Source organism: Variovorax sp. Soil_C_26, from assembly GCF_057657075.1.
The window spans coordinates 1-225052 of the sequence record NZ_JBDGJC010000007.1 but is presented as its reverse complement, the minus strand read 5'-3'; the positions used below and the strand labels follow the sequence as shown (position 1 = coordinate 225052).

194 protein-coding genes, 3 tRNA genes and 1 pseudogene (1 of these 198 cut by a window edge) are annotated in these 225052 nt (G+C 69.5%); 127 read left to right on the top strand and 71 right to left on the bottom strand.

Annotated features, from left to right (window positions below):
- Window positions 1-926, bottom strand: the 5' portion of a protein-coding gene (locus AC3A6G_RS20665) for an ABC transporter substrate-binding protein (protein WP_487861201.1). It extends 199 nt beyond the left edge of the window; only the first 926 of its 1125 coding nucleotides appear in the window; its start codon is at window positions 924-926; its stop codon lies beyond the left edge, outside the window.
- Between the two features lie 60 nt (window positions 927-986).
- Between AC3A6G_RS20665 and AC3A6G_RS20660 the strand changes: the two genes are divergently transcribed.
- From AC3A6G_RS20660 to AC3A6G_RS20645, 4 genes are all read left to right on the top strand, one after another.
- Entirely contained in the window at window positions 987-3047 is a 2061-nt protein-coding gene (locus AC3A6G_RS20660; RefSeq protein WP_487874437.1) for a molybdopterin-containing oxidoreductase family protein, read from the top strand.
- Between the two features lie 62 nt (window positions 3048-3109).
- Window positions 3110-4174 (top strand): aminopeptidase, encoded by a 1065-nt coding sequence (locus tag AC3A6G_RS20655; protein ID WP_487874485.1) that lies wholly within the window; start codon window positions 3110-3112, stop codon window positions 4172-4174.
- Window positions 4167-4478, top strand: coding sequence for a polyhydroxyalkanoic acid system family protein (locus tag AC3A6G_RS20650; protein ID WP_487874436.1), 312 nt, complete (start codon window positions 4167-4169; stop codon window positions 4476-4478). Before AC3A6G_RS20655 ends, AC3A6G_RS20650 begins: the two co-directional genes overlap by 8 nt.
- Before the next feature lie 24 nt (window positions 4479-4502).
- Window positions 4503-5741, top strand: coding sequence for a CaiB/BaiF CoA transferase family protein (locus AC3A6G_RS20645; protein WP_487874435.1), 1239 nt, complete (start codon window positions 4503-4505; stop codon window positions 5739-5741).
- A gap of 9 nt (window positions 5742-5750) precedes the next feature.
- Here the strand turns inward: AC3A6G_RS20645 and AC3A6G_RS20640 are convergent, their stop codons facing one another.
- The 6 genes from AC3A6G_RS20640 to AC3A6G_RS20615 form a co-directional block, all read right to left on the bottom strand.
- On the bottom strand, window positions 5751-6011 hold the full coding sequence (locus tag AC3A6G_RS20640; protein ID WP_487874434.1) for an acyl-CoA-binding protein: 261 nt from the start codon (window positions 6009-6011) through the stop codon (window positions 5751-5753).
- Between the two features lie 74 nt (window positions 6012-6085).
- Entirely contained in the window at window positions 6086-6919 is an 834-nt protein-coding gene (locus tag AC3A6G_RS20635; RefSeq protein WP_487861206.1) for a hypothetical protein, read from the bottom strand.
- A 14-nt stretch (window positions 6920-6933) separates the two neighbouring features.
- Window positions 6934-7650 carry a TetR/AcrR family transcriptional regulator gene (locus AC3A6G_RS20630; RefSeq protein ID WP_487874433.1) on the bottom strand — a complete coding sequence of 239 codons (717 nt, stop codon included), beginning with the start codon at window positions 7648-7650 and terminating at the stop codon, window positions 6934-6936.
- 125 nt (window positions 7651-7775) lie between these two features.
- Window positions 7776-8282, bottom strand: coding sequence for a phasin family protein (locus tag AC3A6G_RS20625; RefSeq protein WP_487861208.1), 507 nt, complete (start codon window positions 8280-8282; stop codon window positions 7776-7778).
- A 72-nt stretch (window positions 8283-8354) separates the two neighbouring features.
- A complete protein-coding gene (locus AC3A6G_RS20620) occupies window positions 8355-8798 on the bottom strand; it encodes an acyl-CoA thioesterase (RefSeq protein WP_487861209.1) in 444 nt (147 codons plus the stop codon).
- A gap of 91 nt (window positions 8799-8889) precedes the next feature.
- Window positions 8890-9786 carry a LysR family transcriptional regulator gene (locus AC3A6G_RS20615; protein ID WP_487861210.1) on the bottom strand — a complete coding sequence of 299 codons (897 nt, stop codon included), beginning with the start codon at window positions 9784-9786 and terminating at the stop codon, window positions 8890-8892.
- Between the two features lie 147 nt (window positions 9787-9933).
- Between AC3A6G_RS20615 and gtdA the strand changes: the two genes are divergently transcribed.
- The 8 genes from gtdA (at window position 9934) to AC3A6G_RS20575 (ending at window position 18183) form a co-directional block, all read left to right on the top strand.
- Window positions 9934-11019, top strand: a complete 1086-nt coding sequence (gene gtdA / locus AC3A6G_RS20610; protein ID WP_487874432.1) for a gentisate 1,2-dioxygenase — start codon at window positions 9934-9936, stop codon at window positions 11017-11019.
- Between the two features lie 67 nt (window positions 11020-11086).
- Entirely contained in the window at window positions 11087-11791 is a 705-nt protein-coding gene (locus tag AC3A6G_RS20605; protein WP_487861212.1) for a fumarylacetoacetate hydrolase family protein, read from the top strand.
- Between the two features lie 6 nt (window positions 11792-11797).
- Window positions 11798-13024, top strand: a complete 1227-nt coding sequence (locus tag AC3A6G_RS20600) for a 3-hydroxybenzoate 6-monooxygenase (protein ID WP_487874431.1) — start codon at window positions 11798-11800, stop codon at window positions 13022-13024.
- Between the two features lie 43 nt (window positions 13025-13067).
- Complete coding sequence (locus AC3A6G_RS20595) at window positions 13068-14051, top strand: Bug family tripartite tricarboxylate transporter substrate binding protein (protein WP_487874430.1); 984 nt, start codon at window positions 13068-13070, stop codon at window positions 14049-14051.
- Window positions 14052-14120: 69 nt separating this feature from the next.
- Window positions 14121-15098, top strand: a complete 978-nt coding sequence (locus AC3A6G_RS20590) for a Bug family tripartite tricarboxylate transporter substrate binding protein (RefSeq protein ID WP_487861215.1) — start codon at window positions 14121-14123, stop codon at window positions 15096-15098.
- Complete coding sequence (locus tag AC3A6G_RS20585; RefSeq protein WP_487874429.1) at window positions 15095-16450, top strand: FAD-dependent oxidoreductase; 1356 nt, start codon at window positions 15095-15097, stop codon at window positions 16448-16450. The genes AC3A6G_RS20590 and AC3A6G_RS20585 overlap by 4 nt, the downstream gene beginning before the upstream one ends.
- A gap of 94 nt (window positions 16451-16544) precedes the next feature.
- Window positions 16545-17429, top strand: coding sequence for an acyl-CoA thioesterase (locus tag AC3A6G_RS20580; RefSeq protein ID WP_487865277.1), 885 nt, complete (start codon window positions 16545-16547; stop codon window positions 17427-17429).
- Window positions 17430-17466: 37 nt separating this feature from the next.
- The gene (locus AC3A6G_RS20575) at window positions 17467-18183 is read left to right on the top strand and encodes an SDR family oxidoreductase (RefSeq protein WP_487874428.1); all 717 of its coding nucleotides are present in this window, start codon (window positions 17467-17469) and stop codon (window positions 18181-18183) included.
- 28 nt (window positions 18184-18211) lie between these two features.
- Here AC3A6G_RS20575 and atpE read toward each other — a convergent pair whose 3' ends face one another.
- From atpE to AC3A6G_RS20550, 5 genes are all read right to left on the bottom strand, one after another.
- The gene (atpE, locus tag AC3A6G_RS20570; protein WP_487861219.1) at window positions 18212-18454 is read right to left on the bottom strand and encodes a F0F1 ATP synthase subunit C; all 243 of its coding nucleotides are present in this window, start codon (window positions 18452-18454) and stop codon (window positions 18212-18214) included.
- 113 nt (window positions 18455-18567) lie between these two features.
- Window positions 18568-20202, bottom strand: coding sequence for an AMP-binding protein (locus AC3A6G_RS20565; protein ID WP_487874427.1), 1635 nt, complete (start codon window positions 20200-20202; stop codon window positions 18568-18570).
- A gap of 30 nt (window positions 20203-20232) precedes the next feature.
- Window positions 20233-22179, bottom strand: coding sequence for an alkyl/aryl-sulfatase (locus tag AC3A6G_RS20560; protein WP_487874426.1), 1947 nt, complete (start codon window positions 22177-22179; stop codon window positions 20233-20235).
- A 48-nt stretch (window positions 22180-22227) separates the two neighbouring features.
- On the bottom strand, window positions 22228-23907 hold the full coding sequence (locus AC3A6G_RS20555; RefSeq protein ID WP_487874425.1) for a GMC family oxidoreductase: 1680 nt from the start codon (window positions 23905-23907) through the stop codon (window positions 22228-22230).
- Complete coding sequence (locus tag AC3A6G_RS20550; protein WP_487874424.1) at window positions 23904-25421, bottom strand: coniferyl aldehyde dehydrogenase; 1518 nt, start codon at window positions 25419-25421, stop codon at window positions 23904-23906. The genes AC3A6G_RS20555 and AC3A6G_RS20550 overlap by 4 nt, the downstream gene beginning before the upstream one ends.
- A gap of 109 nt (window positions 25422-25530) precedes the next feature.
- On the opposite strand from AC3A6G_RS20550, the gene AC3A6G_RS20545 reads away from it, so the two are divergent.
- The gene (locus AC3A6G_RS20545) at window positions 25531-26598 is read left to right on the top strand and encodes an AraC family transcriptional regulator (protein WP_487874423.1); all 1068 of its coding nucleotides are present in this window, start codon (window positions 25531-25533) and stop codon (window positions 26596-26598) included.
- A gap of 9 nt (window positions 26599-26607) precedes the next feature.
- Here the strand turns inward: AC3A6G_RS20545 and AC3A6G_RS20540 are convergent, their stop codons facing one another.
- Entirely contained in the window at window positions 26608-27495 is an 888-nt protein-coding gene (locus AC3A6G_RS20540; protein WP_487874422.1) for a DMT family transporter, read from the bottom strand.
- A 102-nt stretch (window positions 27496-27597) separates the two neighbouring features.
- Here AC3A6G_RS20540 and AC3A6G_RS20535 point away from each other — a divergent pair, with 102 nt between their 5' ends.
- Both AC3A6G_RS20535 and AC3A6G_RS20530 read left to right on the top strand, forming a co-directional pair.
- A complete protein-coding gene (locus tag AC3A6G_RS20535) occupies window positions 27598-28368 on the top strand; it encodes a hypothetical protein (protein WP_487874421.1) in 771 nt (256 codons plus the stop codon).
- Window positions 28365-28847 (top strand): type II toxin-antitoxin system VapC family toxin, encoded by a 483-nt coding sequence (locus AC3A6G_RS20530; RefSeq protein WP_487874420.1) that lies wholly within the window; start codon window positions 28365-28367, stop codon window positions 28845-28847. The genes AC3A6G_RS20535 and AC3A6G_RS20530 overlap by 4 nt, the downstream gene beginning before the upstream one ends.
- Window positions 28848-28875: 28 nt before the next feature.
- Here AC3A6G_RS20530 and uvrA read toward each other — a convergent pair whose 3' ends face one another.
- Window positions 28876-31962, bottom strand: coding sequence for an excinuclease ABC subunit UvrA (gene uvrA / locus AC3A6G_RS20525; protein WP_487874419.1), 3087 nt, complete (start codon window positions 31960-31962; stop codon window positions 28876-28878).
- A gap of 18 nt (window positions 31963-31980) precedes the next feature.
- The gene (locus tag AC3A6G_RS20520; RefSeq protein ID WP_487874418.1) at window positions 31981-33363 is read right to left on the bottom strand and encodes a chloride channel protein; all 1383 of its coding nucleotides are present in this window, start codon (window positions 33361-33363) and stop codon (window positions 31981-31983) included.
- A gap of 114 nt (window positions 33364-33477) precedes the next feature.
- Between AC3A6G_RS20520 and ssb the strand changes: the two genes are divergently transcribed.
- The 5 genes from ssb (at window position 33478) to AC3A6G_RS20495 (ending at window position 38209) form a co-directional block, all read left to right on the top strand.
- Entirely contained in the window at window positions 33478-34041 is a 564-nt protein-coding gene (gene ssb, locus AC3A6G_RS20515) for a single-stranded DNA-binding protein (RefSeq protein WP_487874417.1), read from the top strand.
- Between the two features lie 316 nt (window positions 34042-34357).
- Window positions 34358-36223, top strand: a complete 1866-nt coding sequence (locus AC3A6G_RS20510) for a sensor histidine kinase (RefSeq protein ID WP_487861385.1) — start codon at window positions 34358-34360, stop codon at window positions 36221-36223.
- A gap of 7 nt (window positions 36224-36230) precedes the next feature.
- Window positions 36231-36989 (top strand): energy-coupling factor ABC transporter ATP-binding protein, encoded by a 759-nt coding sequence (locus AC3A6G_RS20505; RefSeq protein WP_487874416.1) that lies wholly within the window; start codon window positions 36231-36233, stop codon window positions 36987-36989.
- The gene (locus AC3A6G_RS20500; protein ID WP_487874415.1) at window positions 36982-37575 is read left to right on the top strand and encodes an energy-coupling factor transporter transmembrane component T family protein; all 594 of its coding nucleotides are present in this window, start codon (window positions 36982-36984) and stop codon (window positions 37573-37575) included. The genes AC3A6G_RS20505 and AC3A6G_RS20500 overlap by 8 nt, the downstream gene beginning before the upstream one ends.
- Window positions 37576-37630: 55 nt before the next feature.
- A complete protein-coding gene (locus tag AC3A6G_RS20495) occupies window positions 37631-38209 on the top strand; it encodes a biotin transporter BioY (RefSeq protein WP_487861230.1) in 579 nt (192 codons plus the stop codon).
- 98 nt (window positions 38210-38307) lie between these two features.
- On the opposite strand, the gene AC3A6G_RS20490 is transcribed toward AC3A6G_RS20495, so the two are convergent.
- Window positions 38308-38778 (bottom strand): DUF6314 family protein, encoded by a 471-nt coding sequence (locus AC3A6G_RS20490; RefSeq protein WP_487874414.1) that lies wholly within the window; start codon window positions 38776-38778, stop codon window positions 38308-38310.
- 255 nt (window positions 38779-39033) lie between these two features.
- Between AC3A6G_RS20490 and AC3A6G_RS20485 the strand changes: the two genes are divergently transcribed.
- The 4 genes from AC3A6G_RS20485 (at window position 39034) to mnmA (ending at window position 42473) form a co-directional block, all read left to right on the top strand.
- Window positions 39034-39414 carry a helicase SNF2 gene (locus AC3A6G_RS20485; protein ID WP_487861232.1) on the top strand — a complete coding sequence of 127 codons (381 nt, stop codon included), beginning with the start codon at window positions 39034-39036 and terminating at the stop codon, window positions 39412-39414.
- Between the two features lie 220 nt (window positions 39415-39634).
- Entirely contained in the window at window positions 39635-40240 is a 606-nt protein-coding gene (locus AC3A6G_RS20480; RefSeq protein ID WP_487874413.1) for a DUF6891 domain-containing protein, read from the top strand.
- A 73-nt stretch (window positions 40241-40313) separates the two neighbouring features.
- On the top strand, window positions 40314-41300 hold the full coding sequence (locus tag AC3A6G_RS20475; protein ID WP_487874412.1) for an LLM class flavin-dependent oxidoreductase: 987 nt from the start codon (window positions 40314-40316) through the stop codon (window positions 41298-41300).
- A gap of 51 nt (window positions 41301-41351) precedes the next feature.
- Window positions 41352-42473: a tRNA 2-thiouridine(34) synthase MnmA gene (mnmA, locus tag AC3A6G_RS20470; protein WP_487861235.1), complete on the top strand. Its 1122-nt coding sequence runs from the start codon at window positions 41352-41354 to the stop codon at window positions 42471-42473.
- A gap of 19 nt (window positions 42474-42492) precedes the next feature.
- Here mnmA and AC3A6G_RS20465 read toward each other — a convergent pair whose 3' ends face one another.
- Window positions 42493-42984: an NUDIX hydrolase gene (locus tag AC3A6G_RS20465; protein WP_487874411.1), complete on the bottom strand. Its 492-nt coding sequence runs from the start codon at window positions 42982-42984 to the stop codon at window positions 42493-42495.
- Window positions 42985-43075: 91 nt separating this feature from the next.
- On the bottom strand, window positions 43076-43789 hold the full coding sequence (locus AC3A6G_RS20460) for a response regulator transcription factor (RefSeq protein ID WP_487861237.1): 714 nt from the start codon (window positions 43787-43789) through the stop codon (window positions 43076-43078).
- Between the two features lie 381 nt (window positions 43790-44170).
- Between AC3A6G_RS20460 and AC3A6G_RS20455 the strand changes: the two genes are divergently transcribed.
- The 5 genes from AC3A6G_RS20455 to AC3A6G_RS20435 all read left to right on the top strand — a co-directional run bounded on the left by AC3A6G_RS20455 (window position 44171) and on the right by AC3A6G_RS20435 (window position 49637).
- Entirely contained in the window at window positions 44171-45301 is a 1131-nt protein-coding gene (locus AC3A6G_RS20455; RefSeq protein ID WP_487861238.1) for a Re/Si-specific NAD(P)(+) transhydrogenase subunit alpha, read from the top strand.
- 27 nt (window positions 45302-45328) lie between these two features.
- Complete coding sequence (locus AC3A6G_RS20450; protein ID WP_487861239.1) at window positions 45329-45667, top strand: NAD(P) transhydrogenase subunit alpha part 2; 339 nt, start codon at window positions 45329-45331, stop codon at window positions 45665-45667.
- Entirely contained in the window at window positions 45664-47088 is a 1425-nt protein-coding gene (locus AC3A6G_RS20445; RefSeq protein WP_487861240.1) for an NAD(P)(+) transhydrogenase (Re/Si-specific) subunit beta, read from the top strand. The genes AC3A6G_RS20450 and AC3A6G_RS20445 overlap by 4 nt, the downstream gene beginning before the upstream one ends.
- 88 nt (window positions 47089-47176) lie before the next feature.
- The gene (locus AC3A6G_RS20440) at window positions 47177-48856 is read left to right on the top strand and encodes a long-chain-fatty-acid--CoA ligase (RefSeq protein ID WP_487874410.1); all 1680 of its coding nucleotides are present in this window, start codon (window positions 47177-47179) and stop codon (window positions 48854-48856) included.
- A 10-nt stretch (window positions 48857-48866) separates the two neighbouring features.
- Complete coding sequence (locus tag AC3A6G_RS20435; RefSeq protein WP_487874409.1) at window positions 48867-49637, top strand: 5'-methylthioadenosine/adenosylhomocysteine nucleosidase; 771 nt, start codon at window positions 48867-48869, stop codon at window positions 49635-49637.
- 6 nt (window positions 49638-49643) lie between these two features.
- Here AC3A6G_RS20435 and corA read toward each other — a convergent pair whose 3' ends face one another.
- Window positions 49644-50630, bottom strand: coding sequence for a magnesium/cobalt transporter CorA (gene corA / locus AC3A6G_RS20430; RefSeq protein ID WP_487861243.1), 987 nt, complete (start codon window positions 50628-50630; stop codon window positions 49644-49646).
- Window positions 50631-50859: 229 nt separating this feature from the next.
- On the opposite strand from corA, the gene AC3A6G_RS20425 reads away from it, so the two are divergent.
- From AC3A6G_RS20425 to hprK, 4 genes are all read left to right on the top strand, one after another.
- Window positions 50860-52977 carry an ATP-dependent helicase gene (locus AC3A6G_RS20425; RefSeq protein ID WP_487874408.1) on the top strand — a complete coding sequence of 706 codons (2118 nt, stop codon included), beginning with the start codon at window positions 50860-50862 and terminating at the stop codon, window positions 52975-52977.
- Between the two features lie 322 nt (window positions 52978-53299).
- Complete coding sequence (gene hpf / locus AC3A6G_RS20420) at window positions 53300-53629, top strand: ribosome hibernation-promoting factor, HPF/YfiA family (protein ID WP_435438958.1); 330 nt, start codon at window positions 53300-53302, stop codon at window positions 53627-53629.
- A 179-nt stretch (window positions 53630-53808) separates the two neighbouring features.
- Entirely contained in the window at window positions 53809-54276 is a 468-nt protein-coding gene (locus AC3A6G_RS20415) for a PTS sugar transporter subunit IIA (RefSeq protein ID WP_487861245.1), read from the top strand.
- 83 nt (window positions 54277-54359) lie between these two features.
- Complete coding sequence (hprK, locus tag AC3A6G_RS20410) at window positions 54360-55313, top strand: HPr(Ser) kinase/phosphatase (RefSeq protein ID WP_487861246.1); 954 nt, start codon at window positions 54360-54362, stop codon at window positions 55311-55313.
- Between the two features lie 312 nt (window positions 55314-55625).
- Here the strand turns inward: hprK and fur are convergent, their stop codons facing one another.
- Entirely contained in the window at window positions 55626-56045 is a 420-nt protein-coding gene (gene fur / locus AC3A6G_RS20405; RefSeq protein ID WP_487874407.1) for a ferric iron uptake transcriptional regulator, read from the bottom strand.
- Window positions 56046-56134: 89 nt separating this feature from the next.
- On the opposite strand from fur, the gene AC3A6G_RS20400 reads away from it, so the two are divergent.
- The 4 genes from AC3A6G_RS20400 to AC3A6G_RS20385 all read left to right on the top strand — a co-directional run bounded on the left by AC3A6G_RS20400 (window position 56135) and on the right by AC3A6G_RS20385 (window position 58859).
- Window positions 56135-56695, top strand: a complete 561-nt coding sequence (locus AC3A6G_RS20400) for an outer membrane protein assembly factor BamE (RefSeq protein WP_487861248.1) — start codon at window positions 56135-56137, stop codon at window positions 56693-56695.
- A gap of 113 nt (window positions 56696-56808) precedes the next feature.
- Complete coding sequence (gene dapB, locus AC3A6G_RS20395; protein WP_487861249.1) at window positions 56809-57645, top strand: 4-hydroxy-tetrahydrodipicolinate reductase; 837 nt, start codon at window positions 56809-56811, stop codon at window positions 57643-57645.
- A gap of 25 nt (window positions 57646-57670) precedes the next feature.
- Window positions 57671-58378, top strand: a complete 708-nt coding sequence (locus tag AC3A6G_RS20390) for a MotA/TolQ/ExbB proton channel family protein (protein ID WP_487874406.1) — start codon at window positions 57671-57673, stop codon at window positions 58376-58378.
- A gap of 13 nt (window positions 58379-58391) precedes the next feature.
- Window positions 58392-58859, top strand: coding sequence for an ExbD/TolR family protein (locus AC3A6G_RS20385; protein ID WP_487874405.1), 468 nt, complete (start codon window positions 58392-58394; stop codon window positions 58857-58859).
- A gap of 18 nt (window positions 58860-58877) precedes the next feature.
- Here AC3A6G_RS20385 and AC3A6G_RS20380 read toward each other — a convergent pair whose 3' ends face one another.
- The 5 genes from AC3A6G_RS20380 to glgB all read right to left on the bottom strand — a co-directional run bounded on the left by AC3A6G_RS20380 (window position 58878) and on the right by glgB (window position 68626).
- A complete protein-coding gene (locus tag AC3A6G_RS20380) occupies window positions 58878-61349 on the bottom strand; it encodes a glycogen/starch/alpha-glucan phosphorylase (protein ID WP_487861252.1) in 2472 nt (823 codons plus the stop codon).
- 63 nt (window positions 61350-61412) lie between these two features.
- Window positions 61413-62885, bottom strand: coding sequence for a glycogen synthase GlgA (gene glgA / locus AC3A6G_RS20375; RefSeq protein WP_487861253.1), 1473 nt, complete (start codon window positions 62883-62885; stop codon window positions 61413-61415).
- Between the two features lie 11 nt (window positions 62886-62896).
- On the bottom strand, window positions 62897-64225 hold the full coding sequence (glgC, locus tag AC3A6G_RS20370; RefSeq protein WP_487861254.1) for a glucose-1-phosphate adenylyltransferase: 1329 nt from the start codon (window positions 64223-64225) through the stop codon (window positions 62897-62899).
- A complete protein-coding gene (gene glgX, locus AC3A6G_RS20365) occupies window positions 64222-66381 on the bottom strand; it encodes a glycogen debranching protein GlgX (RefSeq protein WP_487861255.1) in 2160 nt (719 codons plus the stop codon). Before glgX ends, glgC begins: the two co-directional genes overlap by 4 nt.
- A 79-nt stretch (window positions 66382-66460) precedes the next feature.
- A complete protein-coding gene (glgB, locus tag AC3A6G_RS20360; protein WP_487861256.1) occupies window positions 66461-68626 on the bottom strand; it encodes a 1,4-alpha-glucan branching protein GlgB in 2166 nt (721 codons plus the stop codon).
- 132 nt (window positions 68627-68758) lie between these two features.
- Here glgB and AC3A6G_RS20355 point away from each other — a divergent pair, with 132 nt between their 5' ends.
- The 7 genes from AC3A6G_RS20355 (at window position 68759) to AC3A6G_RS20325 (ending at window position 79453) form a co-directional block, all read left to right on the top strand.
- Window positions 68759-70258 (top strand): SidA/IucD/PvdA family monooxygenase, encoded by a 1500-nt coding sequence (locus AC3A6G_RS20355; protein WP_487874404.1) that lies wholly within the window; start codon window positions 68759-68761, stop codon window positions 70256-70258.
- 45 nt (window positions 70259-70303) lie between these two features.
- A complete protein-coding gene (gene leuS, locus AC3A6G_RS20350; protein WP_487861258.1) occupies window positions 70304-72946 on the top strand; it encodes a leucine--tRNA ligase in 2643 nt (880 codons plus the stop codon).
- 24 nt (window positions 72947-72970) lie between these two features.
- On the top strand, window positions 72971-73492 hold the full coding sequence (locus AC3A6G_RS20345; RefSeq protein ID WP_487861259.1) for an LPS-assembly lipoprotein LptE: 522 nt from the start codon (window positions 72971-72973) through the stop codon (window positions 73490-73492).
- Between the two features lie 16 nt (window positions 73493-73508).
- On the top strand, window positions 73509-74594 hold the full coding sequence (gene holA / locus AC3A6G_RS20340) for a DNA polymerase III subunit delta (protein ID WP_487861260.1): 1086 nt from the start codon (window positions 73509-73511) through the stop codon (window positions 74592-74594).
- Between the two features lie 71 nt (window positions 74595-74665).
- Window positions 74666-75961, top strand: coding sequence for a glutamate-5-semialdehyde dehydrogenase (locus AC3A6G_RS20335; protein ID WP_487861261.1), 1296 nt, complete (start codon window positions 74666-74668; stop codon window positions 75959-75961).
- A 125-nt stretch (window positions 75962-76086) separates the two neighbouring features.
- The gene (gene gshA, locus AC3A6G_RS20330) at window positions 76087-77406 is read left to right on the top strand and encodes a glutamate--cysteine ligase (protein ID WP_487861262.1); all 1320 of its coding nucleotides are present in this window, start codon (window positions 76087-76089) and stop codon (window positions 77404-77406) included.
- 175 nt (window positions 77407-77581) lie between these two features.
- Window positions 77582-79453: a potassium transporter Kup gene (locus AC3A6G_RS20325; protein WP_487861263.1), complete on the top strand. Its 1872-nt coding sequence runs from the start codon at window positions 77582-77584 to the stop codon at window positions 79451-79453.
- Between the two features lie 155 nt (window positions 79454-79608).
- Here AC3A6G_RS20325 and AC3A6G_RS20320 read toward each other — a convergent pair whose 3' ends face one another.
- From AC3A6G_RS20320 to AC3A6G_RS20310, 3 genes are all read right to left on the bottom strand, one after another.
- Window positions 79609-80331, bottom strand: coding sequence for a GntR family transcriptional regulator (locus AC3A6G_RS20320; RefSeq protein WP_487861264.1), 723 nt, complete (start codon window positions 80329-80331; stop codon window positions 79609-79611).
- A gap of 64 nt (window positions 80332-80395) precedes the next feature.
- Window positions 80396-81322, bottom strand: coding sequence for a polysaccharide deacetylase family protein (locus AC3A6G_RS20315; protein WP_487861265.1), 927 nt, complete (start codon window positions 81320-81322; stop codon window positions 80396-80398).
- A 10-nt stretch (window positions 81323-81332) separates the two neighbouring features.
- Window positions 81333-81767, bottom strand: coding sequence for a nuclear transport factor 2 family protein (locus AC3A6G_RS20310; RefSeq protein WP_487861266.1), 435 nt, complete (start codon window positions 81765-81767; stop codon window positions 81333-81335).
- Between the two features lie 241 nt (window positions 81768-82008).
- Between AC3A6G_RS20310 and AC3A6G_RS20305 the strand changes: the two genes are divergently transcribed.
- Genes AC3A6G_RS20305 through gshB form a run of 5 tightly spaced genes read left to right on the top strand, consistent with a single transcriptional unit; the run spans window position 82009 to window position 88893 of the window.
- On the top strand, window positions 82009-83211 hold the full coding sequence (locus AC3A6G_RS20305) for an ABC transporter substrate-binding protein (protein WP_487861267.1): 1203 nt from the start codon (window positions 82009-82011) through the stop codon (window positions 83209-83211).
- Window positions 83208-84086 (top strand): branched-chain amino acid ABC transporter permease, encoded by an 879-nt coding sequence (locus AC3A6G_RS20300; RefSeq protein WP_487861268.1) that lies wholly within the window; start codon window positions 83208-83210, stop codon window positions 84084-84086. The genes AC3A6G_RS20305 and AC3A6G_RS20300 overlap by 4 nt, the downstream gene beginning before the upstream one ends.
- Before the next feature lie 5 nt (window positions 84087-84091).
- Entirely contained in the window at window positions 84092-86611 is a 2520-nt protein-coding gene (locus tag AC3A6G_RS20295; RefSeq protein WP_487861269.1) for a branched-chain amino acid ABC transporter ATP-binding protein/permease, read from the top strand.
- 54 nt (window positions 86612-86665) lie between these two features.
- Window positions 86666-87934 (top strand): benzoate/H(+) symporter BenE family transporter, encoded by a 1269-nt coding sequence (locus AC3A6G_RS20290; RefSeq protein WP_487861270.1) that lies wholly within the window; start codon window positions 86666-86668, stop codon window positions 87932-87934.
- Window positions 87934-88893, top strand: a complete 960-nt coding sequence (gene gshB / locus AC3A6G_RS20285) for a glutathione synthase (protein WP_487861271.1) — start codon at window positions 87934-87936, stop codon at window positions 88891-88893. The genes AC3A6G_RS20290 and gshB overlap by 1 nt, the downstream gene beginning before the upstream one ends.
- Before the next feature lie 26 nt (window positions 88894-88919).
- On the opposite strand, the gene AC3A6G_RS20280 is transcribed toward gshB, so the two are convergent.
- The 3 genes from AC3A6G_RS20280 to AC3A6G_RS20270 form a co-directional block, all read right to left on the bottom strand.
- Entirely contained in the window at window positions 88920-90200 is a 1281-nt protein-coding gene (locus AC3A6G_RS20280; protein ID WP_487861272.1) for a PepSY-associated TM helix domain-containing protein, read from the bottom strand.
- Window positions 90200-92422, bottom strand: coding sequence for a TonB-dependent receptor (locus tag AC3A6G_RS20275; protein WP_487861273.1), 2223 nt, complete (start codon window positions 92420-92422; stop codon window positions 90200-90202). The genes AC3A6G_RS20280 and AC3A6G_RS20275 overlap by 1 nt, the downstream gene beginning before the upstream one ends.
- Window positions 92423-92527: 105 nt before the next feature.
- Window positions 92528-93295 (bottom strand): class II glutamine amidotransferase, encoded by a 768-nt coding sequence (locus AC3A6G_RS20270; RefSeq protein WP_487861274.1) that lies wholly within the window; start codon window positions 93293-93295, stop codon window positions 92528-92530.
- Between the two features lie 123 nt (window positions 93296-93418).
- Here AC3A6G_RS20270 and AC3A6G_RS20265 point away from each other — a divergent pair, with 123 nt between their 5' ends.
- The gene (locus tag AC3A6G_RS20265; protein WP_487861275.1) at window positions 93419-93880 is read left to right on the top strand and encodes a MerR family DNA-binding protein; all 462 of its coding nucleotides are present in this window, start codon (window positions 93419-93421) and stop codon (window positions 93878-93880) included.
- Here AC3A6G_RS20265 and AC3A6G_RS20260 read toward each other — a convergent pair.
- A complete protein-coding gene (locus AC3A6G_RS20260) occupies window positions 93852-94994 on the bottom strand; it encodes an ABC transporter substrate-binding protein (protein ID WP_487861276.1) in 1143 nt (380 codons plus the stop codon). The two genes, AC3A6G_RS20265 and AC3A6G_RS20260, sit on opposite strands and share 29 nt — an antisense overlap.
- A 72-nt stretch (window positions 94995-95066) precedes the next feature.
- The gene (locus tag AC3A6G_RS20255) at window positions 95067-96566 is read right to left on the bottom strand and encodes an MFS transporter (protein WP_487861277.1); all 1500 of its coding nucleotides are present in this window, start codon (window positions 96564-96566) and stop codon (window positions 95067-95069) included.
- Window positions 96567-96705: 139 nt separating this feature from the next.
- Between AC3A6G_RS20255 and AC3A6G_RS20250 the strand changes: the two genes are divergently transcribed.
- Window positions 96706-98034: a zinc-binding metallopeptidase family protein gene (locus AC3A6G_RS20250; RefSeq protein WP_487861278.1), complete on the top strand. Its 1329-nt coding sequence runs from the start codon at window positions 96706-96708 to the stop codon at window positions 98032-98034.
- Here the strand turns inward: AC3A6G_RS20250 and AC3A6G_RS20245 are convergent.
- Genes AC3A6G_RS20245 through AC3A6G_RS20235 form a run of 3 tightly spaced genes read right to left on the bottom strand, consistent with a single transcriptional unit; the run spans window position 98025 to window position 99882 of the window.
- Window positions 98025-98261: a cysteine-rich CWC family protein gene (locus AC3A6G_RS20245; RefSeq protein ID WP_487861279.1), complete on the bottom strand. Its 237-nt coding sequence runs from the start codon at window positions 98259-98261 to the stop codon at window positions 98025-98027. The genes AC3A6G_RS20250 and AC3A6G_RS20245 overlap by 10 nt on opposite strands.
- Window positions 98261-99517 (bottom strand): 6-phosphofructokinase, encoded by a 1257-nt coding sequence (locus AC3A6G_RS20240; protein WP_487861280.1) that lies wholly within the window; start codon window positions 99515-99517, stop codon window positions 98261-98263. The genes AC3A6G_RS20245 and AC3A6G_RS20240 overlap by 1 nt, the downstream gene beginning before the upstream one ends.
- A gap of 50 nt (window positions 99518-99567) precedes the next feature.
- Entirely contained in the window at window positions 99568-99882 is a 315-nt protein-coding gene (locus tag AC3A6G_RS20235; RefSeq protein WP_487861281.1) for a DUF2917 domain-containing protein, read from the bottom strand.
- A gap of 82 nt (window positions 99883-99964) precedes the next feature.
- Here AC3A6G_RS20235 and AC3A6G_RS20230 point away from each other — a divergent pair, with 82 nt between their 5' ends.
- Window positions 99965-100903, top strand: a complete 939-nt coding sequence (locus AC3A6G_RS20230) for a LysR substrate-binding domain-containing protein (RefSeq protein WP_487861282.1) — start codon at window positions 99965-99967, stop codon at window positions 100901-100903.
- Between the two features lie 28 nt (window positions 100904-100931).
- Here the strand turns inward: AC3A6G_RS20230 and AC3A6G_RS20225 are convergent, their stop codons facing one another.
- Both AC3A6G_RS20225 and AC3A6G_RS20220 read right to left on the bottom strand, forming a co-directional pair.
- Window positions 100932-101444: a fasciclin domain-containing protein gene (locus tag AC3A6G_RS20225; protein ID WP_487861386.1), complete on the bottom strand. Its 513-nt coding sequence runs from the start codon at window positions 101442-101444 to the stop codon at window positions 100932-100934.
- Window positions 101445-101635: 191 nt separating this feature from the next.
- A complete protein-coding gene (locus AC3A6G_RS20220; protein ID WP_487861283.1) occupies window positions 101636-102532 on the bottom strand; it encodes a LysR family transcriptional regulator in 897 nt (298 codons plus the stop codon).
- 129 nt (window positions 102533-102661) lie between these two features.
- On the opposite strand from AC3A6G_RS20220, the gene AC3A6G_RS20215 reads away from it, so the two are divergent.
- The 5 genes from AC3A6G_RS20215 to AC3A6G_RS20195 all read left to right on the top strand — a co-directional run bounded on the left by AC3A6G_RS20215 (window position 102662) and on the right by AC3A6G_RS20195 (window position 107452).
- Entirely contained in the window at window positions 102662-103672 is a 1011-nt protein-coding gene (locus AC3A6G_RS20215; RefSeq protein ID WP_487861284.1) for a hydroxyacid dehydrogenase, read from the top strand.
- A 63-nt stretch (window positions 103673-103735) separates the two neighbouring features.
- The gene (locus AC3A6G_RS20210; RefSeq protein WP_487861285.1) at window positions 103736-104719 is read left to right on the top strand and encodes a Bug family tripartite tricarboxylate transporter substrate binding protein; all 984 of its coding nucleotides are present in this window, start codon (window positions 103736-103738) and stop codon (window positions 104717-104719) included.
- Between the two features lie 19 nt (window positions 104720-104738).
- Window positions 104739-105194, top strand: coding sequence for a tripartite tricarboxylate transporter TctB family protein (locus AC3A6G_RS20205; RefSeq protein ID WP_487861286.1), 456 nt, complete (start codon window positions 104739-104741; stop codon window positions 105192-105194).
- 2 nt (window positions 105195-105196) lie between these two features.
- Window positions 105197-106711, top strand: coding sequence for a tripartite tricarboxylate transporter permease (locus AC3A6G_RS20200; protein ID WP_487861287.1), 1515 nt, complete (start codon window positions 105197-105199; stop codon window positions 106709-106711).
- Between the two features lie 57 nt (window positions 106712-106768).
- Window positions 106769-107452, top strand: a complete 684-nt coding sequence (locus tag AC3A6G_RS20195; protein WP_487861288.1) for an RraA family protein — start codon at window positions 106769-106771, stop codon at window positions 107450-107452.
- A gap of 30 nt (window positions 107453-107482) precedes the next feature.
- On the opposite strand, the gene AC3A6G_RS20190 is transcribed toward AC3A6G_RS20195, so the two are convergent.
- Window positions 107483-108469, bottom strand: a complete 987-nt coding sequence (locus AC3A6G_RS20190; RefSeq protein ID WP_487861289.1) for a tripartite tricarboxylate transporter substrate binding protein — start codon at window positions 108467-108469, stop codon at window positions 107483-107485.
- A 61-nt stretch (window positions 108470-108530) separates the two neighbouring features.
- On the bottom strand, window positions 108531-109853 hold the full coding sequence (locus AC3A6G_RS20185) for an arylsulfatase (protein ID WP_487861290.1): 1323 nt from the start codon (window positions 109851-109853) through the stop codon (window positions 108531-108533).
- A 131-nt stretch (window positions 109854-109984) separates the two neighbouring features.
- On the opposite strand from AC3A6G_RS20185, the gene AC3A6G_RS20180 reads away from it, so the two are divergent.
- Window positions 109985-110893, top strand: a complete 909-nt coding sequence (locus AC3A6G_RS20180; RefSeq protein ID WP_487861291.1) for a LysR family transcriptional regulator — start codon at window positions 109985-109987, stop codon at window positions 110891-110893.
- Between the two features lie 27 nt (window positions 110894-110920).
- On the opposite strand, the gene AC3A6G_RS20175 is transcribed toward AC3A6G_RS20180, so the two are convergent.
- From AC3A6G_RS20175 to AC3A6G_RS20165, 3 genes are all read right to left on the bottom strand, one after another.
- Window positions 110921-112150, bottom strand: a complete 1230-nt coding sequence (locus tag AC3A6G_RS20175; RefSeq protein ID WP_487861292.1) for an MFS transporter — start codon at window positions 112148-112150, stop codon at window positions 110921-110923.
- 101 nt (window positions 112151-112251) lie between these two features.
- Window positions 112252-114429, bottom strand: a complete 2178-nt coding sequence (locus AC3A6G_RS20170) for a malate synthase G (protein WP_487861293.1) — start codon at window positions 114427-114429, stop codon at window positions 112252-112254.
- A gap of 174 nt (window positions 114430-114603) precedes the next feature.
- Window positions 114604-115347, bottom strand: a complete 744-nt coding sequence (locus AC3A6G_RS20165; protein ID WP_487861294.1) for an IclR family transcriptional regulator — start codon at window positions 115345-115347, stop codon at window positions 114604-114606.
- 134 nt (window positions 115348-115481) lie between these two features.
- Here AC3A6G_RS20165 and AC3A6G_RS20160 point away from each other — a divergent pair, with 134 nt between their 5' ends.
- The 4 genes from AC3A6G_RS20160 to AC3A6G_RS20145 all read left to right on the top strand — a co-directional run bounded on the left by AC3A6G_RS20160 (window position 115482) and on the right by AC3A6G_RS20145 (window position 119103).
- Window positions 115482-116417, top strand: coding sequence for a hydroxymethylglutaryl-CoA lyase (locus AC3A6G_RS20160; RefSeq protein WP_487874403.1), 936 nt, complete (start codon window positions 115482-115484; stop codon window positions 116415-116417).
- Window positions 116414-117607: a CaiB/BaiF CoA transferase family protein gene (locus AC3A6G_RS20155; RefSeq protein ID WP_487861296.1), complete on the top strand. Its 1194-nt coding sequence runs from the start codon at window positions 116414-116416 to the stop codon at window positions 117605-117607. Before AC3A6G_RS20160 ends, AC3A6G_RS20155 begins: the two co-directional genes overlap by 4 nt.
- 34 nt (window positions 117608-117641) lie before the next feature.
- On the top strand, window positions 117642-118568 hold the full coding sequence (locus AC3A6G_RS20150; protein ID WP_487861297.1) for a LysR family transcriptional regulator: 927 nt from the start codon (window positions 117642-117644) through the stop codon (window positions 118566-118568).
- An 82-nt stretch (window positions 118569-118650) separates the two neighbouring features.
- The gene (locus AC3A6G_RS20145; RefSeq protein WP_487861298.1) at window positions 118651-119103 is read left to right on the top strand and encodes a DUF2214 family protein; all 453 of its coding nucleotides are present in this window, start codon (window positions 118651-118653) and stop codon (window positions 119101-119103) included.
- Between the two features lie 118 nt (window positions 119104-119221).
- Here the strand turns inward: AC3A6G_RS20145 and AC3A6G_RS20140 are convergent, their stop codons facing one another.
- Window positions 119222-119563, bottom strand: a complete 342-nt coding sequence (locus tag AC3A6G_RS20140; protein WP_487874402.1) for a hypothetical protein — start codon at window positions 119561-119563, stop codon at window positions 119222-119224.
- 133 nt (window positions 119564-119696) lie between these two features.
- Between AC3A6G_RS20140 and argS the strand changes: the two genes are divergently transcribed.
- The 8 genes from argS to AC3A6G_RS20100 all read left to right on the top strand — a co-directional run bounded on the left by argS (window position 119697) and on the right by AC3A6G_RS20100 (window position 127872).
- The gene (gene argS, locus AC3A6G_RS20135; protein ID WP_487861300.1) at window positions 119697-121382 is read left to right on the top strand and encodes an arginine--tRNA ligase; all 1686 of its coding nucleotides are present in this window, start codon (window positions 119697-119699) and stop codon (window positions 121380-121382) included.
- A gap of 10 nt (window positions 121383-121392) precedes the next feature.
- Window positions 121393-122142 (top strand): SPOR domain-containing protein, encoded by a 750-nt coding sequence (locus AC3A6G_RS20130; RefSeq protein ID WP_487861301.1) that lies wholly within the window; start codon window positions 121393-121395, stop codon window positions 122140-122142.
- 145 nt (window positions 122143-122287) lie between these two features.
- The gene (locus AC3A6G_RS20125; protein WP_487861302.1) at window positions 122288-122935 is read left to right on the top strand and encodes a thiol:disulfide interchange protein DsbA/DsbL; all 648 of its coding nucleotides are present in this window, start codon (window positions 122288-122290) and stop codon (window positions 122933-122935) included.
- A gap of 126 nt (window positions 122936-123061) precedes the next feature.
- Window positions 123062-123742, top strand: a complete 681-nt coding sequence (gene lptA / locus AC3A6G_RS20120) for a lipopolysaccharide transport periplasmic protein LptA (RefSeq protein WP_487861303.1) — start codon at window positions 123062-123064, stop codon at window positions 123740-123742.
- Complete coding sequence (lptB, locus tag AC3A6G_RS20115; protein WP_487861304.1) at window positions 123743-124537, top strand: LPS export ABC transporter ATP-binding protein; 795 nt, start codon at window positions 123743-123745, stop codon at window positions 124535-124537.
- A gap of 17 nt (window positions 124538-124554) precedes the next feature.
- Window positions 124555-126153 carry an RNA polymerase factor sigma-54 gene (locus AC3A6G_RS20110; protein WP_487861305.1) on the top strand — a complete coding sequence of 533 codons (1599 nt, stop codon included), beginning with the start codon at window positions 124555-124557 and terminating at the stop codon, window positions 126151-126153.
- 17 nt (window positions 126154-126170) lie between these two features.
- Window positions 126171-127415 carry a THUMP domain-containing class I SAM-dependent RNA methyltransferase gene (locus AC3A6G_RS20105; protein WP_487861306.1) on the top strand — a complete coding sequence of 415 codons (1245 nt, stop codon included), beginning with the start codon at window positions 126171-126173 and terminating at the stop codon, window positions 127413-127415.
- Window position 127416: 1 nt separating this feature from the next.
- The gene (locus AC3A6G_RS20100) at window positions 127417-127872 is read left to right on the top strand and encodes a PIN domain-containing protein (RefSeq protein ID WP_487861307.1); all 456 of its coding nucleotides are present in this window, start codon (window positions 127417-127419) and stop codon (window positions 127870-127872) included.
- On the opposite strand, the gene AC3A6G_RS20095 is transcribed toward AC3A6G_RS20100, so the two are convergent.
- Both AC3A6G_RS20095 and AC3A6G_RS20090 read right to left on the bottom strand, forming a co-directional pair.
- A complete protein-coding gene (locus AC3A6G_RS20095) occupies window positions 127869-128705 on the bottom strand; it encodes a BUD32 family EKC/KEOPS complex subunit (RefSeq protein WP_487861308.1) in 837 nt (278 codons plus the stop codon). The two genes, AC3A6G_RS20100 and AC3A6G_RS20095, sit on opposite strands and share 4 nt — an antisense overlap.
- Complete coding sequence (locus AC3A6G_RS20090) at window positions 128702-130429, bottom strand: FMN-binding glutamate synthase family protein (RefSeq protein WP_487861387.1); 1728 nt, start codon at window positions 130427-130429, stop codon at window positions 128702-128704. The genes AC3A6G_RS20095 and AC3A6G_RS20090 overlap by 4 nt, the downstream gene beginning before the upstream one ends.
- A 25-nt stretch (window positions 130430-130454) precedes the next feature.
- Here AC3A6G_RS20090 and AC3A6G_RS20085 point away from each other — a divergent pair, with 25 nt between their 5' ends.
- Together AC3A6G_RS20085 and AC3A6G_RS20080 are read left to right on the top strand one after the other, a co-directional pair.
- The gene (locus AC3A6G_RS20085; protein WP_487861309.1) at window positions 130455-131240 is read left to right on the top strand and encodes a UPF0149 family protein; all 786 of its coding nucleotides are present in this window, start codon (window positions 130455-130457) and stop codon (window positions 131238-131240) included.
- 61 nt (window positions 131241-131301) lie between these two features.
- Entirely contained in the window at window positions 131302-132486 is a 1185-nt protein-coding gene (locus tag AC3A6G_RS20080) for an MFS transporter (RefSeq protein WP_487861388.1), read from the top strand.
- Between the two features lie 9 nt (window positions 132487-132495).
- Here AC3A6G_RS20080 and AC3A6G_RS20075 read toward each other — a convergent pair whose 3' ends face one another.
- From AC3A6G_RS20075 to AC3A6G_RS20060, 4 genes are all read right to left on the bottom strand, one after another.
- Window positions 132496-132813, bottom strand: a complete 318-nt coding sequence (locus AC3A6G_RS20075; RefSeq protein ID WP_487861310.1) for a GNAT family N-acetyltransferase — start codon at window positions 132811-132813, stop codon at window positions 132496-132498.
- Window positions 132810-133307 (bottom strand): nuclear transport factor 2 family protein, encoded by a 498-nt coding sequence (locus tag AC3A6G_RS20070; protein WP_487861311.1) that lies wholly within the window; start codon window positions 133305-133307, stop codon window positions 132810-132812. Before AC3A6G_RS20070 ends, AC3A6G_RS20075 begins: the two co-directional genes overlap by 4 nt.
- A gap of 67 nt (window positions 133308-133374) precedes the next feature.
- Entirely contained in the window at window positions 133375-133908 is a 534-nt protein-coding gene (locus AC3A6G_RS20065; protein ID WP_487861312.1) for a CinA family protein, read from the bottom strand.
- 274 nt (window positions 133909-134182) lie between these two features.
- A complete protein-coding gene (locus AC3A6G_RS20060) occupies window positions 134183-134710 on the bottom strand; it encodes a phosphatidylglycerophosphatase A family protein (RefSeq protein ID WP_487861313.1) in 528 nt (175 codons plus the stop codon).
- A 151-nt stretch (window positions 134711-134861) separates the two neighbouring features.
- On the opposite strand from AC3A6G_RS20060, the gene AC3A6G_RS20055 reads away from it, so the two are divergent.
- On the top strand, window positions 134862-136337 hold the full coding sequence (locus tag AC3A6G_RS20055) for an MFS transporter (RefSeq protein ID WP_487861314.1): 1476 nt from the start codon (window positions 134862-134864) through the stop codon (window positions 136335-136337).
- On the opposite strand, the gene thiL is transcribed toward AC3A6G_RS20055, so the two are convergent.
- Window positions 136338-137297 carry a thiamine-phosphate kinase gene (gene thiL, locus AC3A6G_RS20050; protein WP_487861315.1) on the bottom strand — a complete coding sequence of 320 codons (960 nt, stop codon included), beginning with the start codon at window positions 137295-137297 and terminating at the stop codon, window positions 136338-136340.
- Between the two features lie 51 nt (window positions 137298-137348).
- On the bottom strand, window positions 137349-137978 hold the full coding sequence (locus tag AC3A6G_RS20045; RefSeq protein WP_487861316.1) for a cysteine hydrolase family protein: 630 nt from the start codon (window positions 137976-137978) through the stop codon (window positions 137349-137351).
- 100 nt (window positions 137979-138078) lie between these two features.
- Between AC3A6G_RS20045 and AC3A6G_RS20040 the strand changes: the two genes are divergently transcribed.
- The gene (locus AC3A6G_RS20040) at window positions 138079-139056 is read left to right on the top strand and encodes a GlxA family transcriptional regulator (protein ID WP_487861317.1); all 978 of its coding nucleotides are present in this window, start codon (window positions 138079-138081) and stop codon (window positions 139054-139056) included.
- Between the two features lie 10 nt (window positions 139057-139066).
- On the opposite strand, the gene AC3A6G_RS20035 is transcribed toward AC3A6G_RS20040, so the two are convergent.
- The 3 genes from AC3A6G_RS20035 to apaG all read right to left on the bottom strand — a co-directional run bounded on the left by AC3A6G_RS20035 (window position 139067) and on the right by apaG (window position 142152).
- On the bottom strand, window positions 139067-140188 hold the full coding sequence (locus AC3A6G_RS20035) for a YbdK family carboxylate-amine ligase (protein ID WP_487861389.1): 1122 nt from the start codon (window positions 140186-140188) through the stop codon (window positions 139067-139069).
- A 98-nt stretch (window positions 140189-140286) separates the two neighbouring features.
- Entirely contained in the window at window positions 140287-141561 is a 1275-nt protein-coding gene (locus AC3A6G_RS20030; protein WP_487861318.1) for a cation:proton antiporter, read from the bottom strand.
- Window positions 141562-141756: 195 nt separating this feature from the next.
- Window positions 141757-142152: a Co2+/Mg2+ efflux protein ApaG gene (gene apaG / locus AC3A6G_RS20025; protein WP_487861319.1), complete on the bottom strand. Its 396-nt coding sequence runs from the start codon at window positions 142150-142152 to the stop codon at window positions 141757-141759.
- 63 nt (window positions 142153-142215) lie between these two features.
- Between apaG and rpe the strand changes: the two genes are divergently transcribed.
- Complete coding sequence (rpe, locus tag AC3A6G_RS20020; protein ID WP_487861320.1) at window positions 142216-142911, top strand: ribulose-phosphate 3-epimerase; 696 nt, start codon at window positions 142216-142218, stop codon at window positions 142909-142911.
- A gap of 12 nt (window positions 142912-142923) precedes the next feature.
- On the opposite strand, the gene AC3A6G_RS20015 is transcribed toward rpe, so the two are convergent.
- The gene (locus AC3A6G_RS20015) at window positions 142924-143193 is read right to left on the bottom strand and encodes a hypothetical protein (protein WP_487861321.1); all 270 of its coding nucleotides are present in this window, start codon (window positions 143191-143193) and stop codon (window positions 142924-142926) included.
- Between the two features lie 161 nt (window positions 143194-143354).
- Between AC3A6G_RS20015 and AC3A6G_RS20010 the strand changes: the two genes are divergently transcribed.
- Window positions 143355-144359: a M14 family metallopeptidase gene (locus AC3A6G_RS20010; RefSeq protein WP_487861322.1), complete on the top strand. Its 1005-nt coding sequence runs from the start codon at window positions 143355-143357 to the stop codon at window positions 144357-144359.
- Window positions 144360-144424: 65 nt separating this feature from the next.
- Window positions 144425-145348, top strand: coding sequence for a non-homologous end-joining DNA ligase (gene ligD, locus AC3A6G_RS20005; RefSeq protein WP_487861323.1), 924 nt, complete (start codon window positions 144425-144427; stop codon window positions 145346-145348).
- A 6-nt stretch (window positions 145349-145354) separates the two neighbouring features.
- Here ligD and AC3A6G_RS20000 read toward each other — a convergent pair whose 3' ends face one another.
- Window positions 145355-146170, bottom strand: coding sequence for a transglutaminase-like domain-containing protein (locus tag AC3A6G_RS20000; protein ID WP_487861324.1), 816 nt, complete (start codon window positions 146168-146170; stop codon window positions 145355-145357).
- Between the two features lie 288 nt (window positions 146171-146458).
- Between AC3A6G_RS20000 and AC3A6G_RS19995 the strand changes: the two genes are divergently transcribed.
- From AC3A6G_RS19995 to AC3A6G_RS19975, 5 genes are all read left to right on the top strand, one after another.
- Window positions 146459-146626, top strand: a complete 168-nt coding sequence (locus AC3A6G_RS19995; RefSeq protein WP_487861325.1) for a hypothetical protein — start codon at window positions 146459-146461, stop codon at window positions 146624-146626.
- Window positions 146623-148809 (top strand): catalase HPII, encoded by a 2187-nt coding sequence (gene katE, locus AC3A6G_RS19990; protein ID WP_487861326.1) that lies wholly within the window; start codon window positions 146623-146625, stop codon window positions 148807-148809. Before AC3A6G_RS19995 ends, katE begins: the two co-directional genes overlap by 4 nt.
- Before the next feature lie 158 nt (window positions 148810-148967).
- Window positions 148968-151133: a CHAT domain-containing protein gene (locus AC3A6G_RS19985; RefSeq protein WP_487861327.1), complete on the top strand. Its 2166-nt coding sequence runs from the start codon at window positions 148968-148970 to the stop codon at window positions 151131-151133.
- Entirely contained in the window at window positions 151123-152832 is a 1710-nt protein-coding gene (locus AC3A6G_RS19980; RefSeq protein WP_487861328.1) for a ShlB/FhaC/HecB family hemolysin secretion/activation protein, read from the top strand. The genes AC3A6G_RS19985 and AC3A6G_RS19980 overlap by 11 nt, the downstream gene beginning before the upstream one ends.
- 2 nt (window positions 152833-152834) lie before the next feature.
- Window positions 152835-158312: a two-partner secretion domain-containing protein gene (locus AC3A6G_RS19975; protein WP_487861329.1), complete on the top strand. Its 5478-nt coding sequence runs from the start codon at window positions 152835-152837 to the stop codon at window positions 158310-158312.
- Window positions 158313-158333: 21 nt separating this feature from the next.
- On the opposite strand, the gene AC3A6G_RS19970 is transcribed toward AC3A6G_RS19975, so the two are convergent.
- A complete protein-coding gene (locus tag AC3A6G_RS19970; protein WP_487861330.1) occupies window positions 158334-159191 on the bottom strand; it encodes a hypothetical protein in 858 nt (285 codons plus the stop codon).
- Between the two features lie 41 nt (window positions 159192-159232).
- On the opposite strand from AC3A6G_RS19970, the gene AC3A6G_RS19965 reads away from it, so the two are divergent.
- Window positions 159233-161002 carry a galactosyltransferase-related protein gene (locus AC3A6G_RS19965; RefSeq protein WP_487861331.1) on the top strand — a complete coding sequence of 590 codons (1770 nt, stop codon included), beginning with the start codon at window positions 159233-159235 and terminating at the stop codon, window positions 161000-161002.
- Here the strand turns inward: AC3A6G_RS19965 and AC3A6G_RS19960 are convergent.
- From AC3A6G_RS19960 to AC3A6G_RS19945, 4 genes are all read right to left on the bottom strand, one after another.
- The gene (locus AC3A6G_RS19960; RefSeq protein WP_487861332.1) at window positions 160957-161745 is read right to left on the bottom strand and encodes a hypothetical protein; all 789 of its coding nucleotides are present in this window, start codon (window positions 161743-161745) and stop codon (window positions 160957-160959) included. The two genes, AC3A6G_RS19965 and AC3A6G_RS19960, sit on opposite strands and share 46 nt — an antisense overlap.
- A gap of 10 nt (window positions 161746-161755) precedes the next feature.
- Entirely contained in the window at window positions 161756-163756 is a 2001-nt protein-coding gene (locus AC3A6G_RS19955) for a hybrid sensor histidine kinase/response regulator (protein ID WP_487866151.1), read from the bottom strand.
- Window positions 163753-164832 (bottom strand): ABC transporter substrate binding protein, encoded by a 1080-nt coding sequence (locus tag AC3A6G_RS19950; protein ID WP_487861334.1) that lies wholly within the window; start codon window positions 164830-164832, stop codon window positions 163753-163755. Before AC3A6G_RS19950 ends, AC3A6G_RS19955 begins: the two co-directional genes overlap by 4 nt.
- A gap of 163 nt (window positions 164833-164995) precedes the next feature.
- Window positions 164996-166897, bottom strand: a complete 1902-nt coding sequence (locus AC3A6G_RS19945) for an ATP-binding response regulator (protein WP_487861335.1) — start codon at window positions 166895-166897, stop codon at window positions 164996-164998.
- 172 nt (window positions 166898-167069) lie between these two features.
- Here AC3A6G_RS19945 and phnD point away from each other — a divergent pair, with 172 nt between their 5' ends.
- The 24 genes from phnD (at window position 167070) to AC3A6G_RS19825 (ending at window position 202652) form a co-directional block, all read left to right on the top strand.
- Window positions 167070-168134: a phosphate/phosphite/phosphonate ABC transporter substrate-binding protein gene (gene phnD, locus AC3A6G_RS19940; RefSeq protein WP_487861390.1), complete on the top strand. Its 1065-nt coding sequence runs from the start codon at window positions 167070-167072 to the stop codon at window positions 168132-168134.
- A gap of 2 nt (window positions 168135-168136) precedes the next feature.
- Complete coding sequence (locus AC3A6G_RS19935) at window positions 168137-169192, top strand: phosphate/phosphite/phosphonate ABC transporter substrate-binding protein (protein ID WP_487861391.1); 1056 nt, start codon at window positions 168137-168139, stop codon at window positions 169190-169192.
- A 140-nt stretch (window positions 169193-169332) separates the two neighbouring features.
- The gene (tssK, locus tag AC3A6G_RS19930) at window positions 169333-170664 is read left to right on the top strand and encodes a type VI secretion system baseplate subunit TssK (RefSeq protein ID WP_487861336.1); all 1332 of its coding nucleotides are present in this window, start codon (window positions 169333-169335) and stop codon (window positions 170662-170664) included.
- Window positions 170661-171986 carry a DotU family type VI secretion system protein gene (locus AC3A6G_RS19925; RefSeq protein ID WP_487861337.1) on the top strand — a complete coding sequence of 442 codons (1326 nt, stop codon included), beginning with the start codon at window positions 170661-170663 and terminating at the stop codon, window positions 171984-171986. Before tssK ends, AC3A6G_RS19925 begins: the two co-directional genes overlap by 4 nt.
- Window positions 171983-175582 (top strand): type VI secretion system membrane subunit TssM, encoded by a 3600-nt coding sequence (gene tssM / locus AC3A6G_RS19920; protein WP_487861338.1) that lies wholly within the window; start codon window positions 171983-171985, stop codon window positions 175580-175582. Before AC3A6G_RS19925 ends, tssM begins: the two co-directional genes overlap by 4 nt.
- Window positions 175582-176163: a type VI secretion system-associated protein TagF gene (gene tagF, locus AC3A6G_RS19915; protein ID WP_487861339.1), complete on the top strand. Its 582-nt coding sequence runs from the start codon at window positions 175582-175584 to the stop codon at window positions 176161-176163. Before tssM ends, tagF begins: the two co-directional genes overlap by 1 nt.
- A 610-nt stretch (window positions 176164-176773) precedes the next feature.
- Window positions 176774-178681 (top strand): protein kinase domain-containing protein, encoded by a 1908-nt coding sequence (locus tag AC3A6G_RS19910; protein ID WP_487861340.1) that lies wholly within the window; start codon window positions 176774-176776, stop codon window positions 178679-178681.
- Window positions 178682-178735: 54 nt separating this feature from the next.
- Window positions 178736-180358, top strand: coding sequence for a murein transglycosylase A (mltA, locus tag AC3A6G_RS19905; RefSeq protein ID WP_487861341.1), 1623 nt, complete (start codon window positions 178736-178738; stop codon window positions 180356-180358).
- A gap of 157 nt (window positions 180359-180515) precedes the next feature.
- Window positions 180516-181265, top strand: a complete 750-nt coding sequence (locus tag AC3A6G_RS19900) for a hypothetical protein (protein ID WP_487861342.1) — start codon at window positions 180516-180518, stop codon at window positions 181263-181265.
- 28 nt (window positions 181266-181293) lie between these two features.
- The gene (locus AC3A6G_RS19895) at window positions 181294-182427 is read left to right on the top strand and encodes a hypothetical protein (protein ID WP_487861343.1); all 1134 of its coding nucleotides are present in this window, start codon (window positions 181294-181296) and stop codon (window positions 182425-182427) included.
- Window positions 182428-182543: 116 nt separating this feature from the next.
- Window positions 182544-184535, top strand: coding sequence for a caspase family protein (locus AC3A6G_RS19890; protein WP_487861344.1), 1992 nt, complete (start codon window positions 182544-182546; stop codon window positions 184533-184535).
- 37 nt (window positions 184536-184572) lie between these two features.
- Complete coding sequence (locus AC3A6G_RS19885; RefSeq protein ID WP_487861345.1) at window positions 184573-185130, top strand: type VI secretion system tube protein Hcp; 558 nt, start codon at window positions 184573-184575, stop codon at window positions 185128-185130.
- A 142-nt stretch (window positions 185131-185272) separates the two neighbouring features.
- Window positions 185273-186085: a type VI secretion system accessory protein TagJ gene (locus tag AC3A6G_RS19880; RefSeq protein WP_487861346.1), complete on the top strand. Its 813-nt coding sequence runs from the start codon at window positions 185273-185275 to the stop codon at window positions 186083-186085.
- On the top strand, window positions 186078-186587 hold the full coding sequence (gene tssE / locus AC3A6G_RS19875) for a type VI secretion system baseplate subunit TssE (RefSeq protein WP_487861347.1): 510 nt from the start codon (window positions 186078-186080) through the stop codon (window positions 186585-186587). The genes AC3A6G_RS19880 and tssE overlap by 8 nt, the downstream gene beginning before the upstream one ends.
- Before the next feature lie 9 nt (window positions 186588-186596).
- The gene (gene tssF, locus AC3A6G_RS19870) at window positions 186597-188489 is read left to right on the top strand and encodes a type VI secretion system baseplate subunit TssF (RefSeq protein ID WP_487861348.1); all 1893 of its coding nucleotides are present in this window, start codon (window positions 186597-186599) and stop codon (window positions 188487-188489) included.
- Window positions 188465-189592: a type VI secretion system baseplate subunit TssG gene (gene tssG, locus AC3A6G_RS19865; protein ID WP_487861349.1), complete on the top strand. Its 1128-nt coding sequence runs from the start codon at window positions 188465-188467 to the stop codon at window positions 189590-189592. The genes tssF and tssG overlap by 25 nt, the downstream gene beginning before the upstream one ends.
- 39 nt (window positions 189593-189631) lie before the next feature.
- Entirely contained in the window at window positions 189632-192331 is a 2700-nt protein-coding gene (tssH, locus tag AC3A6G_RS19860; RefSeq protein ID WP_487874401.1) for a type VI secretion system ATPase TssH, read from the top strand.
- Between the two features lie 35 nt (window positions 192332-192366).
- Window positions 192367-195180, top strand: coding sequence for a type VI secretion system Vgr family protein (locus AC3A6G_RS19855; RefSeq protein WP_487861351.1), 2814 nt, complete (start codon window positions 192367-192369; stop codon window positions 195178-195180).
- Window positions 195181-195206: 26 nt separating this feature from the next.
- A complete protein-coding gene (locus AC3A6G_RS19850) occupies window positions 195207-197804 on the top strand; it encodes a DUF2169 family type VI secretion system accessory protein (protein WP_487861352.1) in 2598 nt (865 codons plus the stop codon).
- A gap of 16 nt (window positions 197805-197820) precedes the next feature.
- Window positions 197821-198873 (top strand): pentapeptide repeat-containing protein, encoded by a 1053-nt coding sequence (locus tag AC3A6G_RS19845; protein ID WP_487861353.1) that lies wholly within the window; start codon window positions 197821-197823, stop codon window positions 198871-198873.
- 47 nt (window positions 198874-198920) lie between these two features.
- A complete protein-coding gene (locus AC3A6G_RS19840) occupies window positions 198921-199610 on the top strand; it encodes a DUF3540 domain-containing protein (protein WP_487861354.1) in 690 nt (229 codons plus the stop codon).
- Window positions 199611-199618: 8 nt separating this feature from the next.
- On the top strand, window positions 199619-200014 hold the full coding sequence (locus tag AC3A6G_RS19835; protein WP_487861355.1) for a DUF4150 domain-containing protein: 396 nt from the start codon (window positions 199619-199621) through the stop codon (window positions 200012-200014).
- 140 nt (window positions 200015-200154) lie between these two features.
- On the top strand, window positions 200155-201819 hold the full coding sequence (tagH, locus tag AC3A6G_RS19830) for a type VI secretion system-associated FHA domain protein TagH (protein WP_487861356.1): 1665 nt from the start codon (window positions 200155-200157) through the stop codon (window positions 201817-201819).
- 41 nt (window positions 201820-201860) lie between these two features.
- Window positions 201861-202652 carry a PP2C family protein-serine/threonine phosphatase gene (locus AC3A6G_RS19825; RefSeq protein WP_487861357.1) on the top strand — a complete coding sequence of 264 codons (792 nt, stop codon included), beginning with the start codon at window positions 201861-201863 and terminating at the stop codon, window positions 202650-202652.
- A gap of 39 nt (window positions 202653-202691) precedes the next feature.
- Here the strand turns inward: AC3A6G_RS19825 and AC3A6G_RS19820 are convergent, their stop codons facing one another.
- From AC3A6G_RS19820 to tssA, 5 genes are all read right to left on the bottom strand, one after another.
- Entirely contained in the window at window positions 202692-203693 is a 1002-nt protein-coding gene (locus AC3A6G_RS19820; protein WP_487861358.1) for a hypothetical protein, read from the bottom strand.
- A gap of 334 nt (window positions 203694-204027) precedes the next feature.
- The gene (locus tag AC3A6G_RS19815; RefSeq protein WP_487861359.1) at window positions 204028-204510 is read right to left on the bottom strand and encodes an Hcp family type VI secretion system effector; all 483 of its coding nucleotides are present in this window, start codon (window positions 204508-204510) and stop codon (window positions 204028-204030) included.
- A 156-nt stretch (window positions 204511-204666) separates the two neighbouring features.
- Window positions 204667-206160 (bottom strand): type VI secretion system contractile sheath large subunit, encoded by a 1494-nt coding sequence (tssC, locus tag AC3A6G_RS19810; RefSeq protein ID WP_487861360.1) that lies wholly within the window; start codon window positions 206158-206160, stop codon window positions 204667-204669.
- Window positions 206161-206214: 54 nt separating this feature from the next.
- Window positions 206215-206739, bottom strand: coding sequence for a type VI secretion system contractile sheath small subunit (gene tssB, locus AC3A6G_RS19805; protein ID WP_487861361.1), 525 nt, complete (start codon window positions 206737-206739; stop codon window positions 206215-206217).
- Between the two features lie 67 nt (window positions 206740-206806).
- The gene (gene tssA / locus AC3A6G_RS19800) at window positions 206807-207838 is read right to left on the bottom strand and encodes a type VI secretion system protein TssA (protein WP_487861362.1); all 1032 of its coding nucleotides are present in this window, start codon (window positions 207836-207838) and stop codon (window positions 206807-206809) included.
- A 71-nt stretch (window positions 207839-207909) separates the two neighbouring features.
- On the opposite strand from tssA, the gene tssJ reads away from it, so the two are divergent.
- Window positions 207910-208422 (top strand): type VI secretion system lipoprotein TssJ, encoded by a 513-nt coding sequence (tssJ, locus tag AC3A6G_RS19795; RefSeq protein ID WP_487861363.1) that lies wholly within the window; start codon window positions 207910-207912, stop codon window positions 208420-208422.
- A 9-nt stretch (window positions 208423-208431) separates the two neighbouring features.
- Here tssJ and AC3A6G_RS19790 read toward each other — a convergent pair whose 3' ends face one another.
- On the bottom strand, window positions 208432-209538 hold the full coding sequence (locus tag AC3A6G_RS19790; RefSeq protein ID WP_487861364.1) for a type VI secretion system protein: 1107 nt from the start codon (window positions 209536-209538) through the stop codon (window positions 208432-208434).
- 10 nt (window positions 209539-209548) lie between these two features.
- Window positions 209549-210868 (bottom strand): DotU family type IV/VI secretion system protein, encoded by a 1320-nt coding sequence (locus AC3A6G_RS19785; protein WP_487861365.1) that lies wholly within the window; start codon window positions 210866-210868, stop codon window positions 209549-209551.
- A gap of 233 nt (window positions 210869-211101) precedes the next feature.
- Here AC3A6G_RS19785 and AC3A6G_RS19780 point away from each other — a divergent pair, with 233 nt between their 5' ends.
- The 3 genes from AC3A6G_RS19780 to AC3A6G_RS19770 all read left to right on the top strand — a co-directional run bounded on the left by AC3A6G_RS19780 (window position 211102) and on the right by AC3A6G_RS19770 (window position 212742).
- Complete coding sequence (locus tag AC3A6G_RS19780) at window positions 211102-211785, top strand: response regulator (RefSeq protein WP_487861366.1); 684 nt, start codon at window positions 211102-211104, stop codon at window positions 211783-211785.
- Window positions 211786-211925: 140 nt separating this feature from the next.
- Window positions 211926-212270 carry a hypothetical protein gene (locus AC3A6G_RS19775; RefSeq protein ID WP_487861367.1) on the top strand — a complete coding sequence of 115 codons (345 nt, stop codon included), beginning with the start codon at window positions 211926-211928 and terminating at the stop codon, window positions 212268-212270.
- 22 nt (window positions 212271-212292) lie between these two features.
- Window positions 212293-212742: a hypothetical protein gene (locus AC3A6G_RS19770; RefSeq protein WP_487861368.1), complete on the top strand. Its 450-nt coding sequence runs from the start codon at window positions 212293-212295 to the stop codon at window positions 212740-212742.
- 10 nt (window positions 212743-212752) lie between these two features.
- On the opposite strand, the gene AC3A6G_RS19765 is transcribed toward AC3A6G_RS19770, so the two are convergent.
- Together AC3A6G_RS19765 and AC3A6G_RS19760 are read right to left on the bottom strand one after the other, a co-directional pair.
- On the bottom strand, window positions 212753-212986 hold the full coding sequence (locus tag AC3A6G_RS19765; RefSeq protein WP_487861369.1) for a hypothetical protein: 234 nt from the start codon (window positions 212984-212986) through the stop codon (window positions 212753-212755).
- Between the two features lie 28 nt (window positions 212987-213014).
- A complete protein-coding gene (locus tag AC3A6G_RS19760) occupies window positions 213015-213374 on the bottom strand; it encodes a translation initiation factor IF-2 (RefSeq protein ID WP_487861370.1) in 360 nt (119 codons plus the stop codon).
- Window positions 213375-213583: 209 nt separating this feature from the next.
- Between AC3A6G_RS19760 and AC3A6G_RS19755 the strand changes: the two genes are divergently transcribed.
- The 16 genes and pseudogenes from AC3A6G_RS19755 to AC3A6G_RS19680 all read left to right on the top strand — a co-directional run.
- Complete coding sequence (locus tag AC3A6G_RS19755) at window positions 213584-213865, top strand: hypothetical protein (protein WP_487861371.1); 282 nt, start codon at window positions 213584-213586, stop codon at window positions 213863-213865.
- A 185-nt stretch (window positions 213866-214050) separates the two neighbouring features.
- On the top strand, window positions 214051-214533 hold the full coding sequence (locus AC3A6G_RS19750) for a ferritin-like domain-containing protein (RefSeq protein WP_487861372.1): 483 nt from the start codon (window positions 214051-214053) through the stop codon (window positions 214531-214533).
- 167 nt (window positions 214534-214700) lie between these two features.
- Window positions 214701-216488 carry an alkaline phosphatase D family protein gene (locus AC3A6G_RS19745; protein ID WP_487874400.1) on the top strand — a complete coding sequence of 596 codons (1788 nt, stop codon included), beginning with the start codon at window positions 214701-214703 and terminating at the stop codon, window positions 216486-216488.
- Window positions 216489-216571: 83 nt separating this feature from the next.
- Complete coding sequence (gph, locus tag AC3A6G_RS19740) at window positions 216572-217300, top strand: phosphoglycolate phosphatase (RefSeq protein ID WP_487861374.1); 729 nt, start codon at window positions 216572-216574, stop codon at window positions 217298-217300.
- A gap of 281 nt (window positions 217301-217581) precedes the next feature.
- Window positions 217582-219084, top strand: a complete 1503-nt coding sequence (trpE, locus tag AC3A6G_RS19735) for an anthranilate synthase component I (RefSeq protein ID WP_487861375.1) — start codon at window positions 217582-217584, stop codon at window positions 219082-219084.
- 61 nt (window positions 219085-219145) lie between these two features.
- Window positions 219146-219538 carry a GxxExxY protein gene (locus AC3A6G_RS19730; RefSeq protein WP_487861376.1) on the top strand — a complete coding sequence of 131 codons (393 nt, stop codon included), beginning with the start codon at window positions 219146-219148 and terminating at the stop codon, window positions 219536-219538.
- Entirely contained in the window at window positions 219535-220119 is a 585-nt protein-coding gene (locus tag AC3A6G_RS19725) for an aminodeoxychorismate/anthranilate synthase component II (protein WP_487861377.1), read from the top strand. The genes AC3A6G_RS19730 and AC3A6G_RS19725 overlap by 4 nt, the downstream gene beginning before the upstream one ends.
- A 9-nt stretch (window positions 220120-220128) precedes the next feature.
- Window positions 220129-221190, top strand: coding sequence for a low-specificity L-threonine aldolase (gene ltaE / locus AC3A6G_RS19720; RefSeq protein WP_487861378.1), 1062 nt, complete (start codon window positions 220129-220131; stop codon window positions 221188-221190).
- A 17-nt stretch (window positions 221191-221207) separates the two neighbouring features.
- A complete protein-coding gene (locus tag AC3A6G_RS19715) occupies window positions 221208-221876 on the top strand; it encodes a LysE family translocator (RefSeq protein WP_487861379.1) in 669 nt (222 codons plus the stop codon).
- Window positions 221877-221903: 27 nt separating this feature from the next.
- Window positions 221904-222926 carry an anthranilate phosphoribosyltransferase gene (gene trpD, locus AC3A6G_RS19710; RefSeq protein WP_487861380.1) on the top strand — a complete coding sequence of 341 codons (1023 nt, stop codon included), beginning with the start codon at window positions 221904-221906 and terminating at the stop codon, window positions 222924-222926.
- A 29-nt stretch (window positions 222927-222955) separates the two neighbouring features.
- Complete coding sequence (trpC, locus tag AC3A6G_RS19705; protein WP_487861381.1) at window positions 222956-223756, top strand: indole-3-glycerol phosphate synthase TrpC; 801 nt, start codon at window positions 222956-222958, stop codon at window positions 223754-223756.
- Entirely contained in the window at window positions 223753-224475 is a 723-nt protein-coding gene (locus AC3A6G_RS19700; protein WP_487861382.1) for a uracil-DNA glycosylase, read from the top strand. The genes trpC and AC3A6G_RS19700 overlap by 4 nt, the downstream gene beginning before the upstream one ends.
- A gap of 92 nt (window positions 224476-224567) precedes the next feature.
- Window positions 224568-224653, top strand: a tRNA-Tyr gene (locus AC3A6G_RS19695).
- Between the two features lie 65 nt (window positions 224654-224718).
- A tRNA-Gly gene (locus tag AC3A6G_RS19690) sits at window positions 224719-224792 on the top strand.
- A gap of 39 nt (window positions 224793-224831) precedes the next feature.
- Window positions 224832-224906: transfer RNA gene (locus AC3A6G_RS19685), tRNA-Thr, on the top strand.
- Window positions 224907-224980: 74 nt separating this feature from the next.
- Window positions 224981-225052, top strand: a pseudogene (locus tag AC3A6G_RS19680) (GTP-binding protein); the annotation flags it as partial.

The window sequence follows — 225052 nt, the reverse complement described above, 5'->3', positions numbered from 1 at the left end:
TAGCCTTCCAGGCTCGAGAAGTTGGCGCTCGCGCCTGCGCCGGCCTTCTTCACCGCCTCGCTGAATTCGCGCGTGATCGCGTTCGCCGGGTTGTAGGGCGACGGCACAACCTGCGTCACCATGACGCCCGCGCCCTGCTTGCCGAGTTCGTCGGCCAGCGCCTGCGTGCCCACGAACGACACATTGAAGAAGGTGCCGCCGTAGCCCGCCTTGCGTGCTTCGCGGATGAAGGCGGCGCAGGCCTTGTACGCACCCACCTGCACCACCGCGTCGGGGCGCGCGGCCGTGATGCTCTTGACCGCCTGCGCCACGTCCACCGAGTTACGCTCCACCGTCGCGAGCGCCACCGGCTGGAGCTGCTGCTGCGACAGCGCCAGCGTCACGCCGTCGAGCCCGGCCTTGCCGTAGGCATCGTTCTGGTAGAAGACCGCGATCTTCTTCAGGCCCAGGTGCGTGAGCTGCTTCACGATCAGCGCGGTCTCGTCGTTGTATGAGGCGCGCAGGTGGAACACGTTGCGGTGGAAGGGCTCGCGCAGCGACATCGCGCCGGTGAACGGCGCGATGAACGGCACCTTCTCCTTCACCGCCAGCGGCAGCGCCGCCATGCTCGTGGGCGTGCCGATGTAGCCGAAGAGCGCGAACACGTCTTCCTCGATCAGCTTCTGCGTGTTGGCCGCGCAGCGGTCGGGCTCGTAGCCGTCGTCGAGGTTCTTGATCACCACGCTGCGCCGTCCCGGCTGCGCGTTGTACTGGTCGAGGAAGAGCTTGGCGCCCTGGTGGAACTGGATGCCGAGCTGCGCGGCCGGCCCCGTGAAGGCGGCCGACTGGCCCAGCACCAGCGGCCCTTCGCCCTGGGCCCGCGCCCAGTGGGTGACGCCCAGCGCCGCCGCACCGGCTGCCACGGAAAAATGTCTGCGATTCATCATGGTGAAAAACCTCTTCTGCGCGCCCCCGCGCCACAAGCTGGAAAACTTTAGACTCGCCGGATGGTCGATGCCCCGGTCTCTGGTCCCACTGCTGCTGTTCTCCCCACCACGTCCACGGTGCTTGGTGCCTGTCCGCACGACTGTCCGGACACCTGCGCCCTGGTCACCACCGTGCAGGACGGCGTGGCCGTGAAGCTGCAGGGCAATCCGGCCCATTCGCACACGGCGGGCGTTCTCTGCACCAAGGTGTCGCGCTACATCGAGCGCAACGACCATCCCGAGCGTCTGGTCCAGCCGATGAAACGGACCGGCCCCAAGGGCAGCGGCCAGTTCGAACCGGTCAGCTGGGACAGCGCACTCGACGCCATCGCCGCGCAACTCCGCACATTTCAGACAGATCCAGAAACAATTGTGCCTTACAGTTACGCAGGCACGATGGGATTGGTGCAGGGCGAATCGATGGACCGGCGCTTTTTCCACAAGCTCGGCGCCTCGCTGCTCGACCGCACGATCTGCTCCATGGCGGGGGGCGAGGCAATGGTCTACACGCTCGGCGCCAAGGTCGGCATGCGGGTCGAGTTCTTCGCCGAGGCCAGGCTGATCCTGATCTGGGGCAGCAATTCCATTGCCAGCAACCTGCATTTCTGGCGCCATGCCCAGGCCGCCAAGCGCGCCGGGGCACGCCTGGTGTGCATCGATCCGCGCCGCACCGAGACCGCCGACAAGTGCGACGAGCACATCGCGCTGCTGCCCGGTACCGACGCCGCGCTGGCCCTGGCCCTGATGCACGAACTCATCGTGCACGACTGGCTCGACCACGACTACATCGCGCACCACACGCTCGGCTGGGAACAACTGCGCGAGCGCGCGCTGCAATGGCCGCCATCGCGCGCGGCGGCCGTGTGTGGCGTGCCCGAAGCGCAGATCGTCGCGCTGGCGCGCGAATACGGCACCACCAGGCCAGCCGCGATCCGCCTCAACTACGGCATGCAGCGCGTGCACGGCGGCGGCAACGCGGCGCGCGCCATCGCGTGCCTGCCCGCGCTCGTGGGCGCCTGGCGCGACCGTGCGGGCGGGCTGCTGCTGAGCAGCTCGGGCCACTTTCCGGCCGACCGGGCTGCGCTGCAGCGGCCCGACCTGCTTGCGGGCCGCCGGCCGCGCACCATCAACATGAGCACCATCGGCGATGCGCTCTCCGACCGCGAGAAGCCCATCAAGGCCATCGTGGTCTACAACAGCAACCCGGTCGCGGTGGCGCCCGATTCGGGCAAGGTGGTGGCGGGCTTCGCGCGCGGAGACCTGTTCACCGTGGTGCTCGAGCAGTTCCGCACCGACACAGCCGACTACGCCGACTACCTGCTGCCCGCCACCACGCAGCTCGAACACTGGGACATCCACTGCAGCTACGGCCACACCGACGTGCTGCTGAATCGCCCCGCAGTGGCCCCGCGCGGCGAGGCGCGCAGCAACGCCTGGGTGTTCCGCGAGCTGGCGCGCCGCATGGGCTTCGACGAGCCCTGCTTCTCGGACGACGACGAGGCGCTGTGCCGCATGGCCTTCGCGCCCGGCGCGATCGACCAGGACGCATTGCGCGCGAAGGGCTTCGCGAGCCTCGCGCTGCCCGAGGCGCCTTTTGCCGAAGGCCGCTTCCCGACGCCGTCGGGCCGCTGCGAGTTCTTCAGTGCGCGACTCGAAGCGCAGGGGCTCGACGGGCTGCCCGACCATGTGCCCAACCATGAGCCGGCAGGCAGTTCGGCCGCGTTTCCGCTCGCGATGATCTCGCCGCCCGCACGCAACTTCCTCAACTCGACCTTCGTCAACGTCCGGAGCCTGCGCGCCATCGAGGGCGAGCCGCTGCTCGAGATCCATGCGGCCGATGCGGCCGCGCGCGGCATCGAGGACGGCGCCATCGTGCGCGTGTTCAACCAGCGCGGCGAGCACCGCTGCCGCGCCGAGGTCTCGCGCCGGGCGCGGCCCGGGGTGGTGCACGGCATGGGCATCTGGTGGCGCAAGTTCGGCCTGGACGGCACCAACGTCAACCAGCTCACGAGCCAGCGCCTGACCGACATCGGCCGTGGCCCGACCTTCTACGACTGCCTCGTGGAGGTGGAGCGCGCGTGAGGCCGGTCGCTGCCGCCGCCGTCGCGCTCGCCGGCACGCTGCTGCTCGGGGGCTGCGCCGACATGGGCTACTACTGGCAGTCGGCGAGCGGCCACCTCGGCATCATGCGGGCCGCCAGGCCGGTGCCCGACTGGCTCGCGGACCCGGCCGCCTCCGAGGCGCTCAAGGCCAAGCTCGCACTCGCGCAGCGCATCCGCCGCTTCGCGGTGACCGAGCTGGCGCTGCCCGACAACCCGAGCTACACCTCGTACGCCGACCTGCAGCGCCGGGCCGCGGTGTGGAACGTGGTGGCCGCGCCGCCGTACTCGCTCACGCTCGAGACCTGGTGCTTCCCGGTGGCGGGCTGCGTGGGCTATCGCGGCTACTACGACGAGGCCGCGGCAAGCGCCGAAGCCGAGGCGCAGCGCGCGAAGGGCCTCGAGGCCGCCGTGTACCCGGTGCCGGCCTATTCCACGCTCGGCTGGATGAACTGGGCGGGCGGCGATCCGCTGCTGTCCACCTTCATCGGCTACCCCGAGGGCGAGCTGGCGCGCATCGTGTTCCACGAGCTTGCGCACCAGGTGCTCTACGTGCCGGGCGATACCGTCTTCAACGAGTCGTATGCCACGGCCGTCGAGCGCATCGGCGGCGCGGCCTGGCTCGCGCGCGAGGCCGGCGAGGCGGCGCGTACCGAATACGCGCGCTTCGACGCGCAGCGCCAGCAATTCCGCGCGCTGGCGCTCTCGACGCGGCGCGCGCTCAACGCGGTGTACGCCTCGGCCGAAGCCAAGGCGGGCGACTGGGTGGCCGTCGACGCGATGAAGAAGGCGGCCATGGACGACTTCCGCGCACGCTATGCGCAGTTGCGCGCCGGCTGGCAGGGCCCGCGCCAGGGCGCCTACGACGGCTGGGTGGCGCGCGCGAACAACGCGGCCTTTGCGGCGCAGGGCGCCTACGACGACCTGGTGCCGGCCTTCGAGGCGCTGTTCGAGCGCCAGGGCCGGCAGTGGCCGCGCTTCTACCAGGAGGTGCGCCGCATCGCCGCGCTGCCCACCGACGCCGAGCGCCGCCAGGCCCTGCAGGCCGCGAGCGGCGTGCAACAGACACGACACGAAGAGCACAACCACGGAGATCAGCACGGTGCCTGACATTGAAATCGAAAGAAAGCACGCGCTCGGCATCGCGGGCGCCCGCAGGGTCGCGCGCCGGTGGGTCCGGCAGGTCGAGCAGGAGTACGGCCTTGCCTGCAGCTACACCGAGGGCGAGACCTGCGACGTCGCCGAGTTCAGCCGCGCCGGCATCGACGGCAAGGTCGAGGTCACGGCCGACAGCCTGCGGCTGGAGGCCACGCTGGGCTTCCTGTTCAGCAGCTTCAGCCAGCAGATCGAGCAGAAGATCGCGGGCAAGCTCGACGCGCTGCTGGGCAGCCCCGGCGCCACGCGCTTTGCCTGAACGGGCCGGGCACACTCTCGTGCCATGACCCATCCCGATTCCTCTTCTTCCCCTGCGGGTCCGCTGGCCGGCCTCAAGGTCGTCGAGCTCGGCCAGTTGATCGCCGGGCCGTTCGCGGCGCGCACGCTGGCCGACTTCGGCGCCGACGTGATCAAGATCGAGCCTCCCGGCGCGGGCGACCCGCTGCGCACCTGGCGGCTGCTGAAGGACGGCACCTCGGTCTGGTGGCAGGTGCAGTCGCGCAACAAGCGTTCGCTCGCGCTCGACCTGCGTCAGCCCGAGGCTCAGGCGATCGTGCGGCAGCTCGCAGCCGAGGCCGATGTGCTGGTCGAGAACTTCCGGCCCGGCGCAATGGAAGGCTGGGGGCTCGGCCCCGACGCGCTGCTGGGCGCCAACCCCGCGCTCGTGATGCTGCGCATCAGCGGCTACGGCCAGACCGGCCCCTACCGCGACAGGCCCGGCTTCGGCGTGGTGGCCGAGGCCATGGGCGGACTGCGCCACCTCACGGGCGAGCCGGGCCGCGTGCCGGTGCGCGTGGGCGTGTCGATCGGCGACACCCTGGCGTCGCTGCACGGCGTCATCGGCGTGCTGATGGCGCTGCAGCACCGCCATGCCACCGTGAGCGCCGCGCATCCGAAAGGCCGCGGCCAGGTGGTCGACGTGGCGCTCTACGAAGCCGTCTTCAACTGCATGGAAAGCCTGCTGCCCGAGTACAGCGCCTTCGGGGCGGTGCGCGAGGCGGCCGGCAGCGCGCTGCCGGGCATCGCGCCGACGAATGCCTACCGCTGCGGCGACGGCGGCTACGCCATCGTGGCGGGCAACGGCGACAGCATCTTCCGCCGCCTCATGGCCTGCATCGGCCGGCCCGAACTGGCGGCCGATCCGGCCCTGGCGAGCAACGCGGGCCGGGTCGCGCAGGTCGAGATGCTCGATGCCGCGATCGGCGACTGGGCCGCCGCGCGAACGGTGGACGAGGTGCTCGCCGCGCTGGAGGCGGCGCAGGTGCCGGCCGGGCGCATCTACACCATCGCCGACATTGCTGCCGATCCGCACTATGCGGCGCGCGGCATGCTGCAGCAGGTGCGCATGCCCGACGGCAGCGCGCTCGCGGTGCCCGGGTTCGTACCCAAGCTGTCGCTCACGCCGGCCGGCCACCGGCGCAACGCACCGGCGCTCGGTGCCGATACCGACGCGGTGCTGAAGGAGATCGGACTCAGCGCCGAGCAGATCGCCGCGCTGCATGCGCGCGGCATCGTCGGCTGAAGGTGGGCCTCAGCCGCGCAGCGATTCAATGAGGTCGATGTACTTCTGCTTGGCTTCGTCGCCGCCCGTGCCCTTGTTGGCGGTCCAGGCGTCCCACTTGGCGCGCGCGACGATGTCGCTGAAGCTGGGCTTCTTGGCGGTGTTGTCGCCTTCGGTCGCCTGCTTGAACAGGCCGTAGATCTTGAGCAGCGTCGGGTTGTCGGGGCGCTCGGCCAGGAGCTTGGAATTGGCCTGGGCGGCTTCGAATCGGGCGTTGAGGTCGTCGGACATTGGCGGTCAATCTGAAGAAGTTGGGTCGGATGGCGCATCTTACGGCGCGGTACGCCTTGGTACCGCGCCGTGGTTCACTCGGACAGCCCGGCGCGGGCCAGCTCCACGTCGAGGCGTTCCTTGGCATCGGCCGGCGTCAATGCCGCGGCCTTCTCGTACAGCCGCGTGGCCTCGCCCATGCGGCCGTCGCCGTGCAGCATGAGCAGCGCGCGGCCGTATTCCATGAGCGCGCCCGGAGAATGCGGGTTCAGCTGGAGACCGCGCTCGAACAGCTCGACCGCGGTCTCGGCACGCACGCCGTAGGTCATGCGGCCCACCAGCGCACCGACCTTGTCGATCACTTCGGCATGGAAGGCGGCGAGCGCCACATGCGCGTCGGCATGGGCGGGCTGCAGTTCGATCACGCGCTCGAGCGCATGCTTGAGCTTGCTGCCGAGCCCCTGCGCCAGCGCGCGCGCCACGCTGATGCCCTGGCTGTAGCGGCCCAGCGCATACGACTGCCAGTAGAGCGCATGGCAGTTGTCGGGTTCGGCCTCCGCCTGCGCGCCCGCGCGCTCGATCACATGGCGGAACATCGCGAGCCGCACCGATTCGCGCGGCTCCAGGTAGTTGGCGTAGACGGCCGTGGCCTGGTTGGCGAGCAGCAGCCCGTCGGCGCCGTGCGCGAGGCCGAGCGCGGCAGCCAGCTCGAACTGGCCGCTGTGGTACAGCGCCCAGCCCTCGGCCAGCGGGTCGCCCGCGGCGGGCGGCGGTAGCGCATGGCCGGCATGCAGCCGGTGCCAGTGGTCGAGCAGGCTGTGGGCGTCGTAGCGCGGCACGTCGGGGTAGGGCAGCGGCGTCCAGGGTTCCGCCGCCGCAGCAGCAACCGGACCGGCGGACATCAGCGAGAGCGGCTTGAAGTCGGGCATGGCTTTCACTTGCGCTAGGCAGCCACGCGGGAGGAGGCTGCCGAGGGCCGCGCGGCGGCGGCGTTCTCATCGTGATCTTCGCCGCCGTAGGCGTGGCTCAGTGTCAGCAAATGCCGCCGCTGTTCGCGTCCGAGGTAGGGCGCGAGCAGGTGCAGCGTGTGCTGGGCGCCGCGCATCAGCGCACCCTGCGCATGGCTCGGTTCGAGCGCCTCACGCGGATTGCGCACGTATTCGTAGCTGAGCCAGTAGGTCAGCACCACGACCATGCTCTGCGCCAGCGTGTCGATCTCGTCGGCATCGATGTCGAGGTGGCCGGCTCGCCCGAGCCCCTCGACCAGCGTGCGGATCGCGCGCGCCTTGTTCTTGAGCACGAGCTGGAACTGCGTCTCGAGATGCCGGTTCTTGCTCAGCAGGTCGTTGAGGTCGCGGTAGAGGAAGCGGTAGCGCCAGATCAGCTCGAACAAGCTGTGCATGAAGAACCAGGCGTCCTCCACGTCGTGCACGCCTTCGCTCGCGTGCAGCAGCTCGTTGAGCTCGGCTTCATAGCCTTCGTAAAGCCGGTTGATCAGCTCTTCCTTGGCGGGGTAGTGGTAGTAGAGATTGCCCGGGCTGATGTTCAGTTCGCCCGCCACGAGCGTGGTGGAGACGTTCGGCTCGCCGAATCTGTTGAAAAGCGCGAGTGCGGCTTCGAGGATGCGTTGCGCGGTTCGGCGTGGCGCCTTCTTGGCCATGTCGGTCCCCAGGTTTGTCTCTTGGGAACACTCTAGCGCATGTGCGCTGCAGCATGAACCGGCAGGGCCATGTTTTGCGGCAGCGCGCATTTTGTGCACCGCCGCAAAAAGAAGAAGACGGTCGCCTACGCGGCCTTGCCGGTGCCGCGCCGCACGGTCTTCTTGGCGGCCGTGGCCGTGGGGGCTGCGCTGCGGCCAGCGGTCTTGCGGCTCGCGCCGCGCGCCGGTGCGGCGGCCTTGCCGGCGCGCTGCAGCTCGGCCTCGAGCGCTGCCACGCGGGCCTGCAGTGCGGCGTGCTCGGCTGGCGAGGGATAGCCGATCTTTTCGAGGGCGCGTCCCACCCGTTCTTCGAAGATGTTCTCGAGCTTGCCCCACTGGCCTGCGGCCTTGGTGCCGAACTCGCTGGCAAATCCCGTCATGCGCGCCTGGGCCTGCGCAAGCGTTTCCTCGGCCGCCTGCTGCGTCTTCTTCTGCATGCCGGTGCCGTCCTTCACCAGCGCCTCGAAGGCCTTGCTGCCTTCCTGCTGCATCTTGGCGAAGGCGCCGAGCCCTGCGAGCCAGATCTGCTGCGCGGAATCCTTGATGCGGTCGGCGTTCTTGCCGCCTTGTTCGTCGTCGTCCTGGGTCGCCATGGGGTGTTCCTGTGAAAGCAAAGGGTCGGGCCACTCTAGCCGGAAGCCGCCTCCACCTTTAGAGCCGCGCACCTATCCTCCAGCGGCGCGGCTCGCTTCGAGATGGGTTTTCGCGCGCTCGGCCAGCGCCATCTCACCCGGCGTCTGCGGGATGTAGGGCTGCACCGGCAGCGGACGGCCATGCGAATCGACCGAGACGAAGACGATCAGGCATTCGGTGGTCTTGTCCATCGAGCCGCCCTTCATGTCGCCGCTGCGCACCTCGACCGAGATGTTCATGCTGGTCTTGCCGGTATAGGCCAGCCGCGCTTCGACCTCCACCAGGTCGCCGATCATGATCGGATGGTGAAAGCGGATGCTGCCGATGAACGCCGTCACGCAATAGCGCTTGGCCCAGCTGGTGGCGCAGGCGTAGCCCGCCTCGTCGATCCACTTCATGACGGTGCCGCCATGGACCTTGCCGCCGAAGTTCACGGTGCTGGGCTCGGCCAGGAACCGGAGGGTGATGGAAGACATGCGCCGCCTTTGCAACTGTTAAATCTGGGGAGCGCAATTATGCGAGGCGCCCGCCGCCGGAATGCACCGCCGGTCGGCCCGGCAGGCGCGTTCAGCCGCGGCCGAACAGCTCGGCCAGCGTGCGCCGCAGCCAGGCATTGCCGGCATCGGCATGGAAGCGCTCGTGCCAGTGCTGCTTGACCGCGTAGGCCGGCAGTTCGAACGGCGGCTCCAGCAACTTGACCGGCTCCTGCGTGACGAGCACCTTGCCGAGGATCGCCGGCACGATCACGATCAACTCGGTGTGTGCCACGATGCGCGCCACGCTCAGGAAGCTCGACAGGCTGACCACCACGTGGCGCCGCAGGCCGAGCCGCGCGATGGTCTTGTCGACGATGGCATGGCCGGTGCCCGACGAGGCCACCACCGCGTGCGCCTCGGTCTCGAAGCGCTTCTGCGTGAGGCGCGCGCCGATGCGCGGATGGTTGCGCGCCGCGAGGCAGACGAAGTTCTGCATGAAGAGCGTCTGCTGGTAGAAGCCCGCGTCGAGCTGCGGCATGAAGCCCACCGCCAGGTCGACCGCGCCGTCCTCGAGCCGGCGCGCGCTCTCGGTCGAGATGATCTCGGTCTCGATGCGCACCCCGGGCGCGGCCTGCCGCAGGTGGTCGAGCAGGCCCGGCAGCAGCACCACCTCGCTGATGTCGGTCATGCAGATGCGGAAGCTGCGCTGCGCGGTGGCCGGATCGAAGCTGGCGCGCCCGCCCTTGGCGCGGTTCAGCCGGTCGAGGATGTCGAGCACCAGCGGCTGGATCTGCCGCGCATAGGGCGTGGGCTCCATGCCGCGCGAGGTGCGCACGAACAACCGGTCGCCGAAATGCGTGCGCAGCCGCGCCAGCGCGGTGCTTGCGGCCGACTGCGAAAGGCCGAGCCGCTCGGCGGCGCTCGACACGTTGGCCGTCTTGTAGACCTCGTCGAACACCAGCAGCCATTCGAGATCGAGCTGGGCCATGTCGCCACTCCTGTGCGTCGTGTGAAGCCACCATTATCGAAAAATGCGATCGGGCCTATCGCCCGAGACCTGTTGCGCCAATAGTAGTGCCGGCGCAAGATCGCCGCTTGCCCAGGAGCCACGGCCACACGCCGCCGGAGACCACGAATGAACCCCACTGCCAGCAAGCCGGCCGCCCCGGCTCCCGCCAATGCGGCCGAGCGCCGTGCCTACTACGAGCGCATTCGCCCACTGAACCTCACGCCGCTGTGGGAGTCGCTGCATGCGCTGGTGCCACGCGAGCCCGCTACGCCGTGCGTGCCCGCGCTCTGGCGCTACGACGAGATCCGGCCGCTGCTGATGGCGTCGGCCGAGCTCATCACCGCCGAGGAGGCCGTGCGCCGCGTGCTCGTGCTCGAGAACCCCGCGCTGCCCGGCAACTCGTCGATCACGCAGTCGATCTACGCCGGCCTGCAGCTCATCATGCCGGGCGAGGTCGCACCGTCGCACCGCCATGTGCAGTCGGCGCTGCGCTTCATCGTCGACGGCAAGGGCGCCTACACCACCGTGGGCGGCGAGCGCACCACCATGTTCCCGGGCGACTTCATCATCACGCCGTCGTGGGCCTGGCACGACCATGGCAACGAGGGCATCGGTGGCACGGTGGAGCCGGTGGTCTGGCTCGACGGCCTCGACATCCCGATGCTGCGCTTCTTCGATGCCGGCTTCGCCGAGAACGACGATGCCAAGGTGCAGCATGTGGCACGCCCCGAGGGCAACAGCCTCGCGCGCTTCGGCCACAACATGGTGCCGGTGCGCCACGACCATGTGTCGCCGACCTCGCCGATCTTCAACTATCCCTACGCCCGCAGCCGCGAGGCGCTGGCCCTGCTGCAGAAGCAGGAGGCGCCCGATGCCTGGCTCGGCCACAAGCTGCGCTACATCAACCCGCTGACCGGCGGCGCGCCGATGCCGACCATCGGCCCCCAGCTGCAGCTGCTGCCCAAGGGCTTTGCGGGCCGATCGCATCGCACGACCGACGGCACCGTCTACAGCGTGGTCGAGGGCCGCGGCACGGCCGAGATCGCGGGCCAGCGCTTCGACTTCGCGCCGCGCGACACCTTCGTCGTGCCCTCGTGGGCGCCGCTGCGCCTGCTGGCGCCGGGCGAAGACGTGGTGCTGTTCAGCTTCTCGGACCGTCCGGTGCAGCAGGCCATGGGCGTGCTGCGCGAAGCCTTCCTCGACGACGCCTGAAGCGCGGCGACCGCTTCCGTTATTTTCTTGTTCGACCGTGTGCCGCCCCGAGCGGCAGGAGTTCCCCATGTCCTTCGTCTTCACGCCCCCTTCGATCGTCGGCCTGCCCATCGTGGGCAGCGACCAGCAGTTTCCTGTGCGCCGCGTCTACTGCGTGGGCCGCAACTACGCGGCGCACGCGCGCGAGATGGGTTTCGACCCCGACCGGGAGCCGCCGTTCTTCTTCTGCAAGCCCAATGACGACGCCTCGGTGGTGCCGGTGGCCGAAGGCCAGACGGGCGCCATTCCCTATCCGCCGCTCACCAGCAACTACCACTATGAGGCCGAGCTCGTCGTCGCCATCGGCAAGGGCGGCCGCGACATTCCGGTCGAGCAGGCCGCGAGCCACATCCACGGCTATGCGGTGGGCCTCGACATGACGCGCCGCGACTTGCAGATGAAGATGCGCGAACAGGGCCGCCCGTGGGAGATCGGCAAGGCCTTCGACTTCTCGGCACCCATCGCGCCGCTGCGCACGCTGGCCGACGTGGGCGAGATCAACGATGGCGCCATCGTGCTGGAGGTCGACGGCGAGGTGCGCCAGAAGAGCGACATCACGCACCTGATCTGGTCGGTGAACGAAGTGATCGCCAATCTGTCGACGCTCTTCACCCTGCAGCCCGGCGACCTGATCTTCACAGGCACGCCCGAAGGCGTGGGCGCGGTGAAGCCCGGGCAGACGATCAAGGTCGGCATCGACCGCCTGCCCTCGCTCACCGTGCGCATCGACTGACCGGCCATGACCCGCTCGCAGAAGAACCCTCCCACCGTGCTGCTGGTTGGCGGCGGCATCGGCGGCATGGCCGCGGCGCTGGCGCTCGCGCGGCTCGGCGTGTCGATCGACCTGCTCGAGCAGAGCGCCACCATCGGCGAGATCGGCGCCGGCCTGCAGCTCGGCCCGAATGCGTTTGCGGCGCTCGACGCACTCGGCGTGGGCGAGGCGGTGCGGCGCGACTCGGTGTTCACCGACCGGCTGGTGATGATGGACGCCGTCGACTGCAGCGAAGTCGCCTCGGTGCCGGTGGGCGAGGGGTTCCGCGCGCGCTTCGGCAATCCGTACGCGGTGAGCCACCGGGCCGACCTGCACGGCGCGATCCACGAGGCGGTGAAACGCCATCCGCTGATCCGCTTCCACACCTCGGCGCAGGTCGAAGCCATCGACAGCGGCGCGCGCGGCGTGACCGCGGTCACGCGCGACGGCCGGCGCTTCCAGGCCGACGCGATCGTCGGCTGCGACGGCGTCAAGTCGGTGGTGCGCGCGCAGATCGTGGGCGATGCGCCGCGGGTGTCGGGCCATGTGGTTTACCGCGCCGTGGTGCCGGTGGCCGACATGCCGGCCGACCTGCGCTGGAACGCGCCCGTGGTCTGGGCCGGGCCCAACTGCCACCTGGTGCATTACCCGCTGCGCCATGGCGAGCAGTACAACCTGGTCGTCACCTTCCACAGCCGCGAGCAGGAGGAGTGGGGCGTGACCGACGGCAGCAAGGACGAGGTGCTCTCGTACTTCGAGGGCGTGCATGCGCGCCCGCGCCAACTGCTCGACCGGCCGACCTCGTGGCGCCGCTGGAGCACGGCCGACCGCGATCCGGTCGAGCGCTGGAGCGACGGCCCCGCCACGCTGCTCGGCGACGCCGCGCATCCGATGATGCAGTACCTCGCACAGGGCGCCTGCATGGCGCTCGAAGATGCGGTGACGCTCGGCGAGGCCGTGAAGGCCTGCGGTTTCGACATGCCCGCCGCCTTCAGGCTCTACGAATCGGCGCGCACCGCGCGCACCGCGCGCGTGGTGCTGTCGGTGCGCGAGATGGGCCGGCTCTACCATGCCAAGGGCGTGGAGCGGCTGGTGCGCAACAGCCTCTGGGCCGGCCGCACGCCCGAACGCTTCTACGATGCGGTCGAGTGGCTCTATGCCTGGCGGCCAGAGCGCTGCCTCGACGATGCGGTTGCCGCGGCGTCGTCGCACTGACAACATCACCATTCGAGGCCCAAGGCCCAGGAGACAAGACACCATGAAAAACTTTTCGCGCACATTGCTGGCCACCGTGCTCGGCCTCGGCGCCGCCACCGCCGCCCTGGCGCAGGCCGAGGCCGACTTCCCGCGCAAGCCGGTGACGCTGGTCACGCCGTTCGCCGCCGGCAGCGGCCCCGACGCGGTGCTGCGGCTCGTGTCCGACAAGCTCTCGCGGCTGTGGAACCAGCGCGTGGTGGTCGACAACAAGCCCGGCGGCGGCGGCTTCATCGCCATCGACCAGGCACGCCGCGCCGCGCCCGACGGCTACACGCTGCTGCAGCTCGACAGCGAGCACGTGGCCGCGCTGCCGCACCTGTACAAGTCGCGCAACTTCGTCACGCTGCAGCATTTCGATCCGGTGGCCTCGCTGTTCCGCACGCCGTTCTTCGTGGCCGTGGGCACCGACTCGAAATGGAAGACCATGGGCGACCTGATCGCCTCGGCCAAGGCCGAGCCCGAGGCCATCGTCTACGGCTCGTGGGGCGTCGGCAGCCCCGGCCATCTCGGCGCGCAGCAGCTCGAGGCGCTCACGGGCATCCGCATGCGCCATGCACCGTACCGCGAGGTCTCGCAGCTCTATTCGAACGTGGGCACCGGCGACGTGCCATGGGCCTTCGCGAGCATTCCGTCGAGCCAGGGCATCTACAAGGCCGGCAAGCTGCGCTACATCGCGGTGGCGGCGCCAAAGCGCATTCCGCAGCTGCCCGACGTGCCGACCATGGCCGAAGCGGGTGGCCCGGCGTCGCTGGAGGTGAACTCCTTCGTCTCGCTGCTCGCGCCCAAGGGCGTGCCCGCGGCAGTGAAGGCGAAAATCAACGCCGACGTCGCCAAGGTCATCGCCGATCCCGAGATTCGCGCGCGCTTCGACACCTTTGCTTTCGAGCCGCTGGCCTGGTCGCCCGAAGAGATCCAGCGCAACGCCGAGGCCAAGTCGAAGACCTATGGCGATCTGGTGCGCCGCGGCAACATCAGCCTCGAATAGCCGCAGCTGTTCGTAGAACGAACACGTTCGGCTGTCATCATTACGTTTTTTCACACTTCGACCTTCACCATGCAAGCCACCAAGAGAGCCCTCCTGATCGCCTGCGGCCTGGCCGCCGCCGCAGCGCTGCCCCTCGCTGCCAGCGCCCAAGACGCCGCCTGGCCGACCCGTCCCATCCGCCTGCTCGTGGGCTTCCCGGGCGGCTCCACGCCCGACATCGCCGCACGCACCATCGCCGAGCCGCTGTCCAAGGCGCTCGGCCAGCCAGTGGTGGTCGACAACAAGCCCGGCGCCTCGGGCAACATCTCGGCCGACCAGGTGGCCAAGGCCAGCGACGACCACACGATCGGCATCGTCATCAACGGCAATCTCACCTCGTCGAAGATGCTCTACCCGAAGCTGCCTTACGACCCCGTCAAGGACTTCACCTACCTTTCGCTGATCGCGACCGCGCCGCTGGTGCTCGTGGCGCCGAACGACCTGCCTTCGGGCACGGCCTTCTTCGACGCGGCGCGCAAGGGCGGCGACAAGTGGAACTACGGCTCGGTGGGCGTAGGCTCGGTCGGGCACCTCGGCATGGAACTGCTCAAGAGCCGCGTCGCGGGCTTCAACCCCGAGCACGTCCCTTACCAGGGCAACCCGCAGGTCGTCACCGCGATGCTCGGCGGCCAGGTCCAGATGGGCCTGATTCCCCCGGGCGTGGCCATGCCGCAGGTTCGCGCCGGCAAGCTCAAGGCCATCGGCCTCACGGGCGGACGCAGCGCGCTGGTGCCCGAGCTCGCACCGCTGGCCGATGCCGGGGTGAAGGACTTCAATCTCGAAGTGTGGGTGGCCCTGCTCGGCCCGGCCAATCTTTCGCAGGCGGCGCAGTCGCGCATCAGCCGCGAACTCGCCGTCGTCATGAAGGACCCCGACGTGCGCCGCAGGCTCTTCGAGCAGGGCTGGCAGGCCGTGGGCACTTCGCCCGACGGCATGCGCCTGCGCGTGAAGGAAGAGGCCGCAATCATGACCAGGATCATCTCCACGCGCGGCATCAAGCTGCAATGAGCGCTTCGACCATGACCGTGAACGAGCCGGCGCGCGCGCTGCCGGTGTTCGGGGAATACGACGTGGTGGTGGTCGGCGGCGGCCCCGCCGGCATTGCCGCCGCCGTCAGCGCGGCGCGCCACGGCGCGAACACGCTGCTGGTGGAGCGCTACGGCTTCCTCGGCGGCATGGGCACCGCGGGTGGCGTAACCAACTTTGCGGGGCTGTACGGCAAGCGCGATGGCGAGATGACGCTGCTGGTGCGCGGCGTCGCCGACGAACTGCTCGCGCGCATCGATGCACTCGGCGGCCTCAACAAGCCGCAGGACGGCATGCAGGGCCGCATCCGCGTGCGCTCCTACGACACCTCGGCCTACAAGATCGCCGCCGACCAGTTGCTGGTCGATGCCGGCGTGAACCTGCTGTTCCATGCCTGGGCCGCGGCGGTGGTGCGCGACGGCGACCGCATCGCGGCGCTCGTGGTCGAGACCAAGTCGGGCCGGCAGGCGATCCGTGCCAATGCATTCATCGATGCGAGCGGCGATGCGGACGTGGCGGCCTTCGCGGGCGTGCCGTTCGAGGTCGGCGACGGCCATGGCAGCGGGCTGTTCCCGACCACCATGTTCCGCGTCGGCCAGGTCGATGCGAAGCCGGCGCTCGACGCCGTGGGCGAGTTCAAGGCCATCAACGACCTGATGGCGCGCGTGCAGCAACAGAAGCCCGGCGCCTACCGCTTTCCGCGCGAAGGCGCGATCCTGCGGCCCAACATCGATCCGCGCGAATGGCGTGCCAACGTCACGCAGATCCGCAATGCCGCGGGCCGCGCGATGAACGGTGTCGACGCACGCGAGCTCACCGAAGGCGAGCTCGAAGGCCGGCGCCAGATCGCCGAATACTTCCGCTTCATGAAGGCCGAGGTGCCGGGCTTCGCGCAATCGGCCATCGTCGAGATCGCGCCGCAGGTGGGCATTCGCGAGACCCGCCGCATCGAGGGCCTCTATGCGCTCACAGGCGAGGACATCCTCTCGTCGGCGCGCTTCGATGACAGCATCGGCGTCAACGCCTGGCCGATGGAGATGCATGCCGATGGCCGCATCGAATGGGCCTTCCCGCGCGACGAGAACCGCACCTACAACCAGCTGCCGTGGCGCATGCTGGTGCCGCGCACCGTCGACAACCTGCTCGTCGCCGGCCGCTGCGCCGCGATGACGCACGAGGGCCAGTCGGCCGCGCGCGCAAGCGGCGGCTGCTTCGTCATGGGCCAGGCCGCGGGCACGGCCGCGGCGTCGCTCGGCGGCGGGCGGTTCGCCGCGGTCGACGTGCCGGCGCTGCAGCAGAAGCTCGTGGCGGACGGCGCCGACCTGGACCGCTGATGAAGCCGATGGCGGGCGCTGTCGCGTTCACGCGCGACACCCCGCCCGCCGCATGTTTGCTATCGTCAGCGGCTCCCACGTTCCCTGCACGCCCATGACGACCGATACCGCCACCGCCGCCCGCCTCATCGACGAACTCGTCGCGCTCATGCAGCTCGCGCCGCTCGGCGACGACCGCTTTCTTGCGCAGAGCGAAGACCTCGGCACGCCGGCCGTCTTCGGTGGCCAGGTGCTCGGGCAGTCGCTCATGGCCGCGAGCCTCACGGTGGCCGCCGACCGGCCCGTGCATTCGATGCACGCGTATTTCCTGCTGCCGGGCGAGCACGCGCCGATCGAGTACAGCGTCGACCGCGTCCGCGATGGCCGTAGCTTCACCACGCGGCATGTGGTGGCACGCCAGCAGGAGCGCATCATCTTCGAGATGTCGGCCTCGTTCCAGACCGTGGACGAGGGCGTCGAGCATCAGTTCGAGATGCCGTCTTTCCCAGGCCCCGAGGGGCTCGTCAGCGAACTCGACCTGCGCATCGCGCTCGGCGACCGCCTGCCCGAGCGCTGGCGCGACAAGGGCACGCAGCCGCACGGCATCGAGTACCGGCGCGTCGACCCCGAAGACCTGATCACGCCGCAGCGGCGCCCGGTCGCCGCGCAGAGCGCGATCTGGATGCGCGCCATCGCGCCGCTGCCCGATGATCCGACGGTGCACCGTGCGCTGCTGGCCTATGCGTCCGACCATGGCCTGCTGCGCGCCGCAATGCTGCCGCACGGGCTGAGCTTCATGAGCGGCAAGGTGCGCCCCGCGAGCCTCGACCACGCGATGTGGTTCCACCGCGATTTCCGCATGGACGACTGGCTGCTGTACGTGATCGACTCGCCGAGCGCGGGCGGCGCGCGCGGCCTTTGCCGCGGCACGCTCTACACGCGCGACGGCCGGCTGGTGGCTTCGGCCGTCCAGGAAGGCATGGTGCGCGTGCGGCGCTGAAGCCCGACACCGGCCATCCCCCCGAGAAGGACACCCTATGAATTCCGAACAGCCACAGCAGAAGGTCGCCATCGTCACGGCCGGCGGCAGCGGCATGGGCGCCGCCGCGGCGCGCAAGCTCGCAGCGGACGGTTTCCGCGTTGCCATCCTGTCGTCTTCGGGCAAGGGCGAGGCACTCGCCACAGAGCTCGGCGGCATCGGCGTGACCGGCTCCAACCAGTCGAACGACGACCTGACGAAGCTCGTCGACCGCGTCGTGGCCGAATGGGGCCGCATCGACGTGCTGGTCAACAGCGCAGGCCACGGCCCGCGCGCCGCGATCCTCGACATCAGCGACGAGGACTGGCACCGCGGCATGGACGTGTACCTGCTGAGCGCGGTGCGCCCGAGCCGGCTCGTGGCGCCGCACATGATGCGCCAGGGCGGCGGCGCGATCATCAACATCTCGACCTTCGCGGCCTTCGAGCCCGACCCGGTGTTCCCGACCTCCGGTGTGTTCCGCGCCGGGCTCGCGGCCTTCACCAAGCTCTTCGCCGACCAGTACGCGCCGCACAACGTGCGCATGAACAACGTGCTGCCGGGCTTCATCGACAGCCTGCCCGAGAAGGAAGCGTTCCGCGCGCGCATTCCGATGGGGCGCTACGGCCGCAGCGACGAGATCGCCGCGACCATCGGCTTTCTCGCCTCCGAGGGCGCGGGCTACATCACGGGGCAGAACCTGCGCGTCGACGGCGGCATCACGCGCTCGGTCTGAGCCCGATCGGGGCGCCGCCGCGCCCGGCTCAGCCGAAGGGGCTGGCGGTCGCGAACCACAGGCCGATGCCGGTCGCAATGATGAAGGCGCCGTCGGTCACGCCTGCAACGAGGAAGAACTTGGTCTGCATCAGGTCGACCATCTCGGGCTGGCGCGCCGTGCCTTCGAGAAACTTCTGGCCGACGAGGGCAATGCCGATGCACGAGCCGAGCGCGGCAATGCCGATCAGCAGCGCGACGGCGAGTGGGAGGATGTTGAAGCCGGTGGTCATGGTGTTTTCTCCTGGGTGGTTGATCGATGGACCGACTGTCGCGCAATCGGCGCACCGAATCGATGACCTGCGAGGTCATGCCTCGCATGAAGAAAACCGGCTGACCGGCGCGGTCAGCTGCCGCGCAGTTCGCGCCGCAGGATCTTGCCGACCGTCGACTTGGGCAGTGCCTCCACGATCTGCACCTGGCGCGGCAGCTTGTAGCCGGTGAGCTGCGTGCGGCAGAAGGCGACCACCTCGTCCTCGGTCACGCTGGCGCCCGGCGTGCGCACCACGAAGAGCTTGACCGTCTCGCCCATCTTTTCGTCGGGCACGCCGACACAGGCGCATTCGGCCACGCCCGGGCAGGCGCTGGCCACGGCCTCGATCTCGTTGGGGTACACGTTGAAGCCCGAGACCAGGATCATGTCCTTCTTGCGGTCCACGATCTTGAGGAAACCACGCGCGTCGAACACGCCCACGTCGCCGGTGCGGAAGTAGCCGTCGGCGGTGAAGGCCTCGGCGTTCGCCTCGGGCTTCTCCCAGTAGCCGCGCATCACCTGCGGGCCCTTGACGCAGACCTCGCCGGCCTCGCCCCCGGCCACCTCGCGGCTCGCGTCGTCGAGCAATTTGACGTCGGTCGAGGGCAGCGGCAGGCCGGTGGTGGCCGTGAACTCGTTCACCGCGGCCGGGTTGAACGTGACGATCGGCGAGGTCTCCGACAGCCCGTAGCCCTCGCGGATGAACTGCCCCGTGATCGCCTGCCAGCGCGCCGACACGGTGGGCACGATGGCCGCGCCGCCGCCGGCCGCGAGCTTCAGGCGCGACCAGTCGACCTCGGGCAGTTGCGGATGAAGCGTCAGCCCGGCGTAGAGCGTATTGACCCCGGTGATCACCGTGGGCCGCGCAGCGCGCAGCGTGGCGACGAAGCCGTCCATGTCGCGCGGATTGGCCACCAGCCAGTTCTCGGCACCGATGCTGAAGTAGCTGATGAAGTTCACCATCAGCGCGAAGATGTGATAGAGCGGGATCGCGGTGACGACAACCTCTTCGCCTTCGGCGCGCGCGGCCGGCATGAAGAGCGCGAACTGCGCGCAGTTGGCGAGCAGGTTGCCGTGCGAGAGCGCCGCGCCCTTCGACACGCCGGTGGTGCCGCCCGTGTACTGCAGAAAGATCAGGTCGTCGGACGCGGCCTTCACGGGCGTGAACGGCAGCGTCTCGCCAGCGGCGAGCACTTCGGCGAGGCTCGCTGCATCGGTCAGGCGCGCATCGACCGGCGGGCTCGGCAGCGGGCTGTCGGCGGCAAGGCCCAGGCCCGCGGTGACCACGCGGCGCACCGGCGTGGCGCTCGCGACCTCGGCGAAGGTGGGCGTGGCGCCATTGAAGATGACGAGCGTCTGCGCATCGGCATCGGCGAGCTGGTGCGCGAGTTCGCGCGGCGTGTAGAGCGGATTGACGTTCACCTGCACTGCGCCCGCGCGCAGGATGCCGAGCAGCATCACCGGAAAGGCCAGGATGTTGGGCGTCATCACCGCCACGCGGTCGCCCGGCTTCACGCCCTGCGCCTGCAGCCAGGCCGCGAAGTTGCGCGACAGCCGGTCGAGTTCGCCGTAGGTGAGCGTCTGGCCCAGCGAGCGGAACGCCGGCCGCGCGGCGTGGCGGGTCATGGCCGACTCCATCATCGCGGTGACGCTGGCGTGGGTCTCGGGAGCGATCTCGGCCGGGATGCCGAACTCTCGGTAGGTCGCGAGCCAGGGGCGTTGTTGCATGGGATGTCTCCTTCGGATTGTTTTCTGTCTTCAGGGCGTGACGATACCGAACAGCGGATCGAACTCCTCGAGGTTCGTGAAGATTGCACCGAGCGCCTTTGGATCGCCTTCGAGCCGCGCCTCGCCGCTTTCGACCAGCTTGGGCAGGGGCACCTTGGCCAGCAGCATCTTGAAGAAGGCCGGCTGCGTGAGCGACAGCGTGGCTTGCGGCGCCGCGAGCTTGCGACCCTTGGTGTTGTTGAGCACGGCGTTCGACAGCTCGAGCGCATAGGTCTCCTGGCTGTCGGTGAAGTTCACCTGCACGCCGAGGTTCAGTCCGTCGACCTTGCGGTGATTCAACCGCACCGCGAGGAAGTCGAAGATCAGCTCGGGCGTCATGCCGCGCACCATGTCGGGCCCCTGGCTCGACAGGCGGATCTTGCGGATGCCGTTGCGCAGCTCCTGCGCGCCCACGAGGTAGGCGTTGCGCCACACGCCCGACTCGGCCTGGTAGCCGAGCTGCTCGAGGATGTCGGCCTGCAGCAGGCGCGCCTTCTCGTTGCCGGGCTCGGCCATCACGGCGTTGTTGTTGAGCTCGGCGGCCCAGCGGTAGTCGCCTGCGTCATACGCGCTGCGGGCCTTGGCCATCACGGCCTCGGCGCCACCGATGGCCGCGACGTAGCGCTTCGCGTTCTCGGCCGGCGGCAGCGGGTCGAGCGTGGCGGGGTTGCTGTCGTAGTAGCCGAGATAGTAGTTGTAGACGCCGCGCAGGTTGTGGCTCAGCGTGCCGTAGTAGCCGCGCGTGGAGAAGTCGTTGCGCAGCCCCTGCGGGATGTAGCCCACGTTGCCCAGGTCGTTCATCTTGGCGCCCTTGTTCGCCAGGTTCAGCGCGGCGTCGTGCATGTAGCGGTAGATGTCGCGCTGGTTTGCCAGGTGCTTGCGGATGCGCTCCGTGCCCCACACGGGCCAGTGGTGGCTGCGGAACGCGACCGCCGCTTCCGGTGCGAAGTCGATCATCTCGTTGATGTACTTGCTCCAGCCGAGCGCGTCGCGCGCCTTGGCGCCGCGCACCGTGTAGATGTTGTGCATGTTGGCGGTCACCACCTCCGACAGGCACAGTGCTTTCAGCTCGGGGAAGTAGAAGGCGAACTCGGATGGCGCCTCCGAGCCGTTGGCCATCAGGAACACGATGCGCTGCCCGTCGACCACGCGTTCCTCGCCGGTCTTCTTGACGTAGTCGGTGGGCGCGATCAGGCCCATGCTGCCGATGCTCAACCCCTTGCCGAGACCGCTGCCGACGCCGCCGCGCTCGCCGAAGGGCAGCGGTGTGCCGAACTGGTAGTGCGCGCGCCGCGACATCGCATTGCCGGCCAGCACGTTCTCGGCCACCGCATGGTCCATGAAGCCCTCGGGCGCGATGACCGGCACCTTGCCCGCCTTCACGTCGGCCTCGTCGACCACGCCGCGCACGCCGCCGAAGTGGTCGACGTGGCTGTGGGTGTAGATGACGGCCACCACCGGCCGCTTGCCGAGCTTCTCCATCGCGAACGCAAGCGTCGCCTTGGCCATCTCGGCCGTGAGCAGCGGGTCGATGACGATCCAGCCGGTCTTGCCGGCGACCAGCGTCATGTTGGCGAGGTCGTAGCCGCGGACCTGCCAGATGCCCTCGGTGACCTTGAACAGGCCCGCCTCGTTGTTGAGCTTCTCCTGGCGCCACAGGCTCGGGTTGACCGAGGCCGGCGCTTCGCCCTGGATGAAGCCGAACTGGTTGCCGTCCCAGACGGTGTTGCCTTGGGCGTCCTTGACGAGCGTGTCGGGCAGGCGCGCGACGAGGCCGCGCGCGGCGTCCTCGAAGTCCTGCGGGTCGGCGAGGGACAGCGCCGCACCGAACTGCCGGTTGGCTTGGGCGGTGGTGGCGGTGGCCGGCTTGGGATCGTGCGCTTGCGCGGACAGTGCGGCGCACAGGGCTGCGGCGAAGACGATGGGCTTGATGGACATGGTGTCTCTGTGATCGGAACGGAAAAGAGTCGTGGTGCGTGCGACAGGTCAGGCGAGTGCGGGCATCGGCACGGAAGTGGCCGTGGGCTGGGAGGCTGGCATGGCGCGGTCGGCCGTGCGCGCATCCTCCAGGATCATGTCGGCCGCCTTCTCGCCGATCATGAGGGTCGGTGCATTGGTGTTGCCGCCGATCACGGTCGGCATCACCGAGGCATCGACCACGCGCAGGCCCGGCACGCCGTGCACGCGCAGCCGGGCGTCGACCACCGCCATGCCGTCGGCGCCCATGCGGCAGGTGCCCACGGGGTGGTATTGCGTGTCGGCGCGGTGGCGGATGTCGCGCGCCAGGCCGGCCGGGTCGTCGGCGCGGGTGGGGTAGAGCTGCTTGCCGCGCACGCCGTCGAACGGGCGCGACTCGATGATGCGCTGCTGGATCTGCGCGCCCCTGACGAGCAGGTCGAGGTCGCGGTCGTCGCTGAGGAAGCGCGGATCGATGTGCAGCGCGTCGCGCGGATCGGTGCTGCGCAGGCGCACCTCGCCGCGGCTGTGCGGACGCAGCACGTCCACATGGCACGAGATGCCGTGGCCCAGGTGCAGCTTGCGCGCGTGGTCGTCGACGATCGCGATCACGAACACCAGCTGCAGGTCGGGCACCTTCACCGCGGGGCTCGACCGGATGAAGGCGCCCGCGCCCGCGAAGGGGCTGGTGACCATGCCGGTGCGCTTCCTCTTCCACTCGAGGATCGCCGAGGCGAAGCTCGCGCCGCCGCGCGCCGAGACACCGAAGCTCGCGGTGTGGCTGGCCACGCGCCAGCTCTGCACGTAGTCGATGTGGTCCTGCAGGTTCTGGCCCACGCCGGGCAGGTCCTGCAGCACCGGAATGCCCATCTGCCGCAGATGCTCGCCCGGCCCGATGCCCGACAGCATCAGCAGCTGCGGCGAGCCGAAGGCGCCCGAGGACACGATCACCTCGCGGCGCGCGCGCACCTGCTTCAGTTCGCCGCCCTGGTGGTAGGCCACGCCGGTGGCGCGACCCTCGTGCATGAGGATGCGCGCCGACACCGCATGCGTGCGCACCGCCAGGTTCGGCCGCGACAGGTGCGGCGTGAGAAAGCCCTTGGCCGCGCTGCAGCGCTCGCCGTTCTTCTGCGTCACCTGGTAGATGAAGGCGCCTTCCTGCTGCGCACCGTTGTAGTCGGGCGTGAGCGCGATGCCCTGCGCGGCCGCGGCGTCGAGGAAGCACTGGTTGAGCGGGCTCACGTGCTGCGCATAGGTCACGTTGAGCGGACCGCCGGTGCCATGGTGGCGCGCGTCGCTGCCGAAGGTCTCGTTGTGCTCCGAGCGCTTGAAGTACGGCAGCACGTCGTCATACGACCACCCGGCATTGCCCAGCGAGGCCCAGTGGTCGTAGTCCCAGGGGTTGCCGCGCACGTACAGCATGGCGTTGATCGAGCTCGAGCCGCCCAGCGTCTTGCCGCGCGGCTGGTAGCCGCGGCGGCCGTTGAGGCCGGCCTGCGGCACGGTCTCGAAGCCCCAGTTGTTGATCTTGGTGGGCATCATCGCCACCACGCCCGCCGGCGCGTGGATCAGCACGCTGCGGTCCGGACCGCCGGCCTCCAGCAGGCAGACGCTGATGCCGGGGTGTTCGCTCAGGCGCGCGGCGAGCACGCAGCCGGCGGAGCCGGCGCCGACCACGACATAGTCGAACGCTTCTTCGGGATGGCTCATGGCGCGGTCTCCTTCAGCGGCTTGGCCGCTTGTGCTTGTTGTTGTGGTGGTGGTGGAACGGATGCCAGCGCGGGATCGGCCTGGCCCAGGAAGTACTTCAGCGCCAGGCGCTGTACCCAGTTGCCGTAGGGCGGGTAGAACAGGCCGATCGGATAGAAGCGGTGCCGCTTGAACACGGTCTTGGCATGCGAGAGCTCGCGAAAGCCTTCCTCGCCGTGGTAGGTGCCCATGCCCGAGTTGCCGATGCCGCCGAACGGCGCGTCGTGGTTGATGGTGTGCCAGCCCCAGTCGTTGAGCGTGACGCCGCCCGAGTGCGTGCGCTGCAGCACGCGCTCGCGTTCGGCCGCGTCGTGGCTGAAGCAGTACAGCGCGAGCGGACGCGGGCCGGCGTTGATGTGCGCCACGGCGTCGTCGAGGTCGTCGTACGGCAGCACCGGCAGGATGGGCCCGAAGATCTCCTCCTGCATCAGCCGCATGCCGGGTGCCAGGCCGGTGACGATGTGCAGCGGCATCTGCCGGCCGGCGCCGGGCAGGGCGCAGGCCTCGACCTGGGCGCCCTTGGCGCGCGCGTCGTCGAGCAGTGCCTGCAGGCGCGCGGCCTGGCGGTCGTTGACGATCGCGGTGTAGTCGTGCGAGCCCGCGAGGCTGGTGCCGAACATCGCGGCGAAGCTGGCCTTCACCTGCGCGACGAATTCGTCCACGCCCTCGCGCGGCACCAGCGCGTAGTCGGGCGCGACGCAGATCTGGCCGGCGTTGGTGCCCTTGCCGTGCGCCACGCGGCGTGCCGCCTCGGCCAGCGGAAAGCCGCGCGCCACCAGCGCCGGCGACTTGCCGCCGAGTTCCAGCGTCACCGGCGTCAAATTGTCGGCCGCGGTGCGCATCACGATGCGGCCCACCGCCGGCGAGCCGGTGAAGACGATGTGGTTGAACGGCAGCGAAGTGAAGGCGTTGGGGTCTTCCAGCTCTTCGCCCACCAGCGCCACCTCGTCCTCGGAAAAGGCTTCGGCCAGCATGCGGCGCAGCACCGCATTGGTGGCCGGCGTGACCTCGGGCATCTTGATCATCACGCGGTTGCCCGCCGCCAGCGCCGCAGCCAGCGGGCCGAGCGCCAGGTACACCGGAAAATTCCACGGCACGATCACGCCGACCACGCCCTTGGGCTGGTACGTGACCTTCAGGCTGTTGCTCAGGAAGAGCAGCTCGGGCCGACGCCGGCGCGGGCGCATCCAGCGCGCCAGGTGCGACAGCGAGTGGTTGATCTCGAGCGTCGCGCCGAGCACGTCGAGCATCTTCGATTCGGCCGGCGAGCGGAAGCCGAAGTCGCTGCTCATCGCCTCGGCCAGCAGGTCCTGGTAGCGGTGCAGCTGCTGCCTCAGGCGCCGCAGGCCGGCCTGGCGTTCGTTCGCAGCGGGGTAGGGCGCGCGCGCACAGGCCGCGCTCTGGGCCGCGAGCAGGGCATGCAGGCGGGAGGTGGCTTCGGCAGCGGAATGCGCGGGGAGGGAGCGGTCGTTCATGGTCGCGCAGTGTGTGCGCGCCCCTCGCGCTTTCACGAGGTTGATGCGCGCCAGCGGCAGGTGAAAATGCGCCAACACCGCCAACACCGCCAAAACTAGTGAAAACCCGATGGACCTGACGGCTTCCGAATCTGCCCACGGCCACGGCCGGGACTGGCAGGCCGCGGCGCACAGCATGCTCGGCCTGGGCGCGCTGGTGGCCGAGATGGGCGACCACGGCGTGGCGCCCGAGGCGCTGCTGCAGGGCACCGGCCTCAGCCCGCGCCAGCTCGTCGATCCGCAGGCGCTGATGTCGCAGGCGCAGAAGATCACCATCTTCCGCAACGCGCGCCGCCTGTCGCCCGAGCCCGACCTCGGCCTGCGCGCCGGCGCCCGCCAGCGGCTCAGCGACTTCGGCGTCTATGGCTATGCGCTGGCCAGCAGCCCCACCTTCGGCGCCGCGGTGGCGCTGGGCGTGAGCCACATCAAGCTGGCCGGGCCGGTGCTCGAGAAGCGCTTCCGCGTCGAGGGCGACACCGCCATCTTCGAGGGCCACGACGTGGTCGACCTGGGCGAGCTGCTGCCGATGGTCACCGAATACTGGTTCGCCTCGGTGCACAAGCTCTGCACCTGCGTGCTGGAGGCGCCGCTGCCTTCTCGCCTGCTGATGCTGCCGTATGCGCGCCCGGCGCATGCGCGGGCCTACGAGCGGCTGTTCGGCTGCCCGGTGCGCTTCGGCGCCGGCACCATGGAGTGGCACTTCGATGCCGCGGTACTCGGTGCCCCGTGCCCCAACGCCAACCCGATCACGGCCGAGCTCTGCGTGCAGATGTGCGAGCGCCTGTCGCGCAGCCTGCCCGAGGAGTCGGATTTGGAACGCAGCATCCGCACCGCCTGCTTCAACAGCTGCGGCGACTTTCCGGGGCTCGACGAAATGGCCGTGCGGCTGGGGCTGTCTGTGCGCACGCTGCAGCGCCGGCTGACCGAGCTGGGCCGCCGCTACCACGACATCGTCGACGAGGTGCGCGCATCGCTCGCTATCGAGTTCCTGACCCAGACCACCCTGTCGGTCGAGGAGGTGGGGCAGCGCGTGGGCTTCTCGGAGGCGACCAACTTCCGCAAGGCCTTCCGCAAGTGGACCGGGCAGGCGCCGGGCCACTACCGCGGCCGGCAGGCGGCGGACGAGGCGGTGGCCTGAGCCGGATGCTCAGGCTTTCAAAGCGCGCGCCGGCCACAGCACCGACGCGATCGCCACCATCATCAGCGCCACGGCCACGCCGTCCTGCCAGTGCACGACCTCGCCGAGCCACACCGCGCCGCTGAAGACGCCGAGCACCGGAATGAACATCACGCTCAGCGTCGAGGCCACGGGAGGCAGGCCGCGCGCGAGGTAGAACCATGCGGCATGCGCGAAGCCGAAGATCAACACCGCGTTGTAGCCGATCGCGCCCCAGGCCACCGCGCTGGGCCAGCGCAGCGGCTCTTGCTCGAACAGCAGCGAGAGCACCGTCATCACCACGGCGGTGAGTGCCGTCATCCAGAACGACAGCGTGAGCGTGGGCAGGCCGATGCGCGTGTGGCGCAGCAGCTGCGTGCCGAGCGCCCAGGTCGCGGCCGCCACGAGCGCCAGCGCCACGTAGCCTGGCCGGCCGGCCAGGCCGGTGAGTTCGTGCCACAGCAAGAGGCCCACGCCGATCGTGCAGGCGCCCACGCCGACCCATGCGCGGCGCGTGAGCACCGCGGAGAACAGCAGCGCACCGATCACGGCCGAGAACACCGGCATCGTGTAGCCCAGGATCGCCGCCCGCCCGCCCGACAGCGCCTTCACCGCAAGGATGATGCAGGCATGCCAGACGAACATGTTGGTCGCGGCCAGCCACAGCAGCTCGGGCCAGGCGCTGCGCGGCACGCGGAACGGCACCTTCATCCACACCAGCGCCAGCGCCAGCACCGGCAGGCCGAGCCAGATCGAGATGGCCCGGAAGGCCAGCGGCGGATGGTCGGCCACGCCGAGCTTCATCACCGGCCAGTTGAGGCCCCATGCCAGGGTCAGGAGAACGAGCAGGGCGAACTGGCGCGGGGTGAAGGAGGGCATGGGGCGCGATTGTGGCGCGGTGCGCGCAATCGTGCAGGCGTGCGGCGAACGGGGTGCGAACGACTGCTCCAGAAAAAGCACCTGGCGTCCTAGAATGATCCGATGGAAGCGCAGGCGCTATTGATCACTCTTCATGACGAATCGGCGGGGTATGAAATCTCGCCGGACAGGGTGCCGCTGTCCGTGCTTCGCAGCTTCGCCAAGGACGTCGACGAGTTCTTGCGCGGAGACGGCAACGATGTCGATACCACTGCACTGGAGATCTCCGTTGTCAAAGGATCGCTCGGCATCCGCACGGCACCCACGGCGAATCCTGTTCTGATGAACGACTTGCAGAGGCTTGCGAGCGATCAGCTGATGGAGGGGATTTCCGCGAAGCGGCGTGCCGTCGTCGAGCGGTGGCAGAAGCGCGTGCGTGGCAGCCGGGGCTCGCGCGTGAGCATCGCTGCCGATTTCCTGCGCACGGCCATCATCGTCAGTGCCGACTCTGATTTCAGGGCCGACGATGCCGACCAGTGGGTTCGCGTCGAGCGATATGTTCGGGGCGAAGTGGAGGACATGGGGGGGCACAACAAGCCGAACGCGCACATTCGCCTGCCCGATGGAAAGACACTGCTGGTCGACGCGGCGCGCGAGATGTTGCGCGACGAAAAGGTCAATCGCCTCTACAAGCCGGCAATGATCCGGATCGTTGCCGAGTACAACGTCGTGACACGCGAGTACCGCAGTGCGCGATTGCTCGAGTTTGTCGAGCATGAGAGCCGGCTCGACGAGAAGGAACTGGGGCGCCTGACCGAGCGCGGTGCGAAGGCGTGGCGCGATGTTCCGGATGCAGGCACCTGGATCGACGAACTGCGGGGAAGCAAGGAGTGAGTGCGATCCTGCTCGATACGAGCTACCTGATCTCGCTTGCCGATCCCGGGCGTGCGCATCATCAAACGGCGGTGAGCTACCTGCGAGAAGCCTTGCATCGTGGCGTGCCGCTCTATCTGTCTGCGGTGGCGGCCTCGGAATTCCAGGTCAAGCAAGCCGTGACCGACCTGCCTTTGCGCAATTTCGAAGTGCTGCCTTTCAACATCGACCATGCGATGACAGCCGGGCTGCTGATGCGCAACCTCCGGCGTGATGCGGCCGACGATCGCAGCGCCGTGAAAGACGATCTCAAGCTGATCGCCCAATCGATCTGCGAATCCTTGACCCACATCCTGACGGAAGATGCGCAGACGCTGGTGAAGTACCTGCGCCGGTTGAACAAGGCGGGCGCCTGCGCTGTTCAGCCGATCCTGCTGGCCGAGGGGTTCGATCCGGCCTGGTTCGACAACGGACAGCGAGATCTGCTCCCACCGGCCTGAGCAGAGCGCGGGCCACTGCTCAATCGGGCTACAACAACCGCTTCAAATACCGCCCCGTGTGGCTCGCCGCGTTGGCCGCGATGTCCTCCGGCGTGCCTTCGCCCACCACCAGGCCGCCGCCGGCACCGCCTTCGGGGCCCATGTCGATGAGCCAGTCGGCGGTCTTGATCACGTCGAGGTTGTGCTCGATCACGACGATGGTGTTGCCCGCGTCGCGCAGCTGGTGCAGCACCTTGAGCAGCAGCTCGATGTCGGCGAAGTGCAGCCCGGTGGTCGGCTCGTCGAGGATGTAGAGGGTGCGCCCGGTGTCGCGCTTGCTGAGCTCCAGGGCGAGCTTCACGCGCTGCGCCTCGCCGCCCGACAGCGTGGTGGCCGACTGGCCGAGCTTGATGTAGGAGAGGCCCACGTCGAGCAGCGTGCGCAGCTTGCGCTCGATGGTCGGCACGGCCTTCAGGAACTCGTGCGCGGTCTCCACCGTCATCTCGAGGATCTGCGCGATGTTCCTGCCCTTGTACTGGACCTCGAGCGTCTCGCGGTTGTAGCGTTGGCCGTGGCACACCTCGCAGGGCACGTACACGTCGGGCAGGAAGTGCATCTCGACCTTGACCACGCCATCGCCCTGGCAGGCCTCGCAGCGCCCGCCCGCCACGTTGAAGCTGAAGCGGCCCGGGCCGTAGCCGCGCTCGCGCGCGGTGTTGGTCTCGGCCATCAGCTCGCGGATCGGCGTGAACAGGCCCGTGTAAGTGGCCGGGTTGCTGCGCGGCGTGCGGCCGATGGGCGACTGGTCGACGTTGATGACCTTGTCGAAGTACTCGATGCCCTCGACCGCCTCGTGCGGCGCCGGCTCCTCGTGCGCGCGGTAGAGCGTGCGCGCCACGGCGGCGTAGAGCGTGTCGTTCACGAGCGTGGACTTGCCCGAGCCGGAGACGCCGGTCACGCAGGTCAGCAGGCCGACCGGGAAGGCGACGCTCACGTTGCGCAGGTTGTTGCCGGTGGCGCCGACCACGCGGATCTCCTGCAGCGCGCTCTGGGAGGCGAGGTGCGCGGCCTCGCGTGCCGCGCGGCGCTCGGCCGCCGGGCTCGGCGGGAAGCGCGAGGCCTTCTTGCCTTCGTTGAAGGCGGGCTGCTTCACCACCGGCAGCCAGGCGGTGCGGTGCTTCGGCACCTCGATCTTCTTCGTGCCCGAGAGGTACTGGCCGGTGAGCGAGCCGGGATTGGCCGCCACCTCGGCGCAGGTGCCCTGCGCCATCACGCGTCCGCCGTGCACGCCGGCGCCCGGGCCCATGTCGATCACGTGGTCGGCGGCCTGGATCATGTCCTCGTCGTGCTCGACCACGATCACGCTGTTGCCGATGTCGCGCAGATGCTTGAGCGTGCCGATCAGGCGGTCGTTGTCGCGCTGGTGCAGGCCGATGCTGGGCTCGTCGAGCACGTACATCACGCCCGTGAGGCCCGAGCCGATCTGCGATGCGAGCCGGATGCGCTGCGCCTCGCCGCCCGAGAGGGTCTCGGCGCTGCGGTCCAGGCTCAGGTAGTTGAGGCCCACGTCGTTGAGGAACTTGAGCCGCAGGCCGATCTCCCGCACCACCTTGTCGGCGATCTCGGCCTTGGCGCCGCGCAGTTTCAGGCCTTGGAACCAGGCATGGCTTTCGCGCAGCGTGAGGTGGCTCAGTTCGAAGATCGCCATGCGCGGGGGATCGCCACCGTCGGCGGGACGGTTCGCCTCGTCGACCAGGAACACGTTGCGCGCCTCGGGGCGCAGGCGCGAGCCGCCGCAATCGGGGCAGGGCTGCAGGTTGCGGAAGCGCGCCAGGTCTTCGCGCACCATGGCCGAATCGGTCTCGCGGTAGCGCCGCGTCATGTTCGGGATGATCCCTTCGAAGGGGTGCTTTTTCGTGAGCTTCTTGCCCGCGAAGTTGCCCGACTCCATGGTGTAGTTGAACTTGATCTCCTCGCTGTCCGAGCCGTAGAGCAGCACCTGCTGCACCGAGGCGGGCAGCGACTCCCAGGGCGCGTCGGCGTCGAACTTGTAGTGCTTCGCGACGCTCTCGATCATGCTGAAGTAGTAGCCGTTGCGGCGGTCCCAGCCCTTGATCGCGCCGCTTGCGAGCGAGAGCGACGGGAAGGCCACCACGCGCACCGGGTCGAACACCTCGCGGTGGCCGAGGCCGTCGCAGCTCGGGCAGGCGCCCACGGGCGAGTTGAAGGAGAAGAGGCGCGGCTCGAGCTCCGACAGCGAGTAGTGGCAGATCGGGCACGCGAACTTGGCGTTGTACAGATGCTCGCGGTCGGGCGTGCCCTCGGCGCCGAGCTCGAGCGCGATGGCGCGGCCCTCGGCCAGGCGCAGCGCGGCCTCGAAGCTCTCGGCCAGGCGCTGCTGCATGTCGGGGCGCGCGCGCAGCCGGTCGATGACGACGTCGATGTCGTGCTTCTCGGTCTTCTTGAGCTTGGGCAAGTCGTTGTATTCGTAGGTCTGCCCGTCGACGCGAAAGCGCACGTAGCCGGCGGCCTGCATCTCGGCGAAGAGCTCGAGGAACTCGCCTTTCTTCTCGCGCGCCACGGGCGCCAGAATCATCAAACGGGGCTCGTTCGGGATCGCCAGCGTGGCATCGACCATCTGCGACACCGTCTGCGCCTGCAGCGCCAGCTGGTGCTCGGGGCAGAAGGGCGTGCCGGCGCGTGCGTACAGCAGCCGCAGGTAGTCGTGGATCTCGGTCACGGTGCCCACGGTCGAGCGGGGGTTGTGGCTCGTGGCCTTCTGCTCGATGCTGATCGCGGGCGACAGGCCCTCGATCACGTCGACGTCGGGCTTGTCCATGAGCTGCAGGAACTGCCGCGCATAGGCCGACAGGCTCTCGACGTAGCGCCGCTGCCCTTCGGCATAGAGCGTGTCGAACGCCAGGCTCGACTTGCCCGAGCCCGACAGGCCGGTGATCACCACCAGCTTGTTGCGCGGAATGTCGAGGTCGACGTTCTTCAGGTTGTGGGTGCGCGCACCGCGGATGCTGATGCGCTGCTGCGCGAGCACCGCGCCCAGGTAGGCGTCGCGCTCTGCTTCTTCTGTGTCAGTGGCTCTTTGGTTCAAGGGGGCGATCGTCCGAGGGCAACCGGACATGATAGACCGCCGTCGATTTCATGGCGAGCGGGTGGGTTGGGGCGGCGGCTCCGGCGCGGGGGCTTCCGGCGCCGGATGCACCGGTTCGGTGCTGCCGATGGCGCGCCCGACCATGTGCTCGGCCAGCGTGTCGTAGAGCGGCCGGCTGATCATGCGCGAGACCAGGCTCGCGAGCATCGCGGCGGCCATGAGGCTCAGCACCATCGCATGGCCGCTGACCATCTCCATGACGATGATGAAGGCCGTGAGCGGCGCCTGGGTGACGGCCGCCAGGAAGCCGGCCATGCCCATCGCGATGAGCGCGGGCCCGAGGTCGCTGCTCGCAAAGGCGGCCACCGCGTCGCCGATGCCCGCGCCGATCGACAGCGACGGCGCGAAGATGCCGCCCGGCACGCCGCACCAGGCGGTGAGCCAGGTGGCGATGAACTTGAGCGCGGTGTAGAGCGGCGTGAGCTCGTCGTGGCCCTGCAGCATCTGCTTGACCGACTCGGAGCCGGCCCCGAAGGTCACGCCGCCCGTGGCCAGGCCGATGACGGCGATCGCGAAGCCGGCCGCGGCCGCGAAGCGCAGCGGATGGCGCGCGCGCCATTGCTGGATGCGCCCGGCGGTGCCGGTGAGCGAGGCGATCAGGAGCCGCGCGAACAGCCCGCCCGCCACGCCGCTCAGCAGTGCGACCACCAGGCCCGGGCCGAGCGCGTCCCAGCCGAGCCGCGGGACATGGATCACGCCGAAGTAGCTGACGTTGCCGAAGACCGACACCGCCACCAGGCCCGCCAGCACGATGGCGGTGATGATCAGGCCGCTGGAGCGCGCCTCGAGGCGCCCCGACAGCTCCTCGATCGCGAACACCACGCCCGCGAGCGGCGCGTTGAAGGCGGCGGCGATGCCCGCCGCCCCGCCCGCCACCAGCAGCGCGCGGCTGTCGATGGTGGTGCCGGGCGAAAGCCAGCGCCGCGCATGCTGCATCACGCCGGCCGCCACCTGCACCGACGGTCCTTCGCGCCCGATCGACAGGCCGGCGGCGAAACCCGCTGCGCCGAGCCCGATCTTGGCGACCGTGAGCCGCAGCGATGCGAAAAGGAAGCGCCGTTCTTCGGGCAGCGCCGGATGCAGCGCGGCCTTGATCTGCGGAATGCCCGAGCCGCCCGCGCCGGGAAAGAAGCGCAGCGTGCACCACACGATGGCGACGGTGATCAGCGGTGTCGTCAGCAGCACGGCCCACGGCCATTCGCTGTAGAAATGGTGGAAGCGCTCGAAGATCCAGTCGCTCGCGATCGTGAAGCCCACCACGAACAGCCCCGCCGCGATGGCGTAGCCCAGCACGATCGCCCGATCGAGCCAGACCCGGCCGCTCGACAGTTCGGTGCGCAAATGCGCGAAGAAGTCCGGCTCCCTGTTCATGTGAAGGCATTCTGACATTGGCCCACGCCCGTGGCGTCGCCCTGGGCGGGCATCGGGCACAATCCGGGGTTCCTTTTTTCCTCCTCCTTCATCTACTCATCAGGGGCAGTGCATATGGCATCGGTCAACAAAGTCATCGTCGTCGGCAATCTGGGTCGCGATCCCGAAATGCGTACCTTCCCGAGCGGCGACCAGGTCGCGAACGTCACCGTGGCGACCACCGATCGCTGGAAAGACAAGCAGAGCGGCGAAATGCGCGAAGCCACCGAATGGCACCGCATCGTCTTCAACGGCCGCCTGGCCGAGATCGCCGGCCAGTACCTGCGCAAGGGCTCGCAGGTCTACGTCGAAGGCAGCCTGCGCACGCGCAAGTGGACCGACAAGGACGGCATCGAGAAGTACACCACCGAGATCCGCGCCGACCAGATGCAGATGCTCGGCAGCCGCCAGGGCCAGGGCGGCCCTGCGTCGGGCGGCGGCGACGACGACGGCGGCTATTCGCAGCAGGGCGGTGGCGGCTATTCGCAAGGTGGTGGTGGCGGCAGTGGCGGTGGCGGTGGTGGCTACGCGCCCCGCGCGCCTGCTGCGGCACCGCGCGCGCCGGCACCCGCGCCACGCCAGGCGCCGGCCAAGTCGTCGTCGGGCTTCGACGACATGGACGACGACATTCCGTTCTGAAGCCGATCCTTCGGTTTCGCAGGCAAGGGCCGGCTCTTTCGAGGGCTGGCCTTTTTTGTTGGGACGGGGAGAATGTTCGCCACCCACAAGGTACGAACCCGCCCGCATGCCACGGGGCGGGCGCCATCAAAAAGGGACAAGGCCATCTTCTCTTGACCGCAATCGCCATCGAGGTCGTTCCAGCCGGGGGTAACCAGTGAGCGCCCCTGTGCCGCCTCGGCGCCAGGGGTGGCTGTCCAGGAGCCTCTCCGGCGACCGCGCCGCGGCCTTCTGGACCACGACGGTGCTGGTCGCCTCCCTCGCGCTGCTCGCGGGCATGATCGCGACCTTCGGGTTGCGGCAGTCGCCCGCCGAATCCGGCGCCCTGCACCTCACGCAAGCCGAGTGGCTGCTGGCCGAGGCCGAGGGCTTCAGCGAGCCGCCGCGCACGCTCGACAGCCGCACGCTGCCAGGGACCTGGCAGCCGGCCGAGCTGCCGTTCGCACCGCCGATCGCGCTGGTTCGCCAGGCCAGGGACCGGTCCCTGGCCGGTTCAACCCGCATTTCGTGGCTGCGCATCGCCGCGCCGGGCCTGGCGTCCGACGCGGGGGCGATCGCGCTGTTCGCGCGGCGCATCAAGACCGACGGCACCGTGGCCGTGTACGCGAACGGGCAACTGGTCCATCGCGCGCAGGAGGAAGGCCCGCTCTGGAACAGCACCCGCACGCCGCTCTGGGTGGTGATCGAGCGCATGCCGGCAGAGGCGCGGCTCGAGGAGATCCTGCTGCGACTCGAGCACACGCGCAACACCCAGGTGGCGGTCTCCTCGCTGTGGGCCGGGCCCGAGGAAGCGCTGAGCGACCGCTACCAAAGGCGCCAGTGGCTTCAGCAGGACTTGCCGGCCATGCTCAACGCGGCCTTCCTGGCCCTTGGCATGTTCGCGCTGTTCGTGTGGCTGCGGCGGCGCCGCGAAACCATCTACCTGCTGTTCTTCAACCTCGCGATCACTTCCTTCCTGCGCGGGCTGCATTTCTACGTGGCAGTTCCGATCGCCAACGACTGGTTTGCCTGGCTCACGGTCAACTCGCTGTTCTGGCTGGTGGCGGTGGTGCATTTCGCGCTGCGCCAGCTGCATGGGCGCCGGCTGCGCTGGATGACGACCGCCGTGGTGGTGCTCACCGTGCTGGTCGGCGTGCTGACCCTGCCGGCGCTTGCGATCCTGCGGCATCCGCCGCAGGTCACGCCGCTGATCTATTTTGCCGGTGGCGCGATGGGCGCGGCGGTGGCGCTCGTGGGCGGCATCAGCGCGTGGCGCCGCTCGAACGAGGGGCGGCTGGTGGCCGTCGGCATCGCCCTGTGCGTGCTGCTGGGCGCGTCCGACTGGCTGCTGCAGAACAACTTCTCGAGCCCCGAGGGCTGGTACATGGGGGCCTACACCAACGCTGTGACCTTCAGCGTTTTCGGCGTGCTCATGTACCGCCGCTACGTCAACGCCATCGGCGAGGTGGAACGCGTCAACGCCGGCCTGGCCGATCGCCTGCAGGTCCGCGAGGCCGAGCTCGATGCGAGCCACGAGCGGCTGCGCGAGGTCGAGCGGCTGCAGACGATCGGCACCGAGCGCCGGCGCCTGATGCAGGACATGCACGACGGCCTCGGCTCCTCGCTGATCAGCGCGATCCGCTCGGTGGAGGGCGGCGGCATGAAGGAAGAGCAGGTGTCCGAACTCCTGAAGAGCTGCCTCGAGGACCTGAAGCTGACCATCGACTCGATGGAGCCGCTCGAGGACGACCTGCTGCTGCTTCTCGCCACCCTGCGCTACCGGCTCGCGCCGCGGCTCGAGAGTTCGGGCGTGGCGCTGCAGTGGAACGTGCAGGAGCTGCCGCCGCTCGACTGGCTCGATCCCTCGAGCGCGCTGCACATCCTGCGCATCGTGCAGGAAAGCATCGGCAACATCCTGCGCCACACCCGCGCGACCGAGGTCCGGCTTTCGACCGCGCCGGAGGCCGCGGGCGTGCGAGTGACAGTCGAGGACAACGGGCAGGGCTTCGACGTCGAGAAGGCGCTGAGCGGCAGCGGCGGGCGCGGCATGCACAACCAGATGCGCCGCGCGCTGGCGGTCGGCGGCAGCGTCTCTTGGCAATCGGGGCCGCAGGGCACCGTCTTCACGCTGTGGCTGCCGCTGCAGCGCATTGGGGTACATTGACGACCCTTTGCCGCTGCCGACACCCACCGCTCCCTCTTCTGCCGCACCGCGCAGCATCCGCCTCGAGGCGGTCACGCTGGTCCGCGGCGACCAACGCGTCTTCGATGGGCTGACGCTTCGCCTCGACGAAGCCCGCATCGGCCTCGTCGGCGACAACGGCGCCGGCAAGAGCAGCCTGTTCCGCCTGCTCGCGGGGCTCGATGCGCCGCAGCAGGGGCGGGTCGTGGTGCACGGCTGCGACACGCGCGCCGAGCGCCGGCAACTGCCGCAGCACGTCGGGCTGATGTTCCAGAACCCCGACGACCAGATCATCTTCCCGACCGTTGCCGAGGAGCTCGCGTTCAGCCTGAGCGCGCGCGGCGAATCGCGCCAGGCGGCGCGCCGCCAGGCGCACGACTTCCTCGCGCAGCACGGCCTCGCGGCCTGGGCCGGGCGCGCCGTCGGCGAACTGAGCCAGGGCCAGCGCCAGCAGGTCTGCCTGCTTGCGCTGCAGATCGGCCAGCCGGCCACGCTGCTGCTCGACGAGCCTTTCGCAAGCCTCGACCTGCCGAGCCAGGCGCGGCTCGCGGCGCAATTGGCGGCCACCGACCAGCAGGTGATTCTTTCCACGCACCTGCTCGCGCATGTGCGGGGCTTCGAGCGCGTGCTGTGGCTCGACGGCGGCCGGGTGCGTGGCGACGGCCCGGGCCGGGAGATCTGCGCGGCTTATGCCGAGGACGTGCGCCGGCGCGCGCAGGCGCAGCAGCCGGGGGCCGCCGATGCGTAGCCTCTATTCGTCGCACGCCACCTGGATGCACGCGCTGCCCGCCTGGTGCAAGCTCGCGGCGCTGTCGGCCTGCGGCACCTTGCTGGTGCTGGTCGACAGTCCGCTTCTCCTGGCCGCGGCATGCGCCGTGGTGCTGCTGCTTTTTGCGTCGCTCGGGCAGGTCGCCTGGCGCCGCGTGCGCATGCTCGTCGGCATTGCGGTGGCGGGTGCCTTGATCGTCGTGTTCCATGCGTTCCTGGGCTCGCTGCCGCTCGGCGTCGCAAGCGCGCTGCGGCTCGCGAGCGCCGCGGTGCTCGCGCTGATGCTGACGCTGACCACGCGCTTCGAGGACCTGCTGGCGCTGCTCGAAACGCTGATGCAGCCCCTGCAGCGCTTCGGCGTGCCGACCGAGCGGATCGCGCTCGGCATCGGTTTGATGCTGCGCTTCGCCGAGAATTTCTACGTGCAGTGGCAGCGCCTCGACGATGCCCACCGCGCCCGCAGCGGGCAGGGCGGCGGGCTGCGGCTGCTCGCACCGCTGACGATCCGCACGCTGCAGACCGCCGAGCGCGTGGCCGATGCCCTCGCGGCCCGCATGGGTCGCTGACCGGCCGCGCGAGGCACCGTCGCTTTCTCCATCCATCCACCCACACCGCCTTGCCATGACCTCTTCCGGCTCCGCCCACTCGTCCCGTTCCCTGTCGTACATCGCGCTGTTCGCGGCACTGATGGCGGTGTTCGGCCTGATCCCGAAGGTCGACCTGCCGTTCGGGGTGCCGATCACGCTGCAGTCGCTCGGCGTCATGCTGGCCGGCTGCCTGCTCGGGCCGCGGCGCGGTTTTCTGGCCATGGCGCTGTTCCTGCTCGCGGTGGCGCTCGGCCTGCCGCTCCTGCCGGGCGGCCGCGGCGGCCTCGCGGTGTTCGTGGCGCCGGCTTCGGGCTTTCTGTTCGGCTGGATGTTCGGCGCCTTCGCCTGCGGGCTGCTGATGCGCCGCATGGCCGGCGCGACCGGCAAGGGGCTGCTGGCCGCGGCCTTCCTGTCGGCCTTCGTCGGCGGCATCCTCGTGGTCTATGCCTTCGGCATCGCGGGGCTCTCGCTCGTGGCCCACATGTCGCTGTCGCAGGCGGCGCTCGCGGTGCTGGTCTTCGTTCCCGGCGACCTGATCAAGTGCGGCCTTTGCGCGCTGCTCGTGCAAACGGTGATGAGCGGCCTGCCGCACTGGCGGCTGGACAAGGACTGAGACGCCCCCCGAAGCGCCTGCGGCGCTTCCCCCCACTGGGGGCGCACCCGGTGGACGGGCGGAGCCCGATCCACGGGTGCACTGGGTTGTATTCGCGGTTATCCGACGCGCGTGAAGACGGTGCGCGAGAGATAGTCCTTGCGCGGGCCGGCCACGGTGTGCTCGACCTCGAAGGTGCCGTCGGCGCGAAAGCGGTAGCGGCTGTCGTACTGGTCGGCCACGCAAAGGTGCCCGGCCGATCCGACGAGCGCGCCGCCATCGGGCGCGAGCGCGATGCGGTGAAAGAGCCGCGGCGGCGTCTCGGCGAAGAACACCGAGAAGCCGCCGGGGCTGCGCTCGAACAGGTAGTCGCGGCGGCCTTCGAAGCTTTGCCCGGTGGCGAGCAACTGCACCCGCCCGGCCTCGCGGTAGGCCAACCGGCCGGTGGCATCGCGCCTGAAGTCGGCCTGTCCCTGCATCGTGGCCTGGCCCACGATCGTGCGGCCCAGCGTCCAGAGACCCTCCAGGCGGTCGAAGATCTGGTCGGGCGCACCCCAGGCCGCGGAAGTCGATAAGGAAGCCGATGACATGGCCAGACTCTAAGCTGGACCGCATCGCCCCTTCCTTTTGCTGTGATTGTTTCGATTCCGTGAACACCGTGGTTCGTTCTGATGAGGGTTTTTACCTAGGGATCGGCGCACAATTCATCTCACAGGCCAGCCACCCGCTGACCTGGGTGAACAAGGCCCCCGAGCGAGGTGCCTGCCCCGGCAAGGGGCGGTGACCTACCCAAGACCGGTTCGAATCATCCAGACGAAAACTGAACTGAACTGAAGGAAATCAAAATGACCGCCTCGAAGATCCTCTCCGCCGTTGCCGTTGCCCTCATGGCCGTTGCCGGTTCCGCCCACGCCGAAACCTATGAAGGCGTGCACCCCCTGACCTCGGGCGTCAGCCGCGCCGAAGTCGCCAGCGAAGCCGTGGCCGCTGCGCACAGCGCCGACCCGTACGCCACCGGTGCCCAGGCCGGCCCGGCCCGCGCCTTCATCTCGACCGCCAGCGTTGACGCAGTCCGCGCCGAAGCCGTGGCCGCCGCACGCAGCGCCGACCCGTATGCCGAAGGCGCTTCGTCCGGCGTGGCACCGCTCGTCGCCAGCACCGTCGACCGCGCCACGGTGCGTGCCGCAGCCCGCGCTGCCGCTCACGGCGACGCGCTGCCGCTGTAATCCACGGCAGGCCCGGGCACCTGCTGCCCGCCCCCGAAAGCCGGCCCTTGCGTAAGCGGGGCCGGCTTTTTCATGCCTGTGCGCCGCTGGGTATCGCGCAACGCATGCTTTCGCCTTATAGGCCGTGGTGCCCGGCTCACGCGAGAATGCCGGACTGCTTCCGCTGCGAAAAAAGAAAGAAAGCATGATCCGTCGCCGCACCGGTGGCGCTCCGACACGCATGGCACTCACTCTCGACCCCGAAGACACACGCGCGCGCATCCACGACCTGGTGTGGTGCGGCTTTCATCCCGATGCCGACGTCGAGTGGATGGTCACCGACGAGTACCTCGATCCCGACGAGCTCACGGTCGAGGACCGCGCCTGGATCAAGGCCGAGGCCGCGCGCGCCTGCGCCGAGAAGCACGCTGCAGAGGCCGGCTGGCCCGCCCAGACCGAGTACGACCGGCTCGAGGCCGTGTTCGCGCAGCTGCGCGCCGAGAAGATCATCGCGCTGCACCGCGCGGGCAACACGCTGTCCGACGGCCACGACGACGTGCGCGAGCAGTGGCGCGCGGCGGGGCGCATGGACTCCGGCATCCGCGGGTGCTGCTTCTATCACGCGCAGGACCTCGATACGGCGGTACGCACAGGAAGGCTCCACCTGGCGTTCAGCGGCGGCATGATCCCCGAGCTCGAGCAGCGCGAGGCGAACACCGTGGCGGTTGGCCGGCGCATCGTCGAGCTGCTGCAGTCGGCGGGCTTCGAGGCGCGCTGGAGCGGCAACGTCAGCGAGCGCATCGAAGCCGACCTCGGCCAGTGGCGCAAGCGCAGCCCGCGGGCCTGAGCGTGGCCCTTGCGGGCGCAGCGGCAATGGCCTGCGCCAGCAAGGGTCGCGCGTTCGCGCGATCATCGGGCGCATGATCCCGTTCTCGATCCTCGACCTCTCGCCCATCACCGAAGGCAGCGACGCTGCGCAGTCGTTCCGTAACTCGCTCTCGCTGGCGCAGCATGGCGAGGCGCTCGGCTACGCACGCTACTGGCTCGCAGAGCACCATGGCATGCCCGGCATCGCCAGCGCGGCCACGGCGGTGCTGCTGTCGTACATCGGCGCGGGCACCTCGACCATCCGCATCGGCGCCGGTGGCGTGATGCTGCCGAACCATTCGCCGCTCGTGATCGCCGAGCAGTTCGGCACGCTGGAGTCGCTGTACCCGGGGCGCGTCGACCTCGGCCTGGGCCGTGCGCCGGGTTCCGACCAGCGCACCGCGCGCGCGCTGCGGCGCAACCTCGAGTCCGACGCCGACCAGTTCCCGCAGGACGTGGTCGAGCTGATGGACTTCATGTCGAAGAATCCGCAGCAGGCCGTGCGCGCCGTGCCGGGCGCGGGGCTCGAGGTGCCGGTGTGGATCCTCGGCTCCAGCACCTTCGGCGCGCAGCTCGCCGCGCACCTGGGCCTGCCCTACGCCTTCGCGTCGCACTTCGCGCCGCAGCAGCTCATGCAGGCGATCCAGATCTACCGCGAGACATTCAAGCCGTCGGCGCAGCTGCAGAAGCCGTACGTGATGCTGGGCTTCAACGTGTTCGTGGCCGACACCGATGCCGAAGCCGAATTTCGCGCCTCCTCGTGGCAGCAGGCCTTCGTGAACCTGCGCAGCGGCCGCCCCGGGCGCCTGCCGCCTCCCGTGGAGGGCTACCGCGAGAAGGTGGGCCCGGCCGAGAACGCGCTGCTCGACTCGGTGCTGTCGTGTTCGGCCGTCGGATCGCCCGCCACGGTCCGCGAAGGCGTGCGCGCGTTCATCGAGCGCACGGGGGCCGACGAGCTGATGATCACCTCGCAGGTCTTCGACCATGCGGCGCGGCTGCGCTCCTACGAGCTGCTGGCCGGCCTGCGCGCGCAGGGCTGATTTCCCCCACGCCGCCGGGCCCTGGCGCGGGGCTGGGACAATGGCGCGCTTATGGCAGCAGCAAAGCAACGCATCGTGGTGGGACTGAGCGGCGGGGTCGACTCCGCCGTCACGGCGCACCTGCTCAAGCAGCAGGGGCACGAAGTGGTCGGCATCTTCATGAAGAACTGGGAAGACGACGACGACAGCGAGTACTGCTCGTCGAATATCGATTTTGTCGACGCCGCGAGCGTGGCCGACGTGCTCGGCATCGAGATCGAGCACGTCAATTTCGCAGCCGACTACAAGGACCGCGTGTTCGCCGAGTTCCTGCGCGAATACAAGGCGGGCCGCACGCCGAACCCCGATGTGCTGTGCAACGCCGAGATCAAGTTCAAGGCCTTCCTCGACCATGCGATGCGCCTGGGCGCCGAGAAGATCGCCACCGGCCACTACGCGCGCGTGCGCTTCGATGCGGCCTCGGGACGCCACGAGCTGCGGAAGGGGCTTGATCCCGCCAAGGACCAGAGCTACTTCCTGCATCGCCTGAACCAGGCGCAGTTGTCGAAGACGCTGTTCCCGGTCGGCGAACTGCACAAGACCGAGGTGCGCCGCATCGCCGAGGAGATCGGCCTGCCCAATGCGAAGAAGAAGGATTCGACCGGCATCTGCTTCATCGGCGAGCGCCCGTTCCGCGAGTTTCTCAACCGCTACATCTCGAAAGAACCGGGTCCGATCAAGGACGACCGCGGCCGCAAGCTCGGCGAGCACCAGGGCCTGAGCTTCTACACGCTGGGCCAGCGGCAGGGCCTGGGCATCGGCGGCGTCAAGGAGAAGGGCGCACAGCGCGGTGCGGGCGATCACTCGCCGTGGTTCGTGGCGCGCAAGGACGTCGAGAAGAACACGCTCTGGGTGGTGCAGGGCCACGACCATCCTTGGCTGCTGTCGTCGTCGCTCGTGGCGGGCGACGTCAGCTGGACCGCGGGCGAGCCGCCCGCGCCGGGCCGCTACGGTTCGAAGGCACGCTATCGACAGGCGGACGCGGGATGCGAAATGGATGCGGCGCCCCAGGGTGGCGAGGCTGCGGCGGGCTTCATGCTGCGCTTCGACGCGCCGCAGTGGGCCGTCACGCCGGGTCAGTCGGCGGTGCTCTATGACGGCGAGCGCTGCCTGGGCGGCGGCGTGATCGTCTGACGCGCGGGCGCCGGGTCCCTCAGCGCACCGACGGGTCGACGTGCACCAGGTCGAGCGGAAAGCGCCGGCCGGCCAGGTAGTCCTCGACGCATTGCAGCAGCAGCGGACTGCGGTGGCGCGCCACGCTGGCGCGGATCTCGTCGGCACTCATCCAGAGGGTGCGCACGATGCCGGTGTCGAGCTCGTGGCCCGCTTCGCGCGGGCCCAGGTTGCCGGTGAAGGCAAAGCGCATGTAGGTCACGTCCACGGGGTCTTCGTCGTCTTCTTCGTCGCCGGCACGGCGCGAACGGGCCATGTAGATGCCGATCAGCGCGGTCGGTTCGAAGGCGTGGGCGGTTTCCTCGAGCGCCTCGCGCGCGCAGCCCTCGGCTGGCGATTCGCCGGGGTCGAGGTGTCCGGCCGGCGTGTTGAGCCGCAGCCCGTCGGCGGTGTGTTCCTCGACCAGCAGGAAGCGGCCGTCCTGTTCGATCACCGCCGCGACGGTGACGTTGGGTTTCCAGCGCGATGTCATTTCGGCTCCGTTCCTTGGTGGCCCCCGTGGCCGAAACCGATTGGAACCCATTCGCGACGGAGATGCCGGCTGCAGGCCGGACGTGGCGCGCTCAGCGCGCGAAGCTGCCGGGCAGCGACTTGGCGTCGACCATCTCGAGCCGGTAGCCCAGGCCGTAGATGGCCAGCAGCAGGAATCCGCTCGACGGGCGCAGGCCGAGCTTGGTCCGAAGGCGCGAGACATGGGTGTCGAGCGACCGGGAGAGCGCCTCCACGCCGACGCCCCAGACCGCTTCGTGCAGGTATTCGCGCGACAGCAATCGCCCGAGGTTCTGGAACAGGAACAGCGCGAGTTCGTATTCGCGGTTCTTGAGTGCCACTGGCTGGCCCCTGACCTTGAGGGTGCGCGAGGGCGGGTAGAAATGGTAGGGGCCGAACACGAGTTCGGGCTCGTGCTGCGCCGGATAGGAGCGGCGCAGCAGGGCCGTGACCCGCGCCTCGAGCTCGTGCGCGCGCACCGGCTTGGCCATGACATCGTCGGCGCCTGCATTGAGACCTTCGACCACATCGGCCTCGCCGCAGCGGCTGGTCACGACGAGGACCGGGACGCGGCTCTTGAGTTCGGTGCGCGCGATCCGGACGACCTCGAGTCCGCAGATATCGGGCAGACACCGCTCGAGGATGATGAGATCGAAGGTCTGTCGCCGAAGGATCTGCAGCAACTGCCCGCCTTCGCTGTAGCTGTGGCATTCGTGCCCGAGGCCGCCAATAGCCTCGTTGATCAGCTGGCGCTGATCGGACTCTTGGTCAAGTACTGCGATGCGCATTCCGTCCCCTTTTTCTAGTGCAATCCTGCCTCTACGGGCTTTTCAGCGCGGAGTGTATCTATCTGCATCTGGAGGGGTAAATGCGGCCCGCAACTAATTCGCAATTTTGGGAATTTCGGCCTCGGTAACAGAGTTTTTGCATATCACTGCAAACAAATGCGCAGTTCAACTCGCGCCCCGGGGCTGATGGCAGCGCAGGCCTGGGCGGCACCTCGGCGGTCGTCGCGCGCATCAAGTCGCTAGCATTTATGTAGCTGCAAACGCAATGACTGCGGTCATCAACGCCGGAACAGACGGTAGATTTAAGCGACAGTGATCGGTGTAATCTTGCTGTAAGCTCAGCCCGCGTTCCGTATTGCCCCCTGCCCTGAGGAGATCTCTATGCTGATAGGCGTGCCAGCCGAAACGACGGCCGGCGAAACCCGCGTGGCCGTCACGCCCGAGACGGTGAAGAAACTAGTCGCTGCGGGGCATGCCCTGCGGGTGCAGTCAGGGGCCGGGGTGGCGGCCAGCGTCACCGATGCGGCCTACCAGGCCGCCGGCGCCGAGATCGTCGACCGCGCCGCTGCGTTCGGCGCCGAGATGGTGCTCAAGGTGCGTTCGCCCGGCGACGACGAAGCCGCGCTCATGAAGCCGGGCACGGTCGTGATCGGCATGCTCAACCCGTTCGACGCGGCCGGCCTGCAGCGCCTGGCGGCAGCCGGCCTCACGGCCTTCGCGCTCGAGGCCGCGCCGCGCACCACGCGTGCGCAGAGCATGGACGTGCTGAGCTCGCAGGCCAACATCGCGGGCTACAAGGCCGTGATGATCGCGGCCGACAAGTACCAGCGCTTCTTCCCGATGCTGATGACCGCCGCGGGCACCGTGAAGGCGGCGCGCGTGGTCATCCTGGGGGTTGGCGTCGCGGGCCTGCAGGCGATCGCGACGGCCAAGCGCCTCGGCGCCGTGATCGAGGCCTCCGACGTGCGTCCGAGCGTCAAGGAGCAGATCGAGTCGCTCGGCGGCAAGTTCATCGACGTGCCCTACGAGACGCAGGAAGAAAAGGACGCGGCCGAAGGCGTGGGCGGCTACGCGCGGCCCATGCCGCCGAGCTGGCTCGCGCGCCAGCAGGCCGAGGTCGCCAAGCGCGTGGCGCTGGCCGACGTGGTCGTCAGCACGGCGCTCATCCCCGGTCGCGCGGCACCGACGCTCATTACCGAAGAGATGGTGAAGTCGATGAAGCCCGGCTCGGTCATCGTCGACATCGCCGCCGGCAAGGGCGCCGACGGCGTGGGCGGCAACTGTCCGCTCTCGGAAGCCGACCGCACGGTGGTCAAGCACGGCGTCACGATCGTGGGCGAGACGAATCTCCCGGCGCTGGTGGCGGCGGATGCCTCGGCGCTCTACGCGCGCAACGTGCTCGATTTCCTGAAGCTGATCGTCACCAAGGAGGGCGCGCTCAAGATCGACCTCGAGGACGACATCGTCGCTGCCTGCCGCGTCGCGCACGACGGCCAGGTCACGAAGAAGTAAACAACAACGCCGGCCCAGGAGAAGCCCATGGACATCGTTTCCCATACCGTCATCAACCTGATCATCTTCGTGCTGGCCATCTACGTGGGCTACCACGTGGTCTGGACCGTCACGCCCGCGCTGCACACGCCGCTCATGGCGGTGACCAACGCCATCTCGGCGATCGTGATCGTGGGCGCCATGCTCGCGGCCGCGCTGACCGAAACCCCGCTCGGCAAGACCATGGGCGTGCTGGCGGTGGCGCTCGCGGCAGTGAACGTGTTCGGTGGCTTCCTGGTCACGCGGCGCATGCTCGAGATGTTCAAGAAGAAGGAAAAGAAGGTCGCGCCCGCGGCGCCCAAGGCCGAGTCGGGAGCCGCCCAATGAGCATGAACCTCGTCACGCTGCTGTACCTCGTTGCCAGCGTCTGCTTCATCCAGGCCTTGAAGGGCCTGTCGCATCCCACCACCTCGATCCGCGGCAACGTCTTCGGCATGACCGGCATGGCCATCGCCATGCTGACCACCGGTGCGCTGATCTACAAGCTCTCGGCGGGCAACCTCGGCGGGCTGGGCTACGTGCTGGTCGCGCTGGTCATCGGCGGCGCACTCGGCACCTTCATGGCCAACAAGGTCGAGATGACCAAGATGCCCGAACTGGTCGCCTTCATGCACAGCATGATCGGCCTGGCCGCGGTGTTCATCGCGGTTGCGGCCGTGGCCGAGCCGTACGCCTTCGGCATCACGCTGCGCGGCGACCCGATCCCCGCGGGCAACCGGCTCGAGTTGTTCCTCGGCGCGGCGATCGGCGCGATCACCTTCAGCGGCTCGGTCATCGCCTTCGGCAAGCTCTCGGGCAAGTACAAGTTCCGCCTGTTCCAGGGCGCCCCGGTGCAGTTCGCGGGCCAGCACATGCTGAACCTCGTGCTGGGGCTCGCGACGGTGGCCCTGGGCCTGGTGTTCATGTTCACCGAGAACTGGCCCGCATTCTTCGCGATGTTGGCACTGGCCTTCGTGCTGGGCGTGCTGATCATCATCCCGATCGGCGGCGCCGACATGCCGGTGGTGGTGTCGATGCTGAACAGCTATTCGGGCTGGGCGGCGGCGGGCATCGGCTTCAGCCTGAACAACGCGATGCTGATCGTGGCCGGCTCGCTGGTGGGCTCCTCGGGCGCGATCCTGAGCTACATCATGTGCAAGGCCATGAACCGCTCGTTCTTCAACGTCATCCTCGGTGGCTTCGGCGGCGATGCCGCAGCCGCCACGGGCGGCGCAAAGGAACAGCGCCCCGTGAAGACCGGCAGCGCCGACGACGCGGCCTTCGTGCTCGGCAATGCCGAGACGGTCGTGATCGTGCCGGGCTACGGCCTGGCGGTGGCACGCGCGCAGCACGCGGTGAAGGAACTCGCGGCCAAGCTCACCGAAAAGGGCATCACCGTGAAGTACGCGATCCACCCGGTCGCGGGTCGCATGCCGGGCCACATGAACGTGCTGCTGGCCGAGGCCGAGGTGCCCTACGACCAGGTGTTCGAGATGGAAGACATCAACGGCGAGTTCGGCCAGGCCGACGTCGCGATCATCCTCGGCGCCAACGACGTGGTGAACCCGGCCGCCCACACCAAGGGCAGCCCGATCTATGGCATGCCGATCCTCGAGGCCTACAAGGCCAAGACCGTGATCGTGAACAAGCGCTCGATGGCGGCAGGTTATGCGGGCCTGGACAACGAGCTCTTCTACATGGACAAGACCATGATGGTCTTTGGGGACGCGAAGAAAGTAGTGGAAGATATGGGCAAGGCCATCGAATAGGCCCATCCGCGCAAGATCTTTGCGGCGCACTCCAGTGCGCCGCTTTTCGTTGCCATCTCAGATAACCCGATTTGGAGGAGACAAGTCCATGTCCGACCGTCCCTGGCTCAGCAGCTACCCGCAAGGCGTGCCTGCCGATATCGATGCTTCGCAGTACCCGTCGCTGGTGGCGCTCATGGAAGAGAGCTTCACCAAGTACGCCGACCGCACGGCCTACAGCTTCATGGGCAAGGACGTCAGCTTCGGCGAAACCGACAAGCTCAGCAAGGCCTTCGCGGCCTACCTGCAGGGCCTGGGGCTCGCCAAGGGCGACCGCGTGGCCGTGATGATGCCCAATTGCCCGCAGTACCCGGTGGCCGTGGCGGCCATCCTGCGCGCGGGCCTGATCCTGGTGAACGTGAATCCGCTCTACACGCCGCGTGAGCTTGAGCACCAGCTCAAGGATTCGGGCTCGAAAGCCATCGTCATCATGGAGAACTTCGGCACCACGCTGCAGCAGTGCATCGCGGCCACGCCGGTCCGGCACATCGTGCTGGCCGCCATGGGCGACCGGCTCGGCTTCCTGAAGGGCGCGATCGTCAACTACGTCGTGCGCAACGTGAAGAAGCTCGTGCCGCACTTCAGCCTGCCCGGCGCGGTGCGCTTCAACGACGCGCTCGACCAGGGCGCGAGCCGCACGCTGCAGGTGCCCGCCATCGGGCCCGACGACGTGGCCGTGCTGCAGTACACCGGCGGCACCACGGGCGTCTCGAAGGGGGCCGTGCTGCTGCACCGCAACGTGATCGCCAACGTGCTGCAGTCCGAAGCCTGGAACGAGCCCGTGATGGCGCAGGTGCCGGCGGGCGAGCAGCCCACGGGCGTTTGCGCGTTGCCGCTGTATCACATCTTCGCGTTCACCGTGGGCATGATGCTGAGCATGCGCACGGGCGGCAAGCTGATCCTGATCCCGAATCCGCGTGACCTCGCGGGCGTGCTCAAAGAACTCTCGAAGCACACGGTCCACAGCTTTCCGGCCGTCAACACGCTGTTCAACGGGCTCGCGAACCACCCCGACTTCAACACCGTCAACTGGAAGAACCTCAAGGTGTCGGTGGGCGGCGGCATGGCGGTGCAGGCCGCGGTCGCGAAGCTGTGGCTCGAGAAGACCGGCTGTCCGATCTGCGAGGGCTACGGCCTGTCCGAGACCTCGCCCTCGGCCACCTGCAACCCGACCGACAGCAAGGCCTTCACCGGCACCATCGGCCTGCCGCTGCCGGGCACCTGGCTCAAGCTGCTCGACGACGAGGGCCGCGAAGTACCGCCGGGCCAGCCCGGCGAGATCGCCATCAAGGGCCCGCAGGTGATGGCGGGCTATTGGCAGCGTCCCGACGAGACGGCCAAGGTCATGACGGCCGACGGCTACTTCAAGAGCGGCGACATCGGCATGGTCGACGAGCGCGGCTATTTCAAGGTGGTCGACCGCAAGAAGGACATGATCCTGGTCTCGGGCTTCAACGTCTATCCGAACGAGGTCGAAGACGTGGTGGCGCAGATACCCGGTGTGCTCGAGTGCGCGGCCGTGGGCGTGGCCGACGAGAAGACCGGCGAGGCCGTGAAGCTCGTGATCGTCAAGAAGGACCCGTCGCTGACCGAGGCGCAGGTGCGCGATTACTGCCGCGCCAACCTCACGGGCTACAAGCAGCCGCGGGTGATCGAGTTCCGCACCGACCTGCCGAAGACGCCCGTCGGCAAGATCCTGCGCCGCGAGCTGCGCGACGCGAAAAAGTAGCCGCCGACCGATGAGCGGCCCCGTCGCCATCGTCGCGGCCATGCACGAGGAGCTCGGCGCGCTGCTCGCGCAGATGCCCGATGAACAGCGCGTGCGCGCGGCCGGGCGCGATTTCTGGCTCGGCCATCTGCACGGCCAACCGGTCGTCGCGGTGCTGTCGCGCATCGGCAAGGTGGCCGCGGCGATCACCGCGACGGTGCTGATCGAGCGCTTCGGCGTGCGCGCGATCGTGTTCACGGGCGTGGCGGGCGGGCTGGCACCGGGCGTGGCGGTGGGCGACGTGGTCGTCGCCACGCAACTGCTGCAGCACGACCTCGATGCCTCGCCGATCTTCCCGAAGTACGAAGTGCCGCTCATGGGGCTGTCGCGCTTCGCCGCGGATGCGTCGATCAGCGACGGCATTGCCGCGGCGGCCGAGGGCATGCTGCGCGACCCCGTGGCGCTGCTGGGGCGGCATGCGGTCGATGCCTTCGGCCTGCGTGCGCCGAAACTGCACCGCGGCCTGGTCGTGAGCGGCGACCGCTTCGTGTCGACCAGCGCCGAGAGCGCCGCCTTGCGCCGCGACCTGCCTGAGGCGCTGGCGGTGGAGATGGAGGGCGCAGCGATGTCCCAGGCGTGCCACGACCACGGCGTGCCCTTCGCAGCGGTGCGCACCATATCCGACCGCGCCGACGACGCGGCGCATGGCGACTTCGCGCGCTTCGTCGCCGAGGTGGCGAGCCGCTACAGCCTCGCGCTCGTCAGCGGCTGGCTCGCAGCGCGACCCCTTGCCCAGGGTTAGCAGGCCCTACTTGAGCCAGCCGCGGTGGCGGAAGTACCACATCGGCCCCAGCGCGCTCGCGGCCATCAGCGCGAGCGCATACGGGTAGCCGATCGCCCAGTCGAGCTCGGGCATGAACTTGAAGTTCATGCCGTAGATGCTCGCGATCAGCGTCGGCGGCAGCAATGCGACGCTCGCGACCGAGAAGATCTTGATGGTCTTGTTCTGGTTGATGTTGATGAAACCGACGGTCGCATCCATCAGGAAGTTGATCTTGTCGAACAGGAAGGCCGTGTGGTTGTCGAGCGATTCGATGTCCCGCATGATCTGCCGCGCTTCCTCGAACTGCTCGGCGTTGAGCATGCGGCTGCGCATCAAAAAGCTCACTGCGCGGCGCGTGTCCATCACGTTGCGGCGGATGCGGCCGTTCAGGTCTTCCTGGCGCGCGATGGCGCCGAGCACCTCGCCGGCCAGCTCGTCGCTGACGTTGCCTTCGAGCACCTTCTTGCCCGCGATCTCGAGCTCGTCGTAGATGTTCTCGAGCGTGTCGGCCGAGTATTCGGCGTCGGCGTCGAAGAGCTTGAGCAGTACTTCCTTCGCGTCCTCGATCAGGCCCGGCGCACGGCGCGCACGCATGCGCAGCAGGCGGAACACCGGCACGTCCTCGTCGTGGATCGAGAACAGCACGCCGCAGCTGCGGAGTTCGGTGTTGTGCTGGTTCAGGATGAAGGCCACGCGCACCGAGCGCGGATCCTCGTCGTCGTCGATCAGGAAGTCGGAGCGGATGTGCAGCTCGCCGTTGTCTTCCTCGTAGAAGCGCGCGGACTCCTCGATGTCCTCGTCCATCGCGTCTTCGGGAATCGAGAGGCCGTAGTACTGCTTGATCCAGCGCTTTTCCTCGAGCGTGGGCGACTCGAGGTCGACCCAGATGGGCTGGAACTTGGACAGCTCCTCGAGGGCCTCGATCTCTTCCTGGACAAGGCGGCCGTTGGCGAGCGTGAAGATATTGAGCATGGGCTCACTCCCTTGAAATGGCTGTGGCGGAGGGGCAGGGAAGGGGCGCTTTCAAATCCCGGCCCCGCGCCGGCGCTTCGCAGAAGGCGTCAGCAGGTGGGAGTTGAAAGCTGCAGAGACGGAGCGGTTTCCATGGTGCGGTCTCGGGTGGCAGCAAGGCCGCGATTATGTCATCGGCCCTGTGTCACGACGCGGGCGATCTGGATGGACATACAGTAGAGTTGCACCCATGCAGACCACTGCGCCTCCCGTCCTCCCCGCCACCGCCGCCACCCAGGCCGAGCGCCTCGCTGCCGCGCTGTCGGCCCTCAACGACGCGCAGCGCGCCGCGGTGGAGCACGGCGTCGGCGCCGTCGCGGGGCGCGACGACCGGCCGCTGCTGGTGATCGCCGGCGCCGGGTCCGGCAAGACCAGCACGCTCGCGCACCGGGTGGCGCGGTTGATCGCCGATGGGGTCGATCCGCAGCGCCTGCTGCTGCTGACCTTCTCGCGCCGTGCGGCGCAGGAAATGGAACGGCGCGCCGGGCAGGTGCTGGCGCGCGTGCTCGGCCTGCGTTCCGAAAAGCCACCCGCGCTGCCCTGGGCCGGCACCTTCCACGGCATCGGCGCGCGGCTGCTGCGCGAATATGCGGCCCACGTCGGCCTGGACGACCATTTCACGATCCACGACCGCGGCGATGCCGAGGACCTCATGGGCCTGGTGCGCCACGCGCTCGGCCTGTCGTCCACCGCCAACCGATTTCCGCGCAAGGGCACCTGCCTGTCGATCTACTCGCGCTGCGTCAACACGCGTGCGCCGATCGAGCGCGTGCTGGCCGAGGCCTTTCCCTGGTGCGCCGAGTGGGCGGCAGAGCTCAAGCGCCTGTTCGGTGCCTACGTCGAGGCCAAGCAGCAGCAGAACGTGCTCGACTACGACGACCTGCTGCTCTACTGGGCCGAGATGGTGGCCGAGCCCTCGCTCGCAGCGCTGATCGGCGCACGCTTCGACCATGTGCTGGTCGACGAGTACCAGGACACCAACTTGCTGCAGGCCTCGATCCTGCAGGCGCTCAAGCCCGACGGGCGCGGCGTGACCGTGGTGGGCGACGATGCGCAGTCGATCTACTCGTTCCGCGGCGCCACGGTGCGCAACATCCTCGACTTCCCGTCGCAGTTCTCGCAGGCCGCGCGCGTGGTCACGCTGGAGCGCAACTACCGCTCGACGCAGCCGATCCTCGACGTGTCGAACCGTGTCATCGCGCAGGCCGCCGAGCGGCATGCCAAGACGCTCTGGACCGACAAGCCCTCGGCCGGGCGGCCGCAGCTGGTGCTCGTGCCCGACGAGGCGCAGCAGGCGGTGTGGGTGGCCGACAAGGTGCTCGAACACCGCGAGGGCGGGCTCGCGCTCAAGTCGCAGGCGGTGCTGTTTCGCACCTCCACGCACAGCGCGGCACTCGAACTCGAGCTTGCGCGCCGCAACATTCCGTTCGTGAAGTACGGCGGCCTCAAGTTCCTCGAGGCCGGCCATGTGAAAGACCTGCTCGCGGTGCTGCGCTTCGCCGAGAACCCGCGCGGGCGCATGGCGGGCTTTCGCGTCACGCAGCTTATCCCGGGCATCGGGCCCGCCACGGGCGCCCGGCTGCTCGACGCGATGGAGGGCGCGGCCGATCCGGCGGCGGTGGTGCGCGGCTTCGTGCCGCCGGCCGCCGCGCGCGCCGAATGGGCCGTGTTCGCCGAGGCTTACGCGGCCCTGCGCGATCCGTGGCTGTCCTGGCCTGCCGACGTGGACCTGGCGGCGCGCTGGTACCTGCCGCATCTCGAGCGGCTCTATGACGACCCGTCCGGCGTGCGGCGCGCCGACATCGAGCAGCTGGCGCGGCTGGCGTCGGGTTACGGCTCGCGCGAACGCTTCCTGACCGAGCTCACGCTCGATCCGCCCGAGGCCACGAGCGACCGGCCCGGTCCGCCCCTGCTCGACGAGGACTACCTGATCCTGTCGACCATCCATTCGGCCAAGGGGCAGGAATGGAACTCGGTGCATGTGCTCAACGTCGTCGACGGCTGCCTGCCTGCCGATGTGGCGCAGGGCGCGCACGAACTCGAAGAGGAACGGCGGCTGCTCTACGTGGCCATGACCCGGGCCCGCGACCACCTGCACCTGCTGGTGCCGCAGCGCTTCTACGTCACGCAGCAGGCGGTGCGCGGCGATCGGCACCTCTACGCCAACCGAACGCGCTTCATCTCCGACCGCGATCTCGAAGGCTTCGAGCAGCAGACCTGGCCCCCGCCGCCGGTGCGCCCGCCCGCGGTGCCGCCGCCCGCGGCCGTGATCGACCTGCGCAACCGCATGCGAGCCGCCTGGCAGTGAGCGTCGCGGGGCTGGCGCGCTTTTGGCCCTTCGTGCGCAGGGGTCACTGAGCGCCCCCTCACAGCTTGAAACACGTGACCTGCCGATCGCCGCGGCGTTGGGGTGGCAGGCTTGGCAGCTATCCGATCCATAGCGGATTGGGCCACGGCCGGCGCCAGACCGCCACCCGGGCAACTCTGCTATTGCAATGGTGTGACAGCTTCGGCATAGTGAATCGACCTTCTTCTCTTTCCCGACTCCCGCACCTAACTCATTTCCGTCGGTCACGCTTCATTCCGCAGCGTGGCCATTTTCCCAACCGTCAATTCTCAGGAGGTCTTTCATGAATTTGACGATCAGCGGTCATCACCTCGACGTCACGCCTGCCTTGCGCACCTACGTCACCAGCAAGCTGGACCGGATCACGCGGCACTTCGACCAGGTGGTCGACGTGAAGGTGATCCTCACGGTGGAAAAGCAGAAGGAAAAGGAACGCCGCCAACGGGCGGAGTGCAACATTCACGTCAAGGGCAGTGACATGTTCGCGGAGTCGAGCCATGCTGATCTCTATGCGGCCGTCGATGATCTGGTCGACAAGCTCGACCGCCAGGTCGTGCGCCACAAGGACCGGTTGCAGGACCACCATCACGCTGCGCCCAAGCGCCTGATGTAGTCCTGCGCAAACGGGCCCGCGGCCCGTGTCGCCGAGCCGCCTCCGGGCGGCTTTTTGCTGTCGGCTTGAAGGGATTCTTTACACAATCCGCGCCCACTTTCGACGATTTGTAGGAAGAAAGTAACCAGGGGGACTGGGGGTTTTCACCGAGCGGGTGCATAATCGCCCCCGCTCCCACTATGAACCGACTCGCGTCCATCCTGCCGCCCGCTCAAGTGCTCGTGAGCGTCGACGCCACCAGCAAGAAACGTGCTTTCGAGGAAGCCGGCTTGCTGTTCGAGGGCCTTCATGGCCTGGGCCGCGCGCTCATCACCGACAGCCTCTTCGCGCGTGAACGCCTCGGTTCCACGGGCCTGGGGCATGGCGTCGCGATCCCGCACGGGCGCATCAAGGGCCTCAAGGCGCCCATGGCCGCGGTGTTCCAGCTGGCGAATCCGATCGGTTTCGACGCACCCGACGAGCAACCCGTCGGGCTGCTGATCTTCCTGCTGGTGCCCGAGGCCGCGACCCAGAAGCACCTCGAGATCCTCTCCGAGATTGCCGAACTGCTCAGCGACGCGTCGCTGCGCGAGCGGATCAAGTCGAGCACCGACGCAGCCGAGCTGCACGGGCTCATTGCCAGCTGGCAGTCGACGCAAGTCGCGTGAGCCGCGCCGGCCCGCCCGGTCGGTTCCTTGGTATTCTGGCCGGCCCCCCACCGCAGCGCCGATGAGCGCCTTGCCCTGAACGCATGAAGCCCACCGTCATCAGCGCCGACGCCATGTTCGAGGAGTTCCGTGGCTCGCTCCGCTGGGAATGGCTCGCCGGCCTCGGCGCCTCGGAGCGCCAGTTCGACCCCGACGTCATCAGCCGCGCCCAGTCGGCGGCAGACCTGGTCGGCTACCTCAACTACATCCATCCCTACCGCGTGCAGATCCTCGGTGCGCGCGAGGTCGCCTATCTCACGCGCGGCAGCCAGGAAGACTGCGCCCGGCGCATCGCCCGCATCGTCACGCTGGAGCCGCCGATGCTGGTGCTGGCCGACGGCCAGGCCGCGCCCGACGAGCTGCTGTCGATCTGCGAGCGCGCACAGCTGCCGCTGTTCGCCACGCGCGAGTCCTCGGCCTTCGTGATCGACCTGCTGCGCGCCTACCTGTCGAAGCACTTCGCCGAACGCACCTCGATGCACGGTGTGTTCATGGACATTCTCGGCATGGGCGTCATGATCACCGGCGAATCGGGGCTCGGCAAAAGCGAACTCGGGCTCGAACTGATCTCGCGCGGCAACGGCCTCGTGGCCGACGACGCCGTCGACCTCTACCGCATCAACCAGAACACCATCGAGGGGCGCTGCCCCGACCTGCTGCAGAACCTGCTCGAGGTGCGCGGCATCGGCCTGCTCGACATCCGCGCGATCTTCGGCGAGACCGCGGTGCGGCGGAAGATGCGGCTCAAGCTCATCGTGCACCTGGTACGGCGCGACAGCTTCGAGCGCGACTACGAACGCATGCCCTCGGCCCCGCTCACGCAGGACGTGCTCGGCATTCCGGTGCGCAAGGTCATCATCCAGGTGGTGGCCGGGCGCAACATCGCGGTGCTGGTGGAGGCCGCGGTACGCAATTCGATCCTGCAGCTGCGCGGCATCGACACCTACGCCGATTTCGTCGCCCGCCACCACAAGGCCATGGAAGCCGGCCAGGACTGATCCGCTTCGCGAAAGACACAGCAGCGCAGTCCAGGAACACCGCGGAACCGGCTTTGCCGGGCCGCTGGTGTTGCCCCCTTGAGGGGGAGGCGGCTACACGAAGTGAGCCGCTTCGGGGGTGGGTCAAGAACATCGCGGAACCGGCTTTGCCGGGCCGCTGGTGTTGCCCCCTTGAGGGGGAGGCGGCTACACGAAGTGAGCCGCTTCGGGGGTGGGCCAGGAACACCGCGGAACCGGCTCCGCCGGGCCGCTGGTGTTGCCCCCTTGAGGGGGAGTCGAGCTACACGAAGTGAGCGAGGGACGGGGGTGGGCTCATCTCCTGCTGGCGCAGTCGCCGCACAGGCCGTAGAGGGACATCGCGTGGTCTTGCAGGATCCAGCCCTTGTCCTTCGAGATCATCTGCTGGCGGCGCTCGATCTCGGCGTCGTAGAACTCCTCGACCTTGCCGCAGGAGGTGCAGATCAGGTGGTCGTGGTGCGTGCCCTCGTTGAGCTCGTACACGGCCTTGCCGCTTTCGAAGTGGCTGCGCTCGAGGATGCCGGCCTGCTCGAACTGCGTCAGCACGCGGTAGACGGTGGCCAGGCCGATGTCGGAGTGCTCGTTCAGGAGCACCCGAAACACGTCTTCGGCCGTCATGTGGCGCTGGCTCCCGGTCTGGAAGATCTCGAGGATCTTCAGTCGCGGCAGTGTGGCCTTGAGGCCGGTATTCTTGAGTTCGTCGATGTTGGCCATGATGGATTCCTGCGCCTGGGCGGCGGGACGGCCCCGAGGGGGCTGCCGCTACAATGGCCGATCATATCGCTACCCCTCTTTTCTCTCCCATGCCTGCCATCCTTCCACGCCGTTTCTGGCTGCTGGCCGCGGCCGTCGCAGCGACGTTCAGCCTCAGCGCCTGCAGCGGCTTCAGCGAGCGCACGCGGGGTGCGCTCGCATCCATCACGCCCTACAAGGTCGAGGTGGTCCAGGGCAATTTCGTTTCGAAGCAGCAAGTCGAGGCCCTCAAGCCCGGCATGTCTCGCCAGCAGGTGCGTGAAATCCTCGGCACGCCGCTGCTGACGGACGTCTTCCACACCAACCGCTGGGACTACGTCTTCACGATTCGCCGCCAGGGCGTCGATCCGCAGGAACGCCGGCTGACCGTGTTCTTCAACGGCGAGGTGCTCGACCGCTTCGAGGGCGATCCGATGCCCAGCGAGGAAGAATTCGTCGCCACGCTCGACACGCGCAAGAAGAGCAGCAAGGTTCCGCAGCTCGAGGCCACGGAAGAAGAACTGAAGAAATTCGCGCCGAAGCCCGACGAGAAAAAGGCCGATGCCGGCGCCGCGGCCGCGAACCTGCCGCCGCTGCCCGCCGCCTATCCTCCGCTCGAAGCGTCGCGCTGACAAAGAAGGTGCGACGGAAGCTGCTGCTGCGCGACAGGCGCCCGCGACGGTTTCCCTCACACCTTCCGGGCGGGCCTGCCGTTCCCATGCCAAGTTCAAAAGGCTGAATCCGCGTGACTGAATCCATTTCCACCTCCTCTTCCCCGGCCCTGCGCCGCGTCGCGATCGCCGGCGCCTCGGGCCGCATGGGCCGCATGCTCGTCGAAGCCGTGCGCGAGGCGCACGACTGCCGGCTGGCCGGCGCGCTCGACATGGCCGGCAGCGAGGCGATCGGCGCCGATGCGGCGGCCTTCCTCGGCTTCACGAGCGGCGTGCCCATCGTGTCCGACCTGCGCACCGGCCTGCAGGATGCGCAGGTGCTGATCGACTTCACGCGTCCCGAAGGCACGCTCGCGCACCTCGAGATCTGCCGCGAGCTGGGCGTGCAGGCCGTGATCGGCACCACCGGCTTCAGCGACGCGCAGAAGGCCGAGATCGCCGAGATCGCGAAGGACGTTGCGATCATGCTGGCCCCCAACATGAGCGTGGGCGTCAATGTCACGTTCAAGCTGCTCGAGATGGCGGCCAAGGCGCTCGCGACCGGCTACGACATCGAGATCATCGAGGCCCACCACCGCCACAAGGTCGATGCGCCGTCGGGCACCGCGCTCAAGATGGGCGAGGTCATCGCCGACGCGCTCGGCCGCGACCTGAAGGAGTGCGCCGTCTATGCCCGCGAAGGCATCACGGGCGAGCGCGACCCGTCGACGATCGGCTTCTCGGCCATCCGCGGCGGCGACATCGTGGGCGACCACACGGTGCTCTTCGCGGGCACCGGAGAGCGCATCGAGATCACGCACAAATCCGCGAGCCGCTCGACCTATGCGCAGGGTGCGCTGCGCGCGGTGCGCTTCCTCGCGGGGCAGAAGGCGGGGCTGTTCGACATGTTCGACGTGCTCGGGCTTCGCTGAAAAAAACCAATAAAAAGGCCGTCCGATGAGCGTCCTCGAGCTGCTGACCCAGGGTGACGGCGTCAGCCGCTCGGTGGCGGCGCTGCTGCTCGCGATGTCGATCGCGAGCTGGGTGGTGATCCTCTGGAAGGCCTGGCTGCTGCGCGGTGGCACGCGCGACGTGTTGCGCGGCATCGCGGCCTTCTGGCAGTCCACCACGCTGGCGGACGCCGAGCAGAAGCTGCGCGCCTTCGATCGTGCCGCGCTCGTGGGGCCGGCCGTCGAGGCCTTGCGCACCATGGCGGCCGATGCGGCCGATGCGGCCGGCGGCACGCTCGGCGCGACCGTGGGCGACCGCAACCAGCGGCTCACGCGCGCTTTGCGCGGCGCGCTGCACGGCGCGCTCCGGCGCCTGCAGTCGGGCCAGATCCTGCTCGCCACCGTCGGCGCCACGGCGCCGTTCGTGGGGCTGCTCGGCACCGTCTGGGGCATCTACGGCGCGCTCTCGGGCATCGCGGGCCAGGCGGGCGGCTTCACCATCGACAAGGTGGCCGGGCCGGTCGGTGAGGCGCTGGTCATGACGGCCTTCGGCCTCGCGGTGGCGATACCGGCCGTGCTGGCCTACAACGTGTTCGGCCGCGTCATCGGCCGCATCGAAGCCGAGCTCGAGGGCTTCGCGCACGACCTGCTCGGCAGCTTCGGCAGCCCGCCGGCATCCGCCGCGCCGCCGCCCGCCCGGCCGATGCCGGTCTAGGAGCGTTCGCAGCATGGCCTTCGGTCGCACTTCGCTCGGCAGCAGCGCCGCCCGCGGCGGGCGTGCCACGGGCGCCGGCGGGCAGCGCCCGCTGTCCGACATCAACGTGACGCCGCTGGTCGACGTGATGCTGGTGCTGCTGGTGATCTTCATCATCACCGCGCCGCTGATGGCGAGCTCGATCAAGCTCGACCTGCCGCAGACCGATGCCGGCCAGCCGAACGACACGCCGAAGTTCGTCGGCGTCTCGGTCGATGCCGCGGGCAAGGTCTTCTTCAACGACCGGCCGGTCACCGACGAACAACTGGCCGAGCGGCTGCAGCAGGCCGCGGCCGACAGCAAGGACACCGAGGTCCAGCTGCGCGCCGACCAGACCGTGCCCTACGGCCGGGTGGTAGCGCTGATGGGCATCGCCAACAAGGCGGGCCTGAGCCGCATCGGCTTCGTGACCGAGGCCGACGCGGCCGCGCAGCCGCGCTGACCCCGCCCGCGGCAACACTCAGTCGAGCACCACTGGCTTCGTCCGCCAGATCTCGTGCGCGTACTGCGCGATCGTGCGGTCCGACGAGAACGCGCCCATGCCCGCGACGTTGAGGATCGTCATGCGCGTCCAGGCCTCGGCGTCGAGGTAGAGCGCGTCGACCTCGGCCTGCTTGGCGACGTAGCTCGCATAGTCGGCCAGCAGCAGGTAGTGGTCGCCCCAGTTCACCAGCGCGTCGTAGATACCCTGGTAGCGCGAGGGCTCGCCGGGGGAGAACGCGCCGTCGCGGATCGCATCGAGCACGCGCAGGAGCTCGGGGTCGTTCTCGTAGATCTCGCGCGGCTGGTAGCCGTGCGCACGGATGTCGGCCACTTCGGGCGTGGTGTTGCCGAAGATGAAGATGTTCTCCGCACCCACGTTGTCGCGCATCTCCACGTTGGCGCCGTCGAGCGTGCCGATGGTGAGCGCGCCGTTGAGCGCGAACTTCATGTTGCCGGTGCCCGAGGCCTCGGTGCCGGCGGTCGAGATCTGCTCCGACAGGTCGGCCGCGGGCATGATGATCTCGGCCAGGCTCACGCTGTAGTTGGGCAGGAACACCACCTTCAGCAGCTTGCCGACGCGCGCATCGTTGTTGACCGTGTGCGCCACGTCGTTGATCAGCCGGATCACGAGCTTGGCCACCTGGTAGGCCGAGGCCGCCTTGCCGGCGAACACCACCACGCGCGGCACGATGTCGAGCGGGCGGCCGGCCTCGTGCGCATCGAGGATGCGGTGGTAGCGCGTGATCACGTGCAGCACGTTGAGCAGTTGCCGCTTGTACTCGTGGATGCGCTTGACCTGCACGTCGAACATCGCATCGGTGTCGAGCACGATGCCCATGTTCTGCTCGACCCAGTTGGCCAGGCGCAGCTTGTTCTCGCGCTTGGCGTGCCGGAACGCGCGTGCGAACGCGGGTTGCGTGGCCATCGGCCGGAGCGCCTCGAGCTGCGACAGGTCGCGCCGCCAGCCCTTGCCCAGGCGCTGGTCGAGCAGGCTCGCGAGCGGCGGATTGGCCTGCGCGAGCCAGCGCCGCGGCGTGACGCCGTTGGTCTTGTTGTTGAAGCGCTCGGGAAAGATCCGCGCGAAGTCCGCGAAGATCGACTGCTTCATCAGCTCGGAGTGCAGCCCCGAGACGCCGTTGATCGAATGGCTCGCGAGCACCGCCACGTAGGCCATGCGCACGCGGCGCTCGCCGGTCTCGTCGACGAGCGAGAGCCGGCGCAGCAGCTCGACGTCATCGCCGGCCTTCTGCGTCACCGTGGCGAGGAACCGCGCGTTCATGTCGTAGATGATCTGCAGGTGGCGCGGCAGGATGCGCCCGAGCATCTCGACCGGCCAGGTCTCGAGCGCCTCGTGCATCAGCGTGTGGTTGGTGTAGCTGAAGACCTTCTGGGTCTGGGTCCAGGCCTCGTCCCACGACAGGCCGTGCTCGTCGAGCAGCAGCCGCATGAGCTCGGGCACCGCGAGCACCGGGTGTGTGTCGTTGAGGTGGATGCTGACCTTTTCACCAAGCGCGTCGAAGTTGTCGTGGGTGCGCAGGTAGCGCCGCAGCAGGTCTTGCACGCTCGCGCTGCAGAAGAAGTACTCCTGGTGCAGCCGAAGCTCGCGGCCCGAGGGCGTGGAGTCATCGGGGTACAGAACGCGCGACACGTTTTCGGAATGGTTCTTGCTCTCGACCGCTTGCATGTAGTTGCCGCGGTTGAAGGCCGAAAGGTCGATCTCCTCGGTGGCGCGCGCCGACCACAGGCGCAGCGTGTTGGTCGCCTGCGTGCCGTAGCCCGGAATGATGGTGTCGTAGGCGACCGCGAGCACGTCGTGGGTGTCGACCCATTCGGCACCGCCGGCACCGTCGCGCTTCTGCACATGGCCACCGAAGCGCACGCGGTAGTTCACCTCGGGCCGCTGGAACTCCCAGGGGTTGCCGCGCGTGAGCCAGTAGTCGGGCGTCTCGACCTGCTTGCCGTCGACGATGCGCTGGCGGAACATGCCGTATTCGTAGCGGATGCCGTAGCCCATGCCGGGCACGCCGAGGGTCGCCATCGAATCGAGGAAGCAGGCCGCGAGCCGGCCCAGGCCGCCGTTGCCGAGGGCCGCGTCGGGCTCGCGCTCGGCGAGCTGCGCCATGTCGACGCCGAAGTCGGCCAGTGCATCGCGCACCGTGTCGTGCAGGTCGACCGCCAGCAGTGCGTTGGTGAAGGTCCGCCCGATGAGGAACTCCATCGAGAGGTAGTACACGCGCTTGAGGTCCTGCGCGTAGTTCGCGCGCGTGGTGGCCATCCAGCGTTCGACCAGCTGGTCGCGCACGGCGAGTGCGGTGGCGTGCAGCCAGTCGTCCTGGCTCGCCGCGACGGGGTCCTTGCCGACGGCATAGATCAGCTTGTTCGCGAGCGCACGTTTGAACGCGGCAACGTCGCGGTCGGGATGGTCGTAGGCGAAGTCTTTGATCGTCATGGGCGTCTTGGGTGTCCGTGGTTTCGTGTTGTTCTCCCTGAGTCGAGGCATGTGGTTGGAGCGCTATTCCATTGCCTTCTGGTAGACGTCGATGTAGCGGGCCGCCGCGGCGGCCCAGTCGGCGGGCCTGCGCATCGCATTGCCGCGCACGCGCCGCCAGTCGGGTGCGCGCCGGTAGAGGGCGAACGCGCGGCGAAGCGCACGATGGTAGTCGCCCGCCTCGAAGCGCTCGAAAACGAAGCCCGTGGCGTCGCCGCTGGCCAGGTCCTCGAGCGTGCAATCGACGACCGTATCGGCCAGGCCGCCGACGCGGTGCACCAGCGGCAGGCTGCCGTAGCGCAGGCCGTACATCTGGGTCAGGCCGCAGGGCTCGTAGAGCGAGGGCACCAACGTCACGTCGCCGGCGCCGAAGAGCTGGTGCGCGAGCGTCTCGTCGTAGCCGATCGTGACACTCACGGCCTGCGGAGCCGCCGCCGCGCGTGCGCGGAAAGCCTCTTCGAGCCAGGCCTCGCCGCTGCCGAGCAGCGCGAGCTGGCCGCCCTCGGCCAAGAGCGCGTCGAGGCCCTCGAGCACGAGGTGCAGGCCCTTCTGCTCTGTGAGCCGGCTCACCAGGATGAAGAGCGGCGCATCGCTGCGCTGCGCGAGCCCCAACTGATGCTGCAGCACCGCCTTGCAGCGCGCCTTGCCGGCCATGTGCCGGCCTTCGGGCGTGTGGAAACCCTGCACCAGCGCGGCATCGTGCGCGGGATTCCAGACCTTCTCGTCGACTGCATTGAGGATGCCGTCGAGCACGTTGCTGCGCCGGCGCAGCAGGCCGTCGAGGCCGCAGCCCTGTTCGGGCGTCTGGATCTCGCGCGCATAGGTGGGGCTCACGGTCGTGAGGCGGTCGGCGAAATGAAGCCCGCCCTTCATGAACGAGAGCTGGCCGTGGTATTCGAGCCCGTCGAAATGGAAGGCGGCCGCGGGCAGGCCGAGCTCGCCGAAATCCGCGGCCGGAAAGAGCCCCTGGTAGGCGAGGTTGTGCACCGTGAACACGCTGCCCACGCGCGGCCCGCCGTCACTGCGCGCAAAGGCCATGTAGGCGGGCGCCAGGCCGGCGTGCCAGTCGTGCGCATGCACCACTTCGGGCCGCCATGCAGCATCGAGACCGTGCGCGAGCCGGGCCGCCGCCCAGCCCAGCAGCGCAAAGCGCCGGTGGTTGTCGGCATACGGCCGGCGCGACGGGTCTTCGTAGGGATTGCCGGGCCGGTCGTACAGCGCGGGCGCATCGACCACGTAGGCCGGGATCGACGCCCCCGCATCGGCTGCGGCGATCTCGCCGGCGAGCAGCATGCAGCGCTCGCCCCAGGGCGCCGCGAACTCGGCCACGGGCGCGAGGCCGCGCACGCCGGCGCGGATCGCCGGAAAGCCCGGCAGCAGCACGCGCGCGTCCTGTGCCGCGGCCCTCAGCGCGACCGGCAGCGCGCCCGCCACGTCGGCGAGGCCACCGGTCTTGAGCAGGGGATAGAACTCGGCGCTGACCTGGAGAATACGCATTCTGCGGATGTTCAGGCGGCAGAAGTCGCAAGGCGCTGGAGCATCTCGCGCGTGACCAGCACCACGCCGGCCTCGGTGCGCTCGAAGCGCGCGGCGTCGGCAGCGGCGTCCTCGCCGATCACCATGTCGTCGGGAACGACGCAGCCGCGGTCGATCACCACGCGCGTGAGGCGGCAGCCGCGGCCCACCTCCACGTCGGGCAGCAGCACCGCCTCGTGGATCTCGCAGAACGAATGGATGCGCACGCCCGAGAACAGCACCGAGCTGCTGACCTTGGAGCCCGAGACGATGCAGCCGCCCGAGACGATGGTGTTGACCGTCATGCCGTGGTGGCCGTCGCGGTCGAGCACGAACTTGGCCGGCGGCAATTGCCGCTGGTAGGTCCAGATGGGCCAGTCCGTGTCATAGATGTCGAGTTCGGGTGTGATCGAGGCCAGGTCGAGGTTGGCAGCCCAGAATGCATCGATCGTGCCCACGTCGCGCCAGTAGGCCTTGGCGTCGGGTCCGCGCGAGGCCCGCGTGACGCACGACATCCCGAAAGGGTGCGCCACCGCGCGGCCCTCGGCCACGGCGCGCGGGATGATGTCCTTGCCGAAGTCGTGGCTCGAATCGGGATTGGCGGCGTCCTCCTCGAGCAGCTGGTAGAGGTAGGCGGAGTCGAACACGTAGATGCCCATGCTGGCGAGCGCCGTGTCGGGATGGCCCGGCATCGCGGGCGGGTCGGCCGGCTTTTCGAGAAAGTCCGTGATCCGGCGCTCGCCGTCGACGGCCATCACGCCGAACGCCGTGGCCTCCATGCGCGGCACCTCGATGCAGCCGACCGTGCAGCCCAGGCCGTGCTCGGCATGGTCCTTGACCATGATCGAGTAGTCCATCTTGTAGATGTGGTCGCCAGCCAGCACCACCACGTAGTCGTGCTTGGTCGAGCGGGTCTGAAGGATGTCGAGGTTCTGGAACACCGCGTCGGCGGTGCCGCGGTACCAGTGCTCGTCGCCGGTGCGCTGCTGCGCGGGCAGCACGTCGACCATCTCGTTGAGCTCGGCGCGCAGGAAGCTCCAGCCGCGCTGCAGGTGGCGCATCAGCGAGTGCGACTTGTACTGCGTGACCACCGCCATGCGCCGGATGCCCGAGTTGAGGCAGTTCGACAGCGCGAAATCGATGATGCGGAACTTGCCGCCGAAGTACACCGCCGGCTTCGCGCGGCGGTCGGTCAGCTGCTTGAGGCGCGAGCCCCGGCCGCCGGCCAGTACCAGCGCGATGGTGCGGCGAACCAGCTGGTGGGCCTGGAGCGGTGCCGCCTGCGAAGCGTTGTTGTTGCTGCTGTTGTTGTAGTTGTTCATGTCGGGTCTCCGTGCGTCTGTTCGTCTGGGTTCATCGGATGCTGTTTGGCTTTGTCGCCGTCGCCGGCATCCAGCCTAGCACCGTGCTGCGCTGCCGCCGCATGCGTTGCCGCAACCCACAGGCTGCCGCGGGGCACTTCCACCATGCCGGACCCGATGCCGGTCGCGGCGCCGATGCCGTCGGGCGCATCGGTCGCGAGACGCAGGTGCCAGTTGCCCGGCGGCAGCACGAACGATGTGGCCTGCGCCCCCACGTTGACGAGCACGAGCCAGCCGGCCTCCGACGCCGTGGGCGCCTCGAACCGGATTGCAAGCGCCGTGCCGGCGCGCCAATCGGCCTCTGCCATGGGCTCACCGTCGGGCCGCAGCCAGCGGATCGCTGGCGCGCCGGGCGGCGCCTGGGCCGGCCACCAGCTGGCGTGACGCAGCACGGACGCCTCGCGCCGCAGGGCCGCAACCCTTGCCACGAAAGTGCTCAACCGCGCCGTGTCGTCCCATCGCAGCCAGGTGGTTTCGTTGTCCTGGCAGTAGGCGTTGTTGTTGCCTTGCTGGCTGTGGCCGAGTTCGTCACCGGCCAGCAGCATCGGCGTGCCCTGCGACAGCAGCAGCGTCGCGAGCAACGCGCGCTGCAAGCGGCCGCGCTCGGCCTCCACGGCAGGGTCGTCGCTCGGTCCCTCGACGCCGCAGTTGTTGCTGAGGTTGTGCGCATGGCCGTCTCGGTTGCCCTCGCCGTTCGCGAGGTTGTGTCGCTCGTCGTAGCTCACCAGGTCACGCAGCGTGAAGCCGTCGTGCGCGGTGATGAAGTTGACGCTTGCCGTGGGCGCGCGCCCGTCGTGCGCGAACTCTGCGCTCGACGCGGTGAGCCGGTGCGCGAAATCGCCGAGCCCCGTGGCGCCGTCGCGGCCCTGTCGCAGCCAGAAGCCGCGCTGCGTGTCGCGGTAGCGGTCGTTCCATTCGAGCCAGCCCGGCGGGAACTCGCCGAGCCGGTAGCCGCCCGGCCCGATGTCCCAGGGTTCGGCGATCAGCAGCGTGCGCGAAAGCACCGGGTCCTGCGCGATGGCGGCAAGGAAGGGTGCACGGGGGTCGAACTCGCCGTCGGCTCCGCGCCCGAGCGCCGGCGCAAGATCGAAGCGGAAGCCGTCGACACCGAGCGTGCAGGCCCAGTGGCGCAGGCTGTCCATCACGAGCTGCAGCACGCGCGGCTCTGCGAGCTTCAGGCAGTTGCCGCAGCCGGTCCAGTTGGCATAGCGCGCGTGGTCGTCGGCAAGCAGGTGGTAGTACAGCGCGTTGTCGATGCCGCGCAGCGACAGCGTGGGACCGAACTCGTCGGTCTCGGCGCTGTGGTTGTAGACCACGTCGATCACGAGCTCCATGCCGCGCGCATGCACGGCATCGGCGAGCGCGCGGAATTCGCTTGCGGGTGTGCTGCCGGCGCTGCCGCTCCAGTAGCGCGCCTCGGGCGCGAACCATCCGATGGTGTTGTAGCCCCAGTAGTTGCTGAGCCCCATCTTGAGAAGGCGCTCTTCGTCGGCACGGTGCTGCACCGGCATCAGGCTCAGCGTGGTGACGCCGAGGCGCTGCAGGTGGTCGAGCACCGCGGGTTCGGCGAGGCCGGCGTAGGTGCCGCGCAATGGTTCGGGAACGGCCGGGTGCAGCCGCGTCTGGCCGCGCACGTGAATTTCGCAGAGCACCCGGTCGCCGGGCGCAATGCGGGCATGGCCGAGCGAGGGCAACGCAAGATCCGGCGCGGCGACGCGGGCCTTGAGCGCGACGGCGGCGTTGTCGCGCGTGTCGCGCCGCAGCGGGTTGGCGGGGTCGTGTCCGAGGAAGACGTCGCTGCCGTCGTAGCGGCCGACGATCTCGCGGGCGTAGGGGTCGAGCAGCAACTTCGCGGGATTGAAGCGATGGCCTTCATGCGGAATCCAGGGGCCGTGCACCCGGTAACCATAGACCAGCCCAGGGCGCGCGCTGGGGAGCTGACCGTGCCAGACGCCGTCGGTGAAGGCGGGCAATCTCAGGCGCTGCTGTTCGTGCTGGCCGGTGCTGTCGAAGAGGCAGAGGTCGACGGCCTCGGCGTTCGGGGCGACGAGGGCGAAGTTCACGCCGTGTGGCGTGGGGGTTGCGCCCAGGGGGTATGACGAGCCTGGGGTCAGCATGTGGTCTTTGGCGTGGTGTTTTCCGGGGCCGGGTCCCGCCGGGGCGAGACCCGGCCTTCGAAACACAAAAACAAAAGCATCAAACCAACACCCACATCACAGTCGCCAGCGGCGGCAAGTTCACTTCCATCGAGTGCGATTTTCCATGCCACGCAACAGCCTCGCCCCGAACCACGTCGTTGTGAACCCCGCTGCCCCCATACACAACGGCATCCGTATTGATCACCTCGCGATAGTCCCCCGCCGCAGGCACGCCCAGCCGGTATCCCTCACGCACCATCGGCGTGAAGTTGCACGCCACGACCACGAACGATCCGTCGCGCCCGCGCCGCACGAAGCCGAACACCGACTGCGCCCGGTCGTCATGCACCGTCCACTCGAAGCCGGCGCGCTCGGCGTCGAGCTCGTGCAGGGCCGGAAAGTGCCGGTACACGTTGTTCAGGTCGCGCACCAGCCGCCGCACGCCCTGGTGCGCCGCGTGCGCGAGCAGATGCCAGTCGAGGCTGCGGTCGGCATTCCACTCGGCTTCCTGCGCGAACTCGCCACCCATGAAGAGCAGCTTCTTGCCCGGGTAGGCCCAGAGGTAGCCGTACAGGTTGCGCAGGCCCGCGAACTTCTGCCAGGCGTCGCCGGGCATGCGCGTGATCATCGAACCCTTGCCGTGCACCACCTCGTCGTGCGACAGCGGCAGCACGAAGTTCTCGCTGTGCGCATACATGAGGCCGAAGGTGATCTGTTCGTGGTGGTGGCTGCGGTGAACCGGGTCGGTGCCGGCATAGGCCAGCGTGTCGTTCATCCAGCCCATGTTCCACTTGAAGTGAAAGCCCAGCCCACCCGCCTCGGGCGGCCGCGTGACGCCGGGAAAGCTCGTCGATTCCTCGGCGACGGTGAAGGCACCGGGGCGCTCGGTGCCCACGACATGGTTCATGCGCCGCAGGAAGTCGATGGCCTCGAGGTTCTCGCGCCCGCCGTCGATGTTGGGTACCCATTCGCCGGCCTGGCGGCTGTAGTCGCGGTAGAGCATGGAGGCCACCGCATCCACGCGCAGGCCATCGACGCCATAGCGCTCGAGCCAGTAGAGCGCATTGCCGACGAGGTAGTTGCGAACCTCCGTGCGCGCGTAGTTGAAGATCAGCGTCTGCCAGTCGTTGTGGAAGCCCTCGCGCGGGTCGGCGTATTCGTACAGCGCGGTGCCGTCGAAGCGGCCGAGGCCGTGCGCGTCGGTCGGGAAGTGCGCGGGCACCCAGTCGAGGATCACGCCGAGGCCGGCGGCATGTGCGGCCTCGACCAGATGGCGGAAATCGCCAGGCGTGCCGAAGCGCGAGCTCGGGGCATGCAGGCCGATGGGCTGGTAGCCCCACGATCCGTCGAACGGATGCTCGCTGACCGGCAGCAGCTCGATGTGCGTGAAGCCCATGTCGCGCACATAGGGCACCAGCGTGTCGGCCAGCTCGCGGTAGTCGAGCCAGTCGCGGCCGTCGTTCTTGCGCCGCCACGAGCCGAGGTGCACTTCGTAGATGCTGATCGGCGCATGGCGGTCGTTGGCGGCGGCGCGGCCGGGCGGCAGCGGCACCGGCGCGGGCAGCGGCGCCACGACGCAGGCGGTCTCGGGCCGAAGGCGCGCCGAGAAGGCGTAGGGGTCGGCCTTGCGCAGCAGCTCGCCCTCGGCCGACAGGATCTCGAATTCGTAGGCGTCGCCGGTGGCCACTTGCGGCGCGAAGATTTCCCACACGCCGCACTCGCGGCGCAGCCGCATCATGTGCCGCCGGCCGTCCCAGTTGTTGAAGTCGCCGACCACCGAGACGCGCCGCGCATTCGGCGCCCAGACCGCGAAAGCCACGCCCTTCACGCCGTCGATCTCGCGCAGGTGCGCACCGAGCCGCTCCCAGGGCCGCAGGTGCGTGCCCTCGGCGAGCAGCCACACGTCGGTATCGCCGAGCACGAACGGAAAGCGGTAGGGGTCTTCGAGCCGCGCGCTGTGCGCGCCCCAGTCGACCTCGAACGAATAGCCCAGCAGCGCCTCGGCCGCGGGCACCAGCCCGGTGAAGAGGTCGGACTCCTCGTGCCGGGCCAGCATCGCGAGCGGCCAGCCGGTGCGCGTGTGCACCACGGCCACGCTCTTGGCGCCGGGCAGCAGCGCACGCACCTGCAGGCCGTCGCGCGTCTGGTGCGGCCCCAGCACGGCAAACGGATCACCGTGTTCGGCGCGCATCAGGGCGCGGACCTCGCGTTCGGGGAGATGCATGCTGTCCTTGGTCTGAAGAGAATCATCGTGCCATGCGAGATCCGGGCCCGGCCGCATGACGACGACGAAGCTTTCTACACTGCACGGGCCCGCCACGCGATGGCGTCCCCGCCGATCCCGTTTGCCTGTCAGATGACCACCGACGCTGCTTCTTTTTCTGCTCCCTCCATCCCCGACCGGCCGGAAGGCCTTGCCGCGCTCGAGCGCCGGCTAGCCAAAGACCTGGAGTGTCTCGGCTGGCCCGCGCGCGCCTGGATGCCAGCCTGCGCGCACGAGGGCGAGGCGGTGCTCGAGGTGGCGATCGTCGGCGGCGGCCAGGCCGGGCTCGCCGCGGCGGCGGCGCTGACGCAGCAGGGCATCCGCGCGGTGGTGTTCGACCGCGCGCCGGCCGGGTTCGAGGGGCCGTGGGCCACCACGGCGCGCATGGAAACCCTGCGCTCGCCCAAGGAGCTGACCGGCCCCGCGCTCGGCCTGCCGGCGCTGACTTTCCGGGCCTGGTTCGAGGCCCAATTCGGCGCCGAGGCCTGGGGCGGGCTGGACAAGATCCCACGCCTGCAATGGATGGACTACCTGCGCTGGTACCGGCGCGTGATGGCGGTGGAGGTGCGCAACGACACGGCCGTCACCCGCATCGCGCCGCTGGCGGCGGCCGGGCCAGTGCGGCTCGACCTGCGCGCGCCCGCGGGCATGCCGCAGCATGTGCTCGCGCGCCGCGTGGTGCTCGCCACCGGGCGTGACGGGCTCGGCGGCCCCGCGGTGCCGGCCTTCGTGGCGGCGCTGTCGCGCGAGCGCTGGGCGCACTCGTCCGACGAGATGGACTACGGCCGCCTCGCAGGACTGCGGGTCGGCATCGTCGGCGCCGGCTCGTCGGCGATGGACAGCGCGGCCACGGCGCTCGAGGCCGGTGCGCACAGCGTCGAGCTGCTGATCCGCCGCCCCGACCTGCCGCGCGTCAACAAGGCCAAGGGCGCCGGCGTGCCCGGCCTGACGCAGGGGCACTACGACCTGCCCGACGAAGCCAAATGGCGCCTGCGCCACTACATCAATGTGCTCAACGTGCCGCCGCCGCATGGCAGCACGCTGCGCGTGTCGCGCCATCCCAACGCCTTCTTCAATTTCGGCTGCCCGGTGCAGGCGGTCGAGCCGCAGGACGAAGCGATGCGCGTCGTCACGCCGCGGGGCGACTTCGTCGTCGACTTCCTCATCGTCTCGACCGGCTTCAAGGTCGACTGGGCGCACCGCCCCGAGTTCGCGGCCATCGCGGCGCACGTGCGCACCTGGAAGGAGCGCTTCGTGCCCGCGCCCGGCGACGAGGACCAGGAACTGGCCGATTCGCCCGACCTCGGGCCGGTGTTCGAGTTGCAGGAGCGCGCCCCGGGCGCCTGCCCGGGGCTGGACCGGGTCCACTGCTTCTGCTACCCCGCGGCGCTGTCGCACGGCACGGTCTCGGGCGACATTCCCGCGATCAGTGACGGTGCGCGGCGCCTGGCGGGCGGCATCGCGGGCCTCTTCTACCGCGAGGACTTCGAGCACCACTTCGCCAGGCTCCAGGCCTTTGCCGAACCCGAGCTCTTCGGCGACGAATGGGTGCCCGCGCCGCCGCCGGCCGAGCGGCCGGCGCCAGGGCGATAATCCGCCTTCCCCGGCCGCCCCGCGCCGGGCTCTTGCCGAACCGTCATGAACCCCAGCTACAAACCCAGCGACGTCGAGTCCGCTGCCCAGGCGCAATGGAGCGCCGCCGATGCCTACCGCGTCATCGAGGACGCGAGCCGCAAGAAGTACTACGCCTGCTCGATGCTGCCGTACCCGAGCGGCAAGCTGCACATGGGCCATGTGCGCAACTACACGATCAACGACATGCTCACGCGCTACCTGCGCATGAGCGGCTACAACGTGCTGATGCCGATGGGCTGGGACGCCTTCGGCCTGCCGGCCGAGAACGCGGCGCTCAAGAACGGGGTGCCGCCGGCCAAGTGGACCTACGAGAACATCGACTACATGCGCGGCCAGCTCCAGGCCATGGGCCTGGCGATCGACTGGAGCCGCGAGGTCGCCACCTGCGACCCGAGCTACTACAAGTGGAACCAGTGGCTGTTCCTGAAGATGCTCGAAAAGGGCATTGCCTACCGCAAGACCCAGGTCGTCAACTGGGACCCGGTCGACCAGACCGTGCTGGCCAACGAGCAGGTGATCGACGGCAAGGGCTGGCGCACCGGTGCCACGGTCGAGCGCCGCGAGATCCCGGGCTACTACCTCAAGATCAGCGACTACGCCGAAGAGCTGCTCGAGCACACCCAGCACAAGCTGCCGGGCTGGCCCGAGCGCGTCAAGCTGATGCAGGAGAACTGGATCGGCAAGAGCGAGGGCGTGCGCTTCGCCTTCACGCACGACATCAAGGACGCGAGCGGCAGCCTGATCCAGGACGGCCGCATGTACGTGTTCACCACGCGCGCCGACACCATCATGGGCGTGACCTTTTGCGCCGTCGCGCCCGAGCATCCGCTTGCGATGCATGCCGCCACGCTCGACGCCAAGGTCGCTGACTTCATCGAGGAATGCAAGGCCGGCGGCACCACCGAGGCCGAACTCGCCACGCAGGAGAAGAAGGGCGTGCCCACCGGGCTCAGCGTGCGGCATCCGATCACCGACGAGCTGGTGCCGGTGTGGGTGGGCAACTACGTGCTCATGAGCTATGGCGACGGCGCCGTGATGGGCGTGCCCGCGCACGATGAGCGCGACTTCGCGTTCGCCAACAAGTACGGCCTCGAGATCATCCAGGTGGTGCTGGTCGACGACGAGCCGCACTTCGACTACCACCGGTGGCAGGACTGGTACGCGCTGAAGGACGAATCCGGGCAGCGCAGCGTGACCATCAACTCCGACAACTTCAGCGGCATGCGCCACAAGGAGGCCGTGGCCGCCGTGGCGCATGCGCTCGGCCAGAAGGGCCTGGGCGGGCTGCAGACCACCTGGCGCCTGCGCGACTGGGGCGTGAGCCGCCAGCGCTACTGGGGCACGCCGATCCCGATCATCCACTGCGACGAGCACGGCGCGGTGCCGGTCCCCGAGAAGGACCTGCCCGTGGTGCTGCCGACCGACTGCGTGCCCGACGGCTCGGGCAACCCGCTCGCCAAGCACGAGGGCTTTCATGCCGGCGTCGTCTGCCCCGTGTGCGGCAAGTCCGCGCGCCGCGAGACCGACACGATGGACACCTTCGTGGACAGCTCGTGGTACTTCATGCGCTACTGCGACCCGAAGAACGACGAGGCCATGGTCGCCGGGGGCGCCGACTACTGGATGCCGATGGACCAGTACATCGGCGGCATCGAGCACGCGATTCTTCACCTGCTCTACGCACGCTTCTGGACCAAGGTGATGCGCGACCTGGGCCTGGTGAAGGTCGACGAGCCCTTCAGCAAGCTGCTCACGCAGGGCATGGTGCTCAACCACATCTACTACCGGCGCAGCGACAAGGGCGGCAAGGACTACTTCCCGCCGGCCGACGTGACGCCGGTGCTCGACGCGCAGGGCCGCATCACCGGCGGCACGCTGGCCGACGGCACGCAGCTGGTGTACGGCGGTGTCGGCAAGATGGGCAAGAGCGAACGCAACGGCGTCGATCCGCAGGACCTGATCGAAAAGTACGGTGCCGACACCGCGCGCCTTTACACCATGTTCACCGCGCCGCCCGAGGCCACGCTCGAATGGAACGACGCCGCGGTCGAGGGCAGCTTCCGCTTCCTGCGCCGGGTCTGGAACTTCGGCCTGGCGCAGGCCGACGCGCAGCCCGTGGAGATCGCCGGCCAGTCGTTCGGCAAGGCAGCCCAGGCCCTGCGCCGCGAGGTGCATACGGTGCTGCGCCAGATCGACTACGACTACCAGCGCATGCAATACAACACCGTGGTGTCGGGCGCGATGAAGCTCTTGAACGCGGTCGAAGGTTTCAAAACTGACGGCAGCCCCGGCGACGCCGCCGCGGTGCGCGAAGGCTTCGGCATCCTGCTGCGCTGCCTCTACCCGGCCACGCCGCACCTCACGCACCAGCTCTGGCAGGGCCTGGGCTACGACAAGGCCATGGGCGACCTGCTCGATGCGCCCTGGCCCGTGGTGGACGTGGGCGCGCTCACGCAGGACGAGGTCGAGCTCATGCTGCAGGTCAACGGCAAGCTGCGCGGCAAGCTGCTGGTGCCCGCCGAGGCCTCGAAGGACGAGATCGAGAAGCTCGCGCTCGCCTGCGACGATTTCGTCAAGTTCGCCGAGGGCGCACCGGCCAAGCGCGTCATCGTGGTGCCGGGCCGCCTCGTCAACGTGGTCCTCTGAGACGTTGAGTAAAACGAAAGAAGCATGAACCATCGCACTGCCTCGCTGCCGCGCCGCGGCTTCCTTCTCGGCCTGGCCGCCGCCAGCGCGGGCCTCGGCCTGGCCGGCTGCGGCTTCGAGCTGCGCCGTGCGCCGGTGTTCGCCTTCAAGACCCTGTCGCTCTCGGGCAACTCCGAACTGATCAACCGGCTGCGGCGCGAGCTGCGCGCCGCCGGCACCGTGACGCTGGTGCCTCCCGCCGAGGCGCAGACGGCCGACGCGATCCTCGAGATGCTCGGCGAGAGCCGCGACCGGATCGTGATCTCGACCAATTCGGCCGGCCTGTTGCGCGAACTGCAGCTGCAGCTGCGCGTGCGCTTCGCGCTGCGCACGCCAGGTGGCAAGGCCCTGCTGCCGCCGACCGAAGTGGCGCAGACGCGCGACCTGAGCTTCAACGAGACCAACGCGCTCGCGAAGGAGGGCGAGGCCGAGCTGCTCTACCGCGACATGCAGTCCGACATCGCGCAACAGATGCTGCGCCGGCTCGCGGCGGTCAAGCAACTCTGAAGACGGCCGCAGCAGCATGCAACTTGCCAGCGCCCAGCTCGGCGCCCATCTGCAGAAGGGCCTGAAGCCGCTCTACGCCATCCACGGCGACGAGCCGCTGCTGGCCCAGGAGGCGGCCGACGCGATCCGCGCCGCGGCGCGCACGCAGGGCTACACCGAGCGCAGTTCGTACACCGTGGCCGGCGCGCACTTCGACTGGAGCGCGGTGCTCGCGGCCGGCGGCTCGCTCTCGTTGTTCGCCGACAAGCAGATCGTCGAGATCCGCATCCCCTCGGGCAAGCCCGGCAAGGACGGCAGCACGGCGCTGCAGCAACTCGCCGAAGCGGCGCAGGGCAACGACAGCACGCTCACGCTCGTGATGCTGCCGCGGCTCGACAAGGCGACCCGCACCGGCGCGTGGTTCTCGGCGCTCGAGAACAACGGCGTGAGCATCCAGGTCGATCCGGTCGAGCGCGCCGCGCTGCCGCAGTGGATCGCGCAGCGCCTGGGGTTGCAGGGCCAGCGCGTAATGCCCGGCGACGAGGGCCAGCGCACGCTGCAGTTCTTTGCTGATCGCGTCGAAGGCAACCTGCTGGCCGCGCACCAGGAGATCCAGAAGCTCGCGCTGCTGTACCCCGCGGGCGAGCTGGCCTGGGAGCAGGTCGAGGCCGCGGTCAACAACGTGGCGCGCTACGACGTCTTCAAGCTCTCGGAAGCCGTGCTCGCCGGCAACCCGCAGCGCGTGGCGCGCATGCTCGACGGGCTGCAGGCCGAGGGCGAGGCCGAGGTGCTGGTGCACTACACGCTGGCCGAGGACATCCGCGCACTCAAGCGCGTGAAGGATGCGATGGCGGCGGGCCGCCCGCTGCCCATGGCGCTGCGCGAGAACCGCGTCTGGGGCGCGAAGGAACGGGCCTTCGAGCGCGTGCTGCCGCGGCTCGACGACCGCATGCTCGCGCGGCTGCTGCGCGCGGCCCACGTGGTCGACGGCATCTGCAAGGGGCTCAAGCAGCCCGACTGGCCCGCGAGCGGCTGGCAGGCGCTGCAGCGGCTCGCGCTCATGCTCTGCCGCGCCTGCAGCAGCGGCAACAGCAACAACGCCAGCACAGCGCGGCGGGCCTGAGCGGCGCCAGCCCGCAACGCGGAAAAGCCCGTGTCAGCCGCGCGCAGGGTTGGCGTGGGAAAATGCCGCGCATGAACGCCTTCAACGTCAGCGAGCACATGCAGACCCTCGGGCTGCAGGCCAAAACTGCCGCATTCCTCATGGCACGTGCGGATGCAGCTACAAAAAACAGAGCGCTGAAGGCGCTCGCCAAGCGCCTGCGCGAGGCCGGCCCGGCGCTCGCGGCAGCCAACCAGAAGGACCTGGAGCGCGCCACCGCGGCCGGCTTGCCCGCGCCCATGGTCGACCGGCTCAAGCTCACGCCCAAGGTCCTCGAGACCGTGGCGCTCGGCTGCGAGCAGCTCGCCGGCATGGCCGACGTGATTGGCGAGATCATCGGCATGAAGCAGCAGCCCAGCGGCATTCGCGTGGGCCAGATGCGGGTGCCGATCGGGGTCTTCGGCATGATCTACGAAAGCCGTCCCAACGTGACCATCGAGGCCGCCAGCCTCGCGATCAAGAGCGGCAACGCGGCCATCCTGCGCGGCGGCTCGGAGGCGATCGAGTCGAACAAGGCGCTGGCGCTGCTCGTGGCCGGCGCGCTCGAGGAGGCCGGCCTGCCGGTCGATGCGGTGCAATTGGTGCAGACCACCGACCGCGAGGCCGTGGGCCAGTTGATCGCCATGCCCGAGTTTGTGGACGTGATCATCCCGCGCGGCGGCAAGGGCCTGATCGAGCGCATCAGCCGCGACGCCAAGGTGCCCGTCATCAAGCACCTCGACGGCAATTGCCATGTCTACGTGGACGATTCGGCCGAGTTCGAAATGGCGCTGCGCATCGTCGACAACGCCAAGACCCAGAAGTACAGCCCCTGCAACGCCGCCGAGGGCCTGCTGGTCTCGGCCGCGGTGGCCGACGACTTCCTGCCGCGCATCGCCGCGATCTTCGCGGCCAAGGGCGTCGAGATGCGCTGCGACCCGACTGCGGCCCGCATCCTGCGCTCGGACGAGGCGCTGGCCGGCGCCGGCGCGCAGGTCGTCGATGCGGTCGAGTCCGACTGGTCGGAGGAATACCTCGCGGCCGTCATCAGCATCAAGGTGGTCGAGGGCCTCGACGAGGCGATCGCACACATCAACCGCTACTCGAGCCACCACACCGACGCGATCGTCACGCGCGACCATGTGCATGCGCAGCGCTTTCTGCGCGAAGTCGATTCGGCGAGCGTCATGGTCAATGCGAGCACACGCTTCGCTGACGGTTTCGAGTTCGGCCTCGGCGCCGAGATCGGCATCAGCACCGACAAATTCCATGCGCGCGGGCCGGTCGGCATCGAGGGGCTGACTTCGCTCAAGTACGTGGTGCTCGGGCAGGGCGAAGTCCGCGGCTGAGGCGCCGGCGGCGGGGGCCTGCACCGGCCGCCTGGCCTTTCGCGGGTCTTGTCATCGGGGCGGCCATCCCCAAATCCTACAATTCTGCTCTAGCTCTCCAAGTACAAAACCAACAAGGCCGCCGCATGGTTCCGCATCTCGTCACCGCCCTGACCGGCCCGATCAACGAACTGGAGCAGCGGGTGCTCGACTCGACGCCCGCGATCGAGCGCTGGTTCCGCCTCGAATGGATGGAGCACACGCCGCCGTTCTACAGCTCGGTCGACATCCGCAATGCCGGCTTCAAGCTCGCGCCGGTCGACACTAACCTGTTCCCGGGCGGCTGGAACAATCTCACCAAGGAGATGCTCCCGCTCGCGGTGCAGGCGGCCCAGGCGGCGATCGAGAAGATCTGTCCCGAGGCGCGCAACCTGCTCGTCATTCCCGAGAACCATTCGAAGAACACCTTCTATCTGGCCAACGTGGCGCAGCTGGTGCGCATCTTCCACATGGCGGGACTCAACGTGCGCGTCGGCTCGATCGATCCGGCCATCAAGTCGCCCAAGAAGATCGAGCTGCCCAACGGCGAGACGGTGTGCCTCGAGCCCGTGGTGCGCACCAAGCGCCGGCTGGGCCTGAAGAACTTCGACCCGTGCACCATCCTGCTCAACAACGAGCTCTCGGCGGGCACGCCGGGCATCCTCGAGGACCTGCACGAGCAGTACCTGCTGCCGCCGCTGCATGCGGGCTGGTCGGTGCGCCGCAAGAGCAACCACCTGCACAGCTACGAAGAGCTCTCGAAGCGCTTCGGCAAGCTGCTCGGCATCGATCCCTGGCTCATCAACCCGATCTACGCCCGCGCCGAGGGCGTCGACTTCGCCGAAGGCCGCGGCATCGACGTGCTCACGAGCCACGTCGACGCGGTGCTCACCAAGGTGCGCCGCAAATACAAGGAATACGGCATCAACGAGAAGCCCTTCGTGATCGTCAAGGGCCATGTCGGCGGTGACGGGCCCGGCGTGATCACGGTGCGCGATGCGCGCGAGGTCGAAGCCCTGGTGGGCGCCACGAAGCCGCGCGCGGCAGCGGCCACCACGCGCGCGGGGGCCGCGGCCCGGGCGCTGCGCGGCCCCGGCGAAGTGATCGTGCAGGAAGGCGTGCTGACCAACGAACGGGTACACAACGGCGTGGCCGAGCCCGTGGTCTACATGATGGACCGCTACGTGGTCGGCGGCTTCTACCGCGTGCATGCCGAGCGCAACCCCGACGAGAACCTCAAGCTGCCGGGCGCCAATTTCGTGCCGCTGGCGTTCTCCGACAGCGCGCACCTGCCGCAGCCCGGCGCCAAGCCCGGCGCGAGCGCGCCGAACCGCTTCTACATGTACGGCGTGGTCGGCCGCCTGGCCATGGTGGCCGCGAGCTACGAGCTGGAAGCCACCGACCCGGACGCCGAAGTCTACGAATAATGATTTTCGGGGGCGGCTTGCGGCGGCGGCGGGCAGCGGCAAAATAGCGGCCTCACAGCAAAAGGAAACAAGAGGGCGGGGGGATGTGCGCGGCGGCCGCAGGGCCGCGACGGGCGCATCCTTGCATGTGTGACTTGGTTGCACGCGCGCGGTTCGTCCTTTTTCCACCGACTTCGTGTCCCCACCCAAAGCCTCTTCCGCCGCTGCCCTGATCATCGGCACCATCGGTGTCGTCTACGGCGACATCGGCACCAGCGTCCTGTATGCCGTCAAGGAGGTGTTCAACCACGGGCACCTGCCGTTCACGATCGAGAACGTCTACGGCATCCTGTCGATGTTCTTCTGGACGCTCACCGTCATCGTGTCGATCAAGTACGTGGTGCTGGTGCTGCGGGCCGACAACGAAGGCGAGGGCGGCCTCGTGGCGATGCTGGCGCTGGCCTCGCGCGCCGTGGCCGACAAGCCGCGGCTGCGCAACGTGCTGCTGCTGGTGGGCATCTTCGGCACCTCGCTCTTCTATGGCGACGGCGTCATCACGCCGGCCATCTCGGTGCTGTCGGCGGTCGAGGGCCTCGAGGTCGTGTCGCCGCACTTCAAGCACTACGTGCTGCCGATCACGCTGGTGGTGCTGTTCGGCCTGTTCGTGGTGCAGAAGCGCGGCACCGCGGGCATCGGCAAGTTCTTCGGCCCGATCACGCTGACCTGGTTCGCGGCCATCGCGGTGCTCGGCGTCACGCAGATCGTGCAGCACCCCGAGATCCTCAAGGCGATCAGCCCCTGGTATGCGATGAAGTTCATCTGGGACAACCCGGGCACGAGCTTCATCCTGCTGGGCGCCACGGTGCTCTGCGTGACCGGCGCCGAGGCGCTCTATGCCGACCTCGGCCACTTCGGCAAGCGGCCGATCCGCGTGGCGTGGTTCACGGTGGTGATGCCCGCGCTCACGCTCAACTACTTCGGCCAGGGCGCGCTGCTGCTCGAGAACCCCGAGGCGGTGAAGAATCCGTTCTTCATGATGGCACCCGAATGGGCGCTGATCCCGCTGGTGCTGCTGGCCACCCTGGCCACGGTGATCGCATCGCAGGCGCTCATCACCGGCGCCTTCAGCGTCACGCGCCAGGTGATCCAGCTCGGCTATCTCCCGCGCATGAACATCGAGCACACCAGCGTGCGCGCCGCGGGCCAGATCTACATCCCGATCGTCAACTGGGGCCTGTTCGCGGCCATCGTGCTGGCGGTGCTGATGTTCCGTTCGTCGAGCAGCCTGGCCGCGGCCTACGGCATCGCGGTGACCACCGACATGCTGATCACCACGGTGCTGACCTTCTTCGTGATCCGCTACGCGTGGAAGCTGCCGCTGGCGGTGTGCATTGCCTCGACCGCGGTCTTCTTCGCGGTCGACTTCATGTTCTTTGCCTCGAACCTGCTCAAGCTGTTCGAAGGCGGCTGGTTTCCGCTCGTCATCGGTGGCGCGGTGTTCACGCTGATGATCACCTGGAAGGAGGGCCGCCGCCTCATGGGCGAGGTGCAGCGCGCCGATGCGATCGCGCTGAAGGAGTTTCTCGACTCCGTGTTCGTGAGCCCACCCGCGCGCGTGGAGGGCACCGCGGTGTTCCTCACGGCCGAACCTGGCGTGGTGCCCAATGCGCTGCTGCACAACCTCAAGCACAACAAGGTGCTGCACGAGCAGAACCTGTTCGTCACGGTGCGCAACCACGAGGTGCCATGGATACCGATGGACAAGCGCATCGAGATCGAGGCGCTCGGCCACCATTGCTGGCAGGTCATCGTGCACTACGGCTTCAAGAACGACGTCGACCTGCCGCGCGCACTCGACAACGCCCGCCTGCGCGGCTGCCAGCTCGAGCCCATGTCGACGAGCTACTTTCTCTCGCGCGACGTGGTCATTCCCACGCTCGCCAGCGGCATGGCGCCCTGGCGCGAGAAGCTGTTCGCGACGATGCACCACAACGCGAGCGGCGCGGCGGCCTTCCTCGGGCTGCCGAACAATGCCGTGGTGGAGTTGGGCTCCAAGATCGAGATCTGAGACGCCCCCCGAAGCGCCTGCGGCGCCTCCCCCCACTGGGGGGCGCACCCGGCGGCCCGGCGAAGCCGGTTCCGCGGGTGCACTGGGCTGAACCTGTGGCGTTTCAAGTGCTGCCAGTGGTGCGCAGCGACATGGAAGACTGAGTCACGGAGGCCTCAGCCCAGGCCCAGCATCTGTCCCAGGCTGCGTGCTGCAGCCGGCCGGTCGAGCGCGATGTTGCGTTCGAGCACCAGCAGGTGCGCTTCCATCAAACGCACGGCCTCGTCTGCGTCGCCGCGCGCGATCGCGTCGACCAGTTCCGCATGCTCGTCGTGCTCGCAGGCGGCATTGCCGGGCGGCTCGTAGAGCGCCACGATCAGCGAGCAGCGCGACATGAGCTCGCTCAGGTAGCGCTCCAGGATCGGGTTGCGCGCGAGCCGTGCCACGCGCAGGTGGAACGAGCTCGCGAGACGCGCCCATTCGGGCTGCGTGTAGCGGTGCATCGCCGCATGTTCTTCCTTCAGGTGTCGCCGCAGCTCGGCGATCTCGGTGCGCGTGGCGTTGCGCACCGCCATGCGCACCAGCGCGGCCTCGAGCGCGCGGCGGGCCTCGAAGATCTGCCGCGTCTCCTCGGGCGAGGGCATTGCCACGATCGCGCCGCGGTTCGGCCGCAGCTCCACGATGTGGTCGTGGGCCAGCCGTTGCAGCACCTTGCGCACCATCGCCCGGCTCACGCCGAACAACGCGCACAGCGACGCCTCGGGCAGCTTGGTGCCGGGCGCGAGGCGCTGGTGCGTCACGCCCTCGAACACCGAGCGGTAGATGCGTTCCTCGACGTCAGCGTCGTCGGGCGGCGGACGTGCAGCGGTGGGCTTCTTCGAGGCGGGGGTGCGGGCCATGAGCGGGAGGAGGTGCGGTCGGGGCGTGGACGAGAACGCGCCGATTATCGAGTGCCGCGCATCGTCAGGCACCGAACTCGCCGGGCCGCTCGGCCGCCAGCCGCTGCATGTGCGCGGCGATCTCGCCCGGCGTGGTGAACCAGACCTCGCCGCGGTCGCGCGCCCGCGCGAGGTGCGCGAGCGCGGTGCGCAGGTGGCGCAGCCGGTAGGGCTGGCCGACGATGTACGGATGCAGCGCGAGGCCCATCACCAGCGGCTGCGCGCGCGACTGCTCGCGCATCTCGTCGAAGTTGTCGATCACCATGGCGGCGAAGTCCTTCGCGTCCATCAGCCGGCCCACGATCATCGGAATGTCGTTGAGCTCCTGCGGATACGGCACCGACCAGATCGCGGCGCCCGAGCGCGTGCGCATGCGCACCGGCTGGTCGTCATGGCACCAGTTGAGCGTATAGCCGTAGCCGGACTCCGCGAGCAGGTCGGGCGTGACCGCGCTTTCAGAGATCCACGGCGACAGCCATCCCGCGGGCGCCTGCCCGCTCTCGCGCAGCATGCGGTCGCGGCAGCGCACCAGCAGCGCGCGTTCGTGCACCTCGTCGAGCGCGCCCTGGCGCTCGGCATTGCTGTGGCCGTGGCCGATGAGTTCGTCGCCGCGCGCCACCACTGCCTGCACCAGTTCAGGGCAGTGGTCGTAGAGCGCGGTGTTGACCAGCGCGCCCGTCGGAAGCCCGAGCGCGTCGAAGAGCTCGAGGCAGCGCCAGGCACCCACGCGGTTGCCGTACTCGCGCCAGCCGTGGTTCAGCACGTCGGGCTGCGGCGAGGCCGGGCCGATGCAGGCGCCGAGCCCGTCGCCGAATGCGAAGTGCTCGATGTTGAAGCCCAGGTACACCGCCAGCCGCGCGCCGTTGGGCCAGGCGTAATCGGGCCGGCGCGTGATCGGGCAGTAGTCGAAGCGGCCGTGCGAGGGCAGCAGCTCGGGCCAGCGGGCCGTCATGCGCCCGGCCTCACAGCACCGCGAGGCCGGCGCGCACGAGCAGCCATTCGGCGCTGTCGTTCCACACGTCCATCTGCACGATCAGCCCGTGGCGCACCACGTAGCGGTCGACATAGCGGTTGCCCTCGAAGGCCGTGCCATCGGGCCAGGCGCCGTAGAGTGTGCCGAGGCTGTAGACCACGGTCTCCTCGGGCGTACCGCCGGCCACCGTTTCGGTGCGCTCGATCTTCTTCTTGACCCAGGCGTAGCGCTTCGCATTGAAGGCCGAGGTGTCGCCGGGCGCATGCATCGGGCGGTTGCCCGTGAAGCGGATGCGGATGCCGGGGGCGGTGTAGTGCGACGCCGCAGCGGGGTCGGGAATCATCACCAGGCGAAGGAACTCGTCGACCACGGCGGCCGGGTCGGCATGCGTGGGCGAAGGGGCGGTCGATGTGGGGGTGTCCATGGGTTCTCCATCTGTTGGGGGCCAAGGCGGTGCATGGCAAAGGTGCGTGCGTCATGCACAGCAAATCTCGTGCCGAATTGTCAACGTGAACTCTAAGAGATTGTCGACAATTTCGAAATGAAAGTGTCGACTTGGCATGGCGCTTGCATCCGGAACGAGCCAGCCGCTTCGGCGGATGCCCGATGCACCTTGTTGGGTGCCGCCCCGTTTGTTGTTGTCCTCTTCGACCCAGGAGTCCGCCATGACCCGCACCGCTGTTCGCCTTCCAGTTCTTCGCCGCCGCACGCTCTGCATTGCAGCCGCCGCCTGCCTCGCCGCGGGCTCGGTTCTCGCCGCCGAGCCGATCAAGATCGGCCTCGTCACCGCGCTCTCGGGCCAGTCGGCGCTGGCCGGTGAAGCCATCAGCCGCGGCCTCACGGTCGCCATCGACGAGATCAACGCCAAGGGCGGCCTGCTCGGCGGACGCAAGCTCGAGCTGGTGCGCCGCGACGACGAGGCCAATCCTGCCAAGGGCGTGGTGGCTGCGCGCGAGCTGATCTTCAAGGAGAAGGTGGCGGTGCTGTTCGGCGGGCTCGACACGCCAGTGTCGATGGCCATCGTGCCGATCGCCAACCAGGAGAAGACGCCGTTCATGGGGCCGTGGGCCGCGGGCACGCCGATCACCAAGAACGGCGCCAATCCCAACTTCGCCTTCCGTGTCTCGGCGGTCGACGAGATCGTCAACGTGGGCATGCTCGACTACGCGCAGAAGAGCTTCAAGAGCGGCAAGTTCGGCATGATCCTCGTCAACAACCCCTGGGGCGAATCGAACGAGAAGGGCCTGCATGCCGCGCTCGCGGCCAAGGGGCTGAAGGCCGTGGGTGTGGAGAAGTTCGACGGCAACGACGTCGACGTGGTGCCGCAGCTCACGCGGCTCAAGGCCGCGGGCGCCGACACGCTCTTCATGGTGGGCAATGTCGGCCCGTCGGCGCAGGTGGTCAAGTCGCTCGACCGCATGGGCTGGCAGGTGCCGATCGTCTCGCACTGGGGACCGGCCGGCGGCCGTTTCACCGAACTGGCCGGCCCGAACGGCAAGAACGTGCACTTCGTGCAGACCTACAGCTTCTTCGGCAAGCAGTCGCCGGTGGGCGAGCGGGTGATCGCGGCGCTCAAGGCCAAATACCCGGCCATCAAGGGCCCCGACGACATCACGCCGGCCGTGGGCGTGGCCAATGCCTACGACGGCATGCAGCTCGCCGCGCTGGCCATCGCGGCCGCGGGCTCGACCGACGGCGACGCGGTGCGCCAGGGCTTCTACAAGATCGGCAGGTACGAAGGCCTCATCAAGACCTACGACAAGCCCTTCTCGCCCGGCGTGCATGACGCGGTGACCGCGAACGACTACGTCTGGGCCCAGTTCATCGACAACCGCATCCTGCCCGTGGCCATGGCCGCGGCCAAATGATGCTGCTGTCCGCATGGATCAGCGGGCTGGGGCTCGGGAGCATGTACGGGCTCATCGCCCTCGGCTTCCACGTCACCTATGCCGTCTCGGGCACCGTCAACTTCGCGCAGGGCAGCGCGATGATGCTCGGCGCCGTCTTCACCTTCTGGTTCGCGCAGACGCTGGGCTGGCCGATGCCGCTCGCGGTGCTGCTGGCGCTCGTGCTGTGCGGCGCCTACGGCCTGGTGGTCGAGTTCGCGGCCGTGCGGCCTTTCGCGAGCCGCGGTTCCGAGGCCTGGCTGATGGCCACGGTCGCGCTCGGCATGGTGGTCGACAACCTCGTGATGTTCACCTTCGGCAAGGAGCCGCGCAGCCTGCCCTCGTCGCTGGCCGTCACGCCGCTGCAGGTCGGTGAGGTGGGGCTGGGCGTGTACCCGCTGCAGTTGCTGATCCCGCTCGCGGGCCTTGCGCTGGCGGCGCTGCTGCACCTGGTGGCACGGCGCACGCGCTGGGGCATCGGCATGCTCGCGGTGGTGCAGAATCCCGCGGCCGCGCGGCTCATGGGCATTCCGATCCGGCGCGCGGTGGCCGCGGCCTTCGCACTTTCGGCCGTGCTCGCGGGCACGGCGGGCGTGCTCATTGCGCCGCTCTACAACGTGCAGGCCGACATGGGCACGCTGTTCGGCCTCAAGGCCTTCGCGGTGGCGATCCTCGGCGGCATCACCAGCGCCTGGGGCGTGATGGGCGCGGGCCTGCTGTTCGGCCTGGCCGAGGCGCTGATCACCGCCACGCTCGGCTCGGGCTACACGCAGATCCTGACCTTCGCGCTGGTGATCGCGGTGCTCGCGCTGCGGCCTCAGGGCCTGTTCGGCCGCGCGGCGGTGAAGAAGGTATGAGCGCCATGGACTCACGCACGCGCTGGCCTTCGCTCGCCGGTTTGGTGGCGCTGATGGCCGTGGGCGTGGCGCTCGCGGCCACCGTCAACGGCTACTACGTCTTCGTGCTCGCCAATGTCGCGCTGTTCGCGATCGTCGGTGTCGGCCTCAATGTGCTGCTGGGGCTCACGGGGCAGATGTCGTTCGGCCATGTGGGCTTCTATGCCATCGGCGCCTACGCGGTCGCCATCCTCACGGGCAAGGCCGGCTGGAGCTTCTGGGCCGCCTGGCCTGCGGGCGCGCTGCTCGCCGGCGCCATGGGTGCGCTGCTCGCGCTGCCGGCGCTGCGCGCCCGGGGGCCCTACCTCGCGATGATCACCATCGCGTTCGGCTTCATCGTCGAGCATGCGATCGTCGAGGCGCGCGACCTCACGGGCGGCCAGAACGGCATCATGGGCATCGCCGCCCCGGTGCTCGGCTCCCTTGCGCAGGGCGAGCGCGCGGCGGCAATGCTCGCAGTGCTCACGGCCGGCGTGGCGCTCGCGGGCTTTGCGATGCTCTCGCGCGGCGGCTGGGGCGCGGCGATGCGCGCGGTGCGCGACAGCGACACCGCGGCCGAGTCCATCGGCCTCGATCCGCTGCGCATCAAGACCGTGGCATTCGCGATCTCGGCGTTCTGCGCTGGCGCGGCAGGCGGGCTGTTCGCGCCGCTCTCGGGCTTCGTCACGCCGCACACCTTCGGCTTCGGGCAGTCGATCCTGTTCGTGCTGGTGGTGATGATCGGCGGCGCCGGTTCCGTGGCGGGGCCGCTGGTCGGCGCGCTGGTGGTGGGCCTGCTGCCGGAACTGCTCTCGCAATTCGAGGAGTACCGCCTGCTGATCTTCGGCCTGCTGCTGCTGCTGGTGCTGTGGGCCGCGCCCGAAGGTGCGGCCGGGCTCTGGCGGCGCGTTGCAGCGCGCTTCGGTGCGCGGCGCGCCGAGGCGCCCGTGGCGGCCGAGTCCGATGCGGGCCAGCTGCCGCCACGCGCAGCCGGCGCGCCGATCCGCACCAAGGGCCTCACGATGCAGTTCGGCGGCGTGCGCGCCGTGGGCGACCTGGACTTTGCCACGCAGCCCGGCGGCATCACGAGCCTGATCGGGCCCAACGGCGCGGGCAAGACGACCGTGCTCAACATGCTGAGCGGCTTCTACCGCCCCACGGGTGGCGGATTCCGCCTCGGCGACGTGCCGCTGCAGGGGCGGCGCGCGTTCCGCATCGCGCGCGCCGGGGTGGCGCGCACCTACCAGACCTCGCAGCTCTTCGGCAGCCTCAGCGTGGAAGACAACGTGGCGCTCGCGCTCGGCCGCGGCACGCTCGGGCCGTTGCTCGGCGCGCGGCGCTTCCGCTCGGCTTCTGCACGCGCCGAGGCGCGGCGGCTGCTCGCCTTCTGCGGCTGCGCGGGCACGGCGCAGCGGCGCGCGTCCGATCTCGCGCACGTCGAGCGCCGGCTGGTCGAGATCGCGCGTGCGCTGGCGACCGCGCCGCAGGTGCTGCTGCTCGACGAGCCCGCGGCCGGCCTCTCGCGCGAGGACAAGGCGCGGCTGGCCGAACTGCTGCAGCGCATCGCGGCGGCGGGCATCGGCGTGCTGCTGGTCGAGCACGACATGGAACTCGTCATGGGCATCTCCGACCACATCGTGGTGCTCGATGCCGGCCAAAGGCTCGCGGTCGGCGACGTGGCCGCCGTGCAGGCCGATCCCGCGGTGCGCAAGGCCTACCTTGGCGAAGCGCTGGTGGACAGCGACGAAACAACACCGGCGGCCGCGCGTGCGCCGCGCAAGCCGCTTTCGGCCGATGCGCCCGAGCTGCTCGGCGTCGGCGGCCTCATCGCGGGCTACGGCGCCGAACCGGTGCTGCACGGCATCGACCTGCGCGTGCGGCGCGGCGAGCTGGTCGCGCTGCTCGGCGCGAACGGCGCGGGCAAGTCGACGCTGATGCGCTCGCTCGCGGGCCTGCACCGGCCGGTGCAGGGCGGCATCCACCTCGACGGCGCCGAGCTGGCCGGCCTCGCGGCCGAGCGCATCGTGGCGCGCGGGCTGGTGCTGGTGCCCGAGGGCCGGCAGGTGTTTCCCGAGCTCAGCGTGCGCGACAACATCCGCCTCGGCGCGTTTCTCGACGGCCGCGACATCGATGCGCGCGCCGAGGCCATGCTCGGGCGCTTTCCGCGGCTGCGTGAGCGGCTGCACCAGCGTGCGGGCCTGCTCTCGGGCGGCGAGCAGCAGATGCTGGCCATCGCGCGCGGGCTGATGTCGAAGCCGCGCGTGCTGCTGCTCGACGAGCCCTCGCTCGGCCTCGCGCCGAAGATCATCGCCGAGCTGTTCGAGGCGCTCGACACGCTGCGCGCCGAGGGCCTGACGGTGGTGCTGGTCGACCAGATGGCCGCGCTCGCGCTGGCGCTGTGCGACCGCGCCTATGTGATCGAGGGCGGCCGCATCGTGGCCGAAGGCAGCGCCGCTGAGATCGCGGCCGACGGCGCGCTGGCGCGGGCCTACCTGGGCGCGGGCTGAAGGCACGGTCTGCCGCCGCGAGCGGTGGCGCCGGCCAGCCGGCACAATCGCGCGATGTCGTTTTTCAAGGATCTGAGCCTCTCGGCCTTCACCGCGGGCTTCGTCGCGGTGCTCGTGGGTTTCACGAGCTCGGTGGCCATCGTGTTCCAGGCTGCGCAGGCCTTCGGTGCCACGCCGGAGATCGCCGCCTCGTGGATGTGGGCGCTCGGCATCGGCATGGGCCTGGCCTCGGCGCTGCCCTCGCTCTGGTGGAAGAAGCCGGTGATGATCGCCTGGAGCACGCCGGGCGCGGCCGTGCTCGCGGTGGCAGGCGCGGGCTACAGCATGAACGAGGCGGTCGGCGCCTTCATCGTCTGCGCGGTGCTGATGGTGCTGGCGGGCGCCACCGGCTGGTTCGAGCGCGTGATGAACCGCATTCCAATGGCCATCGCCTCCGCGCTGCTCGCGGGCGTGCTGACGCGCTTCGGCCTCGCGGCCTTCACGGCTGCGCAGACGGCGCTGCCGCTGGTGCTGCTGATGCTCGGCACCTATCTGCTGGCCCGGCGCATGCTGCCGCGCTATGCGGTGCCGCTGACGCTGCTGGTGGCGATCGCCTTCGCCGCCGCGCGCGGCGAGCTGGCCTGGTCGGCGGTGCAGTTCTCGCTCACCTGGCCGGTGTTCACGATGCCGGCCTTCACCTGGCAGGCGATCGTCAGCCTGGCGCTGCCGCTGTTCGTCGTCACCATGGCCTCGCAGAACCTGCCCGGCGTGGCGGCCATCCGCGCCGCCGGCTATGGCGAGCTGCCGGTCAGCAAGCTCATCACCATCGGCGGCGTTGCCACGCTGGTGCTCGCGCCCTTCGGCGCCTTCGCGCTGAACCTGAGCGCGATCACCGCCGCCATCTGCATGGGCCGCGAGGCGCATGAGGACCCGGCGCGGCGCTATACGGCGGCCGTGAGCTGCGGCGCCCTCTACGTGGTGATCGGGCTGTTCGGCGCGGCGGTCACCGGGCTGCTGACCGCCTTTCCCAAGGAGCTGGTCGCGGCCATCGCCGGCCTGGCGCTGCTGGGCACCATCGGCAGCGGGCTCGCGGCCGCGGTGCGCGACGAATCGCACCGCGAAGCGGCGCTGATCACCTTCCTGGTCACGCTCTCGGGCGTCACGCTGGCGGGCATCGGCTCGGCCTTCTGGGGCGTGGTGGCCGGTGCGCTGGCGCTCGCCGTGCAGGAGCTGGGCCGCCGGGCCGCAAAGGCCTCCGCCGGCAAGGACATCGCCGCTTCCGGCAACATGGCGCCGGACAGCAGCAACATGGCGCCGCCACCGGGCGGCCGAAAGACTCCCTGATGAACAAGAACATCCTCTTCGTCGCCGACCCGCTCGACCACTTCAAGATCTACAAGGACACCACGTTCTCGATGATGCGCGAGGCGCAGCGCCGCGGCTGGCGCATCGCGGCCTGCCTGCCGCAGGACCTGCAGTGGGTGTCGGGCGGCAAGGTGACGGCCACGGTGCAGCAGATCACGCTGACCGGTGATCCCGGGGACTGGTGGAAGGTCGACATCGTCGAATCGAAGGCGCTGGCCGATTTCGACGCGGTGCTGATGCGCAAGGACCCGCCGTTCGACGCCGAGTACATCTACGCGACCCACTTGCTCGAGCAGGCCGAGCGCGAGGGCGCGCGCGTGGTCAACAAGCCGCGGGCGCTGCGCGATCATCCCGAGAAACTCGCGATCATGGAGTTTCCGCAGTTCACCACACCCACGCTGGTCACGCGCAGCGCACAGGCGGTGCGCGACTTCCATGCCGAACATGGCGACATCATCCTGAAGCCGCTCGACGGCATGGGCGGCATGGGCATCTTCCGTGTGAAGCAGGACGCGCTGAACCTCGGCTCCATCGTCGAAACGCTCAACAAGGACGGTGCCGAAACCATCATGGTGCAGCGCTTCGTGCCCGAGGTGTCGCAGGGCGACAAGCGCATCCTCATCATCGCCGGCGAGCCCGCGCCTTTCGTGCTGGCGCGCATTCCGCAGGGCACCGAGGTGCGCGGCAACCTCGCGGCCGGCGGCAAGGGCGTGGCCGAGCCGCTCACGCCGCGCAACCGCGAGATCGCAGAAGCCGTGGGCCGCGCCCTCGCGCCGCGCGGGCTGCTCCTGATCGGGCTTGACGTGATCGGCGATTCGATCACCGAGATCAACGTGACCAGCCCGACCTGCTTCCAGGAGATCACGGAGCAGACGGGCTTCGACGTGCCGAAGATGTTCATCGATGCGCTTGAGGCGCACCTGACCGCCGCACGCTGAGTCGCTGAGTTCTTCCGCGTCCGCCTTCAGCGCGGCGCGAAGGCGGCCCCGGCCTGCACGTCCGTCTCGCGCTGGCGCCTGGCCTGCACCAGCCTCGCGCGCCGCTTGCGCCACCAGATCACGATCCCCGTGACCGACAGGCCCGCCACCGCCAGCCCCATCAGCGACATCAGGATGCGCCCCGGCATGCCAAGGATGCGGCCGCCGTGCAGCGGCAGCTGCAGTTGCGCGAACACGTCGGCGGCGGTGCCGTGCCAGGGCCGGTTGTGGCTGATCACGTGGCCGTCGCGGCCGTCGAGGTAGAGGTTCGACAGGCCCATGCCGTCGCTGTCGTCGTGCGAGGCGTGGTCGAAGAAAGACACGTTGTAGAAGCCGCCGCGCTGGTTGTAGAACACGCCGCCGAGCGGCGCGGTCCAGCCGCGCCGGCGCGCTTCGGCCTCGGCATCGGCGACGATCTGGCGAAAGCCGATCGTGGGCTCGATGCGCGCGCCCAGCGGCGCCAGCGGCACCAGGGATGACGGTCCGGGCGTGGTCTTCGACACCAGCGACAGCATCGGGTGGAAGATCTCCTTGTAGAGATTCAACGAGAACGAGGTGAAGGCGATGATGATGATCAGCACCCACATCCAGAGCCCCCCCGCGCGGTGCAGGTCGAAGTTGAGCTTGTAGCCGCCGGCCGCCCAGCGCACCGCCCAGGCCGGCTTCCAGCGCTGCCACCATTCGCCTGCCGCGCGGTGCGACGGATGCGCGGGCAGGCGCTGGCGCCGGGGCGTCGTGAGGTAAAGCGCCACGAAGCTGTCGAGCAGCCACACCAGCGCCACCGTGCCCATGATCCAGTGGCCGAGCCGGTCGGTGCCCCAGACGGCCGGCACATGCAGCGTGTAGTGCAGCTTGCGCAGGAAGGGCATCAGCGTCTCGGGACTGAGCGAGATCGCGGTCGAGTCGCGCCTGCCGCGGATCTCGGCCGTCACCGGGTCGACGTACACGCGGTTGTAGTCGAGCGGGTAGGGCTTGCCTGTGGCCGGGTCGGTGCGCGGCTGCACGAAGTAGCCGGCCGCGTGGCCTTCCTCGAAGCCGAGCGGAAGGTACGCGACGCGCACGCGCGGATCGTGCGCCTCGACCGCGGCCGCGAGGTCGAACGGGTCCTTGAACGGGCCGCGCGCGGCGGTGTCGTAGAGTTTGCGGTTGAGCCAGCCGTCGATCTCGTGGTCCCACGAGATCACGGCGCCCGTCAGGCCCGAGACGATGAGGAAGAGCGCGACCGCGAGTCCCGCGAAGCGGTGCACTGCGGTCCAGAACGTGCGCATCAGAAGTCGATGGTGCCGCTGACGGCGAAGGTGCGCGGCGCGCCGAGCACCAGGTAGTTGGAGCCTTGCGTGCCGCCCACCGATGCCCAGTACGACTTGTTGAACAGGTTGTCGATGCGCGCGCGCAGCGTGAGCAGGCGCCCGTTGCCGAGATCGACCAGGTAGCGCGCACCGACGTCGAAGCGGGTCCAGCCCGGGATCTGCTGCGTGTTGGCGGCGTTGGCGTACTGCTTGGAGGTGTAGAGCAGGCGCGCATTCAGCGACAGGCTGCGCACGCCCGGCACGTCCCATTCGGCGCCGATGTTGGCCTGCTGCTTGGCCACGCCGATGGCGGTGCGGCCGTCGGTGGCGCCGCCTTGCGTGTTTTTCTGCTTGGCATCGATCAGTGTCAGGCCGCCAAGCAGGCGCAGGCCCTTGGCCGGCTGGCCGAACACCGAGAACTCGAGGCCCTGGTTGCGCTGCTTGCCGTAGAGGCCGTAGGTCTGGCCCTCGTATTGGTAGGTCGGCTGGTCGGTGGTGAAGAATGCCGCGCTCGCGCCGAGCGTGCCGCCGTCGTACTTGATGCCGATTTCCTTCTGCTTGGCCTGGTACGGCGCGAACACCTCGCCAGCGTTGGTGACCGGCCGGCTGTTCACCGTGCCGGGCGCCACGTTGCCCTTGACGAGGCCTTCGATGTAGTTGGCGTAGGCCGACACCGTCGGCGTGATCTTGAACACGACGCCGGCCACGGGCGTGGTCTTGCTCTTGTCGTAGGCGCTCGTTTCCTTGATCGTGTTGTAGGCGAAGCTGGTCTGCTTGATGGTCTGGCGGCGCGCGCCGAGCGTGACCAGCAGGCGGTCGTCCATGAAGGACATGGTGTCGGCGACCGCAATGCTCGAGGTCTCGATCTGGTCCGTCAGGCGCGGGTCTTCGAGCGTGTTGCCGGTAAAGCTGTTCGCCAGCGGATACGGCGACGCGTACGGCATGTAGATGTTGTTGTAGAGCCTGTCGCGCGAGATCGTGTAGGCGTTGTCGCGGTCGTTGCTGTACGTGGCGGCCGATGCCACCACGGTGTGTTTGACGGGGCCGGTGGCGAAGGTGCCGCGCACGCCGATCTCGGCGGTGCCGATGCGGTCCTTGCGGGTATTGCTGAAGCGCGTGCCGCTGGTGTTGCCGAACGCGTCGGCGAGCGTCGGGTTGGCCAGGATGTTGTCTTCGTCGCTGCGGCGCACGCCGCCCGCGGCCCAGGCCGTGATGCTGTCGGTAATGTCGACTTCGCCGCGGAAGGTGGCGAACTTGTCCTTTTCCTTCGAGTGACTCCAGGGCTGAGCGAAGTTGATCTTGGCGTCGGGCGCTCGCGGGATCGGCAGCGTCGAGGACGGCGTGAGGCTCGGGCGGCCGTCCTGCAGTGTGTAGTCCTGGAAGCCGAAGTCGGCCGACAAGCGCACGTTGCGGTTGCGCCAGTCGAGGCCGACGCCGAAGGCGCTCAGTTGCTGGCTTTCCTTGAACACGCCGGTGCCCCCCTCGCGGCGCACGGCGTTCACGCGCACGCCCAGGCTGTCTTCGGGGCCGAAGCGGCGCGCCAGGTCGAGGTTCACGTAACCCTGGCCGCCGGTCTGCACGCCGAAGCCGACGCGTGTGAGCGGCTCGTTGGGCGCGCGCTTGGGCAGCAGGTTGATGGCGCCGCCGATGCCGCTGCCGCCCGGTGCGGCACCGTTCAGGAAGGTGTTGGCACCGCGGAACACTTCCACGCGCTCGAAGAACTCGGAGGCGATGTACTGGCGCGGCAGCATGCCGTAGAGGCCGTTGTACGCCACGTCGTCCGAGTACACGGGAAAGCCGCGCACCACGTAGAGCTCCTGGAAGTTGCCGAAGCCGCGCGCCACGCGCACCGACGGGTCGTTCTGCAGCACGTCGGCCACGCTCTTCGCCTGCTGGTCCTGGATCAGCTCCGCGGTGTAGCTGGTGCTCGAGAACGGCGTCGCCATCATGTCCTGGTTGCCCAGGATGCCCACGCGGCCGCCGCGCGCCACCTGGCCGCCGGCAAAGGGCTTGGTCAGGCCTTCGGCCGACGCATCGGCGCTGGCCTCGACCGTGACGGTGGCCAGGGTCCCGGGCGTACCGGCAGCGGGTTCAGGCGTTGCCGCGGTCTGGGCCGAAGCCGCGAGGGCATGCAGCACGAGCAGCGTCGCGGAGGCGGTCGGGCGCAGGTTGGCGCGCAGGAAGCGGGAGGAAGAAGGCATGGAATGGTTCCGGGAGAGCGCTAATGAGAACCATTATTGTTATTCCATTGAACCGGTTTGCCGAGACTTTCTCGTGCTGTTGCAAAAATGTGTCAGTAAAACGTTTCAATTGCGGAGGCGCTGCCCGTCGACGAACACATGCAGCTCGCCCGGCGCGAACGGTGTCCAGTCTTCGTTGTTCGTGAGCGGCGCGGTTACCACCACCGCCACGCGGTCGGTCGGCGTCGTGTGCTGCGCGAAGTCGATCTCGAGGTCTTCGTCGGCGAGCTGCGCGGTCACGAACGGATGGCGCCGCTCCACGTACCACAGGTGGGTCGAGGCATGGGCCCAGAGCGCCTGTCCGTTCGAGAGCATGAAGTTGAAGGTGCCGTGCCGCGCGAGTTGCGGCGCGAGCTCGCGCAGCGTGAGCGTGAGTTCCTCGACGCTCGGCACGCCCGCATGCGACTTGGCCAGTTCCTGCATCAGCCAGCAGAAGGCATGCTCGCTGTCGGTGCTGCCCACGGGATGGAAGTTGCCGTGCAGCCGCGGCCGGAAATCCTTCAGATCGCCGTTGTGCGCGAACACCCAGTAGCGGCCCCAGAGCTCTCGCACGAACGGATGGCAGTTCTGCAGGTTGACCGCGCCCTGCGTCGCCTTGCGGATGTGGGCAATGACGTTGCGGCTCTGGATCGGGTAGCGCCGTATCAGCTCGGCCACGGGCGATTCGCAGGCCGGCAGGTGGTCGACGAAATGGCGCAGCCCGCGGTCCTCGAAGAAGGCGATGCCCCAGCCGTCGGCATGGTGGTCGGTGCGCCCGCCGCGCTGCGCGAAACCCGTGAAGCTGAAGGTCACGTCGGTCGGCGTGTTGCAGTTCATCCCTAGCAATTGGCACATGGGGGCGATTAGACCGCGATTCGCCCGGGCGACGCCGCGCCGGCACGAAGCAATGTCCCTTCTGTTGACCTTCCGATGGTGTGAAGCCCAAGACTGCGGTCATCCGTTTGAAAGGAGTTCTGCATGGACCACCCATTGGCGCATGGCGCCGCCACCACAGGCCTGACACGCGCGCAGCTCGCCGCGCGCTCGGGCGCGTCGGACCGCCTGATGCGCGACTGCGAAGCGCTGGGGCTGCTCGACGAGGCGGCGCGCGCGGTTCCGCTGCTGCGTTTCGTGCGCAGGGCGCAGGCGCTCGGCTTCGAGACCCCCGATGTCGTGGAATTGCTCGCGCTCTGGCGCGACGAGCGCCGCGCGAGCGTCGATGTGAAGCGCGTTGCCCTCGCGCGCGCAGAGGCCCTGGGCGAGCGCATCGAGGAGCTCGCGCAGATGAAGCGCTTGCTCGAGCGGTTGGCCCATTGCTGCGGCGGCGACCGGCGCCCGGACTGCCCGATCCTCGACGAACTCGCGGAGCTCAAGGGCTTTGCCGGTTGCGCCGCGGCTACGGCGCTGGCCTTCAGCGCAGAAAGCGGCCCTCCTTCGTGACCCGCACCATTTCGATGAAGCGCGAACCGGTGTTGCTCGCCCCCGTGAAGTCGATCTCCATGCCCGCGATGCGCAGCTTCATCGCTTTCAGCGCGGCATGCAGCCTGGCGCGCGTGAGGTCGCGGCCGGCGCGCCGCAGCGCCTCGATCGCCACCAGCGCGTTGACGTAGCCTTCGTAGCTCAGGTAGCCGACGTCGACCTTGGCGCGCTCGGCGAGCTGGCGGTAGTCGCGCGCCACCGTGTCGACCTCGCTCCACGGATAGGGCACCACCTGCGAGATCGCGAGCCCGCTGGCCTTGTTGCCGACCAGCCTGGCCGTCAGGTCGCCCGGAACGATCGACATGCCGTAGAACATCAGGCGTCCGCCCGCGTCCCAGGCGCTCTTCATCACCTCGCCGCCGATGGCGCCGCCCAGGTACATGATCACCGCCTGCGCCTTGCTCTCGGCCAGCGCCTTCCCCATGGCCGCGTTGGTCGAGCCGTCGCCCTTGACGGCCACCGCCGCCACCGGCTTGAGCTGATGCGTCGCCAAGGCCGCTTCCACCAGCCGCGCGACCTCGGCCCCGCCGGGGTTGTCGAGGCAGGCCGAGGCGATGCGCGTCACGCCGATGGTGGTCAGGTGCTGCACCAGCGCCTGCGCCTCGCGCGCGAAGGTGGCGCGCACGAAGTAGCCCGAACCGGACACCTTCTCGCGCGCCGAATCGGACACCGCATAGCCCGCGATCATCGGCGCGCCGCTTTGCGACAGCACGCGCGCGGCCGCGGCCGTGGTGCCCGAGCCGACGCAGCCGAAGAAGGCGAAGGCGCGGTGCTCCGAAAGCAGCTTTTCGTAGTTGGCGACCGCCTTCTCGGGCGAGAGCTCGTCGTCGAGCGACACCAGTCGCAACTTGCGCCCTGCGATGCCGCCCTGCGCATTGGCCGCGTCGAAGGCCAGGCCTGCACCGGCCATCACCACCTTGATCGGCGCGCCCAGCGGGCCGCTGAGGATGCCGGTGTGGCCGAGCACGATCTCTGAGTCGGTGACGCCATCGGCTGCCCACGCGCTGCCGACGCGGCCGAACCCGGCCACGGCCGCTGCGGCCGACGCGGCGGCAATGAAACTTCTGCGATGCATGGAACCCCGTCTTCGAATTTGATACAACTGATAACAATTGAAATCGAAATCCGGTCTGATGACGGCCGGGGTTTACCCGCTCTTGCGCGCGTCGCTTGCGGCGCCCTCACGCAGTTGCCAGGCCGCGCAAATGGCCAGCGCGCACAGCCCGGCCAGCATCGCGAACACCTCGTCGAAGGCCGCGAGCCGCGCCGCGCTGGTGGCGGTATTGGCGAGCGAATCGCCATGCGCGGCGAGCCGCCACTCGAGCACGATGGCGCACAGACTCACGCCGGCCGCGCCGCCCAGCATGCGCAGGAAGTTGATCGCGCTCGCGCCTTGCGGGATCAGCGGCTTCGCGAGCGGGCGCATCGAGCCGAGGTTGAGCGACGGCAGGATGAAGCCGAGCCCGATGCGCCCGATGATCGCGAAGATCACCAGCAGCCACAGCGCGCTGTCGAGCCGCAGCACCAGCATCAGCGCGAACGAGGCCGCCAGCAGCGCCAGGCCCACGCTCACGAGCAGCCAGGTCGGTTGCCGGTCGGCCAGCCGGCCCACGCCGGCGATGGTCAGCGCCAGCACGAAGCCCGCGGGCAGCAGGATGGCGCCCACGTGCGAGGCCGACAGCTGCAGCCCGACCTGCATGTACACCGGCAGCAGGTAGGTCGAGCCGAACAGCGCGGTGCCATAGATGAAGGCGACCACGCTGCCCATGGCGAACTGGCGGTAGCGGAACAGTTCGAGGTTCATCAGCGGCGTGCCGCCCGAGGCGGCGAACCGGCGCTGCCACCAGACGAAGGCCGCGAACGAAGCAGCCGCGCCCGCGAGCAGCAGCAAGGCCTGCAGCGGCGAGTCGCCGCGCAGTTCGACCAGGCCGTTGAGCAGGCACAGCGTGCCCAGCGTGCCGAGCGTCAGCCCGCGCCAGTCGAGCCCGCTGCCGCGCGTGGCGGCCACCCCGCCGGGCCCGGTGGTGGGCACGAACTTGTAGGCCAGCCAGAGCGAGGCCAGGCAGAACGGCACCACCATGAAGAAGATCGAGCGCCAGCCGAACAGGTCGACCAGCACGCCGCCGATGCTCGGGCCGATGGCCGGTGCGAGCACCACGCCCATGCCGAAGATGCCGCTGGCGCGGCCCTGCTCGTGGGGCTCGAAGGCGCGCAGGATGATGATCGCCGGGATCGGTTGCACCACGCCGGCCGCCAGTCCCTCGGCCACGCGCGCGAGCAGCACCAGCGAGAAGTCGTTCGCCACGCCGCCTGCGATGCCGCCCGCGAGCAGCAGCACCATCGTGCCCGCGTAGGTGCGCCGGTAGCCGTAGCGCGCGAGCAGCCAGGGCGTGGTCAGCATCGACACGGTCATCGCCACCATGAAACCCGAGCTCACCCATTGCGCGCGCTCCTGGCCCAGCGCGAAATGGTGGCTCATGCCGGGGATCGCCACGTTGACGATGGTCGACGACATGATCGATGCCATCACGCCGACCATCACCGTCAGCAGCAGGTACCAGCGGTAGCGCGGGCCGTAGCGCTCGCGCAGCGTGCCGAGGGAGGGTGGGGCGGTGGTTTGTTGTTCTGGCGTGGGCGGCGTGGTCATGGGCGCTGGCAGCGCGGCGTGTGCCGCCGGTGCGGGTCCGTCGTCCTACAAGCATATCGGTCTTTGCATGGCCGGCCTGACGCCTGCGCGCCGCACAATGCATTGGCCGTCGTGGCGCGCACCCTCAGATCGATTCCCCATGGACCTTCACGCCGACATTCCCGCCGACGCCTCCGCGCCTGCGGCGGCACCGCCGAGCCTGGCCTCCGAGCTGGCCGCGCCGACGGTCAGCCGCGCCTACCGCTGTCAATGCGGCCGGCCCGTGTTCCTGCGCAACAGCCAGTGCCTGGCCTGCCACACGCCGCTCGGCTACGTGACCGACCGGCTCGGCGTGATGCCGTTGGCGCTGGTCGACCCTGGTCCGACGGCCGATGGGGCGGGCGAGGGCGGCGAAGCGCCGGCGCCCGACACCTTCACCGTGTTCGGCGACCCCGACGGCAGGACCTACCGCCGCTGCGCCAACTTTCTGACGCCTGCGAGCTGCAACTGGATGGTGCCGTTGCTGCGCGAGGGCGAAGAGGCCGGCGCCGATGCCGACGGCCTCGCGCCGGGCTACTGCCTCTCGTGCAGCGTCACGCGCACCATCCCCGACCTGACCATCGAGGCCAACGCCGAACGCTGGCGCCGGCTCGAGCATGCCAAGCGCCGGCTCATCTCGCAGTTGCTGGCGCTCGGGCTGCCGGTGGTGAGCCGCCATGCCGACCCCGCGCACGGCCTGGTGTTCGACTTTCTCGGCGACGTGCCGGGCGGCCCGCGCGTGATGACCGGCCATGAGCACGGCGTCATCACGCTGAACGCCGAGGAGGCCGAGGACGCGGTGCGCGAGCGCATCCGCGCCGAGATGCGCGAGCCCTACCGCACGCTGCTGGGCCACTTTCGCCACGAGGTCGGCCACTACTACTGGGACCTGCTGGTGCAGCCCACGCCATGGCTCGAGCCGTTCCGCGCACTTTTCGGCGACGAGCGCGCCGACTACGCGGCCGCGCTGCAGCAGCACTACGAGCAAGGCCCGCCGCCCGACTGGCCCGACCGCTTCGTGAGCGGCTACGCGAGCATGCATCCGTGGGAGGACTGGGCCGAGACCTGGGCCCATTACCTGCACATGGCCGACACCACCGACACGGCGATGAGCTTCGGGATCGATGCGACCAACGTGGAGCTGGCGAGCGACCTGTTCACCATCGACGATCTCTGGCAGCCCCAGCATCCCGATGCCGAGCGTTTTCTCGAGTTCCTGAACGGATGGGTGCTGCTCACCAACGTGCTGAACGAGCTTTCGCGCAGCATGGGGCAGCCCGACGGCTATCCCTTCGTGCTGCCGCGCGTCGCGGTGGGCAAGCTCCAGTTCATCCACTGCGTGATCACCGAACAGCGCCAGCATGCGGCCGCGCCGGTGGCGCCGCAGGGCGTGCCCGCGCCCGATCCGGCACCCGAACCCGCGCCGCCGCCGGAGCCGGTTCAGTCCTGAGCCGGCGCTGCGGCCGGCAGGCCCGCGGCGCAGCGCGCGCAGAGGCATGCCTTGCCGCGCAGTTCCGGCGGCAGCCGCGAAAGCGGCGCAAGGGAAAAGTCGGCCGCCATGCACCAGCAGGGCGGCTGCGCCTCGCCCGTTTCGCGCGCCGCTTCCATGGCGCAGCCGTTGCGCGTGCCGCACAGCGGGCAGCGCGTGGCGTCGATCGTGGCGGCCGTGGCGTGCATCAGGCGAGCTCGAAGGCCGCGAGCTTCTTCGGCACGGCCGCGTTCTGCAGCGTGGCGTACACCGGCAGGCCGTTGCGGTAGGCCGGGTAGTCCTCGCCCTCGATCAGCGGCAGCAGGTAGCGCCGGCATTTCTCGGTGATGCCGTAGCCATCGTCGGTGATGAAGTCGCGCGGCATCGGTTTTTCGACGTTCGCCACCTGCTCGAGCGGCGCGCTGCCGATGCGATAGGCATACGGCACATCGGACGTGCGCTCGATGGTGGGCATCACCGCGTTCTGCCCCTCGAGCGCGAGCTCGACCGCGCGCTGCCCGAGTTCGTAGGCCTGCCGCACGTCGGTCGCCGAGGCGATGTGCCGCGCGGCGCGCTGCAGGTAATCGGCCACGGCCCAGTGGAACTTGTGGCCCAGCGCGTCCTTCACCATTTGCGCCACCACCGGTGCCGCGCCGCCGAGCTGCGCATGGCCGAAAGCGTCGCGCGAACCCCGCTCGGCCAGGAAGCTGCCGTCGGGATGGTGGCAGCCTTCGGACACCACCACCGAGCAGTAGCCGTGCTGCTTCACCAGTTCGCCGACGCGCGCGAGAAAACGGGCCTGGTCGAACGCGATTTCGGGGAACAGCACCACCACCGGAATCCCGTGGTCCGCGGCCAGGCCGCCTGCCGCCGCGATCCAGCCCGCATGGCGGCCCATCACCTCGAGCACGAACACCTTGGTCGACGTGGCAGCCATCGAGCGCACGTCGAATGAGGCCTCGAGCGTGGACACGGCCACGTACTTGGCGACCGAGCCGAAGCCCGGGCAGCAGTCGGTCAGCGGCAGGTCGTTGTCGATGGTCTTGGGCACATGGATGGCCTGCAGCGGATAGCCGAGCGACTGCGAGAGCTGGCTCACCTTGAAGCAGGTGTCGGCCGAATCGCCGCCGCCGTTGTAGAAGAAATAGCCGATGCCGTGCGCCTTGAACACCTCGATGAGCCGCTCGTACTCGCGCCGGTTCTTCTCGAGCGACTTGAGCTTGTAGCGGCACGAGCCGAACGCGCCGGCCGGCGTGGTGCGAAGCGCCGCGATCGCCTCGGCCGGCTCGGCGCCGGTGTCGATCAGGTCTTCGGTCAGCGCGCCGATGATGCCGTTGCGCCCGGCGTAGACAGCGCCGATGCGCTCGGGGTGCTTGCGCGCGGTCTCGATCACGCCGCAGGCCGACGCGTTGATGACCGAGGTGACACCGCCGGACTGGGCGTAGAAGGCATTGAGGATGGGCATGCGGTCATTGTCCCGCACCCCTTTGGGCGGCGCCAGTGCCGCGGGCCAGGTCAAGCCGGGGACAACCCGAGCGCGGGCAGGCGCCAGCGCGACGGGCGGGGCGCCGGTGCGGCCAGCGGCATCGCTGCGGGCTGTGCATCGCGCACTGCGATGCACGACGCCTCGAGCGCCGACACCAGCATGCGGCGGTGCCCGGTGCCGACGAATCGCTCGCCGGGAGCGAGCACCACGTCGCGCGGATCGCGGTCGAGCGTGACCCATACCGATCCGCTGCGGCATTCAATGCCGACACCCGCGCCGTCGGGCACGGCGAAGACGGAATGGACCGGCAGGCTCAGGGCGAAGGAAGAAATCGGGGGGCGCATGGCAAGCTCCATTGCATTCGTGATGCGAATGAATATAGTGAGAACGCTTCCTTCTTACACGCGGTCATTCGGAACTCATTGCATGCATCCAGAGAATGTGAAGGCCGTCGCCACCGGTGCTGCCGGCGAGCTGCCCCCGCTCGAGCTGCTGCGCAGCTTCGAGGCCGCGGCCCGCCGGCTGAGCTTCACGCTCGCGGCGGGTGAGCTGCACCTCACGCAATCGGCCGTGAGCCGGCAGATCCAGCAGCTCGAAGCCAGCCTCGGCGTGCTGCTGTTCGAGCGCCGGCATCGCGCGCTGGCGCTCACCGAGGCCGGTGGCGTGCTGCAGCGCGCAGTGACCGACAGCCTGGAACGCCTGCGCGATGCCACCGCCCGCGTGCGCGCGGCGTCGGCGCCGCGGCAGGTGGCGATCACCACCACGCCCGGCTTTGCGTCGCTCTGGCTGATTCCGCGGCTCGCGCGGTTCACCGGCGCGCATCCGCAGGTCGACGTGCGGGTGTCGGCCACGCTCGACGTGCTCGACATGGAACGCAGCCGCATCGACGTCGCGGTGCGGCTGATGCCGATTGCGCGCGGCGTGGGGCCGGCGCTGTTCGAGGAAACGGTGGTGCCGATGTGCGCGCCCCAACTCGCGGCGTCGCTGCGCGCGCTGCCCGATCTGTCGAAGCTCACGCTGCTCACGGTCGACTATCCCGACCACGGCGAGGCGCCCACCGCTGACTGGGAGCCCTGGCTCAAGGTGATGGGCCTCGACGACCTGCGGATGAAGAGCACGCTGCGCTTCACGCAGTACGCCGATGCCGTCGCCGCGGCCGTGGCGGGGCAGGGCGTGGTCATCGGCCGGCTGCCGCTGCTGCGCGAACTGCTGCGCGAAGGCCGGCTCGTGACGCCGCTCGGCGAGGGCACGGCCTCGCAGCGCGGCTATTTCGTGCAGACCTCGCGCCGCGCCGCGGCCAACCGCGATGCACAGGACTTCGCGCAGTGGCTGCGCGACGAGGCCGACGCGGCGCAGCGCGGCTGAACGCGCAGCCACGCGCGCAATGGGGCGATCAGCCCGGCAGCAGCACCTTGTCGACGACGTGGATGACGCCGTTCGACTGGTAGACGTTGGCGATGGTCACGCTCGCGGCGCCGCCCTTCGCATCGGTCACGATCACCTTGCTGCCGCTCATGGTGGCGGTCAGCGTGCCGCCGCTCGCGGTCTTCAGCATCGCCTTGCCGCCGCCCGCCTTGATCGCGCTCGCGAGCGCCGCGCCGTCCATGCGGCCGGGCACCACGTGGTAGGTCAGCACCTTCGTCAGCGTGGGCTTGTTCTCGGGCTTGAGCAGCGTGTCGACCGTGCCGGCCGGCAGCGCGGCAAAGGCGCTGTTGGTGGGCGCGAAGACGGTGAACGGACCGGGGCTCTTGAGCGTGCCGACGAGGTCGGCTGCTTTCACTGCCGCGACCAGCGTCGTGTGGTCCTTCGAATTCACCGCGTTGTCGACGATGTCCTTGGTCGGGAACATCGCCGCGCCGCCGACCATCGGGTTGGGCGAGTTGGCATTGCTGCCGCTCATGCCCATGCCGCCTGCGCAAGCGCCGAGCAGTACCGACACGCCGACTGCGATCACGATCTTTTTCATGGAAGGCTCCTGGAGAGATTGGTTTGTAGAGAGACCCGTGCAAACCGCCACGGCGCGGAGGCGCAATGCGCTTGCCTCTTGTACGCACCGGTCGCGCCGCTGGATTCAGCGCATGAAGGCGCCGTGCTTCATCAAACCGCGGCGGGCGGCGACAGCTCGCCAAGGATCTGCCGGTACAGCGCCTGCGCCGCGGGCGTGAGCGTCTCGCCGCGCCGGCGCACCAGCGACAGCGGCCGGTCGATCACCGGGCCCACCAGCGGCACCTGCACCAGGGGCGGCCGCACCTCCGAGCCGAAGGACACGAGGATCGCGACGCCGAGTCCTTCGCTCGCGAGGCCGAGCGCGGTGGAGTAGTACTCGACCACGAAGCGCGTACGGATGTCGATGCCCGCCGTTGCGAGCTGCGCCTCCATGCGCTGGCGGTTGCCGCTGGTGCCGCCGAGCGTGATCAGGTCGAAGGCCGCGAGCTCGGCCCACGACACCTCGGCGCGCCCGGCCAGCGGATGGTCTTCGCGGCAGTAGGCCACGAACGGATCGCGGCAGACCGCCTCGTGGTGCAGCTCGGGCTGGTTCGGCAGGTGCACATGCAACCCGAACTCGGCATGGCGCTGGCGCACCGCTTCGAGCACGCGCGTGCTGTTGCGGTCCAGCACCTCGACCCGGTTGCCGGGATGCGCGAGCGCATAGCGGTGCAGCACGCGCGGCAGGCGGCCGAACATCAGCGACGGAACCGAGGCGATCACCACGTCGCCATCGGACAGGCGCGACATGTTGCGCAGTCGCTCGAAGCTGCGGTGCACGTCCTCGACCAGCTGCCGCGCCTCGGGCAAAAAATCGCGGCCCAGCGTGGTCAGGCTGACCGAGCGCGTGGTGCGGTCCAGGAGCCGCAGGCCCAGCTGCGACTCGAGCCGCTGGATGCGGCGCGTCAGCGCGGTCTGGGTGAGATGCATCTTCTGCGCGGCCTTGTTGAAGCTGCCCAGGTCCACGATCTCGATGAAGGCCTCCAGACCGTCGATGGGGTACTTCATGCCACTGCCTCTCTATTGATGACTGAAGATCATAGACATTTGCGATTCTTGCAGTTCCCAAATCAATACGATGGGCAGAGCATCGGGACTCGCCGCCATATCGGGGGCCCGATTTCAGGGAGACACGGATTGAACGAAGAAGACAAGCGCACCTACACCCGCGGCCGCCGTGTGCTGGTGACTCATGACCGCCTGGCCGGCTGCGCTGTCGAGATGCTGCAGGCCCATGACGTGGACGTGATCTTCTCGCCCGCCTATTCGCCGCCCGACCAGGTGGCGGCGCGGGTCGCCGAGTTCGAGGTCGACGCGCTGATCGTGCGGCAGGGCCGCGTGACGCAGGCGGTGATCGACGCGTCGCCGCGGCTGCGCGTGATCGCCAAGCACGGCGTGGGCGTGGACAACATCGACCTGCATGCCGCCGCAGCGCGCAACATCCCGGTGGTGCGCGGCATGGGCTCGAACTCGCAGGCGGTGGCCGAGCTGACGATCACGCTGGCGCTGGCGCTGCTCAAGGAGGTGCCGTGGCTCGACGCGGCGGTCAAGCGCGGCGAGTGGCCCAAGCCCACCTTCATCGGCCGCGACATCGGCGACACCGTGCTGGGGCTGGTCGGCTTCGGATCGATCGGCCAGCAGGCGGCGCGGATGGCGCGCGGCCTGGGCCTGCAGGTGCGCATCCACGATCCGCATGCCCGCGATGCGATCCGCGGCTTCGACGCCGCCTGTGAGCGTGAACTCGAAGACCTGCTGCGCGAGAGCGACATCGTCAGCCTGCACTGCCCGCTGACGCGCGAGACGCGTCACCTGCTCGACCGCACGCGCATCGCGCTGATGAAGCGCGGCGCCTGCGTCATCAACACCGCACGCGGCCCGCTGATCGACGAAGAGGCGCTGTGCGAGGCGCTGCACAGCGGCCAGCTCGGCGGCGCCGGGCTCGACAGCTTCGCCGAGGAGCCGCCGCCCGCGGGCAGCCCGCTGTGGTCGGCGCCGAACCTGATCGCCACGCCGCACATCGCTGGCGTGACGGCGGGCGCAAGCCGCGCCATGGCGCAAATGGCCGCACAGCAGGTGATCGACATCCTCGACGGCGGCGAACCCGATGCGCGCAACCTGGTGCGTGTGGCCGAGCTCGCCGCCGATTGAATGACAAAGCCGCGGGCGCACGCCGGCCCGCATCCAAAAAGACCACATCAAGGAGACAAAAGAATGAAGAACATCATCACCCATCGCGCCCTCGGCGCCATCGTCCTGGGGCTCGCCTTCGCCGGCGCCGGTGCGGCCCACGCCGACGCCTACCCGGACCAGCCGATCCGCATGATCGTGCCCTTCCCCCCGGGCGGTGGCACGGACACGGTCTCGCGCGTGATCGCCAACGAACTCAGCAAGCAGAACGGCTGGACCGTGGTGCCCGAGAACAAGGCCGGCAGCGGCGGCAGCCTGGGCCTGAGCCTCGCGGCCAAGGCCCGGCCCGACGGCTATTCGATCGTGATGGCGCAGAACGCCAACATGGTCATCAATCCGATCCTCGGCAAGGGCAACTACGACCCCGTGGCCGACTTCGCGCCGGTGGCGCTGGTTGCATCGGCGCCGCAGGTGATGGTGGTGCGCAAGGATTCGCCGATCGCCTCGGTGGCCGACCTGCTGGCGCAGGCCAAGGAACGCCCCGGCAAGGTGCGGCTCGCCACGCCGGGCGTGGGCACCAGCTCGCATCTCGCGGGCGAGCTGTTCCAGCAGCGCTCGGGCATCAAGCTGCTGCACGTTCCCTACAAGGGCACCGGCCAGGCGCTGCCAGAACTGCTCGGCGGGCGGGTCGACGTGTACATCTCTTCGGTGCCCTCGGCCATGTCCCACATCCAGGAAGGCACGCTGCGCCCGCTCGCCGTGTTCGCCAAAAAGCGCAGCGCAGACCTGGCCGATGTGCCGACGCTCGAGGAACTGGGCGTGAAGGATTCCGAGGCCGTCACATGGTGGGGCGTGGCGGCGCCGGCCGGCACGCCGCCAGCCGTGATCGAACTGCTCAACGCGCGCATCAACGCACTGCTGCAGCAGGAGCGTGTGCGGGCGCAGCTGAAGGCGGCGGGTGCCGAGGCGCTCGGCGGCACCGCCGAGGAGTTTGCCGCGCTCGTGAAGTCGGACGTGCCCAAGTGGACCGCGGTGGTCAAGGCCGCCAAGCTGCCGGTGGCGCCGTAACGGCGGTCCGGAGCACGGCATGAAGCTGCAACTCTTCGGCAACCGCGACGCGCTCGCGGGGCTGCTCTTCGTTTCGATCGGCGCCTTCGCGTTCTTCGCGGCACGCGACTACCCGGTCGGCACCCTCGGCGAGATGGGCCCGGGCTACTTCCCGCGCGCGCTCGGCGGCCTGCTGATGCTGATTGGCGGCACGGTGCTGCTGCGCGGGCTGCGCAGCCTCCAGCCGATGCAGGGGCGCTGGGACTGGGGCGCGCTCGCGCTGCTCACGGGGGCCATGCTGGCCTTCGGCGCGGGCATCGAGCGCATCGGGCTGGTGCCCGCGCTGGCACTGCTGGTGGGCATCGCTGCGTTTGCCGGCCGGGAATTCCGCCTGCTCGAGGTGCTGGTGCTCACGGTGGTGCTCAACCTCGGCGCGGTCGCGGTGTTCATCTGGGGGCTCCAGCTGCCCTACGCGCTCTTCGCGTGGAGGTTCTAGCCATGGAATTCATCGACCATCTCAGCCTGGGCTTCGGCGTCGCGATGACGCTGCAGAACCTGGGCTACTGCTTCATGGGTGTGCTGCTGGGCACGCTGATCGGCGTGCTGCCCGGCGTGGGACCCCTGGTCACCATCTCGATGCTGCTGCCGCTCACCTTCGGGCTGCCGCCCGTGTCGGCGCTGATCATGCTGGCGGGCATCTACTACGGCGCGCAGTACGGCGGCTCCACCGCCGCCATCCTGGTCAACCTGCCGGGCGAGACCTCTTCGGCGGTCACCTGCCTGGACGGCTACCAGATGGCGCGGCAGGGCCGTGCCGGCGCCGCGCTCGCCACCGCGGCGCTGGCCTCCTTCATCGCGGGTTGCATCGGCACGCTGCTGATCGCGCTGCTCGGCGTGCCGCTCGCGGGCTGGGCCATCGAGTTCGGTGCCGAGGACTACTTCTCGCTGATGCTGATGGGCCTGGTCTCTGCCACCGTGCTGTCGAGCGGCGACGCGCTCAAAGCCATTGCCATGGTGGTGGTGGGCCTGCTCGTCGGGCTGGTCGGCACCGACGTCAACTCGGGCATCGAGCGCTACACCTTCGACGTGCCGGAGCTGGCCGACGGCATCGGCTTCACCGTGCTGGCGGTCGGGCTCTTCGCCATTGCCGAGGTGCTGAAGAACCTGGCCGAGCCCGAGGAGCGCAGCGTGTTCAGCACGCCGCTGTCGGGCATGTGGCTGCGCGCCTCGGAGTTCAAGGCGATCATCGCGCCGTCGCTGCGGGGCACCGCACTCGGCGCGTTCTTCGGCGTGCTGCCCGGCACCGGCCCGACCATCTCCACCTTCGCCGCCTACATGGTCGAGAAGAAGCTCGCGCGCCATCCCGAGCGGCTGGGTCAGGGCGCGATCGAGGGCGTGGCCGCGCCCGAGGCGGCCAACAACGCCGCGGCCCAGACCGCCTTCATCCCCACCCTGACGCTCGGCATCCCGGGCAGCGCCACCATGGCGCTGATCCTCGGCGCGATGGTGATGAACGGCGTGCAGCCCGGCCCCACGGTGATGACCCGCAACCCCGAGCTGTTCTGGGGCGTGATCGCGAGCATGTTCATCGGCAACGCGCTGCTCGTGGCACTCAACCTGCCGCTGGTGGGCCTGTGGGTGCGGTTGCTGAGCGTGCCGTACCGCTGGCTGTTCCCGGCCATCGTGATGTTCTGCGCGCTTGGCAACTACACGGTCAACGGCAACGCGATGGACGTGTACCTGTGCGCGGGAGTGGGCGTGCTCGGCTACGTGTTCGCGCGCCTCGACTGCCCGCCGGCGCCGCTGGTGCTGGGCTATGTGCTCGGTCCAATGATGGAAGAGAACCTGCGCCGCGCGCTGCTGCTGTCGGCGGGCGATGCCTCGGTCTTCTTCACGCGGCCGATCAGCCTTGGCTTCCTGGTGGTGACGGCGCTGCTGCTGCTGGCGGCGCTGCTGCCGCGCCGGCGCCGCCGCGGTGCCGTGGCAGCCGTCGAGGCGGCCGCAGCGCCCTGAAGCGGTCGCTTCCGTTTTCTCCCTCTTTCCTGTTCCATCTTTCCTGGAGATTTCTCGATGATCGGATTCCGAATCCTGCAGCGCCAACGCACCGTGCGCGCCGACACCGTGGCCCGCTTTGGCGACCTGCCCGTGGCCAACGTGAGCGACGTGATGAACCGCATGACCGCCGGCGGCGCGCGCCTGCGTCCGCTGCACGGCGGCGGCGCCATGGCCGGAGCGGCCCTCACCGTGAAGACGCGGCCCGGCGACAACCTCATGATCCACAAGGCGCTCGACCTCGCGCAGCCCGGCGACGTGGTGGTGGTGGACGGTGGCGGCGACCTGAGCAACTCGCTGATCGGCGAACTGATGATCAGCCACGCCAAGGTGCGCGGCGTGGCCGGCATCGTGCTGTGGGGCGCGGTGCGCGACCTGGGTTGGATTCGCGCCCAGACGCTGCCGATCTTCGCCGCCGGCGTGAGCCACCGCGGCCCCTACAAGGACGGCCCCGGCGAGATCAACGTGCCGATCGCGATCGACGGCATGGTGATCGAGCCGGGCGACCTGCTGCTCGGCGACGACGACGGTGTGCTGTGCGTACCCTTCGACCAGGCCGACGCGGTCTTCAAGGCCGCCACGGCCAAGCACCAGCAGGAGCAGCAGAAGATGAGCGCGATCCTGGCGGGCAAGGACGACCGCAGCTGGATCGACGCGGCGCTCACGCGGCTGGGGTGCGAGGTCGCTACGCCTGCCGGCTGACCGCGCGCCGGCTTTCCCCTGGCGCGCGAATCAGTTCAGCGCGAGCTTCGATTTGCGCGCCAGTTCTTTCCACCTGCGCGTGTCGTTCGCCACGAAATCCTGCGTCTCCTTCGGGCCACCCTTGCCGGCCACCGAACCGCTCGCCATCAACACCGCCTTCAGGTCGACGGACGCCATGATCTCGTTGATCCACTGGCTCAGAAGCGCCACGCGGTCATCGGGCGTGCCGGCCGGCACGCCGACCACGTACCACTGCGTGGCGTCGTAGTTCTTCAGGCCCGCCTCCTGCATCGTGGGCACGTCGGGCAGGCTCTCGATGCGGTAGCGCGTGGTCACGGCATACGCCTTGAGCTTGCCGGACTGGATGTGCGGCAGCACGGGCGTCACGCCCAGCATGCCCAGCGGAATCTGCCCGCCCACCACGTCGGCCACCGCCTGGCCGCCGCCCTTGTAGGGCACGTGCGCCATGGCCGTGCCAGAGGTCACGTTGAACAGTTCGCCTGCGAGGTGCTGCGAACTGCCGGTGCCGGAGCTGGCGTAGCTCCACCGCGCGGGCTCCTTGCGCATCGCCTCGACGAGGTCGGCCACCGTGGCCTGTGCGGCCGACGCGGGCCCGACCAGCACCATGGGGCCTTGCGCCAGCGATGCCACGGCCATGAGCTCGTTGCCGAGCTCCGGGACGCGCTGGTTGAACAGGATCGGGCCAGGGATGGAGATCAGCGTGTAGCCGTCGGGCGCCGCCTTGACCAACGCCTGCAGCGCGATCGCACCCGACGCGCCGGGGCGGTTTTCCACCACCACCGGCAGGCCTGTCTTTTCGCTGAGCTTGCGTGCGGCAGTGCGCGTGAGCACGTCCAGGCTCCCGCCAGGCGAGAAGCCGACGAGCCAGCTGATCGGCTTCGCCGCGGGCCACGGCTTCTCGTCGTCGGCCGCGTGAGCGGCGACCCCGGCCAGCGCGCACAGGAGGAGGGCAGCGCGCACGACGCTGCGGCGGGCGAGGGAGGTGTCGAATGACATGGTGATGGTCCGGTGGATGAGGGGGTCGAAAGGGGCGGGCGAAAGCGAGCGGCCTTCGTCTTCAGTCGGGCGCGCCCGGCGGCGTATTGGGATGCGCCGCACAGCTCTGGTTGAACGCCTGGACCATGCGCATTACCGGGCCGAGGACCCAGGTGTTGTAGATCAGCACGTCGGTCTCTTCCTTGGGATCGCGCGTGATGTTGAAGAGATAAGGCGTCTCGAGCTTGCCCTTGCCTTCGTTGACCTGGGGCTCCCAGTAGAAGTGAAGCTTCCAGTCGCGCCACTTGACCGCGCGAAGGTCGCCCTTGATGTAGAACAGGAAGCCTTCGCGCGCCGACTTCGCCTGCCTGCCGAACAAGAAGCCCGACTGGTCGACGCCATCGATCGGGCGGTCCGCCGGAATGCGGCCGCCGGCCACGGCTGCCAGCGTCGTGAAGAGGTCGGTCACGTGGACCATCTCGTTGCTGACCCGGCCGGGCTCGATCTTGCCCGGCCAGCGCGCAATGAACGGCACGCGCAGCGAGCCTTCCATCGCGGTGTGGTACGTGCCGCTCCAGGGCCCGGCCGTGCCGCGGTAGGGCACGCGGAACTCGGGGCCGTTGTCGCTGCAGAAGACGAACAGCGTGTCCTCGGCGATGCCAAGCCGGTCGATCTCGTCGACCACCTGGCCGACGCGATGGTCCATCTCTACCATCGAGTCCGCAAAGTCGCCGGCCTGCGTGCGCCCTTCGAAGTCGCGGTGCGGCAGTGTCGGGAAATGCAGGTGCACCATCGGCAGGTAAAGGAAGAACGGCTTCTGCTGCGAATGGTTCGACTGGATGAATTCGAGCGAGCGCTCGACCAGTTCCTCATCGATGCGCCGCCGGCTTTCGAGGTCGTAGACCTTGACGTTGCGCGAGGGCTCGCCGGCGCGGCCCTCCATGATGTGGGGGATGTCGGCGACGCTGGGGTCGAACCCGATCGTCGACGTGAACTGGCTCTCGTCCGTGGTGCGCGGAATGCCGTACCACTCGTCGAACCCGCGGTCCGAAGGGAAGCGGCCTTCGATGTCGCCCAGATGCCATTTGCCGAAGTGCGCCGTGGCATAACCCGCCTGCGACAGCACCTGCGCCAGGGTGACCTCCCGCCGTGTCAGCCCCTGCGGCAGGCCTGGGGGCACCGACTGGAGGCACCCGGTGCGCGTCGGGTGCCGCCCGGACATCAGCGCGGAGCGCGTCGGGACGCAGTCGCTTTCGACGTTGAAGTTCTGCAACAGCAGGCCCTGGCGCGCGAGCGCGTCGATGCGCGGGGTGGGCGCGCCGCGCAGGCTGCCGCCGCCGTAGCAGCCGAGTTCGCCCCAGCCGAGGTTGTCGGCCACGATCAGCACGATGTTGGGTTGTTTCACGAGGGCCTGCGGATGTGTCTGTGGATGCACAAACTCTAGTCAGAACCCCGTCGAAACCCATTCCCGGGCATCTCCGAATCGATTCCGCGCTGGAATGAAAGTGCGCCTTTTGGCCTATGCTGGTGCCACCTATGGGATTTGCCTACACCGACCTCGTGTGCTTGCAGGCCGTGGTCGCGCATGGCCACATCGGCCGGGCCGCGACCGCGCTGCAACTGGGGCAGCCCGCGGTCTCCAAGATCATCCGGCGCGTCGAGGAGGCCGTGGGCACGCCGCTGTTCCAGCGCGGCGCGCACGGCGTGATCCTCACCAGCAGCGGCCAGCTGTTCCTCGAGTCGGCGCGGCAACTGGTGCTGCAACACGAAGAGACGCTGCGCGCCGCGCGCGACATCCAGGCGCAGCACGCAGGCTTGCTGCGCCTGGGCATGACGCTCGCCACATCCGAAAGCCGCGCGGCCAAGGCGGTCTCCGAATTGATCCGGAACCGTCCGGGGCTGCGTGTGCTGCTCGAGGTCGGAAAATCCGACGACCTGGAGCGCGCGCTGCTTCAGGGGCGGCTCGACCTGGCGGTGGTGCCTTCGTATCCGGGCCAGGTCACGACATGCACGCAGACGCCCATCGGCGGGGACGAACTGCAAGTGGCCGCGCGGCCGCGCCATCCGCTCTTCCTGCAGGCCAGCCGCCGGGGCACCGATCTGCAGCTCGAGGACCTGCAGCCCTATGGCTGGACGCTGCCGAGCCGCCACACCGCCGCGCGCCGGGTCGTCGACCAGGCCTTTGCCGATCGCGGTCTCGGCGCCCCGGTGGTGGTGCTCGAGATCGAGCACAACACCGATGCCGCGATGGACATCGTCGGCAGCGCCGACCTGTTGTGCTTCGTGCCCACGTACCTGCTGCAGCGGCGTCCGGAACAGCTGCAGGCGCTGCCGCTCGCGGACCTGCGCACGCGGCGCCAATGGATGCTGATCAGCCGTCCCAAGGCGACATGGTCGCCGCTGATGACCGCGCTGCGGGAACTGGTGGTCGGCCAGGCCGAATGAAACGGCAGCCGCTCGTTCGACGGCGGCTCAATTCGCGGCCGGCCGCCCCGGCGCCCGCGGCAGCAGGATGAACGCGGTGGTGCCTGCCGCGACCATGCCCGCGATCGTGAGGAACACGGCGCGGAACGGCTCCACCCCGCTGGCCGCGGCCCACGAGGCGGCCACGCCCGTGGTCCATTGCATCAGCGACACGCCGAGGAAGATCGCCATGTTCAGCAGCGCAAGCGCGCGTCCCGTCATGGCCGCGGGATAGGCTGCTCGCGTGTACGAGTACTGCAGCACTGAATAGCCCGACAGCAGGCCGTAGAGGATCGCCAGGCCGATGTCGAGCGACAGAGAGTGCGTCAGCGCCATCAGCGTGAAGATGGCGGCGGCCGTGAAGGCACAGCCCATGAGCCAGCGTCCCCGGCCCGCGCCGCCGGGGTCGAGGCGGCCGAAGATCGCGGGGCTGGCGATGCCGGCGATGGTCATCGCAACCGCGACGTTGCCGGCGTTGACCAGCGACAGCCCGTGCCGGTCGTGCAGCATCGGACCGAGCCACAGGCCGCGCAGCGTGATGAACGCGGCGTACGACACGCAGGCGAAGCACAGCAGGCCCAGCGTGTGCGGCATCGCGAACAGCGGCAGCAGCTCGCGCACCGCGCGGCCGAGCGATGGGCGTTGTTCCTGCGAAGCCGCCTGCGGCGGCTCGTGCACGCGCCAGAACACGAAGCCCCACGACAGCAGCGCGAAGCCGGCCAGCGCGGCATAGCCCGCGCGCCAGCTCGCCGCGTCGATCAACAGCGCGAGCGGCGTGCCGGTGAACAGGATGCCGAGCCCCGACATGCTCATCACGAGGCCCGACATCGCGGTGAAGCGCGCGGCCTCGAAATGGCGCGCGATGAACACCGTGCAGGCCAGGAACGCCGGCGCGCAGCCGACGCCGATCAGGGCCTGCCCGAGCAGCAGCGCATGGAAGCTCGGCGCCACCGCGCACAGCACCGCGCCCGCGACCGCGAGCGGAAAGGCGCTGAGCACGGTGCGCCGCACGCCGTAGATGTCGATCGCCACGCCCATCGCGAGCTGGGTCGCGCCGAACATGAAATGGAAGGTGCCGGCCCACAGGCCGATCTGCTGGGGCGAGAGGCCGAAGTGGCCGCCGAGCGGCGTGGCCATCATCGCGCCGACGGTGCGAAAGGCCTGGCTCAGCGCGAAGGCCGAGGCCAGCACGATCAGCATCGATGTGGCCGAGCGTGCGGGGGCCGTGGAGAGTGTCATGGGAAAGCGGGGAACCGGAGGCGAAAAGCGATCCGCATCCTAACGGCCAACAAAAAACGGCGCCCGAGGGCGCCGTGGTTCACAAGCCGGCGAAGAGGCGATCAGGCCCCAGCCTTGACCTTGAGGCGCCACGCATGCAGCAGCGGCTCGGTGTAGCCGCTCGGCTGCGCGATGCCCTTGAAGACCAGGTCCTGCGCCGCCTTGTACGCGGCCGAGGTGTCGAAATGGCCGGCCATCGGCTGGTACACCGGGTCGCCCGCGTTCTGCTGGTCGACCACCTTGGCCATGCGCTGGAAGGTCTCGTCGACCTGCGCCTTCGTGACCACGCCGTGCAGCAGCCAGTTGGCGATGTGCTGGCTCGAGATGCGCAGCGTGGCGCGGTCTTCCATCAGGCCCACGTCGTGGATGTCGGGCACCTTCGAGCAGCCCACGCCCTGGTCGATCCAGCGCACCACGTAGCCGAGGATGCCCTGCACGTTGTTGTCGAGCTCCTGCTGCTTCTCGGCATCGCTCCACTTGGCTTCGGCCGCGATCGGCACCTGCAGCAGCGCGTTGAGGATGTTGTCGCGCTCGGCATCGGCGTCGGTCTTCTCGAGCGCCTGCTGCACGGCCGCCACGTTCACCTGATGGTAGTGCAGCGCATGCAGCGTGGCGGCCGTGGGCGAGGGCACCCAGGCGGTGTTGGCGCCGGCCTTGGGGTGGCCGATCTTCTGCTCGAGCATGGCGGCCATCAGGTCGGGCATGGCCCACATGCCCTTGCCGATCTGCGCCTTGCCGCGCAGGCCGCACGCGAGGCCGACGAGCACGTTGTTCTTCTCGTAAGCGCCGATCCAGGCGCTGGCCTTCATATCGCCCTTGCGGATCATCGGGCCGCCCTGCATGGCGGTGTGCATCTCGTCGCCGGTGCGGTCGAGGAAGCCGGTGTTGATGAAGGCCACGCGCGCGGCGGCCTCGGCGATGCAGGCCTTGAGGTTCACGCTGGTGCGGCGCTCCTCGTCCATGATGCCGAGCTTCACCGTGTTGGCCGGCAGGCCGAGCAGCTGCTCGACGCGGCCGAAGAGTTCGCTCGCGAAGGCCACTTCGGCCGGGCCGTGCATCTTGGGCTTGACGATGTAGATGCTGCCGGCGCGCGAGTTGCCCTTGCGCTTCAGGTCGATCATCGCGATGGTGGTGGTGACCACCGCATCGAGGATGCCTTCGGGGATTTCCTTGCCGCCGTCGTACAGCACGGCCGGGTTGGTCATCAGGTGGCCCACGTTGCGCAGGAACATCAGCGAGCGGCCGTGCAGCTTCAGCGGCTTTCCGTTGGCGCCGGTGTATTCGCGGTCGGGGTTCAGGCCCCGCGTGAAGGTCTTGCCGCCCTTGGCCACCTGTTCGGTCAGCGTGCCGTCGACGATGCCGAGCCAGTTGGCATAGGCCGTCACCTTGTCGGCCGCATCGACCACGGCCACCGAGTCCTCGAGGTCGAGGATCGTCGAGAGCGCGGCTTCGAGCACCAGGTCGCTCACGCCGGCCGGATCGTTCTTGCCGATGGGCGTGGTGCGGTCGATGCGGATGTCGAGGTGAATGCCGTTGTGCTTGAGCAGCACCGACGACGGCGCCGTGGCGTCGCCCTGGTAGCCGATGAACTGCGACGGGTCGGCCAGCGCGGTGTTGCTGCTTTGCAGCGCGACCACGAGCTGGCCGTCCTTCACGCTGTAGCCGGTGGCGTTCTTGTGCGAGCCGTTGACGAGCGGCGCGGCCTGGTCGAGCACGTTGCGCGCGAACGCGATCACCTTGGCGCCGCGCACCGGGTTGTAGCCCTGGCCCTTGTCGGCGCCGTCGGTTTCGGGAATCGCGTCGGTGCCGTAGAGCGCGTCGTACAGCGAGCCCCAGCGCGCGTTCGCCGCGTTGAGCGCATAGCGCGCATTGAGGATCGGCACCACCAGCTGCGGACCGGCCTGCAGCGCGAGTTCGTCGTCGACGTTGGCGGTGGTGGCCTTCGTGCCCTTGGGCTGCGGCAGCAGGTAGCCGATCTTCTCGAGGAAGGCGCGGTACGCCGGCATGTCGGCGATCGGCCCCGGGTTCTTTTGGTGCCAGGTGTCGAGCTCGGCCTGCAGGCGGTCGCGCTCGGCGAGCAGCGCCAGGTTCTTCGGCGCGAGGTCGGCCACGATGGCGTCGAAGCCCTTCCAGAACACGTCGCTCGCCACGCCGCTGGCGGGCAGGACCTTGTCCTCGATGAAGCGGTGGAGCTCGGTCGCCACTTCGAGCCGGTGGGCGGTGGTACGGGCGAGGGTCATGTTCTTTTCTCCTTGGAAACGAGTGCGGTCGTTGCGGTGATACGTGGGGGGAACGGCGGACGCGGGCGCGTGGGGCCATCCATAACCTTCACTTTATTCGATACTGCTATGGAGAGTAATAGCTGAAAGTGGGATTTATCGATGACTTGAATGACGGTAATCGAGCGGTCTCACTCAGACCGTTCCGCCGAGCTCCCGCGCCGCCGCGCACACCGGCGCGATGTGGCGCGCGTCGTAGCGGTGGGCCGGCATCGTCAGCGTGAGCGCCGCGGCGAGGCGGCCGTCGGCATGGAACACCGGCGCCGAAATGCCCGCGAGCTCGGCCGTGCGGTCGCCCACGAGCGCGCAATAGCCCTGCGCGCGGACCGCTTCGCAGAGCGCGCGCTCGCTGCTGCCCAAGGGCGGCCATTCGGCCTCGGGGCCCCAGGCAATCAGCACGCGCGCACCCGCACCGCGGTCGTTCGGCAACAGGTCGCCGGCGCGCACGTGGTCGCGCACGAGTTGCGTCGAATCGACGCGGAACTGGCACAGCCGCACCCAGCCGTCGCCCTGCGGCTGCCGCACGTGGTACGCCGCGCTTTCGCCGGTGGCCGCCGCCAGCGTGCGCAGCACCGGCAGCACGGTGCGGTCGAGCGACTGCGCCGCGGCATACACGCCGTGCAGCCGCGCGATCTCGGGTCCGAGCGCGTAGCGGCCGTCGTCCTGCCGGCGCACCCAGCGCGCATGCTCGAGCGAGGCCAAGAGGCGCAGCGCCGTGCTTTTGTAGAGCTGCGTGCGTTCGGCGAACTGCGCGAGCGAAAGCGCTTCGTCCCCAGGCCCGAAAGCCGAGAGCAGGCTCAGCGCGCGGTCGACCGCGGCGGCACCGCCGGGTGCGGCGTGGCGGTCGGCCATCGATTCGGTCTGGGCTTTTCGCGGCATGGTGGACCTTCGGCTTGACAGTGAATCCGCTTCGGCGGTGTAATTCTGTTTGGCAGAATATAGTTCTGCAAGACAGAACGGTCAAGCCGACCGCCTGCTTCTCCGTGACTCCTCATTCCCCAGGAACCCAGCCGATGACATCCCCCGACGTCCTCATCAGCGAGGTCGGCCCGCGCGACGGCCTGCAATCGGTCGCGGCCACCATGCCCACGGCCGCCAAGCTGCGCTGGATTGACGCGCTGCATGCCGCGGGCCTGCGCGAGATCGAGGTCGCGTCCTTCGTGCCCGCGAAGCTGCTGCCGCAGATGGCCGATGCCGCCGAGGTGGTGCGCCATGCGGCCACCCTGCCAGGGTTGACGGTGATGGCGCTGGTGCCCAACCGCAAGGGCGCGCAGGCCGCGCTCGAAGCCGGCGTGCACAAGCTCACGATGCCGGTCTCCGCCAGCGTGGCGCATTCGCTCGCCAACGTGCGCAAGACGCCGGCCGAAATGGTCGACGAAGTACGCGCCATCGCCGAACTGCGCGACGCGATCGCGCCGCAGGTGAAGCTCGAGGCCGGCATTTCCACCGCCTTCGGCTGCACGCTGCAGGGCCTGGTGCCCGAGGACGACGTGATCCGGCTCGCGGCGCAGTGCATCGCGGCCGGCGCCCAGGAGGCCGGCCTGTCTGACACCGTGGGCTATGCCAACCCGGCCCAGGTGCGGCGCCTGTTCCGGCGGCTGCGCGCCGAACTCGGCGACCACGCGGGCGCGGCCCACATGCACAACACGCGCGGCCTCGGCATTGCCAACTGCCTGGCCGCGTGGGACGAGGGCGTGCGCACCTTCGACGCTTCGCTCGGCGGCCTCGGCGGCTGTCCCTATGCGCCCGGCGCCTCGGGCAATGCGGTCACCGAAGACCTCGTCTTCATGTTCGAGGCCATGGGCGTGCGCACCGGCATCGACATCGAGAAACTCATCGCGGCACGCGCGCCGGTCATGGCCGGCCTGCCCGGCGAACCGGTCTACGGCATGACGCCCGAGGCCGGCCTGCCCAAGGGCTTCGTCCCGCAAACCACCACCGCACAATGACTGACAGTTCGTTCCCCTTGCCCTACGCCGGCATCCGCGTCGTCGAGTTCACCCACATGGTGATGGGGCCGACCTGCGGGCTGCTGCTCGCGGACCTCGGTGCCGAGGTCATCAAGGTCGAGCCGCTCGAAGGCGACAGCACGCGGCGGCTGCTCGGCTCGGGCTCGGGCTTCTTTCCGGCCTTCAACCGCAACAAGAAGAGCATCGCGCTCGACCTGAAGTCGCCCGAAGGCGTCGAGGCTGCGCTGCGCCTCGTGGCCACCGCCGACATCGTGAGCGAGAACTTCAAGCCCGGCACGATGAAGAAGCTCGGGCTCGACTACGACAGCCTGAGCAAGCTCAACCCGCGCCTGATCTACGTGAGCCACAAGGGCTTTTTGCCCGGCCCCTACGAGCACCGGACCGCGCTCGACGAAGTGGTGCAGATGATGGGCGGGCTGGCCTACATGACCGGCCGCGCGGGCGATCCGCTGCGCGCCGGCACCAGCGTGAACGACATCATGGGCGGCATGTTCGGCGCCATCGGCGCGATGGCCGCGCTGCGCCAGCGCGAGCTCACCGGCAAGGGCTGCGAGGTGCAGGCTGCGCTGTTCGAGAACAACGTGTTCCTGGTGGCGCAGCACATGATGCAGTTCGCCGCCACGGGCAAGGCCGCCGATCCGATGCCCAGCCGCATCTCGGCCTGGGCCGTGTACGACGTTTTCACCGTGAAGGACGGCGAGCAGATCTTCCTGGCCGCGGTGAGCGACAAGCAATGGGCCATCTTCTGCAAGGCCTTCGGCCTTGCGGAGATGCTCGCCGACCCGCGCCTTGCCACCAACAACGACCGCGTGCGCGCGCGCGACTGGATGATGCCGATGCTGCGCTCGCACCTCGCGGGCTACAGCGCGGCCGAACTCAGCGCCGTGTTCGAGCGCAACGAGCTGCCCTTCGCGCCCATCACCAAGCCGCAGGACCTGTTCGACGATCCGCACCTGAACGCCACCGGCGGCCTCGCGCCGGTGCGCATGAACGACGGCCACATGGCCAAGGTGCCGCTGATGCCGTTCACGCTCGACGGCGCGCGGCCCGGCATCCGGCTGCAGCCGCCGGCCGTGGGCGAGCACACGGCCGAGCTGCTGCGCGAAGTGGGCTACGGCGAGGCCGAGATCGCGGCTTTCGAGGCACGGCGCGAAGACGGGGCAGCCTGAGTGCGCGAAAGTCCGGCGATATAGTTCGCTCGCCATGGACCGCCTGAAGCAACTCGAATCCTTCGTCTCGGTGGCGACCCGCGGCGGTCTCACGGCCGCGGCCAAGGCCGAGGGCGTGGCGCCCGCCATCATCGGCCGGCGGCTCGATGCGCTCGAGGCGCGGCTGGGCGTCAAGCTCGTGGTGCGCACCACGCGGCGCATCACGCTCACGCACGAGGGCAGCGCCTTCCTCGAAGATTGCCAACGCCTGCTGACCGAGTTTGCCAATGCCGAGGCCAGCGTCAGCGCCGGCGGCGTCAAGGCCAGCGGCCACCTGCGCATCACCGCGCCGGCGGGCTTCGGGCGGCGCCACGTCGCGCCGCTGGTGCCGCGCTTCCATGCGCTGCACCCCGAGGTGACCATCTCGCTGAACCTCAGCGACCGCGTGGTCGACGTGCGCGGCGAGAGCTTCGACTGCGCGGTGCGCGTGGGCGACATGCCCGACTCGTCGCTCGTGAGCGTGCGGCTGGCCGACAACCGCCGCCGCTGTGTCGCGACGCCCGAGTTCGTGCGCCGCCACGGCAAGCCGAACCACCCGAGCGAGCTGTCGCGCTTCGCCTGCCTCGCGCTGTCCAGCGACGCTTCGCAGACGCGCGGCTGGGCGTTTCGCGTCGCCACCGAAGGCGGCGGCGAGGAGCTGATCCACCTGCGGCCCGAAGGCCCGCTCGACTGCTCCGACGGCCAGGTCCTGCACGACTGGTGCCTCGCGGGCCACGGCATTGCGTGGCGCAGCACTTGGGAAGTCGAGGCCGAGATCGATGCCGGCCTGCTGGTGCCGCTGCTCGACGAGTTCGCCGCGCCGCCGAACGGCATCTACGCCGTCTTCACCGGCACCAAGCACCTGCCGCTGCGCGTGCGGCTGTGGCTGGATTTCCTCAAGGAGCAGTACGGGCGGCCCGAATTCTGGGGCGGAAGGCGCTGAGCCCGCGGACTCGCGGCACAATCCGCTCGCATTTTTTGCAAACACATCCCGCAACCACGACGAAGAAAAGAAGAAAGCCACGATGACCCTCGAAGCCATCCTCGCCTACGTGCACCTGCTGGCCATCCTCACGATGGTCGTCTTCATTTCGAGCGAAGCGGCGCTGTGCCGCATCGAGTGGCTCAACGCCGCCGTGGTCGAACGGCTCGCGCGCGTCGACATGGTCTACGGCATCGCCTCGATCACGGTGCTCGCCACCGGCATCGCGCGCACCTGGTGGGGCGTGAAGGGCACCGCCTGGTACTGGACCAACCCGCTGCTGCACGTGAAGCTCAGCCTGTTCATCGTCGTCGGCGTGCTGTCGATCTTTCCGACCTTGACCTACCTGCGCTGGCGCAAGACGCTGCGCGCCAGCGGAACGCTGCCGGCCGAGGCCGAGGTGCGCAAGACCCGCAAGCTGGTGATGGTGCAGGCGCACCTGATCGCGCTGATCCCGCTGGTCGCCGTGTTCCTCGCGCGCGGTTTCGGCAAGTAGCTGCCGCGTAGCGGCAGAGAAGCCGGGGAACACCGCGGAACCGGCTTTGCCGGGCCGCTGGTGTTGCCCCCTCGAGGGGGGAGTCGAGCTACACGCAGTGAGCGAGGGACGGGGGTGGTCAACCCTTCGCGTCGGCCTCGCACTTCTTCATGAAGCTGTTCTTGGCGGCGCCGGCGAGGGCCTTGCCGTTCTTGTCGACCGCCTTCGCGGCGCAGGCGGGCGCGGCGGCAGCCTGCGCATCCTTCTCGCACTTCTTGACGAAGCTGTTCTTGGCGGCACCCGCAAGGGCCTTGCCGTTCTTGTCCACGGCCTTGGCTTCGCAGTTCGCGCCAGCGGCCGGCGCGGTGGCGGCGGGCATGGCCGGCGTGGCGGCCTTGTCTTGGGCGTGGGCGGCGGCGCCGAAGGAGAGGCAGGCGCCGAGCACAGCAGCGGAGGCGACCAGGGAAATGAGCTTCTTCATGATGGGGTACGTCCTTTTGAATGGTGTTGCGGCAGGCGCCCCGACCCGGGGGCCGGCCATCCTAACGGGAGTAGGTATCAATTGGATGACGAATGTCACCCGGGTCCGGGTTTGCCCCCGGTAAAATCCCGCGATGCTATTGGTCAAACAGGAGCTGCTCGCGGCGCTCGCGAACACGCTCGAATCACTCTCGCCCGGCGCCGGCGCCAAGGCCGCTTTCGAGTCGCCCAAGGTGGCGGCCCATGGCGATTTCGCCTCCACGGCTGCGATGCAGCTTGCCAAACCGCTAGCGCGCAAGCCCCGCGAACTGGCTGAAGAACTCAGCGCGGCACTGCTCGCCACGCCGATCTTCGGCCAGTGGGTCGAAGCGATCGAGATCGCCGGCCCCGGTTTCCTCAACATCCGCCTCAAGACCGCCGCCAAGCAGCAGATCGTGCGCGAGGTGCTGGCCGCGGGCGAAGCCTTCGGCCGGCAGCCGGCGACCGGCGAGCGCGTGCTGGTCGAGTTCGTTTCGGCCAACCCGACCGGGCCGCTGCACGTGGGGCACGGCCGGCAGGCCGCGCTTGGCGACGCGATCTGCAACCTGCGCGCCTCGCAGGGCGAAACGGTCTGGCGCGAGTTCTATTACAACGACGCCGGCGTGCAGATCCAGACGCTCGCCCACAGCACGCAGTTGCGCGCGCGCGGCTTCAAGCCCGGCGATGCGGAATGGCCGAGCGGCGAAAAGGCGCCCGCCTACAACGGCGACTACATCGCCGACATCGCCGAAGACTTCAAAGAGAAGAAGACCGTCAAGTCCGACGATCGCGAATACACCGCCAGCGGCAACATCGACGACCTGGACTCGATCCGCGAGTTCGCGGTGGCCTACCTGCGCCGCGAGCAGGACCTCGACCTGCAGGCCTTCCGCGTGCGCTTCGACAACTATTACCTCGAATCGAGCCTCTACACGAGCGGCCGCGTCGAGGACGCGGTGCAAAAACTCGTGGCCGCCGGCAAGACCTACGAGCAGGACGGCGCGCTCTGGCTGAAGTCGACCGACTATGGCGACGACAAGGACCGCGTGATGCGAAAGCAGGACGGCACGTACACGTATTTCGTGCCCGACGTCGCCTACCACATCGCCAAGTGGGAGCGAGGCTTCCACAAGGTCATCAACATCCAGGGCACCGACCACCACGGCACGATCGCCCGCGTGCGCGCGGGCCTGCAGGCCGCGGGCGTGGGCATTCCCGAGGGCTACCCCGACTACGTGCTGCACACCATGGTGCGCGTCATGAAGGGCGGCGAAGAGGTCAAGATCAGCAAGCGCGCTGGCAGCTACGTCACCCTGCGCGACCTGATCGAGTGGACCAGCACCGACGCGGTGCGCTTCTTCCTCCTGAGCCGCAAGCCCGACACCGAATACACCTTCGACGTCGACCTGGCCGTGGCGAAGAACAACGACAACCCGGTGTACTACGTGCAGTACGCGCATGCGCGCATCCACTCGGTGCTGGCGGCCTGGGGCGGCGATGCGGCCACGCTCGCGGATGTCGACCTGTCGCCGCTCGAAAGCCCGGCGGCCCAGGCGCTGATGCTGCAGCTGGCCAAGTACCCCGCCATGCTCGCGGCCGCGGCGAAGGATTTCGCGCCGCACGACGTCACTTTCTACCTGCGCGAACTGGCCGCCAGCTACCACAGCTACTACGACGCCGAGCGCATCCTGGTCGACGACGAGCCGGTCCGGCTGGCGCGGCTTGCGCTCGTCAAGGCCTGCGCGCAGGTGCTGCACAATGGCCTCGCGATTCTCGGCGTCAGTGCGCCGAGCAAGATGTAACTCCCTCACCATGAAGCAGAAGAAGAGAAACAGACACCGCGGCAACATCGTCATCGGGCTGATCGTCGGCCTGGTGCTCGGGCTCGGCGTGGCGCTCGGCATTGCGGTCTACGTGACCAAGGTGCCGATTCCGTTCGTGACCAAGACGCAGCGCGGCGGTGCCGAGCAGGACGAAGCCGAGGCGCGCAAGAACCGCGACTGGGACCCGAACGCGCCGCTGGCCGGCAAGGCAGGCTCGGCGCCCAAGCCCCCGGCCGCCAGCGGTCCGGTGGCGCCGGCTGGCGGCGAGAACAACGCCGCGGTGGCGCCCGGTGCCGCCCCGCCCGCACCGCCGGTGCCCGTGGTGGTGGCGCCGAGGCCTGTGCGCCCGGCACCGCTGCCGGCCGAGGCCAACGCACTGCCGCCGTCGAACGATCCGCTCGGCGACCTGGCCCGCGCACGCGCCGGCGGCGGCAGCAGCAACAGCAGCACGACCGTCGCCTCGGCAGCGCCGAGCAGCAGCAGCAGCACCCCGGGCGCGGATCCGTTCATGTACTTCGTGCAAGCCGGCGCCTTCCGCACCAACGACGATGCCGAGGCGCAGCGCGCCAAGCTCTCGCTGATGGGCGTCGAGGCCCGGGTCACCGAGCGCGAACAGGCGGGCCGCACGGTCTACCGCGTGCGCGCGGGCCCGTTCAGCAAGAAGGACGACGCCGACCGCCTCAAGGAGCGGCTCGACGGCGGCGGCCTCGAATCCGCGCTCGTGCGCGTCCAGCGCTGAGAAGCCCCGCGCGCCCGTCACGAATAGCCCTTAAGCTCCGCCGCGCGCCATTCGCCGGCACCATTCACGCCCAGGCGCGCGGCCGGCGAGGGAACTCCCCGCCGCATGCAGGCTCAGTACAGCCGTACCACAGGAGAACCCTTTCATGAAACGTCGTGACTTTTCGCTGGCCGCCAGTTCGCTCGGCCTCCTTTCGCTGGCCGGAAACGCCGCGCATGCCCAGGCGATGGCACCGAAGGCCGGCAAGGAGTACCTCGTGCTCGACAAGCGCGTGCCGGTCGACGCGCCGGCGGGCAAGGTCGAGGTGGTCGAGTTCTTCTCGTACAACTGCCCGCACTGCAGCGACTTCGAGCCGCACCTCGAGGCCTGGCTCAAGAAGGCGCCGAAGGAAGTGGCCTTCCGTCGCGTGCCGGTGCCTTTCGTCGGCAACGACGTCGAAGCCAAGCAGCGCCTGTACTACGCGCTCGAGGCGCTTGGCAAGGTGGAAGAGTTCCAGCCGAAGATCTTCACCGCGATCCACCGCCAGCGCCAGAACCTCACCGGCGATGCCAACATCGTTGCCTGGGTGTCGGCCAACGGCATCGACGGCGCCAAGTTCAAGGAAGTGTTCACCTCGTTCGGCGTGGCCAGCAAGGCGAAGCGCGCCGCGCAACTGACCGACGCCTACCGCGTGGCCGGCGTGCCGGCGCTGGCCGTCGGCGGGCGCTGGTATGTGGACGGCGAGACCGCCGGCAACATGACGCGGGCGCTGCAGGTCGCCGAATACCTGGTCGGCGAAGCGAAGAAGGGCTGAGCCCTGCTCCCGCGCAGGCGCTGCGTTCCCGATCCAATGCCAAGCCCGCACCCGCGGGCTTTTTCATCGCTGCGCGCGAGGTCGGCGCCATCCGGCCATACAATGCAGAGCAAGTTTCGTGCCTCTATGACATTGCACTCCTACCCCCACACCACACCCCTTCTTCGTCGCCTCGGCCGGCTGGCCGCGGGCGTGCTGCTGCTGGCTGGCCTCGCCGCGGGTGCGCAGGCTGAAACCGCCGATCGCACCAAGCCGATGAACATCGAGTCGGACGCGATGCGCTACGACGACCTCAAGCAGACCAGCGTGTTCACGGGCAACGTGGTGGTCACGAAGGGCACGATCATCATCCGCGGCGCGCGCATCGACGTGCGCCAGGACGCCGAGGGCTACCAGTACGGCGTGGTCACGGCGGCGCCCGGCAAGCGGGCGTACTACAAGCAGAAGCGCAATGCGCCCAACGAGTGGATCGAGGGCGAGGCCGAGGTGATCGAATACGACAGCCGCGCCGACAACGTCAAGTTCATCCGGAATGCGGTGATGCGCCGGCTGGTCGGTGCAACGCCCAACGACGAGAGCCAGGGCGCGTTGATCGTCTACGACCAGAGCAACGACACCTACACCGTCAATGGCTCCACCGTGCCGCCGAACACCGCCGTCAACGCGTCGTCGGGCGGCCGCGTGCGGACCATCCTGACGCCGAAGTCGGCCACGGCGCCCGCGCCCGGCGCACCCACGGCGCCGCAGCCTGCCCGCGGCACCGGCCTGCGCTCGTCCACCACCCTCGACGGCGAAGGGCGCAAGTAAGTGACGGAAACCGCTGGAACCCAGGCCGCCGAAGCGGCGCCCGGCAGCCGTCTCGTGGTGCGTGGCCTGCAGAAGAGCTACGGCAGCCGCAAGGTCGTCAAAGACGTGTCGCTCGAGGTGCAGAAGGGCGAGGTCGTCGGTCTGCTCGGACCGAACGGCGCCGGCAAGACCACCTCGTTCTACATGATCGTGGGCCTGGTGCGCGCCGATGCGGGCGAGATCTCCATCGACGGCGAACCCATCGCCCACATGCCGATCCACCGGCGCGCGCGCATGGGCCTGAGCTACCTGCCGCAGGAAGCCTCGATCTTCCGCAAGCTCAGCGTCGAGGAGAACGTGCGCGCCGTGCTCGAGCTCCAGCGCGAGCCCGACGCCAACGGCAAGCCCGCTCCGCTGTCGAAGCAGCGCACCGAAGAGCGCCTCTCGGCCCTGCTGGCCGACCTGCGAGTGGACCACCTGCGCGACTCGCCCGCGCTCGCGCTCTCGGGCGGCGAGCGGCGCCGGGTCGAGATCGCCCGTGCGCTCGCCACGCAGCCGCGCTTCATCCTGCTCGACGAGCCCTTCGCCGGCATCGACCCGATCGCGGTGATCGAGATCCAGCGGATCATCAGCTTCCTCAAGGAGCGCGGCATCGGCGTGCTCATCACCGACCACAACGTGCGCGAGACGCTGGGCATCTGCGACCACGCTTTCATCATCAGCGACGGGCATGTGCTGGCACAAGGCACACCCGCGGAGATCGTCGACAACGCCGAAGTACGCAGGGTGTACCTCGGCGAGCACTTCCGGATGTAAGGGAGGGGCCGGTCTCCATGAAGCAAGGGCTGTCCCTTCGCGTTTCGCAGCACCTGGCGCTCACGCCTCAGCTGCAGCAGTCGATCCGGCTGCTCCAGCTTTCCACGCTCGAACTGAGCCAGGAGGTCGAGCAGATGCTCGACGAGAACCCTTTTCTCGAACGCACGGCCGAAGAAGCGGCGCGCGAGGAATTCGGCCTCGACGCGATCGACACGCCGGTGCCGCGCGACGAGTTTGCCGAGGCGGGCGAGGGCGAGTTCACCGCGGCACCCGCCGCCAGTGCGGCCGCCACGGCGCCGGCCGAGAGCACGGCACCGGCCACCGACACCGACGGCCCTGCCGCCGAGGTTGCCGAGCGCGAGCCCGACTGGGAAGGCGACGGCACCGTCGACATGGCGCCCGACGACAGCGAGTGGGGTGGCGATGCACCCGCGCGCAAGAACAACCTCAGCGACGACGAGCGCCCCGACGCCACCGAACTCGCGCGCAGCCAGGAATCACTGCAGTCGTTCCTGCACCGCCAGGCCCTGAGCCTGCGGCTCAACGAGAACGACTGCGCGGCGCTGCGCTTCCTGATCGAGTCGCTCAACGACGACGGCTACCTCGAAGACTCGCTGCCGTCGCTGGCCTCGGGACTTGCCGGCGACGACAACGACCAGTTCGACGAGCTGGTGCATCACTTCCAGGTCGCACTCGGCCTGCTGCAGAGCCTGGAGCCCACGGGCGTCGGCGCGCGCGATCTTGGCGAATGCCTGAGCATCCAGCTGCGTGCCATGGCGAGCGAGCGCGAGACCGAGCAGCAGGCGCTCGTGCGCAAGACCGCGCTCGCCATCTGCAAGCAGCCGCTCGAGCTGCTCGCCCGGCGCGACTTCAAGCGGCTCGCCACGCTCACGCGCAGCAGCGAGGAACTCGTGCGCTCGGCGCTGCAGGTCATCTCGCGGCTCGAGCCCAAGCCGGGGCGCCGCTTCGTCGACGTCGAGCGCAACATCGTCATTCCAGACGTCATCGTCACCAAGGTCGGCCGCGGCACCAACGCCAAGTTCCGCGTCATGCTCAACCCCGAGGTGATGCCCCGGCTGCGCGTGCACGACATCTATGCCGGCGCCCTCAAGTCGCACAAGGGCGAGGGCAGCCAGGCGCTGTCGCAGCGGCTGCAGGAGGCGCGCTGGTTCATCAAGAACATCCAGCAGCGCTTCGACACCATCCTGCGCGTGTCGAACGCGATCGTCGAGCGGCAGAAGAGCTTCTTCGTGCATGGCGAGCTGGCAATGCGTCCGCTGGTGCTGCGCGAGATCGCCGACGAGCTGGGCCTGCACGAGTCGACCATCTCGCGCGTGACCACCGCCAAGTACATGTCCACGCCATTCGGCACCGTGGAGCTCAAGTACTTCTTCGGCTCGGCGCTCGGCACCGAGACCGGTGGCAATGCGTCGAGCACCGCGGTGCGCGCGCTGATCAAGCAGTTCGTGAGTTCCGAGAGCGTGAAGAAGCCGCTGTCCGACAGCCAGATTTCCGAGATGCTCAAGGAGCAGGGCATCGAATGCGCGCGGCGCACCGTGGCCAAGTACCGCGAGGCCCTGCGCATCGCGCCGGCCAACCTGCGCAAGGCGCTGTAGAAGACAAAGGCGCTCCAGTGAACGATCTTTCCCTTTTCCTGCCTTGCGCCGCCGGCGTCGAGGAATTCCTCGCGGCCGAAGTGCATGCACTGACCGGCCGCGCCGGCGACGACCTGCTCATGCTGCGCGGCGGCGTGCGGGTGCGCGCCGAATGGCGCGACGCGCTGCGGCTCAACCTGCACAGCCGGCTGGCGCAGCGCGTGCTGGTCGAACTCGTGCAGGCGCCGTACCGCAGCGAGAACGACCTCTATGCCATCGCGAGCGGCGTGGCCTGGGAGATCTGGTTCACGCCGAAGCAGACCTTCAAGATCGAGACAACCGCGCAGCACAGCCCGCTGCAGAGCCTGAACTTCGCCACCCTGCGCATCAAGGACGCGATCGCCGACCGCTTCCGCGCCAAGGCGGCCGGCGTGCGCCCGAGCATCGAGACCCAGTGGCCCGATTGCCGCGTGTTCGCGCACCTGACCACCGACACCTGCACGCTCTACATCGACACCTCGGGCGAGCCGCTGTTCAAGCGCGGCTGGCGCCAGGACAAGGGCGACGCGCCGCTCAAGGAGACGCTGGCCGCGGCCATGCTGGCCGCCAGCGGCTGGTGGAACCCCGAGACCGGCGAGGTCGCCGCCGAGCCGCTCTACGACCCGTGCTGCGGCAGCGGCACCATCGCCATCGAGGCGGCACAGATCGCGCGCGGCATTCCGGCCGGCTGGCTGCGGCGCTTCGGCTTCGAGAAGCTGCTGCCGTTCCAGGCCCATGTCTGGAATGCGCTCAAGAGCGAGGCGGAAGCGGCCGCGAAGCCGCGCGAGGTCGCAATCTTCGGCTCCGACGTGTCGCACCGCATGGTCGACTTTTCCGAGCGCAATGCCGAGCGTGCCGGCGTGGCCGAGGCGATCGAGTTCCGCGGCGGCGATGCGCTGCAGCGCATGCCACCGGCCGAGGGCGGCGTGATCATGCTCAACCCGCCCTACGGCGAGCGCATCGAGGTGGGTGGGGTGGCGCGCTTCGGCGCGCGCGAAGCGGCGCAGACCGGCGGTGAGGACGGCACCGAGGAAGGCGATGGCGGCGAGTTCTTTCCGCAGCTCGCCTCGCACTGGAAGAAGAACTACGCCGGCTGGACCGCCTGGGTGCTCACGCCCGACCTCAAGCTGCCCAAGCGCATGCGCCTGAAGGAGTCGCGCCGCGTGCCGATGTGGAACGGCCCCATCGAGTGCCGGCTGTTCCGCTTCGACATGGTGGCCGGCTCGGCGCGCAAGCCCGCGTAGCGTGACTGCTGGCAGCCAACACCCCGCCCCTTCGGCGGAAGCCGGCGCGTTGGTGGTGATCGACACCAACATCGCGCTCGACCTGCTGGTGTTCGAGAACCCCGACATCGCTCCGCTCGCCACCGCGCTGGCCGCGGGCGAGCTGTGCTGGCTCGCGACGGCGGCCATGCGCGTCGAGCTCGAACGCGTGCTCGGCTACCCGCTGGTCGCGCGGCGCATGCTGCAGCGCGGGCTCGAAGTGCAGGCCGTGCTCGCGGATTTCGATGCACGCGTGCGCCACGTCGACGTCCTTCCGCCGCGCGCACCCTGCGTCTGCAGCGACCCCGACGACCAGGTCTTCATCGACCTGGCTGTGGCGCACGGCGCGCTGCTGCTCAGCAAGGACCGCGCGGTGCTGTCGATGAAGAAGCGGCTTGCGTTGCGCGGCGTGGCGGTGCGCTCGGCACTGCACGCCTAAGCGGCAAGGTACCAGCGCCCCAGCAGCCGCGCCACCGCGCGCACGCGCTGGGTGTCGCGTCCCCAGCGGCGGCTGGCGGGCAGCTTCTGGGCCCATTTCATGCGCCGCGCCGCCTCGGCGATGCGCACGCGCACCTCGCCGCCGACCTCGGCGAGCGCGGCCTGCCAGTGCTGGCCCGCGGCTTCGGGCGCCGCGGCCTCGAGCATCATGGCCGTGGAATGCAGGTAACTGAGCCAGTCGCGGGCCTGGCATTCGGCCAGCGTCATGACCTCCGACGGATCGTCCTCGAAATCGATGTAGCCGATCACGCCGTCGGGGCAGAGCACGAGGTTGCGGTCGAAGGCCTGGCTCAGGTGCTGTCCGCGCAGATGCACCTGCGCGATCGCGGCGAGCCCCTCGCGCCACACGGCGAGCAGTGCCGCGGGCCCCGCCGCGGCCGCCTGATCGAGCCGCTCCTGCAGCACCACCGTGCCACGGCCGCTTTCGCCGAGGTCGGAGATCAGCAGGCCCTCGGGCTGCTCGGCCAGCACGCGCGGCACGCGCAGGCCCGCCGCGGCCAACTGCCGCAGCCGCCGTGCCTCGGTGGCGATGGCCGCCGCGCCGCCCGGGTTGGGCACCGGCTTGAGGATGTCGAGCCCGGCCAGCCGCGCCACCGCCGCCATCACGCGGTAGCCCCACTTGCCGTGGCGCGGGCCGGCCTTCTTGATCCAGACGCGTTCGCTGCCCAGGCGGTGGCTCGCCACGTTCTTCTGCTGCCGGGCCAGAGTGAGGCGCAGGAAGCTGTCGTAGTCGCCTGGCCCTGGCACGGACGGCTGCTGTTGCAAAGGCGTCATGCGGCCATGGCGAGGTTCTGCGCCGCAGCCTGCGGCGGCGCCTGCGTCAGCGGCTGGAAGCTCTCGGCGCTGGCCAGCGGCCAGTAGGTGCGGAACACGTTGTGCTGCCCGTCGAGCGCACCGAGCAGGGCGCCCGGCTGCACCTGCATGATCAGGTTGCTCAGCAGGCGCACTTCGGTGTCGGAGATGCGCCGCACGATGTGGTGCGCGGTGATCTGCTGCGGATGGTCGAGGCCCGCGGCCTGCACGAGTTCCTGCAGCGCATGCAGCGTGCTGCGGTGGAAGTTGCGCACGCGCTCGGCCTTGGCGGGCACCACCAGCGCCTGCTGGCGCACCGGGTCCTGCGTGGTCACGCCCGTGGGGCAGTGGCCGGTGTGGCAGCTCTGCGCCTGGATGCAGCCGAGCGCCATCATGAAGCCGCGGCCCGCATTGCACCAGTCGGCGCCCAGCGCCATCATGCGCGCGAGGTCGAAGGCGGTGATCACCTTGCCCGCGCAGCCGATCTTGATGTGGTGGCGCAGGTTCACGCCGACGAGCGTGTTGTGCACCAGCAGCAGGCCCTCCTGCAGCGGCGCGCCCACATGGTCGCTGAACTCCACCGGCGCAGCGCCGGTGCCGCCTTCGGCGCCGTCCACCACGATGAAGTCGGGCGTGATGCCGGTCGCCTGCATCGCCTTGACGATCGCGAACCATTCCCACGGATGGCCGAGGCAGAACTTGAAGCCCACGGGCTTGCCGCCCGACAGCGCGCGCAGCTCGGCGATGAAATGCATCATCCCGGTCGGCGTGTCGAAGGCGCTGTGCGACGACGGCGAGATGCAGTCGACACCCACGCGCACGCCGCGCGCGGCCGCGATCTCGGGCGTGACCTTGGGCGCCGGCAGCACCCCGCCGTGGCCGGGCTTGGCGCCCTGGCTCAGCTTGATCTCGATCATCTTCACTTGCGGATCGCGCGCATTGGCGCTGAAGCGCTCGGCATTGAAGGTGCCGTCGTCGTTGCGGCAGCCGAAGTAGCCCGAGCCGATCTCCCAGATCAGGTCGCCGCCGTGCACGCGGTGGTGCTGCGAGATCGAGCCCTCGCCCGTGTCGTGCGCAAAGCCGCCCATCTTCGCGCCCTGATTGAGCGCGAGGATGGCATTGGCCGACAGCGCGCCGAAGCTCATGGCCGAGATGTTGAACACGCTCGCGCTGTAGGGCTGGGTGCAGGGATGCCCGGCCTGGCCGGCCGATGCCGAGGCGTTGCCGATCACGATGCGGAAGTCGTGGTCGTCGAGCTTCGTCGGTTGCATCGAGTGGTTGATCCACTCGTAGCCCGCGATGGTCACATTGAGCTGCGTGCCGAACGGCCGGTTGTCGGGCTCGCCCTTGGCGCGCTGGTAGACCAGCGAGCGCTGGGCGCGCGAGAACGGCGCCGCCTCGGAGTCGCTCTCGATGAAGTACTGCCGCATCTCGGGCCGGATGAATTCGAGCAGGAAGCGCAGGTGGCCGATGACGGGATAGTTGCGCAGGATCGCGTGGCGGGTCTGGCGCAGGTCGTGCACGCCGGTCGCGGCGAGCACCGCGAAGACCACGAGCGCAAGCCAGGCGCCCCAGAGATGCGGCGCGACGAGCACCGCGGCCAGGCTGGCGGCGAGCCCGGCCACGCACAGGGCGAAGGCGGTAAAGCGCGTCGGGAAAGGAATCATCGTGGGCGTGGAAAAGTGAGGTCTGCCGGCCTGCTGCATCATAGAGGCCTGCCTCGGACCTGCCATGACCACTTCCCCCGACATCATCCCCCCGACCCCCGCCCCCGCCCAGCAACCCTTGGGCCCCGACGACTTCGATGTGCTCGACCAGGCGCTCGACGCCATGCGCGAGCACGACGACGAAATCCCACAGTGGGAATTCTGCGAAGGCTTCATGGCCGCGCTGATCTGCACCCGCCGCGCGATCGAGCCGGCCGAATACTGGCCGGTGCTGCTCGGCGACGGCTTCGTTCCGGCCCAGCACATGGAGTTCGTCTGGAACTGGAAGCGCCGCTGGCGCGAGATCGAAGAAGGGCTCGACGCCGACGTGCAGTCGCTCGACGACGAGCGCAGCTGGCAGCCCGAGGTGCTCGACACCCGCGGCGCCATCGCCTCGCTGCCCGAGGAAGAGCGCGCCGAGGTCGAGGGCGAGGAGATCCCCTCGTTCGCCCAGGTCTGGGCGCTCGGCTTCATGTACGCGGTCGAGAACTGGCCCGAGGACTGGGCCGCGCCGCGCGACAAGGAAGCCGCACAGATGCTCGACGATGCGCTCGACAACATCGTCGCGCTGACCGAGAACGACACCGCCAAGCCCACGGTCTCGATGTACAGCGACGACGGCCCGCCCAGCGTGAGCCAGCAGCGGCTCGACGACTTCGGCGCTGCCATCTGGGCCGTGTACGACCTGCGCCAGCTCTGGAAGAGCCTGGGCCCGAAGGTCCAGACGGTCCGCAAGGAGGCCGAGCCGGGCCGCAACGATCCCTGTCCCTGCGGCAGCGGCAAGAAATACAAGAAGTGCCACGGTGCCTGACAGCAGCATCGGCGCCAGCAGCGACGCCGGTGCAAGGCTGAGCCCGCGCGCCGCGTGGGTCATGGTGCTGGCGCTGTGCGCCGGGGTGGCGCTGAGCCAGGCGTTCCGCACCGTCGGCGCGATCATGGCGAGCCCGCTGCAGGCCGATTTCGGGCTCTCGGCGCAGGCGCTCGGCATCTTCTCGGGTGCGTTCCATTTCGCATTCGGCGCGATGCAGCTGTTCATGGGCATCGGCATCGACCTGCATGGCGTGCGGCGCACCGTGCTGGTGGCGTTTCCGATCGCGATCGCGGGCGCGCTGCTCTCGGCGCTGGCGCAGAGCTACCCAGTGCTGGTGGCCGGCCAGGCGCTGATCGGCATCGGCTGCGCGCCGGCCTTCCTGGTGTGCACCGTCTTCGTCGCGCGGCACTTTCCCGCCGCACGCTTCGCCACCGTCTCGGGCCTGGTGCTCGCGATCGGCGGGGTCGGCATGCTGGTCACGGGCACGCCGCTCGCGTGGCTGGTCGAGGCGTTCTCTTGGCGCGCGGGCTTCGTGGTGCTGGCCGTCGTCTCGGCGCTGGCCTGGCTCGCCATCTGGCACTGGGTGCGCGAGCCCGCCTCGGCGGTGCCGAAGGCGAAGGAGTCGATCCCCGAGGCGATCCGCCAGTTCGGCGTGCTGCTCGCGATGCCGCACACGCTCGGCATCGTCCTGCTCGGCGGGGTGACGTATGCGGCCTTCATCTCGCTGCGCGGCCTCTGGCTCGGGCCGCTCATGATGGAGCGCCACGGCTTCTCGCTGGTGCAGAGCGGCAATGTCGCCATCGCCATGTCGGTGATCTCGCTCGTCGGCGCGCCGCTGTTCGGCCGTTTCGACCGCGACGGTGCGCTGCGCCGGCGCCGGATCGTGGGCTGCGCGCTCGGCTATGCGGCGCTCTTCGCGCTGGTCGCCTTCACACGCGCGGCGTGGCTCGACATCGCGGGCCTGCTGATGATCGGCGTGCTCTCGGGCTTCATCGTCTGGCAGTACGCCGACGTGCGCGTGGCCTATCCGGCCACGCTCACCGGCCGGGCCATGGCGGTGTTCACCATGGCGATGTTCCTCGGCGTCGCGCTCATGCAGTGGGCCACGGGCCTGGCGGCGTCGGTGGCCGTCGCGCACGGCGGCGATCCGCTCACGGCCGTGATGGCCGTCATCGCGGCGCTGCTGGTGCTCGGTATCGCGGCCTTCGCGTGGCTGCCCGCGCCAAAGGCGCTGCTCAGGTCTTGAGCGTGCGGCTCAGATCTTGAACGCGCGCTGCACGTCCGGGCGCACGAGGTCCGCGTACTCGCGGTGCTTGCGGATGTAGCCCGCGATGAACTGGCACACCGGAATCACATGCAGCCCCCTGGCGCGCGCGTCGTCGAGCACATGCCGCGCGAGGCCCGAGCCCACGCCCTTGCCTTCGTTCTCGGGCAGCACCTCGGTGTGCGAGAACAGGATCGCGTCGGTCAGCAGGTTGTATTCGGCATAGCCCGCGAGCCGGCCGTCGCGCATGGCTTCGTAGCGGTGCTGGGCGGGGTTGTCGGCAATGGCGAGGGAGGTCTTGTCGTTCATGGTTCGCGTGCGAGGTAAGTGGCGAGGTTGGCGGCCGCGGTGGCCCTGACTTTGTTGCGCAGCATCGGCGTCCAGCCGAGCAGCAGCCCCGGCGCGCCGAGCGCCTGGCGCGCCCAGGCCCAGAACGCGAAGCTGTCGCGGTGGGTGGCGATGAGGCCTTCGGGCGTGAAGCCGAACTGCGCATCGACGTGGTTGTCGACCAGGCGACCGGTGGCGCTGAAGCGGTAGTGCGCGTCCCAGTGGGCCCGGCCGCTGGTGTCGTCGGCCTCCACGTCGCGCCAGCTCAGCTTCCAGACGTCGGCGCCCCTGGCGCGCGTGGCGTCGCAGAGCATGCGCCACATGCCGCCGACCTGGCGCCGCCCGCGCAGCGAGAAGGCCTCGTCGTCGAAGGCCGCATCGCTCGCGTAGCAGGCGGCCATGGCGGGGCCGTCGAGCCGCGCAAAGGCCTGGTAGAAGCGCTCGATGGTCTGGGCATTGGCTGATGCTGCGGTCATGAGGCCTCTTTCTTCGGATGGAACGGTGCGCGGCGCGAGATCATAGTGGACCGCGCCGTGCGGCTTTTCAGGCGTTGCCCTGCGGGCCGAGCAGCACCACCAGCGTCTGCAGCGCGTAGTGCACCGTGGCCGCGCGCACCGCCGCGCGGTCGCCCTCGAAGCGCCGGCGCTCGGTGCGCAGTTGGCCATCGACCGACCAGCCGAACCACACCGTGCCGACCGGCTTGTCGGCGCTGCCGCCGCTCGGGCCGGCCACGCCGGTCACTGCCACCGCGACGCGGGCGCCCGAGCGGTCCGCCGCGCCCACGGCCATGGCGCGCGCCACGGGTTCGCTGACCGCGCCATCGGTGGCGATCAGCGCCGCGTCGACGTCCAGCATGTCGGTCTTGGCCGCGTTCGAATAGCTCACGAAGCCACGGTCGAACCAGGCGCTCGAGCCCGCGAGGTCGGTGCAGGCGCCGGCGATCAGGCCGCCGGTGCAGCTTTCGGCCGTGGCCAGCATCCAGCCCTTCTGCAGCAGCAGGTCGGCCAAGGCCGCGACGATCGCGGGCGTGGCCTTGTCGGCGAGCAGGGGCCGCGGAGGAAGCAGGGGGTTCGTCATGGTCAGGGCCTGTTCACACTATTTACGGGGATCGCGTTGGCCCGCATCGGGGCTGGCTGCAAGGCGCCCGTGCGCAGCAATGCTGGAGCATTGCAAGCGCGGGCAACGCCGCAGACGGCCCCAATGCGGGCCAACCCGAAGGGAAGGCATGCCAAAGCGGCCAACTCCGCGTTGCACGCCTTGTGTGTGCCGACGCACACACTGCGTCGTGCGCCTTGATTTGTCCGCTTTGGCATGCCTTCGCGACCCCGTAAATAGTGTGAACAGGCCCTACTCACCAGGCGCGCCACAGCGCAATGACCAGCAGCGTGCAGAAGGCCGCCACCAGGTCGTCGAAAAGAATGCCGAAGCCTGCGCGCCACCAGCGCGTCTCGACACCGGCACGCGGCTTGAACAGCGCATCGGCCCAGCCCACCGGGCCGGGCTTGGCGGCATCGAAGAACCGGAACAGCCCGAAGGCCACCGCCTGCGCCAGCAGGCCCGCGGGCGTGACCAGCCAGAGCACGATCCAGAACGCCACCACTTCGTCCCAGACGATGCAACCCGGGTCGGCCACGCCGAGGTCGCGCGCGGTGCGGCTGCAGGCCCACCAGCCGATCGGCAGCGCGGCCAGGATGATCCAGCCGATCGTTGCGGGCGTGAACCACAGCTGCATCACCGCGAACGCCACCCAGGCCCAGAGCGTGCCGACGGTGCCCGGCGCCATGCGTCCGAGCCCGGAGCCGAAGCCGAGCGCGATGAAATGCGCCGGATGCGCGCGAAGAAAAGCGATGGTGGGGCGGAGCGGGGTGGCGGGGGACATCGGGCCTGCGGAAGAGAAAACGGCTGGGGTCGAGCCAGGAGTGTCGCGCATTCGAGGGCGGCCAAGATCTTGCATTTATCAAAGCAATTACTTGTTTAATTGATGGACCCGGCCTACGATCGAGGCCTTCCTCTCGCTCCGCCCTTGCGCCATGCCCGCTGCCTCTTCGACCATTCCCTCCGCCACCGGCGTTTCCCCGCTGCCGTCCCCACCGCCCGCCCCCGGCTGGCGCGAGCTGTTCAGCGGCCGCAACGGCTGGCGTGCAGTGGCGCTCACGGGCGGTGTGGCGCTGCACGCGGTCAACGTGCACATCGTGACCACCGTGCTGCCGTCGGTGGTGAACGAGATCGGCGGCCTCGACTGGTACGCGTGGAGCACCACGCTATTCGTCGTGGGATCGATCCTGGGCGCGACGCTGTCGGTGCGGCTGCTGGCGAGGCTTGGGCCGCGCGGCGCCTGCCTGGCCGCCCTGGCGATCTTTACCATGGGCTCGATGGCGTGCGCGCTTGCACCGGCCATGGCCTGGCTGCTCGCGGGCCGCACGGTGCAGGGGTTGGGTGGCGGCCTGCTTGCCGCCCTGAGCTATGCGCTGATCCAGCTGGTGTTCGCGCCGCGGCTGTGGCCGCGTGCGGTGGCGCTGGTGTCGGGCATGTGGGGCGTGGCCACGCTCTGCGGGCCGGCGGTCGGCGGCCTGTTCGCGCAGGCGGGGCACTGGCGCTGGGCCTTCTGGTCGCTGCTGCCGCTGGCTGCGGCGCAGGCGCTTCTGGTGGCGGTGCAACTGCGGCCCGCGGCGGGCGTGCGGCACCAGCGGCCGGCGCAGATGCCGCGCATTCCGGCGCCGCAGATCGGCTTGCTCGCCGCCTCGGTGCTGGTGATCGCGGCGAGCGGGTTCTGGCCGGCGCTGGCCTGGCAGGCCGCCGGCGTGGCGCTCGGGCTCGGACTCGGCCTGCTCGCCACGCGGGTCGACCGGCGTGCCGCGGTGCGGCTGCTGCCGACCGGCGCCTACGCGGTGCGCGCGCCGATGGGGGCCATCTATGCGAGCGTGGTGCTGCTGCTCGTCGGCACCACCACCGAGATCTTCGTGCCCTATTTCCTGCAGCTGCTGCACGGCCATTCGCCGCTGTCGGCCGGCTACCTGACGGCCGCGATGGCCGGTGGCTGGAGCGCGGGGTCGCTGCTGTCGTCGGGCCGCAGCGGCCGCGCCGCCGACCGCATGCTGCGCGCCGGGCCGGTGGCCTGCACGCTGGGGCTCGTCGCGCTCGCGCTGCTGCTGCCGGCGCCCGGGCGTTTCGCGCCGGGGCTCGAGATGTTTCTGGCAGGCGTCGCGTTGGCCGTCGTGGGTGTTGGCGTGGGCATCGGATGGCCGCACCTGGTCACGCGCGTGATGTCGCTCGCGCCCGGCGGCCAGGAAGGCCTGGCCTCGGCCTCGATCACCACCGTGCAGCTCTATGGCATGGCCGTGGGCGCAGCGGTGGCGGGGCTGGTGGCCAATGCGGCCGGCCTCACCGAACCCGGTGGCGCGGCCGGCGCGCGCTCGGCGGCTGCCTGGCTGTTCGCGAGCTTCGCACTCGCGCCGGCGCTGGCGGCGTGGCTGGTGGCCCGCTTCGTTGCCGCGCGCAGGGGTTGATCAGGCGAAGTGGTCGAACGACCCGAAGCGCTGCGCCACCGGTGCACCGCCCGCATCGACGATGCGCAGTCCGGCTTCGGCCTCGATGCGGCCGATGCGCGTGACGCGCGTGGCGCTTTCGCGGCCGGCCTGCGCCACCGCGGCGCGCGCCGTGGGCGGGGCGGTGAACACCAGCTCGTAGTCGTCGCCGCCCGAAAGCGCGCAGCCGCGCAGCGTCTCGGTGCCGATGCCGGGCGTGTCGGCCGCGGCCACGAGGCTCGCGGCCGCATCGGCGTCGAGCGTGGCACCGACCCCGCTCGCCGCAAGGATGTGGCCCAGGTCGCCGACGAGGCCGTCGCTCACGTCCACCGCGGCCGATGCGGTGCCGCGTAGCGCCTGGCCCAGCGCCACGCGCGGCGTGGGCTGCTCCATGCGTGCGCGCGCCGCCTTGAACACCTCGGCCGGGAGCGCGAGGGTGCCGCGGAACACCTCGAGCGCGAGCCGCGCATCGCCGAGCGTGCCGCTGGCCCAGATGTCGTCGCCGGCACGCGCGCCCGAGCGCAGCAGCGCCGCACCGGCCGGCACCTCGCCGAACACGGTGATGCAGATGTTGAGCGGCCCGCGCGTGGTGTCGCCGCCCACGAGCTCGCAGCCGTGCACGTCGGCCAGCGCCAGCAGCCCGCGCGAGAACGCCTCGAGCCACGGCGCATCGATGCTCGGCAGCGCCAGCGCGAGCGTGAAGGCCAGCGGCTTCGCGCCGCAGGCGGCCAGGTCGCTGAGGTTCACCGCCAGCGCCTTGTGCCCGAGCCGCACCGGATCGACCGTCGAGAGGAAATGCCGGCCTTCGACCAGCATGTCGGAAGACACCGCCAGCTGCATGCCCGGCGCGGGCGCGAGCAGCGCGCAGTCGTCGCCCACGCCGAGCGGCGAGCGCTTGGCGGGGCGGTGGAAGTAGCGTGCGATCAGGTCGAATTCACCCATGCGGCGAGCATAAGGGCTCCGGTGCGCGCGAAATGCAACCTTGGCGCGCGCTCAGCCCCGCGCGCGCCGGTTCGACATGACCACGTTGTCCTTCTCGATCGCCTCGCCGGCCTGCAGCGCGGCGATCCAAGCCTCGGTGGTCGCCACCGCCGCGAAGTTGCTGTGGAACACCACGCTGAAGACGCGGTGGATCTCTTCCGCGCTCGCGCGGCCCGCCGCGTTGGCGTAGGGCAGGGCGCCGGTCGCGTCGGAGAGGAATTCCACGTTCAGGCCGCGGTGCATGGCCTCGAACACGGTCGACGCATCGCAGTTGTGCGTCATGTAGCCGGCGATGCTGAGCGTGTCGATGCCCGTGCGCGCGATCCAGTCGGCGAAGTCGGTGCCCGTGAAGACGCTCGGGAAGGCCTTGGTCACGAGGTGGTCGTGCGGCCGCTTCGCGATCTCGGGATGCAGCTGGCCGTTGTGGGCGTCGGCCTGGAACACCGGCGCGCCGGCCGGCGCATGGTGGCGCACCACCACCACGGGCGTGCCGGCGGCGCGCGCGGCGTCCATCGCGCGGGTGATGTTCGGCAGCGACTGCTCGACCGGCGGATGCTCGATCGGCAGTCCGCCGCCTTCGAAGTACTCGTTCTGCACGTCGATCACGACGAGGGCGCGGCGCGGTGCGGTCTTTGCGTTCATGGGCTTGCTCCGTAGGTTGTAGGTTGGGTTGCACCGATTCTTGCCCGCGCGGCGCGTGCGGAAAAGTGGCCCGAATGCCATTCATCGATAAAATCGGGCCATGGCGCGAACCCCTGCAGAAACCATCGCCGTCGTGGCCTTCGACGGCATCAGCCCCTTTCACCTCTCGGTGCCGTGCATGGTCTTCGGCGAAGACCGCACCGAAGCGGGGGTGCCGCGCTTCCGGCTGCAGGTGTGCGGTTTCGAGCCGGGGCCATTGCGCACCAACGCGGGTTTCACGCTCAACGTGCCGCACGGCCTCGAGGCCATCCGGCAGGCACAGATCGTGATCGTGCCCTCGTGGCGCGACGACGGCAGCCCCGCGCCGCCGGCGCTGCTGCGTGCGCTGCAGGCCGCGCACCGCCGCGGCGCGATCGTCGTGGGGCTGTGCCTCGGCGCCTTCGTGCTGGCCGAGGCAGGCCTGCTCGACGGCCGCCCGGCCAGCACGCACTGGAAGCTGGCCGACACCTTCGCGCGCAAGTACCCGAAGGTGCAGCTGCACCCCGAGGTGCTGTACGTCGACGACGGCGACGTGCTCACCTCGGCCGGCACTGCGGCGGGCATCGACTGCTGCCTGCACCTGCTGCGCGTGCGCCACGGTGCCGAAGCCGCGAACCGTGCGGCGCGCCGCATGGTGGTGGCGCCGCACCGGCAGGGCGGGCAGGCGCAGTACATCGAGCAGCCGGTGCCGCCGGTCGCGGGCGGCAACGGGCTCGCGCCGCTGCTCGAATGGCTGGGGCGCCACCTGCAGGCCGCGCACGAGCTCGACGCGCTCGCCAAGCGTGCGCTGATGAGCCGGCGCACCTTCACGCGGCGCTTTCGCGAAGCCACCGGGACGACGGTCGGCCAGTGGCTGCAGAACCAGCGCCTCGCGCTCGCGCAGCGGCTGCTCGAAACCACCGACCGGCCGGTGGAGCGCGTGGCGACCGATGCCGGCTTCGGCTCGGCGGTGTCGCTGCGCAAGCACTTCACGGCGGCCTTCAAGGTGTCGCCGGCGGCCTACCGGCGGCAGTTTTCGCTGCAGGCCGCAGCGGGCTGAATCCGGGCGGTCAGTCCGCGCCGCGGAAGCGCAGCGCCGACTGCCGCACCACCTCGGCGAGCAGCCGCTCCTTGCCCTGCTTCTCGCGCAGCCAGCGCGCATCGTTGCGGTTGGCCTCCACGCTGGTGCGCAACTCGCCGAGCGCCTTGGTGGCGTTGAGCGCCTCGCTGTGCCATTCGAGCTGGGTCATGGTCATGAGGATGTGGTCGCGCAGCGGCATGTGCTGACCGCTCGCGGGGTCGACATACACCGCGTCGAGCCCGAAGCGGCAGGCCTGGAAGCGGTTGTAGGTGTAGACGAGGTAGTCTTCCTCGCTGGGCTCGAAGGGCTGCTCCTGCAGGAACCATGCGGCCAGCGACTGCACGTAGCCCGCGAGCGCGGCGGCGCGCTCCACCGTGAGCGGCGTGTCGAACACGCGGATCTCGATCGTGCCGAACTCGGGCTTGGGACGGATGTCCCAGTAGAAGTCCTTCATGCTGCGCACGACGCCGGTGCGGGTCATGCGCTCGAAATAGGCCTCGAACTCCTTCCAGCTCAGCGTGAACGGCGCGCGGCCCGAGAGCGGAAATGCGAAAACCGAGTTGAGCCGCGCCGAGTCGAATTGCGTGTCCTGCCCCTGCACGAACGGCGACGAGGCCGACAGCGCAATGAAGTGCGGGATGTAGCGCGACATGCGGTGCAGCATCAGCAGGGCCGCGTCCGCATCGGGGCAGCCGATGTGCACGTGCTGGCCGAAGATGGTGAACTGCTTGCTCAGGTAGCCGTACAGCTCCGACAGTTCGCGAAAGCGCGGCTTGTCGTAGATGCGCCGCTCGTGCCACTGCTGGAATGGGTGCGTGCCGCCGCCGACCACCGCGATGTTGAGCTTGTCGGCATTGCGGATCAGCGCCTCGCGGATCGGCGAGAGCTGCGTGATCACGTCCTGGGCCGAATGGCAGATGTCGGTCGAGATCTCGATCATGCTCGAGGTCATCTCGGGCACCACGCTGCCGGGCAGCGGCGTCTGGGCCATGAGCCGCAGCATGTCTTCGGCGTACGGCGCGAGGTCGTAGTCGTGCGTGTTGACGAGCTGCAGCTCGAGCTCCACGCCGAGCGACAGCGCTTCGGAGCGGTTGAAGGGCTCGAGCCGCACCACGCGGCTGTCGGGGTCGGCCGCCAGCGGTGCCGAACGCACGTCGTCGCTGTCGATCATGTTGTGCAGGTTGAGCTGATCGGGGGGCATGGCGGCATTCATCGCTGCGTGTCCTCCGTGGTGCTGAAGGCCTGCGGCGTCCAGGGCACCGAGCTCTCGCCGACCGCATGGATGGCCACGGTGGCGAGCACCGCGCCCAGCACTTCCATCAGCAGGATCGAGGGCAGCGCCACCTGCGTGATCATGGTGCCGAGCAGCGGCGAGGCGCTGGTGAAGTTCGATGCGATCAAAAGCGCGATCGACGAGAGCGGCGACATCGCGCAGCCGACCCAAAATGCCTGCTTCCAGCTGGCCCCGCTGCCCGGGTTGGCGATCGCCACGCCCGCGATCTTGGCGACCAGGCGAATGCCGATCACAGCCAGCACCACGCTCGCGACCGGCAGCGTCCAGTCGGCCTGCGCCGCCACCATCGACACCAGCACGAACATCAGCATGGTGAGCAGCGACGCGGCCGTGCCGAGCTGCCGCTGCCAGGCCCAGGGCTTGGGATTGAGCGACTTGAGCAGCACCCCGCCGATCAGTGCCGCCAGCGGCGCCGAGCCGCCGAAGTGGGCCGTGAGCGCGGTGCCCGCCGCGATCAGCGCGATCAGCAGGATCGAGGTGTTCTCGCTCGTCGGGCTCATGAAGCGCAGCGCCATGCGCAGCGCGAGCGCGAGGATGCCGCCGATCACGAACGAGAGGCCGAGCACCACCGCCACCGGGTAGAGCTTCTGCAGCAGGGTCTGCGGCGCGCGCTCGATCAGGCCCGCCTGCGCATAGCCGAGCGCGAGCGCATAGAAGGTGTTGAGCGTGGCGAGCGTCATCGCGCGCTCGGTCACCGGCCCCGAGGCGCGGGTGTCCATGATCACGCGGCTCAGCACCGCCGGCGACGCCACGATCGCCATCAGCGCGATCGGGTTGGCCACCGGATCGGGCAGGCCCAGCAGCTGCAGCATCCAGAGCACGCCGAAGTAGGTCAGCGTGGCTTCGAGCAGGCTCTGCACCAGCACCATCGGGTTGTGGCGGAACCAGCGCAGCGGCAGCCGGCCGCCGGCCTCGAACAGCACCACGGCGGCGCCGAGTTCGAGCAGGAAAAGGCTGATGCCGCGCAGCGGCCAGATCGCGCCTTCGAAGCCTGCGAAGCCGAACAACGCGCCCACGGCCGAATAGCCCACCACCTTGGGAAAGCCCAGGTAGCGCTGCACGAGGTGGCCCGAGGCTGCGGCCGCGGCCAGCAGCAGCGACCAGAGCACCGTGGGCAGCCCGGCCGAGGGGCGCAGCCACTCGGACCAGAAACCCAGCAGGTCGTTGATTAGATTCGTCGTCAGGTTCATGCAGTCAGGAAGAAACGGATGGCGGGCCCGGCGGTCGGTGGGAAGCGAAGCCCCCGAGGGGCCTGCGCGCTAGGTGGACCCGCGGCGGTCGCGTGCGGCGCCTGGAAATCGCCCGCTCCGGGTTTGTACCGCATGGCGGTGACCGCAGAGTGCAGGACAAAGGCGGTTTCTGTCCAGCCCCGGGGGTGTGGTATCTCAGTGCAGCACGCGGGAAACCGGCGCGCCGCCGACATCGGCCTCGAGCACGAACATCGGGATCGGCACGTCGAAGCGCTCGCCGTCCTCGGTCACCACGAAGTAGCTGCCGTGCATCGTGCCGCTCGGCGCCTGCAGCCGGCAGCCGCTGGTGTAGCGGAAGCTCTCGCCCGGCGCGAGCAGCGGCTGCTGCCCGATCACGCCGAGGCCCTTGACCTCCTGGGCATGGCCGGAGGCATCGTTGATGAGCCAGTGGCGCGCGATGAGCTGGGCGCCCATGCGACCCACGTTGGTCACGGTGACCGTGTAGGCAAAGGTGTAGACCTTGTCCTTGGGGGAGGACTGGTCTGCGAGGTAGCGCGGCTCGACCTGGACGCTGAAGGGGCTGTTCGACATGCGCGCGATGGTAACTGGCCGGCGGCTTTCCCGATCCGGCGTCGGGCTGCGACAATTGCCGCCATGAGCACGCCGTTCCGCATCGCCCCCTCCATTCTTTCCGCCGATTTCGCGCGCCTCGGCGACGAACTGGCCCGGGTCATCGCCGCCGGTGCCGACTGGATCCACTTCGACGTGATGGACAACCATTACGTGCCGAACCTGACCTTCGGCCCGATGGTGTGCAAGGCGCTGCGGCCCCACGCCAAGACAGCGGACGGCGAGCCGGTGCCGATCGACGTGCACCTGATGATCCAGCCGGTCGACGCGTTGGCCGCAGCGTTTGCCGAAGCCGGGGCCGACTACATCAGTTTCCACCCCGATGCGTCGCCGCACACCCATCGCAGCATCCAGGCCATCAAGGCCGCGGGCTGCAAGGCCGGGCTCGTGTTCAACCCGGGGCTGGGGCTCGAGGCGCTCGACTGGGCGATCGACGACATCGACCTGATCCTGATCATGAGCGTGAACCCGGGTTTCGGCGGGCAGAGCTTCATCGATTCGGCGCTGCGCAAGATCGAGCTTGCGCGCCGGCGCATCGAGCAGAGCGGGCGCGACATCCGGCTCGAGGTCGATGGCGGCATCAAGGCCGACAACATCGCGCGCGTGGCCTCGGCCGGTGCCGACACCTTCGTGGCCGGCAGCGCGATATTCAATGCCAAGGACTACGCTGCGGTGATCGCGCAGATGCGCGAGCAGCTCGCGGGCGTGGCGCCGCGCTGAGCGCCGCGCCGGTCAGGGCTTGACCTTGTCGTTGTAGACGCGGTCGGTTTCGGCGCCGCGGCTGGTGTCGACCACGCCGCGCTCCACGTCGTCATGGCCTTTGCGGCCCACCTCCACCTGCTGGCCGTCCTGCGGCTCCTGACTGTCGGACGACTGGTCGCGCTCGTGCGGCAGGCGCGGTGCCGAGTCGCCGCCCTGCTGGACCTTGGTGTCGCCCCCGCCGGCATCGCGCAGCGGATCGTCGGGGCGGGCCGGGCTTCTGCTGTTGTTGTTGTTGCTCATGGCATGGTTCCTTCGCACGGTAGCTGGTGTTCGCCCAAGGCTGCATCGGCGCCGTGCCCTGCGCGGTAGGACACGCGAGGCACGCGCTGTAGGTGCCGCGCGGCGCTATCGAATCGAGAGCGTCTTTGCGCGCGGCCAGGCGCTCCGCAATAATTCCCCGGATGTCTTCCGATCCCCTTGACGCCGCCGCGGCGACCGACAGCCTGCGCATCCATGCCTTCGCCTCGCTGAACCCCGGCCCCCGGCTGCTCGTCGTGGGCGGCGTGCATGGCGACGAAACCTGCGGCACGGCGGGTATCGAGCGCGTGCTGGCCGAACTCGACGGCGGCGCGCTGCGGCTGCAGCGCGGCCAGCTCACCTTGGTGCCCGTGGCCAACCCGCTCGCGCGGCGGCGGCTGCAGCGCGAGGGCCAGCGCAACCTCAACCGCCTGTTCAAGCCGAGTGCCTCGCCGTCCGACTACGAGGCGCGCGTGACCAACCTGCTGTGCCCGCTGATCGAGCGCCACGACGTGCTGCTCGACCTGCATTCGTTCCAGAGCGCGGGCGAGGCCTTCGCGATGATCGGCCCGCGCGACAACACCGGTCCGCTCGAGCCGTTCGCGCGCGCCACCGAGGAAGGCCTGCTCGCGCTGCACCTCGGCACGCCGATCGTGGTGGAGGGCTGGCTCGACATCTATGCCGCCGGACTCGCGCAGCGCGCCGCGGGCGGGGCGGTGACCGAGCACGAGATCGACTTCGGCCGCGGTACCAACGAGTACATCCGAAACTGCGGCGGCTACGGCGTCACGCTCGAATGCGGCCAGCACCAGGACCCGCAGGCGCCCGAGGTGGCGTGGCGCGCGATCCGCCGTGCGCTCGCGCTGCTCGGCATGGCCGAGCCGCCGCCCGGCCCCCCGCCCGCACCGCCGCGCCTGCTGCTGCGGCTCGCGAGCGTGGACTATCGGCTGCATGAGCACGACCGCTTGGTGCGCGACTGGGCCACCTTCGATGCGGTGCAGCGCGGCGAGCCGATCGGCATGCGCCACGACGGCACAGCGGTGAACGCGCCCGACGACGGCTTCATCGTCTTTCCCAACGCGCTCGCGCAGCCGGGTGCCGAATGGTTCTACTTCGCACGCCCGAGCGAGCGTGTGCTCGGCCCGGCAGGCCCCGCCGCCGCCGCCTGAACCCTACGGCCGGCGCCGCCGCGCTCCTACACCCTGCATACGACGCGCGCGCAGAGTTCGGGCGCATGGCAGCTTCCATCAACGGCCCTTCGTCGCCAGCAGCCGGCATCCAGCTGCCGCGCATCACCCACGCCGAGCGCGTGATCGACGCCGCCACCGGCATCACCAAAGGCGATCTGGTGGCCTACTACGCCAGCGTGGCGCCGCTGATCCTGCCGCACCTCAAGGGCCGGCCGGTCGCACTGGTGCGCGCGCCCGACGGCATGGACGGCGAGCTGTTCTTCCAGAAGCACGCGCAGCACAGCGAGATCGCCGGCATCAAACTGCTCGATCCGGCGCTCGACCCGGGCCACGAGCCGCTGCTGCAGATCGACACGGCGCGCGCGCTGCTCGGCGCGGCCCAGTTCAACACGGTCGAGCTGCACACCTGGAACGCCACCTCGCGCGCGCTGGCCAAGCCCGACCGCATGACCTTCGACCTCGACCCCGGCGAGGGCGTCGACTGGCCGTTGATCCAGGAGGCCGCGCTGCTGGTGCGCGTGCTGCTCGACGAGCTCGGCCTGCCGTCGTTCCTCAAGACCAGCGGCGGCAAGGGCCTGCACGTGGTGGTGCCGCTGCGGCGCGATTTCGGCTGGGACGAGGTGCGGGGCTTTTCGCGCGCCATCGTCGAGCACCTCGCGCGCATCGTGCCCGAACGCTTCGTCGCCAAGAGCGGACCGCGCAACCGTGTGGGCCGGATCTTCGCCGACTACCTGCGCAACGGCTTCGGCGCCACCACGGCCGCTGCCTGGTCGGCGCGCGCCCGCCCCGGCATGGGCATTTCGGTGCCGCTCGACTGGGAGGAACTGCCCGACCTTGCCGGTCCGGCGCACTGGACCGTGGCCAACGCCGCTGAGCGCCTGACCGTCGGCAATGCGCCGTGGGACGCGATGGAGAAGCGCCGCACCGGGCTGCGCCGCGCGATGGAGATGCTCGGCTACATGCCTTAGGCCACTTTAGGCCACTTCCTGCGTCGTCACCTCGAAGCGCTGCAGCGTGTTGGCGCCGAACACCATCGTGATCGGCACGTCGGCCGCATCGCGCCCATGTGCCAGCAGCACGCGCCCGATGCGCGGCGTGTTGTGGCGTGCATCGAAGGTGTGCCAGCGGTCGCCCAGGTAGACCTCGAACCAGGCGCTGAAATCCATCGGGTACGGCACCGGCGGCACGCCGATGTCGCCCAGGTAGCCAGTTGCGTAGCGCGCCGGGATGTTCATGCAGCGGCACAGCGCGATCGCGAGGTGCGCGAAGTCGCGGCACACGCCGGTGCCCTCGCGGAACGCGTCGAGCGCGGTGCGCGTGGGGCGCGCCCGGCCGTAGTCGAAGCGCAGGTGCCCGTGCACGAAATCGCAGATCGCCTTCACGCGCGGCCAGCCCGGCGCCAGGTTGGCGAAGTTGTTCCAGGCGAAGGCGAGCAGTTCGCTGTCGACCTCGCAATAGCGGCTCGGCAGCAGGAAGCGCAGCGTGGACGTCGGCAGGTCGGCCGCCGTGTGCTCGATCGCGCTGAGGTCCACCGGATCGGGGGTGCCGGTATCGAAGATCACGGCATGGTTGTGCAGCCGCACGCTTGCCACGCCCGGTGGAACCTGCACCCGGGCGCAGTGGTTGTCGTAGCTGTCCAGGTAGTGGTCGGTGACGAGCGGCGGGCTGATGCTGATGTTCTCGCCGCCCTGCAGATCGCCCGCGCGCGTGGGATGCACCTGCAGCATGTAGATCAGCGCTGTCGGTGCAGTGACCGCCAGCTCGATGTCGAAGCCGATCCTGATCTGCATTTTGACGATCCCCCGTTGGATGTGTATGACCACCGATCCTAAGGGCCGGCCGCGCCCGACCGGCGGGGGCAGAGACGCGAAGCGACGTAGGCGGCACGCTGTCGGCGCGCTCCTACTCCGGGGGCGCACGCTTTCCGACATGCGCGGGCGAGCCGCCACTACGGGTAACAGTGTGAGAAAAACTTAATCTTTGTCACGCTCGCATTCGCCCCCGCCGCCATCTCTGCGCGGACCTCAGGAGGCTGCGGCGCAAGCACCGAGTTTTCACACTGATCTGCTGGAGCAATCATGGATTTTGCGTCGCTGTTCGATTCACTCACCGGCGCGTGGGGGGATGAAATCCTGTTCTGGGTGGTCGCCGCCGTGGCCGGCTTCATCTGCCTGATCGCGGTGGTGAATGTGCTCGACATGTTCCTCGACAATGAAGTTGACCCTCCCGTGAAAGACCCTCGATGACGCCTCAGAACAAGGCCGCCGCCGGGCGCCGCTCGAAGGCCTCGGACGCCGGCAACGCCAAGCAGCAGCAACTCGACGGCTTCACGACCGACCAGGCGCCCCAGCTGACGACCAACCAGGGTCTTCAGATTCCCGACAACCACAACTCGCTCAAGGCGGGGTTGCGCGGGCCGACGCTGCTCGAAGACTTCATCCTGCGCGAGAAGATCACGCACTTCGACCACGAGCGCATTCCCGAGCGCGCGGTGCATGCGCGCGGCGCGGCGGCGCACGGCTATTTCCAGGTCTACAAGTCGATGTCGCAGTTCACCGCGGCCGACTTCCTGCAGGACCCGGACGCGAAGACGCCCGTGTTCGTGCGGTTCTCCACCGTGGCCGGCTCGCGCGGTTCGGCCGACACCGTGCGCGACGTGCGCGGCTTCGCCGTCAAGTTCTACACGCGCGAGGGCAACTACGACCTCGTCGGCAACAACATCCCCGTGTTCTTCATCCAGGACGCGATGAAGTTCCCCGACCTGGTGCATGCGCTCAAGCCCGAGCCGCACCACGAGATGCCGCAGGCCGCGAGCGCGCACGACACCTTCTGGGACTTCGTCTCGCTGATGCCCGAGAGCACCCACATGCTGATGTGGGCCATGAGCGACCGTGCCATTCCGCGCAGCTACCGCATGATGGAGGGCTTCGGCGTCCACACCTTCCGCTTCATCAACCACCGTGGCGAGAGCCACTTCGTGAAGTTCCACTGGAAGCCGAAGCTCGGCATTCATGGCCTGGCCTGGGACGAGGCGCAGAAGATCGCGGGCAAGGACCCCGACTTCCATCGCCGCGACCTCTGGGAGGCGATCGAGCATGGCGACTTTCCCGAGTGGGAGCTCGGCGTGCAGCTGGTGCCGGCCGACCGCGCGCAGTCGCTCGGCTTCGACCTGCTCGACCCCACCAAGCTGATTCCGGAGGAAATGGTGCCGGTGCAGCGCATCGGCCGGCTGGTGCTCAACCGAAACCCCGACAACTTCTTTGCCGAGACCGAGCAGGTGGCCTTCCACCCGGGCCATGTGGTGCCCGGCATCGACTTCAGCAACGATCCGCTGCTGCAGGGCCGGCTGTTCTCGTACACCGACACGCAGATCTCGCGCCTGGGCGGCGCGAACTTCCACGAGCTGCCGATCAACAAGAGCGTCTGCCCGTTCCACAACTTCCAGCGCGACGGCATGCACCGCCAGACCATCGCGCGCGGCCAGGTGTCGTACGAGCCCAACTCGCTCGGCGACGGCAAGGAGTTCCGCGTCGATGGCGGCAGCGTGGGCTTCCAGTCGCACCCCGAAGAGATCGAGTCGCCCAAGCTGCGCCGGCGCAGCCCCACCTTCGACGACCATTTCACGCAGGCGCGGCTGTTCTTCAACAGCCAGAGCGCGGCCGAGAAGGAGCACATCGTCGCGGCGTTCCGCTTCGAGCTCTCGAAGGTCGACGTGCCCGCCATCCGCCAGCGCATGGTCGACAACCTCGCGCACGTCGACGAGAAGCTCGCGCGGCGCGTGGCCGAGCCGCTGGGCATCGGCGCACCCGACGCCAAGGCGGCCGCCGGCCGGGCCGGATTTCGCGAGCACCGCATGACGCTGCCGATCGAGGAGTCGCGTGCGCTCAGCATGGCCGACACCGGCGACGGCACGGTGCGCACGCGCCGCATCGCGATCCTCGCGGCAGACGGCATCGACTCCGCATCGCTCAAGCCGATCCGCGATGCGCTCGAGCAGTCGGGTGCGCAGTGCAAGGTGGTCGGCGCGCGCCTGGGCACCATCGCGAGCGCATCGAAGCGGCAGATCGACGTCGACATGACCTTTGCCAATGCGCCGTCGGTGGTGTTCGACGCGGTACTCGTGCCGGGCGGCAGCCTCGGGATCTCGGCGCTCGCGGCATCGGGCGACGCGGTGCATTTCGTGCTGGAGGCCTACAAGCACTGCAAGGCCATCTGCACGGTGGGCGAGGGCGTCCAGCTGCTGTCCAGGCTCGGCATCGCCGCCGATGCGCAGCAGGCCGAAGCGCCGCCGGGCGTGGTGATCGCGGCGACGCCGGTCACCAACCTCGGCGACACGACCGCGGCGACGCAGATCGCGCAGGCCTTCATTGCCGCGATCGCGAAGCACCGGCACTGGGACCGGACCGACATCGATTCGATCCCCGCCTGAGCACCGCAGGGCGACCCTAGTCCATTCGCGCTAGGCCGTCCTGCAAATAGGCGCCGCGCGGGCCCGCTCCTAGACTTTCCGCACGAGGCCCGAAGGCGCGCATTCCTGCCGCGCCGCTTCCCGCAACCGCGGGTGCATGGGCCGCACGCGGGGGTCCAATGACGTGGTTTTCGAGAACGGGATGGGGGCGCTCGGCCCGTCGTGGTGAAAGGCTCGCGGCCGCGTTCGGCGCGGTGGGCCTCGCGGTGCTGCTGCTGGCGGTGCACTCACCTTCGGCAAGGGCCCAGGCGGCACCGAACGCCGAGGCCGCAGCCGGCCGGATGGAGCAGGCGCGGCTCGCCGACACCGACACCCTGCTTGCGCTGACCAGCGAGGGCGCGGTGCTCTACGGGCAGGACAGCGTCAAGCTCTCGGGCTACCAGTACTGCAGCCAGGCGGTGGCGTTGGCCGAGGCCGGCGAATTCCGCCAGAGCGTGCGCGCCGCGAGCAAGGCGCTGCACCTGGCCGATGCCACGCGCGATCCGAACCTGCTCGCCATGGCGCACCGCGACCTGGCGATCGTCTACAGCTATTCGGGGCAGCTCGACAAGGCCGAGCAGTTCGCGCGCGAGGCGCTGCGGCATCCGGCCCGCGATCCGAAGCTCGTCGTCGGCCCGGTGCACAAGGTGATCGGCGACGCGCGCACGCGGCGCGGCGACCATGCCGGCGCGGTGCTCAGCTACGACGAGGCGCTGGCCGGCAGCTCGGCCCGCTACGCGCCGCTGGTGCAGGCCTCGCTCGTCAATGCGCTGATCGAATCGGGCGACGCGGCGCGCGCCCGCGAGGTGCTCGCCACCATCGCGCCGCCGAAGGACGCACCGCTCGCGGCACAGCTCGACCGCACGCGCGCCCGCCTGCTGCTGGCCGAGAACCGACCCGCCGAGGCCCGCGACCTGTACCGCACGCTCACGGTGCGGCAGGCCGGCACCGACGCCGACTACTACCGCCTCTGGGCCTGGGACGGCCTCGCGCGCAGCGAACTCGCGCTGGGCGACAAGCAGGCAGCGGCCGAGGCCGCCGCGCAGGCGCTCGGCAGCGTGGACCGCGTGCGCGCCAGGTTCCGCAGCGAAGAATTCAAGATGGGGCTGTTCTCCGACCTGCAGACCGTGTTCGAGCGCGCCGTGGCGATCTACAGCGATGCGGGCGATGCCGGCCGCGCCTTCGAGGTCAGCGAACGCAGCCGCTCGCGCGCGCTGCTCGATGCGGTGCGCGGCCGCGCGAAGATCCACGAGCGCGCCGCGACCACCATCGACCTCGCCACGCTGCAGGCGGCGCTCGCGCCCGACGAGCGCGTGCTGCAGTTCCACTCGCTGCCCGACCGGTTGCTCGTCTGGGTGGTCGGCCCGGCCGGCATCAAGGCGAGCACCGTGGCGCTGCCGCGCGAGGAGCTCACCGAACTGGTGGAGGTGTTCCGCAACTCGATCGTGCGCGGCCGCCGCGCGGCGGTTGCCAATGCCGACAAGCTCGGCGCGGCGCTGATTGCGCCGCTGGGCCTGGTGCCGGGGCAGCGGCTGGTCGTCGTGCCGCACGGTGCGCTGCACTACCTGCCGTTCCAGGCGCTGCGCACCGACGGGCGCTACCTCATCGAGCGCCATCCGGTGGCGGTGGCGCCCTCGATCAGCATCGCGGTGCAGCTGGCGCAGCGCACGCCGCGCGTGAGTGCCGCGCTCACCGCCTTCGGCAATCCGCGCATCGAGGACAAGTACGACCTGCCGGGCGCAGAGGTCGAGGTCAAGCAGCTCGCACAGCTGTTCCCGCGCAACACGGTCTACATGGGCTCCGCGGCCACCAAGACGCAGTTCCGCGACGTGGCCGCGCGTTCGCCGCTGATGCACGTGGCGGCCCATGCCGAGGCCGATGCGGTCGATCCGCTGTATTCGCGCATCCTGCTTGCGAACGAGGGCGGCCGGCAGAATTTTCTGGAAGCGCACGAGATCCTCGGCCTGCCGATGGAGGGCACCGCGCTGGTCACGCTCTCGGCCTGCGAGTCGGGGCTCGGGCGCATCGCGCAGGGCGACGAGGTGCTGGGCTTCACGCGCTCGTTCCTCTCGGCCGGCAGCTCGAGCCTGATCGCATCGCTGTGGCCCGTGTCGGACGACGCGACCGCGGTGCTCATGGGCACGCTCTACGGCGAGCTCGCCAAGGGCCGCGATCTGCAGAAGGCCGTGCAGGCCGGCCAGCTCGCGGTGCTCAAGGACCCGAAGATGGCCCATCCGTTCTTCTGGGCCCCGTTCAATCTGATCGGCAACTGGCGCCTCACCGTGGATGCTGCACATGCGCTCTAGTCCCCGCTCCACCCCCGTCGCGCTCGCGGTGTCGGCGCTGTTCGGCGCGACCCTGTTCGTCGCCGCCCAGAGCGCCCAGGCCAGCGAGACCGAAAGCACCACGCTGCTGCCGACGCAGAACCCCTGCGCCGCCTGCGACCGCCCGCTGGCCCAGGCCGGCGGCAGCGCCGCGCCGCAGAGCCTGCCGGCGAGCCCGCCACCGAACCAGGCCTCCTTCAAGCTCGAGGACCTGCGCCTCAACGGCGTGAAGGCGCTGAGCAACGAGGAGCTGCAGGCGATCACGGCACCCTACATCGGCCGCAACGTCACGCTCGGCGACCTCGAAGGCCTCGCGCAGGCCATCACCGCGCACTACAAGGCGCGTGGCTACTTCCTTGCGCAGGCCGTGGTGCCGGTGCAGACCGTGCGTGACGGCATCGTCGAGATCAGCGTGATCGAGGGCCGGCTCGGCCGCGTCGACGTGGTGGTGGCGCCCGATGCGCCGGTCGCCGAATCGCGCGTGCGCGGCTTCCTCGCGCCGCTCGCGCCCGGCGAGGCCGTCAACGCGCCGGCGTACGAGCGCGCGATGCTGCTGCTGTCGGACCAGCCCGGCCTCAAGGTCTCGTCCGCGTTGCAGGAAGGCACGCAGCCCGGCACCACCGACCTGTCGGTCGAAGTGGCCGCGGCTTCGCGTTGGGCCTTTTCGGCCGAAGCCGACAACCACGGCACGAAGGAGTCGGGGCGTTTTCGCTTCGGCGGCACCGCGCGCTGGCTCAGCCCGTTCGGCATCGGCGACAACCTCGACATGCGGCTCATGGTGTCCGACAGCAACGCGCTGCAGTTCGGCCGCGTGTCGTACGAGGCGCCGATCGGCACCAACGGCCTGCGCGCCGGCATGGGCCTGGCGCGCGTGAACTACGAACTGGGCGGGCAGTTCGCCGACCTCGAGGCACAGGGCCAGGCCGACGTCTTCGACGTGTCGCTCAGCTATCCGTTGATTCGCCAGCGCCAGCAGAACCTGTTTCTGCGGCTGACCGCCGACGTGAAGGACCTGACCGACGAACTGCGCGGCGTGGGCTTCAGCGCCAAGAAGCGGGTGCGTGGCTTCGGCGTCGGCTGGACCTGGGAGCGGCGCGACGAGCTGCTCGGCGGCGGCTACTGGGCGAGTTCGGGCACGGTCTACCACGGCGACCTGTCGATCCACGACCCCGGCAGCCGCGAGGCCGACCAGGGCTTCGGCGGCCGCCGCACCGAGGGCGGCTTCACCAAGATGAGCTTCCAGCTCTCGCGCCTGCAGTCGATCGTGCCGCAACACTCCCTCTACCTCTCGGTGGGCGGCCAGTGGGCCAGCAAGAACCTCGACGCGTCCGAGAAGCTCGCGCTCGGCGGCGCGCGCGCGGTGCGCGCCTATCCCTCGGGCGAGCTGCTGGTCGACCAGGGCGTGATCGGCACGCTCGAATGGCGCTGGTCGGTCAACGAGGCGTTCACGCCCTTCGCGTTCTACGACGCCGCGCGCGGAAAGATCGCGCGCCATCCCACGCTCTTCGACGGCGACAACACCCACAGCCTGCGCGGCTTCGGCCTGGGCGTGAGCTGGGCGCGGCCCGGCAACTTCTCGGTCAATGCCACGCTGGCCTGGCGCGACGGCACGCCGCGCGCGCAGACCGATGGCGGCGGGCGCAACCCGCGCTTCTACATCCAGGTTCAAAAGGCATTCTGACCATGAAGCCCCGCACCTCCCAGCACCTTCTTCGCACGGCCGCGCGCCGCCTGCGGCTGCGGCCCGTGGCACTGTCGCTGATCTGTGCGGGCGCTGCGCCCGCGATGGCGCAGGTGCTGCCCACCGGCTTCACCGTGGTCGGCGGCAATGTCGCGATGACCCAGGCTGGCGGCCTGATGAACATCGCGCAATCGACCCAGCGCGGCATCGTCAACTGGACCACCTTCTCGATCGGTGCCGGCGGCATCGTCAACATCCAGCAGCCGAACGCCGCGAGCGTGCTGCTCAACCGCGTCACCGGCAACGAGACCTCGTCCATCGCCGGCCAGCTCAATGCCAACGGCCGCGTGTTCCTGGTCAACCCCAACGGCGTGCTTTTCAACAGCAGCGCGCAGGTCAATGTCGGCGGCCTCGTCGCCTCCACGCTCGCGCTCGCCACCAGCGACAAGAGCTTCATGGACGGCGCCACGAACCTGGTGTTCGAACGCGCCGATGCCAATGGCGCCACCGTGCGCAACCTCGGCAGCATCCAGGCCAATGGCGGCCCGGTGGTGCTGATGGGCGCGGGCGTGGCCAACGAAGGCGCCGGCGCCAGCATCACGGCCGACGGCCAGTCCATCGCGCTCGCCTCGGGCCGCAGGATCACGCTCGACCTCGTGGGCGACGGCCTCACGAACATCGCGATCGACACCAGCGCGATGGCCACCAACGCCTCGGTCGCCAACACCGGCACGCTGCGCGCCGATGGCGGCCGCGTCGTGATGGTGGGCCAGTCGACCACGCTCAACGAACTCGTGGTGAACCAGGCCGGCACGGTGCGTGCGCGCAGCGTGGGCCTGCAAAACGGCGAGATCGTGCTCGGTGCGGGCGCCGGCAACGACGTGCGCGTCGGCGGCACGCTCGATGCCACCGGCACCGCGGCGCGGGGCGGCCGCATCGACGTGACCGGGGGGAGGGTGCGCGTGGAAGGCGCCACGCTCGATGCGAGCGGCGACGCGGGCGGCGGCACGGTGCGAGTCGCGGCGAACGCCGGGCTCGCCGTGGCACCCGACGCCATCGTGCGCGCCGATGGCCGCACCGGCAACGCGGCCGGCGGCGAGATCCGCCTCGGCGCGACCAACTCGGAAACTTCGCTCGACGGCATGCACCTGTCGGGCACCCTCTCGGCCAACGGGTCGGGCAGCGGCGCGGGCGGTCTCGTGAGCGCCGGCGCGACCGCCGTGGCGGTCGGCAGCGACCTCGCGGTCTCGGCGTCGGGCGGCGCCGGCGGCGGCGCCAACGGCCGCTGGGAACTGCGCTCCGGGCGGCAGATGGTCGTGTCGAAAGATGCCCCGGCCTACGACCCCGGCGGCTTCTTCGACGGCACTGCCAGCGGTGCGAGCCAGGTCCATGGCGGCGCGATCGGCGCGGCGCTGGGCCGCGGCACCGACGTGCTGCTGCAAAGCAGTGCCGACGATCCCGAGGTCGGGCGCCAGATGTACGGCGTGTACTTCGACACCGGCAGCCAGGTGGTGAAGGGCGAGGGGCGCGACGCCGCGCTGCGCGTCGACTCGGCCACGGGCATCGGCATGTTCACGGGCTCGGCGATCCAGTCGAAATCGGGCGCGCTGCACGTCGACTTCAACGCCGACGCCTACGGCACCGTGCCCGGCCCCGGCGATGCGCCGCTGGCCTCGGGCATCGGCGCGCCGATCCGGCTCGACGGCGCGGTCATCGAAACCAACGGCGGCAACGTGCGCCTCTATGGCCAGAGCGACGCCGTCAACGGCCGCGCCATCGGCCATGCGCCGCGCTTCGACGAACCCACGGCCGGCATCCAGCTCACCGACAGCCGCATCTCCACCTGCGCAGCCGACGCGACCGGCTGCAGCGGCAGCGGCGGCAGCATCAGCCTGCGTGGCCAGGGCCAGACCCAGGTCGCGAGCGGCTTCTTCTCGGCCAGCGCCGGCGTGGTGCTGGCGAGCGCCGAACTCCTCACCGGCACTGGCCGCATCGAGGTCGACGGCGTGGGCGGTCTGATGGCGCGCGGCGTGGAAGTGCGGCCGAGCGACGACTTCAGCGCACTCGCCCCCGCGCCCGGCTCGCGCAGCCGCATCGTCTCGGGCAGCGGCGACATCGTGCTGCGCGGCAGCACGCGCGGATGGAACGAAGCCACCGACCCGATCGGCACCTTCGGCTTCGGCGCGACCGGCGGCGGCGTCGCGCTGCAGGATGCCGACATCGCCACCGGCGGCAACGTGGCCATCGACGGGCGCGGCGCCAACCTCGATGCGCTGCTGGCGAACGAGGAGTTCCGGAAGCTGGCGGCCTCCGCCACCATCAATGCCTCGCACGGCGTGGTGATCGACGGCAGTTCGGTCGTGGCCGGCAATGGCCGCAGCCTCTCGGTGAGCGGCACGATGGGCAGCGCGGGCCTGCAGCTCGACTTCCTCGGGGTGCCGGTGCCGCCGCCGGCCGGGCTCGACGAGGACCTGACCGCGGCGGCTGTCTGGATCCGCGCCGATGGCGAGGGCCAAGGGCTGCGCGCCGACGGCGGCCAGGTGGTCGTCGACGGCCGCGATGGCGACGTGCTGCTCGAGCGCGGCAACCAATCCAACGCCCTGCTGAGCGCTGCGAGCGCCACCGGTGCGGGCGGCTCGGTCAGCGTGACCGGCCGCAACATCTACGCCGGCAGCTTCTCCGATGGCGAGGGCACACTGGCCGACGCGAGCGGCGCGGCCGGCGGCGGCAGCGTGCGCCTCGAAGCCACGGTGCGCAGCGCCGACAACAGCGGCGGCATGCTCTCGGTCGATTCCAGCCTCGCGATCCGCGCCGACAACACCTCGGCCGCGGGCGACGGCGGCAGCATCGTGCTGCTCGCGGGCAACAGCCTGCGCGCGCACGGCAGCCTTTCGGCGCGGGCCGGCGCGGGCGGCGGCAACGGCGGCTTCATCGAGACCTCGGGTGCGGCGCTCGACCTGCGCGGCATCCGCGTCGATGCGGCGGCACCTGCGGGCCTCGCGGGCCAGTGGCTGATCGATCCGTACGCGATCTCCATCGTCAGCGGCACCGCCGCCGGCTCGCTGCCGACCAACCCCTTCGATCCGGTGGCCGCGTCGGTCATCCAGGACGGCGACATCAATGCCGCGCTCAATGGCGGCGCCAACGTGAAGATCACCACGGGCACCGGCGGTGCCGGCAGCGGCAGCATCTCGCTGGCCAACGACGTGCTCGTCGACTACGACGGCGCGTCGGGGCCGCGGACCTTCGAGCTGGCGTCGGCTGGCAGCATCCAGGCCAACGGCACCGGCACGGTGATCCGCTCGTCCGGCGCGGGTGCGCTCGACGTGGTGTTCGACGCGGGCGTCAACGCGGACGGAACGCCGTCGGGCAACAGCGGCTTCATCGTCTACAACGGCAGCATCGACACCCGCGGCGGCGACGTCACGATGACGGCGCACGGCAATGGCACGTCCACGAGCGGTGCCATCTTCATGGGCGATGCGCAGGTGCAGACCGACGGCGGCGCCGTCACGCTGTTCGCCGGCCAGCCCGGCGCGCCTACCGGCTACATCACGCTGGCCGACACCGTCATCGACACGCGCGTGGGGCAGAGCGATGCCGGCGCCGGCGGCGACCTGCAGATCGCGGGCGGCAACGTGACCCTGGCCGGCGTGAACCTCGCCACCTCGACCGGCGATATCGACATCCGCGGCAGTTCGGCCGACTGGCAGAGCGGCGTGGTCATCACCGATGGCCGCGCGCCGTCGACCATCTCGACCACCACCGGCAGCATCACGGTGCAGGGCGTGGCGCGGCGCCAGGCCTCGTCCACCTTCGCGGGCGCGCACGGCGTGCTCGTCAACGGCGGCAGCAGCATCACGAGCGGCAGCGGCGACATCGTGCTGCGCGGCTACAACTTCAACAATGCGCCGACCACCGGCGACACCGGCGTGCGGCTCGAGAACGGCGCGCGCCTGGCCACCACCGGCGGCGGCGACATCGAGATCAGCGGCGCTTCGCAGAACGGAGGGGCGGGCGTCTCGATCGAAGCCGGCGGCGGCGTCAGCGGCCCCGGCGCGCCGCCCAGCGTGCAAGGCAGCGGCAACGTGGTGCTGCGCGCCATCAACGACGGCAGCGCCGATGCGATCGTGATCGGCGCGCCCGTGAGCGCCGCCAATGCAATCAACCTGCGCCCGGGCGGCATGGATGCGAACTTCGCGGCCTTCGATGCGACCGGCGCACCGATCGTGCTCGGCGGCGCGGGCGGCGGCGGCTTCTCGGTGTCGAGCGGCGAGTTCGCGCAGCTCTCGGCCCCCACGATCGTGGCCGGCAGCAGCACGCACGCGGGCGACATCACCGTGGCCGGCGCCATTGCCACGCCGGGCGCGCTCACGCTGCAGAACGAGGGCGGCGGCAGCATTGCGCTGAACGGCGCGGTCACGGCCGCCACCGTTGGTCTGCTCGCGGGCGGCAACATCGCGCAGTCTGCGGCCGGGGCGATCACCGCGGGCACGCTGCTGGCGCGCTCGGACGGCGGTTCGGTGGCCCTGGACTCCGCGGCGAACGACGTCGGCACCGTCGGCGGCGGCGCGGAGGGCGGCTTCCGCTACGTCGATGCGAATGCCGTCACCATCGGTCCGGTGGCCGCCGCGGGGTTCGACCCCGCCGCCAACCTGCCGACCGTCGCCAGCGCCGGCTCCATGGCCGCCAGCACGGTCTTCGTGCGCACGCTCTCGGGCGACCTCACGCTCGGCGCCAACGTGAACGCGGCCAGCACCGACCTCGTCGCGGCCGCGCGCTTCCAGAACCCCGGCGCCTTCGCGATCGGCGGCGGCAACTGGCGCGTCTGGGCCGACACCTGGATCGGCGAGACGCGCGGCGGCCTCGCGGGCTCCGGCCCGCTGCCCAACCTGTACCACTGCGCCTACCTGGGCCTGTGCACCGTGACCGTGCCGGCCGGCGACAACCATTTCATCTACGCCCGGCAACCGGTCGCGACCGTGACGATCGGCGATGCCTCGCGGCCCGCGGGCGCGCCGAACCCGAGCTTCACCTACAGCGTGACCGGCTTGATCCTCGGCGACGACGCATCGAGCTTCAGCGGCACGCCCGGCACAGCGGCGAATGGCGCGAGCCCGCCGGGCACCTACCCGATCGACGGGGCCTTCGCCTCGGCCGCCGGCTATGCGGTGAACGTGGTGCCGGGCGAACTGCGCGTCGATCCGGGGCCACCGCCACCGCCGCCGCCGCCACCGCCCGTGGTCTTCGAGCGACCCGACCTGCCCTCGGTGGACGTGGTGCGCGAATTGCCATCGACCTACCTGTACGACCGCAACATCGGCCCGGCACCGATCTGCCTTGCGACCGGCCCGCTCGACGGCGACCGCGCGTCGCAGGACGGCGACGTGCTCGCGCGCGAATGGACCCGCGTGCGCTCGCGGCCCAACCTGCTGAGCTGCGTGAACACCGAGCGGCGCAATGGCTGCGCGGACTTCTGACGCTGAGCGCGCGCGCAGCGCTCAGCGCGGCCCGCGCGCGCTCACGATGAAGAGCTGCGACATCAGGTCGGCGAGCAGCTGCAGCTGCGCATCGCCTTCGGCCAGCGGCGCATGGCGATAGGGTGCTGCACGGGCCTCGATGTCCTCGAGCGGCCCGGCGAAGAACATGCGCCGCAGCGCTCCGCCGAGCGCGTCGTAGGCGGGCACGCGCGCGCGGTCGTCGATGGTGCTCGTGGCTTCGCTGCCGATCCTGGGCGTGGCGAGAAAGGGCGCGAGCACCGCGGCCTGCAGCCGCCCCGCGGCGATCAGCCGGTTGAGCGCCATGTCGAAGGCGAGCGCCGGGCCTTCGGCCAGCGCTTCGCCGAGCAGCGCGGGCAGCGTGCGCCGGCCGCGCGGCGTCACGAGGTAGGCGGTCGCGCCCCAGTTGTAGAGGTCCGCCGCCTCGAGGATCTCGATGCCGCCGATGGCATCGCGCGGCGCCTGCGGGTCACTCGGAAGGTGCTTCTGCAGGCTCTGCCAGAGCCCGAGAAGGGCCGGCGCCGAGGCATACGGCAGGCATTCCAGGAACACCAGGTCGCAGCCCGCGAGGCGTGCGAGCGCGTTCTCGTCGCGCAGCAGCGCAGGCAGCGCGCGGCTCAACTGCACATCGTCTTCGAGCACGAGGAAGAAGCCGTCGGCGGGGGCCGATTCGATCGCCGCCACATGCGAGCGGAAGCACGCATGCTCGCGCCGGCTCACCGCGCCGGCAGGCGGCAGGTCCTCGATGCCGGTGGCCTCGAAGCGCGCGATGGCGCCGTGCAGGCCGAGCGCGCGCAGCTGCGCCGCCATGGTGTCGCGCCGGGCGGTGCTTTTCTGCAGGTTGATGAAGCAGCCGTTCATGCGCGTGACCTCGCGACGGGGTTGTGGTGGTGGTACGGCCCATGACCGAAACCTGGCTCAGCGTGGTGATGCCGTTCTACCGCAAGCTCGCGGAGTTCGAGCGCGTGGCCGCGCGCAACGCGCCGTTCTGGGCCCGACCCGGCATCGAGGTGGTGATCGCGCTCGACGAGCCTTCGGAAGAAGAGAGCCTGCGGCGGCTGCTCGACCGGTTCGCGCAGGTGCGCTGGAAGCTGCTCGTCAACGACCGCCCGCACGAATGGCGCCCGCCGTGCCGCGCGATCAACGTGGGCGTGCGCCTCAGCACCGGCCGTTTCGTCTTCGTGCATTCGCCCGAATCGGCCTACGTCGGCGATGCGCCCGCGGTCGCGCTGCACGCGGCAATGGCGGGCGAACGCCATGTGGCGATCGGGCGCGTGGGCTTTGCGCGCTTCGATGCGCTCGACGCGGCTGACGGCAACCTGGACGCGGCCTTCGCGCAGCAGGTGCCCGAGGCGCTCTACCTGCGCACCTTCTACGGGTCGTTGTGCTGCGCGCGCGTGGCCTTCGACGCGGTGGGGGGCTACGACGAACGCTTCGACATCTGGGGTGGCGACGACGACGACTTCCGCGTGCGGCTCGAAATGGCGGGTTGGCAGCTGCAGGCCTGCGCATCGCTCAAGCTGCTGCACCTGTCGTTCGAGCCGCGCAACGGCGCCGAGCGCTTCGACCCCGACAACGACTGGCGCCGCTGCACGCCGGGCGCGCCGCGCGCGAACCTCGCGGCCGACGGGCGCGAGGACGCCTGGGGCCGCGACTTCGGCCGCGTCGCGCGCGACGACACCGCGCACGCGCCGCACCCGGACGCCGCACGGCGAGAGGCTGCGCCCGCGTGGCTGGGCGCAGCGCCGGCGAGCTTCGCGATGGGGTCGCGCCGCCAGTGCGAGGTCTGCGCACGCATGCTGCACCACGAGCCGGCGCCGCCGTATTTCTGCCCGTACTGCAGCCGCGGCGCACCCGAGCGGCTCATTGCGCGCCCGCGCATCGTCTGCGTGATGCAGCTGCGCAACGAGGCGGGCTGGATCGAGGGTTGCCTCGACCACCTGCGCCCGCACGTCGACGGCTTCATCGCGCTCGACGATGGTTCCACCGACGGCACCGCCGCCATCCTTCGCAACGAGCCGAAGCTGCTCGAACTGCTCGCCAACCCGCCAGCCGAGCCGCACCACTGGGACGAGCCCGGCAACCGCCGCCGCCTGCTCGAATGCGCGCGCCGCCACGGTGCAGGCTGGGTGCTTGCCTGCGACGCGGACGAGCGCTTCGAGACGCTGTTCCTGCGCCACCTGCATGCGATCGTCGATTCGCTGCCCGAGGACCGGCTGGCCTGCCTGTCGCTGTCGCTGCGCGAGCTGTGGGATGCGCCCGACCGTTTTCGCGATGACGGCGACTGGGGACGCCAGACGCGCGCGATGCTGTTCCGGCTGCCGCAGCAGATCGCGTTCGACGCCGCGCCCGCGCTGCACGGCCAGCGGTTCCCCGATGCGGTGGCACGGCATGGTGCGATGTACCGCAGCTACTACCGCGTCTACCACCTGCGCATGGTGCGGCGCGAGGACCGCATCGCACGGCGCGAGCGCCACCGTGCGCTCGACCCCGGCGCACGGCTGCAGCCCATGGGCTACGACCATCTCGCCGACGAAGGACCGGCGCTCTGCCTCGCGCTGGTAGCGCCCGGCCGCGGCTACGACATGGCGACGCTGCCGCCGGCGCTGCAGGCAGGCGAGGCTGCTCAAGGCACCCCTGCCGACAGCGTGCGCGCGAAGTCGCCGCGGTAGGTGTGCGTGCCGGTGTGCGTGAGGCGCGAGCGCGTGTCCACATGCACCTTGCCGCCGATCGACTGCCAGCGGCGGCAGAACGCAAAGTCTTCGCTGAGGTAGCGGCCATGGCCGGGCTCGGCCCAGACATCGAAGAAGCGGTAGTGCGGCCACGCCGCGGCCACCGGGTCGTCCATGCGGTCGGGCGTGTAGCGCAGCTCGGGCATGGCTTCGGCCAGCCGCTCGAACACGGCACGCTCGATCAGCATGAAGCCCGTGGGTGCGTCGAGCACCTCGAGGAAGCCGTCGGGCTCGACCCGTGCGGCCGTGCCCGGCGCGGCAAGGTTGACCGGGAACACCGCATGCCGCGCCTCGAAGTCGTCGCGCGTGCTGCCCGCCGGCAGCGGCGCCGCCAGCCCGGCGCGCGGCCAGCCGTCGTCCTTGTGCGGATAGACGCCGGCCACCACCGGTCGGCCCGCGCACAGCAGGCGCAGCGCGTCTTCGGGCGCGAAGCCGATGTCGGCATCGATCCAGAACAGGTGCGTCCAGCGTGCGTCGGCCATGAATTCCGCCACCAGCCGGTTGCGCGCGCGCGGAATCAGGCTGTCGCCATCGAGAAAGCGTGCCTGCAACGCGAAGCCGTGCTGCCACGCGGCATTGACCAGGCCGAGCAGGCTGCGCACGTAGTCGCTCGTCATCGAGCCGCTGTGGCTCGGCGTGGCGATGAAGGGGCGGATGGTCTTCAGCGCGTCGGTGTCGAGCATGGCGATCCTTTCAGGCCGGTGCGTGGCGCCGCGTGGAAAGCAGCGCCCGCAGCTTGGCCGGCGCGACCGGCTTGGTCAACAGCATCACGCCGCCGCGGCGCAGGCGCTGCAGCACCTCGGGGCCGGTGGCGCCCGAGACCAGCACCGCGAGCGCATCGGGCTGCAGCCGCTTCGCCGCCGCGATCACGTCCATGCCGTCGCCGTCGCCCGCGAGCTGCAGGTCGCACAGTACCGCATCGAAGCGCAGGTCGCCCGTGCCGAGCCGCGCGATCGCCTCGGCGCCGGTGGCGATGCACTCGACGCGGCAGCCCCACTGCTCGAGCAGCGCGCGACTGCCGTCGAGGATCGCCGGATCGTCGTCCACCACCATGCAGTTCAGCCCCGCAAGGGGCGCCGCGGGCACCGGTGCGGGCTCTTCCTCGGGCGTGCTCGCCTCGGCGGCCTGCACCGCCGGGAGCGTCAGCGCGAAGGTGCTGCCGGCCTGCAGTGCCGAGCGCACGGTGATGCGGGTGCCGAGCAGCGTGGCGATGCGCGCACAGATCGCCAGCCCCAGCCCGAAGCCTCGCCGGCGGTCGCGCTCGGTGTTGGCCACCTGATAGAACTCCTCGAAGATGCGCCCCTGGTGGATGGGCGCGATGCCCACGCCGTTGTCGCGCACCTCGATGCGCACGCCGTCGCCGCCATCGTCGGCACGGCCGCGGCGCGCAGCCACCAGCACCGTGCCGCCCGGCGGCGCATGGCGCAATGCGTTGGACACCAGGTTGCCGACGATCCGCTGCAGCAGCGCCGCGTCGCTGCGCACGGCCAGACCGCGGTCGCTCCAGCGCAGCCGCACGCGGCTCTCGGCGGCCGTGGCGGCATGCTGCGCATCGAGCTGGTCGAACAATGCGGCCAGCGACACGCGGGTGATCGCGGGTGTCAGCACCTGCGCATCGAGGCGCGAGATCTCGAGCAGGTCGTCGAGCAGCACGCCCATGAACTCTGTGCTCTCCTGCAGGCGCATCATGGCCGGCCGCTGCGCCGCGCTGGCGCCCGGCAGCAGGCCGTCGATGAACAGGCCCATGGCATGCAGCGGCTGGCGCAGGTCGTGGCTCGCAGCGGCGAGAAAGCGCGCGCGGGAGAGCGCCGCCTGCTCGGCCTCGGCCATGCGCTGCAGCGCCACCGCGGTGGCTTCGCGCACGCGTTCCTCGCTCACCTGCCGGTTGTGCTGCAGGCGCTCGGCCAGGCGGTCGATGTCGCGCGCGAGCACCGCGAGCTCGTGCGCACCGGCGGAGGGCGCCTGTGCGGACGCGATGCCGCCGCCGTCGCCCACGCCGCAGCGCGCCTCGAAATGCCCTGCCTCCAGCGCGGCCACGGTGCGCGACACGCGGCGCAGCGGCCGCGCCACGGTGCGCGCCATGTGGCGCACCGAGGCCCAGGCCGCGAGCAGCGCGACCAGCGCGATGCCGATGCCGGCGATGAGCGAACGGCTGCGCTCGCGCGCATAGGCCGTGGTGTCGCGGAAGGTCTGCACCAGCCCGATCGGGGTGTCGCCGGCGGCCGTCGAGCCTGCGGGCGCGAAGGCACTGGCGCGCGAGGCTTCGCGCAGCGTGACCGGCGACGTGAACATGCGCAGCTGAGCGAGCGGCGAGGTCCTGGGCCCGGCCGTCACGTACACGCCGGCGCTGTTGCTGATCTCCACGCGCATCACCTGCCCGCCGCGCAACGCAGCATTCGCCACGTTCTGCAGCGCCGGCACGTCGCCCGCATAGAGGCTCAGGTCCGACATCGCGGCCACCTGGCGTGCCACGGCCTGGCCCTCGGCGTCGAAGGCCGCCTCGAGCGTCTGCAGCCGGTGGTGGGTGAACCAGCCGGTGAGCGCCAGCGCCACTGCGGCGCACGGCACCACGCCGAGCCGGAACAGGTCGCGCTGCAGGTTGCCGCGCACCAGTAGCGTGGGCGCGGACGATGGTGAAGCAGGCGGCGGCGGGTGCGCGGACTGCGCGCCTTCGGACGGCACCACGTCGCTCATCGCGTGGCGGTGATCCGCTCGGTCAGGTCGCGCTCCTGCGGCAAGCGAAGCCCGAGTCCGCGTGCCACCGTGGCGTTGACGCGCACCGACGGCGGCGCGGCCGATTCCACCAGCGGGACGTGGTTGCTTGCGCTGCTGCCGTGGCCCGCGAGCTTCTGCCCGAGCAGCTGCGCCTGCTGCGCCAGCTGCGCGGGCGTCGAGACGGCCGCGGCCAGACCGCCCGATCGCACCAACCCTTCGCTCGCGCCGAACACCGGCAGCCCCGCGCTCGCGCCCGCGCGAAGCACCGCCAGCGTGGCCGCCTGGTTGTCGCCGATCAGGTCGGGCAGCACCATCAGAGCGTCGCTGCGCGGCACCACCGCGCGCAGCGCCGCGGCCAGCGAGCGCGCGTCGGGCGCGTATTCGACCTGCAGGTCCCACGCGGGCTGGCCGCCCTGGGCCGCGGCACGCTGCAGATCGCGCACCAGCGGTTCGGATTCGGGCGTGGCGACCACGCCGAGGCGCGGCTTGTTCGGCAGCACTGCGGCCACCAGCGCCAACTGGTCGGCCATGGCCGGGTCGCGCAGCAGCACGCCCACGCGCCGGTCGCCGCGCCGCAGCGCCGGGGCGCTGGCGCGCAGGTTCTCGTACTCGAGCCGGCTCAGCATCGCGAGCAGCAGCGGCTGCTGGCCCGGGCGATCGAGCGCGGCGCGCGCAGCGGGCGCGCCGACGGCCATCGTGAGGCTCGTGTCGGCCGGGGCCGGCGTGGCCGTGCGCAGGCTGCGCGTGCGCACGCCGGCGTTCACCGCGCGCTCGGGCTCGGCGCCCGCTGCGGCCACGGCGCTCTCGACGCCCGACTGCGCTACATCGGCCGCGCCGGGCAAAAGCCGCACCAGCTCGAAGCGCCCGCCGGGCGCCTGCGCGGCGCGCATGTGCTGCACGAATTCGGTATGCGCAGGCACCTCGTCGCCCATCAGCACCGTGAGCCCGGCGGCACCCGCGGCCACGGCGGCGAACGGCGCCATGCACAGGGCCAGCGCGAGGCGGACGCGCCAATGCCGCAGCCGTTTCCGGAGGAACGAGATGAAAGGGTTCACGGCAACAGGCATGGGGATGACTTCTGCGGCAAGGGCAGAACCCCAATGTACGGAAGGCCCCTGGTTCGCGCGATAAGGCGGAGGGCTTATGTCGACGCCCGGCGTGCGGCGGGAGCGTGACGGAAGGCCGCGCCGCATCGGCCGCCTGGCCTATGCCCGACGGTCAGCCGCTGCCTCGGCCTGCCTGCTGCATCACCGCCGCCCGCTGCGCCAGGATCGCCTGCCGCAGCACGCGCGGCGAGACCGGCTTGTAGAGCACCGCGATGCCGGCCTCCGCCACTTCGCGCAGCCGGTCGGGCTTGGTCTCGCCGGTCACGAGCAGGCGTGCGGTGGCGGCGCCGATGCCGCGCGGATGGCGCTCGAGCGCGGCGATCACGCCGAGGCCGTTGTCGCCACCCTGCAGCAGCAGGTCGCTCACCACCACGTCGGGCGGCTCGGCCCATGTGTCGGCCAGCGCGAGCGCCTCGGCGCGGGTCTGGGCCGCCATCACTTCGGCGCCCCAGTTCGTCAGCACCACCGAGAGGCCTTCGAGGATGGTGCGCTCGTCGTCGATCACGAGAATGCGCAGGGGTGCGAGGCCGGCGTCGTCGTCCTCGGCCGCGCCCGTCGCGGAGGGCGCAACGGGTGCCGCGAGCGCGGCCGGTGCCGAGCGCACCAGCACCCGCACGCAGGTGCCCTTCTGCGGCCGCGACGTGAGTTCGACGCGCGTGTTGAGCAGCTCGGCCAGCCGCTGCACCGTGGCGAGCCCGAGGCCCATGCCGCGCTGGCCGCGCGGCGCATTGCGGCCGGTGGGCTCGACCTGGTAGAACTCCTCGAACACGCGCGCCTGGTGCTGCGGTGCGATGCCCACGCCGGTGTCGACCACCTCGATGCGCACGCCCTTGCCGCGCCGTCGCGCACCGACCAGCACACCGCCTTCGATCGTGTGGCGCAGCGAGTTGGACACCAGGTTGTTGAGGATGCGCGAGAGCATCACGTAGTCGCAGCGCACCCAGAGGTCGGTCTTGCGCACCACCAGGCGAAGGCCCTGCTGCTCCGCGACCGGGCGGAAGTTGCGGCTGATCTCGTCGAACAGCTGGTCGAGCGCGAACTCGGCCCATTGCGGCTGCAGCACGCCCGCGTCGAGCTGCGAAAGGTTCAGCAGTTCAGAGAACAGCCGGTCGAGCGAATCGACGCATTCGCGGATGTGGCCGATGCGCTGCAGCCGCACCGGGTCGGTCTCGCCGTTGGCGAGCCCGTCGGAAAACAGCGTGAGCGCGTGCAGCGGCTGGCGCAGGTCGTGGCTGGCTGCGGCCAGCAGGCGGGTCTTGGCCTGGCTCGCCACCTCGAGCTGCTGGTTCTTGCGCGCGAGTTCGGCGGTGGCATCGGCGATGCGGCTTTGCAGCAGCCGGTGGCTTTCGGCGAGCGCACGCGCGGCCTGGTTGAAGCCGTGCTGCAGATGCCGTACCTCGGAGGTGCCTTCGATCGTCACGCTCGCGGACTCGCCCGCGCCGAGCCGGTCGACGGCCTTGCCGAGCGCGCGGATCGGCTCGCTGATGCGGCGCGCGGCCCACCAGCCGGCCAGGCCCACGCCCACCAGGCTGGTGGCCAGCACCAGCACCACGTTGAGCCAGACCGAGCGCCGCGCCTGCTGCACCGCTTCGAGGCTCATCTCGACCATCACCTTGCCGCCCGGCTGGCCTTCGTCGCTCACGATCGGCACCACCACCTGCAGGCCATCGCCGCGCGCGCGGTCGACCGTTTCGGAGTTGGCGACGATCTCGCCGTCCTCGGACCAGATCTGCACCTGCTGCACATGCGGCTGGTAAGTGCCCGACTGGGCCGTGCGCTGCAGCGCTCGGCGATCCATGCGCACCAGCGGCGCCTGCGCGGCCGTGGCGACCTGAAGCGCCACCGTCTGCGCATTGGCACGCATCAACTCGGTCAGGTTGTCCAGGTGCTGCCGCGTCAGCACCGTGATCGCCGCGAGCGTGGCCGCCGTGGCCGGCACCATCGCCAGCAGGATCAGCTGCTGCGCGAAAGTGAGGCGGGCCAGCCCGCGCAGGACGCGGAAGTTCCATTTCATGGGTGTATCCAGCGCCTGGAAGTCAAGCCCATGGGCACCTTGGTTGGGCAGAAAGGAGGAAAAACATCGCGAAAATGCCGCCTATTTGTGTATTTGATATCTAATTGCGTCCGCTTCCGCTCATGTTAGACCGCTGACCCGCGTTGGCGCCACGTTGTCTTCCCGTCCGATCATGCTGGCCTTCCCACGTTGCCGTCGCCGCTGCCTCCTAGGGCAGGCCGCCGCCTGGCTGCGCCGGGGCGCCGCAGCGATCGCCTTCGCGGCCGGCCTGCCGCTGCTGGCCGCGGCCGAGCCCGTGCAGCCAGCCGAGTCGCCGGTGCGCTTCGGCATCCTGCCGCTCGGCGGTGCCTTCGAGTCGCGCAGCGACTGGGACCCCCTGCTCGCCGAGCTGAGCCGGGCCATCGCGCGGCCGGTGAGCGTGCTTTCGGTCAATTCGTACGAGGCGCTCGAGCAGGCCATCCGCGACGACAAGGTCGACATGGCGTTCCTGTCTGGAAAGATGGCGCTCGACGCCGTGACCCAGCGCCGCATGAAGGTCGTGGCGCAGGTGGTGCGCCACGATGGCCTGCCCGGCTACCGGGCGCTGCTGCTGGCGCGCCGCGCCCCGCCCTTCAACACCCTGAAGAGCCTGCTGGCCGAACCGGAGCGCTGGCGCCTCGCGCGCGCCGAGCGGCAATCGGTGTCGGGTTTCATCGTGCCGCAGCTGCAGTTCTTTCTGCCCAACCACATCGCCATGGAGACGCGCTTCCTGAGCGAGATCGTGGGCACCCACCAGGCCACGGCGCTCGCGGTGGCCAACAACGAGGCCGATGTGGCCACCAACAACACGGCCGATTTCGAGCGCTTCAAGCAGCGCTTTCCGGCCGAGGCCAAGCGGCTGCAGGTGCTGTGGGAGTCGGACCTCATTCCCCATGCACAGATCGTGATGCGGCGCGCGTACCCGCCCGAGCTGCGCAGCCGGGTGCAGGCGTTCCTCGTCGGCTACGGCCGCGCGAAAGGGCCGCAGGGCGATGCCGAGCGCGCGGTGCTCAAGTCGCTGCACGACCTGGCGGGCTTCGTGGCCGCGGACAACAGTTCGCTGCAGCCCGCCGCCAACCTGGCCCACCAGCTCGCGAAGCAGAACGCCATGAACGCGCAATGGGTCAACGAGGCCGCGCGCCAGGCACGCCTCCTGCGCCTGGACCGCAGCTACGCCGAGCAGTCCGCCGCCCTTCAGGACGCGCTCCCCGGTCGATGACCATGCCGGGCTCGGCCTTGCGACGCTTTCTGCTCGCCCCGCGCCTGTTGGCGGCGGGGCTCGCGCTGGTGGCGGCCTGTGCGGCACCGGCGGCGCAGGCCGAGCGCACGGAAGTGCCCGCCCGCCCGGTGCGCTTCGGCGTGCTGCCGCTCGGCGGCGCGGTCGAGTCGCGGGCGCTGTGGATGCCGCTGCTCGACGACATGACACGCGCGCTGGGCGTGCCCGTGAGCGTGCATTCGGTCGCGTCGTACGCGGAACTCGACCGGGCCATCCAGCGCGACGAGATCGACATGGCGTTCCTGTCGGCCAAGATCGCGCTCGACGCGGTGATGCAGCGGCGCATGACGGTGGTGGCGCAGATCGCGCGCCGCCCCGGCATGCCGACGCACCGCGCGGTGCTGTTGACGCGCCGCAGCGGCGAGCCCCGCACCCTCGAGGCGGTGCTCGCCGAGCCCGAGCGCTGGCGGCTCGCGCGCGGCGACAGCCGGTCGGTCACCGGTTTTCAGGTGCCGCAAAGCCAGCTCTTCCTGCCGCACGACATCGCGATGGAAACCCGCTTTCGCGGCGAGATCATCGGCACCCACCAGGCCACGGCGCTGGCCGTCGCCAACGGCGATGCCGACGTGGCGACCAACAACACGACGGATTTCGAACGCTTCAGGGAGCAGTTTCCGGTCGAGGCCGCACGGCTGCACGTCGTGTGGGAATCGGGCCCGCCGCCGGGCGCGCTGATGGTGCTGCGTCGCAGCTACCCGGCCGCATTCCAGGCCAGGGTGCAGGCCTTCCTGGTGAACTATGGCCAGGGCAAGGGGCCGCGCGCCGAGCCCGAGCAGGAGGTGCTCAAGAACCTGCGCGCGGCTTACGGCTACGCCGCGGCCGACAACAGCGCACTGCTGCCGCAGGCGCAGCTCGAACACCAGCTCGGCAGGCAGCACGCCATGGCCGCGGCGTGGGTCGACGAGGCCTCGCGCTCGCGGCGCCTGCAGCGCATCGAGCAGACCTACCGCAGCCGGCGCGAGCGGCTCGGCGCGGCGAGCACCGACACCGCAGCGCGCTGAGCCCCAAAAAAACGCCGCCACTACTCCCTTCGCCGTAGCTCCAAAACCCGGCGTCTAGGCCGTTAGGCGGATTTGCCCGCCGCGCGCCGCGCCGGAAACTCCCAGCTCTTCGGGCAGCCCTTGCCTTTGACGGAGTGCGGATGAGTTGGCGAACAAAAGTGGTCTGGAGCGAGGGGATGCTGCTGCAGCCCCAGCACCTGCAGCAAAGCGAGCGTCATGGCGACCATGCGCGGCATGTGCTGCTGCGCTCGACCACGCCGTACGCCTGGGGCTTTGCGGAGGTCGAGATCGATGCCGCGGCGCTCACGCTCGGCAAGCTCGCGCTGGTGCGCGCGGTCGGCATCTTCGGCGACGGCACGGTGTTCGACATGCCGGCGGTCGATCCGCTGCCCGAGCCGATCGACATTCCATCCACCATGCGCGACGAGGCCGTGGTGCTTGCGCTGCCGCTGCGCCGCGCCGGTGCGCGCGAGGCCGATGCCGAGGAATACGAGGAGCTGGTGCGCCACCGCGTGCTCGAGTCGGAAGTGCCCGACTCCAACACCGCCGGCGAGCGCACCGCGATGCTGCAACTCGGACAGCTGCATACGCGCCTGATGCGGGCGAGCGAGGCGACCGATGCCTGGACCACGCTGGGCGTGGCGCGCGTGGTCGAGCGCCGCGTCGACAACCAGGTGCAGCTCGACCGCGCGATGCTGCCGCCGCTGCTCGACGTGGCGGCCCATGCGGTGATCCGTTCCTGGCTCGACGAACTGCTGGGCCTGCTGCGCCAGCGCGGCGAGGCGCTGGCCGGGCGCATGACGCAGGGCGGAACCGGCGGCGTGGCCGAGATCGCCGACTTCATGCTGCTGCAGACCGTGAACCGCAACGAGGCGGTGTTCGCGCACCTGGCGAAGAGCGCGATGCTGCATCCGCGCGAGTTCTTCGCGCAGGCGCTCGGGCTGGCCGGCGATCTCGCGAGCTTTCGCGATTCGCGCCGCGTCACGCGCTTCGGCCCTTACGTCCACGACGACCTTGCGATGAGCTTCCGTCCGCTCATGGACGACCTGCGGCGCAGCCTTTCGATGGTGCTCGAGCAGTCGGCGATCCGCATCGACCTGCACGACCGCAAGCACGGCGTGCGCGTGGCGGTGGTGGCCGACGTGGAGCTGCAGCGCAACGCCACCTTCGTGCTCGCCGTGAACGCGCACATGCCGAGCGAGGCGCTGCGCGCGCGCTTTCCGACGCAGGTCAAGATCGGGCCGGTCGAGCGCATCCGCGACCTGGTGAACCTCGCGCTGCCGGGCGTCACGCTCACGCCGCTGCCGGTGGCGCCGCGCCAGATCCCGTTCCATGCGGGCGCCAATTACTTCGAGCTCGAGACGCGCAACAGCGACCTGTGGCGCCAGCTCGAACAGTCGGGCGGCATCGCGATGCACATCGCGGGCGACTTTCCGGGCCTCGACCTGGCTTTCTGGGCCATCAGATCATGACCACTCCCGACCCCTTCGCGGCGTTCGAGTCCGAGCGCACGGTCATCAAGCCCAAGCCGCGCACGCCGGCGGGCAGTGCGCCGGCCGCGGCCGCGCCGCCGCCATTCATGCCCGCGAGCGATCCCGCACCGGCCGAGGTCGGCGAGATCGGGCTGCTCAATCCGCTGGTCTCGGCCGCGGGCAAGCTGCTGGTGCTTACGGCCAAGCTGCGCAACTTGGCGCAGCCGCCCAACGTGCCCGCGCTCAGGGCCTCCACCGCCGAGGAGGTGAATCGGTTCGATACCGCGGCACGCCGCGCGGGCATCGCCAACGAGACGGTGCTGGCGGCGCGCTACGTGCTCTGCACCTCGCTCGACGAGGCGGTCGCCAACACGCCCTGGGGCGTGCAGGCCGGCTGGAACAAGCAGAGCCTGCTGGTGCAGTTCCACAACGAGACCTGGGGCGGCGAGAAGGTGTTCCAGCTGCTCGCCAAGCTCGCGCAGGACGTGCCCACGCACCGCCATCTGCTCGAGCTGATCTACAGCGTGCTCGCGCTCGGCTTCGAAGGCCGCTACCGTGTGGTCGACAACGGCCGCGCGCAGCTCGACTCGGTGCGCCAGCGCCTGGCCGACCTGATCGCCAAGGACCGTCCGCCGCTCGAGGCCGAGCTCTCGCCGCACTGGCGCGGCCAGGGTGCGGGCATGGTGCGGCTGCGCGAATCGCTGCCGCTGTGGGTGTTCGCGGCCGGCTTCGCGCTGCTGCTCGCGCTGGCCTGGTTCGGCCTGCGGCTCGCGCTCAACCACCGCTCCGACACCACCTATGCGGCCGTCTCGAGCCTGCGCGTTCCCAACATCCAGATCGCGCCGCCGGCCACGCCGGCCAAGGCACCGCGGCTCGCGCGCTTTCTCGAGCCCGAGATCAAGCAGGGCCTGGTCACCGTGACCGACGAGGCCGACCGCAGCACGGTGCGCCTGCGCGGCGATTCGTTCTTCGGCTCCGGCAGCGCCGAGCCGATGGCGAGTTCGCTGCCGGTGCTGCGCCGCATCGGCCAGGCGCTGGCCGAGGTGAAGGGCGACGTGCTCATCACCGGGCATTCCGACAACCAGCCGATCCGGTCGTTACGCTATCCGTCGAACTGGCATCTGTCGGCGGCCCGCGCCGATGCGGTGCGCGGCGCGCTCACCACGCTGGTCGAGCCGGCGCGCATGCGCTCCGACGGCAAGGCCGATGCCGAACCGGTGGCGCCCAACGATTCGCCGGCGAACCGCGCGCGCAATCGGCGCGTCGAGATCGTGCTGCTGGCCGGGCCCGAGCAGGTGGCTGCGGCGGGGGTGACGAAATGATCAAGAAGCTATTCGGTCTGGTGTTCAGCCCGCTGCTGCTGACGCTGGTGGCGTTGGTGGTCGTCGCGCTGCTGATCTGGTGGATCGGCCCGCTCGTGCGCATCGGCGAACTGGCGCCGCTCGAGACCGAGCTCTCGCGCGGCGTGCTGATCGGCCTCGTCGTGCTCGCCGTGGTGCTGCGCGTGCTGTGGCGTCGCTGGCGCGCGCGCCGTGCGAGCCAGTTCCTGACCGATGGCCTCATGAAGCCGCCTGCGCCCAAGGCCGGCGCGCCCGTCGACGGCGAGCAGAAGATCCTCGACACCCGCTTCACCGAGGCCGTGGCCACGCTCAAGCAGATGCGGCTGCATGCTGCGGGCAAGAAGCCCGGCTGGCGCGACTGGCTCTCGATCTCGGGCGGCAGCTACCTGTACGACCTGCCGTGGTACGTGTTCATCGGCGCACCGGGCGCGGGCAAGACCACCGCGCTGGTCAACTCGGGCCTGAGCTTTCCGCTCGCCGAGAAGTTCGGCCCCGGCGCGATCCGCGGCGTGGGCGGCACGCGCAACTGCGACTGGTGGTTCACCGACGAGGCCGTGCTGATCGACACCGCGGGCCGCTACACCACGCAGGACAGCCACCAGGCCGAGGACAAGAGCGCGTGGGAGGGCTTCCTGGGCCTGCTGCGCAAGGTGCGGCCGCGTCGCCCGCTCAACGGCGTGTTCCTCACGGTGAGCGTCGCGGACCTGCTGAGCCAGGGGCCCGAACAGCGCAGCCAGCTCGCCGCGTCGATCCGGGCGCGGCTGCTCGAACTCGACGAGAAGCTCGTCACGCGGCTGCCGGTGTATGTGCTCGTCACCAAGAGCGACCTGCTCTACGGCTTCACCGACTACTTCGACGACCTCGGCAAGGAACAGCGCGCGCAGGTTTTCGGCTTCACGCTCGCGGCCGACGAAAACGTGCAGGCCGACGAGAAGGGCCTGTCCGCCGCGTTCCACCGCGAGTTCGGGCTGCTGCACAACCGCATCAACGACGGGCTGATCCCGCGCATGCAGCGCGAGACCGACGGAACGCGCCGCGCCGCGATCTTCGGCTTTCCGGCGCAGTTCGGTTCGGTCGGCGGAATGCTGTCGGACCTGCTCGAGCAGGTGTTCACCGGTTCGCGCTTTGCGCAGCCGCCGTGGGTGCGCGGCGTCTACTTCACCAGCGGCACGCAGGAGGGCAGCCCGATCGACCGCGTGATGGGCAGCCTTTCGCGCAGCTTCGGCATCGAGCGCGCGATGCTCGCGCCGCAGAAGTCGAGCGGGCGCAGCTACTTCCTGACCGCGCTGCTGCGCGACGTGGTGTTTCCCGAGCAGCGCCTGGCCGGCGCCAACGTGAAGCTCGAGCGCCGCCGCCACACGCTGCGCATGGCCGGCGTTGCGGCCATGACGCTGGTCACGCTCGGGCTGCTCGCGGGCTGGGGGTGGAGCGCAATGAAGAACATGGACTACCTGCGCTCGGTCGAGGCACGCGTCGAGCCCGCGCGCCAGGCGCTCGCGGCGCTGCCGTCGCGGGTGCAGAACCTGGTCGAGGTGGCGCCGGTGCTGCAAGGCCTGCGCGACATCTGGAAGACGCCCGACAACCGCCAGGGCGAGGCACCGCTCGCGATGACGCTGGGCCTGTACCAGGGCGACAAGCTCGACGCCGCCGCCATGCTCACGCACCAGCGCGCGCTCAACGACGCCTTCCTGCCGCAGATCGCCAAGCGTGTGGAGGACCAGCTGCGCACCGCGCAGCGGGACAACCTCGAATACACCTACGAGGCCCTCAAGAGCTACCTGATGCTCTACCAGCCCGAGCACTTCGATGCCGAGGCGCTCAAGGCCTGGATCACGCTCGACTGGGCGCGCAGCCTCGACCGCGGCATTCCCGAGGACCAGCGCCTGGCGCTCGAGAGCCAGCTCGACGTGCTGATCGCCCAGGGCCCGCCGCGCTCGCCGCTCAAGATCGACGACAACCTGGTGCGCAGCGTGCGCGCGATGCTTGCAAGCTACCCGCTCGAGCAGCGCGTGTTCAGCCGCCTCAAGCGCCAGCGCGCCACCAAGGACATTCCGGCGTTCAGCATCGCCGCCGCCGCAGGCCCCTCGGCGCCGCTGGTGTTCGAACGCATCAGCGGCAAGCCGCTGACCGAAGGCGTGCCGGGCATGTTCACCTATGACGGCTACCACAAGCGCTTCCAGAACGAGGTGGTGGTGCTCACCGGCCTGCTCGCGCAGGAAGACCCGTGGGTGCTCGGCCAGGACCGCAGCGCCACCGACCGCCTGCGCGACGCGGCGGCGATCGGCGCGCTGACCGATCGCGTGCGCCGGCTGTATCTGGCCGAGTACGTCAAGCAGTGGGAGGCGCTGCTGGCCGACGTGCGGCTGATCCGCGTCACCGGGCTCGAGAAGAACATCGAGGCCGCGCGCATCCTCTCCGGCGTGGGCTCGCCGCTTGCGAACTTCCTGCGCGCGGTGGTGAAGGAAACCACGCTGATCCCCGCCGACCAGCCCAAGGACGTGGTGAGCAAGGCGAGCGCCACCGTCGCGAGCACGCGCAAGGGGCTCGAAGACCTGTTCGGCGGCGATCCGACCCGGCCCGTGGCCAGCGGCAAGCGCATCGAGAGCATCGTCGACGACCGCTTCGAGCCGCTGCGCCGCCTCGTCACGCCCGTGGCGCCGGGCCAGCCCGCGCCGCTCGACGATGCGTTGAAGCTCTTCAACGAGGTCTACGTGTACCTCAACGCGGTCGACACGGCCGTGAAGGGCCGCACCTCGCCGCCGCCCGGCGACGTGGCCGGCAAGCTCAAGTCCGATGCGGGGCGCCTGCCCGAGCCGGTGCGCACCATGGTCGAGAACCTGAGCCAGACCGGCGCCGCGCAGGCGCAGGTCGCCGAGCGCGGCAACCTGAGCCAGGACCTGCGCCCCGTGACCGAGTTCTGCAACCGCGCGATCGCCGGGCGCTATCCGTTCGTGGGCAGCAGCAAGCGCGACGTGCTGCCCGAGGACTTCGGACAGATGTTCGGCGCCGGCGGGCTGATGGACGACTTCTTCCAGAAGCGGCTCGCATCGCTGGTCGACACCAGCACCCGGCCGTGGCGCTACAAGCCCGTGGCCGAGCGCGGCGCCATCACCACGCAGGCGCTGGCGCAGTTCGAGCGCGCCGCGCGCATCAAGGACATCTTCTTCCGTGCCGGCGGCCGCGGGCCGTCGATGCGGCTCGACTTCAAGCCGGTGGAGATGGACGCCGGCATCACGCAGTTCATCCTCGACGTGGACGGCCAGCTCGTGAAGTACGCGCACGGCCCCGTGGTGCCGATGGCCGTGCAGTGGCCCGGCCCGAAGGGCAGCAACCAGGTGCGCATCCAGGTCAGCCCGCCTTCGGCCACCGGAAGTTCGGGCGCGGCGGTCGACGGGCCGTGGGCGCTGTTCCGCGCGCTCGACGACGGCCAGCTCGAGGCCGGCGATGCGCCCGAGAAGTTCTTCATCACCTTCCAGATCGGCCCGCGCAAGACGCGCTTCGAGGTGACGACCAACAGCGTGCAGCATCCGATCCGCTTGAAGGAACTGCGCGAGTTCTCCTGTCCGGAGGGCCTCTGATGATGACGATGGAGGCCGCAGCGTTGCCCGGATGGTTCGGCAAGTTGCCGGGCATGGGCGACTTCGCGCACCGCCGGCTGCCCGCGTCGTTTCGCGATGCGTGGGACCCGTGGCTGCAGCAGGGGCTCGCGCGGCTGCGCGACCGGCATTCGGACTGGACATCGCACTACCTCGAGGCGCCGGTCTGGTGTTTTGCGCTCGGGCCGGGGGTGGCCGGTGAGGACGGCTGGATCGGCGTGATGATGCCGTCGGTCGATGGGGTGGGGCGGTACTTTCCGTTCACCGTCGCGGTGCCGTCTGCGTCGCTCGCGGCGGGGCTGCCATGGTGGGCCTGTGCGACGCGGGCCGCGCTCGAAGGGCTCGACGGCGACCTCGATGCGTTGCGGTTCGATGCCGTGCTGGGGCGGGTGTTTGCTTCGGGTTTCGTCTCGGGGGCGGCGGCTGGTTCGCTGGCGATGCCTGCAGCGGGGGAGTCGCTCTGGATGGCGGATCCTGCTGTAGACGATTCGATGCGGATGCTGGTTCGGGGGTTGCCGCGCGATGAGGCCTTCGAGGCGTTGTTTCTCGGGGGGCGGGAATGAGGCGGGTTGCTCGTTTTCGTTGCCGGGGCCGGGTCTCGCCCCGGCGGGCGAGCTACTTTCTTTTGCTTCGCCAAAAGAAAGTAGCCAAAGAAAAGGCGACCCTGCTGTCTGTGTCCCTTCGCTTCGCTACGGGCAACCTGCGGTGCTCGGCTCCGGCGGGGGTCCGCAGAACTCGCTTCGCTCAAACAGCTGCGGCCCTGATCCCGCCTCCACCTGCGCTCCTCGGCACAGCCAGAAGGGGGTGGGGAACCGACGGGCCATCGCTGCGCTCGGCCACCAACGCGAGCGCGCGCAGCGTGCTCGCTTGCGCCGGGGGCCGAGCGCAGCGACGGCCCGCATGGTCTCCAAGTCCCCTCTGGCTGCGCCGAGGAGCGCAGTGTTTCGCGGATCAGGGCTCGCAGCTGTTTGAGCGAAGCGAGTTCTGCGAGACCCCGCGAAACGCGAGCACCGCAGGTTGCCCCGTAGCGCAGCGAAGGGGTCGCAGACAGCGGGGTCGCCTTTTCTTTGCTTACTTTCTTTTGGCGAAGCAAAAGAAAGTGAGGCCGCCGTCGGGCGGACACCCCGGCCCCGGGAAACAACCGCTCAGCCTGCGCCAACAAGGAGCCCGTCCATGACCGACTCCAACAAAGACGAAGAAGACCGCACCCGCGTCGTCAGCAGCCGGACCGACGCGCCGACCACGCTGGGCGACACCGCAGCCACCGTCATCACCGCCGGCACACCCGTCACAGCCCCCGCCACCGGCACCCACGAAGCCGGCCTCCTCCCCGTAGCCAGCCGCCTCGCCGAATTCGAGATCACGCGCGTCATCGGCCAAGGCGGCTTCGGCGTGGTCTACGAAGCCTGGGACCACACGCTCGAGCGCGTCGTCGCCATCAAGGAATACCTGCCCACCTCGCTCTCCACGCGCCAGCAGGACGGCACCGTCGTGCCGCTGTCCGAGCGGCACCGCGAGACCTTCGATCTCGGCATGCGCAGCTTCATCAACGAAGCGCGCCTGCTCGCGCAGTTCGACCATCCGTCGCTGCTCAAGGTCTACCGGTTCTGGCAGGAGAAAGGCACCACCTACATGGTGATGCCGTTCTACCGCGGCGACACGCTGCGCCAGGCGCTGGTGTCGATTCCCGCGGGCGTGGACGAGGCCTGGCTGATCCGCATCATGGACGGCGTGACGCAGGCGCTCGCGGTGATGCACGGTGCCAATTGCTACCACCGCGACATCGCGCCCGACAACATCATCTTGCTCGAAGGCTCGGGCCGGCCCGTGGTGCTCGACTTCGGCGCCGCGCGCCGCGTGATCACCGACAAGACGCAGGCGATCACCGTCATCCTCAAGCCGGGCTACGCGCCGATCGAGCAGTACGCGGAAATGCCCGACATGTCGCAGGGCGCCTGGACCGATGTCTATGCGCTGGCGGCGGTGATGCACGTGGCGGTCTGCGGTCGCGCGCCGCCGCCTTCGGTGGCGCGGCTGCTTTCCGATAGCTACGTGCCGCTCGCGGGCAACGAGATCCTGCGCGAGCGCTACAGCTTGCGGCTGCTGCAGGCGATCGACGCGGGGCTGGGCGTGCGGCCGGAGGCGCGGCCGCAGTCGATGGCCGAACTGCGCGCGGCGCTCGATCTCGAAGTCGGCACCAGCATCGCGCCGACGCCTCGCACCTCGCCGGCATCGCCCGGCGCGGGCGCGATGGCCCAGGCCGATCTGCCGACCACCATCGGGCGTGGCAGCAAGGCGATGGCACCGGCACCGGCACCCCGGCCGCAAGGCCGCGCCGACGGCGGTGGCGGCAGCGGCAAGACCGTGGCCACGATCGCCTCGGTCGCGCTGCTTGCCGCGGTGGGTGCCGGTGGCTGGTGGTGGCTGCGCGGCGCAGCCGACGCGCCTGCCGATGGCGGCAGCGGAGGACAGGCCGTTGCCGTGGCGCCCGCGCCGCCGGCCGACACGGGCGACAGCGCCGTCGAGGCCCCACCGCCGCCGCCGCCGCCACCGCCCCCTCCACCGAAGCCCCGCACGCCGCTCGAGTCGCTGCGATCGCTCGCGGCCGGCGCGGCGCCGGGCTTCGGTGTGGCGGCGGTGCCGGCCAAGGCCGAGGTCGCGATCGGCAAGGACCGCCTCGGCTTCGAGATCAAGAGCCAGCGCGACGGCTTTGCCTACGTGTTCCTGCTGTCCAGCGGGGGCGAGATGTTCCTCTTGTTCCCGAACCTGCTCGACAAGCACAACAAGCTCACGGCCGGCAACGCGCTCTCGCTGCCGCGCGCTTCCTGGCCGATGAACGCGGGCGGACCCGCGGGCACCAACCATTTCGCGGTGCTCGTGAGCGAGCACGAGCGCGACTTCGGCAACGCGGGCGTCCAGAACGACGGCGTGTTCCCGCAGTTCCCGCTGCCGGTGCTGGCAGCGCTCGAGGCCAACCGCGGCACCGGACCGTCGCCACTGCTGGGCAAGCCGATGTGCGCGCCCGGCGTCCCCTGCAACGACGCGTACGGCGTCGCGAATTTCAAAATCGTCGAGAAGTAATCGTCTGCAGGAGGAGGGCCCGCCGGGCCCTCTTCTGCCGACATGGAGGCTTTCATGAACACACGGTCGCCGATCTTCGTTCCCGCGCTTCGCTGGGCCACCGTGGCCGCCGCCGCGCTCGCGGCAGGCTGCGCCAACCTGCCGTACTTCGGGCGCAGCGCCGACGGGGCCGCTGTTGCTCCCGCCAGCGCGCCCGCCGCGTCCGCGGTGGTGGCCGCCGCCCCACCTGCGCCTGCACCCGCCCCCGCGCGGCCCCCGCCAGGCGCAAGCGTGGCCGGCCAGGCGCGCACCTTCTCCACCCAGCTGGCCACCTACACGGCGGTCAGCTTCGATGCCGTGCCCGGCTGGCGGCGCGACGATTTCTCGGAGAGCTGGCCCGCCTTCCTCACGAGCTGCAAGGTGCTCACGGGCCGCGGCGCCGAATGGAAAGACGTGTGTGCGCGCGCGCTCCGGGTCGACAGCCGCAACGACGTCGCGATCCGCGGCTTCTTCGAGCAGGAGTTCTCGGCCTACCAGATCCGCGACGACGACCGCCGGCCCGACGGCGTGGTCACGGGCTACTTCGAGCCCGAGATCGCGGGCAGCCGCACTTACGCGCCGCCCTACATCTACCCGGTGTACGGCCAGCCCGAAGACATGCTGTTCGCCGACGCGCGCAAGCTGCCGCGCGGCAACGGCACGGTCGCCGCGCGAGTGCAGGGCCGCAACGTGCTGGTGCAGACGGGACTCAGCACGCGCGACATGGGCGCGCCCGGTCTCTATGCGCTCGACCTCTCGGCGATCACGCGCGACACGCTCGACCGCAAGGTGCGCCTGCGCGTCGAGGGCAAGCAGCTGCTGCCCTACTACACGCGCGAAGAGATCGAGACCAAGGGCGCGCCCAACGCCAAGGTGCTGGCCTTCGTGAGCAGCGCCACCGCCCTCTACGAGATGCAGATCCAGGGCTCGGGCCGCATCCGCCTGCCGAGCGGCGAGGTCGTGCGCGTGGCCTATGCCGAGCAGAACGGCCAGCCTTTCCGCCCGACGATCGCCAAGGCGCCCAACGGCAAGCCACGCAGCGCGGTCAAGGTGCGCGGCTCGTCGATCGAGCTGGAGCTCGATGACGGCGATGACGACGAGACCGATGGCGTCGAGACCGGCGTGATCCGCACCCGCGGCTTCACGCTGGCGCGGCCCGTGACCAGCGGCGCGGTGGTGGTGCCGGGGCGCCGTGCGACCGGCCGCGTCGCCGGCTCGGGCATCACCGACCCGAGCTACGTCTTCTTCAAGGAGTCGCAGTCGCCTGAGGGTGGCCCGGTGGGCGCGTTCGGCGTGCCGCTGTCGGCCGGCCGATCGATCGCGGTCGATCCGCGCAGCACGCCGCTCGGCTATCCGGTGTTCATCTCCACGCGCACGCCGCGCACGGGCGAGCCGATGCAGCGGCTGACCATTGCGCAGGACACCGGCGGTGCGATCCGCGGCGCGGTGCGGGCCGACTACTTCTTCGGCAACGGCCAGCAGGCCGCAGCCAATGCGCGCCGCATGAAGGAGCGCGGCCAGCTCTGGATCCTGCTGCCGCGCGGACTCGCGGTGGCGCAGGCGGCCGCGTCCTCGGGGATCCGCACGCGCGGCGCGGCCGTGGGCGCGGACCTGCCGCAATGCCTGGTGCCCACTGAAGACATTTGCGTCGACGATTGATGCACAACGCCTGCCAGTCCGTCCCTGCAGCGGCCCGCGCAGCGCGGCCCCTTCGGGAAACACCGCGGAACCGGCTTTGCCGGGCCGCTGGTGTTGCCCCCGGAGAGGGGGAGGGCGAAGCGACACGCAGTGCGCGAAGCCTGGGGGAGAGCCAGTGATGCAGGAAACGCTGTCGTCCGCGCAAAGCACCGAGCTCGTGCGCCTTTGGCGCCGGCGCCAGACGCTGTCCGCAAGCGACATGGGCGCCATGTACCGCATCGTGGGCGATGCGCTCGTGGCCTGCAATCCGCCCGAGCTGCAGGTGCTGGGCGAAGGCCGCCAGGAGCTGGTGGCGCAATTCATCTACGTGAAGGTGCTGCGGCTCGATGCCGATCCCGACGAGGCCGACGAGCGCGCGGGCCACAGCGCGCCGTCGAGCGCCTTCGCGCTGTGCGCGTACTTCCGGCGCTACCTGATCGACTGCACGCGTGCGAGTTCGTTCCGGCGCAAGCTCTCGATCGGCGACCAGGTCACCGAGGCACAGCTCGAGGAGGCGCTCGGCGCCGACGAGGACATGGACGCCTGCCTCGCGGAGCACGGCCTGAGCGCCGCCGCGGTGCAGCAGGCGGCACGCGCCTTCATTGCGCAACTCGACGAACCCGAACGCCTGCTGCTCTGCGAAGGCTTCGGCAGGGAGGCCGAGGGCGGGCTCTCGGGCATCGCGTCGCGCCACGCCATTGCGTCGTACCACTACCGTGCGGGCCGGCTCGGCCTGGTGCACAAGCGCGAGGCGCTCACGGCCGACTACGCCAAGACCCGGCTCGGCGGCTGGCTGCAGCAGACGCTGGGCATCGCGATCGAGCGCGAGAACATGGCCGCGATCCTGCAGGTTTTCAAAATCCTCGGCGCTGAAGCGTCTTATGCCTGAAGACATAGCCATTCAGGAACAGACCGCCATGCCGACCACCGAACTCTGGCCCCCCCTCAGCGTCATCCGCAGCGCGTTCGAGGCGCCGGGTGCCGTGCCCGCGCCGCCTGCAGCCGACACGGCGGCCGTCGTCGCGATACCGCACCGCGCCACGCCCGCGCCGCCGCCCGATGCGCCGCGCGCGGTGCTCGACCTGCTGCTGCCGCTCGCCGAACTGGCGGCGCGCCGCGAGGCCGTCGCACGCCGCGCCTTCACCGCGCGCTGGGCGCCAGGCCGGCTGGTGAGCGTGGTGCACGAAGGTCGGCTGCTCGGCGTGCTGCTCGACCGCTGCGTGCAGGGCAGCGTGTGGCAGGGCTGGATGGCCGCCAGCGAGGCCGACTGGGCCGGCGCGCACGACGTGCTGCTCGAGCCCGGGGACGAGCCCTTCGAACCCGCCTTCGGACTGGTCCAGGCCTGGAACGTGGTCACGCTCGAACCGAGCCCGCAGCTCTGCGCGCGCGTGCTCGGCGAGGTTTCGGCCACGCGGCTCGCCGCCATCCGCGCGGTGCACGACGAATGGGCCGCCCAGGCGCCGCTCGGCATCGCGCCGGCGCCGGGCCACATCGCCTTGCGCACCGCGGGGGGCGTGTTTTCGGTGCTGTGCGGAACCCCCCTCGGCGCCGACGATCCGCGCGCCGACTACCAGGCGCTCTACCGCACCGCCGCGGCGCAGCTTGGCACCGCGCTGCAGCCGCAGGCCGTGGAGGGCACGCCGCGCGCCAGGCCGCAGCCGCGGCCCGAAGGCGGCTGGTGGGGCAGCATCCGCCGCTGGTTCGGTACGGAGGGCTGGATGCGGCCCGCGCTCGGCGTACTCGCGCTGGTCGTGGTGGTGCAGAACGTTGGCCTCTTCGGCAGCCGTGGCGATGAAGACGACGCGGTGCGCTTCCGCAACCTGCCCTCCGCGCCCGCCGCCGCGAGTGCCGACCTCGTCGTGCGCTGGAAGGACGGCGTGCGCGTGGACGAGGCCGACCGGCTGCTGCAGGCGGTGTCGGCCGAAGTGGTGGGTGGGCCGGGCAGCAACGGCGTCTGGCGCCTGCGCGTGCCCGATGTCGAGCAGAGCCTGCAGTTGCTGGCTGCGTCGCCGCTCGTCGAGACTGCCGCACGCGCGACGGAGCGGCCATGACCCGTGGCGCACGGCTCCCCGTCTTGCTCCCTCCCCCTCTGGGGGAGGGCAGGGGTGGGGGCCCGCGGTGCTCGATCGCTTCGCAACTCCTGCAATGCCTGCTGCTGATCGCCGCCATGCTCCTCCTCGCACCGCAGGCCGCCGCCGCCCAGCGCGCATTGCTCGTCGGCGTCTCCGAGCTCGTCAACCAGCCGCAATCGCTCTGGCTCCAGGCCCCGCGCAACGACGTGATGCTGATGCGCGACGCGCTGCTCAAGCAGGGCTTTGCGCCAAACGACATCGTGCTGCTCGCCGACGGCGTCGAGGGCGCGGCGCTGCCCGCGTCGCACGCCATCCATGAGGCGCTTGGCCGGCTGCTCGCGCAGTCGAAGAGCGGCGATTTCGTGCTCCTCTACTTCTCGGGGCATGGCACGCGCTGGCGCGATGCGGCCAAGCGCTACCAGGAGCCCGATGGCCTGGCCGAGAACTTTCTCGCGCGCGACGTGCGCGGCACCGTGGGCGCGCAGGCCGCGCTCTCGGGCGGGATGCGCGACGTCGACTTCGACGCCTGGGTGGAGGCCTTCCTCGCGCGCGACGTGTTCGTGTGGTCGGTGTTCGACACCTGCGCCGCCACCTCGATGACGCGCAGCACCGCGGCCGCGCCGGCCGTGGCCGAAGGCCCGCCCGACGACGAGGTGCGCTGGCGTGGGCTGCGCACCGCGCAGCTGCAGGCCGCTGCCGCTGCCGCATCGCCCGCCGTCGCTGCAGTGCCCGCGCCGCCCGCGTCCGAGCGCGTGCCACGGGCGCGCTACGTCGCCTTCTTCGCATCGGAAAGCCACCAGATCACGCCCGAGCTCCGGCTGCCGCGCCAGGGCCGCCACGCGCGGTCGCAGGGCCTTTTGACCTGGGCCGTGGCGGGCGCGCTCGAGCGCCGGCCCGCGACCTGGCGCGAACTCTTCGATGGCGTGCTCTCGGTCTATCCGCCGGTCATCGACGAGCTTGCGCAGCGCTTTCCCACGCGCGAACTGCCTTCGCCAGTGGCCGAGGGCAACCTCGATGCACCGCTGTTCGCCAACGGCGCGGGCGCGGCGTCCACGCGCCCGGCCTGGCGCGCGCAGCGCAGCGGCGACCAGCTCGTGCTGCAGGCGGGACTGATCGATGGTGTGCAGCCATCGCAGGAACTGCGCGTGAGCGCCACGCTCGACGACGGCACCCAGCGCAGCGCCCCGTCGCGGCTGGCGCAGGCCGACATCGACAGCGCGCGCCTGCCGGTGCCCGCGCCACTGCGCGACGTGCCGGGTGGCGCGCTCTGGAACGTGTCGCCGCTCGCCGCACCGGCCGCGTTCGCACTGCGCGTGCGCGGCCAACCGCAGCTGCAGCAGCGGCTGAACCTCGACTATCCCGCCTCGGTCGCACTGCTCGGCAGCGCGGGCGGCGATGCGGCCGAGGCGCCCGAGGTGCGCTGGACGGACCTCGGCGCCGCCGGCCACAGCATCGAGGTGCTCTCGCCCGCGCTCGGCGCCGGCACGCAGCTGCTGCCCAATGCCGCGGCAGCGCGCAGGCGCATCGCGCTGCTCGCGCGCCTCAAGTGGTGGAACCGGCTGGTCGCCATCGGCCAGGCGGGCGCCACGCCGGTCGAAGGCTTCGACGCCGTGCTCGAGGTGTGGCAGGGCGATCGCCTGCTGCGCAGCGAATCGGCGCTGCGTGCGGGCGCAGGCGGCCTGCTGCCGCTCGGCGACGGCGAGCGTGCCGCGCTGCATGTGCGCAATGCCAGCGGCCATTCGGTCGACATGGTGGTGGTCGGCGTCGACGCCGACGGGGCGCTGCGCGCGGTCTACCCCGACGACCCCGGCGCGACCAACCGTTTCGAGCGCGGCACGCGCGAGGCACCCGCGGCCAAGCGCTTCGAGCTGCCGTGGCTGGCGTCGGCCGGCGGCGCGCGCCTGCTGGTGCTCGCGACCGTGGCCGGCCCCCACACCGCGCCGCGGCTCTTCGGCGCCGCGCCGCTCGACACCGCCACGGGCGGGCTGGCGGGGCTTCGGCTTCGCGGCCAGCCCGCGCCCGACAAGGCGCGGCAGACCTATGCCGCCCTGGTGCGCTGGCCGGGCGAGGGCCCGGCCGCGCGATGACCGCACCCACCTACTTTTCTGCCATCAGGAGATCGACATGAGCTGGACTTACGACGGAAAACTGGACCCCGATGAGGCCCTGCGCCTGCTCGATCACCTCTCGGGCCAGTCGGGCAACGACTTCGCGATGATGATCGAGAGCAAGGGCTCGGCGATCGAGGGTGAATCCAAGCGCACCTACGAGGACGGCAAGCAGCGCATGGAGATCGGCGGCTACTCGTACAAGACCGACGTGATCGTGCCGCCGGGCGCGAGCAAGGGCAAGCTGCGCAACTACCCGTTCATCGTGATCCGTGACTGCGACGCCGCCACCGCCTCGATCGCGAGCCTGCTCAAGAGCCAGGACGCCGACTTGAAGGTCACGGTCTCGGTCTTCAAGGCCGGCGGCGACAGCTCGAAGGACATGCAGTCGCACCTGGAGTTCGTGATGGAGGGCGCGCGCGTGCAGTGCCATGCGATCGTCACCGGCGGCTCGCCCAAGCGGCCCTGCGACATCATCTTCTTCAGCTACCGCAAGCTCGAGATGCGCTCGGCACCGCAGCAGCAGACCGGCGCGCGCGGCGCCGTCAGAACTTGTACCTTCGTCGAGGCATAGGTATGAACGCCCCCCGAAGCGCCTTCGACGCCTCCCCCCACTGGGGGGCGCACCCAGCGGCCCGGCAAAGCCGGTTCCGCGGGTGCTCCCGAACGGGCCTCGCTGTCGCGGGCCTCTCGAATCCATGCGAGGAACCGACAAAATGACTGCCGCCGAACTCCTCAAGTCCGCCGACCCCGTCGGCGCCCTCAAGGCATTGAGCGACGACGTGCGCGCCAAGCCCTCCGACAGCAAGCCGCGCGTGTTCATGGCGCAGCTTCTGTGCGTTCTCGGGCAGTGGGAGCGTGCGCTCAACCAGCTGACGGTGGCCGCCGAGCTCGATGCGCTCGCGGTGCCGATGAAGCAGGTGTATGGCGAGGCCATCCGCTGCGAGGGCCTGCGCGCCGAGGTGTTCGCCGGCACGCGCACGCCGATGATCTTCGGGCAGCCCGACGAATGGCTGGCGCTGCTCATCGAGTCGCTGCTGCGGCAGGGGCGCGGCGAGGCCGACCTGGCCGAAGACCTGCGCCAGCGCGCGTTCGACGCGGCGCCCGCGGTCGGCGGGCGCATCGACGGCGTTCCCTTCGAATGGCTGGCCGATGCCGACATGCGCCTGGGGCCGGTGCTCGAGGCCTTCGTCAACGGCAAGTACTACTGGATTCCGTACGCGCGGCTGTCGCACATCAAGATCGAGCCGCCCGAGGACCTGCGCGACTGCGTGTGGATGCCCGCGCACCTTGCGTTCGAGAACGGCGGCGAGACGCTGGCGCTGATCCCCACGCGCTACGAAGGCAGCGAGCAGTGCGACGACGGCGAGCTGCGGCTTGCGCGCAAGACCGCATGGCGCGAACTGCGGCCCGAGGTCTGGGCCGGCCACGGGCAGCGCGTGCTCGGCAGCGACCAGGGCGAGTACGCGCTGATGGATGTGCGCGAGATCGTCTTCGCGCCGGCGGCCGAAGGATCGGGCGGTGGCTGACCTCAGCGCGCAGGAGCGCCTGCAGCCTTCGCTGCTCGACCGGCTGGTCGACGAGGCGCCCGGGGAAAAACGCGAGAGCGACGAGAAGCGCACGCTCACCAAGCAGGCGCTGCGCGCGGCGGTGCTGCGCGACCTGAGCTGGTTGTTCAATGCCACCGGCTACGGCCTCGCGATGGACGACCGGCAGTACCCGAACGCGGCGCGCTCGGTCCTCAACTACGGATTGCCTATGCTGTCTGGCCAGTTCACCTCGTCGGTCCAGCGTGTCAGCATGGAACAGGCTCTGAAGAACGCGATCCTGCAGTTCGAGCCCCGCATCTTGTCACGCACTCTCGAAGTGGAACTCGTCATGGATGGCCCCGCCCTCGACTCGCACAACAGCATCGGCCTGCAGATCCGCGGCATGCTGTGGGCGCAGCCCGTGCCGCTGGAGTTCCTCATGCGCAGCCGGGTCGACCTGGAAGAAGGACGCATCGAGATCGAGGACATGTCCAACCGGTAGCGCCCGCGCATGGACCCCCGGCTGCTGAACCTGTACGAGCAGGAGCTTCGCTACTTTCGCGAAAGCTCGGCCGAGTTCGCTCGCGCCTTCCCGAAGATCGCGCACCGCCTCGGCATCGAGGGCCAGGAAGTCGCCGACCCGTACGTCGAGCGGCTGATCGAGGCCACGGCCTTCCTGTCGGCACGCGTCAACCTCAAGCTCGACGCCGAGTACCCGCGCTTCACCGGGCACCTGCTCGACATCGTCTATCCGCACTTCCTCGCGCCCACGCCTGCGATGGCCGTGGTCTCGTTCGCGCACGATCCCGAGGACGCCAACCTCGCGACCGGCCCGACGCTGCCGCGCGGTGCGGGCCTGCGCGCACGCCAGGCCGTGGGCCAGAACACGTATTGCGAATTCCGCACCGCGGCCGCAATGCGGCTGTGGCCACTCGAAGTGCAGCGCGCGCAGTACTTCAGCTATGCGCCCGACCTGCCGCTGGCCACGCACCCGGAATCACGCGCGATCCGCGGCGGCCTGCGCATCCAGCTGCGCACCACCGCGGGCCTGAACTTCAGCCAGATCGCGCTCGACGAGCTGGTGCTGCACCTGGGGGGCGCCGAAGACGTGGCCTGGCAGCTGCACGAATGCGCGCTCGGCCGGCCGATCGGCGTGCTGGTGCGTCCGCTCGGCGCGGGCGGTGCGCTGCAGGGCGAGGTGCGCAGCCTGCCCGCGAGCGCCATCGGCGCGGTGGGTTTCGACGACGAAGAGGCGCTGCTGCCGGTCACGGCCACGGGTTTTTCTGGCTTTCGGCTGCTGCAGGAGTACTTCGCGTTTCCGCAGCGCTTCCAGTTCATCAAGCTCGGCGGGCTGCAGCCGGTGCTGTCGTCGATGCCGGTGGGGCAGGTCGAGATCGTGCTGCTGTTCTCGCGCGGCGACGCCGCGCTCGAAAAGCTCGTGAGCGCCGAGAACGTGCAGCTGCATTGCGTGCCCGCGGTCAACCTGTTCCACAAGCGGCTCGACCGCGTGCCGCTCAGCGAGGGCGTGAGCCAGTTCCACCTGGTGCCCGACCGCACGCGGCCGCAGGACTTCGAGGTGCACACCGTCAACGAGGTCGTCGGCCACGGCGCGCCGGGGGCGGACGCCGCTGCGGCCGAGCAGCTGTTCCGGCCCTTCTATTCGGCCTTTCACGGCACGCGCCACAGCCACCCGGCCTACTACACGACCACGCGCGAGCCGCGCATGCTGTCGGTGCGCCAGCGCACCGAAGGCAACCGCAGCAGCCATATCGGCTCCGAGGTCTACATGCAGATCGTCGATCCGCAGCAGGCGCCGTACGCGGGCACGCTGCGCCAGCTCGCGGTGTCGGCGCTGTGCACCAACCGCGACCTGCCGCTCTTGCTGCCGCTGGGCCGCGAGAACGACTTCGACTGCGTCGACTCCTTTCCCGCGCAGCGCGTGCGCATGGTGCGCGGCCCGTCGCGGCCGGTGTCGCCGGTGGTGAGCCAGGGCCTGGGCTGGCGCGTGCTCGACCATCTCGCGCTCAACTACCTGTCGCTGTCCGACAGCACGCCGCAGCAGGGCGCCGCGGCGCTGCGCGAGACGCTGATGCTCTACGCGGTGCATGGCGACGAGATGCGCCAGGGCCAGGTGCGCGGGCTGCTGTCGGTGAAGGCCAAACCCGTGGCGCGCCGGCTGCCGATGAAGGGGCCGATCGCCTTCGGCCGCGGGCTGGAGGTCACGCTCGAGGTCGACAAGGATGCGTTCCACGGCCACAGCGTGTTCCTGTTCGGCGCGGTGCTGGCGCGCTATCTCGCGCGCCATGTCGAGGTCAATCATTTCGTCGAGACCGTGGTCCGCGTGGCGGGCAAGGGCGAGAACATGCGCTGGAGGCCGCTGTGCGGGACACGCCAGATCCTCTAGCGGCCGGCGCCGCGGGCGCGTCGGCCACCCACGACGCGGTGCGAACGCGCGTCGATGCGGCGCTCGGCCAGTATTCGGACCAGCCCTGGGCGTATGACTACTTCGCGGTGCTGCGCCGGCTCGAGGCCGCCGCCGCGACCACGCCGCGCTGGGGCCGTGCGCTGCTGCCGGGCGCCGAGCCGGTGCGCGTGGGGCAGGAGCCGTCGCTGTCGTTCGCGCCGGCCGCGTTCAGCCGCTTCGAACCGGCGGCCGCGCATTCGCCGCCGCGGCTGCGGCAGCATTTCTTTGCCTACATCGGTCCCAACGGGCCGCTGCCGGTGCACCTGAGCGATTTCATCCGCGAGCGCAGCCTGAACCATGGCGACCCGACCTGGCTCGCCTTTCTCGACAGCTTCCTGCATCGCTTCTCGCTGCACTTCTACCGCGCCTGGGCGCAGGCTCGGCCCGCGGTGGCGCTCGACCGGCCGCACGAGGACCGCTTCCGGCTGCAGGTCGGCGCGCTCGTGGGCGTCGGCACGCCGGGGCGCATCGGCCGCGACGAAATCCACGACGACGCGCGGCTGCACTTCTCGGGCTGGCTCGCGCGCCGCGTGCACAACGCCGAGAGCGTCGAGGCGGTGCTGTGCAGCTACTTCGGCGTGCCGGTGAAGCTCGAGCGCTGGGTCGGTCACTGGATGGCGCTGCCGGCCGGCGAGTTCACGCGGCTGGGCCGCGGCGAGAGTTCGCGTTCGATGGGCCTGGGCGCCATGCTCGGCACGCGCGCCTGGGACCGGCAGCACCGCGTGCGGCTGCACATCGGGCCGCTCGATCTGGCGCAGTACCGCATGTTTCTGCCGACCGGCGATGCGCAGCCCGTGCTGCAGCGCTGGATGTCGCAACTGCTGGGCGACGAACTCGAATGGGATGCCGAGCTCGTGCTGCAGAAGGAGCAGGTGCCGCCCGCGCGGCTCGGCCAGCACCAGGGCAACGCGCCGCGCCTGGGCTGGATCGCGTGGCTCGGCGAACGCACGCGTTCGCGCGACGCGGCGGACGTGCGCATCGCGAGCCGAACCCCTGCCCGCAGCGGACGACAAAGCGAATCCGCGCCGCTGGCCTTTCAATGAAACCCCTTTCGTTCGTCTTGAAGAGATACGGAGTCCTCCATGAGTGAAATCAGCCGCACAGCCCTTTTCGGCAAACTGAATGCGCTGGCCTACAAGGCCATCGAGGGCGCGACCGTGTTCTGCAAGATGCGCGGCAACCCCTACGTGGAACTCGAGCACTGGTTCGCCCAGCTGCTGCAGGCGCAGGACTCGGACCTGCACCGCGTGATCCAGCACTACGGCCTCGACGTGTCGGTGATCGCCAAGGACATGACGGCCGCGCTCGACCGCCTGCCGCGCGGCGCCACCGCGATCAGCGACTTCTCGCCGCACATCGAGAACGCGATCGAGCGCGCCTGGACCTATGCCACGCTTCAGTTCGGCGAGGCGCAGGTGCGCACCGGCTACCTCGTTGTGGGCATGCTCAAGACGCAGAGCCTGCGCAATCCGCTGTTCAACCTGTCGAAGCAGTTCGAGAAGATCAAGCTCGAGGACTTGTGCGACAACTTCGCGAAGATATGCGACGCCTCGCCCGAAGCGCAGATGCGCGCGCAGGACGGCACGGGCTTGGGGCAAGGGGCGCCCGGCGAAGATACCGGCGCGATGGCGCCGGCCGCGATGGGCAAGGGCGACGCGCTCAAGAAGTTCGCGGTCGACCTCACCGAGAAGGCGAAGAAGGGCGAGATGGACCCTGTGACCGGGCGCGACGAGGAGATCCGCCAGATCGTCGACATCCTGATGCGCCGGCGCCAGAACAACCCGCTGCTCACCGGCGAGGCCGGCGTGGGCAAGACGGCGGTGGTCGAGGGCTTCGCGCAGCGCCTGGCGCGCGGCGACGTGCCGCCGCAGCTCAAGGACGTGAAGCTGCTCACGCTCGACCTTGGCCTGCTGCAGGCCGGCGCAAGCATGAAGGGCGAGTTCGAGCAGCGGCTGCGCCAGGTGATCGACGAGGTGCAGAGCTCGCCCACGCCGATCATCCTTTTCATCGACGAGATCCACACGCTGGTGGGCGCGGGCGGTGCGGCCGGCACCGGCGACGCGGCCAACCTGCTGAAGCCCGCGCTCGCACGCGGCAACCTGCGCACCATCGGCGCCACCACCTGGGCCGAGTACAAGAAGTACATCGAGAAGGACCCGGCGCTCACGCGGCGCTTCCAGGTGGTGCAGGTGCCCGAGCCCGACGAGACCAAGGCGATCCTGATGCTGCGCGGCGTGGCCAGCGTGCTCGAGAAGCACCACCGCGTGCAATTGCTCGACGAGGCCATTGAGGCGGCCGTGAAGCTGAGCCACCGCTACATTCCTGCGCGCCAGCTGCCCGACAAGGCCGTGAGCCTGCTCGACACCGCCTGCGCGCGCGTGGCCGTGTCGCAGCACGCCACGCCGCCCGAGGTGGAAGACTGCATGCGCCGTATCGAGGGCCTCACGGTCGAGCAGGAGATCATCGGCCGCGAGGAGGCCATCGGCATCGACGTGACGAAGCGTGCTGCGCAGGTGGCGACGCTGCTCGACGAGTCGAAGACGCAGCTCGTGGCACTCAATGCGCGCTGGCAGGAGGAGAAGGGGCTGGTCGACCGGCTGCTCGAACTGCGGGCGAAGCTGCGGGGTGGGAACAAGCCGGTGGACGCTTCACTCCCTCCCCCACCGGGGGAGGGTGGGGGTGGAAGCGACAACCGCGCGGCGCTGCTTGAAGAGCTGCATGCGCTGCAGGCGAAGATCCACGTTGTGCAAGGCGAGTCGCCGCTGATCCTGCCCTCGGTCGACGAACAGGCCGTGGCCTCGGTGGTGGCCGACTGGACCGGCATCCCGGTCGGCCGCATGGTCAAGAACGAGGTCGAGGCGGTGCTCAAGCTCGCCGACACGCTGAACCAGCGCGTCATCGGCCAGAAGCACGGGCTCGAGATGATTGCGCGCCGCATCCAGACCTCGCGCGCACGGCTCGACAACCCGCAGAAGCCGATCGGCGTGTTCATGCTCTGCGGCACCTCGGGCGTGGGCAAGACCGAGACCGCGCTCGCGCTGGCCGAGGCGCTCTACGGCGGCGAGCAGAACATCATCACCATCAACATGAGCGAGTTCCAGGAGGCGCACACCGTCTCCACGCTCAAGGGCGCGCCCCCGGGCTACGTCGGCTACGGCGAGGGCGGCATCCTGACCGAGGCGGTGCGCCGCCGGCCCTACAGCGTGGTGCTGCTCGACGAGGTCGAGAAGGCCCACCCCGACGTGCACGAGATCTTCTTCCAGGTCTTCGACAAGGGCTGGATGGAGGACGGCGAGGGCCGCATGATCGACTTCAAGAACACGATCATCCTGCTCACCACCAACGCCGGCAGCGAGCTCGTGATGAGCATGTGCCGCGACCCCGAGCTGCTGCCCGAGCCGAACGCGCTGGCCGATGCGCTGAAGGCGCCGCTCATGAAGGTGTTCCCGCCCGCGCTGCTGGGGCGCATCGTCACCATTCCGTACTACCCGCTGTCGCCCGAGATGATGAAGAAGATCGTTCGGCTGCAGCTGGGCCGCATCAAGAAGCGCGTGGAGACGAACCACGGCGTGCCCTTCGAGTACAGCGAAGCGGTGGTCGAACAGGTGGTCGCGCGCTGCCAGGACCCGGAGTCGGGCGGGCGCGTGATCGACGCGATCCTGACCAACACCGTGCTGCCCACCATCTCGGTCGAGTACCTGCAGCGGCTGGCGTCGGGCGGCGAGATCCGCCGCGTGGCCCTGGACGTGAAAGACGCCGACTTCACCTACGCCTTCGACTGATTCGCAGCTTCCGAGGCTTCCCACAAGAGAACCCCATGGCCGACCACGCGTTCCGCATCGAATCCGATTCACCCGCCAAGGACGACCTGATGTTCTGGCGCATCGTGGGCCACGAGGCGCTGGCGCGCCCTTCGACCTACGAACTCACGGTGCTGTCGACGAACAAGGCGATCGATGCCACGGACATTCTCGGGCGTGCGTTCGACGTGGTGATCGAGTTCGAGGACGCCGACGGCGGCGGGCACGAGCGGCACTGCCAGGGGCATGCGGTGCGCTTCGTGCGCAGCGGGCACGTGGGCCGGCATTTCGAATACCGCATCACGCTGCGCTCGTGGTTCTGGCTTTTGACCAAGCGCACCAACTCGCGCATCCTGCAGGACAAGAAGGTGCTCGAGGTGCTCGACGCGGTGTTCGAGGACAGCCCGATCAAGCGCTTCAAGAAGACCAAGGCCGGCAACGTGATCGGCACCCACACGCCGCGGCGCTACTGCGTGCAGCACCAGGAGAGCGACTACCAGTTCCTGTCGCGCCTGCTCGAGGACGAGGGCATCTACTACTGGTTCGATGCGCACGATGCGCCGGGCACCATGCACCTGTCGGACGCGAGCGACCTGGCGCATGAGAAGCTGCCGGTCGTCGACACGCTGCACTACGCGCTCGACGGCGCGAGCGAGGCGCGGCACGCAGAGATCACGCGCTGGGTGAGCGCGCGCCAGTTCGACACCGGCAAGCAGGCGTCGCGCGACAGCGACTTCAAGGCGATCAAGAAGAAGCTCAACCTCGAGATCGATGCGAGCGACGACCACGAACTCGCCGACTTCGAGGAATTCGAATTTCCCGGCGGCTACTTCAACGGCGACGACGGCGAGAACCGCACCAAGTGGCGCGGCGAAGAGCTCAATGCGCGCCGCGACCGGCACTGGGCCCTCACCAGCTGGCCCGACGTGGCCGCGGGGCGCAGCTTCAAGTTCGAAGGCGATCCCGACGGCACCCGCAACGGCGACTATGTCATTGCGGCCTGCACCTTCATGGTGAGCCACCACGGCTACGAGAGCGTCGACGCCAGTGCCGCGGCGCCCCGCCATGTGCATGCGGTGCTGGCCGAAGCGCTGCGAGACGATGCGGTGAACGCCGACACGCTGGAGGTGCTCGAGGACCTGATCGCCGGCACGCCCGTGCTCAACACCGCGCAGCCGGGCGCCAGCGCGTTCCTGATCACGGCGCTGCCGATGGAGCGCGCCTTCAGGCCGCCGCGCCTCACGCCACGCGTGACCATGCCGGGGCCACAGACCGCCATCGTGGTCGGCCCGGCGGGCGACGAACTGCACGTCGACGATCACGGCCGCGTGAAGGTGCACTTTCATTGGGACCGCTACGACGAGAGCAACGAGAAGTCGACCTGCTGGGTGCGCGTGTCACAGCCGTGGGGCGGCAAGGGCTGGGGCGGGTATTTCGTCCCGCGCATCGGCCAGGAGGTGATCGTCGACTTCCTCAACGGCGACCCCGACCGGCCCGTGATCGTGGGCCGCGTCTACAACGACGACCAGCCGATTCCCTACAAGTCGCCCACGCAGAGCGGCTTCAAGACCCGCTCCACGCCCGGCGGCGGCCCCGCGAACTACAACGAGATCATGTTCGAGGACAAGAAGGGCGCCGAGAACATCAACATCCATGCCGAGCGGAACATGAGCCGCAGCGTGGAGCTCGACGACTCGACCTCGGTGGACCGCGACCAGTCGGTGACGGTGAAGCGCGACCAGACCTCCACCATCGTGCGCAACCGCAAGACGACGGTGGAGAACAACGACACCACGGAGATTCGGCAGTTCCAGAAACTCACGGTCGGCAAGAACCAGGACAACCACATCGTCGGCTACCAGACCACGAACGTCGACATCGACCATGCGCTGCTGGTGAAGGGCCATCACAAGATCCAGGCCGACGGCAACCGCACCGACATCACGGGCGGCAACGAGACCCGCACCGTCATCGGCACGCAGACGGTCACGGTGCAGGGCGGGGTGAAGTACAAGGCACCGACCATGCTGTTCGAAGCCGGCCACATGGAGTTCAAGGTGACGGGCGCCAATTCGATGAAGATCGATGCCAACGCCGCACCCTATGCGGCGGCCTTCCAGAAGTACACGCTGGTGAGCAACACCGAGCTCAACATGGTGGCGGTGGGCAACATCAACACCGTTTCCGTGGGCTCGAACACCACGGTGCTGGGCCCGAACTCGAGTGGGTACATGGGCATCAACACCGACTTCAATCTCGGTGTGACCCGATCGACCTTCATGGGCCTGAGCATGGACAACGCGCTGGGCGTCGCCATGTCGAACTTCCTGGGCCTCAAGGTCGAGAACACGCTGGCCATCAGCATGGGCTCGGTGGCGGGACTGAACATCCAGCGCGACGGAACCTCGGTGCGGCAGGCGCCGTTGCATTCGATCATGCCCGGCGCTGGCGCCGGCAACGGCGACCCGGCGACCGCCTTGATGGCGAAAGCGGGGACTGCCGGGGCGGTCACAAGCCTGGGCTACGGCGCCGTGTCCTATCTCAGCGGCGCCGCGTCGTTCGGCGAGCAATACAACGATGCGCACAAGCTCCTGACGGAAATCCTGTCGAGCAATGACATCGACAAGATTCCGGGCATGCGCGGGCGTCTCACGCGCATGCGCAGCATGGTGGGCGAAAACCGCGACGATGCAGTGGTGACGGTAGGGACCTTGGGCGCGGGCGGCGTGATCTACGCGGCCCTTGGCTTGTTCCCCAATGCGATCGGCACCGAGCGCGAGGCCGGCGACCTGCTGGACCGCGACGACGCCGGCAATCCGACGCAGGAGTGACGCGAGCTCCACCGCGCGAGGCCACCATGCAAGTCGTCAAACCCCAGGCAGTCTGCCTGACCACCCGTCCGATCGAGTACCGCAAGCGATTCGGCCTGTGCGTGACAGCGATGCTGCACGTTCCCTTTGCTCAGGCCGCCGGCGGGACGCTCTGGGGCGAGCAGTCGGCATGGAACTTCATCGGCCACGAGATGTCGGTGCCGCTGGTGGACGAGGGGGTGGCCAAGCTCACGTCGGAGTTCCTGGTGCACGGCAAGGCCTTCGCGCCGAAGGACGCGCGGGGCGCATGTGCCGTGCGCGCGCGCGTGGGCAGCCGCAGCAAGAGCCTGCTGGTCTTCGGCGACCGCCGGTGGGAGGGCGTGAACGCGACCGCGCCCGCCGCGTTCGACGAGATGCCGATCGAATGGGCGCGCGCCTGGGGCGGGCCCCCGGAGCCGGGCAATCCGGACGGCGTCGGGGCGGCGCCGCAGGATGGGGTCCACCGGCTGCCGAACATCGAGCTGCCCGGCGATCCGCTGCGCCACCCCGACCAGCGCGTGGTGCCCGCAGGCTTCGGCGCGCGCGGGCCGATGCATCCCGAGCGTGCACGCTATCGCGGCACCTATGACGCGGACTATCTGAAGATGCACGCGCCAGGCTTCGCGCCCGACCTGGACTGGCGCTACTTCAACCTTGCACCGGCGGACCAGTGGTTCGATGCGCCTCTGCGCGGCGACGAGCCCTTCGCATTCGATCACATGCACCCGCAGAAGGCGTCGGTCGAGGGGCGTCTGCCCGGCCTGCGCGCACGCGTGTTTGCCGACTATCGCGCCGCGGGCGCCACCGCGCCGCGCCTGCGCGAAGTTCCGCTGCGCCTGACGACGGCCTGGTTCTTTCCGCATGCCGAGCGGGCGCTGCTGCTGTTCCAGGGGCTGGCCGAAGTGGCGCGGGACGATGGCGGCGACGTGCACGGACTGCTCGGCGCCGTCGAGCGGCTCGACGCGCCGCGCCCTGATCACCACTACCTCGACGCGCTCGCGCGCCGCGCCGATCCGCGCTGGGGCGGCATCGAATGCCTGGACGACAGCGACCTGCTGCCCGAAGGCCTCGATGCCGTCGACCCGGAAGCCGAGCGCGCTGCGGAGGCATTCGCGAGCCAGGGCCTGCAGGCCGAAGCACAACGCCGCCGTGCGGAAGTCGACGTGGCACTGGCACGCGAAGACCTGCGCGCCAGCGGCCGCGACCCGGACGCCCTGGGCGTGGTCATGCCCCCGCGCGAGACGCTGCCCACGCCGGCGCAGCGCGTCCCTTTTCTCAAGAAGAAGATCGTCGAAGCCGAGCAGCAGCAACTGGCGGCCATCGACGACGTTCTCGATGCCCTCGAAAGGGCGGCGGCCTCGTCCAAGGCGCATAAGGCGATGAAGCCGTTGCCGCACCGCGGGCCGCCAACGTTCAACGCCGACGTGGCGCTCGAGCGACTGCAGGCGGCCAACGCCGGGGCGACCGGCACCTTCGATCTGTCAGCCACGCGCGCCAAGCTGCTGCAGCAGGAAGCGATGGAGCGGGTGGGCTACCTGCAAGGCGCGCACGAGCAGTCGCCCGCACCTGCCATGGCGCCAGCGCAGGCGGCCACCCTGCGCGACGGGTTGAAGCAGGCGCTTGCGGGCGGGTTGCGCTTCTTCAGTGGCATGGACTTCACCGGTGCCGATCTCTCGGGCCTCGATCTGCGCGGCGTCAACTTCGCGGGCGCCTGGCTCGAAAGCGCAGACCTCACGAAGGCCAACCTGTCGGGCGCGAACCTCACTTCGGCGGTCCTGGCGCATGCCAGGCTCGACGGTGCCATCGGCATTGGCACTGTGCTGCGCGGTGCGAACCTGGGCCGTACCCGGTGGCAGGGCGCGGTGTTCGACGAGGCCGACTTCAGCGACACGCAACTCTCGCAAGCGGACCTCGGCGGCCTGGCACTGCGCCGTGCTCGCATCAAGGGCGCAATGCTCATCGGCACGCGCTGGGAGGGCGCCGATGCGCACGGCCTCCAGGCCCAGGAGCAACTTTTCTATCGCCTGGCGCTGCCGGGCCTGCGGCTCGGCGAAGCCGGGCTGGCGGGGTGTCAGTTCGTCGAGTGCGACCTCACCGGGGCGGACTTCCGCGAAGCGAATCTGGCGCAGGCCAATCTCGTGACCTGCCAGCTCGAAGGCGCACGCTTCGGCGGCGCGACCGGCGGCGGCATGGTCTTCGCGCAGCATTGCTCCTTGGCCGACGCGGATTTTTCCGGGGCGCGGATGCAGGGTGTCAATTTCGGCGGCTCGGACATGTCCCGTGCGCGCCTGGTCGGCAGCGTGGTCGACGGCGCCAACTTCTGCGAAGCCCTCCTGCCGGACAGCGACTGGCGCATGGCTTCGGCCAAAGGCGCCCTGCTGCGCCGCACCGCGCTGCAGGGCGCGCGCCTCGCGGGTGTGAACTTCAGCGACGCGATCCTGCAGCATGCCGATCTGCGCGGCGCCGATCTGCGCAACAGCAATCTCTTCGGGGCCGACCTGTCGCGTGCCCGGCTCGATGCTGGCGTGCGCTTCGAAGGCGCGCTGCTGAAGCGCGCGCGCACCTGGCCGCGGCTCACGCCCGAACAGCACGCTGCCGGCGCATGAGGACCTCGAAATCAAGATGAACGCGACCACGCTGGTACTTGCCGTGCTGCTCGGCGAATCGATTCCCGACCTGGACCTCTCGGGCGGCCACTTCGCGAACGCCAGCCTGGCCGGTGCCTTGTTCGATCGCACCGATTTCTCCAAGGCCGACCTGCGCCGGGCCGACCTGCGCGAGGCGGTCTTCAATCAGTGCGACCTGCGAGGGGCATTGCTGGGCGGTGCGCGGCTGCAGCGCGCCGTCTTCAATCAATGCCAGATGGCGCACGCCGATCTGCGCGCGGCGGCCCTGCACGCGGCCGTGCTCAGCGAGTGCGACGCATCGCATGTCAACCTCACGGATGCCGACCTGAGCATGCTCGCCTGCACCCGCTCACGCCTGGACCACGCGATGCTGCGCGGCGCGCTGCTCGATGCCAGCGTGCTGACCGAGAGCAGCCTGCTCGACGTGGGGGCGGAGAACACGCGCTGGGTCCACACCACGGTCGCCGGTTGCGACCTGCGCCATGTCGGATGGCAGGGCGCCACCCTGCTGCGCACCGCGTTCTCGACGACCCAGCTCGCGGGCGTCTCGTTCGAGGGCGTGGCGCTCGAGAGCTGCCAGTTCGCAGGCGCCGACCTGCGCGGCGCGCTTTTCAGCGGCGCCGCGCTGCGCCAGTGCAACTTCCAATCGGCCAAGCTCGACGAGGCCCGCTTCGACCGCATCGATGCGCCGCTCGCACTCTTCTGCGAAGCCGAGGGGGCGGGCGTGGATTTCAGCCACGCCAAGCTGGCCCAGGCGCTGTTCACAGGTGCCCGCCTGCCGCAAGCCAACTTCAGCGCTGCACAGCTCTACCAGGTGCACTTTGCAGGCGCGAGCCTTGACGGCGCACGGTTCGTTGGCGCCGACCTGACCTATGCCGATCTGCGCCACGCCAACCTCCAGCGCGCGGACCTGAGCGACGCGACCCTGGCCCGTGCCTGCCTGCACCGCGCGAAGACCGACGACGCCCGGATGGACGACCGCGCGCGGGCACTGGAGACCGACGCCGACCTCGCGCAGGCCGAGGACTGGCGGCCTGTCCCGGTCTGATGTTCGCCTGCCGATGCCGCTCGATTTCTTTTGATGGAAGTGCTGCCATGAAGACCACCTCTCGCCACACACCTCGCAGGGCCGACGCCGCGCTGCACCGAAGCCGCCCCGCTGCTGCCGTCCAACCGCCCCACGCCGGCCATCCCGAGCACTGCTGGACCGCGCTGCTGGAAGCAGGCGACGACGGTCAGCCATGCATCCGGAACGGCGAGGCATTCACGCGCGTTCGTACGGCGGCCAGTTGCCTGCTCGCGCCCATCGCCGGGGACACCGTGCTGTGCTTCGGCGCTGCGCCGGACGACGTCTGGGTGCTGGGCGTGCTGGAGCGCTGCGCCGGCGCGCAGGAGCGCCTGCTTCAGTGCAGCGGCGACACGCGCTTCGTCGTGGAAGGTGGCCGGCTCGCGCTCGAGGCCGAGCAGCTGCAGATGAAGTCTTCGCGCCTCGAGATGCGGGCCGACACCGCCGCCGTGTCGATCGACGCGGCCGAGTACGTCGGCGAGCGCGTGCGCCTGATTGCCGGCACGGTCAAGCTGGTCGGAAGCGTGCTCAGCACCGTGATGGACCGCGTCAACCATTTCAGCCAGCACTACCTGCGGACCACGCGCGGGCTCGACCGCGTCAGCGCCGACCACATCGAATGCGATGCCGCGCAGCTGCTCCACTTGCGCGGCGAGCATGCGCTCATCAACGGCGCGAAGCTGGTGAAGACGCGCGGCGCGCAAATCCATTTCGGCTGAGGACGCGCATGTTCGCCAACTGCCAGATGATGGGCACGGACATGGGGTTCCCCGACGTCTGCATCACGCCCGCTGCGCCATCGCCGATTCCGGTCCCCTATCCGAACATCGCGATGGGGCCGATGGCCATTCCGAACTGTCCGACCATCCTGTTCATGGGCACGCCGGCCCACAACCTCGGCACGACCATTCCGATGACCAACGGCGACAACGCGGGCGTGCTGCTCGGCGTGGCCTCGGGAACCGTCATGGGCCCGAGCCGGCACCTGACGGGTGCGTTCACGGTGTTGCTGAACAGCATGCCCGCCACCCGCCTGACCAGCACCTCCTTGCAGAACAGCACCAACTGTCCCGGCGTGCGCACCGTGCCGAGCCAGACGCTCGTGCTGCTGCTGGCGCCTTGAGGCACACACGTCATCGCGGCCACGGCATATCTCTTCCGGCGAGATTGCCAATCCGCGCACTGGAATGAATACTCCTTCGGACATCTTCGCCCGCGCGCGCACGGGCTGTATTCGGGCCTAGCTGCCCCGAGGGCCGATTCATGATCCATATCGCTGTCATCACCCGGCAAGGCGCTGCGGCAGGCCCGGCCATCGCCGCCGACTTCGGCCCCAACGGCGGCACCATCGGCCGCGCCGAAACCAACACGCTCGTGCTGGACGATCCCGACCGCACCGTCTCGCGCGTGCATGCGCAGGTGCTGTGCCGCGATGGCCAGTACTTCATCATCGACCGCGGCAGCAACCCGATGCAGTGCAACGGCGTGTCGCTGGGCGCGGGCAAGGAGGCACCGCTCAGTGATGGCGTGCGGCTCGTCATCGGCAGCTTCGAACTCGGCGTGCGCGTGACGGCCGCGATGCCGCCGGCACTTGCCATTCCCCACACCGTGGCACCGGGTGCGCCCGCACCGGCAGCGCCGGCCAGCAGCAGCGACGATCCGTTCGCCGACCTGCTCGCGGGCCTGGGCTCGCCGGCCGCCGCACCCGCTGCCGCCCCGCACGCGAAGGCGCCCGCGTCCGCCGACCCGCTGCTCTTCCCCGACCCGATGGCCACCGGCTCGCGCAATGCGCAGGCAGCGCAGGTCGATCCCTTCGCCGGCCTGCTCGGCGCCGATGCGGCGTCGGCGCCGGCCGCGGGCATGGGCGCGCTCGAAGATTTTTCCGACCTCGGCGCGCCGCCCGCGCACGGCAAGGCGGAGGGCATCGACGCGCTCTTCGGTGGCACGGCGGGTGCCGGCGGCATCGGCGGCGATCCGCTGGCCCTGTCGCCGCTCGCCGATCCGCTGCTGCAGCCGAACACCGCATCGTCGGCCGACCCGCTCGCGGCGCTGCAGCGCCCGGCGCCAGCCACGCCGACCCCACGCGCCGACCACCTGCCGATCGACCATTTCGGCTTCACGCCACCCAGGGCCGTGACGCCGCCGCCCGCGCCGGCCGAACCGCTGCTGCCCGCGTTCGACGACATTGCGGACCAGCCGATCCGCATCAGCGGCCCGGACACCCCGGCGCGCGAGCTGCCGCCAGCGCCACCGCCGGTGTTCGCGCCCGCGCCGGTGCCACAGCGTCCTGTTGCGGCCGCCACGGAGCGCTCCGCCACCGACGACGAGCTGCTCGCCGCCTTGCTGCGCGGCCTCGGCAACCTGCACCAGCCGCCCGCGGTGCTCACGCCGGGCCTCATGGAGCGCATCGGCACCCTGCTGCGCAGCACCACGGAGGGCACGCTGCAGCTGCTGCTCACGCGCCAGGAGTTCAAGCGCGAGGTGCGCGCCGAGGTCACGATGATCGCATCGCAGGCCAACAACCCGCTGAAGTTCTCGCCCACGGTGGAGGTCGCGCTCGCGCACCTGCTGGGGCCCGGCGTGCGCGGCTTCATGCCGGCCGAAGCCGCGATGCGCGATGCCTTCGACGACCTGCGCGCGCACCAGTTCGGCGTGATGGTGGGCCTGCGCGCGGCGCTCGCGCACGTGATCGCGCGTTTCGAACCCGACGAGCTCGAAAAGAAGATCAGCGCCAGGTCGGCGCTCGATTCGCTGTTCGCCGCCAACCGCAAGGCCAAGCTCTGGGACCAGTTCGTGGCGCTCTACGGCGGCATCGCGAGCGAAGCGGAAGACGACTTTCACAACCTCTTCGGCAAGGCCTTTCTCGAAGCGTACGAAGAACAGATGGCGCGGCTCAAGGCCGACGCCGCCACGCCCCCGGGCCGCTGAGTTTTTGCAGCACAGCAACCAGACAAGCAAGAGGCATCCGCTTGGAAATCGAAATCGTCACGCTGTCCCGCCAGGGCGGCCGCAGCTACAACGAAGACGTGCATGGCCATTGGCACGACGAGCGCTTTGTCGCCTGCCTGGTGGCCGATGGCGCGGGCGGACACGGCGGCGGCGACGTGGCGGCGGCCACGGTGCGCGCGAGCGTGCTCGGTGCGTTCTCGGCCGGACCGAGCCTCGATGCGGGCGTGCTGCGCATCCTGGTGGAGCAGGCCAACCGCGACGTGGTGGCGCGCCAGGCCGAGGGCGGCAAGCTCGCGGGCATGCGCTCGACCGTCGTGTTCGCGGCCATCGACCTCGAGGACCATGCGCTCGCCTGGGTGCACAGCGGCGACAGCCGCGCCTACCTGTTTCGCGGCGGCGCCATCGTCGCGCGCACCACCGACCACAGCCTGGTACAACAGATGGTGGCGGGCGGCATGCTCGACGAGGAAGGCGCGCGGCTGCATCCGCAGCGCAACATGCTGCTGTCGGCGCTGGGCTCGCTCGAGGAGGCGCCCGACATCGCGGTGTCCGACCGCATGCGGCTGCAGCCTGGGGATGTGCTGCTCTTGTGCAGTGACGGCGTCTGGGAGCCGCTCGGCGACGAATGCCTGGTCGAAACCCTGCATGCCTCGCGCACCCCAAGCCAGTGGACCGAGCAGCTCGACGGCCAGATCAAGGCGCGCGCCAAGCCCGGCCATGACAACTACACGGCGCTGACGCTGTGGGTGATCGCCGATGCAGAAGACGACGAGGCCACGCGGCTCATGGCGGAGCCGGTGGCCTCGGAGTGAGTAGCGCGCGCCGGCGTTGCATGCCGGCGCTCGCTGCGGTCAGGGCGCCTTGGCGTTCAGTTCGACCTTCACCAGGCCCGACGGGCCGAACCATGCGCTGGCAGTGCGGGTTTCGAGAGTCTCCGGCTTTGCGCTATAGATGTACATGTCGGCGCGACGAACCACGATGTTGACCTTGCACGCCTTCGCATACGTGATCTCGCCAACCTTCACGTCCTCACGGCCGGCGTTGGTCAAGGTAAGTTCCTTGACGCCAGTCCTGAAGTTCGTGGGGAACGGACTCGATCCCCTGGCGCGGCGTTCCAGCATGAGCAGTGTTGTCGGCGCGTCGGCGTTGAAGATCGACAGGGATGGCATGGCGGGGGTCAAGTCTGGAATCGACAGGCCGCCATAGTTATTGAGCATCTCCGACCTCGCGCCGTCCGGCAGAATGTACGTGTTGTTACCCCACGTGGTCAGGCCACTCAGCCACTCCCAGTTAGGCTCCGAGCCCAGAGTACCCCACGAAAAGCTGGCTGTGCCATCTTTGATCTTTGCACTCAGCTGCGCCAGCGTCAGGTTGGCGTAGGTGTAGGCGTATCGCCGATTCCCCCAGACATCGTCGGCCGAGTAAGTCGTAGCGCCAACCGGCAGCAAAGGCGCATCGGCCAGCATGTGAAGCGAATGGCGCGACTCGCGGCCCGCCATGCGCTCGAACACGCTGCGGACACTCAGCGACGGAAAGGATTGCCCCTCGAAGGCCTTCGGCCCTTCGTTGGTCAATGTGGCAACGCCCAGCGGCAGCGGAATGCCGAGCGTCGTCGAGACGCTGACCGCGACCTCCATGCCTTCACCCGGCATCGCCAGGCAAGCGGGAAGCTCTTCCGGAGCTGGGGCTGGAGCCGGAGTCGGCGTGCCTGAATCGGGCGGCGCGGGAGCAGGGACGCCCGCGACTGGAAACGGGAAACCGCCACCGCCTCCACCCCCACCGCCGCAGCCGGCGACCAGCGCGCCGAACGCCAGATAAAAAAAGCTCGACCTCAACCGATAACTGCACGTCATGACCGTTCTCCCTGTGTTGCAAACCTTGTGTATTCACCTGAGCCAGTTCGGCCGGTGCCGTTCGCATCGGGCCCGGTCTCTTCTTGCGCGAGGCAAGGGAGACGGTGACGCGAGGCGGCCGGTCATTCTGTGAGGGCACGAGCTTGGGACCCAGGAACTAGTTCACGAGGCGGGTGGCAACCACTAAGCTCCACTTTACGAGTGCGGCAAGAATGTGAACCAGTGCGGCGCGCATGATCACGCTGATCGGCGAAGAGCCAGAAAAAACGGCGGCCCGGTGTCAACCAGGCCGCCGTCGGCGAACTCATAAAGGGGGGCCAAAGCCCCCCAATCGTCAGACCTTCTTGTTCGCAGCGATGTCCCAGCCGGTTTCCTTCACGCCGTCGCCCGAGCCGTCCGACTTCTGCGGCGTGTACTCGTACTTGAACTTCGAGAAATTCAGCGTGATGGTCTCGGCCAGGCGGTCTTCGCCGCCGCTGCCGCCGGTGCTGATGGCGGTCACGAGGATGTCTTCCATCGTGAGCTTGATGTATTCGAGCGGTGTGGCCCCGGCCTTGCGCACGGTGAGCACGCCCTTCTTGATGTGCTGGCCGTTGCAGCAGTCGAGCAGCAGCAGGTGCGACGCGGAGTCGACGTACTTGGTGAACGAGAGGTCCTGCACGTTGACCTTGCCGGCGCCCGAGCCGCCGCCGACGTGGCCGGTGCCCGACTGGCTGGCGCCCCAGCTCCACGAGAGCACGTCGATCTCCTTCTTGTGTCCGTCGTCCTTGGATTCGCCGTCGACGCCTTCGAGCTTCAAAAACATGTCTGCAGCCATGATGCTTACCTTTCAGTTGTGTGAGTCAGTGGTGGTCTAGATGAAGGGGCTTCCGTGCGTCGCTTCAGCGTGGGTGCCCGGGAGCTGTCTTGAGAACGAGCGAGCAGGCTTTTTTTCAAAGGCCGCGCGCCTGTTTTCTTTTCTCTTCTCTTCTCTTTATTTGCCGCCCTTCGCGGACGGCAGCTTTGACACCAGCCGCAGCGAGACCGTGAGGCCTTCGAGCTGGTAGTGCGGGCGCAGGAAGAACTTGGAGCTGTAGTAGCCGGGGTTGCCCTCGACCTCCTCGACGACCACCTCGGCGGCCGCGAGCGGCTTGCGCGCCTTGGTCTCCTCGGACGAGTTGACGGGGTCGCCGTCGACGTAGTTCATGATCCATTTGTTGAGCCAGCGCTCCATGTCGCTCTTCTCCTTGAAGCTGCCGACCTTGTCGCGCACGATGCACTTCAGGTAGTGCGCGAAGCGGTTGCAGGCGAACAGGTAGGGCAGGCGCGCGGCCAGGTTGGCGTTGGCGGTGGCGTCGGGGTCGTCGTACTCTGCCGGCTTGTGCAGCGACTGCGCGCCGATGAAGGCCGCGAAGTCCGAGTTCTTGCGGTGGATCAGCGAGAGCAGGCCGGCCTTCGACAGCTCGGCCTCGCGCCGGTCGCTGATCGCGATCTCGGTCGGGCACTTCTGGTCCACGCCGCCGTCGTCGCTCGGGAAGGTGTGCAGCGGCAGGTTCTCGACCGCGCCGCCCGACTCGATGCCGCGGATGCGCGAACCCCAGCCGTAGAGCTTGTACGAGCGGTTGATGTTGGTGGCCATCGCATAGGCGGCATTGGCCCAGGCGTACTTGCTGTGGTCGGCGCCGGCCACGTCTTCCTCGAAGTCGAACTCCTCCACCGGGTTGGTGTTGGCGCCATACGGCGTGCGCGCCAGAAAGCGCGGCATGCACAGGCCGAGGTACTTGGAGTCGTCCGACTCGCGCAGCGTGCGCCAGCCGGCGTATTCGGGGGTCTGGAAGATCTTGGTCAGGTCGCGCGGATTGGCGAGCTCCTGCCACGATTCCATCTGCATCAGGTTGGGGCTCGCGCCGGTGATGAAGGGCGCATGCGCCGAGGCGGCGATCTTCGCCATCTCGCCGAGCATCTCCACGTCGGGCGGGCTCTGGTCGAAGTGGTAGTCGCCCACGAGCGCGCCGAAGGGCTCGCCGCCGAACTGGCCGTATTCCTGTTCGTAGACCTTCTTGAACATCGGGCTCTGGTCCCAGGCGGCGCCCTTGAACTTCTTCAGCGTCTTGGCGAGCTCCTGCTTGGAGATGTCCATCACGCGAATCTTCAGGTGCTCGTCGGTCTCGGTGTTGTTGACCATGTAGTGCAGGCCGCGCCATGCACTCTCGAGCTTCTGGTAGTCGGGGTGGTGAATGACCTTGTTGACCTGGTCGGTCAGCTTGGCGTCGATCGCGGCGATCATGGCCTGGATCGACTTGGTGACGTCCTTGCCGATGACGGTGGTATTGACCAGCGCCTGCTGGGCCAGCGTGAGCACGGCGGCTTCGACCGCGCTCTTGGCTTCATCGCTGCGCGGCTTGAATTCTTTCTGCAGCAGCGACGAAAAGTCGCTGCCCGCATAGGCGACGTCTTTCAACGCGCTCTGTTCGAGTGCTTCGGCCATGGTGGGTTACTCCTCGTGAACCGGGTGTGCGGAAATGGAAAAAAAGGGGTGTCGTCAGGCGGCGGGCGGCGACGTGGCGGCGTCGTCGACGGGCTTCTGGGTGGCCGCGAGCGACTGCAAGAGCGCCGGGTCCTCGAGCACCTTGGCCAGCAGTTCCTCGGCGCCGTTCTTGCCGTCCATGTAGGTGACGAGGTTCGACAGCTGGGTGCGTGCCTCGAGCAGCTTGCTGAGCGCACCGACCTTGCGGGCCACGGCGGCGGGCGAGAAGTCGTCCATGCTCTCGAAGGTCAGCTCTACCTTGAGCTCGCCTTCGCCGGTCAGCGAGTTCTCGACGGCGAAGGCCGCACGCGGCTTCATCGCCTTCATGCGCGAGTCGAAGTTGTCGACGTCGAACTCGAGGAACTTGCGGTCGGCCACGGGCGCCAGCGGATCGGCGGGCTTGCCCGACAGGTCGGCCAGCACGCCCATGACGAAGGGCAGCTGGATCTTCTTCTCGGCGCCGTAGAGTTCGACGTCGTACTCGATCTGGACCCGGGGCGCCCGGTTTCTGGCGATGAATTTCTGACTGCTCTTGGCCATGGAGATGCTCCTTGCGGGTGTGAATGGGGCGGGTCGATGGAAAAACGAAAACTCTGAATGGAGAGGCTTATTCGGACGCCCGCTTGCCCGTCACCGTCTCGATGGTGTCGAGCGCGTTGGGCGCGAGGTTGGCCATGATCTCGAGGAAGCTCACGCCGATGAGCTTCTTGGCGCGTTCGATCAGGAGCGGCGCCGGATTGCCCGGTTCGGTCTGCTCGAGATAGCGGATCACGCGGTCGAGCATCTGCAGTGCGTCCTGCCGGCTCTGGATCTCGCCGCGCGCGGCGGCCATGCGCGGCGCGTTGCCTGCGGCCTGCGCTTCGTCGCCTGCGGCGGCGTCCCCGGCCTGCGCGTCATCGGGCACACCGCTCGCAAGGCTGCAGGCCTTCTGCAGCATGCGCGCGATGCCGCGCAGTGCGCCCAAGTCGATCGCGTCGGCGCGCCCGGTGCGCTCCACCAGCAGGGCCTGCAGCTGCTCGACCTGCGCCGTCGTGCCGATGGCGGCCTGCAGCAGCTCGGGCCGTTCGGCCTGCAGGGCTTCGAGACCGCCCTGGATCTGCGACATCGAATAGGTGGGGTCGCCGCCCACGCCCAGGGCGTTGTTCGCGATCGCGACGTCGCGCACGCGGATCGGACCGACGCCCGCGGCGACGCCGACCTGCGCCTCGTAGAGATCGCGCAGCACCATGTTCTCGTCGGACAGCGGCGCCAGCGCATTGAGGCGCATGGTGGGATCGTTGCCGTCGTCGGCATCGAGCATTGGATGTATGCCGTCCCAGAAGCGGTCGAGCAGGCCGATCAACAGCTGGAGCCCCGCGGCGAAGCCAACGACGCCCTGCAGGCGCGTTGCGGCGCGCAGCAGCAGCACCGCGGCGCGCACGTCCTTGCTGCGGCGCAGGATGGCGTCGGACTGTTCGGCCACTTCGCGCCATTCCGGCTCCACCGCGGGGATCACGGTGTCGCCGAACTGCTGCTCGGGCTTGCCCTGCGACGCGGCCGAGAGCGCTGTGAAGGCCGCGTCGTATTCGAGATCGTCGCCGCACGGCGATGCCTCGCCGATGGGCGTGAGCAGGGCTTCGACAAGTTCGTTGGTCAGCATGTTGCCTGTTCGAGTTGGCTGGTGATAATCAAAGATGCCTCCAAACCGGTCAATGCAACGAAGGGAATAGCATGCGCACGCTGGGTACACGCCATTCGTCCTATGGACGCTCTCTTGCTGCGGGTTCGCGGCGCCTGGTGCTGGCCTGCGGCCTGGCATGCGCGGGTGTGCTGCTGGCCGGTTGCGCGCCCAAGCCCGTCGTCACGACCGTGTCGATCAACCTGGCCGCAGCGGCCGATGCCAACCCCGATGCGCGCGGCCGCGCCTCGCCGCTGACGGTGCGCGTCTACGTGCTCAAGTCGCCGGGTCCGTTCGAGAGTGCCGACTTCTTCTCGCTGTTCGAGAAAGACCAGGCCACGCTCGGTGCCGAACTCGTGCAGCGCGAAGAAGTGCTGCTGCGTCCCGGCGAGAGCAAAAAGCTCGATCTCACGCTGCCGGCCGATGCCAAGGCCATCGGCGTGATGGCCGCGTTCCGCGACCTCGACCGCGCACGCTGGCGCGAAGTGCGCCCTGTGCAGACCGGCAAGGCGCAGGCCTTCGACGTGAACTTCGGCGCGCGCGCGATCCGCATCGACACCAAGTAGGCCGCGCCGTCAGGGCGGCGCGCCCGACGGCGTGCGGCCCGGCCGCACCAGCGGCTGGTCGGCCGGCAGGAAGCGCTCGAACAGTTCGTTCACGAAGGCGCCGCCGGTCGCCTCGGACCCAGCGGCCGTGAAGTACAGGCCGCGCCAGCGCGGCTTGCGCGAACCGCGTGCGTAGGGCCCGAACAGCACGTCGGCCACCTGGCGCAGCCCGGGTTGCAGCGCACGCACCGCCTCCGTGAATTCATGCACCGCAAGACGGCCCGTCGGTCCGGGCTGTTCGCGCAGCAGCGCCATGCGCAGCGCATGCAGCTGTTGCACGAAGGGACCGAACACGGCATCGAGCCGCGCGGCCGCCGTTTCGCCCGATGCGATCGGCTCGGCCATGCGATGGCCGATGGCCTGGGCCAGCACCTCGGGGGGGAGTGCGCCGCGCAGCGTGGCATAGCCGGGCAGGCGCTCGAGGCCGGTCACCACCAGGTAGACCGGCATCTGCAGTCGCAGCATGTCGCCCGCTTCGTCGAGCATGCGGCGCATGCGTGTCGCGAGCGGCTTGGCCTGGTCGCCGTTCGCGTCGCGCAGCGCGCTGGCCGCCATGCACACCACCACGCCATGCAGCGGAATGCGCTCGCGCCGCTCGGCCAGCGCCAGCAGCGCATGAAGCCACAGCGCGCGTGCGTGCGGCGTGGTGGCCGCCTCGCCGACCGCGCTCGGATGCAGCGCAATGGCGGCCATCGAGCGGCCGAGCCACCAGCGCCAGTACGGTTCGCCGAGCGACTCGCCGCCCGGGGGCTGCACGCATTCGGCGCGCGCGGTCGAGAGCAGGGACGGCAGGTCGGCCTGCGCATCGCCGGCGAAGAGAAACCACGGTACCGCCGCGTCGCGCGGGCGCAGCATCTGGCGCGCCTGCGACATGGCCTCGCGCGTGGCTCCGAAGGCCGCCTCGTCGTCTTCTGCGCCAGGCGGCCCGAGCGCCGCGATGCGCCGCTTGAGCGCCCGGCGCCGCGCGCCGCGCCCGGCATCACGCACCACGGCGTAGAGCAGCCCGAAGCCGCCCAGGCACAGCGCGAGCAGCAGCCAGAACAGGTGGGCCGGCGAGAGAAGATCCGTGGGGGGCATGGCGATGGCCTCAGCGCGCGACGGTCTGGAGCGCCGCCAGGTCGGCGATCAGCCGCTCGCCGCCGCGGTTGGCCGCGAGCGCTTCGCGCAGGCGCAACAGGTAGTCCGAGGCCAGTTCGAATGGCGGCCGATCGGCGGTCTCGGGGAACGGCGCGGGCGACGAGATCACGGTGACCAGCACGCTGCCGAACGGCGGGCCCACGAGCCAGCTCGACGGGATGTCGGTGCCGAGCACCAGCCCCGCGCCCCCTCGCAGCCGCGTGGCGGCCGGGCCGGCATTGAGGTGCATCACCGCCCCGTCGGCGGTGTAGTAGTCGACCCACACATAGCTGTCGTGGCTCGGCGCGCGGATCTCCACACGCACGCCGTCGCCTTCGCGCAGCCGCTGCGCGTGGGCCGTGGGCGACTGCACCCCCAGCCCGTGGGCCTTGTCGCGGTTGCGCTGCTGGTAGGGCTTGAGGATCGCGAACACCTCGCATTGCGGCCAGGCGCGCAACGCGATGTCGAACGAGGCGGCGCCGGCACCCGGCATCGCGGCCACCTCGCGTTCGATGCGCGCCAGGTCCGCGGGCAGCGAGACGAAGCCGCTCACGCGCAGGCTGCCGTTTGGGCCGGCGCTCGCCGCCAGGTCGGCGCAGGCATAGCCTTGCAGGTGCTGCTCGATGCGCTGGGCCAGCCCCGGCTCGCGCGCGGGTGGCCCTGCGAGCCACATCCACCAAAGCAGGTAGGCAAGCGGCAGCAGCAGCGCGAGCGCGCCGCTCGCGCGCAGCAGCGCCCGGTCGCGCCGCCGCATGTCCGGCGGGCCGCGCGGATCGGGCACGCCGTAGGGCTGGGGCGTGATGCGGTCCTGCACCAGGCTGCCGAGCGCCAGCGGGCCGTGCCGCAGCTGCCGGCCATGCAGGTCCTTGAGCTTGCCGAGTTCGCCGCGGTCGCCGCTTTCGAAGTAGTACTGGCCCTTGAAGCCGAGCACCAGCGCATGCCAGTAGACCTCGCGCAGCTCGTCGTCATCGGGCCCGAGTGCGGAAAGGTGATGGAAGAACTCGCTCGCGGCGTTATTGGAATTGAACAGCTCTACCTGGAGCGGTACCGCGCCCAGGCCGTCGGGGTGCCGCGCCAGGATCTCGTCGATCCATGCCACCATCGCGAAGGCGGCCGATTCGATCTGCGGCTGCGGCTTGCCCACCGCGCTGGCGCGTGCCGCATCGAGCAGGCGATGGGCCTGCTGCCGGGCCGCCGCACGCGACGGCTCGGCGCGGCCGGCGGCGATCGATGCATCGAGGGCGAGGCCGAAGGAAACGAAGGCGGAGAAGCAGTCGAGCAACCGGGCCATGAACTGCGCCCGATCACCGCGGCCGCATCGGGAGGGATGCCTTGCACCGGCGTCTGCTGCTGTGGCACATGCCCATGTCCCCTTCGAATGAACGCCGATTCTTCCAAAGGAGGCGAGAGCGGCGCCATACCGCTTGGGGCCTATGCCGTTCGTGGAGCGGTACAGCCTTGCTGCGCGGGGCATTCGCCGGTATCTTCGGCATCCGCTGAATTCACCGCACGCTGGGACATGCCATGAAAATTTTGATCGCCGACGACCACCGGCTCGTCATCGAGGCGGTCAAGGCCAAGTTGGCCGAGCTCGAACCCGGCATCGAGTTCGTCCTGGCGATGAGCGTCGACGAACTGCTCGCGAGCGCGACCGACGAGCTCGACCTGGCCGTGATCGACCTCAACATGCCCGGGGCCGACGGCCAGGCCCACATCGACGAGATCCGCCGCCGCCATCCGGCCGTGCCGGTCATCGTGCTGTCCGGCTATGAAGACCCCGCCATCATGCGCAGCGCGCTCGAGCGCGGCGTGCTCGGCTTCATCCCGAAGGCCTATTCGCCCGAGGTGATGCTGTCGGCGGTGCGGCTGGTGCTCGCGGGCGGCGTCTACGTGCCGCAGATGATGCTGGCGGCGCTGCCGCCCGGCATCGTGGCCGGCGTGGCGCCCAACGCGGCAGGCGAGCCGCGCACCGCGGCTGCTTCCTCCTCGCAGACGCTCGAGCACCTGCGCAGCGTGCTCACCGAGCGGCAGGTCGAGGTGCTGCAGCTGCTCTCGCAGGGCAAGCCGAACAAGCTCATCGGCCGCAGCCTCGGCATCAGCGAGGGCACGGTCAAGATCCATCTGGCAGCGATCTTCCGCGCGCTCAACGTGCGCAATCGCACCGAGGCGGTGGTGGCCGCGCAGGCGCTCACCGAAGCGCAGGCCTGAGCCGCGCCACCGAGTCCGGTCCGGCGCCCAAACCGCAATCTCGGCCGATGACGGCGGCCCGGATGCGCGCCTTTCCTACGCAGCCGCACGCCGCCGGTGCGCAGCCTGAAGTCTTCTCAACGAACCCATCGAAGGAAGACATGGCCACGAGCAGCATCCTGGGCGGCGCGCGTCCGCCAGAGGAACCAAAGGGCACCGACATCGACAGCCTGGGCCCGAGCGATACCAGCGACAGCGGAAGCGACGTGCGCATCGCGCGCGAACGCACCGCACTTCCCGACGACGCGGCCGAGGGGGCGATCCCGGTCGCGCACGACAGCAGCACCGACGCCGCCGGCACGGGCGAGCGCGCCTCTGCCGATTCGCCCGCGCCGCAGGACGATGCGGACATCCTGCCCGACAGCATGGCCGAGGCCGGCGAGCTGGCGGACACGGACGAAGGCGATCCGGTGGACGCCGACGAAGACGAAGACGACCGCAGCTGAGGCGCCGCTGGTGCGGAACACCATGCAAGCCCATCTGGAATGTGTGCTCCAGAGCCTGCAGCAACTGGCCTATGCGCGCATCGTGCGCGAGTTTCATCGCGCCTGGAACGCGCAGGTGGACCCCGCGGCCGCCGAGGGCGGGAGCCGCGAGGCGCACTGCCGCGTGCTGCGCTGCGAGCAGGCGCTAGCGGGCCTGCGGCTGCTGATCCACGACCCGGGCCAGATCGCGCAGATCAAGGTGGCGCGTGCGCTCTACCTGCGCATGCTGCTCGAAAGCGCGCCGATGCGCCTGCAGGGCTGGAGCGACAGCGACAACCTGGACGACATGCCGAAGTCGCACCTGTTCGAGTGGATCGCGTACGACTTCGAGCGCCTCGAGCTGGCAGAGCTCGAAGGCGCGATGACGCCGGGCGAAGCCGCCTCGTACGCGCAGGCGCTCGACGCGCGCGCCAGCAGCCTGCGCGAGGAATAGGAGCGGCTTCTCAGCTCCGTCCGAGCACGATCGCGCCCGAACTGATGTAGCGGTCGAATTCGATCTTCGGGATCGCCGCGGTGAGCGATTGGCCCTCTTCCGACCAGGTGAGCACGACGCTGTCGTCGGCCACCATCGCCTGGCAGTCGCCCTCGGGGATCGTCAGTCCCGGGCCATCGCCGGCGCGGAATTCAACCGGACCAGCGATGCGGGCGTCGATCTGCTGCGGGGTGGAGGTGGTCATGGGCCTTGTTCCTTGGTGGCGGTGCCGGTCATTGTGGAGCAGGGGGCGCATGGCGGTTGCTGCCGTCGCTGCGCTGCTGCTTGCTGGGATCGCCGTCGCGCGAGGGCGCGATGCCGCCGGGGGTGGCCGACGAAGGCGGCCGGGAGGTCCGCGTGCGGGCGCTGGCCGGGCCCTTGTCGGCGCCGAGCTTGCCCTGGTCCATCGAACCGCGGGCCTGTTCGGGCGGGCGGGTGGCGGGGGCCTTTTCCGCGTCGCTGCTGGGCGGCGTGACGGTGCCCTTGGGGTTGCCCGCCGGTTGGGCCGCGGCGCCCAGCGACACCAGCGCGGCGGCTGCCAGCCCGTAGCGCAGGCTGCGGGCACCAAAGTGTGTGAAAAATTCGTTGGCCATCGGTGAGGTCCTCGAAAGAAAACAGGGAAATATGCAAGCCAGATGTGTTTGTCGCCGATCCAGGCGATGCGCTTGTAGGCAGGAACAGCATTCCGGCGCCGGTGGCGCGCCTGCCCGCGCGCGAACTCGAATGCCCCGAAGACGGGCCGCATTCCTACGCCGGAGCGCCATTGCCGGGGTCACGGTGGTTTTTTCGAAAGGAATCGAGCGTGACCAGATCCACCCCAACGGCGCACAGTAGCGCGCCCGGCACGGCCCCCGCCTATGGCGAGCAGATGCCCGCGCAGCGCAGCATGAAGCGCGAAGCCAAGACCGCGGCGGAGAACGAGAACGAAAACGACGACCCGGTGGGGCCGAATAACGGCCCCGCAATCACGCCGCAGAAAAAGCCGCCCCGCCCGGGCGATGCGGGCGTCGGCGAGACCGACAACCACGGCAGTTCGCCGTACAGCCAGCCCGGATTGCCCGAAAAGCCCGTGCGCGACGAGTGACTGCCGGCGCCTGTGCGGCGCTGCTCGAAGAACGCTTACACCCGACGTCAGGCGACGCCGACATAGGTGCTCGGGCATGCGGCCACCATGGGTGGCTGACCCGGCGCAGGCGCAGTGCCGGGAGTTTTTAATTTTTCCCAACTGCCTCGTCTTCCCGAGGCCAACGAATGAAGGAGTTTCCAGACATGGCCAACTACACGAACACTGCCGACACCGCGAACGCCGAAAACGTCGTCGAGGTGCTGAACGACCTGCTCGAGAACTCGCGCGACGGCGAATACGGCTTCCGCGCCTGCGCCGAGGAGGTCGAATCGCCGCAGCTCAAACAGGTCTTCCAGAACCGGTCGGCCGACTGCGCGCGCGCGGCCGGCGAACTGGTCCAGCTCATCCGCCGCTTCGGCGGCTCGCCCGACGACGGCGGCACGGTGAGCGGCGCGATGCACCGCGGCTGGGTGCATGTGAAGGGCTCGGTGGGTGCCAACAGCGCGCTCTCGATGCTCGAGGAGTGCGAACGCGGCGAGGACGCGGCAGTGGCGCGCTACCGCAAAGCCCTGAAGGAAGACCTGCCCGCCGACGTGCGCGCGGTGATCCAGCAGCATGCCGATGGTGCCCAGCGCAACCACGACGAGATCAAGCGGCTGCGCGACGAGCTGCGTGCAAGTAAGTAAGCAGGCAGGCCGGTAGGCAAGCAACGCCCAGCGGCTTGGCTACCGGCTGACACGCGCATAGGTACAAACCTACGCCGAAAGCAAAGTCTTCTCCTTCAGTGGCGCCGCCGCCGGGCGGCGATCGAGGCGTGCCGTGCGTCTCACCCTCGGCGGATCAGGAGACAGCCATGCGCGCTCGGAAAGAGAAGAAGAACGACGAGGCAATCCAGATTGCCGATGACGGCGGCGGCACAGATCCCCAGCAAGTCCTGACCGGCACCACCCGACGCTCGCTCATACGCAGCGCCGTGCTGTTCGCGATGTTCTCCGCCAGCGGGGTGAGCCTGACCGCTTGTGGCGGTGGTGGTGGTGGTGGCGGCGGCGGCATCGGAGGGGGCATCGGCGGAGGCGGCGGCAGTCCGCCGGAGAGCACCGGCCCGGTGTTCAAGCACGGCGTCGCCAGCGGCGACCCGCTGTCGGACCGGGTGATGCTCTGGACCCGTGTGACGGCGCCCGCACCGGGCACCCTGAACGTCGAATGGCAAGTTGCGAGCGACGAGCGCTTCGGCGTCATCGTTGCGCGCGGTGCGCTGAGCGCCGGACCCGAGCGCGACTACACGGTCAAGGTGGACGCCTCCGGGCTCCAGCCGGCCAGCACCTATTTCTATCGCTTCCTGGTGGGCAGCGAGAGCTCACCCATCGGCCGCACCCGAACGCTGCCGGTGGGTGGCGTATCGCAGGCCAAGTTGGCGGTAGTGTCCTGCTCCAACTTTCCGAGCGGCTATTTCAATGTCTATGCCGGCATTGCCAAGCGCACCGATATCGATGTGGTTCTGCACCTGGGCGACTACATCTACGAGTACGGCCCGGTGGGGTATGCGTCGCAGCTTGCGATCGCCATCGACCGCGAGTCGGCACCCGCCCACGAGCTATTGACGCTGGCGGACTATCGCCAGCGCCATGCGCAATACCGCACCGACGGCGACCTGCGCGCGCTGCATGCGCGGTTTCCCATGATTGCCGTGTGGGACGACCACGACTTGGCCGACAACGCGTGGTCGGGCGGCGCCGCCAACCACGACGAAGCAGACGAAGGCAGCTTTGCGGCGCGGCGCGCGGCGGCCGTGCAGGCCTACCACGAGTGGTTGCCGACGCGGCTGCCCGACCCGGCGAATCCGCTGCTGATCTATCGCTCGTTCGACATCGGCACGCTGGCTTCGCTGCACATGCTCGACACCCGGCTGATCGGCCGCGAGCGGCAGCTCACGATCGACCAGTACCTGGCCGGCGAGGCGGACGCCCCCACGCGGCAACTGCTGGGCCAGCCGCAGGTGGATTGGCTGTCTGCGCGCATGGCCGCGTCGGCCGGTACCTGGCAGGTGCTGGGCCAGCAGGTGCTGATGATGCGCATGACCATTCCCCTGAGCATTGCGACCGACTTCGACGCCGAGACGCTGGCCGCCTACGTAGCCGCAAAGGCGCTTCCGGACTCAGAGCGCAGCGACAGCCAGAGGGCCTTGCTCGCCCAGCAGAATGTGCCCTACAACATGGACGCTTGGGACGGCTACCCGGCCGCGCGCGACACCGTGCTCGCCATGGCGCGCAATCAAGGCAAGAACCTGGTCTCTCTGGCAGGGGATACGCACAACGCGTGGGCCGGCAACCTCACCGATGCCTCGGGGCAGCGGGCGGGCGTGGAATTCGGAACGTCGTCGGTGTCGTCGCCCGGCTTCGAGCGAGCGTTGCCGCTGATTGCCAACGACCTGCTGTCCGACGGCTTCCTGCGCATGGTCGAAGACCTGCGCTACGCCGAAACCAGCAAGCGCGGCTATGCCATTCTGACCCTGAAACCGGGCGAAGCGCGCTGTGAGTACGTCGAGATCAGCACGGTGCTGAGCCGCGACTATTCGGCGAGAACGGCCGCCACGCTGCGCGCGTTGCCGGGCACCGGCAACCTCGAGGTGCTTGCCGCCTGAGGGTAGTCCGGGCCGAGCGCGGGGCCGGGTTGCCGTGCCGCCGCGGGTAGCATGGCGCCTCTTTTCGCAACCGCTGAAACGTCTTGAACTCCTTTCGCTTCGATTGCACCCGCTTCGACGCGGCCATCGTCGATCTCGACGGCACGATGGTCGACACCCTGGGCGACTTCGCGGTGTCGCTCAACCACATGCTCGGAGACCTTTCGCTGCCGCCCATCGCGCCGGCCGCGATCGAGCGCATGGTCGGCAAGGGGTCGGAGCATCTGATCCATTCCGCGCTCGCGCATGTGCTGGCCATGCCAGGCAGCGCCTTCGCCGGCGACGGCGCAGACGCACTGCATGCGCGCGCCCAGGCGCTGTTCGAGCGCGCCTGGACGCGTTACCAGCACCACTACCTTGCCATCAACGGGCAGCATTCGTCGCTGTACCCGGGCGTGCGCGAGGGCCTCGAAGCGCTGCGCGCGCGCGGGCTGCGCCTCGTGTGCCTCACGAACAAGCCGGGCGCGTTCGCGAAACCTTTGCTGGCCGCCAAGGGGCTCGACGGGTTCTTCGAATTCGCCTTCGGCGGCGACGCCTTCGAGCGCAAGAAGCCCGATCCGCTGCCGCTCTTGAAGGCCTGCGAGGCGCTGGGCACGCTGCCGTCGCGCACGCTGATGATCGGCGACTCGAGCAACGACGCGAAGGCGGCCCGTGCTGCCGGCTGTCCCGTGGTGCTCGTCACCTACGGCTACAACCATGGCGAACCGGTGCGCGCGGTCGATGCCGACGGCTTCGTCGATTCGCTGGCCGAACTCGGCCGCGCGGCGGGCTGAGCGGCGCAACTTCGGGGGAACCCTCAAATCGCGGGCCATTGCATGTTGCGGCGTTTTCGTGGGCTAAACTCCGCGTTCCATGTTCGTTCATCACGTCATTCAATCAGGTGAAGGCAGCCGGGGAGCCTGGCCCTGGCGTCGCCATACATCGCTGCCTGTTTGATTGGCACGGCGCACGCCGTGCGCCCGCGGTTCCGGTGCAGCACAGCACCAGGCCATGAATGTGAATGACCTTGCCCCGGCCGAGAGAGCGCGCCGGCCGGCAACTGGAGAACGAATCCGTGATCACCGAACTTGAATTCAAGAGCCTCAGCGCCCAGGGCTACAACCGAATTCCGCTGATGGCCGAGGCCTTTGCCGACCTCGAAACCCCGCTGTCCCTCTATCTCAAGCTGGCCCATTCCCAGGGCGGCGGCAAGCACAGCTTCCTGCTCGAGTCGGTGGTCGGCGGCGAGCGCTTCGGGCGCTACAGCTTCATCGGCCTGCCGGCACGCACCCTGCTGCGCGCGAGCGGCTTCGGCGCCGAGGCCGTGACCGAAGTGGTCACCGACGGCCGCGTGGTCGAAACGGCCGCCGGCAATCCGCTGGACTTCGTCGCGCAGTACCAGAAGCGCTTCAAGGTGGCGCTCCGGCCGGGGCTGCCGCGCTTCTGCGGCGGGCTCGCGGGCTACTTCGGCTACGACACCGTGCGCCACATCGAACGCAAGCTCGAGAAGAGCTGCCCGCCCGACGCGCTCGGCTGCCCCGACATCCTGTTGCTGCAGTGCGAGGAACTGGCCGTCATCGACAACCTCTCGGGCAAGCTCTACCTGATCGTCTATGCCGATCCGGGGCAGCCCGAGGCTTATGCCGCTGCCAAGCGCCGGCTGCGCGAGCTGAAGGAAAAGCTCAAGTACTCTGTGAGCGCGCCGGTCGTGAAGCCGACGCAGGCGCATCCGCCCGAACGCAGCTTCGCCAAGGCCGACTACCTCGCGGCCGTCGAGCGCGCGAAGGAAATGATCGCCGCAGGCGACTTCATGCAGGTTCAGGTGGGCCAGCGCATCAGCAAGCGCTACACCGAGTCGCCGCTGTCGCTGTACCGTGCGCTGCGCTCGCTCAATCCGTCGCCCTACATGTACTACTACGACCTCGGCGACTTCCACGTGGTGGGCGCGTCGCCCGAGATCCTGGTGCGGCAGGAAAACACCGCCGACGGCGAACAGAAGATCACCATCCGCCCGCTGGCCGGCACGCGGCCGCGCGGCGCCTCGCTCGAACTCGACAAGGCCGCCGAGCAGGAGCTCATCAACGACCCGAAGGAGCGCGCCGAGCACGTCATGCTGATCGACCTCGCGCGCAACGACATCGGCCGCATCGCGAAGACCGGCACCGTGAAGGTGACCGAGGCCTTCGCGGTCGAGCGCTACAGCCACGTGATGCACATCGTGAGCAACGTCGAAGGCACGCTGGCCGACGGCATGACCGCCATCGACGTGCTCAAGGCCACGTTCCCCGCGGGCACATTGACCGGTGCGCCCAAGGTGCATGCGATGGAACTCATCGACCAGCTCGAGCCGACCAAGCGCGGCCTCTATGGCGGCGCCTGCGGCTACATCAGCTATGCGGGCGACATGGACGTGGCGATCGCGATCCGCACCGGCATCGTGAAGGACCAGATGCTGCACGTGCAGGCCGCGGCCGGCGTGGTGGCCGACTCGGTGCCCGAGCTGGAATGGAAGGAAACGGAAGCCAAGGCGCGCGCGCTGCTGCGTGCGGCCGAACTGGTCGAGGAAGGCCTGGAATGAGCGCAGCGCCGGGCCGCCCCAAGCAAGCTCGCACCGCAGTGCGCAGCACGGAGGTACTACGATGAATTCCGCACCCGATACACAGAACGATTTTTCGCACGAGATCATCGGCGCCGCCGTCGAGGTGCAGCGCGTGCTCGGCACGGGGCTCGACGAGAGCGCCTACGCCGCGGCGCTGGCCATCGAGCTGGCCGAGCGCGAGATCGGCTTCACGCGCGACGTGGCCTTGTCCGCGAGCTACAAGGGCCGCTCGCTCGGCGAGGTGTACCGCGCGGGCTTCGTGATCGAGCAGTCGGTCATCGTCGAGCTCAAGGCGGTCGACGTGCTGACCGACCTGCATCGCGCGCAGGTGCTTGCAGCGCTGCGCCTGTCGGGCCTGAAGCTGGGCCTTCTGATCAACTTCAACGTGTTCCCCGTCGTCAAGGGCGTGCACAGGATTGTGGGCAAGCCATGAAATTGCTGATGATCGACAACTACGACAGCTTCACCTACAACATCGTCCAGTACTTCGGCGAGCTGGGTGCGGACGTGCAGGTGCATCGCAACGACGAGATCACCGTCGCGCAGATCGGCGAACTGATCGCCGCCGGCGTGACGCGGCTCGTGGTGTCGCCCGGGCCGTGCTCGCCGGCAGAGGCGGGCGTTTCGGTGGCGGCCATCACCGAGTTCGCGGGCAAGCTGCCGATCCTGGGCGTGTGCCTCGGCCACCAGGCCATCGGCGCCGCCTTCGGCGGCAAGATCGTGCGCGCGCAGCAGCTCATGCACGGCAAGACCAGCGAGATCACGACCACGCGCGAAGGCGTGTTCGCGGGGCTGCCCGAGAAGTTCACCGTCAACCGGTACCACTCGCTGTCGATCGAGCGCGACAGCTGCCCGAAGGCCCTGGCGGTCACTGCGTGGACCGATGACGGCGAGATCATGGGCGTGCGGCACACCGGCTTTGCGCATGAGGTGCGCATCGAAGGCGTGCAGTTCCATCCCGAATCGATCCTCACCGAGCATGGCCACGCGATGCTCAAGAACTTTCTGAACTGACCGACCGCCATGACAGCAGACCGCTCCTCCGTCGTCGACCTGCGCAGCGACACCGTCACGCAACCCACGCCGGCGATGCGCGAGGCGATGCTGGCGGCGCCGCTCGGCGACGACGTGTTCGGCACCGACCCGAGCATGAATGCGCTGCAGGAGAAGATCGCCGCGCTGCTGGGTTTTGAGGCGGCGCTGTTCGTGCCGACCGGCACGCAGAGCAACCTCTGCGCGATTCTTTCGCATTGCGGCCGGGGCGACGAGTACATCGTCGGCCAGCAGGCGCACAGCTACCGCTGGGAAGGCGGCGGCGCCGCGGTGTTCGGCAGCGTGCAGCCGCAGCCGCTCGACCATGCGCCCGACGGCACGCTGCCGCTCGCGCAGATCGAGGCCGCCATCAAGCCCGACGACGCGCACTTCGCGCGCACGCGCCTGCTGGCGCTGGAGAACACGCTGGGCGGCAAGCTGCTGCCGTTCGACTACGTGCAGGCCGCGACCGACCTCGCGAAAGACAAGGGCCTGCAGCGGCACCTCGACGGCGCGCGGCTTTTCAACGCCGCCACGGCGCAGGCCGCGCAGCACGGGCGCAGCGACATCCGCGCCGAAGCCCGCCGCATCGCGCAGTGCTTCGACAGCGTGTCGGTCTGTTTCAGCAAGGGCCTGGGCGCACCCGTCGGGTCGGCGCTGGTGGGGTCGCGCGCGTTCATCGCGCGCGCGCACCGCATCCGCAAGATGGCGGGCGGCGGCATGCGCCAGGCGGGGCTGCTCGCGGCCGCCGCATCGCACGCGCTCGACCATCACGTCGACCGGCTCGCCGACGACCATGCACTGGCGCGGCGCCTGGCCGAGGGGCTCGAAGGCATCGAGGGCCTCAAGGTCGAAGCGCCGCACACCAACATCGTCTTCGTCGACCTCACGGGCGCAGCCCAGGCACGGTCGGCCGAACTGCTCGCGCACCTCAACAGCCAGGGCATCCTTGCGACGGGGCTCTACCGGCTGCGCTTCGTGACGCACCTCGACGTCGATGCGGCCGGCGTCGATCGCGCCGTGGCCGCCATCCGCGGTTTCTTCAAGGCCTGAATCCTCGGGAGCCAGCGATGCCCGATCTTCCCCACCTGCTCGCCTTCATCGCCGCCGGCTGGCTGCTGAACCTGACGCCGGGGCCGGACGTGCTCTACATCGTGAGCCACTCGCTGCGTTCGGGCGTGCGCGCTGGCATCGTCGGCGGGCTCGGCATTCTGGCGGGCTGCTTCGTGCATGTGTTCGCAGCGGCGGTGGGCGTCGGCACGCTGCTCGCCACCTCGGCGGCGGCTTTCACGGTGCTCAAGTACGCCGGCGCGGCCTACCTGCTCTATCTCGGCGTGCGCATGGTGCTGTCGCGCGCGAGGCCGCCCGCCGCACTGGGCCAGGTGCCCGCCGCCGCCTCTACAGGCGCAGAACGCAGCCTTCGGCAGATCTTTCTGGGCGGCTTCTGGACCAACGTGCTGAACCCGAAAGTCGCGCTGTTCTTCCTCGCCTTCGTGCCGCAGTTCATCGCGCCCGGCGCGGAGAACAAGGCGCTTTCCTTCGTGCTGCTCGGCGTACTGTTCATCTTCAATTCGGCGCCGATCGTCATCGGCTGGGCCGCCGCGGCGGGATGGATGGCACGCCGCGGCGCCGTGCAGAAGGGCATGCACTGGCTCGACCGGGTCGCGGGCGCGCTGTTCATCGGCTTCGGCCTCAAGCTCGCTTTCACGGACGCGCCGGCCAGCCGCGTCGGCGCCTGACGACAACAAACATCGAGGAGACTGTTCATGATCACCCCCCAGGAAGCGCTCCAGCGCACCATCGAGCACCGCGAGGTGTTCCACGACGAGATGCTGCACATCGTGCGGCTCATCATGAGCGGCGAATGCTCGCCGGTGATGATGGCGGCGCTGGTCACGGGCCTGCGCGTCAAGAAGGAAACCATCGGCGAGATCACCGCCGCGGCTCAGGTGATGCGCGAAGTCTCGACGAAGGTGCCGGTGAAGGACACCACGCACCTGGTCGACATCGTCGGCACCGGCGGCGACGGCTCGCACACCTTCAACATCTCGACGTGTTCGATGTTCGTTGCGGCCGCGGCGGGCGCCAAGGTCAGCAAGCACGGCGGGCGCAGCGTGTCGAGCAAGTCGGGCAGCGCCGACGTGCTCGAGTCGCTGGGCATCAACATCAACCTCCAGCCCGAGCAGATCGCGCGCTCCATCGAGGCCTGCGGCATCGGCTTCATGTTCGCGCCCAACCACCATCCGGCGATGAAGAACGTCGCGCCGGTGCGCAAGGAGCTCGGCATCAAGACCATCTTCAACATCCTCGGGCCGCTGACCAACCCGGCGGGCGCGCCGAACATCCTGATGGGCGTGTTCCACCCCGACCTCGTGGGCATCCAGGTGCGGGCGCTGCAGCGCCTGGGCACCGAGCATGCGATGGTGGTCTATGGCCGCGACGGCATGGACGAGATCTCGCTCGGCGCCGCGACCATGGTCGGCGAACTCAAGGGCGGCGAGATCCGCGAATACGAGCTGCACCCCGAAGACTTCGGCTTCCAGATGTCGAGCAACCGCGCGCTGCGCGTGGAAACGCCCGAGCAATCGAAGGCGATGCTGATCGGCGTGCTCGAGAACCAGGCGGGCCCGGCGCTCGATATCGTGCTGCTCAACGCCGGCGCGGCGCTGTATGCAGCTGGCGTGGCCGATTCAATGGCCGCGGGCATCGAGCGCGCGCGCGAAGCGGTGGTGTCCGGCAAGGCGCGGGCCAAGCTCGACGAGTTGGTCCGGATCTCGACTGCGGTCTGACGCGGCAACAACAGGCAGGAACACAGAACATGTCCGACATTCTCGACAAGATCGTTGCGGTCAAGCACCAGGAAGTGGCCGCGGCCCAGAAGAGAAGCCCGCTCGAGGCCGTGCGCTTCGACGCCGAAAGCCGCGTGCTGACGCGCGATTTCGAAGGCGCGCTGCGCGCCAGGATCGCCGCGGGGCAGGCGGCCGTGATCGCCGAGGTCAAGAAGGCCAGCCCGAGCAAGGGCGTGCTGCGCGAAGACTTCATTCCGGCCGACATCGCGCAGAGTTACGCCGAGGGCGACGGCGAGATCCGCGCCGCCTGCCTCTCGGTGCTGACCGACCGGCAGTTCTTTCAGGGCGGCATCGACTACCTGAAGCAGGCCCGCGCCTCGTGCGACTTGCCGGTGCTGCGCAAGGACTTCATCGTCGACGCCTACCAGGTGTACGAATCGCGCGCGATCGGCGCCGATGCGATCCTGTTGATCGCAGCCTGCCTCGACGACGTGCAGATGACCGACTTCGAGGCCATTGCGCGGGGCCTCGGCATGGCGGTGCTGGTCGAGGTGCACGATGCGGCCGAGCTCGAGCGCGCGCTCAAGCTCAAGACGCCGCTCATTGGCGTGAACAACCGCAACCTGCGCAATTTCGAAGTGTCGATCCAGGCCACCATCGACCTGCTGCCCGGGCTGCCGGCCGACCGGCTGGCCGTCACCGAATCGGGCATCGCCACGCGCGAGGACGTGGCCACCCTGCGGGCGGCCGGTGTCCATGCCTTCCTCGTCGGCGAGGCCTTCATGCGTGCCAAGGAACCCGGCGAGGCGCTCGCTGCACTGTTCCAATGAACCGGCCCGATCAGCTGTCCGGCGGCGATCCGGCCGAATGGCCCGTCGCGCCGGGCTGGCAGCCGCTGGTCGACGATTTCTTCGGCGGCATCGTCGGCCAGAAGCTGCGCAGCTTCCTGCGCGAGCGGCTCGATGCGGGCGCGGTGATCTTTCCGCCGCAGCCGCTGCGGGCGCTCGAACTCACGCCGCCGGAGGACGTGCGCGTCGTCATCCTCGGGCAGGACCCGTACCACGGGCGCGGCCAAGCCGAGGGGCTGGCGTTCTCGGTCGCGTCGGGCGTGCCGCTGCCGCCGTCGCTGCGCAACATCTTCAAGGAACTCCAGCGCGACCTCGGCACGCCACCGCCGCCTTTTCCCGACCCGGGTGGCAGCCTCGTGAAATGGGCTACGCACGGCGTACTGCTGCTCAACACCTGCCTGACGGTGGAAGAGGGGCAGCCGGCCAGCCACGCCGGGCGCGGCTGGGAGGCGCTGACCGACGCCGTGATCCGCCATGTTTCGGCGGGTCCCAAGCCCGTCGTTTTCATGCTTTGGGGTGCACATGCCCAATCTAAGCGCGCGTTGATCGACGTTGGGCGGCATAAGGTGCTGATGGCGAATCACCCGTCGCCGCTGTCGGCGCTGCGGCCGCCCGTGCCGTTCATCGGCTGTGGGCACTTCGGCGAAGCGCGTGCCTGGCGGCTCGCGCACGAAGAAGAGGGTGGTGAAGTTCGCGGATAATGCGGCAGGTTTCTCGCCTCGAACGGTTTCCTGCTTCTTCTCGGGGCGGGTTCTGCGTAGTCACAAAATCGTGCTATATTTCGAGGTTCGCCGGAGAGGTGGCCGAGTGGTTAATGGCAGCAGACTGTAAATCTGCCCTCTAACGAGTACGCTGGTTCGAATCCAGCCCTCTCCACCAGCGATGAATTTGGTTTCTAAGAGCGATTGGATCTAGCGCTTTGGGTGCCTTGGAGTGCCCTCGATGCGGGAGTAGTTCAATGGTAGAACCCCAGCCTTCCAAGCTGATGACGCGGGTTCGATTCCCGTCTCCCGCTCCAGAGACCCGGTTCGGCGCCGGAAGCGATTGGTTAGCAAAAGCCCTTTTGGCTCAGTGGTAGAGCACTCCCTTGGTAAGGGAGAGGTCGCGGGTCCGATTCCCGCAAAGGGCACCAGTTTTTTGAGGGTTGCAACGGCCGGTTTGCATCCCATCTGCATACGTTGAAATCGTTCTTTTCGGAGTCGAAAAATGGCAAAAGGTAAATTCACCCGCACCAAGCCGCACGTGAACGTGGGCACGATCGGTCACGTCGACCACGGC

What these genes read in the sequence shown, in the direction of transcription:
- AC3A6G_RS20660 (WP_487874437.1), top strand. Translation starts at nt 987, where the DNA reads ATGGTCGATGCCCCGGTCTCTGGTCCCACTGCTGCTGTTCTCCCCACC.
- AC3A6G_RS20655 (WP_487874485.1), top strand. Translation starts at nt 3,110, where the DNA reads ATGGGCTACTACTGGCAGTCGGCGAGCGGCCACCTCGGCATCATGCGG.
- AC3A6G_RS20645 (WP_487874435.1), top strand. Translation starts at nt 4,503, where the DNA reads ATGACCCATCCCGATTCCTCTTCTTCCCCTGCGGGTCCGCTGGCCGGC.
- AC3A6G_RS20640 (WP_487874434.1), bottom strand. Translation starts at nt 6,011, where the DNA reads ATGTCCGACGACCTCAACGCCCGATTCGAAGCCGCCCAGGCCAATTCC.
- AC3A6G_RS20635 (WP_487861206.1), bottom strand. Translation starts at nt 6,919, where the DNA reads ATGCCCGACTTCAAGCCGCTCTCGCTGATGTCCGCCGGTCCGGTTGCT.
- AC3A6G_RS20630 (WP_487874433.1), bottom strand. Translation starts at nt 7,650, where the DNA reads ATGGCCAAGAAGGCGCCACGCCGAACCGCGCAACGCATCCTCGAAGCC.
- AC3A6G_RS20625 (WP_487861208.1), bottom strand. Translation starts at nt 8,282, where the DNA reads ATGGCGACCCAGGACGACGACGAACAAGGCGGCAAGAACGCCGACCGC.
- AC3A6G_RS20620 (WP_487861209.1), bottom strand. Translation starts at nt 8,798, where the DNA reads ATGTCTTCCATCACCCTCCGGTTCCTGGCCGAGCCCAGCACCGTGAAC.
- AC3A6G_RS20615 (WP_487861210.1), bottom strand. Translation starts at nt 9,786, where the DNA reads ATGGCCCAGCTCGATCTCGAATGGCTGCTGGTGTTCGACGAGGTCTAC.
- gtdA (WP_487874432.1), top strand. Translation starts at nt 9,934, where the DNA reads ATGAACCCCACTGCCAGCAAGCCGGCCGCCCCGGCTCCCGCCAATGCG.
- AC3A6G_RS20605 (WP_487861212.1), top strand. Translation starts at nt 11,087, where the DNA reads ATGTCCTTCGTCTTCACGCCCCCTTCGATCGTCGGCCTGCCCATCGTG.
- AC3A6G_RS20600 (WP_487874431.1), top strand. Translation starts at nt 11,798, where the DNA reads ATGACCCGCTCGCAGAAGAACCCTCCCACCGTGCTGCTGGTTGGCGGC.
- AC3A6G_RS20595 (WP_487874430.1), top strand. Translation starts at nt 13,068, where the DNA reads ATGAAAAACTTTTCGCGCACATTGCTGGCCACCGTGCTCGGCCTCGGC.
- AC3A6G_RS20590 (WP_487861215.1), top strand. Translation starts at nt 14,121, where the DNA reads ATGCAAGCCACCAAGAGAGCCCTCCTGATCGCCTGCGGCCTGGCCGCC.
- AC3A6G_RS20585 (WP_487874429.1), top strand. Translation starts at nt 15,095, where the DNA reads ATGAGCGCTTCGACCATGACCGTGAACGAGCCGGCGCGCGCGCTGCCG.
- AC3A6G_RS20580 (WP_487865277.1), top strand. Translation starts at nt 16,545, where the DNA reads ATGACGACCGATACCGCCACCGCCGCCCGCCTCATCGACGAACTCGTC.
- AC3A6G_RS20575 (WP_487874428.1), top strand. Translation starts at nt 17,467, where the DNA reads ATGAATTCCGAACAGCCACAGCAGAAGGTCGCCATCGTCACGGCCGGC.
- atpE (WP_487861219.1), bottom strand. Translation starts at nt 18,454, where the DNA reads ATGACCACCGGCTTCAACATCCTCCCACTCGCCGTCGCGCTGCTGATC.
- AC3A6G_RS20565 (WP_487874427.1), bottom strand. Translation starts at nt 20,202, where the DNA reads ATGCAACAACGCCCCTGGCTCGCGACCTACCGAGAGTTCGGCATCCCG.
- AC3A6G_RS20560 (WP_487874426.1), bottom strand. Translation starts at nt 22,179, where the DNA reads ATGTCCATCAAGCCCATCGTCTTCGCCGCAGCCCTGTGCGCCGCACTG.
- AC3A6G_RS20555 (WP_487874425.1), bottom strand. Translation starts at nt 23,907, where the DNA reads ATGAGCCATCCCGAAGAAGCGTTCGACTATGTCGTGGTCGGCGCCGGC.
- AC3A6G_RS20550 (WP_487874424.1), bottom strand. Translation starts at nt 25,421, where the DNA reads ATGAACGACCGCTCCCTCCCCGCGCATTCCGCTGCCGAAGCCACCTCC.
- AC3A6G_RS20545 (WP_487874423.1), top strand. Translation starts at nt 25,531, where the DNA reads ATGGACCTGACGGCTTCCGAATCTGCCCACGGCCACGGCCGGGACTGG.
- AC3A6G_RS20540 (WP_487874422.1), bottom strand. Translation starts at nt 27,495, where the DNA reads ATGCCCTCCTTCACCCCGCGCCAGTTCGCCCTGCTCGTTCTCCTGACC.
- AC3A6G_RS20535 (WP_487874421.1), top strand. Translation starts at nt 27,598, where the DNA reads ATGGAAGCGCAGGCGCTATTGATCACTCTTCATGACGAATCGGCGGGG.
- uvrA (WP_487874419.1), bottom strand. Translation starts at nt 31,962, where the DNA reads ATGTCCGGTTGCCCTCGGACGATCGCCCCCTTGAACCAAAGAGCCACT.
- AC3A6G_RS20520 (WP_487874418.1), bottom strand. Translation starts at nt 33,363, where the DNA reads ATGAACAGGGAGCCGGACTTCTTCGCGCATTTGCGCACCGAACTGTCG.
- ssb (WP_487874417.1), top strand. Translation starts at nt 33,478, where the DNA reads ATGGCATCGGTCAACAAAGTCATCGTCGTCGGCAATCTGGGTCGCGAT.
- AC3A6G_RS20510 (WP_487861385.1), top strand. Translation starts at nt 34,358, where the DNA reads ATGATCGCGACCTTCGGGTTGCGGCAGTCGCCCGCCGAATCCGGCGCC.
- AC3A6G_RS20500 (WP_487874415.1), top strand. Translation starts at nt 36,982, where the DNA reads ATGCGTAGCCTCTATTCGTCGCACGCCACCTGGATGCACGCGCTGCCC.
- AC3A6G_RS20495 (WP_487861230.1), top strand. Translation starts at nt 37,631, where the DNA reads ATGACCTCTTCCGGCTCCGCCCACTCGTCCCGTTCCCTGTCGTACATC.
- AC3A6G_RS20490 (WP_487874414.1), bottom strand. Translation starts at nt 38,778, where the DNA reads ATGTCATCGGCTTCCTTATCGACTTCCGCGGCCTGGGGTGCGCCCGAC.
- AC3A6G_RS20485 (WP_487861232.1), top strand. Translation starts at nt 39,034, where the DNA reads ATGACCGCCTCGAAGATCCTCTCCGCCGTTGCCGTTGCCCTCATGGCC.
- AC3A6G_RS20480 (WP_487874413.1), top strand. Translation starts at nt 39,635, where the DNA reads ATGGCACTCACTCTCGACCCCGAAGACACACGCGCGCGCATCCACGAC.
- AC3A6G_RS20475 (WP_487874412.1), top strand. Translation starts at nt 40,314, where the DNA reads ATGATCCCGTTCTCGATCCTCGACCTCTCGCCCATCACCGAAGGCAGC.
- mnmA (WP_487861235.1), top strand. Translation starts at nt 41,352, where the DNA reads ATGGCAGCAGCAAAGCAACGCATCGTGGTGGGACTGAGCGGCGGGGTC.
- AC3A6G_RS20465 (WP_487874411.1), bottom strand. Translation starts at nt 42,984, where the DNA reads ATGACATCGCGCTGGAAACCCAACGTCACCGTCGCGGCGGTGATCGAA.
- AC3A6G_RS20460 (WP_487861237.1), bottom strand. Translation starts at nt 43,789, where the DNA reads ATGCGCATCGCAGTACTTGACCAAGAGTCCGATCAGCGCCAGCTGATC.
- AC3A6G_RS20455 (WP_487861238.1), top strand. Translation starts at nt 44,171, where the DNA reads ATGCTGATAGGCGTGCCAGCCGAAACGACGGCCGGCGAAACCCGCGTG.
- AC3A6G_RS20450 (WP_487861239.1), top strand. Translation starts at nt 45,329, where the DNA reads ATGGACATCGTTTCCCATACCGTCATCAACCTGATCATCTTCGTGCTG.
- AC3A6G_RS20445 (WP_487861240.1), top strand. Translation starts at nt 45,664, where the DNA reads ATGAGCATGAACCTCGTCACGCTGCTGTACCTCGTTGCCAGCGTCTGC.
- AC3A6G_RS20440 (WP_487874410.1), top strand. Translation starts at nt 47,177, where the DNA reads ATGTCCGACCGTCCCTGGCTCAGCAGCTACCCGCAAGGCGTGCCTGCC.
- AC3A6G_RS20435 (WP_487874409.1), top strand. Translation starts at nt 48,867, where the DNA reads ATGAGCGGCCCCGTCGCCATCGTCGCGGCCATGCACGAGGAGCTCGGC.
- corA (WP_487861243.1), bottom strand. Translation starts at nt 50,630, where the DNA reads ATGCTCAATATCTTCACGCTCGCCAACGGCCGCCTTGTCCAGGAAGAG.
- AC3A6G_RS20425 (WP_487874408.1), top strand. Translation starts at nt 50,860, where the DNA reads ATGCAGACCACTGCGCCTCCCGTCCTCCCCGCCACCGCCGCCACCCAG.
- hpf (WP_435438958.1), top strand. Translation starts at nt 53,300, where the DNA reads ATGAATTTGACGATCAGCGGTCATCACCTCGACGTCACGCCTGCCTTG.
- AC3A6G_RS20415 (WP_487861245.1), top strand. Translation starts at nt 53,809, where the DNA reads ATGAACCGACTCGCGTCCATCCTGCCGCCCGCTCAAGTGCTCGTGAGC.
- hprK (WP_487861246.1), top strand. Translation starts at nt 54,360, where the DNA reads ATGAAGCCCACCGTCATCAGCGCCGACGCCATGTTCGAGGAGTTCCGT.
- fur (WP_487874407.1), bottom strand. Translation starts at nt 56,045, where the DNA reads ATGGCCAACATCGACGAACTCAAGAATACCGGCCTCAAGGCCACACTG.
- AC3A6G_RS20400 (WP_487861248.1), top strand. Translation starts at nt 56,135, where the DNA reads ATGCCTGCCATCCTTCCACGCCGTTTCTGGCTGCTGGCCGCGGCCGTC.
- AC3A6G_RS20390 (WP_487874406.1), top strand. Translation starts at nt 57,671, where the DNA reads ATGAGCGTCCTCGAGCTGCTGACCCAGGGTGACGGCGTCAGCCGCTCG.
- AC3A6G_RS20385 (WP_487874405.1), top strand. Translation starts at nt 58,392, where the DNA reads ATGGCCTTCGGTCGCACTTCGCTCGGCAGCAGCGCCGCCCGCGGCGGG.
- AC3A6G_RS20380 (WP_487861252.1), bottom strand. Translation starts at nt 61,349, where the DNA reads ATGACGATCAAAGACTTCGCCTACGACCATCCCGACCGCGACGTTGCC.
- glgA (WP_487861253.1), bottom strand. Translation starts at nt 62,885, where the DNA reads ATGCGTATTCTCCAGGTCAGCGCCGAGTTCTATCCCCTGCTCAAGACC.
- glgC (WP_487861254.1), bottom strand. Translation starts at nt 64,225, where the DNA reads ATGAACAACTACAACAACAGCAGCAACAACAACGCTTCGCAGGCGGCA.
- glgX (WP_487861255.1), bottom strand. Translation starts at nt 66,381, where the DNA reads ATGCTGACCCCAGGCTCGTCATACCCCCTGGGCGCAACCCCCACGCCA.
- glgB (WP_487861256.1), bottom strand. Translation starts at nt 68,626, where the DNA reads ATGCATCTCCCCGAACGCGAGGTCCGCGCCCTGATGCGCGCCGAACAC.
- AC3A6G_RS20355 (WP_487874404.1), top strand. Translation starts at nt 68,759, where the DNA reads ATGACCACCGACGCTGCTTCTTTTTCTGCTCCCTCCATCCCCGACCGG.
- leuS (WP_487861258.1), top strand. Translation starts at nt 70,304, where the DNA reads ATGAACCCCAGCTACAAACCCAGCGACGTCGAGTCCGCTGCCCAGGCG.
- AC3A6G_RS20345 (WP_487861259.1), top strand. Translation starts at nt 72,971, where the DNA reads ATGAACCATCGCACTGCCTCGCTGCCGCGCCGCGGCTTCCTTCTCGGC.
- holA (WP_487861260.1), top strand. Translation starts at nt 73,509, where the DNA reads ATGCAACTTGCCAGCGCCCAGCTCGGCGCCCATCTGCAGAAGGGCCTG.
- AC3A6G_RS20335 (WP_487861261.1), top strand. Translation starts at nt 74,666, where the DNA reads ATGAACGCCTTCAACGTCAGCGAGCACATGCAGACCCTCGGGCTGCAG.
- gshA (WP_487861262.1), top strand. Translation starts at nt 76,087, where the DNA reads ATGGTTCCGCATCTCGTCACCGCCCTGACCGGCCCGATCAACGAACTG.
- AC3A6G_RS20320 (WP_487861264.1), bottom strand. Translation starts at nt 80,331, where the DNA reads ATGGCCCGCACCCCCGCCTCGAAGAAGCCCACCGCTGCACGTCCGCCG.
- AC3A6G_RS20315 (WP_487861265.1), bottom strand. Translation starts at nt 81,322, where the DNA reads ATGACGGCCCGCTGGCCCGAGCTGCTGCCCTCGCACGGCCGCTTCGAC.
- AC3A6G_RS20310 (WP_487861266.1), bottom strand. Translation starts at nt 81,767, where the DNA reads ATGGACACCCCCACATCGACCGCCCCTTCGCCCACGCATGCCGACCCG.
- AC3A6G_RS20305 (WP_487861267.1), top strand. Translation starts at nt 82,009, where the DNA reads ATGACCCGCACCGCTGTTCGCCTTCCAGTTCTTCGCCGCCGCACGCTC.
- AC3A6G_RS20300 (WP_487861268.1), top strand. Translation starts at nt 83,208, where the DNA reads ATGATGCTGCTGTCCGCATGGATCAGCGGGCTGGGGCTCGGGAGCATG.
- AC3A6G_RS20295 (WP_487861269.1), top strand. Translation starts at nt 84,092, where the DNA reads ATGGACTCACGCACGCGCTGGCCTTCGCTCGCCGGTTTGGTGGCGCTG.
- AC3A6G_RS20290 (WP_487861270.1), top strand. Translation starts at nt 86,666, where the DNA reads ATGTCGTTTTTCAAGGATCTGAGCCTCTCGGCCTTCACCGCGGGCTTC.
- gshB (WP_487861271.1), top strand. Translation starts at nt 87,934, where the DNA reads ATGAACAAGAACATCCTCTTCGTCGCCGACCCGCTCGACCACTTCAAG.
- AC3A6G_RS20280 (WP_487861272.1), bottom strand. Translation starts at nt 90,200, where the DNA reads ATGCGCACGTTCTGGACCGCAGTGCACCGCTTCGCGGGACTCGCGGTC.
- AC3A6G_RS20275 (WP_487861273.1), bottom strand. Translation starts at nt 92,422, where the DNA reads ATGCCTTCTTCCTCCCGCTTCCTGCGCGCCAACCTGCGCCCGACCGCC.
- AC3A6G_RS20270 (WP_487861274.1), bottom strand. Translation starts at nt 93,295, where the DNA reads ATGTGCCAATTGCTAGGGATGAACTGCAACACGCCGACCGACGTGACC.
- AC3A6G_RS20265 (WP_487861275.1), top strand. Translation starts at nt 93,419, where the DNA reads ATGGACCACCCATTGGCGCATGGCGCCGCCACCACAGGCCTGACACGC.
- AC3A6G_RS20260 (WP_487861276.1), bottom strand. Translation starts at nt 94,994, where the DNA reads ATGCATCGCAGAAGTTTCATTGCCGCCGCGTCGGCCGCAGCGGCCGTG.
- AC3A6G_RS20255 (WP_487861277.1), bottom strand. Translation starts at nt 96,566, where the DNA reads ATGACCACGCCGCCCACGCCAGAACAACAAACCACCGCCCCACCCTCC.
- AC3A6G_RS20250 (WP_487861278.1), top strand. Translation starts at nt 96,706, where the DNA reads ATGGACCTTCACGCCGACATTCCCGCCGACGCCTCCGCGCCTGCGGCG.
- AC3A6G_RS20245 (WP_487861279.1), bottom strand. Translation starts at nt 98,261, where the DNA reads ATGCACGCCACGGCCGCCACGATCGACGCCACGCGCTGCCCGCTGTGC.
- AC3A6G_RS20240 (WP_487861280.1), bottom strand. Translation starts at nt 99,517, where the DNA reads ATGCCCATCCTCAATGCCTTCTACGCCCAGTCCGGCGGTGTCACCTCG.
- AC3A6G_RS20235 (WP_487861281.1), bottom strand. Translation starts at nt 99,882, where the DNA reads ATGCGCCCCCCGATTTCTTCCTTCGCCCTGAGCCTGCCGGTCCATTCC.
- AC3A6G_RS20230 (WP_487861282.1), top strand. Translation starts at nt 99,965, where the DNA reads ATGCATCCAGAGAATGTGAAGGCCGTCGCCACCGGTGCTGCCGGCGAG.
- AC3A6G_RS20225 (WP_487861386.1), bottom strand. Translation starts at nt 101,444, where the DNA reads ATGGGCATGAGCGGCAGCAATGCCAACTCGCCCAACCCGATGGTCGGC.
- AC3A6G_RS20220 (WP_487861283.1), bottom strand. Translation starts at nt 102,532, where the DNA reads ATGAAGTACCCCATCGACGGTCTGGAGGCCTTCATCGAGATCGTGGAC.
- AC3A6G_RS20210 (WP_487861285.1), top strand. Translation starts at nt 103,736, where the DNA reads ATGAAGAACATCATCACCCATCGCGCCCTCGGCGCCATCGTCCTGGGG.
- AC3A6G_RS20205 (WP_487861286.1), top strand. Translation starts at nt 104,739, where the DNA reads ATGAAGCTGCAACTCTTCGGCAACCGCGACGCGCTCGCGGGGCTGCTC.
- AC3A6G_RS20200 (WP_487861287.1), top strand. Translation starts at nt 105,197, where the DNA reads ATGGAATTCATCGACCATCTCAGCCTGGGCTTCGGCGTCGCGATGACG.
- AC3A6G_RS20195 (WP_487861288.1), top strand. Translation starts at nt 106,769, where the DNA reads ATGATCGGATTCCGAATCCTGCAGCGCCAACGCACCGTGCGCGCCGAC.
- AC3A6G_RS20190 (WP_487861289.1), bottom strand. Translation starts at nt 108,469, where the DNA reads ATGTCATTCGACACCTCCCTCGCCCGCCGCAGCGTCGTGCGCGCTGCC.
- AC3A6G_RS20180 (WP_487861291.1), top strand. Translation starts at nt 109,985, where the DNA reads ATGGGATTTGCCTACACCGACCTCGTGTGCTTGCAGGCCGTGGTCGCG.
- AC3A6G_RS20175 (WP_487861292.1), bottom strand. Translation starts at nt 112,150, where the DNA reads ATGACACTCTCCACGGCCCCCGCACGCTCGGCCACATCGATGCTGATC.
- AC3A6G_RS20170 (WP_487861293.1), bottom strand. Translation starts at nt 114,429, where the DNA reads ATGACCCTCGCCCGTACCACCGCCCACCGGCTCGAAGTGGCGACCGAG.
- AC3A6G_RS20165 (WP_487861294.1), bottom strand. Translation starts at nt 115,347, where the DNA reads ATGCCGCGAAAAGCCCAGACCGAATCGATGGCCGACCGCCACGCCGCA.
- AC3A6G_RS20160 (WP_487874403.1), top strand. Translation starts at nt 115,482, where the DNA reads ATGACATCCCCCGACGTCCTCATCAGCGAGGTCGGCCCGCGCGACGGC.
- AC3A6G_RS20155 (WP_487861296.1), top strand. Translation starts at nt 116,414, where the DNA reads ATGACTGACAGTTCGTTCCCCTTGCCCTACGCCGGCATCCGCGTCGTC.
- AC3A6G_RS20150 (WP_487861297.1), top strand. Translation starts at nt 117,642, where the DNA reads ATGGACCGCCTGAAGCAACTCGAATCCTTCGTCTCGGTGGCGACCCGC.
- AC3A6G_RS20145 (WP_487861298.1), top strand. Translation starts at nt 118,651, where the DNA reads ATGACCCTCGAAGCCATCCTCGCCTACGTGCACCTGCTGGCCATCCTC.
- AC3A6G_RS20140 (WP_487874402.1), bottom strand. Translation starts at nt 119,563, where the DNA reads ATGAAGAAGCTCATTTCCCTGGTCGCCTCCGCTGCTGTGCTCGGCGCC.
- argS (WP_487861300.1), top strand. Translation starts at nt 119,697, where the DNA reads ATGCTATTGGTCAAACAGGAGCTGCTCGCGGCGCTCGCGAACACGCTC.
- AC3A6G_RS20130 (WP_487861301.1), top strand. Translation starts at nt 121,393, where the DNA reads ATGAAGCAGAAGAAGAGAAACAGACACCGCGGCAACATCGTCATCGGG.
- AC3A6G_RS20125 (WP_487861302.1), top strand. Translation starts at nt 122,288, where the DNA reads ATGAAACGTCGTGACTTTTCGCTGGCCGCCAGTTCGCTCGGCCTCCTT.
- lptA (WP_487861303.1), top strand. Translation starts at nt 123,062, where the DNA reads ATGACATTGCACTCCTACCCCCACACCACACCCCTTCTTCGTCGCCTC.
- AC3A6G_RS20110 (WP_487861305.1), top strand. Translation starts at nt 124,555, where the DNA reads ATGAAGCAAGGGCTGTCCCTTCGCGTTTCGCAGCACCTGGCGCTCACG.
- AC3A6G_RS20095 (WP_487861308.1), bottom strand. Translation starts at nt 128,705, where the DNA reads ATGACGCCTTTGCAACAGCAGCCGTCCGTGCCAGGGCCAGGCGACTAC.
- AC3A6G_RS20090 (WP_487861387.1), bottom strand. Translation starts at nt 130,429, where the DNA reads ATGCAGCAGGCCGGCAGACCTCACTTTTCCACGCCCACGATGATTCCT.
- AC3A6G_RS20085 (WP_487861309.1), top strand. Translation starts at nt 130,455, where the DNA reads ATGACCACTTCCCCCGACATCATCCCCCCGACCCCCGCCCCCGCCCAG.
- AC3A6G_RS20080 (WP_487861388.1), top strand. Translation starts at nt 131,302, where the DNA reads ATGGTGCTGGCGCTGTGCGCCGGGGTGGCGCTGAGCCAGGCGTTCCGC.
- AC3A6G_RS20075 (WP_487861310.1), bottom strand. Translation starts at nt 132,813, where the DNA reads ATGAACGACAAGACCTCCCTCGCCATTGCCGACAACCCCGCCCAGCAC.
- AC3A6G_RS20070 (WP_487861311.1), bottom strand. Translation starts at nt 133,307, where the DNA reads ATGACCGCAGCATCAGCCAATGCCCAGACCATCGAGCGCTTCTACCAG.
- AC3A6G_RS20065 (WP_487861312.1), bottom strand. Translation starts at nt 133,908, where the DNA reads ATGACGAACCCCCTGCTTCCTCCGCGGCCCCTGCTCGCCGACAAGGCC.
- AC3A6G_RS20060 (WP_487861313.1), bottom strand. Translation starts at nt 134,710, where the DNA reads ATGTCCCCCGCCACCCCGCTCCGCCCCACCATCGCTTTTCTTCGCGCG.
- AC3A6G_RS20055 (WP_487861314.1), top strand. Translation starts at nt 134,862, where the DNA reads ATGCCCGCTGCCTCTTCGACCATTCCCTCCGCCACCGGCGTTTCCCCG.
- thiL (WP_487861315.1), bottom strand. Translation starts at nt 137,297, where the DNA reads ATGGGTGAATTCGACCTGATCGCACGCTACTTCCACCGCCCCGCCAAG.
- AC3A6G_RS20045 (WP_487861316.1), bottom strand. Translation starts at nt 137,978, where the DNA reads ATGAACGCAAAGACCGCACCGCGCCGCGCCCTCGTCGTGATCGACGTG.
- AC3A6G_RS20040 (WP_487861317.1), top strand. Translation starts at nt 138,079, where the DNA reads ATGGCGCGAACCCCTGCAGAAACCATCGCCGTCGTGGCCTTCGACGGC.
- AC3A6G_RS20030 (WP_487861318.1), bottom strand. Translation starts at nt 141,561, where the DNA reads ATGAACCTGACGACGAATCTAATCAACGACCTGCTGGGTTTCTGGTCC.
- apaG (WP_487861319.1), bottom strand. Translation starts at nt 142,152, where the DNA reads ATGTCGAACAGCCCCTTCAGCGTCCAGGTCGAGCCGCGCTACCTCGCA.
- rpe (WP_487861320.1), top strand. Translation starts at nt 142,216, where the DNA reads ATGAGCACGCCGTTCCGCATCGCCCCCTCCATTCTTTCCGCCGATTTC.
- AC3A6G_RS20015 (WP_487861321.1), bottom strand. Translation starts at nt 143,193, where the DNA reads ATGAGCAACAACAACAACAGCAGAAGCCCGGCCCGCCCCGACGATCCG.
- AC3A6G_RS20010 (WP_487861322.1), top strand. Translation starts at nt 143,355, where the DNA reads ATGTCTTCCGATCCCCTTGACGCCGCCGCGGCGACCGACAGCCTGCGC.
- ligD (WP_487861323.1), top strand. Translation starts at nt 144,425, where the DNA reads ATGGCAGCTTCCATCAACGGCCCTTCGTCGCCAGCAGCCGGCATCCAG.
- AC3A6G_RS20000 (WP_487861324.1), bottom strand. Translation starts at nt 146,170, where the DNA reads ATGCAGATCAGGATCGGCTTCGACATCGAGCTGGCGGTCACTGCACCG.
- AC3A6G_RS19995 (WP_487861325.1), top strand. Translation starts at nt 146,459, where the DNA reads ATGGATTTTGCGTCGCTGTTCGATTCACTCACCGGCGCGTGGGGGGAT.
- katE (WP_487861326.1), top strand. Translation starts at nt 146,623, where the DNA reads ATGACGCCTCAGAACAAGGCCGCCGCCGGGCGCCGCTCGAAGGCCTCG.
- AC3A6G_RS19985 (WP_487861327.1), top strand. Translation starts at nt 148,968, where the DNA reads ATGACGTGGTTTTCGAGAACGGGATGGGGGCGCTCGGCCCGTCGTGGT.
- AC3A6G_RS19980 (WP_487861328.1), top strand. Translation starts at nt 151,123, where the DNA reads ATGCGCTCTAGTCCCCGCTCCACCCCCGTCGCGCTCGCGGTGTCGGCG.
- AC3A6G_RS19975 (WP_487861329.1), top strand. Translation starts at nt 152,835, where the DNA reads ATGAAGCCCCGCACCTCCCAGCACCTTCTTCGCACGGCCGCGCGCCGC.
- AC3A6G_RS19970 (WP_487861330.1), bottom strand. Translation starts at nt 159,191, where the DNA reads ATGAACGGCTGCTTCATCAACCTGCAGAAAAGCACCGCCCGGCGCGAC.
- AC3A6G_RS19965 (WP_487861331.1), top strand. Translation starts at nt 159,233, where the DNA reads ATGACCGAAACCTGGCTCAGCGTGGTGATGCCGTTCTACCGCAAGCTC.
- AC3A6G_RS19960 (WP_487861332.1), bottom strand. Translation starts at nt 161,745, where the DNA reads ATGCTCGACACCGACGCGCTGAAGACCATCCGCCCCTTCATCGCCACG.
- AC3A6G_RS19955 (WP_487866151.1), bottom strand. Translation starts at nt 163,756, where the DNA reads ATGAGCGACGTGGTGCCGTCCGAAGGCGCGCAGTCCGCGCACCCGCCG.
- AC3A6G_RS19945 (WP_487861335.1), bottom strand. Translation starts at nt 166,897, where the DNA reads ATGAAATGGAACTTCCGCGTCCTGCGCGGGCTGGCCCGCCTCACTTTC.
- phnD (WP_487861390.1), top strand. Translation starts at nt 167,070, where the DNA reads ATGCTGGCCTTCCCACGTTGCCGTCGCCGCTGCCTCCTAGGGCAGGCC.
- AC3A6G_RS19935 (WP_487861391.1), top strand. Translation starts at nt 168,137, where the DNA reads ATGCCGGGCTCGGCCTTGCGACGCTTTCTGCTCGCCCCGCGCCTGTTG.
- tssK (WP_487861336.1), top strand. Translation starts at nt 169,333, where the DNA reads ATGAGTTGGCGAACAAAAGTGGTCTGGAGCGAGGGGATGCTGCTGCAG.
- AC3A6G_RS19925 (WP_487861337.1), top strand. Translation starts at nt 170,661, where the DNA reads ATGACCACTCCCGACCCCTTCGCGGCGTTCGAGTCCGAGCGCACGGTC.
- tssM (WP_487861338.1), top strand. Translation starts at nt 171,983, where the DNA reads ATGATCAAGAAGCTATTCGGTCTGGTGTTCAGCCCGCTGCTGCTGACG.
- tagF (WP_487861339.1), top strand. Translation starts at nt 175,582, where the DNA reads ATGATGACGATGGAGGCCGCAGCGTTGCCCGGATGGTTCGGCAAGTTG.
- AC3A6G_RS19910 (WP_487861340.1), top strand. Translation starts at nt 176,774, where the DNA reads ATGACCGACTCCAACAAAGACGAAGAAGACCGCACCCGCGTCGTCAGC.
- mltA (WP_487861341.1), top strand. Translation starts at nt 178,736, where the DNA reads ATGAACACACGGTCGCCGATCTTCGTTCCCGCGCTTCGCTGGGCCACC.
- AC3A6G_RS19900 (WP_487861342.1), top strand. Translation starts at nt 180,516, where the DNA reads ATGCAGGAAACGCTGTCGTCCGCGCAAAGCACCGAGCTCGTGCGCCTT.
- AC3A6G_RS19895 (WP_487861343.1), top strand. Translation starts at nt 181,294, where the DNA reads ATGCCGACCACCGAACTCTGGCCCCCCCTCAGCGTCATCCGCAGCGCG.
- AC3A6G_RS19890 (WP_487861344.1), top strand. Translation starts at nt 182,544, where the DNA reads ATGCTCCTCCTCGCACCGCAGGCCGCCGCCGCCCAGCGCGCATTGCTC.
- AC3A6G_RS19885 (WP_487861345.1), top strand. Translation starts at nt 184,573, where the DNA reads ATGAGCTGGACTTACGACGGAAAACTGGACCCCGATGAGGCCCTGCGC.
- AC3A6G_RS19880 (WP_487861346.1), top strand. Translation starts at nt 185,273, where the DNA reads ATGACTGCCGCCGAACTCCTCAAGTCCGCCGACCCCGTCGGCGCCCTC.
- tssF (WP_487861348.1), top strand. Translation starts at nt 186,597, where the DNA reads ATGGACCCCCGGCTGCTGAACCTGTACGAGCAGGAGCTTCGCTACTTT.
- tssH (WP_487874401.1), top strand. Translation starts at nt 189,632, where the DNA reads ATGAGTGAAATCAGCCGCACAGCCCTTTTCGGCAAACTGAATGCGCTG.
- AC3A6G_RS19855 (WP_487861351.1), top strand. Translation starts at nt 192,367, where the DNA reads ATGGCCGACCACGCGTTCCGCATCGAATCCGATTCACCCGCCAAGGAC.
- AC3A6G_RS19850 (WP_487861352.1), top strand. Translation starts at nt 195,207, where the DNA reads ATGCAAGTCGTCAAACCCCAGGCAGTCTGCCTGACCACCCGTCCGATC.
- AC3A6G_RS19845 (WP_487861353.1), top strand. Translation starts at nt 197,821, where the DNA reads ATGAACGCGACCACGCTGGTACTTGCCGTGCTGCTCGGCGAATCGATT.
- AC3A6G_RS19840 (WP_487861354.1), top strand. Translation starts at nt 198,921, where the DNA reads ATGAAGACCACCTCTCGCCACACACCTCGCAGGGCCGACGCCGCGCTG.
- AC3A6G_RS19835 (WP_487861355.1), top strand. Translation starts at nt 199,619, where the DNA reads ATGTTCGCCAACTGCCAGATGATGGGCACGGACATGGGGTTCCCCGAC.
- tagH (WP_487861356.1), top strand. Translation starts at nt 200,155, where the DNA reads ATGATCCATATCGCTGTCATCACCCGGCAAGGCGCTGCGGCAGGCCCG.
- AC3A6G_RS19820 (WP_487861358.1), bottom strand. Translation starts at nt 203,693, where the DNA reads ATGACGTGCAGTTATCGGTTGAGGTCGAGCTTTTTTTATCTGGCGTTC.
- AC3A6G_RS19815 (WP_487861359.1), bottom strand. Translation starts at nt 204,510, where the DNA reads ATGGCTGCAGACATGTTTTTGAAGCTCGAAGGCGTCGACGGCGAATCC.
- tssC (WP_487861360.1), bottom strand. Translation starts at nt 206,160, where the DNA reads ATGGCCGAAGCACTCGAACAGAGCGCGTTGAAAGACGTCGCCTATGCG.
- tssB (WP_487861361.1), bottom strand. Translation starts at nt 206,739, where the DNA reads ATGGCCAAGAGCAGTCAGAAATTCATCGCCAGAAACCGGGCGCCCCGG.
- tssA (WP_487861362.1), bottom strand. Translation starts at nt 207,838, where the DNA reads ATGCTGACCAACGAACTTGTCGAAGCCCTGCTCACGCCCATCGGCGAG.
- tssJ (WP_487861363.1), top strand. Translation starts at nt 207,910, where the DNA reads ATGCGCACGCTGGGTACACGCCATTCGTCCTATGGACGCTCTCTTGCT.
- AC3A6G_RS19790 (WP_487861364.1), bottom strand. Translation starts at nt 209,538, where the DNA reads ATGCCCCCCACGGATCTTCTCTCGCCGGCCCACCTGTTCTGGCTGCTG.
- AC3A6G_RS19785 (WP_487861365.1), bottom strand. Translation starts at nt 210,868, where the DNA reads ATGGCCCGGTTGCTCGACTGCTTCTCCGCCTTCGTTTCCTTCGGCCTC.
- AC3A6G_RS19780 (WP_487861366.1), top strand. Translation starts at nt 211,102, where the DNA reads ATGAAAATTTTGATCGCCGACGACCACCGGCTCGTCATCGAGGCGGTC.
- AC3A6G_RS19775 (WP_487861367.1), top strand. Translation starts at nt 211,926, where the DNA reads ATGGCCACGAGCAGCATCCTGGGCGGCGCGCGTCCGCCAGAGGAACCA.
- AC3A6G_RS19770 (WP_487861368.1), top strand. Translation starts at nt 212,293, where the DNA reads ATGCAAGCCCATCTGGAATGTGTGCTCCAGAGCCTGCAGCAACTGGCC.
- AC3A6G_RS19765 (WP_487861369.1), bottom strand. Translation starts at nt 212,986, where the DNA reads ATGACCACCTCCACCCCGCAGCAGATCGACGCCCGCATCGCTGGTCCG.
- AC3A6G_RS19760 (WP_487861370.1), bottom strand. Translation starts at nt 213,374, where the DNA reads ATGGCCAACGAATTTTTCACACACTTTGGTGCCCGCAGCCTGCGCTAC.
- AC3A6G_RS19750 (WP_487861372.1), top strand. Translation starts at nt 214,051, where the DNA reads ATGGCCAACTACACGAACACTGCCGACACCGCGAACGCCGAAAACGTC.
- AC3A6G_RS19745 (WP_487874400.1), top strand. Translation starts at nt 214,701, where the DNA reads ATGCGCGCTCGGAAAGAGAAGAAGAACGACGAGGCAATCCAGATTGCC.
- AC3A6G_RS19730 (WP_487861376.1), top strand. Translation starts at nt 219,146, where the DNA reads ATGAATTCCGCACCCGATACACAGAACGATTTTTCGCACGAGATCATC.
- AC3A6G_RS19725 (WP_487861377.1), top strand. Translation starts at nt 219,535, where the DNA reads ATGAAATTGCTGATGATCGACAACTACGACAGCTTCACCTACAACATC.
- ltaE (WP_487861378.1), top strand. Translation starts at nt 220,129, where the DNA reads ATGACAGCAGACCGCTCCTCCGTCGTCGACCTGCGCAGCGACACCGTC.
- AC3A6G_RS19715 (WP_487861379.1), top strand. Translation starts at nt 221,208, where the DNA reads ATGCCCGATCTTCCCCACCTGCTCGCCTTCATCGCCGCCGGCTGGCTG.
- trpD (WP_487861380.1), top strand. Translation starts at nt 221,904, where the DNA reads ATGATCACCCCCCAGGAAGCGCTCCAGCGCACCATCGAGCACCGCGAG.
- trpC (WP_487861381.1), top strand. Translation starts at nt 222,956, where the DNA reads ATGTCCGACATTCTCGACAAGATCGTTGCGGTCAAGCACCAGGAAGTG.
- AC3A6G_RS19700 (WP_487861382.1), top strand. Translation starts at nt 223,753, where the DNA reads ATGAACCGGCCCGATCAGCTGTCCGGCGGCGATCCGGCCGAATGGCCC.